The organism is Nonomuraea sp. NPDC049750, assembly GCF_040659625.1.
GTDB lineage: Bacteria > Actinomycetota > Actinomycetes > Streptosporangiales > Streptosporangiaceae > Nonomuraea.
Genome location: NZ_JBFANB010000023.1, coordinates 1 through 175,436, shown reverse-complemented (window position 1 = coordinate 175,436; position 175,436 = coordinate 1). Strand labels below are relative to the sequence as shown.

Genomic DNA, 175,436 nt, shown 5'->3' with positions numbered 1-175,436 from the left:
GGTGGTGGGGGTGGTGGGGGTGGTGGGGGTGGTGGGGGTGGTGGGGGTGGTGGGGGTGGTGGGGGTGGTGGGGGTGGTGGGGGTGGTGGGGGTGGAGATGGTGGACAGCGGACAGCGGACAGCGGACAGCGGACAGCGGACGGCGGGCGGCGGGCGGCGGGCGGCGGGCGGCGGGCGGCGGGCGGCGGGCGGCGGGCGGCGGGGAAGTATGCGTTCAACAGTTCGGCCGTCTGGTCCGTCTATCTCGTGATGAATCGAGGAAAGGCGCAGGCCATTGGATGAAATTTCGCGCTTCGAGGACTTCGTCGCGGAACGGGCCGATGCCCTGCTGCGCTATGGATACCTGCTCAGCGGCAACCCGCACGACGCGGCCGACCTCACCCAGGAGGCGCTGATCCGGCTGCACCGGGCCTGGCCACGGGTGCGTCAGAAGCAGGCTCCCGAGAGCTACACCAGGATGATCATGGCCAGGTTGCACATCAGCGTCTGGCGGCTGCGCAGGCGCGAGCGGCTCGACTGGGCGCTGCCCGAGACCGGCCGGCTCGACGTCCTGCCCTCCGGCATCGAGCAGGACCTGTGGCAGGCGCTCGCCGGCCTGCCACGCAAGCAGCGGGCCGTACTGGTCCTGCGCTACTACGAGGACCTCGCCGACGAGGAGATCGCCGGTGTGCTCGGCATCTCCCGGGGGACCGTGCGCAGCCACGCGTCGCTCGGCCTGGCCAAGCTCCGTTCCACCGTGCCCCACCCCTCAGCGATCGACGGGAGCCCCGCATGACCGACCAGTTGGAATCCCGCCTGCGTTCGACCCTCGGCCACGCCGCCGAGCATGCGCCGAAGGCGTCTTCTGGGCTGCGTGCCGAAGTCGTGTCGCGGTCGCGGCGGCGCAGGACGCGCAGCCAGGCCCTCGTCGTGGCACTGGCCGTCACCACCGTGGCCCTGCCGGTCACGCTGACGGTCACCGGCGGGCAGAAGGGTGACGACGTCGCCACCGGCACCATCGACCCACGCCGCAGCTGGGACGTCATGGAGGGCAAGACCCCGATGGGCGACCGTCTGCTGATCGACAACCCGTCCGAGGAGCGGCCCCTGACCCTCTGGTACGCCATGGGGAAGACGGGCACGGTCCTCTGCCAGTCCTACGAGAGCAGGACCGGCGTCACGACGCAAGGGTGCGGCGAGCCGCTCAACAACCTAGAGGCCACCATGCAGAGTTCGACCGATTCGTTCCCCTATCCGTCCACGGGCGTGGTGATGTTCTTCGGCAGCGCGGAGTCCGAGATCGTCCGCGTCACCGCCGTGATCAAGGGTGGCGACCGGGTGACCGGGACGATCTACCGTCCGAACGGCGCTCCCCAGGGCATCTGGACCTTGTCCGCGCCCACCAGCGAGAGGGTGACGGCGTTCGAGTTCGCGAATGCCAGGGGCCAGACCGTGGCATGGCTCAAGAACAAGCCCATCATCTTCCCCGAGGAAAAGGCCCAGCCCGTCGGCCCCGCCGTGCGGATGCCGGGAGATCTGTCCGTAGGTCTCTACAAGGTGCCGGGTGAGACGCTGCTCTGGAAGCTGAACGGACAGACCGTCGTCATGAATCTCGTCGAGCCCGACCACTTGATGACCGACAAGGACGGCAAAAAGTACCCCGTGGAGCTGGCTGAGCACGACAAGCGCTGGTTGGGCATCGCGAGCGCGAAGACCGCCCGGGTCACCCTGCTCTTCGGCGACGGCCGGTCCCTGTCGGCCGCCACCCGGCCGGACCCGTGGAACCTCGGCATCCGGTTGTTTGCCGGAACCTACGATCGCGCCCGCAACATCAGCTACGAACGCTTCCAGATCATCGGCTACGACGAGGCGGGCGTGCAGATCTGGCAGCAGACGCACGAGAAGCGCTGAACGAGTGACCGCCCGGGCGGTCACATCACAGCTGCCCGGCGGGGTTGGTGAGCAAGCGATATCCAGAATTACAGGCTATATCCCGAAATACAGGGAGGTTCAGCGCTGGTAGGCGCCGGCGTTCGGGGCGGCGGGCAGGCCCGCGATGTCCGTGCCGCCCGACGCCCTGCCGAACCACGCGGCACCGAGCCGGACGCCCCGGCCCAGCGCCGGCGAGCCGGGCCGCAGGTGGAGGTCCGTACGGGAGACGAAGCGGGGGTCCGCCTTCACCGACTTGGGCCCCAGCTTGAAGGCGTACTTCCGCCCCTTGTAAACGCCGCCCGCGTCGTCGGCGCCCTTCCCGTCCTCGTACCCGGCCTCACCGCCGACCGAGATCGCGTTGTTGCGCAGCTTGAGTATCGACGGCGAGCACCCGCCGTGGCAGGACCAGCCGATCGTCGCCCGCGCGGGCAGGTAGACCGAGTTGTGCACCGCGATCGTCCCGGTCACCGGGCCGACGATGTGCTGGGGGCCACGGGTGATCAGGAACGATCCATGCTTGCGCGAGGAGGTGACCACGTTGAAGGCGAACACGTTCCCGACGGCCGTCTTCCCCTTGCGGGCGCCGAGCTCGGTGAACGTCTCGTTGTCGCGGGCGGTGTTGTGCGTGATCAGGTTGCGGTCGCCGTCGAAGATCTCGACCGCCGCCCCGTCGAAGCCGTAGTCGTTGCTCGGCGCGTAGCTGCCGGTGATGGTGTTGCCCGTCACCGTGTTGTCGTCGCCGTTCAGCAGGATGCCGAACGCCCCGGAGTCGTTGTCGGGCTCGGAGTCGTTCACGCTCATCCGGGCGTTGGAGGTCAGCGTGCTGTCCCTGATGACGTTGCGGGAGCCGGTGGGGGTGACCAGCACTCCGGCGATGTTGCGGTCGGCCCGTACGCCGACGAGCTCGTTGCCGTCGCCGCTCAGCTCGAACCCCGCCCATTGGCAGCCGGAGGCGCGCAGGCCACTGATGCGCCAGTGGTTGCCGGTCACGACGACGCAGTTGCCGTCCATGCCGGAGATCTTCGCCATGGGGCCGGTCCCGTACGGCTGGATGACGATGGGTTTGGCCGCCGTGCCTTTGGCGGTCAGGGTGAGGGTGCCCGTCCATTTGCTGCCGCGTTTGACGCTGACCGCGTCGCCGGGTTTGAGGTCGGCGGCGCCGATCTTCTCGAGTGATTTCCAGGGTTTGGTGGCGCTGGTCCCGGCAGCCGAGTCGTCGCCCGTCCGCGAATCGACGTAGTAGGTGGTGCCCGCGCGGGCCAGAGCCGAGGCCGGGAGGGCGGGCGCGAGCGAGGCGATGACGGCCACGGAGAGCAACCTCATGCGAACACACCACTATCTAGTTTAAATCTGAACGATGGGGGGCCGCCCACGCTAGCGCGTCACCGCGCGAGGCGCCAGACACGCAGCGAAGGGCCATCACCCGGCAACACATCGGTGTCAGAAGCGTTATAAACCCCTGCCGCCCGCATGGGAAGGGGAATGGCCTGGCCCGGTGCCCTGCGCGCGCACACCAGCAGCGACTCCTCGGCGGCCTCCCGGAGAAAGACCAGGCAGTCGGCGTCGGCGTGCAGCCACCGCAGCCCGCCGTGGCGCAGCGCGGGCTCGGCCCGGCGCAGGCCGAGCAGCTCCCGGTAGGCGGCCAGCGTCGCGAGGTCCTGGTCGGCGGGCCGGTCCCAGGGCATGGGGGTACGCGCGTGCTCGCCGTTCACCCCCGTCAGCCCGTACTCGCTGCCCGCGAACACCATCGGCGTGCCCGGCAGCGTGGCCTGCAGCCCGAGCGCGACGAGGTGACGCTCCGCCGAGCCGGTCACGGTGCGGATGCGCGGCGAGTCGTGCGAGTCGAGCAGTTGCCATGAGTGCGCCTGCGAGCGCCACGACAGGTGGGAGGCGAATGTGCGGAACGTCGCGTACGTCTGGAGCCCGTCACGCGACGGCACCCCGCCGGGCACGCCGAGGAAGTTCGCCAGCTCCAGGTCGGGCGAGCGCAGCCAGGCCCACACCGGCCGGGTGAAGCCGCCGTAGTTCATCGTGCCGTGCCAGCCGTCGCGGTCCAGGTCGGGCGAGGCGTCATGGCAGTGCTCGGCGATGAGCGCCGCGCCTGGCCCGATCGCGCGGCGCAGCAGGGCGGCGATCTCGTGGTTGTGGTCGTCGCGGCCGTGCCGGCCGGTCATGTTCGCGACGTCGACGCGCCAGCCGTCGAGCGGGCCCAGCCACTTCTTCAGTACGGCCGGGATCCGGGCCCGTACCAGGTCGCCGCCCCAGTTGAGCTTGGGCAGCGACTTGACCCCGTACCAGGACTCGTAGTCGCCGGTGGCGGGGTCGAAGTAGAACATCTCCCGCTCGGGCGCGCTCACGTCGGACATCGCGGCGGTGAACCAGGGGTGCGTCCGGCCGCAGTGGTTGGTGGTGATGTCGCCGATCAGCCGCATGCCGCGCGCGTGCAGCGCGTCGGCGAGCCGGTGCAGCGCCTCGTCGCCGCCGAGCAGCGGGTCGACGCGGTCGAAGTCGGCGGCGTCGTAGCGGTGGTTGGAGCGGGCCGGGAAGATCGGCGTCAGGTAGACGGTGTCCGCGCCGAGCGCCTGGACGTGGTCAAGACGCTCCACGATGCCGTCGAGGTCGCCGCCGTAGAACTGCTGGGACGTGCCGGGGCCCGAGGGGATGACCGGGTCGCGGTCCCAGTCGCGCGGCAGCGCCCAGTCCGGCAGCTCCCGCATCGGCCTGGACCTGGCGAAACGGTCAGGGAAGATCTGGTAGACGATCGCCTCGGCGAGCCACGGGGGCGGCGTCTCGTGGCTGACCAGCCGGAAGTCGGTGGCGTCGGTGACGTCGTGCGTGACGAGCCCGGCCGCGGTCAGCCACGCCTGGCCGCCCTCGGTGTGCAGGAGGAAGCGGTAGGGGGTGACCGGGTTGGCGGCGACGAGGTCCGCGCGCCACCAGACGTCCGTCTCGCCGTAGCCACCGACGGCGCCGGGCGTGTCGGGCGAGGCGGCGGTGAAGCGGGGTTCGCCGTCCCGGACCGTACGGACGTGCACACCGGTGATCCCGGCCGACAGCGGCGCCCGCAGCCGGACCGTCACCGTCGAGCCGGGCGCCGGCGCCTGGGTGGAGACGTACAGAGCGGAGCCGTCGTGATGCGGCTCGCCGAGGAAGCGCAATGAGACCTATCCCTTGACGGCACCGGCGGTGAGCCCGGAGACGATGTACTTCTGCAACCACAGGAACACGCCGACCGTGGGGACGGCGGTGAGCAGCGTGGCCGCGGCGAACATGCCGAAGTTGGCGTTGCGCTGGTCCCCCGCGATCATCCCGTACATGCCCACGGCCAGCGTCTTGCTCTCCGGATCGCGCAGGAAGACGTTGGCCATGATGAACTCGCTCATCGTGCCGATGAAGGCCAGCAGCGCGGTGACCGCGAGGATCGGCGTGACCAGCGGCATGATGACCCGCCAGAAGATCTGCGCGTGCGTGGCGCCGTCGACCGTGGCCGCCTCGTCGAGCTCCTTGGGGACGGTGTCGAGGAAGCCCTTCATCAGCCACGTGTTGACGCCCAGCGCGCCGCCCAGGTAGAGCAGCATGAGCCCCCACACGGTGTTGAACCCGAACGCGGGGTAGAGCTCGGTCACCTTGGTGAAGATCATGAAGATCGTCACGATGGCCAGGAACTGCGGGAACATCTGGATGAGCAGCAGCGCCAGCAGCCCGACCCGGCGCCCCCGGAAGCGCATCCGGCTGAAGGCGTAGGCGGCGAACATCGACAGCAGCAGACTGGCGAACGACGACGTCAGCGCGACGAACACCGAGTTGATGAACCACCTGGCGAACGGATACCGGTCGGAGGTGAACAGGTCGGCGAAGTTCCCGAGGCTGGCCCCGGTGGGCAGCAGGTCGGTGGAGGCCAGCGTGCCCAGCGGGTTGATCGCGGCGGAGACCACGAACAGGATCGGGAAGACCGCGAACGCGCACACCACCAGCACGAACACGTGCCGCAGCGCGAGTCTCATGCGTAGACCTCCTCCTGTCTGCGGGTCCGGCGGAAGGCCACCGCGGAGATGATCGCCACGATCGCGAAGATGAACACCGAGATCGAGGCGGCGAAGCCGAACTGGGCGCCGTAGGTGCCGAACGCCAGCCGGAAGGTGTAGGTGATCAGCAGGTCGGTGGCCCCCACCTGCGGGCTCTCCGCCGGGAACGGGCCGCCCTCGCTGGTGAGCGCGATCGCGTTGAAGTTGTTGAAGTTGTAGGCGAACGACGAGATCAGCAGCGGCGTCAGCGCCACCAGCAGCAGCGGCAGCGTCACCTTGCGGAAGCCCTGCCACGGCGTCGCCCCGTCGATGGAGGCCGCCTCGGTCAGCTCGCGCGGGATCGCCTGCAGCGCGCCCGTGGTCACCAGGAACATGTACGGAAAGCCCAGCCAGAGGTTGACCAGGATGACCGCGAACCTGGCGGTGGACGGCTGCCCCATCCAGTCGACGTCCAGCCCGAACAGCTGGTTGACCAGCCCGAAGTCGCGGTTGAACATGTCCCGCCAGACCAGCAGCATCGCGAAGGCGGGCATCGCGTACGGCAGGATCAGCGCGATCCGGTAGAAGCGGGTGCCGCGCATGCGTGGATGGTGCAGCGCCAGCGCCACCGCCATGCCGAGCGCGAACGTGGCCGCCACGGAGGCCAGCGCGAACACCACGTTCCACCCGAAGACCCCGATGAAATATCCGGAGATCGTGGGATTCGTCAGGACGCGGGTGAAGTTCGCGAAGCCGACGCTCACCTGCCAGCCCTGCGCGAGGTGCGCGCCCGAGGCGTTGACGAAGTAGCCCTGCCCCTCGTCGGCCTTCCACCGGTCGCCCTCGCCCTGGACGCAGTCGCAGCGCGCGTCGTAGACCAGCGCCGAGCGTCCCTCGACCGCGCGGCTCAGGCCGTTCGCCTTGATCAGGCCGCCACGGGTCGGTACGGCCAGCGCCGCGATCTGCTGTGCCCTGGCCGCCGCCTGCGGTGCCGTCAGCACGGTGAAGCCGGGCGCCCGCAGCACCTTGCCGGTAATGCCCACCTCGGCACCGGTCACCGGCGCGAGGCCGGCCGGGTCGCCCGCCTGGACCTGCTTGGTCTTCGGGTCCACGAGGAGGAAGACCAGCCGGTCGCCCTTCAGCGCCGTGGTCAGGCTGTACTCGGGCGAGCCGGGCGCCTGCCGGACGGAGCCGGTCTCGATCGCCGTGATGGCGGCCCGCTTGTCGCCGCGGTGACCGTCGCCGAAGTTCGTGAACGCCGTGCTGACGGTGTAGAGGACCGGGAACACCTGGAAGGCGATCAGGAAGATCGTGCCGGGGAGCAGGTACTTGGCCGGGATGAAGCGGCGGGTCAGGTAGAGGTAGGCGATGACCGCGGTGGCCAGGCCGAGGACCACCAGGGCGGGCCACGACCCGGCGGCGACCAGGGGCGGCGCCGCGTACACCAGGAGCGCCGCCGCCACCGCGAGCACCACGACCCTGCTGACCAGGAACGCCGTGGTGATCTCGCGGCGAGGCCGCGGGGGAGCATGGGATCCCGCGGCCGCACGCACGTCCAGGGACATGACGTCAGTTCTTGAGCGAGCTGTCGATGGCCTTCTGCGCGGCCTCGGCGGCCTTGGCCGCGTCGCCGCCCTTGACCACCGCCGCCTCGGCGATGCCGAACGGCTCCCAGACAGCCTGCATCTCGGGGATGGCCGGCATCGGCATACCGTTCTTGCCCGCGTCCATGAACTTGCCCGCGTCGGGGTCGCTCGCGCCGACCTCCTGCAGCGCCTCGGTCAGCGCCGGGGGCCGCGGGTCGGCCGCGTACAGGGCCTTGGCCACGTCCTTGTTGGTCACATAGTTGGCGACGAACTCCTGCGCCAGGGTCTTGCTCTTGCCCTTGGAGGCCACGAAGAACGACTGGACGCCGACGAACGGGGTGGCGGGCTTGCCGTCCTTGAACGACGGGACGGGCGTGATGTCGTAGCTGATGCCGCCCTTCTTCACATCGCCCATGGCCCAGGGGCCGGAGATCAGGAACGCGCACTTGCCGCCGGCGAAGCTGGCGACGTAGTTCTCGTTGGTGATGGACGTCTTGAGCGCGCCGTCACCCTTCTCCCCCAGCTCCTTCAGCTTGCCGAACGCCTTGACCGAGTCGGGCGAGCCGAGCAGCACCTTCTTCGGGTCCGGGTCGCCGGAGGCGGTGGTGCCGAACAGCGAGCCGCCGCCCGCCGCGAAGATCGGGTAGACGTGGAAGGCGTCGCCCTTCTGCGCCACCGGCAGGCAGAGCACCTCTTTGACCTTGCCCGCCGCCTTGAGCTCCTTGCCCTTCTTGACCATGTCCTCGAGCGTCGCGGGGGCATCGGGGGCGAGCTTGGTGTTGCGGATGAGCGCGATGTTCTCCACCGCGTACGGCGCGGCCATCACCTGCCCGTCGAAGGTGACCGCCTTGATGGCGATCTCCGGGAAGGCCGCCTTCTGCGCGTCGGTGAGGTTGACCGGGTCGATGGCGCCGTTCTGCACCAGGTTGCCGATCCAGTCGTGCGCGCCGACCATGATGTCCGGGCCGCTGCCCTGCTGGGAGGCGGTGAGGAAGGTCTGCTGGTTGTCCTTGCTGATCTCCTTCACCTCGACGGTCACGCCGTTCTCGGTGCCGAACTGCTCGGCGAAGGGCTTGAGCGCCTTGACCCGGTTGGGGTCGGCCCAGATCACCAGCTTGCCGCTGCCCTTGTCGGCGGGGGCCGAGGAGGAGGCGGCGGCGGAACCGCTGGGGGCGGCGGAGGGGGTGCCGGGCTGAGAACCGCCGCAGGCCGTGGCGGCTAATGCCAGGGACGTGAGAGCGGCCACACCCAGGGCTCGCTTGCGCATGGGACCTCCTGAGGTCACGGAGGGAGCAATTGACCGCTTTCGCGGCTTATGTTTCCGGGACGTTAGCGACTCTTTGCAAAATTTGGAAGAACTTGCGAAAGAGCGTTACCCGATCCAGACCCGCTGGATACTCCCTTGACCTCGCCAACCGAACGCGACGGAGAAGTGGGGGCCCATCTGCAACTTTCCGCAACTTACACTTGACCCCACTGAACCATGCAGGCCATCCTGCACCAGACATCACGGACAATCCCCGGAAGGACCCCCATGTTCGGCAACGACGACTGGTGGCGGGACGCCGTCGTGTACCAGGTCTACCCACGCAGCTTCGCCGACGCGAACGGCGACGGCATGGGAGACCTGCCGGGCGTGCGCGAACGCCTGGACTACCTCGCCGAGCTGGGCGTGGACGCCATCTGGCTGAGCCCCTTCTACACCTCGCCGATGGCCGACGGCGGCTACGACGTGGCCGACTACCGCGACGTGGACCCGATGTTCGGCACGCTGGCCGACCTCGACGGGCTGATCGCCGACGCGCACGAGCGGGACATCAGGGTGATCGTGGACCTGGTGCCGAACCACTCCTCCGACCGGCACCCGTGGTTCCAGGCAGGTCTGCGCGACCGCTACATCTTCCGGGACCAGCCCAACGACTGGGAGTCCATCTTCGGCGGCCCCGCCTGGACACAGGTGGCCGACGGGCAGTGGTACCTGCACCTGTTCGCGCCCGAGCAGCCCGACCTCAACTGGGACAACCCGGAGGTGCGGGCCGAGTTCCGCGACATCCTGCGGTTCTGGCTGGAGCGCGGGGTGGACGGCTTCCGCGTCGACGTGGCGCACGGCATGGTCAAGGCCGCCGGGCTGCCCGACGTGGGGCCGAGGGAGGGCCGTCAGGCCGAGATGCTCGGCGACGAGCGGGTGCCGTACTTCGACCAGGACGGCGTGCACGAGATCTACCGCGAGTGGCGGCCGATCCTCGACTCCTACCCCGGCGGGCGGATGGCCGTCGCCGAGGCGTGGGTGTCCTCGCCCGAGCGGCTGGCCCGCTACGTCGGCCCCGACGAGCTGCACCAGGCGTTCAACTTCGACTTCCTGCTGGCCGACTTCCACGCCAAGTCCTTCCGCGCGGTCATCGAGAAGGCGCTGGCCGAGGCGGAGCTGGTGGGCGCGCCGACCACCTGGGTGCTGTCCAACCATGACAAGCCCCGGCACGTCACCCGCCACGGCGGCCTGGCCAGGGCCAAGGCGGCCACGCTGCTGATGCTGGCGCTGCCCGGCTCGGCCTACCTCTACAACGGCGAGGAGCTCGGCCTGCCCGAGGTGCTCGACCTGCCCGACGAGCTGCGGCAGGACCCGGCGTTCCTGCGCAGCGGCGAGAGCCGCGACGGCTGCCGGGTGCCCATCCCGTGGACCACCGCCCCCGGCCTCGGCTGGCGGGACCCGTGGCTGCCGATCCCCGCCTCCTGGGCGGCGCTGTCGGTCGAGGCCCAGCACGACGACCCCGGCTCCACGCTGAACCTCTACCGGGCCGCGCTGCGCCTGCGCAAGGCCCACCCGGCACTCGGCGGCGGCACGCTGACCTGGCTCGACTCGCCCAAGGACGTGCTGGCCATCGAGCGCTCACCCGGCCTGGTCGTCATGCTGAACACCAGTGACGAGCCGGTGGAGGTGACCGGCGAGGTGCTGCTGTCGAGCGGACCGCTCACCGCCGATGGCACCCTGCCGCCCGACACCACGGTGTGGCTCCAGCACTGACGCGAGACTGTCGGACAATGGGACAAACTTTCCCCTTGTCCGACATATCGGGGTAAATGTCGTTAGTAGCCTCGATTTAATGTCACGCCTATGGGCGAGTTCTCTCCGCGGCCGCATCACGCTGGTGGCGGCCGCCGTAGCTACCGCTGTGCTGATTCCCGTGGGGACCGGCACCATCGTCGTGGCCAAGTCCGTGGTCGAGGCGAACGTGTGGCACCAGACCAGGAACACCGCCGAACAGGTGGCGGCCGAGTGGCGCGTGGGCGACCTCCCGCTGGGCGCGACGATGCCGCTGACCGACCCCTCCGTCGACCTGATCCAGGTCGTCACCCCGAGCGGTCAGGTGGTGGCGACGAGCGACGCGGCCCGCAACCTGCCGCCGCTGAGCGACGTCTGGCCCACCGCGGACAACCGGGTCATCAGCACCACGAACTGCCTGCCGAGGCAGTGCGTCCACCTGACGGCCGTCCGCGCGTCGCCGTCCCCGGCCTCGAACGTCGTGTACGCCGGGCGCACCACCCCTGGCCTGCTGGACACGAGGATCCTGGAGGCCGTCGTGCTCACCCAGGTCCTCGTGCTCATCGCGCTGGCCACCTGGACGACCTGGCTGGTCATGGGCCGGGCGCTGCGGCCGGTGGGCGCGATGCGGGCCGAACTCGACGCGGTCAACGCCAGCGACCTGAGCAGCCGGGTGACCCAGCCGCCGGGCAAGGACGAGGTCGCCCAGCTCGCCAGGTCCGTCAACGGCACGCTGGCCCGCCTGGAGCGCTCGGCGTACCAGCAGCGCCGGTTCGCCTCCGACGCCTCGCACGAGCTGCGTACCCCCATCGCCGGGCTGCGCGCGCAGCTGGAGAGCGCCCAGCTCTACCCCGAGGACACCGACTTCATCGCGCTGGTGGACAGCGCGCTGCGTGACACCGACCGGCTCGAAGCGATCATCACCGACCTGCTGCTGCTGGCCAGGATCGGCTCCCGCGTGGACGTGGTGAAGGAGCGGGTGGATCTCGCCGTCCTGGTCCGCGACGAGCTGTCGGCCCGCAACGACCGGCTGCCCGTCAAGCTGATGCTGGAGGAGGGCGTCGTGGTGGAGGGGGTACGCCTGCAGCTGGCCCGGGTGCTGACGAACCTGCTGGACAACGCCCAGCGGCATGCCGAGAGCATCATCAAGGTGGCGGTCACCAGAGACGGGGACATGGCCGTACTGGCCGTGGAGAACGACGGCGTGGAGATCGCGCGGGCCGACCGCGAGTCCATCTTCGAGCGCTTCACCCGCCTGGACGCGGCCCGCAGCCGCGACTCCGGCGGCACCGGCCTGGGCCTGGCCATCGCGCGCGACGTGGCGGTGGCGCATCGCGGCGAGATCCACGTCGAGGAGTACTGCGGCGGCGCCCGCTTCGTCCTGAGGCTGCCTGCCGTGTGACATGATCCACCTCCCGTTGGTCACCTTGTGACATGAAACGGTGGATTTACTGGTCGTTTGTCCGAGATCATGGGCACATGACGGAACAAGCGCCGCAAGGTGTGGACCCGCACATCCCTAACGCGTCGCGGATGTACGACTACTTTCTTGGTGGCAAGGACAACTTCAAGGCCGACCGGGATCTCGCCGAACTGGTGATGAGCGTCCTCCCCGAGGTCAGAGAGGGCACGAGGCAGAACCGCAAGTTCATCGGGCGAGTGGTCGAATACCTGTGCCGTCAGGGCATCACCCAGTTCCTCGATCTCGGCTCCGGCCTCCCGGCCGCGGAGAACGTGCACGAGGTCGCCCACCGGTTCGCGCCGGACGCGCGCATCGTCTACGTCGACAACGACCCCGTGGTGGCCGCGCACGGCCGCGCCCTGCTGGCCGACCCGAAGAAGGTCGCCATGGTGCTGGGCGACGGCCGCGAGCCGGAGAAACTCCTCCAGCATCCCGAGGTGCTGTCGCTGCTGGACTTCGACCAGCCGGTCGCGGTGCTCATGATGTTCTTCCTGCACCTGGTGCCCGATGAGGACCGGCCGCAGGAGTTCGTGGCCGCCTACCGGGACGCGCTGGCGCCGGGCAGCTACCTGGCCATCTCCCATGTCGGCAACGACGTCGTGCCGGAGCAGGTGGCCAAGATCGTCGAGTTCTACCAGAAGGCCAACTCACCGTTCTGCCCGCGCCCCGGCACGGAGATCGCCCGGTTCTTCGGTGACTTCGAGCTGATCCCGCCGGGGCTGGCCAGCGGCCTGGGGCCGGAGGTCGGCTGGCCGTTCAACGACCCCCAGGAGACGATCTTCCTCGACGATGAGATGGCGCGGATGGGCTACGCGGGCATCGGCCGCAAGCTCTGACCCATCTGACGACGGATCAGAGCTTGCGGCGGCCAACGGCTCAGACCGGCGACATCTCCCGTCGCTCGTCGTCCGCCGCGGGCGGCTCGGGCCGCTCGTCCTCGTCCAGCAGCGTCGACTCGTCGAACGGCGCGTTGCCGGCGAGCACCTCGGCGGCTCGTTCCTTGTCGAAATCCCCCGTCCAGGTGGCGACGAGGATGGTGCCGACCGCGTTGCCGGCGAAGTTCGTCAGGGCGCGGGCCTCGGACATGAACCGGTCGATGCCGACGATGAGGCCGACACCGTCGACCAGCGCCGGCCGGTGCGACTGGAGAGCACCGGCCAGCGTGGCCAGGCCCGCTCCGGTCACGCCCGCCGCGCCCTTGGAGGCGATCATCATGAACAGCAGCAGCGCGATCTGCTCACCGAACGACAGCGGCGCTCCGGTGGCCGAGGCGACGAACAGCGTGGCCATGGTCAGGTAGATCGCGGTGCCGTCGAGGTTGAAGGAGTAACCGGTCGGCACGGTGATGCCGGCCACCGTACGGCTCACGCCGAGGTGCTCCATCTTGGCGATCAGCCGGGGCAGCGCGGCCTCGGACGACGACGTGGACAGGATCAGCAGGAACTCACGCCCGAGGTAGCGGAACAGCGGCCACATCCCCACCTTGGCCACCATCCACAGCAGCGGGCCGAGCACGAGGCCGACGAACAGCAGGCAGGTGGTGTAGAAGGCGACCATGATGATGCCCAGGGCCTTGAGCGCGTCCAGGCCGGTGGCGCCGACGACGGCGGCGATGGCGCCGAACGCGCCGATCGGCGCCGCCCACATGATCATGGCGAGGATGCGGAACACCAGCCGCTGGATGTGCTCGACGGCCGTCAGGATCGGCGCGGCCTTGGGTCCCATGGCCAGCAGCGCGAACCCGACGAGGAGCGCGACCAGCAGCGTCTGCAGCGTCTGTCCCTCGGTGAACGCCGACACCAGGGTGGTCGGGATGATGCTGAGCAGGAAGTCGGTCGATCCGGCGGCGGCCCCCTTGGCCGCCTCCGCCTCCGCGGCCTGCTTGGCCGCGTCGGTGAGGTGCAGCCCTGAGCCCGGGTCGATGAAGTTGCCGACCACGAGTCCGATGATCAGGGCTACGGTGGACATGATGGTGAAGTAGCCGATGGTGAGGCCACCGACCTTGCCGACCTTGGCCGCCTTGCTGACCGAGCCGACGCCGAGCACGATCGTGCAGAAGATGATCGGGCCGATCATCATCTTGACGAGGTTGACGAACGCGGTGCCGAGTGGCTTGAGTTCCTTGCCGACGTCCGGCCAGACGAATCCGACCAGGATCCCTAGCAGCACCGCCACGATGACGGCCATGTAGAGAAGGTGGGTGCGATCACGACGCATGGGACGGTCTCCGGTCGTATGGACGAGACTGCTAACCATGCGAATATGCGCTCTGTGGTGACGCAGGTCACCATTGCGTAAGTTTCGTACACTGAAGAGATTCCCATGAGCCGATGGACCCTGGCCGGCCAGATGCTGGCCCTGCAACTGTTCGTTGTCGTCCTCACCCTGGTGAGCGCCGCCACGCTCGTCTCCGTGCTGGCCGGCAACCTCGTCACGGCCGAGGCGGCGGCCCAGGCCAGGGCGGCGGCCACCACGGTGGCGGCCTCGCCCGACGTGCGGGCCGCGCTCGACGCTCCGTCGCCGAGCAGCCGCCTACAGCCGTTCGCCGAGCAGGTGCGTGCCCAGACGGGCGTCGACTTCGTCACCATCATGAAGCCCGACGGCACCCGCTACACCCACCCCAACCCGGCGGAGATCGGCAAACGCTTCCTCGGCCACATCGACCAGGCCCTGCGCGGGCAGACGTTCACGGAGACCTACACCGGCACGCTCGGCCCGTCCGTGCGGGCGGTCGCCCCGGTCCGCGCGAACGGCGCGACCGGCCCGGTGCGGGCGCTGGTCAGCGCGGGCATCAAGGTCGAGAGAGTGAGCGCCAGGCTGCGCGGCCTGCTCTTCTGGACCGGGCTCATCGCGCTGGTCGTGCTCGCTCTCGGTGCCGCCGGCACCTGGCTGGTGACCGCCCGGCTGCGCAGGCAGACCCACGGGCTCGGCCCGGCCGAGCTGGGCCGCATCCACGAGCACCACGACGCGGTGCTGCACGCCGTACGCGAGGGACTACTGCTGGTCGGCAAGGACGGCACGCTGACGCTCTGCAACGACGCCGCCCGGCAGCTGCTCGGCCTGCCCGCCGACGCCGAAGGGCGGCACCTGGACGAGCTGGGCCTGTCGGAAGTGCTGGACGCGGGCCAGGAGGAGCGGGTGCACCTGGTCGGCGACCGGGTGCTGGCCGTCAACGGCGCGGCCAGCAGGCTGGGCACGGTGGTGACCGTGCGGGATCACACCGAGCTGCAGGCACTGGCCGGGCAGCTGGACGCCGAGCGCGGGTTCGCCGAGTCGCTCAGGTCGGCCGCCCACGAGTCGGCCAACAAGCTGCACACGGTCATCACGCTGGTGGAGCTGGGCCGTACCGAGCAGGCCGTGGCGTTCGGCACCGCGGAGCTGCGCGCGGCGCAGCACCTGACGGACCGGGTGATGGGCGCGGTACGCGAGCCGGTCCTGGCCGCGCTGCTGCTGGGCAAGAGCGCGGAGGCGGCCGAACGCGGCGGCGAGCTGGTGATCAGCGAGGACAGCGAGCTGGACGATCTCGGCCTGGACGCCGGGGAGCTCGTCACGATCGTCGGCAACCTCATCGACAACGCGATCGACGCGGCGACGCGGGTCGAAGTGCTGCTGCGGTCCGGGCCGGACGGCTTCCTCATCAGGGTGGCCGACGACGGTCCCGGCCTGATCGCGCCGGACGCGTTCCGGAAGGGCTGGACCACCAAGGGCGACGGGCACGGCCTGGGCCTCGCGCTGGTCGGGCAGGCGGTGCGGCGGCTGGGCGGGTCGATCGAGGTGGAAGGCTCGGTGTTCACGGTGCGGCTGCCCGTGCCCGAGCCCGTACCGGAGTCGGTCCGATGATCTCGGTGCTGGTGGTGGAGGACGAGGAGATCACCGCCGAGGCCAACCGCATCTACGTGGCCCGGGTGCCGGGCTTCGAGGTGGCGGGCGTGGTGCGCTCGGGCGGGGAGGCGCTGCGGTTCCTGCGGCGCACGCCGGTCGATCTCATCCTGCTCGACCTGTACCTGCCCGACATGCCAGGGCTTGAGGTCTGCCGGGCCGTACGGGCGGGCGGGCTGCTGTGCGACGTGATCGCGGTCACCTCCGCGCGCGATCTGGCCATGGTGCGCTCGGCGGTGTCCCTGGGCATTTCCCAGTACCTCCTCAAGCCGTTCACCTTCTCGACACTTCACGAGAAGCTGACCCGCTACGCCCGGTTCAAGGAGGAGGCCGGCGAGATCGTCGGGCAGGGCGACGTGGACCGGGTGCTCGGCACCCTGCGCGGCCGCTCCGAGCTGCCGAAAGGCATGGCCCGCGACACCCTCGACGTGGTCGTCGCCGAGCTGCGCGGGCGCCCCGCGGGGATGTCGGCGCAGGCTGTGGGGTCGGCGGCCGGCGTCTCCCGGGTGACGGCACGCAGATACCTGGAACACCTGGTGGAGCTGGGGGTCGCGGTACGGATGCCACAGTACGGAGGAGTGGGCCGTCCAGAGTTGCTCTACCGGATCCCCCCGGAAAGTTAATAAAGGGGATGCTGCTCGTTCAATCCGTGCCTCTAGCTTCGGGATGCAATCCGTAAGCACTGAGGAGTCACGTTGCGAGTCCTGGCCGTTGTTCCCGCCCGCGGCGGTTCTGCGGGTGTTCCCCTGAAGAACCTCGCGCCGGTCGGTGGTATCCCCCTGGTCACCCGAGCCGTCCGCGCCGCGCTGCGCAGCGAGCTGATCGACCGGGTGGTGGTCAGCACCGACCACGCGGGAATCGCCGAGGCCGCCAAGGAGGCGGGCGCGCTCGTCGTGGACCGTCCGGAAGAGCTGAGCGGCTCGACCGCCTCCAGCGAGTCGGCGGTCCTGCACGCGCTCGACACGCTCGGCGAGGATCCGGAAGTGGTCGTGCTCGTGCAGTGCACCAGCGCGTTCATCGACTCCGAGGACCTGTCGGCGGCCGTGCGCAAGGTGCTCGACGGCGAGGCCGACGCGGTCGTGTCGGGCCTGCCGACGCACGAGTTCCTCTGGACCCCGGCCGGCGCCGGGATCAACCACGATCCCGCCTTCAGGCCGCGCAGGCAGGACCGTGAGCCGCAGTTCCGCGAGAACGGCGCGTTCTACGTCATGCGCGCCTCCGGACTGCGCGAGCACGGCCACCGCTTCTTCGGCACCATCGCCGTGCAGCCGGTGCCCGTGCGGCACGCGATCGAGATCGACGACCCCGAGGACCTGGAGCTGGCCCGCGCGCTGGCCCCGTTCGTGGACCTGCCCGAGCCGATCGACGTCGACGCGGTCATCACCGACTTCGACGGCGTGCACACCGACGACCGCGCCTATGTCGACTCCGACGGCCGCGAGATGGTGCTGGTCAGCCGCTCCGACGGGATGGGCATCGCGCTGCTGCGCCGCTCCGGGGTGAAGGTGCTGGTCATGTCGACCGAGCACAACCCGGTCGTGGCCGCCCGCGCCCGCAAGCTGGGCGTGCCCGTGCTGCAGGGCATCGCCGAGAAGCGGGTCGTGCTGCGCGACTGGCTGACGATCGAGGGCCTTGACCCGGCCCGCGTCGCCTACGTGGGCAACGACGTCAACGACCTGGGCCCGATGGCCGAGGTGGGCTGGCCGATCGCGGTGCCCGACGCGCACCCGCGGGTCCGGGCGGCCGCCAGGGTCGTGCTGTCCAAGCCGGGCGGCGAGGGTGCCGTACGCGAGCTGTGCGACCGGGTCGTGGCGGCCCGGCCCGAGGAGCCCACGCCCGAGGTCAGGCAGCGGCCCAGGTTCGGCCCGGTGGCGGTCGGCGAGGTGCTGGTCGGCGACGGCGAGCCCGTCTACGTCATCGGCGAGATCGGCATCAACCACAACGGCGACCTCGACCTGGCCCGCCGGCTCATCGACGTGGCGGCCGACGCGGGCTGCCAGGCGGTGAAGTTCCAGAAGCGCACCCCGGCCATCTGCGTGCCTGAGGCGCAGAAGGGGCAGATCAGGCAGACGCCCTGGGGCGAGATGACCTATCTGGAGTACAAGGAGCGGACCGAGTTCGGGTACGACGAGTATCGCCAGATCGCCAAGTACTGCGACGAGCGCGGCCTGCACTGGTTCGCCTCGCCGTGGGACGTGCCCTCCATCGACTTCCTCGAAGAGATGGACGTCGTGGCGCACAAGATCGCCTCGGCCAGCGTCGCCGACCACGAGCTGCTGCGCGCCCTCGCGGCGACGGGCAAGCCGCTGATGCTGTCGACCGGCATGTCCACGCTCTCCGAGATCGACCAGGCCGTCGAGATCCTCGGCACCGACAAACTGATCATGATGCACGCCACCTCCACCTACCCTCTCCCTCCGGAGGAGGCGAACCTGCGCACGATCACCACCCTCAAGGAGCGCTACGGCGTGCCCGTCGGCTACTCCGGGCACGAGCGCGGCCTGCAGATCTCGCTGGCCGCGGTGACGCTCGGCGCGGTCTGCGTGGAGCGGCACATCACGCTCGACCGGACCATGTGGGGCTCCGACCACGCCGCGTCGCTGGAGCCGTCGGGTCTGGAGCACCTGGTGCGCGACATCCGGATCATCGAGCAGGCGATGGGCGACGGCGTCAAGCGCGTCTTCCCCGGTGAGGAGGCCCCCAAGGCCCGCCTGCGTCGCGTCACCGTCTGAGCGCGATCTTGACCACTCTGTCCGTCATCGTGCCCGTGCGTGACGGCGAGCGTTTCATCGCCGACGCGCTCTCCTCGCTCTGCCGCAACGCCCGGCGCGACTTCGAGTTCATCGTCGTGGACGACGGGTCGGTGGACGCCACCGGCGCCATCGCCGATGACTTCCGCGCCGACCTGCCCGGCCTGTCCGTCCTGCGCAATCCGGCGCCGGTCGGGCTCGCCGACGCGCGCAACACCGGGCTGGCGGCCGCCTCGGGCCGGTACGTCACGTTCATGGACGGCGACGACTGGCTCGCCCCCGGCTACCTGGCCCGGCTCGTCGAGGCCATCGAGGGGCTCGGCTGTGACTTCGTCCGCGCCGACCACGTACAGGTCGAGGAACGTAAGCGGGTCGTGCACCGCGCTCCGCTGGCGCGGCGGGGCGTGGTGCTCAACCCTCGGGACGCGATCCTGCCCGCGAACGTGCGGACCATGGTCGACTATCCCTACGCCTGGGCCGGGATCTACCGGCGCTCGCTGCACGACCTGCTGCACTTCCCCGGCTCGCTGCACACCGCCGAGGACCGGCCGTGGATCTGGCGGCTGCACAGGGAGGCGGCCTCGTTCGCGGTGGTCTCCCTGGCCGGGGTGTTCTACCGGCGGATGGTGTCGGGGTCGCTCACGCGGGTGGGCGACGAGCGGCAGTTGCACTTCTTCGACGCCTTCGAGCTGGTGTTCAAGGACCTCGAGGAGGAGTTCCTGCCCAAGGCCGTACGGAACTTCTGCGCGCTGCTCGCCCACCACCTGGAGATCGCCGACCGCTTCACCCCGCAACTGCGCGCCCGGTTCGAGGAGCGCGGCGCGGAGATGGTGCGCACGCTGCCCACCGGCCTGGTGGCGGACGTGGTGTCGCGGATGTCCGTGGAACGCGAGGCCACCCTGCGGACGCTGCTGCCCGACCTCCCCCCGAACCCCCACGTGCGGCCGCGCCGCGAACGGGAGGACTCATGACGACCGTCTTCTACGCCTCGACGCTGTTCGGGGCGATGTCGCTGGCGGCCGGGATCGACGAGGGCCGCTTCGCCGAGGGACGCCGGGTCCTCATCGTGTCCAACAACGCGGCGATCCCCGAGGTGACCGTCCCGCTCGACCGGACGCCGGGCTTCGCGGTGCTGCGCTCCCGCTTCGACGAGATCCACTCGTGGAACGACCTGATCGCGCCACTGCACCCGTCGGACTGGAAGGCCCGCGTCATCGAGGTACCGATGATGGAGCGGCTGATCCGCGCCCAGCTGGGGCTCGACGACCCGGCCGAGCTGGTGCTGGAGTCGATCGCGGTGCCGCCCGCCCGGACGATCGCCGGGCTGGTGCGCGACTGCCCGATCACCGTCTACTCCGACGGCCTGATGAGCTACGGCCCGACCCGCGACCCGCTGCCCGCCGAGATCTTCCGCCGCATCACCCGCCTGCTGCACCTGGACCTCGTGCCGGGACTGGAGCCGCTCCTGCTCAGCGAGTACGGCGTGCCGGCCCAGATCCTGCCGGACGAGGCGTTCCTGGCGGTGGTCCGGCAGGTGGCGACGACCGCGCCGGACATGCTGGCCGGGCAGGCGATGATCCTCGGGCAGTACCTGTCCGCGCTGGAGATCGTCACGCCCGAGGAGGAGGCGGCGCTGCACGAGACGATGCTGCGCGGCCTGGTCGCCCGGGGCTACTCGACCGTCGTGTTCAAGCCGCACCCGGCGGCCGGGCGCCGGCACGCGCAGCTGCTCAGAGCCGCCGCCGAGCCGCTGGACGTGCGGTTGCTGGTCGCCGGGGAGAGCGTCCCGGCCGAGGTGTGCTTCTCGGCGCTGCGGCCCGAGCTGGTCGTGGGCTGCTTCTCGACCGGCCTGATCACGGCCGGGCGCTACTTCGGGCTGCCGGTGGCCTCGTACGGGACCGATCTGGTGCTGGAGCGGCTGGCCCCGTACGAGAACAGCAACCGGATGCCCGTCACGATCGTCGACGCGCTGCTGCCCCGCATGTCGGCGGACGGCACCATCGAGCCGGCGCCGCGCGGCTACCTGCGGGAGCTGGTACGGGCCGTGGGTTACTGCATGCAGGCCGAGACCTACCCGGAGCTGCGGCCGGTGGACTTCGACTTCGACCCGCGCTACTTCAAGCGCAAGCGCCTGGAGACGCTCGGGCTGACGGCCAAGCCCACGGCGCTGACGCGGCTGCGCCGCAAGATCCGCTCAGCGATCTGAACGGACGGCGCCCCCGGAGACATCCTCCGGGGGCAACGGCTTTTCACGGTTTTCCTGGGCAGCGGCTTCGGTTCCTAGGCAGCGGCTTCAGGACAGCGCCCGCAGATACCGGCGCATCCGCCGCTTGGCCCGGTAGCCGACGCGCAGCATGGTGGGCGGCACGTCCAGGCGCATCCTGGCCCGGCGGCGGGCGGCGGCGTGCTCCGGCCCGTCGAGCAGCGACCTGGCCGGAACCCGCGGGCCACCGGCCACCAGGCCGCCCAGCAGCCCGGCCCAGTCGTTGCGCTCCACCGGGTGGAAGTAGTTGGCCGCGCACCACCCGGCGTCGGCGGCGCGGAAGCCGCCACCGGCCAGCTCGTCGAGCGTGCCGAGCAGCCCGCTGTCCTCGAACACCAGGTTGATCATCTCCGCGCTCACGCCGAAGTCGCTCAGCACCAGCAGCGGCACGTCCTGCGCGATGGCCTCCAGCGCCGCCGTCGAGCTGACGGTCACGAACCCGGCCGCCTGGGCCAGCTGGTCGTGCATCGAGCCCGCCTCGAACGCCACCCGCCCCGGCTCGCCGAGCTCGCGCCAGAGCCGCTGGTAGTGGAAGCGCTCGTTGTGCGTCTGCCGCTCGTCCTCCAGGGCGCGCAGCTTCACCACCACGTCCAGGTCCGGGCGGCGGGCGGCCAGCTCGGCCAGGGACAGCAGGATGCGTTCGCGATCCTCGCGCTCACGCGGCACCTTGGCCTGGGTGGCGAACACCACCCGGTTCCCGCCGCCGCGCACGGCCCGCGGGCGCAGGAACGGCAGCCGGGCCAGCCCGACCGCCCCTCCCCCGCCGAGCTGGGCGGCGATCCCGCCGAACTCGGCCACTTCCCGCTCGCTGTGCACCACGAACAGATCGCACCCGCTGCGGAACAGCCACGCCTTCTCCGTCGCGGGCACCGAGATGCCTGGTAGCCCTGCCACGAACACCGGCCGCGGCCGCAGCCCGGCGAACACCTCGGCCACCAGCACGTCCACGACCGGCCCCGTACAGGCCACGATGATCGCGTCCGGCCGGGTCCGCTCGGCCAGACGCCGCACCGCCCGCGCCGGCATCAGCGGCGGCGCGGGACGCCCGCCCACGGCGGCGGCGATCTGCTCGGGCGAGGGCGCGATCGGCGTGCGCACCACCGCGAGGTCCGTCTCGCAGCCGGGTGGCAGGTCGTCGAGCAGGCAGGCCGCCCACTTCAGGTATGAGTCGGAGTCGGCCACGGCCAGCACTCTCAAGTGGTCACTCCAGTCAATACGGGCAAACGCCCAGTCGTATGGGTTGAACGCCCGTCTTAACCGGCCGTTCCAGTCATGTACGGAGTAAGCCGGTCACCCGGCCACTCCGATCAGCCGCGGGATGAGCCGGTCACCCGGCGACTCCCATCAGCGGCGAGATAAGCCGATCATCCGGCGACTCCGGTCAGATGGGAACGCAGGTCGGGGGCCGCCCTGCTGGTCCACCAGTCGTCCGGCACGTCCACCGCCTCGACCGCGACGCCGCGCGGGCCGAGCAGCACGCGCAGCGAGGTGATCGCGGTGGACGGCAGGCTGAGCACCCGCTGGGCGGGGTCGAGGCCGCGCAGTGTCAGCTCGGCCGGCACGCCGGCGTCGTGCACGGTGATCTCGGGCCGCTCGCGGATGACCGCCACGTCGGCGGGGTCCTCGCGGCGATGCGGGAAGTAGGCGAGCGGCTCCTCGGCGGCCCGCTCCATCAGCCAGCTCAGGTAGCGGTCGCGATGGACCAGTCCGTTCCTGACCAGGGAGGTGCCGAGCACGACGGTCCGCTCGGCCGGTCCTGGCCCGTTCAGCGGCTGCTCGCGCAGCCAGCCGAAGTCGTGGCGGACCAGGTCGACGCCCGCCGCGCGGACGGCCGCCGCCAGCTCGTCGGTCACCGGCAGCGCGGTGAAGACCGACACCCGGCTCGCGCGCAGCCTGATCGCCGCCGCCAGCCCCAGGGCCGCGCGCAGCTTTCCCGGGTGGGCGCGCGCCCGCAACAGCGGTTTGTACGGCCCTTCGGCTAGCAGAGACAGCAACCGGAGCGTGGCCAGCCCGTCATCGACGATCACGATGCGGCCCGGATGGGAGACGAGCCAGCGCAGCTGAACCCGGCCGGAGAAGGCGTCGCCGACGGCGTGCGGGGAGCGCGGCATGCGCTCGCGCGGCTCGGCCAGCTCCAGCCCCTCGGGCAGCGCCAGGCCGGACAGCTCCCGGCGGGTGGCCTTGAGCGCTCGCAGCCCGGCACGCGGCACGACGACCGTGGCAGGCCCCAGCAGCCCAGCGCGGTGCGCCTCTATGGCGCACAGCATCTGAAGCGGGGACTCCACCCAGGCCGACGCCTGTTTGCCCACTCTGTTACCCCCGCGGGGTGATAGCCCGATCACGACCGCTTCAAGCTAGCCCGGCCGCCTTAAGCCGCCAGAAACGGGACATGAACAATGGAACCCATCAACTACCACTGGTTGAAGCTGGTGGTTTGCTCTCACGGTCCCGTCTGGTTGAAGGGAGGCCGGTAGCGTGTGGCTGGTTGATGGCAGCCCAGCCCGCAGCGCCGCGTGTGGCGATGTTGCGGGCCGCGATGTGGTCGGCGTGCCCAGCGAGGCCACACCTGGTGCAGACGAACCGGCCCCGCGCCGGTCGGTTCGCCCTGCTGATGTTCCCGCAGTTCGGACACGCCTGCGAGGTGTAGGCGGGGTCGACCAGCACGAAGGCGACCCCCGTCCGGGCGGCCTTGTAGCGGGTGAACGTGGTCTGCTGGGCGAAGGCCCAGCTGTGCAGGGTGCGCCGCTGGAACCGGTGAGCCCTTACCCGCCCGCGGATACCCTGCAGATCCTCCAAGGCGACCCCGCGACCGGTGCGTTCGGCTTCACGCACCACATGCTTGCTGATCTGGTGGTTGAGGTCGGTCATCATCCGATGCTCACGACCGGACAGACGGCGCAGCACCCGCCGCGCCGCCGACGTGCCCTTCTTCTGCAACCGGCGGCGTTGCCGGTGCCGCCGCTCCCGCAGGGTTCGGACGTGGCCGTTGCCACCGACCGGCCCCGGCAGCGCCGGTCCGGGCAGCACCGCACCGTCGGAGGTGACCGCAAGGTTCGCCACCCCTTGATCCACCCCCACAAATCCGTGAACCGGCTCACGCACCGCCGGTCGGGGCAGGGTGAGCGCGACCTGCAGCAGCCACACGCCGCGTCGGCAGACCAGGTCGGCCTCGCCGAGCGGCAGCGTGTCGATGGCTTTGAGGTCTTCTGGGCGGCCGGTGTAGGGGGCGGTGACGCGGCCGGTGGGGGTCCACAGCGACACGGTGCGGGCGTCACGGTTGAAGCTCATCAGCCGGGCGTCGTAGGGGACGGCGCCGTGCGGGCGGAAGATGTGGGCGCGTTTCTTGCTGGCGCGCCGGTTGGCATAGGCGCCGGCCACCCGGGCGATCGCCCGCACAGCCGCTTGCGCACCCAGCCCGGCCACCTGCCCGCGCACCTCGTAGTAGGCCAGCCGATGCAACTCCACCACCGCGAACGTGCGGTGCTGCCAGGCCAGGCGGGAGACAACAGTGGCCGCCTTATTACACAACAGCACCGCCGCCGCCAGCGCCTCCGCCTGGGCCGGAGTGGGCGTGAGCCGCAGTTGCACGATCGTGGGCAGGCCGTGTCGTTTGGCGGTGGAGCGGCGGATCGCCATCGCGCACCTCCTGTCACAGCAGCCCCACCCACCGCAGACATTACCGAACGTGACCAAGCCTTTCCACACTGTTTTCGAAAGGAGGAGTGGCGCTTCCTCCCGGCCCCGAAGGACCGGGTCTCCGCGCCACCATTCAGATGAACTCCCTACTACTCAACAGCGACGGCGTGCAGGTGCCGCAGCTCGGGTTCGGCGTCTGGCAGGTGCCGGACGACGAGGCCGAACAGGTCGTGACGGCCGCTCTGGAGGCCGGTTACCGCCACATCGACACCGCCAGCGCGTACGGGAACGAGGAGGGCGTCGGCCGGGCCGTACGCGCCTCGGGGATCCCGCGCGAGAAGCTGTTCGTCACCACCAAGCTCTTCAACAACGACCACGAGCGGGCGGAGGAGGCGTTCGACGAGAGCCTGTCCCGGCTCGGGCTCGACTACGTGGACCTGTACCTGATCCACTGGCCGGTGCCGTCGCAGGACAAGTACCTCCAGGCGTGGCGCGGCCTGGAGAAGATCTACCGTCAAGGCCGGGCGAAGGCGATCGGTGTGTCCAATTTCACCCCTGAGACGCTCACCCGGGTGATCGACGAGGCGGACATCACTCCGGCCATCAATCAGATCGAGCTGCACCCGCACTTCCAGCAACGGCAGATGCGGCAGTTCCACGAGGACAACGGCATCCTCACGGAGGCGTGGAGCCCGCTGGGGCAGGGCAAGGGCCTGCTCGGCGACCCGGCGCTCGCCGTGCTGTCGGAGAAGCACGCCAGGACGCCCGCGCAGATCGTGCTGCGCTGGCACATCCAGCTCGGCAACGTGGTGATCCCCAAATCGGTCACGCCGGCGCGGATCAAAGAGAACTTCGAGGTGTTCGACTTCGTCCTCGACACCGAGGACATGGCGGCCATCGGCGCGCTGAACCAGGAGAACGGCCGCATCGGCCCCAACCCGGACACTTTCGCCTGGATGGGGTGATTCCCTACGATCTTTCCTCATGAAGGATCTCTCATGGGGTATCGCGGCCACGGGTGTCATCGCCGCAAAGGTCGGGGCGGTCATCGCCGCTGAGCCGGGGATGCGGGTGGCCGCCGTCGGTTCGCGCGACCTCGGCCGCGCGCGGGCGCTGGCCTCGGAACTGGGCGCCGAGTCGGCGTACGGCTCGTACGCGGAGCTGTGCGCCGACCCCGGCGTCGACGCGGTCTACGTGGCGACCCCGCACGCCCAGCACCTGGAGGTCGCCGAGGCGGCGATCGCGGCGGGCAAGGCGGTGTTGTGCGAGAAGCCGCTCGCCGCGTCCGTCGCCGACGCCGAGCGGATGGTCCAGCTCGCCCGCGATGCCGGGGTGTTTCTGATGGAAGCCATGTGGACCCGGTTCAATCCGCTCATCCAGCGGGTGGCCGGCGATCCCCGGTTCGGGGAGATCCGCTCGGTCCAGGCGTCGTTCGGCTTCAAGGCTCCCTACGATCCCGCGCACCGGCTGTGGGCGCCGGAGCTGGGCGGCGGGGCGCTGCTCGACCTGGGCGTCTACTCGTTCGGGCTGGCGCAGCTGCTGCTCGGGATGCCCTCACGGATGCACGTCACGGGCTCGCTGGCGCCTTCAGGGGTGGACGCGGAGGCGGGCGGGGTGCTGGTCTATCCGGGGGGCAGGCGGGCTCTGGTGGAGTGCTCGCTGCTGGGCCCGTACGCGAACGACGCCCTCGTGGTGGGCACCGACATGCGCGCCCACATCAAGGCGCCGTTCTGGGCGCCGGAGCGGGTCGTGCTGAGCGGGCCGTCGATGGAGACGGAGGAGCTCGAGCTCGATCCGGCGGACAACGGGTACGCCGGCGAGGTGCGCGAGGTACGGGACGCCATGGCCGAAGGCAGGACCGAATCCGCGATCATGCCACTTGACGAAAGCCTTGCCATGATGGGGCTTCTGGCCGACGCGAGGGAGCAGCTCTCTTAGCTGGCGATTCATCTATTTGTAAGACCCTTGCCTCTTGCATTACCTTTGTGGTCATATGAGGCATACGTCCGGTTTGTCCGTTCGTTGCCAGACCATCGCACAAAGGCATCACAGGACCGTCCTGTGACCGCTGAATCCGCCTCGCGCGGAACCGGGGACCCACCGTCCTTTGGGGTGTATCGGCACGTCACGTGCCGTAGGACAGCTTCCACGTCCGAACCCGTCAGCTAACCCGGTAAGCGGCATGGAAGCAAGGAGTTACCCCCTCGATGGCGAAGTCCCATCTTTTTCGCGCCACCAAGTCGACCTTTGCTCACGCCGTCCTCGGCGTGAGCGTCGCGGCCGCCGCACTCGCCGGCCAGTCCGCCGCCCACGCGGACACCGCCACCGCCCACGCCGCCGTGGCCCCGGCACACGCCGCCGCGAAGAGCCACCCGGAGAGCGAGATCAAGGCCAAGGCCACGGTCTCGCGGGTGTTGGCGCTGGCCAAGGCCCAGGTCGGCACCACTGAGAACGCCTACGGTGGCGGCACCAAGTTCCAGAAGTGGTACATGAACTCCCCGCGCGCCCTGGAGACCCTCAGGCGCGACGGCGGCACCCGGGCGGACTACCTGAACGCCGCCTGGTGCTCGATGTTCGTCTCGTGGGTCGGCGAGCAGTCCGGCGCGCGCAGCATGATCGGCTGGGACGCCTACACGGTCGAGCACGCGAAGTGGTTCGCCCACAACAACCACTGGGGCACGACCCCGAAGCCGGGCGCCGTGGTGTTCTTCTCGTGGGGCGGCAGCAAGAGCCTGGACGACATCGAGCACGTCGGTTTCGTCGTCAAGGACAACCACGACGGCACGATCTCCACGATCGAGGGCAACACCGGCAACGGCAGCGTCCAGCAGCGCGTCCGGCCGACGTCCCAGGTGGTCGGCTACGGCTACCCGAGCTACGGCGCCTGACGACTTCCTGACCGAGGGCTCTCCTGCCGACGAGCGCGCGTCCTTCTGGACGCGCGCTCGTCGGCGTCTCACGCTCCCGTACCGGCTGCCGAAAAGCCCACCACGTTGGGCTGAACAGCGCATGGCCGCCTTATCTGCCCATCAGACCGCAACCCCCCAAGTTTGGGGATGTCACGATCCTGCGATCACCTCAGACACTGACGGTGGCCGGACAGCGAGCCGGTTCTCGATACTGGAGGAGGGGACATGTCACCGACGACACAGCAGGACAACTGGCGCTTCTGTAACAAGTGCTACACCCTTTGGTGGAATGGCCGCCCCGACAACGGGCACTGCCCCGCAGGCGGCGCCCACGAGGGGCACGGCAGCTGGAACTTCTACCTCCCGGCGAACCCCGCCGAGCACATCTGACGCAAGGCCGGGCCCCCGGCCGACCTCCCCGCGACGCCACGGCTTCGCGGGGAGATCGGCGTTGGATCCCACAAGTCGGGAGGGAAGGGCGTCGACGATCCGCGCCGCGTACTCCTCTTCCTCGAAGTCGTTGTCCTGCCGCAGGCCGAGACAGAAGACCTAGCGCTCGGCGGCGACACGACGGGCGTGTCGGCGGGTGCCTCAGCAGCCGTCGGTCACGTAGCAGCCCTTCACCTTCCACCTGCCGCTGTAGTAGGCGCCGCTGGTGGCCTTGCTCGTGCTGCCTATGGAGACCAGGCTGCCCGGGATGTAGGAGCAGGACGAGGTGGAACAGAAGTACCCGTAGACCCGGAAATAGGTCTCAAGCCCGCTGGTGCACTTGACGCTCACGGAGTGGTCGCTGCTCGCGGTCTTCGAGCAGCCGCTCACCGCGGCCGCCTGGGAGGCGGTGCCGCCGATGAGGGCGGTGGCCCCGATAACAATGCCGGCGACGCTGGAAATGATCTTTTTCGTCATGGGCGTTCATGATCGCCCGACTGTGCCCCTCTTTTCAAGAGATCCCCACAGCAATCCGGAAATTTCTCGATCTTTGCGCAAGCGTGAGCAGCTGCTCGTTCGAGGTGATTGAGGAGGGCTGCGTGCCGGTGACGCTGCCCACGTCGGCGTACCGCTACTTCGCCGAACCGGCCTGGTAGCCGTGGCGACGCCTCACTTGGCCGGAAATTCGATGTCCGTGGCAGGCAGTACGTTCCATGGCCCATGAACCTCTATGAGCTCTTCGAGCACGGTGACGTTGCGGCGCTCACGACTCACCTGGAACAACAGCCGGACAGCGCCGGTGACGTGCTGCAGATGGCGGCGCAGAGCGAACGTCTTGACCTGCTGGAGTGCGTGTTATCTCACCGTCCGCCGGTGGGATCTCGATGTCGGGCTTGAGTACGCCGCACGACGCCGCGGCGCCGCCGCCTTCGTCCGGGTACTGCTCCCCGCCGGCGCCTCGCCGGCCGCGACCGGCAACCGCTCCCGTTGTGGGCCGCGCCAGGGCCGGTGCTGTGGAGAACTTGCAGCTTCTGCTCGCCGCTGGCGCTGACGTCAACGTGGTGACACCGACATTGCACCGCCCGCTCGACATCGCGGAAGACCTCGGCGATGCGACCATCATTCGTCAGCTGCGAGAACGCGGCGCCAAGGTCGTGGGGCCCGAAGAACTCAACCCTGATCAGGCGGCTCGGTCGCCGGGGCGATCGTCGAGTATGGCGGGATCGAGGATCACAAGCTGGCGCTCGCCCTGGGGCAGTGCATCACCTTCGACGTTCCGGAGGTTGTGCCACGGCTGATCGCCGCCGGTGTCGACTGCGACTCGCCGAAAACTACTATAAGGCACCACCGCTCGTGCGAGGCACCGCTCACATTCTTCGTCCAGATCGACCTTTCCCGCACACCGAAAGCCGCACGGGAAGCCTTCGGCCTGGGCCTGCTGCAATTGTTCCCCTGCACAACGTGCAACCCTTACCACCCGTTCTCCAGCGGTGATCTGGTGCGGATCGTCGACCCGGCCGGCGCGGTCACCCCCGTGAAGGAACCGGAAGGAGCACGTGTGCTCCCGGTACGGCCGATCATCGGCTGGGGCCGCGCGGCCAAGGACTATCCCTATCGCGAGGCCGACGAGCCGGCGCTGCTCCCCGACGAACGCGAGGTCGTATTCACACTCAACCGCCAGGGCGACAAACTCGGCGGCTGGCCGAGCTGGGCACAAGATCCCGACTACCCGCGCTGCCCCCATGGCGACCACCGAATGACACAGCCGATCCTGCAGATCGACTCCAACCATGGTGTCGCACACACGTGGGGCGACAACGGCGCGCTCAACCAGGGCAAACAGCCGTTGTCACCGAATGATCGTCAAGATCGCCTGGGGACGATCGGCGTACGCAGACGAATCGAATCTGCCCTGTGGGCTTGACCTTGACGCTGCGTCAGCCCTCCATGCTGGCTGTCATGAGCAGCCCTCCAACAAGCCATCGGGTCCGATTGGACGGGCCCCGGGAGGGTGCTGGAGCACCCCTCCGAGGCCGCGCGCGCTACAGCAGAGCGCGGTGAACGGAACCCGATCCGCGAAGTCGTCCGGGGAGGACCCTGTGGAGCTCGCCGAGGAGTCGCTTCGGAACCACCCGGAGGGTCAGCGGATCAGTCCGAGGGGAGCGGCTGACCAACGCCATCGATGGCGGTTCCCGGGCGACAAACCGTAACGAGAGAATGGATATCCCAATGACAGCCGATCAGGGCCGCGACAACGCCTCCGTGAGCGGCGGTGGTGATGACGATCTCGAGCACGGTGTAGAGGAAGGCTGGGGAAAGCTCGCTGACGCGTTCCGCGCGAACTTCGAGGCCCCCGGCGAGGTCGGCGCGGCGTGCAGCGTATACGTGGGCGGCCGCCCTGTCGCCAACCTGTGGGGCGGGCTCGCCGATCGCGAAGCGAACCGACCGTGGCGCAAAAACACCATCGTCCACGTCGCATCCACGACGAAGGGCGCTACCGCGATCTGTGCCCATCTGCTGGCACAGCGTGGTGAGCTGGATCTGGACGCTCCGGTGGCCCAGTACTGGCCGGAGTTCGGCGCCAACGGCAAGGAACAGATCAAAGTGCGCTGGCTGCTGTCGCACCAGGCCGGTCTGCCGCTCGTCGACGGACCGCTGACGTTCGAGCAGGCGTGCGCGTGGCATCCGGTCATCCGTGCGATCGAGGCGCAGAAGCCGCTGTGGCAGCCGGGCACCGAGCACGTCTACCACGCCGTCACGTTCGGGTTTCTGGTCGGGGAGGTCGTGCGCCGGATCTGCGGCAAGTCCCTGGGCACGTTCTTCGCCGAGGAGGTGGCCGCCCCGCTCGGGCTGAGCGCCTGGATCGGGCTGCCCCAGGAACACGAGGAACGGGTGGCCCGGCTCCACTACGCCGCTCCGTTCAGCGTGGAGGAGCTGCACGCCGGGATGATCGCGACGACCGGGCTCGATGCGGAGACGGTCACCGCATGGGTCGAATCGATGTGGAGTCCGGGTTCGATCCAGATGCGCGCCGGCGAGCTCGGCGGCGCCTTGGACAACGCGTCCGGGGAGTATGTGTTGACGCGTGCCTGGCGCGCGGCGGAGTTCCCGGCCGCGAACATGCTCGCGGACGCGCACTCGCTGGCGCGGATGTACGCCGCCACGGTCAGCGACGTCGACGGAGTGCGGCTGCTCGATCGGTCAACGGTCGAGAGGATGACAGCCGTCCAGACTGACAAGACGCGGATGTACGGACTGCCGCCGGGCCTGGACATCCCGGCCGACCGCTCCTTCTACATGTCCCTGGGGTTCTGGCGAGCATGCCCTCCGGCGCCGATGGTCGGGCCAGGGTCGTTCGGCCACCCGGGCTCCGGCGGATCGATCGCCCTCGGCGACCCCGATGCCGGTGTCGGTTTCGGCTACGTCACGAACCTCTGGAACTTCCGGCCCGACGACCCGCGGGCGTCGAACCTGGCCAAGGCCGTCCGGACCTGCCTTGGTTGAGACAGCCCGCGCGTGGAACTCCAGCCTCGCTTGGTGCGTCGGCATCCGCATCGTTGCCTACATCTCCTACCGTTGCAGGATCTCCTGAGCCGGCGTCGACCGGGTCTGGGCGAGTTGAGGGCAGGATCAAAACATGCTGACGATCGGTCAACTGGCGGCGTATGCCGGCGTCACAGTGCGGGCGGTGCGGCACTATCACCAGATCGGGCTACTGCCCGAGCCGGAGCGGGATGCCTCGGGTTACCGGCGGTACGGCGCGACGGCAGCCGTGTCCCTCATCAAGATCCGCACCCTCGCCAATGCCGACGTGCCACTGTCTCAAATCGGTCAGATGCTCGAAGCCGACGCATCGACCTTTGCCGAAGCGGTCCAAAAAATCGACAGCTACCTGCGCGAGGAGATCGAACGGCTTGAGACCAGCCGCAAGCAGATCGCGCAGCTCGGTGCCGGGGACCGTCTGGCGCTCCCGGCAGAGGTGACCTCCTATCTCGATCGGCTTCGGGAGATCGGGGCGTCAGAACGGATGGTGGAGGCTGAGCGGGACGGGTGGATCCTGGTTGCGGCTCGCTGGCCCGATCACATCCGCGAGGTTATGCCGTGGAAACTCACGCAGCTCGATGACCCCCAAATCGTTCGGCTCTATCGGGTCCTGTCGGAGATCTTGGAAAGCGGCGCAGGCGACGACCTGCGTCTCGAGGAAGCCGCCGACATCCTGGCCGGCCTGGCCGAGCAGGCGTACACCTCCGGCAAGATGGGGTACGACGATCTAGCATTTGACCTTATCGACGCACTTGCCGCCGAGTCCAACCCGCGGATGCTGGACCTGATGCGCGAGCGTGGCTGGGCCGGTTGGACCCGGCCGGAGCGGCTGGCGGAACCCCCGGCTAAACCGGGCGTCGACCGGCGGCAGTGATCGGTAACCGGCCCGATATCTTCACGGTGTCTTGGGCCAGCGGCGCGGCCAGGTGGCTCTCCACGCTTGGGCGGACGCGGTGGGCCTGCGCTGCTCGTCCTCCTGCTCGCCCACCGTCTGGTGATACGCCTCCCGCACGATCGCCTGCGTGGCTGCCCGCCGCATGCGCTCTTCGAAATCGTCGAGTTGCCGCACGGCGTCGGCCGCCTCCTGCGGGCCCGGCCAGCAGGCCGCGCAGTCCCTGCGGTCGCGGGGCGCCCGGTGCCGGACACGACGCGGGCAAGGGCTCCAGCAGCAACCGCATCACCATGCCAGCACTGTTGTGCGCCGTCCACGAGGAGGATGCCGTCGAATGCGGTCATGTGTTGGCCCCGCCAGTTCCAGACGCCGACCACCTCACCGGTCCGGCGGTCGAGCTCGACGATCTCTTTTTCGTGGAGTCGAATCGGACTACGGCGGTTCCCAAGCCCGGATCATGGCCAGGAAGCTGTCCGGGTCCTCACTTGGAACGTAGACCCCCTGTCCTTTCCGCCGCAGGCCCGAAGCCGCCAGAGGGCTGAAAGCGCCGGTCTTGGTTCGCGGTGTCGGTGACCGCTGCGACGTCTCCTGGTGAAGAATTTCTGCTCACGTGTCGTTTCGGGGCCTGACCGTTCGACGCGTTCGTGAGAGTGAAGGAGGCGGATCGTGAAGTTCATGATCGTAGGAAAGGCGAACGAGGCGACCGAGGCCGGCGAACTGCCCAGCCAGGAGCTCGTCGACGCGATGGGCGCCTACAACGAGAGCCTGGCCAAGGCGGGGGTGCTGCTGGCCGCCGAAGGGCTGTACCCCAGCTCCCACGGTGCGCAGATCGCCTACACCAAGGATGGCAAGGCGACGGTGCTCGACGGGCCGTTCGCCGAGGCCAAGGAGCTCATCGCCGGGTTCTGGCTGATCCAGGTCAAGTCCCGGGAAGAGGCCATCGAATGGGCCCTGCGAGTGCCGGTTCCCGGTGGGCATGAGGGGGTCGGGCTGGATGTCTGGCAGGTGTTCGACGCCGCCGACCTGCCGGACGAGTCGATGACCCCGGAGGCGGCCGAACGCGAGGCGGCATTGCGGGAGCGCCTGACGGGTTCCACCGAACGATAGAAGCCGACTGCCCGTCCGCGAGCCCAGCTCCCTGCTTATGGACCCAGCTCCCCGCTCGAGGACCCGGCCCCCGCTTACGGACCCGGCTCGCCTGGAACGAGGCCCCCGGCCCCGGCATGGCGGCCCGGCTCCGCGACCGGCTCGCCCGCCGGGCGACGCACCGCGACAGGACCTTGTCACGATCGCCCCGACCGGGGTCGGAGCGGACCGGCCCCCCAGGCCGGGGTCGGGGCGGACCGGTCTCTCACCCCAGGGCCCCGGGTCGGCTTGCGGGAGTTGGGGCGGGCTGGTCTTATGGCCAGGTGATGGCTTCCGATACGCATCGGGCGATCGAGACGGTCTGGCGGATGGAGGCGGCGCGGCTCATCGCCGGCCTGACCGGGCTGGTGCACGACCTCGGCCTGGCCGAAGAGCTGGCCCAGGACGCCCTGGTCGCGGCGCTGGAGCAGTGGCCGGAGTCGGGGGTGCCGGGCAATCCCGGCGCCTGGCTCATGACCGTCTCCAAGCGCCGCGCCATCGACCTGCTGCGCCGTCAGGAACGCTACGCGCGCAAGCTGGCCGAGATGGGCCGCGAGCTGTCGGACGAACCAGGCGCCGACGAGGAGCTGCCCGGCACTGACGAGATCGAGGACGACCTGCTGCGGCTGGTGTTCACGGCGTGTCATCCGGTGCTGTCCACGGAGGCCCGGGTAGCGCTCACGCTGCGGGTGCTCGGCGGGCTGAGCACCGACGAGATCGCCAGGGCGTTCCTGGTCCCGGAGCCGACGGTGGCGCAGCGGATCGTACGCGCCAAGCGGACGCTGGCCGACAAGCAGGTGCCGTTCGAGGTGCCGCAGGGTGAGGAGCTGGCCGGACGCCTGTCGTCGGTCCTGGAGGTCATCTACCTGATCTTCAACGAGGGCTACTCGGCCACGGCCGGTGACGACTGGATGCGGCCCGGACTCTGCGAGGACGCGCTGCGGCTCGGCCGGGTGCTGGCCGGGCTGATGCCCAAGGAGCCAGAGGTGCACGGCCTGGTCGCGTTGATGGAGATCCAGGCCTCGCGCGCGGCCGCCCGGGTGGGCCCGTCCGGCGAGCCGATCCTGCTGCTGGAGCAGAACCGGGGCCGCTGGGACCGCCTGCTCATCCGCCGTGGCCTGGACGCGCTCCAGCGGGCCGAGGATCTCGGCGACGAGCTGGGCCCGTACGTGCTGCAGGCCGCTATCGCCGCCTGTCACGCCAGGGCGCTCACCCCTGAGGAGACCGACTGGCGGGCCATCGCCACCCTCTACGAGGCGCTGGCACGGATGTCGCGGTCGCCGGTCGTCGAGCTCAACCGGGCGGTCGCGCTCGCCATGGCGTACGGTCCGGCTGTCGGGCTGGAGCTGGTGGACCAGCTGGTCGACGAACCGGCGCTGAAGGGCTACCACCTGCTGCCGAGCGTACGCGGAGATCTCCTGGTCAAGCTGGGACGACAGGGTGAGGCCCGCGCCGAGTTCGAACGGGCGGCGGCCATGACCCGCAACGCCCGCGAGCGCACCCTGCTGCGAGAGCGCGCCGCCGCCTGCTGATCCCTGTCGCCCGCTGATCCCTGTCGTCCGCTGATCCCTGTCGTCCGCTGATCCCTGTCGTCCGCTGGTCGCCGCAACGCGCCGTACGGACGCCACAGCCAAACGCCACGACAGGCGCGACCGCGAGCCCGACCGCGCTCGTGACCACGGGCGTGACCACGAGAAAAGCCCGCAGTGTGTGGGCGACATGCCCAGGAAGCAAACACAAACGAGTCCCTTGTGATGGGAGCGCTCCCAAACGGCTCTTTGCGGCGTAAGTAACCAAAAATCCCCTTTCAGAACGAGAAATCGCACCATTGGTAACGGTTGCGTTTCAGCGCATTGACGGGCACAGGCCATAAGTGCACCCTTTGTGGGAGCGCTCCCAAGGATTTCCCACCGCGGCCCGGAGCGTGTGTCGCGGTGCACCTCCCCACCCATTCACCCGAGAAGGGGTCCACCATGTTGAACCGCAAGCGTCGCGGCGGTCTCGCCGCGGCTTCCGCCCTGGCGGCGGCGGCCCTGACCGTCGCATCCTGCGGCTCCGGCGGCACTCCGGCGGCCAGTAACGCACCCGCGTCCTCGGCGGCCGCCGAGCCGGTCACGATCCGGGTGCAGACTTTCGGCGGCGGCTCGAACTTCGGCTACAAGAACGCCATCACGAAGTGGAACGCCGAGCACAAGGACATCCAGATCAAGGAAGAGCACCTGACCGACCAGTTCGAGCAGCAGTACTGGCCGCAGATGATCCAGTGGCTGCAGGCGGGCAACGGCGCGGGCGACGTGGTCGGCATCGACGAAGGTGGCATGGGCCTGGCCAAGGCGCACCCGGAGTGGTGGGCGGACCTGAAGGAATTCGGCCTGGACGCCCGCAAGGCGGACTTCCCCGCCTGGAAGTGGGAGAACGGCCTCACCGCCGACGGCAAGCTGTTCGGCCTGGGCACCGACATCGGCGGCATGAGCATCTGCTACCGCTCGGATCTGTTCAAGAAGGCCGGGCTGCCCTCCGAGCGCGACAAGGTCAGCGCCCTGTGGCCCGATTGGGATGCCTTCATGAAGGTCGGCCAGCAGTTCCAGGCGAAGGTGAAGGACACCAAGTTCGCCGACGGCACGAACACCCTCTACCAGGTGGTTCTCTACCAGGAGGCGGCCAAGAACGGCAACGTCACCTATTTCGACAAGGACAACAACCTCATCGTCGACAAGAACCCGGCGGTGAAGGCGGGCTTCGACTTCGCCACGAAGATGAGCCAGCAGGGCCTGACCGCCAAGCTGCGTAACTTCACCGACGAGTGGGCGGCGGGCACCCAGAAGGGCGCGTTCGCCACGGTCGGCTGCCCGTCGTGGATGCTCGGCGTGGTCAGCGGCAACGCCGGCGACGGCGGCAAGGGCAAGTGGGACGTGGCCGCGGTACCCGGCGGCGGCGGCAACTGGGGCGGCTCCTGGCTGTCCGTGCCGAAGCAGAGCAAGCACCCGAAGGAAGCCGCCGCGGTGGCCGACTACCTGACCCAGGCGCAGACCGAGGCGAGCATCTTCACCGACTTCGGCAACATGCCGAGCAACACGGCGGCGCAGCAGGACCCGGCCGTGCAGAGCGCGAAGAACGAGTTCTTCAACAACGCCCCCATCGGCGAGATCTTCGCCAAGTCGGCGTCGAGCCTCCAGCCGGTCTTCCTCGGCGTGAAGCACGCCCAGGTCAAGAACGCCATCGAGTCGGTGATCCAGGGCATGGACGACGGCTCGGTGCCCTACGGCAAGGCCTGGCAGCAGTTGGTCGACGACGCGGTGAAGGCCGCGGGCTGATCTTCCCCGCCCGGCCCGCCATGAGCGGGCCGGGCTACTGCCGCCGAAAGGTCTCTTCTCATGAGTATCGACACCCTTCCGCGGGCGGTGCGGCGCAGCCAGCACCTTCCGCCCGGCCGTCGCTGGCGTTCCAGACTGGACGTCAAGGTGATGCCGTACACGCTGGTGTCCCCGTACTTCATCCTGTTCGCCGCCTTCGGGCTCTTCCCGCTGGCGTTCACCCTCTACTACTCGCTCTACGACTACGACCTGGCCGGGACCACGAAGTGGACCGGGCTCGGCAACTACGCCAAGCTGCTGGCCGATGAGGACTTCTGGAACGCCGTGGTCAACACGGTCGGCATGTTCCTGCTGGCCACCATCCCGCAGTTGCTGCTGGCGTTGTTCCTGGCCAACGCGCTGAACAAGCGGTTCCGGCTGCGCCTGGCGATCCGGATGAGCGTGCTGCTGCCGCTGGTGACCTCGGTGGTCGCGGTGGCGGTCGTGTTCACCCAGCTCTTCGCCCGCGACTGGGGCCTGGTCAACTGGATCCTCAGCTGGTTCGGCGTGGACGCCATCAACTGGCGGGCCGAGCGGGTCCCGTCGTGGCTGGCCATCGCCACCATGGTCGACTGGCGCTGGACCGGCTACAACGCGATCATCTTCCTGGCCGGCATGCAGACGATCCCGCGCGACCTGTACGAGGCCGCGGCCATCGACGGGGCCTCGCGGCGGCGGCAGTTCTGGCAGATCACCCTGCCGATGCTCCGCCCGACCATGATCTTCGTGGTGCTCAACTCCACGATCGGCGGGCTCACGCTGTTCTCCGAGCCGACGACGTTCTACAACGGCAACGTCGACGGCGGGTCACAGGGCCAGTTCCAGACGGTCGCGATGTTCGTCGTCAAGCAGGGCTTCCGCGAGTTCGACTACGGGTACGCCGCCGCGGCGGCCTGGCTGCTGTTCCTGCTCATCCTCATCGGCGCGCTGATCAACTTCCTGTTCGTCCGCAGGATCGGGGGCACCAAATGACCAACTGGTCGCCGACCCTCATCACCCGGGTCATGCTGGCGCTGGCCATCGTGCTGTCCGCCTTCCCGCTGTACTGGATGCTGGTCATCGCCTCGCGGACCAACGCCGACGCGGTCGCGGTGCCGCCGCCGTTCCTGCCCGGCGGAAACCTCGGCCAGAACATCGTCGCCGTGCTCAACAACGAGGACGCCCACTTCCTGCTCGGCCTGACCAACTCCTTCATCGTGGCGAGCGTGGTCACCGTCTCGGTGGTCATCATCTCGACGCTGGCCGGCTTCTCCTTCGCCAATCTGTCGTTCAAGGGCAGGAACGTGCTGCTCCTGGCCGTACTGCTGACGATGGCGGTGCCGCTGCAGCAGATGGGCGTGGTGCCGCTCTACCGGCTGATGGTGAGCCTGGAGTGGACGGGCACCCTCAAGGCGGTCATCCTGCCGTACCTGCTCAACGGGTTCGGCGTGTTCCTGATGACCCAGTACACCCGCCAGGCGGTGCCGATGGAACTGGTCGAGGCGGCCAGGGTCGACGGCGCGGCCACCCTGCGGATCTGGTGGAACGTCGTGCTGCCGGCCGTACGGCCGGGCATGGCGGTGCTCGGGATCAACACGTTCATGCTGATGTGGAATGACTTCATGTGGCCGCTGATCGTCCTCACTCCGGACAATCCGACGGTGCAGATCGCGATCACCTCGCTGAACGCCAGGTTCTCCACCAACTACACATTGATCTTCGCGGGAACGGCGCTGTCCATCATTCCGCTCATCGCGGTATTCGTCGCATTCGGCCGCCAGATCGTCGGCGGACTCATGGAAGGTGCGGTCAAGGCGTGACGACACAAGAGGAACAGACGCGTGCCGGGCTGCAGTTCCCCACGGGATTCGCGTTCGGCGCGGCCACCTCGGCGTACCAGATCGAAGGCGCGGTCGCCGAGGACGGGCGCGGCGTGTCCATCTGGGACACCTTCACCAAGACCCCGGGCCGCGTGCTCAACGGGGACCACGCGGACGTGGCCATCGACCACTACCACCGATACCGGGAAGACGCCCAGATCATGGCGGAGCTGGGCCTGACCGCCTACCGCTTCTCCGTCTCCTGGCCCCGGATCCAGCCCGACGGGTCCGGCAAGGTCAACCAGAAGGGTCTCGACTTCTACAAGCGGCTCACCGACGAGCTGCGGCAGCACGGCATCGACCCCTGGCTGACCCTCTACCACTGGGACCTGCCCCAGGCGCTGGAGGACAGGGGTGGCTGGCCCAACCGCGACACGGCCTACTGCTTCGCCGACTACGCGGCGACCGTGCACGAAGCGCTGAAGGACCACGTACATACCTTCAGCACCGTCAACGAGCCATGGTGCACCGCGTTCCTCGGCTACGCCTCGGGCGAGCACGCCCCGGGCCGTCGCGAGCCGGAGAACGCGATCAGGGGCGCGCACCATCTCAACCTCGCGCACGGCCTTTCCGTACAGGCGATGGGCGCGAGGCGGGTCGGCGGCTGCGTGAACCTCTACGCGATCACCCCGGCCACGGACAGCGAGGCGGACCAGGACGCGGCGCGGCGCATCGACGGGCTGCAGAACAGGTTCTTCCTCGACGCGCTGATGACCGGCCGCTACCCGCAGGACGTCCTCGACGACCTCGGGATGGACCTGGGCTTCATCAGGGACGGTGACCTGGCGACCATCAAGGCGCCGATCGACGTGCTGCTCGTCAACTACTACAGCCGCTTCACGGTTTCGGGAGCACCAGGCGGCAGGGCCTCGGCGGCGGCGGCGCCCACGGATTCCGCCTCGCCATGGGTGGGCAGCGAGCACGTGTCGTTCGTCGACGGCGGCCGGCCGGTCACCGCGATGGGCTGGGAGATCGACCGGGGCGGCCTGGTGGAGGTGCTGACCAGGGTGGCGCGGGACTACCCGGCGATCCCGATGGTCGTCTCCGAGAACGGCGCGGCCTTCGAGGACGTCCTGGAGCACGGCCGGGTGCACGACTCCGAGCGGGTGGCCTACTTCGAGGACCACCTGCGCGCCTGCCGCGACGCGATCGACGCCGGGGTGCCGCTGGAGGGCTATTTCGCCTGGTCACTGATGGATAATTTCGAGTGGGCATGGGGCTACGGCAAGCGTTTCGGCCTCGTGCACGTGGACTTCGAGAGCCAGCGGCGCGTGCTCAAGGACAGCGCTATCTGGTACTCGGAGATCATCCGGCAGAATAGGCGTCATGAACCGACCGACTCTTGAGGCAGTCGCTGCTCTGGCCGGAGTAGGCCGTGGCACGGTGTCCAGAGTCATCAACGGCTCACCCAACGTGAGCGAGAAGGCCCGCGACGCCGTGCAACGGGCCATCCAGGAGCTGGGCTACGTCCCCAACCGCGCGGCGCGGGCGCTGGTCACCCGGCGCACCGACACGGTGGCGCTGGTGGTGTCGGAGTCCGAGCTGCGCGTCTTCGACGAGCCCTACTTCGCCGGGACCATCAGGGGCATCGGCTCGGCGCTGGCCGAGACGGGCCTCCAGCTGATCCTGGCCATGGCCCAGTCGCAGGAGGAGCACGAACGCCTGGAGCACTACCTGACGGGGCAGCACGTCGACGGCGTGCTGCTCCTGTCGCTGCACGGCGCCGACCCGCTGCCCGGCCGGCTGGAGGCGATGGGCGTGCCGACCGTGCTGGGCGGCCGCCCGGTCGGCCTCACCCCTTACAGCTACGTCGACATGGACAACCGGGCCGGCGCCCGGCAGGCGGTCAAGCACCTGCTGGGTCTCGGCAGGCGGCGCATCGCCACGATCGCCGGGCCGCAGGACATGGGCGTGGGCGTCGACCGGCTGGCCGGCTACCACGACGCGCTGCTCACCTTGGGAGCGCGGGAGCTGGTCGCCTACGGCAGCGACTTCTCCGAGGAGAGCGGCGCGGCGGCGATGCGCGAGCTGCTGGCCGAAGAGCCGGAGCTCGACGCCGTGTTCGCCGCATCGGACCCGCTGGCGGTGGGGGCGATGCGGGTGCTCAAGCTCGAGGGCCGGGCCATCCCGGGTGATGTGGCGGTGGTCGGGTTCGACGACTCCAAGGTCGCCTTGCACGCCGACCCGCCGCTGACCACCGTGCACCAGCCTGCCGAGGAGATGGGCCGCCAGATGGCGCGGCTGCTGGTCGCGCGGATCAACGGCGAGGCGCTCCGCCAGCCCGTGGTCATCCTCGACACCCACCTGGTGCGCCGGGAGTCGGCCTGACCTCGGGATACCCTTTGCTCTTTTTGCTATTTGCTCGACCCCCTGCTCAACCCCCGAGAGAGGATCCTTCCGTGCCCCAGCTCGCCGCCGCCGGATACACCGCGCGGATCAGCCCGCGCGGCGCCGCGCTCAGGACGCTCCGCCACGGCGCGCGCGACCTGATCACGAGCTGGCCCGCCGAGGGCCCGGTCCCCTATTTCGCGGGTACGATCCTCGCCCCGTGGCCGAACCGGGTGGGCGGGGCCCGCTATCCGTTCGGCGGGCGGACGCACGAGCTGGCGGTGAGCGAGCCCGAGCGCGGCCACGCCCTGCACGGGCTGGTGTCCGGCGTCGACTGGCAGGTCGTGGAGCTGCTGGCCGCCGAGGACCACCACGCCTTCGTACGCCTGGCGCACACGATCACCCCCACGGCCGGCTACCCGTTCACGCTGACGCTGCGCGTGCTCCACCGGCTCGACGAGCACGGGCTGACCACCACGGTCACCGCCCGCAACGACGGCACCGACGCCGCCCCCTACGGCTGCGGCCCCCATCCCTGGCTGCTCGGCGACGACCTGGAGCTGCCCGCCGCCAAGGTGCTGGTCACCGACGAGCGGCTGCTGCCGCGGTCCCTGGACGACGTGTCCGGCTCCCCGTACGACTTCCGCGAGGCCAGGCCGCTCGACGGCGACGTGATCGACCACGCGTTCACCGGGCTGGCGGCCGGAGAGGCCCGGGTCGGGGGCGTACGCATGACGTGGGACCCGGCCGTGCTGCCCTGGGTGCAGGTCTGCACCAGCGGGCAGCTCGGCTACGAGGGCGTGGCGGTGGAGCCCATGACCTGCCCGCCCGACGCGTTCAACTCCGGCACCGACGTGGTGGTGCTCGAACCGGGCGGCGAGCACGTGGCCAGCTGGACGATCAGCGCCGCCTGACAGGGTCGGGCCGAGCTGGACGATCAGCACCGCCTGACGAGGTCGAGCCGAGCTGGACGATCAGCACGGCATGACCCCACAATCGGGTCTCGTGGACAGCAGGACGAAACGGCGCCTATCGCCCCCCGAGCTCGACGATCTCGCCCGGCGCGCGCTCGGCGCGGGCGTGACCCGATCCACCGAACTCACCGACGGCTACGCCAACGCGGTCTGGCGGCTCCTCCTCGACGACGGCCGCGACGTGGTTCTCAAGCTGGCTCCCTCCCCCGAGCTGGACCAGCTCAGCTACGAGCGCAACCTGCTGCGGATGGAGGCGGCGGCCTGCGAGCTGGCCGTCGCCGCGGGCGTGCCGGTGGCGAGGCTGCTGGCCGCCGGGTTCGACGATCCGGTGCTCGGCGGCGACTACCTGCTGTTCGGGACGCTCGACGGCGTGTCGTGGAACGACGTGAAACCGGACGGCGCCGACGCGGCGCTCCGGCGGGAGCTGGGCCGCCACCTGGCCAGGTTCAACGCGGTGACGGGCGAGGTGTTCGGCTACCCGCACGCGGGCATCACCGGCCGCACCTGGCGTGAGGCGTACCTGGCCATGGTGGGGGCGCTGCTGGACGACACCGAGCGCTACCCGACGCCGCTCCCCCGGCCCGCCGCGGAGATCGGCGCGCTGCTCACCGCCGCCGCGCCCGTCCTGGACGAGGTGACCACGCCGCACCTCGTCCACTTCGACGTCTGGGCGGGCAACGTCTTCCTGGACCTGTCCGGGACGCCCAGGATCCAGGCGATCATCGACCACGAGCGGGCGTTCTGGGGCGACCCGCTGGCCGAGTTCGTCACGCCGACCATCTTCGGCGAGCTGCGCGACGACGACCCGCTCCTGGCCGGGTACCGCGAGGTGACCCCACTGGAGCTCACCCCCGCCGCGCGGACCCGGCTCGACCTCTATCGTGCCTACCTCTACCTGATCCTGCTGGTGGAGAACGGGCCGCGGCAGTATCCCGAGTCGGAGTACGCGCGGGCCCGCGACCTGTCCACCGCCTCACTCACGGACGTCCTGGACCGCCTCGTAGGAGGTGCCCCCGGCTCCCGCGCCTAGCTTGCCGCACTGTCCCGTGCCCACGCCGGTGACCTTGTTGGGCACGCCCAGGTCGACCGGCGCGGGCGTGTTGCCCGTACACGCGAGCGCGCCCTTGACCGTGGTGCCCGACAGGATCGGCGCCGTGTTCGCGGTCAGCAGGGCGGCGCCGCGAATGTCGGCGCCCACGACGGCCAGCGATCCGGCGCGGTCGACCGTCAGCGCGCCGTCCACCCGCGCGCCGAGGACCTGCACCGAGGCGGCCCGCGCGGCGATGAGGGCGCCGGAGAGCCGGCCGCCGGTGACGACCACCGAGGCGCCCGCCCGCACGGTCACCCGGCCGCTCACCTGCGCGTGGTCCAGGCAGGTGACGCCGTCGGCGACGGTCAGCGGGCCGCGCTGGGCGCCCGTCAGGGTCCTGGTGCAGGCCGGTGGCGGGGCGATCGTGGTGACCGTGAAGCTGCCCGCCCTGCCGTAGTTGCCCGAGCCGTCGATCGAGCGGTACTCGATCGTGTGCCGCCCCCTGGGGAGCTTGCCGTACACGAGGGAGTCGATGGTCGTGCCGTCCTCGGTGAACGTCCACGGCAGGTCGGAGGAGGTCGGCCAGCCGAAGTAGTTGAACCAGCCGTCGCCGTCGACCCTCGACTCCGATACCACGTAGCCGCCCTGGTCGTCGGTGCCGGTCAGCTTCATCGAGAACGGCCCGTTGTAGACGTAGGTGTCGCCGGACTTGACGAGCGGCGGCGACAGCTCGTAGCCGGTCTTCGGCGAGGTGGCGTCGACCGTCCAGGTCAGCGTCCGGTCGCCGAACGTCGCGGTGAGGGTGTGCGTGCCGTCCGACGGCTTCAGCGCGCCGAGGTCCAGGTCGCTGTCGCCCTCGCCGACCCGCTTCCCGTCGAGCGCCCACGCGACCGCGGGAACGCTCGCCGCCGGGTGCGTGGTCTCCACGTACACGACCTCCGTACGGCCCAGCGGCCGGTCCACCGAGGTGGCGGAGACGATGCCGGGGGTGACGCCGTCGGGCGGGGTGGTCAGCGACGTGTCGACGGTCCAGGAGCGGGAGGCGGACATCGCGCTGCGGATCGCCGGGTCCCTGACGAAGCTCGTCGGGTCGGTGACCGTCGCCTTGACCGTGTGGGTGCCCGGGGTGAGGCCGAGCGCGCGCAAGTCCAGGGCCGTGCCTTGTTCGGCGGGCCGGTCCGTGCCGTCGACGTTCCAGGTGACGGTGAGCGCGTGGCCGTTCGGGCGCATCGGCTCCACCCAGAGCACCCGGTCGGCGCCGACGGGCGCGGCCGACGGGGTGGCGTCCTGGATCACCGTCGTCTTGCCGGTGATCCGCTGCGCCATCACTTCCCGGCTCACCTGGTCGTAGTAGTAGCCGAGCGTCTTCATCATCGAGTGCCGGCTCGGCCGCCAGACGCCCGTGGTGGCGTACATACCGCCCTCGTAGCGGCCGATCGGGCCACCGGACTCGCTGGGCTCGCCGAGCCAGCGCCACCACTTCTTCTTCTGGTCGAGCATCTGCTGCTCGGTCAGCAGCGTGTGGTGGGCGGAGGCGGGCTCGGGCCCCGTGTACGCGCCGCCGGGGACGCCGCGCTGGTAGTAGTCGTACTCGTCCTGCAGGCCGCCCAGGGAGTGGCCCAGCTCGTGCGGGCTGATCAAGGCGGACATGGAGTTGCTGCCGGAGGCGGTCGCGTAGGAACCGCCCGCGCCGCCGTACGTCCCGCTGTTGGCCAGCGCGAGGATCTGCCGGTTGGCCGAGGTCGTGCCGGTGACCAGGTTCGCGTAGCGGGTGGCGGCGGTGTTGTCCATGGTGATCAGCCGCTGGACGCTGCTGGGGTTGCACTGGCCCCAGAAGCCCATGCTGAGCGGGGTGGTCTTCTTCGGCGAGGTCAGGGCGGGGTCGCAGCTGACACCCGACTCGCCGGAGACGATGTCCACCCGGTAGACGTTGATGTAGGCGCGGTAGGACTTGTACGGCTCGATGGACCACATCACGTTGAGGTGCCGGTCGACGTCCGCCCGGAACTTCGCCTGCTCGGACTCGGTGTAGCCGTCGCCCATGATGACCAGGTTGAACCGTTTGGCGGGCGTACCGGTGACCTGGACCGGCACGACGGTGGCAGCGCCGGGTGCTTCTGCTGCGTTGGCTGCGTTGGTTGGGGGGATGTATAAGACGGCGGCGGCCAGGACCAGGGCCGCGGATTTACGCATGATCCGCATTATCGGCCTGTTGCGGATCGGCGTCTCATACCAAAGCCGATAAATCTGGTCAGGCTGTGGGGAGTTCGGCGAACAGGACCGGCTGGGTCGTGGGCTGCTTGGAGCCGCCCGCCGGTTCGACGGTGAGGCCGATGCGCTCGTCCCCCTTGGCCGCCCCGGCCAGCATGGGCGTGGTGACGCCGTCGGGGCGCCGGTCCAGGAGTCCCGCCGAGCGGATGCCGTCCGGACCCATCAGCCACAGCTCGTACACCCTCGACCGGGGCAGTTCGGGCAGGCCCGACGACGTGAACACCATCCGGCCTCGGGCGCGCGACACCACGACGGTGCCGCTGCCGCCCGCGGTGACCGGCATTCGTACAGTCCGGACGTCGGGCGCGGCCAGGACCGCGGCGACCTCGCCGTCCTTGGCTTGGAGGTCGCCCAGGTCGCGGCGGGCGTCGAACACCACGACGCCGAGCGCGACGGCCGCCGCCGTGGACACGGCCGCCAACCCGGCCACCACCCTCCCCCGCCCTCGCCGACGCCACAGCCGCACGTCGCGGAGGATCCGCCGGGGCGAGCCCGCGGGAGTCTGCGGCGTGCGGGCGACGGCCGTGAGGACGCGGGTGCGCAGGGCGGCGGGGGGTGGCTCGGCGATCGCGAGGGCGAGCAGGACGGCCGTCTCGCGCAGCCGCCGTACCTCCGTCCGGCACGACGGGCATTCCTCCATGTGCGTTTCGAACAGCACCCCGTCGCTGTCCGGCAACGCGTGCACGGCGTAGGCGCCGGAAAGGGTGTGGAGCTCATCGCTCATATCGCACTCCACGTCGGTCGGGGTCACGTCATTTCTTCGGTAGTACTTCGGCGTTTCGGGCGTGTCGGATGGCACCAGGCAAGTGCATTTCTCCATGGACAGAGTTAAACTCAATACGTGATGAATTCCTGTGTGATCGCCGGCGGCGGCCCGGCGGGCGCGATGCTCGCCCTGCTGCTGGCCAGAGCAGGTGTCGAGGTCACCCTGCTGGAGAAGCACGCCGATTTCCTCCGCGACTTCCGCGGCGACACGATCCACCCGTCCACGCTTCAGGTGCTGGACGAGCTCGGGCTGGCCGCGGACTTCCTGAAGATCCCCCACCGCAAGACGTATGGGTTCACCCTGCTGACCGACGACGGGCCGGTCCAGATGGCGAATCTTCGCGGGCTGCCGGGTAAGTACGACTACATCGCCTTCGTCCCGCAATGGGACTTCCTGAAGCTCGTCACGTCGGCCGCCGAGAAGTACCCGAAGTTCCGGCTGCTCATGAACGCCGAGGCGTACGGACTGATCCGCGAAGACGGTGCGGCCCGCGGACTGCGCTACCGCGACAAGTCGGGCGAGCACGAGATCAGGGCGGAGCTGACCGTGGCCGCGGACGGCCGCGGCTCGACGCTGCGCGCGGCCGCCGGACTGGTGCCGCAGGAGTTCGGCGCGCCGATGGACGTCCTGTGGTTCCGGCTGCCGCGCGTCGAGGGCGACCCCGAGCAGACGTTCCTGCGGATCTCCACCGGCCACGCGATCGTGGGCATCAACAGGGAGACCTACTGGCAGCTGGCCTACCTCATCCCCAAGGGCGGCTACGACCGGCTGGCCGGTCAGGGCATCGACGCGTTCCGTAAGCCGGTGGCGCGGCTGCTGCCGTACCTGGAGGGGCGCGTCGGGCAGATCGCGAGCTTCGACGACGTCAGCATGCTCACGGTGGTGCTCAACCGGCTCCGCCGCTGGTACCGGCCCGGTTTCCTGGCCATCGGCGACGCCGCGCACGCGATGTCACCGGTGTTCGGCGTCGGCATCAACCTGGCGGTGCAGGACGCGGTCGCCACGGCCAACCTGCTGGCCGAGCCGCTGCGGGCGGGCCGGCCCATTTCGGAGGCCATGTTGCGCCGGCTGGAGCGCCGCCGCATGCTGCCCACCAGGATCACCCAGGCCGCGCAGCGCGTGGCTCAGGACCGGCTGCTCGGCCCGACGATCGACAGCCAGGTGGGGCCGCCGCGCATTCCGGCGAAGCTGCCGCAGAATCCCCTGTTCAGCGGGGTGTTTCGGCGTTTCCTCGGGCTGGGGGTGCGCCCCGAGCACGTACGGACACCCGAACTCTGACCCGTCCCGCGGGGTCGCTTTCTCACAACGTGGACATCGGGGTCGGTGACGCCGAGCCGGTAGCATACCCTCGTATGTCGTGAGCGCACTGAGCAATCCCGAGGAACTCGATTCCTGGCGAGCCCTGCCGGCGGCCCAGCAGCCTGACTGGCCTGACCGCAGCGAGCTCGAGAAGGTCGTCGCCGAGCTCGGCGGCCTGCCCCCACTCGTCTTCGCCGGCGAGTGCGACCAGCTCAAGGAGCAGCTGGCCGCCGTCGCCCGAGGCGAGGCGTTCGTATTGCAAGGCGGTGACTGCGCCGAGACGTTCGCCGGGGCGACCGCCGACAATGTGCGCAACAAGCTCAAGACGCTGCTGCAGATGGCCATCGTGCTGACGTACGCCGCCAAGGTGCCGGTGGTCAAGATCGGCCGCGTGGCCGGGCAGTTCGCCAAGCCGCGTTCCAAGGGCACCGAGACGCGTGACGGCCTGGAGCTGCCCGCCTACCGGGGCGACATGGTCAACGGCTTCGCCTTCACCCCCGAGTCCCGCATGCCCGACCCGTGGCGGCTGCTGAAGGCCTACCACTCCTCGGCCGTGACGCTCAACCTGGCCCGCGCCTTCACCAAGGGCGGCTACGCCGACCTGCGCCAGGTGCACGCCTGGAACCAGGACTTCGTGGGCGAGTCCCCCGCCGGCCGCCGCTACGAGCAGCTGGCCAGGGAGATCGACCAGGCGCTCGCGTTCATGCGCGCCTGCGGGGCCGACCCGGAGGAGTTCCACACCGTCGAGTTCTACTCCTCGCACGAGGCGCTGATCCTCGACTACGACCGGGCGCTCACGCGCATCGACTCGCGGACCGGCAGCCCGTACGACGTGTCGGCGCACATGGTCTGGATCGGCGAGCGCACCCGCCAGCTCGACGGCGCGCATGTCGACTTCTTCTCGCGCATCCGCAACCCCATCGGCGTCAAGCTCGGCCCGACCACCACGCCCTCCGAGGCACTGGCGCTGGTCGAGAAGCTCAACCCCGAGAACGAGCCGGGGCGGCTCACGTTCATCACCCGGATGGGCGCCTCCAAGATCCGCGAGCACCTGCCCGCGCTGGTCAAGGAGGTCACCGCGGCGGGCGCGCAGGTCGCGTGGATCTGCGACCCGATGCACGGCAACACGTGGGAGGCGCCGAGCGGCCACAAGACGCGCCGGCTCGACGACGTGCTCGACGAGGTGACGGGCTTCTTCGAGGTGCACCGCTCGCTCGGCACGCACCCCGGCGGCATCCACATCGAGTTCACGGGCGACGACGTGACGGAGTGCGTGGGCGGCGGCCACGAGATCGTCGAGGACGACCTCTCGCGCCGCTACGAGACGGCCTGCGACCCGCGTCTCAACCGTGGCCAGTCGCTCGACCTCGCCTTCCGGGTGGCGGAGCTCTACCGCTCCAGCTGAGTACGTAGGCGGCAGCCCCGGGTTGGGCCGGGGCTGCCAGAGGATTCTTCGGTCACGCCCGTCCGCGATCTTCTATGATCGGCCTGACAAAGGTGAGAATTCCTCAACTATTGGGAGAAATCGTGGACAGCGCCCCAGATGGCGTGGACCCGAGCGTGCCCAACATCGCCCGGATGTACGACTACTTCCTGGACGGCAAGGACAACTTCGCCTCCGACCGGGAAGCGGCCGAGCAGATCTTGAAGCTGTTCCCCGGTACGAAGGACTCCGCGAGGGCAAACCGCGACTTCCTCCGCCGGGCCGTACGCCATCTGATCGACTCCGGCGTCGACCAGATCGTCGATCTCGGCGCCGGACTGCCCACCCAGGGCAACACGCACGAGATCGCGCCCGAGGCGCGCGTCGTCTACGTCGACTACGACCCCGTGGTGTGCGCGCACGGGCGGGCCCTGTTGTCCAGGGGCGTGAACGTGGAGTTCGTACAGGCCGACATCAGGGACATCGACCCGCTCCTGGAGACTCTGGCCGAGACGATCGACTTCGGCCGCCCGGTGGCGTTCCTGATGCTGGCCGTGCTGCACTTCCTGCCCGACGAGGCCGCGTACGGCATCGTCGGCAGGCTGCGCGACGCGGGTCCCGCGGGCAGCCGGCTGGTCATCAGCCACGCCGTGGACGCCGCGCCCGACTCCACGCCGCAGGCGCTGGAGATCTACAAGCAGGCGACGGCCGCGCTCAACCTGCGGACGCCCGAGGAGATCGCCGCCTTCTTCGAGGGCTACGAACTGGCCGAGCCCGGCCTGGTCTACCCCCAGAACTGGCGGCCCGACCCCGGCGAACCCCTGCTGGGCACGAAGGCCGTCACCGACGCCGGCTACGCGGGAGTCGGCCGCAAACCGTAAGCGTCAGGTTGTCAGCGCGACTCGTTGGCATCAGGCTGTGGAACGAGAAAAGCCCCGCTGGTACGGCGGGGCTTCATGGTGCGACGGTCAGTTCTGCTCGGCGTTCTTCATCTCCTCGTTGAGCTCGGTCCTGATCGCGTCCATGTCGAGCGCGCGCACCTGGCTGATCAGGTCTTCGAGCGCGGGCGCCGGAATCGCACCGGGCTGCGCGTAGACCACGATCCCATCGCGAATCGCCATGAGCGTCGGGATCGAGCTGATGTCGAAGCCCTGAGCGAGGGCCTGCTCCGCATCGGTGTCGATCTTACCGAAGGTGATGTCCTCATGCTTGTCGGACGCCTTCTCGAAGATCGGCCCGAACATCTTGCACGGGCCACACCACTCGGCCCAGAAGTCGAGCAGGACGATCCCCTTGTCGGCGATGTCGTTGAAGTTCGTCTCGGTTACCTCGATGGTCGCCACAAGTGGCTCCTCGTATCGTCGCGTGAAGTCTGTATGTCATCCCAGGGTGCAAAGCTGTCAACCACGTACCCTCCACCAGCATTCCATGCCCACGCCGCCGGGCCTCACATAACGGGCGCGGGGATTTCCTGGACGGCGACCTGTCCGGACCACGCGCTGGCGGGCTGAACACGGCGAATGCCTCGTTCGGCAATGAAGGCGACCTTGCGCTGCAGCGCGGATTGCGACTGTTGACGTCCCGAACACGAAGATCGCTAGATGCTGCTAATCTCACGCATTCGATCAGCTCAGTCCGGTCGCAGACGTCGACATTCATCCGAGGACAAGGACACCTATGCCGCTGTTGGCTCGCATGCTCTCCGCGCCCCTGTTCGTCGACGTCCGGGCCGGTGCGGTCGCCAGCCTCGGCACGCTGCTGACCGACCTGCAGATCGCCCGGCAGGGCAGGGTGGCTGTCGCCGTCGGTCCCAGTCAGGGTGACGGCATCTGCGAGGAATTGCGGATCGATGGGGCCGAGGTGCTCCGTATTCCCAACGGAACCCTTGCCGCCGCTGTTGAGCTCGGACAACAACTGCGGGCCGGCCAGTTCGAGGCGATCGCGGGCATCGGCGGCGGCAAGACCATCGACGTGGCCAAGTTCGCCGCGCACATGGCGGGCATCCCGATGGTGGCGGTGACCACGAGCCTGGGCCACGACGGCATCGCCTCGCCGGTCAGCACGCTGCGACACGAGTCGGGCACGGGCTCCTACGGCGTCGTGATGCCGGCGGCCGTCCTGGTGGATCTCGATCGCGTCCGGTCGGCCCCGGCGGCCCTCTCCACGGCCGGGATCGGCGATGCGATCAGCGACCTGTCCGCGGTGGCCGACTGGGAACTGGCCGCTGCCGAGGCCGGCGAGCACATCGACGGGCTGGCGGTGGCGATGGCCAGATCAGCGGCGCTGGTGGTCCTGCACCAGCCAGGCCTGGCTCGAGACGACGAGTTCCTCACCGTACTGGCCGAGTCACTGATCCTGTCCGGCATGGCGATGGCGGTAGCCGGGTCGAGCCGACCGGCCAGCGGCGGCGACCACGAGATCATGCATGCCATCAATCAGCTCTACCCCGGCACGGCAAGCCACGGAGAACTCGCCGGAGTCGGTGCGCTGTTCTGCAGCTACCTGCGTCAGGACGAAGCCAAGGTCGAGCTGATCTCCGCGTGCCTGGGACGGCACGGCCTCCCGCGCACCCCCGGCGATCTCGGCTTGTCAGATGCCGACTTCGCCAAGGCCGTGGCGTACGCGCCGCGGACCCGTCCGGGCCGGTACACCATCCTCGAGCATCTCGACCTATCCGAGGCTCAGCTCGCCGACCACGTGGGGGGCTACGTCAAGACAGTCGTGGGCTAACTCACGTACGTCGGGGGCTGACTTACGTCGCGGGCTGACCCATGTACGTCGCGGGCTCACCCGCGTAAAGGGGAAGCGCCACTCACGGTTCAGGACCGCCTCCTCCTGAAGGCGCGCCGACGAGGGCCTGAGGCACCTCTCCTGGCCGGCGCGGTCAGGACGGCGTGCTCTATCCACAGAATCCGGTTCGCACAGATGGCGGCTCAACCTGATCGGCCATGCTGACGTGGTCGCCGATCAGGAGAGGACGCGATGCCTGAGTATTTCCAGCTGGCCGAGCTGCGCGAGCGCGGCTGGAGCCCGACGATGATCCGGAAGTTGCTGGACCCGCCGGACCTGCTGCGACCCAATCCGCTCTTCAGATCGGCGTCGCCCATGAGGCTGTACGAGACGGGGAGGGTGGTGTCGGCGGAGCAGTCCGAGTCGTTCGCCGCGCTGCGCGTCCGGGCGGCGCAGCAGTCGGAGGCGGCGAAGCGTCGCGGCACGCCGTCGCGGGGAGACCCTTGCCGACATTGAGCGGGTGCGCATCGCGATACCGGCGTCGGCGTGATGGCGTCAGAGGAGGCCCGCACCGTCCAGCTGGGTGTGGAAAGCCTTCTTGCCTGGGTGGGCGGCGCGGAGGCGGGCGACGTACGAGGCGAACTCGGTCTGATCTCCGGTGCGTTCGAACAGGGTCCGTAGCGTGAAGAGATACTGGATCGCCTCCTGGTAGCCGGGTCTGCTGGCCCGGCTGACGCAGGATTCGGCCAGTTCCCGGTAGACCGGGATGGCGTCCTCTGGATGGGTTTGGGCGCGGGCGTTGACCACGCGCATGCGCAGGTCAGGGTCCAGTCCGTACGTCTGGAGGACCTCCCAGGCGCCCGCCACGTCCCCGTTGATCAGCAGTACCTCGGCCAGTGTGGGGGCCATGGCGGGCGATGAGCGGAGGTGTGTGATGGCCTTGGCCTGCCACGGGGCCGCGTCCGGGGCGGCCTGGCGGGTCAGGCTCTGATAGGTGTGCGTGGACGGTGAGAGGGTGAACAGCTGCCAGCGGGTCTCGAGCGCCTGCTCGGTCCGTCCGGCGTGCTGATGGCAGTCAAGGGCGAGGGTGAGGAGGTGCTGATCGCGGCCGTAGCGGTTCATCCCCTGATCGATCCAGGCCAGGGCTTCGTCGTGGCGCTCCTCGCCGATCAGGAGACGGGCGATCTTCTCGATGTCACCGCTGCCGGCGGCCCGCTGGGCGAGCAGGGCGATCACGGCGTCGGTGCCGCCCTCGGCGCGGGCGAGCGACTCGCGCAGCGTGCTCAGCTTGTAGTCGCGGATCCCGCGTGCGAGGGTCCCGTCCAGCAGCTCGTGGCAGCGGCGCAGGCCCTGGTCGCCCAGCACGGGAGCATAGCCGGGCAGCGAGCTCTCGAAGGTGCACCAGTTGCTGGTCTGCACCTTGCCCATCAGCCACTCCGCCAGCCGCACCGGGTCGGGCGAGCCGGCCAGGCAGGCGTCGCGATGCATGCCCTGGACGCGTTCGAGATCGTCGACGAGCTGGCCGCCATAGACCTCTCCGGTGTCCAGCACCTCCTCGATGAGGTCGATCGCGCGGACGGTCAGCTCGCGAGCGGTGTCCGGTGACGGCTCGATCAGGTCGTCGATCTCGTCGAGGATCTCCTCCAGGTCCTCGAGATCGGGGTACCACTCACCCTCGTACCAGGAGTCGCACACATCCGCGGCCTCGGCCAGCAGGTCCGCCATGACTGATTCCAGGTCGGCGAGGAGGTCGGTCGACTCCTCGCCGATGATGGTCTCCGCGAGCTCGGTCCGCAGCCGGTCGGCGAGCGCGGGGTCCGTCGCGGCCAGAGTGGCGAGGCGGCGGGCCAGCCAGTCGGAGTCCTGGGTACGCAGCAGCGCGTACAGGTCGGGCGCGGGCCGCACATCGCCCATCCGGACCCAGGTCACCGCCGCGGCGGCCGCATGGGCGCACAATTCGGGATCCAGGCATTCGCAGACCGCGCGCATCCCGCTCGCGGTGAAGGTGACCGTCACCGAACGCCCGCTCACCAGCGCGGCGACCGACGTACCCTTCTCGGTCAACCCCGCGACCATGCCGCCGGCGACCAGTGCGAGAGCCTCGGCGAACACCGGCTCGCTGACCTGGCTCCGTACGGCTTCCTCGTCAACCTGGATGAGCGCCATGATTTCGATTATCCCGCAATGATCAACTGTGCTCGCCCCGGGTAGCACTCGATTCCACGTCACAGGCCGCCCGTACGGAACACGAGCCGCCGTGCGCAACACAGGCGGGCAGCCCGTACGGAATACCGGCCGCCCGTGACGAAAGGGTCAGTGGCCCGGCAGGGTGAGGCCGATGACGAGCGGGTCGTGGTCGGTGGACCGGAAGGCGTCCGGCTTGTACAGGGACGCCGGGTTGTACTCGGTGTTGTAGTCGAGAATGCGCGGTTCGTCCGAGTTTATGTGCCAGATCGTCGCGCTGGTGACCCGCTTGAGCAGCTGCCGGCCGACCAGCGCGTGGTCGAGCTCTCCGGCCAGGCCGTCGAACAGGTAGCTGTAGCGCTGCCGCGCCGGCACGAACCTCTTGGTCAGGCTGGTCAGCCCGCCCGCCTCCAGTGTGTGGATCGGGTCCTCCTCGCCGTAGGCGTTGAGGTCGCCGAGCACCACCGGGTTGGGCAGGTCCTTCACCAGGCCGAGCAGCGCCTGCGCCTGCTTGACGCGGGTGGCGTTCCAGCAGCTCTGCCCGTCGCCCTGGTCGGCGTCGGGGCCGTCGGCCGGGCAGCTGCCCTTGGACTTGAGGTGGTTGACGACCATCGTGAACGGCTGGCCGCCCGCCGTCCTGCGGAATGTCTGGATCAGCGGCGGCCGGCTGAACACCGCGTCCTGCGACGCCTGGGGAGCGCCGACGGGCGTGAGCTTGGCCGGCTTGTAGATCACCGCGACCTGGATGGCGTCCGTGCCAGGGTACGGGTGCTGGAGCGCCGCGTACGTACCCGCGCCGACCTCGGCGTTGACGGCGTCCACGAGGGCCTGGAGCGCCGTCTGGCCGTTGTTCTCGACCTCCATGAGGCCCACGGCGTCGGCGTCGAGCCCCTTCAGCGCCGCCACCAGCTTGGCGAGCTGCCGCTGCTGCTCCACGGCGTTGGTGGCGCCGCGCGATCCGAGGGTGGTGAACCAGTTCAGCGTGTTGAACGAGGCCACCTTGACGTTGCCGATGACCGGGAAGGGCCGGGGCGTCCGGGGGTTGGTGTCGCGGTAGTTGATCGGCTTGGTGGGTTGCAGGCGGTAGAGGCCGAACCCGTAGCCGAGCACGCCGGTGATGCCCGCGGCCAGGTCGCCGGTACGCACGATAGGCGGCAGGGTGGCCGGGTTCTCCCTGCTGGAGCCGTCGTCGATGAGCAGCGAGCGCCGCTTGTTCAGCGCCGCGTCCACGCCGGGCCGGTCCGTCGGCTGGAACAGCCGGCCGCCGGAGGAGACGGTGACCTCGCCGTAACGGCCCAGGTTGTAGTGCTCGCTGACGGTCAGCGGCTGCGGGAAGGTGAGCAGCATGTTCTCGACGGACTCCCGCCCGTCGTCCGGCAGCTTGTACGGCTGAGCCGCCACCGAGCCGGTGCCGCAGACGTCCACCGCGGTGACCGGTGACAGCTCCGTCCAGCCGTTGTACTCCGTCACCTTGCCCGTCACGAGCACCCGGTCGCCCGCCGCGACGTCCTTGAAGGTGTCGCGGGCGTAGGCGAACAGCCCTTCGGAGGTCTTCGGGTCGGTGTCCGGCTTCGGGTCCTGCAGGAAGAAACCGCTCAGCTGGTCGCCGCGCTGGAAGTCGCCGGTGACGATGCCTTCGACGGTGACGCTCTGCCCGGCCAGGGGGCTGGCATCACCGCTCCCCTGCACCTCCGAGATGCGCCGGCTCGGCGGCGTGTCGCACGCGGTGGCCGGTGCGGCGAGCGCCGGTGTGCCGGGGAGGGCAGCCGCCACGACGAACGCGACGAGAAAAGTTCTGGATAAAACACGCATGACCAGCACTTTAGAGGGAATTGCGGTCACAGATTTCCACCAAAAAGTGGCTAGAACATTAAATCATCGAACCTTGACACTGCCCCCTTGCGGGTATGAGCACTGCATGGACTGGGTCACCTGCGCCTATTCGGCAGCCTGCTCGGGAATCGCCCACCAGCCGTACGACCGTTGCCTGGCACATCTGCAACCGGACGAAGTAGCCGAGACCCTCGACGAGATGGCTCCCGGCCGCCTGCTCGACCTGCGCGGTACGCCGATCAACGGCGCGCTGCTCAGCAGGATCATCGAGGTCACCGGCGGCCGACCAGGACGGGCCCGGCTGGACCGGGTCACGTTCACCGGCGACGTACGGCTGTCCGGCGTGACCTTCGCCGGCGACGTGTCGCTCGACGGCGCCAGGTTCGAGCGGCTGGCCTCGTTCTTCGGCGCCCGGTTCGAGGGCAATGTCTCGCTGGCCGGGGCCGGGTTCGCCCGCGAGTTGTCCTTCCACGGCGTCCGAGTGCGCGGCCACGTGTCGCTGGACCGGGCGGTGATGTCGCGTGACGCGCTGTTCAGCCAGGCCGTGTTCGGTCACGGGCTGTCGTGCGAGCGGGCCAGGTTCGACGGCTACGCCACCTTCGACGGGGCCGCGCTGGGCGACGGCGCGAGCTTCCGCGGCGCCAGGTTCGGCCGTACGCTGTCCTTCCGCAAGGTCAGCGGCCCCGCCTGGTTCGACACCGCGCACTTCGCGGCCGACGCCTACCTGTCGGTCACCGGGCGGCTGTCCGCCTCGCGGGCCCGCGCCGACGGCACGCTCGACGTGGCAGTCGCCGCCGGCCGCGCGAACCTGCGGCGGATGGAGGTCACCGGCGCGACGACGATCCGGCTCGCCGATTCCGATGCCGACCTGGAGGGGTCGGTGCTGCGCGGCCCCGCGATGGTGACCGGGCGCGGCGGGTCCGCGCTGACCTCGCTGCGGCACGTCGACGCGGCCGACCTGGCGCTGTTCGGCCTCGACCTGTCGGGCTGCCGGTTCGCCGGGCTGGCCCGCCCGGCCGCGGTCCGGGTCAAGAACTGCACCTTCGCGCTGACCCCGCGGGGGGTGCGGGTGAGCCTGCACTGGCCGATGCTGCGCTGGTTCTCCCGGCGCAGCGCGCTGGCCGACGAGCACACGATGCGCGGCTGGGCTCCCCCCGCCCCCGCTCCGGACAAGAGCCCGGCCTCCCGGCCGGCCGCGTACGGCGCTCCGGCGGCGCAGGACCCGCCCGCCGGACCCGACCGGCTGGCCGCCCTCTACTCCGGGTTGCGCGCCCAGGTCGACGACGTGGGCACCTCGGCCGACTTCGCGTTCGCGGCGATGGAGATGCGCCGCCAGGCGGGCCGCCGGTGGTGGCTGTCCCTTTCGTGGCTTCTATGGGGGTACGGCATGCGGATGGGCCGGGCCGCGGGCTGGCTCGTCCTGCTGATGGCGATCACCGTGGCCGCGCTGTTCTGGACCTCGACCTCACACGCCGAACGCGGCGCCGAACAACCACCCGCACCCGCCGTCCACCCATAGCGGCCGTCCGCCCGCAGACGCCGCCCGCCCATAGAAGCCGTCCGTCACAAGCCGTCCGTCACAAGCCGTCCGTCACAAGCCGTCCGTCACAAGCCGTCGAGGACCTTGCCGATGGCGGCGAAGTGCATGGAGCGCCAGCCGCCGCCCATGATCTTGCGGGCCATCTGCTGCATGGCGTCGTCGGGGTCGAAGCCCTCGTGGTCGAGGAAGAGCCTGGTGCCCGTGCCCTCGGGCTCCAGCCGCCAGGTGACGGTCCAGTCGGCGAGCTTGCCATCGCTCCAGCTGATCTTCAGCAGCTTCTCCGGCTCCAGCTCCAGCACCTCGCAGTAGACGATGCCCTCGAAGCCGGTCTGCTTCACCGGCGTGGTGGTGAAGGTGAACCGGTGCCCCACCTGCGGGCTGAAGTCGTTGGGCATCAGCCAGCGGGCCACCAGTTCGGGCTCGGTCAGCGCCCGCCACACCTTCGCGGGCGCGTGCCCGAGGAACTGGTCAAGCCGGATCGAGCGCAGGTCGTCAGACATCGCCGTCTTCCCTTTCCTGGTCTTCCATCTCGTCGAGCAGGTCGCTCAGGCCGGAGAGCTTCTCTCTCCAGAAGCGTTCGTACGGCGTGAGCCACTCACGGATCTCCATGAGCGGAGCCGCCTCCAACCGGTAGAGCCGTTCTCTCCCCCGGCGCGTCTCGGCCACCAGTCCGGCATCCCTGAGCACCTTGAGATGCTCCGAGACACTGGGACGGCTCATGTCGAAGCGCTCGGCCAGCCGCCCGGCCGGTTGGCTGCCCTCATCGAGCAGCAGCCGCAACAACTCCCGCCGGGCCGGGCTGGCCAGCGCGGTGAACACGTGATCGGCGGTCATGCCTGGCTGACCACGAACCCGTTGCCGTCGGGGTCCTGGAACAGCAATTGCCTGCCCCACGGTTCGTCCGTCGGGCCTTCGCAGGCCGTACCGTGCTCGCGCAGGCGCCCGGCCAGCGCGTCGAGGTCGTCGGAGGCGACCACCAGGCCGCCGATGGCGGCCATGTTCGGGAACCAGGAGGCGAGCAGCAGCGTGGTCTCGGCCCCCTTCGGGGCGACCGTGAGCCAGCGGCCCATCGGGAACGGGTTGTCGGTGCGGGTCTCGAAGCCCAGGACGCCGCTGTAGAAGGCGAGCGCCCGCTGCTGGTCCGCTACTGGCACGGTCACGGTCGTGATGCTGAAGATTGGCATGTGGGCCACTATATGTAGGAATTTCCCTACGCATCAAGTCATCAGGGAGATCCCTGATTACGTACCGGGTTCCGCCTTCATAAGATGGGGGCATGCGGATCGACGACTACGTGGCCGAGCTGGGCAGGTCTCTGGCTGGGCCACCGGGGCCCAAGCGTGACCTGGTCGTCGAGGCGCGTGACAGCCTGGCCGACACCGCCGACGCGCTGGAGGCCGAGGGCCTGACCCGGGCCGAGGCCGAGCGGCTGGCGGTGCGGCAGTTCGGCGCGATCGCCGAGATCGCGCCCGGATACCAGCGGGAGCTGACCGGCGCGGCCGGCCGGATGCTGGGGACGCTGCTGCTCATCAGCGTGCCGATCACCGTGCTGATGTGGTCGGCGATCTGGCGCTTCTACCCTTATCCCCCCGCCGCTCAGGCCACCTGGGCGGCCCGGCCCGCCTGGTACAACGCCGCCTCGCGAGGGCTCGACATCCTGCAGTTGGCCACGGGCCTGTACGGCGGGCTGTCGCTGCTCGCGCTGAGCCGGGGCGCCCGGTGGCATCTCCGGCCGCAGCTGGTCACCAAGTGGCTGGGGGTCGTCGTCTGGGTGATGCTGCCGGTGAACGGGCTGCTGATCCTGCTACTCCTCCATGGGGCGGATATGCAGGGCATCAACACCTACCTGCCCGCCATCCTCGCCAATTTCCTGTCGGCGATCTTCTGGGGCCTGCAGCTCTACGGCGCGACGCGCTGCCTGCGCCTCACCCGGGCCACCTGCGCCTCACCCAGACTGCCTGATCCCCGGCCGTAGCACTCCGCCGATCACACTGGCGAACTCCGCCCAGGCCGACCGCTCCCCTTCCAGCTGTTTCCTGCCGGAATCGGTCAGGCGGTAGGTGCGCCGCTTGCGCCCGCCGACCGTGGCCCACTCACTGGCCAGATAGCCGATCCGCTCCAGCCTGCGCAGTGCCGGGTAGACGGTGCCGGTCGGCACGTTGAGCGCTCCCCCACTGCGCGTCTGCAGGGCCTCGATGATGGCGTAGCCGTGCAGCGGCTCACCCTCCAGCACAGAGAGCAGCAGGGCGTCCATGTGACCGCGCAGCGCGTCGGGGTTCATGACTCCGATCCTAGATAACCCTTCGTTCAGTAGCCAGTCTACATGTAGGCCGCCTATAGGTAGACTGTCTATAGGTAGACAGGCATAACGAAGGGGGTTTGGCGCATGGAAGCGCTGGAACTGGCCCGGTTGCAGTTCGCGATGACAGGGAACCTGCACTTCCTGTTCGTCGTGCTCACGCTGGGGCTCGCGCCGCTGGTGGCGATCATGCATACGCGCTGGGCGCTGGCGGGCAAGCCGCTGCACGAGCGGCTGACCAGGTTCTGGGGCCAGATATATGTCATCAACTACGCCTTGGGCATCGTCACCGGACTCGTGATGGAGTTCCAGTTCGGGCTCTCGTGGAGCGGGCTGACGCACTACGCGGGCGACGTCTTCGGCGCTCCGCTGGCCATGGAGACGCTGGTGGCGTTCTTCCTGGAGTCGACGTTCCTCGGCCTGTGGATCTTCGGCTGGGGACGGCTGCCGAAATGGGCGCATCTGGCCTGCATCTGGCTCGTCACGCTCACGGCGTACGGCAGCGCCTTCTTCATCATGGCGGCCAACTCCTTCCTGCAGAACCCCGCCGGAGCCGTCGTCAGGGGCGATCGGATGGAGCTGGTCGACATCGGCGCGATGTTCACCAACAAGACGCTGATCTTCTCCTTCCCGCACGTGATCGGGGCCGGGCTGTTCACCGGGGCGATGGTGCTGGTCGGGGCGAGCGCCTACCAGCTGCGCCGCCGTACGTCCGAGGTGGAGTTCTTCACCAAGTCGCTGCGCACCGGCGTGACCACGGCCGCGATCGGCATCTTCCTGACCGTGGGCTTCGGCTACGCCCAGTTCGCCGGCATCCAGGAGGGCAAGTTCGAGGGCGACACGGGGGTGGTGCCGCTCGGGATCATGATCGAGATCGGGCAGTTGCTCGCGCTCGTCGTGCTGTTCGCGATGCTGCCGCTGATCCGCGTGCTGCCGCGCTGGCGGTGGACGCATCCGCTGCTCATGCTGATGACGCCGATGCCGTTCGTGCTGGCCATCTTGGGCTGGCTGGCCAGGGAGAGCGGGCGGCAGCCATGGATGATCTGGCAGAAGCTCACCGTCGCCGACGCCATGACGCCCGGCCTCACCCCGCCGATGATCACCGGTTCACTGATCGCCTTCGTGGGCGTGCTGGTGCTGCTGGCGATCGTCGACTACATCCTCATCGCCAGGGTGGTCAGGCGCGGGCCGCGCGAGCTCGACCTCGGCGCCGTCCCCGAGCCCGCCCTGACCTACTAGGAGTCGTGACATGGAACTGATCTGGTTCGCCTGCTTCGCGTTGCTGCTGGCCGGATACTTCGCGCTGGAGGGCTTCGACCTGGGGGTCGGGCTCCTGCTGCCGATCCTCGGCAAGTCGGCCGGCAGCAAGGATCGCATGGTGGCGGCCATGGCCCCGTTCGTGCTGGCGAACGAGGTGTGGCTGGTGGCGGTCGCCGGAACGCTGTTCGGCGTCTATCCGGCGCTCGAGGGCGAGGTGCTGTTCGGGCTGTATCCGCTGGTGGTGGCCATGCTGCTGTCCTGGATCCTGCGGGACGCCGGGCTGTGGTTCCGCCGCCGGATCGGGGGCGCGGCCTGGCGGGGCTTCTGGGACCTGATGATCGCGCTCGGCTCGCTGGGGCTCTCGTTCGACTGGGGGGTGGCTCTGTACGCGGCCGCCACCGGGTTCGGCTCGTCCCTGCTGAACCCGGTGGGGTTGATGCTGGGCGTGGTGATGACGCTGCTCCTGGCCTTCCATGGCTGGACGTTCCTGGCCTGGCGCTCCCCCGGCCTGGCCGGTGTCACCCGCTCGGGGCGCGCGCTGGCCGTGTCCGGGGCGGTGGCCGCGATCCCCGCCCTCGGGGTGCTCCTGGGCAGCATGCCGTACCTGCTGGACCACACCGCGCCGGCCGAGACGCTGAATGTGCTGAGTGTCATGGCGCTGCCGTTCGCGCCGATCGTCCTCATCGCGCAAGGATGGGTGTGGCGCACTTTCCGTCCCGGCAAGGACGCCGTCCGGATCCCGTCGTTCTTTTGAGGGCTCGTGCACAAAGATCTCCTGCGGCTCATGCGGGCCGAGCAGTCGGTGCGGCGCCACCTGACCGTCACCTTCGCGGCGGCGATGGCGGCCGGGCTGCTCGTGCTCGTACAGGCGGAGCTGCTGGCAGGGGTCCTGTCCGGCCGGTTCACGACCGTGGCGCTGGCGGGCCTGGCCGCCGTGGTGGGCCTGCGCGCGCTGCTGGGGTGGACGCAGGGCATCTTCGCCGGCCGTACGGCGACGGGCGTCAAGTCCGCGCTCCGGCATCGGCTGCTGGCCAGGCTGCGGGAGCTGGGACCGGCCAGGCTCGCCGGTCACCGCTCGGGTGAGCTGGTCACGCTGACGGGACGCGGCCTCGACCGGCTCGACGCCTACCTGACCGGCTACCTGCCCTCGATCGCCGTCGCGGCGGTGGTGCCGCTGGCGGTGCTCGTCCGGCTGTTCGCCGCCGACCTGGCGAGCGCGGTGATCGTACTGGTCACGCTGCCACTGATCCCGCTCTTCGGGGCGCTCGTGGGGATGACCACCAAGGCCGTCACGGAGCAGCAGTTCCGCGCGCTGTCGCGGCTCGGCGGGCACTTCCTCGACGTCGTACGCGGCCTGCCCACGCTGCGCGCCTTCGGCCGGGCCCGCTACCAGGCGACGGTCATCCAGCAGGTGGCCGAGGCACACCGGGCCACCACCATGCGTACGTTGCGGGTGGCGTTCCTGTCATCGCTGGTGCTGGAGCTGTGCGCGTCGCTGTCGCTGGCCCTGGTGGCGGTGCCGATCGGGCTGCGGCTGCTGGGCGGGTCGCTGGACCTGACGACGGCGCTGCTGGTGCTGCTGCTGGCCCCGGAGGCGTACCTGCCGCTGCGGGCCATGGGCACCCGCTTCCACGCCTCCATGGAGGGGGTGGCGGCGGCGGACGCGGCCTTCGCCGTACTGGACGCCGAGCCCACGGCCGTGCACGATGCCAAGCCCGCGGCCGGGCCGGACGCCGAACCCGCGGCCGTCGGCGCGGCCACGCCCCGGAAGCGACTGCCGCAGGGCGCCGAGGCCCCGTCGATCCGGCTGGAGGACGTCACCGTCCGTTACCCCGGCCGCGACGACCCGGCGCTCGAGCACGTCTCGCTCACCATCGAGCCCGGCGAACGCGTGGCCCTGGTCGGCGCGAGCGGCGGCGGCAAGAGCACCCTTCTGCATCTCATCCTGGGCTTCGTCCAGCCGTCCGAAGGCAGGGTCCTCGTCGACGGCACCGACCTGCGCGAGCTCGATCTGGACGCCTGGCGCGACAGGCTGGCCTTCGTCCCGCAGCGGCCGCACCTGTTCGCCACCTCGGTCGCCGGCAACATCCGCCTCGGTGCCCCGTCCGCCTCCCTGGAGCAGGTACGGCAGGCCGCCGCGGCCGCCTACGCCGACGACTTCATCCAGGCGCTCCCCGACGGCTACGACACGGCGGTGGGCGAACGGGGCGCGAACCTGTCCGCCGGCCAGCGGCAGCGCGTGGCCCTGGCGCGGGCCTTCTGCCGCCCGGACACCTCGGTCCTGCTGCTGGACGAGCCCACTGCCCGGCTCGACGGCCGCAGCGAGGCGGCCGTGGTGACGGCCACCGCCGACCTGGCCCGGGACCGCACGGCGATCATCGTGGCGCACCGGCCGGCCATGATCGACCTCGCCGACCGGGTCGTCCGCATCCACGAGGGCCGGGTGATCGCCGACCGCTCCGGCCTCGATACGAGCGCGACCCGCTCCGACCTCGATACAAGCACGGCCATGAGGGGTGACCGATGAACCGGCGCATGGGCCTGCGGCTCACCTGGGCGGTGCTGGCCGGAGCAGCGGCCGAGCTGGCCGGGCTGGGCCTGATCGCGGCGGCGGCGTGGCTGATCACGCGGGCCGCCGAGCAGCCGGAGCTGGCCGCGTTGAGCATCGCCATCGTGGCCACCAGAGCGTTCGCCACCAGCAAGGGCGTCTTCCGCTACGCCGAGCGGCTCACCGGCCACGATGTCGCCCTGCGCGCCCAGGCCGGCACCCGCGAACGCCTCTACCAGGCCCTCATCCCCCCGCAGCGGCCCCGGCACGGCGGCGCCGACCTGCTCAGCCGGATGGTGGACGACACGGAGGCCGTCCAGGACCTCCTGGTGCGCTGCCTGCTCCCCGCCATAGCCGCCGCGCTCGCGGGCCTGGCCGCCGTGGTCATCGGCCTCACTCTGCTCCCCGTCGCGGCCCTGGTCCTGCTGGCGGGGCTGGTCGTGGCGGGCGTCCTGCTGCCCGCCGCCACGGCCGCCGCCGCGCGCCGCTGGTCGGCCAGGATCGCCCCCGCCAGAGCCGCCCTCGCCGAGCGGGTGGCCGACCTGGTCCACGGCTCCGCCGACCTGGCCGCGTACGGCGCCGGTGACCGCGCCCTCGCCCAGGCCCGCGCCGCCGATGAGACCCTGGCCGGGCTGGAGCGCCGCCAAGCCCGCGTCCATGCCACCGCCCTGGGGGCCGGCACGCTGGTGCAGGGCCTGACGGTGGCGGCGATCGTACTGCTCGCCCAGGCCGCGGGGACCGACCGGGTGGCCATGGCGGTGCTCGCCCTGACCGCCCTGGTCTCCTTCGAGCCGGTGCTGCCGCTGGCGGCGGCGGGCGAACGCCTGGCGGGCATCCTGGCCGCGCTCAGACGCCTGCGTGAGGTGAGCGCCACCCCACCCGCCGTCACAGAGCCGGACACCGCGGCCACTCCCCCACCGTCCACTCTCGCGCCGTCGACTGCGGCACCATCCGCTCAAGCGCCGTCGGCTCCCGAACTGCCCGCTCAACCGCCACCCCCTCTCCCGCGGTCGCCGCTGACGGTCGAGATCGACGACCTGGTCGTACGGCACACGCCGGAGCAGCGGGCGGCCGTCGACGGGGTGTCGCTGAGCCTGACCCCTGGCAAGCGGGTGGCCCTGGTGGGGCCGAGCGGGGCCGGGAAGAGCACCCTGCTGGCCGCGCTGATGCGCCTGGTCGAGCCCGAGTCCGGCGCCGTCCGGGTCAACGACGTGGACATCCGCGGGCTGGCCTCGGACGACGTACGGGCCATGATGACGGGGCTCACCCAGGACCCCTACATCTTCCAGACCACCCTGCGCGCCAACCTGCGGCTCGCCGGTCCCGAGGCCGGTGACGAGGAGCTGCGGCAGGCCGTACGAGACGCTCGTCTGGAGGAGTGGGTCGAGCGGGCCGGGTGGGAGGCCGAGCTGGGAGAGGACGGCCGGACCGTGTCCGGCGGGCAGTTGCAGCGGCTGGCCCTGGCCAGGGCGCTGCTGTACGACCCGCCGGTGCTGCTGCTCGACGAGCCGGCCGAGGCGCTGGACGAGGAGACCGCCGACGCGCTCATGGCCGACCTGCTCGACGTGACGCACGACCGCACCACCTTGCTGGTCACCCACCGGCTCCGGGGCCTGGAGCAGGTGGACGAGATCGTCGTGCTGGAGGACGGGCGCGTGGTTCAGCGCGGCCACCACGACGATCTCGTCACCAAGCCGGGCTACTACCGCGACCTTTGGGAGTCGGAAGTCCTGACCAGACGGTGATCGCCGGGCGTCAGCGCACTTCGACCTCGACGATGCGGGTGTAGTCGTTGGCGCCGTTCGAGGCCAGCGCGACGATGCGGACGGCGTCCGCCGTGACCGGCGCGAAGTCCGAGCGGGCGTTGCCGGCGGTGTTGCCGCGTACCTGGGCGACCGTCTGCCACTGGCCCCCCACCTGGACCTGGACGTCCCAGTCGCGCAACCCGAAGGTCGAGGCCGGGTACCGTTCGGTGCTCAGCGTGTACAGGTCCACGCGGGAGACCTGCCTGGCGCCGCCCAGCGCGATGGCCACGGTGTCCGGCCAGGCCCTGGCGGTGGCGTCGTTCCAGCCGTTGCCGCCGGCCCAGCCGTTGGAGCCGTTGTCGCCGTCGGCGATGCTGCAGGGCGGGTAGTTGGCGTTGACGTGCTGGGAGGAGGCGGTGACCTGCCGCCGGAGCGCGAGGTTGCCGCCGTTGTCGAGTTTGTCCGGGGTCACCACCTCGACGGGTACGGCCAGTGTGCGGTCCCCGGTGCTCAGGCGCAGCCCGTACTGGCCCTCTGGGGTGGCCGGCGGGACGGCGACCAGCAGTTTCGCGCCGAGTTCGTAGCCGGGCGGCAGGTAGCTGGACAGGATCGAGCGGGAGGCGCTGAGCGGCTGGTCGATCTCCACCCGCATGTCGGAGTAGGCGGCCTTCTTGGCGTCGCTGCGCATGCCGATCTCGATCTTGGCCGGGCAGGCGGGGTCCACGCCGAGCGGCGCGATGAGCTTGTCGGCGCCCGCGATGGGGGTCAGTTTGCCGGTGCCCTTGGACTTGCCCGGTCTGACATTGATCGAGGTGACAGAGGCGGGCTGCTCTTCGGGGGGCTGGACGGCGGGTGAGGGGTCCTGCTGCGGAGCGGCTGCGTTCGCGCCCGGCCCGGTCAGGACCGTGACGGCGGCGACGGCCAGCGCGGCGGTGAGGTGTCGCATGATCATTTCCTTCCGGGGTCAGAGGGCCTGGAGGCCGGGGGTGCCGTCGAGGGTCACGAGGCTGGCCCGGGTGGAGACGGGCGCGCCTGGCTTGTCGACGTACGGGACGACCTTGAAGTCGGCCCGCCACTGGCTCCGGGTGACCTCGCAGGAGACGTAACCGCGCTGGTAGCTGGAGAACCTGAGGTGCGGGTTGACCGGGTCGCTGCCCCCGGCCGGCAGTCCGGTGGTGGCGTTGCCGTTGCCGCCGCTGCTGACCGAGGTGCCGATGAACTCTACGCCGACCGTGCGCGAGGCGGGGTCGTCGAAGTTCGCCTTGAGCTCGCCGGCCATGTTGTAGTGAATGTCGCCGGTCAGCACCACGGGGTTGCTGACCTCGCGGTCGATCATGCCGTTGATGACGCGGTCCTTGGCGGCCTTGTAGCCGTCCCAGAGGTCCATGCTGAGCTTCTGGGCGGGTCCGGGGTCGAAGTCGAGCTGGATCATGGCGATCTGCTGGGCCAGCACGTTCCACTTGGCGCGGGACCTGTCCAGGCCGTCGAGCAGCCACTTCTCCTGCTCGGCGCCGAGCATCTGCCGGGCCGGGTCGAGCCGGTCGGCGCAGTCGACCTGCTGGCCGTCGCCGCAGGCCTGGTCGTCGCGGTACTGCCGGGTGTCCAGCACGTTGAACTCGGCGAGGTCGCCGAAGGTGAACCGGCGGTAGATCCGGGCGTCCGGGCCCTGCACGGCGGGCACCCTGATGGGCATGTTCTCCCAGTAGGCCCGGAAGGCGTTGGCGCGGATCACCAGGTAGTCCTGCTCGGTCACCTCGCCGCCGGGACCGTACTTGCCCGCCCAGTTGTCCAGCACCTCGTGGTCGTCCCAGGTGACGATCCACGGCGCGCGGTGGTGCGCGGCCTGGAGGTCGGGGTCGCTCTTGTAGAGACCGTACTGGATGCGGAAGCGGTCGAGGGTGTCGCACTGCACCCGGTACTGCTCGGGCACCGGGGTGTTGCGCAGGCCGCCGGTGGGCACGATGCCGAACTCGTAGATGTAGTCGCCGAGGTGGAAGACCACATCGGGCTCCTCCTCCGCGAGGTGGCGGTAGGCGCTGTAGTAGCCGTCCTGCCACAGGGCGCACGAGGCGAAGGCCAGCTTCAGGGCGTCGGGCCTGCTCCTGGCCGCCGGGGCGGTCTTGGTCCGGCCGACCGGGCTGATCTGGCCGCCGGTGCGGAAGCGGTAGAAGTACTCGCGGCCGGGCCGCAGCCCGGTGGCGTCCACGTGGACCGAGTGACCGTACTCGGGCGTGGCCCACGCGGAGCCGTGCCCGGCGCGGCGGGTGAACGCCTCGTCCTCCGCGATCTCCCAGTCGACCTGGATCCTGCCGTTCGGCATGCCGCCGAGCGGCTCCAACGGGCTGACGGCCAGGCGCGTCCAGAGGATCACCCGGTCGGGCAGCGGATCCCCGGAGGCGACACCTAACTGGAAGGGGTAGTCGGCCCTGGCGTTGGCCTGGGCCGTCCAGGGGTCGGCGAGGTTGGTGGTGAAGGCCAGGGCAAGGGCGGAACCGCCGATCCCGAGGAAGGATCGGCGTGAGGGACTATGCATGGGCTTCCTAAGAACTGGGGGGTCGAAAGCCCTCACTTTTTAGCAAGCAGCCAAGCTCCTAACAAGACTTAGGTTAAAAATCACAGGCAATTGTGTTAAATCGTCCTACTCCTAGAGGCTTCCTCTGGATGCCGATGATGGAGTGGGAACGGCTGACGCCGCTCCTGCTTGCCCATCCGCGCCCAGCGCGATCGGCGGCTCGACCAGCAAACGGTGACCACTGGGATCTACCGTCGCAGCCGGCAAATCGCGTTGCGCTGTGTCGGCGAACCGAGGAAGAGTGGCGGTGACGGGAGGCGAAGGCAGTGTCTGGCTGCGAGGAGTGCGGGGCTGGAACGGACTCGTGCGAGGCTCTGTTCCACGAGTTGCTGGTGCGCGACTACTCGGGGCGGCCGCCGTGGGCCCCCCTGCACGCCGTGTCGGTGGCCTGCTACGTCTTCCAGCACCCGGCACGCATGGATGGCGCGACCCCTGCTTTCTACTGGGCGCTCTTGCACACCTACCTGTGGCAGGGCATCGACGCCCTCGCTCACACGGCGCAGCGCGCCCGGCAGCGCAACTCTCATCGGTTCGGAGGGCGAGCCCCCATAGCCGACGACTTCCCTGAGACACCACCGTTCCCCCAGGTAGTCGGCCGGCCCACGACGTATGCCGTCACCATCCAGGACGTCACCGGGGAAGGCCGCTTCCCCGCAGAAGGGTATGAGGATCGGGTCAAGCAGTGGGCCGACGCGACGATCTCGGCCTGGAAGCAGGCGTCCAGCAGCACCGGCGTGCCGTAAGCCGCTTGTCTCAGCTGGCGTGCGGCTGCAGCAGCTCGCGGATCTGCTCCATCTGCGCGTGGGCCAGCGGCCCGTGCCGCAGCGCGCCGACGTTCTGCTCGGCCTGGTCGACCGTCCTGATGCCGGGGATCGGCACCGTGCGCCCGCTGCGGGCCAGCAGCCAGCCGAGGGCGCCTTGGGCGAGGGTACGCCCGTCGGAGGTCAGGATGTCGCGGATCGCGTCCAGCATGGCGAGGAACTCCGGGGCGGGCCGGCCGTCCTTGAAGAAGGTCATCCACTGCGGAGAATCGCCGCGTACGTCGTCCATCGGCAGCCGCGAGTCCCGGCCGTACTTGCCGGTGAGCAGCCCCATCGCCAGCGGCCCCCGGTTGACGGAGGCGAGCTCGTGGGTGTCGCACACCGCCAGCATCGCCGGGGTGTCGTGCAGGACGTTGAGGTCATGCTGCACGGCGGCGCAGTGCGGCCCTTTCGCGAACGCGGCCGCCCGTTCGGGGTCGTTGGTGCTCCAGCCGTAGGCTCGGATCAAACCCTCCTCGACGAGCTCCTCCAGCGTGGCGATCATCTCGTCCACCCGCTCCAGCGGTGCGTCCCCGACGTGCAACTGGTAGAGGTCGATGTGATCGGTTCCCAGCCGCTCCAGCGACGCCCGGCATGCCTGCCGGATGTATCCGGGCGAGGTGTCCTGGCCGGTGAGCGTCCGCGTCGCCGGGTCGAAGGTGAGGCCGAACTTGGTCGCGATCACGATCTCGTCCCACCGTCCGGACAGCGCTCTCCCGAGCACCCGCTCGCTGTGTCCGGTGCCGTACACGTCGGCCGTGTCGAAGAAGGTGACCCCCAGGTCGAGCGCCCGACGCGCAGCCGCCACTGACTCCTCGTCGTCCACCTGACCCCATCCGGCCGGCTTGCCACGGGCCATGAACGGTCCGCCGATCGCCCATGCCCCGAACCCGATCGCACTCACCCGCAGGCCGCTACGTCCCAAGATCCGGAATGAATCATTCATCTCGTGCTCTTCCTGACTTCGCGCAAATGGCTAGAGGGAAGACGCTGCCATCTGGAGTGGACTCCAGGTCAAGTACGTCGATCATCGGTTTCATTCGTCGGCATGCGGTACCGCGAAGCGTGGCGCCGGGCGGTAGAGACCGTGCCGCGCGAGGATTTCCTAGGGCGTGTTTTGGAGCTCCGGGCCGTGCCTGGGAAGCCCAGTCATCCGCGCTGGACGCACCGGCCGAAGGGCCGGAGCCAACCCAGGATCAGGCCTTCCGCCCGGCACGCCCACCGCGGCGTCTTAACTCCCCAGCCACGACCCGCCGAGGTGAGCCGTCTCAGCACTCTGGGATCATCACGGTGACGTCGAGTGGGTCGGATATCATGCGTCGGTCGGCGTTGATCAACAACTGGATTCCCTGCCGACGCCGCCGTCGATGAGGAGGCCGTCGCATGGAACCCGTCACTGTGGTCACCGGCGGTTCGAGCGGGATCGGCGCGGCCACCGCCCGGGCGCTGCTCAAGCAGGGGCACCGCGTGGCGGTCACCGGCCGCGACGCCGAGCGGCTGGCCGCGTTCGCCGCCTCGGCCGGGGCCGGGGAGCAGCTGCTGACGATCGCCGGTGACGCCGGCGACGCCAGCGATGTCGCCGCCACCGTGCGTCAGGTCGTGGACACCTGGGGACGGCTCGACACCGTCATCGCCAACGCCGGTTTCTCCCTGCCTGGCACGCTGGAGGACCACGACCCCGAGGCCATGCGTTCCATGGTCCTGACCAACGTCCTCGGCCCGGCTCTGCTGGTGCGCGAGACACTGCCGTACTTGCGGGAGTCCAGGGGCCGGATCGTGGTCGTCGGTTCGGTCGCGGGCATCAGGAACACGCCCGGCAACATGTACTCGGTCACCAAGTGGGCCGTGCACGCGCTGGTCGAGAACGTCCGGCTGCTGGTGGCCAAGGACCACGTCGGCGTCACGCTCGTCGCCCCGGGCGTCGTGGACAGCCCGTTCTGGGACGAGCGCGGCGGAACCCCGCAGGCGGCACCGGCGCTGACCGTCGAGCAGATCGCCAACGCGATCCTGTTCGCCGTCAACCAGCCCGAGGGCGTCGACATCAGCCAACTTGTGGTGCGGCCCACCGGCCAGCTCGGCTGAGACCCTATAGCGTGTCTTAGCTTAGAAGTCGGCTGACGGCTTTGCACCGTTGCGAGCAGCCATCCAGATGGTGACATCTTTGGCGATGCGGCTGATGTCGCTTTGAGTGGTCAGTTCGTGTTCGCGATGACGAACATCGCGTAGCTCGACTTCGTAGCCGCCCTCGTCCAGCAGAGATACCGAGGCGAACCAGGCTGGGTCGTCGGCGTCGGGCTGGATGACGACGAACGTGTTGTCGATGTGGTTCAGCTCGCCGAACATCATGAACAGCGCGTCTTCAGACGGGTCGTCGATGCCGTTGCCGTTCTCCCCGTCCGCACGGTAGTACGAAGCGGGCATCGACTTCCCCCAAGACTCTGGCGATCCGGTCGCGACCAGCATCGCAGGTCGCGACCGGGGTTCACAGCCAGTCGGCCAGGGCCGCAGGTAGACCCGGTTGGCCCTCGAGCAGCAAGCCTTGTCGGCCCGCACCCGATCCGGGCGGCAGCGGGGACGACCAGCACCCGGGCGGGGCACCCGGATCGCCTCCAGTACCGGCACGAACTGTGGACTGTCGCCGCGCTGCCCAGCGGTGACGACCAGGGAAAGCAGGCGCTGCCCGTGTTCGCAAGCCAGGTGAATCTTGCTGGTCAGGCCGCCGCGGGAGCGGCCCAGACCGTGATCGGCCGGTTCGGTCTCCACCCCACCGGGCGACTCGTTCTGGGCTGCGCCGTCGCGGCGGGCACCGGCGGCGTGCTGGTGGGCCCGGCTGATCGTGGCGTCCACCGACACGTCCCACAAGTCCCCTCGCGCCGCACCGAGATCATCCCAGTGCGGCGCGATCAACGCGGCAGGGTTCTAAGACATGTCCTAGGCGAAGCCATCTTCTACCAACCCGGTCTCTGACAGACCGCCCGATCGAAGCTCCGTCAGCCAAAGCGTCAAAGCATCACCCAGCAATACAGATGTTGCTTTTGCCCAACCGCCTGTCGGGCAAGGCTGCACAACCGCCCCAGGACAGTCAGCACTTCATCCACCGACAGGCCCCGCAACTCCTCAATGGCCGCCCACTGCTCGGCAACACGACGGTAATCGTCGGCCGGCACAGCCGCTAGAGCATCACGCAACTGGTCTTTCAACTCCACAACAGACAGTCCCCAGCGAAGGTCGTTCAATGCGACTTCCAGCTCTTCCGGCGTGGCCTCGGGATCGATCCCGTGGTCGTAGAAGAACATCTCCCGCTCATCCGGATCGTCGGGAACGTCGACTTGACCGGGCCAGCTCTTGACTGAATCACCGATCTCCAGGAATGAGACGCCAGTCAGATGCTGCCCGAGTTGCCCCAGCGCCACAGAGGGCTCAGGCCCACCCACGCCGGCCACCTCGGAGGGACCATCCTCAATCAACTCTGGCGTAATTTCCTCTCGGACGCCGGAAAAGTATATGAACCTCACGCCCATGATCGACATGAAAGCACAAAGCCCTTGCGCATGTGACGCAGTTGAGTCATCCGTTCAACGCTCACGGGGCTTGGGGAAGTTGTCACCTGCCAGCCACGCACCAGCCGGTGGGTGGAGCTCGAGAACCGCACAGCTGAGACCGTGTCGGTGAAATGGCTTGGCGACGCGGCCTACGGCCGACAGGTTCCCCCCAGAGAATCGACGCGGATTGCGGTCGTGTCCGGAGGCTGCCTGCTTAATGGAGCCGAAGACGTGATCGCGGCCGACACGGCCAGTGGACGGCGTTTCACCTTCGGTCCGCCCGCCTGCAACGGTGGAAAGTGGACTCTGCCGGCGAGTTGATCCGAAGCCGGCGTTGGGCCGGATGTGCACGCGGCGGGGGCTCCGGCGGCTACTGTGACTTCACCACCGGCACGCCCTCGCTCGCCTGCACCAGCACGAACCCCTGACCCTGGAAGGCGAGCTGCATCGCCTCGCCGCTCCCCCGGCCGATCAGCGCGCCGACCTTCATCGTCCGGTTCACGCCGACGTGCAGAGCGGTGCTCCAGCAGACGGCCGACTGCCCGTCGGCGTACGTCGGCATGGCCGCGGCGTCCAGCAGCACCGGCGTGCCGTGCGTGGTGACCGCCACCCACCCGGTGCCGGTGAGCGTCGTGTTGAACAGGCCGCCCGCCGCGACGCCCGCGCCCTGCACCCGCTGGATGTCCCAGGTGAGCTGCGGCTGGAAGGCCAGCAGGTTGCGCCCGTTGACGGTGAGCCCCTCGTTCTCCAGGTAGAACAGGTGGATGTCGTCGGCGTTGTCCGCGAGATAGAGCTGGCCCTGTCCGCGTACGCGCATCAGCGACGCGCCCTCACCCGTCATGGCCTTCTTGAACAGCTTGCCGATGCCGCCCGCGCCCTCGTACTCGAAGTCCATCTGGCCCTGGAAGGCCACCATCGAGCCCTGCTTGGCCAGCACCTCGTGCGGGAGCTGGACCCGGAGCATCTTGCCGTTCGCCAGGGAGAAGCCGGCGGGAACCTGGCGCGGATCGAGGTTGTCGAAGACGGAGCTGCGCATGATCGACCTTTCGGTGAAGAGGTCCCGCCAGCGTAGTGACTCCGGGGTCAGGCCAGCGGCTCGTCACCGAGGTCGCGCAGCGCCAGGGCGGCATAACCCCGGAGGTCACCGTCGTTGAACGCGATTCCCTCGTGCGCGGCGGCGTCGCGACCGATCCAGCCCAGCAGTTCCTCCGCGACCCGGCCGTCCGCCTCCGCGCCCCGCAGCCGGGCCTGCTGGATGGCCGCGCCCCAGCGCACCACATCACGGGGATCATTGAGGGCAGCGTCCAGCACGGGCGCCGTCTCCTGCGATGGCGTCACGCCGGACGGGCTGAGCAGGCCGATCGCGACCAGGGCGGTGGCGGCCACCGCCGGGTGCTCGTCGGCCGCCACCCTGAGCAGCGGTGGCAGGCTGGCGGCCCGCTCCTCGGGGTACCAGGCCAGGGCGTAGGCCGCAGCGGCGCGCACCGGGGCGTCCGCGTCGGCGAGCAGGTCGCGGAACATCGGCAGCCCGGCGCCGACCGCGTCGTACGCCATCAGCGCGAAGTACGCGAACAGCCGCTCCTCGTCAGCGGGCTCAAGCGTCTGGAGGTACTGGAACAGGGCGACATCCTCGCCCCAGTCGTCGTCCTCTTCTTCGTCCTCTTCGTCTTCTTCGTCCTCGTCGTCCGTGAACTGCTTGCCGGCGGCCAGCAGCAGGTCCCCGCCCGCGGCCACGGCGCGATGGTCGTCAAGGGGGTAGCCGGACGGCAGGAGCTGCTCGCCGTAGCCGATGGCCAGCTGCGTCAGCAGGTGCAGCACGGCCGGGCGATCTGGCGTCTCGGGGTCGGCGACCAGTTCCAGCAGGAACGGCACCGCGTGGGCGCTCGCCTCGAAGCGGGTGCCCTGGTGGAAGATGTTCCCGTACAGGCTGTGCAGCGCCTTGTCCCGGATGCCGGGATCGGGAGAGCGCAGGGCCCGGATCTGGTCCGGCACATCCTTCGCGCGGCCGTAGGCGTGCGTCAGGTCGGCCCAGTCGATCGTGTCGAGACTCGCCAGCATGCGGACATGCTGGCATATGGCGCAGGCCGGTGTCCGGAAGTCCGTGACACCGCATCCTCTGGGGGCAGATGCCCAGTACGTACCGAGGACGTACAGGGAGGCATCATGCGGAGCAAGCAGTGGACCGTGCAGATCTACATCAGCGAGGACGACACCGATGCGCGCACGCTGGCCCGTGCGGTCCTGTCCGCCGAGGACAGCGGATGGCATGAGAGCGTCGGCGTGGCCAGGCGCAACCCCGACGACCGTGCGGTGCCGGAGATCGGCGACGAGCTGGCCGCGGGGCGGGCGCTGATGGACCTGGCCGACAAGCTCCTCGGCGACGCCGCCGAGGACGTGGCCACGCTCGGCGGCCCGATCGAGGCCCGTTGACCACGCGCACGAAAGCGCCCAGTGGGTAGCCCACTGGGCGCTTTCACGCTCAGCCCTCCGAAGGCAGGAGCAGCCGGAACTCGGTCCGGCCCGGACGGCTCCGTACGTCCACCGAGCCGCCGTGCGCGGCCACCACGGCGCGGACGATCGCCAGCCCGAGCCCCGCACCTCCGGTGGCTCGTGACCGGCCCTGGTCGGCGCGGGAGAACCGCTCGAAGATCTCTTCCTCCAGCCCGGCCGGCACGCCGGGACCGTCGTCCACGACGGTGACCTCCACCGCGGCCGGCAGCCTCCGTACGGCCACGACCACCGTGGTGCCGTCCGGTGTGTGGATGCGGGCGTTGCTCAGCAGGCTCGCGATCACCTGGTGCAGCCGGAGTGGGTCGCCGGTCACCGTGACGGGGTCCTCCGGCAGCTCCAGTTGCCAGCGGTGGCCGGGGCCGGCGGCCCGCGCGTCGCCGGTGGCCTCGATGGCCAGGCGGGACAGGTCGACCTCCTCCTTGGCCAGCGGCCGTCCCGCGTCCAGCCGGGCCAGCAGGAGCAGTTCGTCGACCAGCTCGCTCATCCGCCCCGACTCGGCGTCGATTCGGCCGAGCGCGTGCCGTACGCCGTCCGGCATGGGCTGGTCACCCCGCAGAGCCAGCTCTGCGTGCCCGCGGATCGCGGCCAGCGGGGTGCGCAGCTCGTGGCTGGCGTCGGCGGCGAAGGCGCGCAGCCGCTGCTCGACGGCGTGCCGGCGGCCCAGAGCCGCCTCCACGTGGCCCAGCATGCGGTTGAACGCGGCGCCGACCTGTCCCGTCTCGGTGCGCGGGTCGGTGTCGGGTACGCGTTCGGCCAGGGTCACCTCGCCGCTGGCCAGGGGCAGCTCGGCGACCCTGCGGGCGGTCGTGGCGATGCGTTGCAGGGGGCGCAGCGCCAGCCGTACCCACAGTGCGCCCGCGATGCCCGCGGCGGCGAGCGCGCCGGCGAACATCAGCAGCTCGAACAGCTGCAGGCGTTCCATCGTCTCCTCCACACCGTGCAGGGACAGACCGGCGATCATGACGTCACCGTCCTCACCCGCGATGGCGAGGACCCGGTAGTCGTCCAGGGTGGACAGGTCCACGGTCTGCGGAGGACCCCCGACCGGAAGCGCCGCCAGGGTCTTCTCGTCGTCGGGGCTGAGCTTGGGCCGGGTGCCGTCCCGCTGCGACACCACCGCCGCATGGGTGACGCGCCCGCCGACCAGGCGCGCGCCGAACGTGCCCCGCTCCTGCCCCCGCGTGTCCTCGTCGTGCTCCAGGCTGGCGGCGAACTGTCCGCCCTCGGCGGCGATCTGCTGGTCGACGCGGGCGAGCAGGAACCGCTCCATCGCCACCGACGTGGCGACGCCGACGGCCGCGCACGACAGCGCGAGGAGCACGAGCAACCCGGCGATGAGCCGGGCCCTGAGCGTGCGAGGGACGAGGTTCACGGCTTGAGCACGTACCCGACGCCGCGCACGGTGTGGATCAGCGGCCGGCGGCCCGCGTCGATCTTCTTGCGCAGGTAGCTGATGTAGAGCTCCACGACGTGGGCCTGGCCGCCGAAGTCATAGGACCAGACGTGGTCGAGGATCTGCGCCTTGCTGAGCACCCGGCGCGGGTTGCACATGAGCAGCCGCAGCAGCTCGAACTCGGTGGGCGTCAGGTCGACCGGCGTGCCGGCCCTGGTCACCTCCCTGGCCTCCTCATCCATGGACAGGTCGGCCACGACAAGCCGGTCTCCGTCGCCGGGCCGCGCCATGCCCGCCCGGCGTAGCAGCCCGCGCAGCCGCGCGAGCACCTCGTCCAGGCTGAACGGCTTGGTCACGTAGTCGTCGCCGCCCGCCGTGATGCCCGCGACCCGGTCCTCGACCGCGTCACGCGCGGTCAGGAACAGCACGCACAGCTCGGGCCGCAGCACCCGGAGCCGGTTCATGAGCTCCAGCCCGTTCAGGTCGGGCAGCATGACGTCCAGGATCGCGGCGTCCGGCGCGAACTCCTCGGCCGCGAGGATCGCGGCGGCCCCGCTCGCCGCGGCGCGCACCTGCCAGCCTTCCTGGATCAGCGTCTTCTCCAGCACCTCCAGGAGGTCCGGCTCGTCGTCCACGACGAGCACGCGGATCGGCGTGCCGTCCGGGCGCAACAGGCTGCTCATCTTCACCCCCTCACTACAAAATACGGGCTTCTTCTGAGAATCCTCTGAAGGGTTCCGTTCATAGGGAAAACAGAGGTTGCCCTGGCACGGTGTGCTCCCATGACCACTCTTCACGCACCAACACGGCGAGCCGCCGTCCCGGCGCCGCCCCGCCGCCGGGTCCGGCCCGAGCTGTTGCTGTCGGCCATGGTGGCCGGCGCGTTCGCGGTCATCGGCCTGTGGTGGCGCGGCACGCCGTCCGTAGCGGGCCTGGACGGCTGGCTCACCGAATGCGGCCGCATCACGGGTTTGCTGGCCGGGTACGGCATGGCGGTGCTGCTCGGGCTGATGGCCCGCGTTCCGGCTCTGGAGCGCGGCGTGGGCAGCGACCGGCTGGCCCGCTGGCACGCCATGGGCGGCCGGTACGTCATCGGGCTGGTCACCGCGCACGTCCTGACGATCATCTGGGGGTACGCGGTCGCCGATCAGGCCGGGGTGGTGGACGAGGCGGTCACGATGGCGCTGTCCTTCCCCGATGTGCTGAAGGCGACCGTGGCCTTCTTCCTCCTGCTCGGCGTGGCTCTGGTCTCGGCCCGCGCCGCCCGCCGCAGGATGCGCTACGAGACCTGGTTCTACCTGCACTTCTACACCTACCTGGCGGCCTGGCTGGCGTTCGGGCACCAACTGGCGACCGGCGCCCAGTTCACCGGCGATCGGGTGGCCCAGTTCGCCTGGTACGCCCTCTACCTCGGAGTGGCCGCGCTGCTGGTGTGGTACCGCTTCCTCGGCCCGGTCCGGGTGTGGGCGCGCCACCGGCTGCGGGTGTCGCGCGTCACCACAGACGCGCCGGGGGTCGTCTCCATTCACCTCACCGGCCGTCGCCTGGCCCGGCTCGGCGCCGAGCCGGGCCAGTTCTTCCGGTGGCGCTTCCTGACCCGCGACCTGTGGTGGTCGGCCAACCCCTACTCGCTGTCCGCCGCGCCGGACCGTGGCGGGCTGCGCATCACGGTCAAGGCGCTGGGCGACCACAGCGCGGCGCTCGCCCGGCTGCGGCCGGGCACCCGGGTCATCGCCGAGGGGCCGTACGGCGGATTCACCGGACGCCTCGGCCGGAGTCCGAAGTCGGTGCTGATCGCCGGTGGCGTCGGCATCACCCCGCTGCGCACCCTGTTCGAGACACTGCCCGGGCAGGTGACCCTGCTCTACCGCGCTCGTACGCCGGAGGAGCTGCTGTTCAGGGACGAACTGGAGGAGATCGCCAGAGCACGCGGGGACGCCAGGCTCTACTGCTCGGTCGGCCCGAGATCCCCGGACCTGTTCACCGGGCTCGACCGCCTGCTGCCCGACCTGCGCGAGCACGACGCCTACGTGTGCGGGCCGCCGGAGATGACACGGTCGGCCATCCAGGCGCTGCGGTCGGCGGGCGTGCGGGCCCACCGGATCCATCACGAGTCTTTCGAGTTCTAGGGGGTTCCCGCCATGAAGAGAGTACTGCTCGCGGTGGTCACCACCGCCATCGGCCTGGTGCTGCTGCTGTCGTTCAAGCCGCACGACGTCACCGGGGCCGCCACCCAGCCGCCCGCCGCCATCGCCCAGACCCAGACCTCCGCGACACCGTCACCCACCAGCACTGAGAAGTCCGCCACGACCCAGAAGTCCGCCACGTCCCAGAAGTCCGCCGCCAGCCGGACGGTCGACGGCGACGCGGTCGACACGCGCTGGGGACCTGTGCAGGTGCAGATCAGCGTCGCCGGCGGCAAGATCTCCAGCGTCGAGGTGCTCCAGTCGCCGAACGGGAACCGGCGCGACATTGAGATCAACAACAGGGCTCTGCCCATCCTCCATGACGAGGCCATGTCCGCCCAGAGCGCCCAGATCGACTCCGTCTCCGGCGCCACCTACACCAGCGACGGCTACACCCAGTCCCTGCAGAGCGCCATCGACCGGGCCGGGCTATGACCCGTCACGTCGAGCACGTGATGGGGACGGTCTTCTCCTTCGACGTACGCCATGACGCCGACGACGCGGTGGCGCGGGCGGTCGCCTGGCTGCATCACGTGGACGCGGTCTTCTCCACCTACCGGCCGGACAGCGCGATCAGCCACCTCGGCCGAGGCGAGATCGAGCTGTCCGATTGCCCGCCCGAGGTGGCCCAGGTGCTCTCGCTGTGCGCCCAGGCAGAACACGACACGAACGGATATTTCACCATGTACCCCGGTGGCCGTCTGGACCCGTCCGGCCTGGTGAAAGGGTGGGCGATCGAGGAGGCGTCCCGGATCCTGTCCGAGGCGGGAGCGCACCGTCACTGCGTCAACGGCGGCGGCGACATCCAGCTCGGCGCCGATCCCTCGCCGTGGCGGATCGGCATCGCGCACCCCGCCCGGCCCGGCGCCCTCTGCACCGTGGTCACCGGCCACGACCTGGCCATCGCCACCTCGGGCAGCGCGGAGCGGGGCCCGCACATCCTCGACCCGCACACCGGGCGCGCCGCAGGCGCACTGCTGTCCATCACCCTCGTCGGCCCCCGCCTCACCGCCGTCGACGCCTTCGCGACGGCGGCGTTCGCGATGGGCGCCGCCGCCCGCGACTGGGTGGAGGAGACCTCCAACCTGGAGGCGTTCGCGGTCACCACGAGCGGCGACACCTGGCGGACCAAGGGCTTCCCCGCTCTCTGACTCCTCTCGGCACCACTCCTCGCCTCGGCGGGTTGTGTTGGCGGCGCAAGCTGGTTTAAAGTACAAACCAGTTTGAGGCTAAGAGGAGTTGTCATGGTAGACGATGGCGAGCAAGCCCCCAGCCCGGAGGAGACTCTGCGCCTCATCGAGGAGCAGCGGGCCGCCACGGTGCGAAGGTTCAGGGGTGATCCCCTGTTCCTGTACATCCCCTGGGGCGTGGCGTGGTTGGTCGGCTTCACCTGCTTCTTCCTGCACTACGGGCTCGACGGCAAGCCGTACGCGCCGATCTCCCAGACGCAGGCGCTGGCCGTCCTGATGATCTCCATGGTGATCGCCGGCTCCCTGGCCGCATACGAGATCACCAGGATGAACTCGGGCGTCCGGGGCGAGAGCTCGGCCAGGGGCACCATGTACGGCTACACGTGGTTCGCCGGGATGGTGGTGATGTCGATCATCGCCATCCGGGTCAGCCCGATGCTGCCGGAGGCGGAGGCCGGCCTGCTCTGGTCGGGCATCTCCATGCTGGTGGTGGGCGTTATGTACATGGCCGGCGGCGCGATCTTCCTGTACTGGCCGATGTTCTTCGTCGGCATCGGCGTGACCGCCGTCAACGGCCTGGGCGTGCTGCTCGGCCCCGGCTGGCACGCCCTGCTGACGGCGGTGCTGCTCGGCTTCGGGCAGATCGTCGTGGGCCTGTGGTGGCGACGGAGGCAGTGCCGGTGACAGCCGGTGACGTTCCGGAGCTCGATCCGGTGATCCACGCGCAGGCCAGGCTACGCGTCGTGGCGACGCTCAACGCGATGGGCGGCGGCGACGAGATCGCCTTCCCGGCGCTCAAGGATCTGCTCGGCATGACGGCCGGCAACCTCTCGGTCCACCTGACCAAGCTCGAGGAAGTCGGCTACGTCCAGATCACGAAGACGCACAAGGGCCGTACCCCGGTCACCTATGTCTCGCTCACCAAGCGCGGCCGGGTCGCCTTCGACGACTACACCAAGGCGATCCGCGCCCTACTCGACTCCGCAGGAGGCACTTCATGACCATCCTCGCCAGAACGGTGGAGGTCACCCGGCGCTACGGCGACGTGCTGGCGCTCGACCGCGTCTCGCTCGACATCAGGGCGGGAGAGCTGGTCGGCCTGCTCGGCCCGAACGGCGCGGGCAAGTCGACGCTGATCAACCTGTTCGTGGGCCTGCGCAAACAGACGTCCGGCACGGTCGAGCTGCTCGGTGGCTCCCCGCAGGATCCGGTGGTACGCCGAGGCATCGGGGTCACGCCGCAGGAGACGGGCCTGCCCGAATCGCTGAGAGTCGGCGAGATCGTCGACTTCGTCTCAGCCCATTACCCGGAAAAGGCTGACAAAGGGGAGTTACTCGCCCGGTTCGGCCTCGACGACCTGGTCAAGCGGCAGATCGGCGGCCTGTCCGGTGGCCAGAAGCGGCGGCTGGGCGTGGCGCTGGCCTTCGCCGGCAACCCGCGGATGGTCTTCCTCGACGAGCCGACCACCGGCCTCGACGTGGAGGCCAGGCGCGCGCTCTGGGACGGCATCAAGGACTTCCATGAGGGCGGCGGCACGGTCCTGCTCACCAGCCACTACCTGGAGGAGATCGAGGCCCTGGCCCAGCGGGTCGTGGTCGTCGGCCACGGCCGGGTGCTGGCCGACGACACCGTGCGGGCCGTACGCGACATGGTGGGGGTGCGGCGCGTCTCGCTGGTCGCCGAGAACCTGCCCGAACTGCCCGGCGTGCTCGCCAGCGAACGTGCGGACGGCCGGATCAACCTGGTGACCACCGACCCCGACCGGCTGGTCGTCGAGCTGGTGCGGAGCGGCACGCCGTTCTCCGGTCTGGAGATCAGGCCGACCTCGCTCGAGGAAGCCTTCCTCGCCATCACCGCCAAGGAGACCGAGAATGTCTAGCCTGATCCTGGCCCACACCCGCTACCTGATGCTGGAGCAGATCCGGGTGCCGATCGGCCTGGTCGCCAGCTCGTTCTTCCCGGCCGCGTCGATGCTGGCGTTCGTGGTGCCGTTCACGGGGGACGATCCGGTGGCCGCGACGCGGGCGACGGGGTCGATGATGATGATCGGCGCCATGTCGGCCGCGCTCATGGGGCTCAGCATCACGGTCGCGCAGGACCGCGAGCTACCGTGGAACCCCTACGTGCGTACGCTGCCCGCTGGACCGTTCCCCCGCTTCGCCGGGCGGATCCTCACGACGATGGCCACGATGCTGGTGTCGACGATCCCGGTGGTGGTGATCGCGGCCCTGTTCACCACGGCGACCATCACGGTGCCCAATCTGCTGATCGGGCTGCTCGCCCTGCTCGGCGGGGCGGTGCCGTTCATGCTGATCGGCCTGTTCCTGGGCTTCGTGCTGGCTTCGAAGGCGGCCATCGGCGTGTCGCAGGTCGTGTTCTTCCCGATCGCGATCCTGGGCGGGCTGTTCCTGCCGCCGCAGATCATGCCGGACTTCGTGCAGAAGGTGTCGCCGTTCGTGCCGAGCCGTGGCGCCGGGGAGCTGATCTGGGCCGTGACGACGGGAACCGCGCCGAACATGGTCGCGGTGATCATGCTCGGCGTGTGGACCGTGATCGCGGCACTGGCCGCGGGCTGGGCCTACCGGCGCGACGAGGGCCGCCGCTTCTCCTGAGATCCCGCTTCTCCCGGGATCCCCTCTACACCTGAGATCTCCTCGAACGGGGGGTGTGCCGCCGAGTCCGCAGCGATCTCGACGGCACACCCGTCCGTGAGGGGGTCCGGTTATTTCTTCTCTTCGAGGGTGACGGAGACGTTACTCGACTTTCCGTCCCTCATATAAGTGATCTGAACCTGTTGGCCTACTTTGAAACCTCTGACCTGGCCAACAACTGTATCTCCGCCCTCCACCGGCGTGTTGCCGATCTTGGTGATGAGGTCGCCCTGCTTCAGTCCGGCCTTGTCGGCGGGGCTTCCGGAGGTGACCTGGCGGATCAGCGCGCCGGGCACGTCTCCGGTGGCGTCGGTGACGCTCACGCCCAGGAAGGCGTGAGTGACCTTGCCACCGCTGATGAGCTGGTCGGAGACCTGCTTGGCGGTGTTGACCGGGATGGCGAAGCCGACACCGATGTTGCCGCTGCTGCCGCCGTTGGTGGCGATGGCGCTGTTGATGCCGATCACCTGACCGGCCGCGTTAACGAGCGCGCCGCCGGAGTTGCCCGGGTTGATGGCCGCGTCGGTCTGGATGGCGTCGCCGAGCGTCGTCGCCCCGCTCTCCTGACCCTGCTGCTGCTCCCGCTGCTGGCCCCAGCCAGGCGGAAGCTGCTGCTGCTGGTCCTGCTCGCCGCCGACGGTGACCGTGCGGTTGAGCGCGCTGACGATGCCCGCCGTGACGGATCCGTCGAGGCCGAGTGGGCTGCCGATGGCCAGTACGGCGTCGCCGACCTGAAGCTGGTCGCTGTCGCCGAGCGAGGCCTTGGTCAGGCCCGAGACGCCGTCGGCCCTGATGACCGCGAGGTCGGTGGACGGGTCGGTGCCCACGACCGACGCCTTGGCCGTCTTGCCGTCGTTGAACTTGACGGTCATCTGCCCGCCCTGCCCGGCGCCGACGACCACGTGGTTGTTGGTGAGGATGAGCCCGTCGTCGGACAGCACCACACCCGACCCCTCGCCGGTCTGCCCCTGGATCATCACGACCGAAGGCTGCACCTTCTGCGCGACCTGGGCAACGGTGAGCTGGTTGGAGGCCGCCTTGAAGACCGGGCTCGGCGCGGAGACGACTGTGGTGTCCTGGAACGCCGTGGCGGCGACGGCCCCCACCGCGCCGCCGCCCACGGCCACGGCCGCCAGGGCGAGCCCGGCGATCGTCTTCCGCCCGACGAAGAAGCCCCGCCTGGGCGGCTTGGGAGGCGGAGGCTGGTTCATGATCACGGTCTCTCGCCGGGGAAAGCCCCCGGCGGAGGGCGGCTGGTCGCCGAACTGGCTCCAGCCGCCGGCGCCCTGCTCGCGAGGCTCGTTCGCGTTCATCGTCATCTCCTCAAGTACCGATGACTCAAGAGTGCCAAGGAGCGCGTAAGTGCAGGTTAAGCCGGTGATCAGAACTGTATGAGAGGGTTGACGGCAGCCTTATCACAGCTGGTCACGGCCCGGTTATCCGGATGAACTTGGTCGGAAATTTACCTTCGAGGCAACCACACAGGTCAAGGACGGTTTGATCGGCCCTCACTCGCTCTACAGCAAGCCGGCTCCCGTCCCGCGCGACACTCTCCCGGGCCGCGCTCATCTGGCTGTCCGGTGGGACCTGTCAGGCTGGGCGAGTACCAGGTCGGGGAGTTCGGCGAGGATCGGGTCAGGGCCCAGTTCGCGGACGGGGATGTGATGCGCGGTGGCGGCCAAAGCGTACAGGCGCGGCGGGGTGAGCGGCCGGACCGCCCAGCACACCAGTTGCGCTGCGCGTTCTTCGGCACTGGGGGTGCGGGCGGGCCGCTCGTCGGTGGCCGGGACCGGTGGATCCACGGCCAGGAACGCGACCGGCGCCATCCGGGGATCTTCGCCGAGCGGACGCACCCGCGCCCACGCCTGACCGTCGCGCATGCTGAGCCGGACGTACGGTTGCGGGCACAGCTGCCAGCCACTGCGGCGCAGCCGGGAGGACGTCCTGGCCATCGGCGACAGCCAGTGATTGGGGATGAGCACGGCCGCGTGGCCGGGATGCCACAGCACCCCGCAATCGACGTCGGCCTCGTCCTCGGCGGCGCCGGCGTGGTCCGCGTACCCGGCGAGCATCGCCTCCAGGCAGGCGATGGTGTCGGCCGGCGTTTTGTGCCGGGCGATCAGGGCGCCGCCCCGATAGACCAGATACAGGTTCCTGGGGCGTTCGATGGTCAGGGTGGCCGGCGCATACGTGGCGTTGGAGGCGTGCGCGGCGTGGGCGGTGTGCGCGGCGTGGGCGGTGTGCGCGGCGTGGGCGGTGTGCGCGGCGTGGGCGGTGTGCGCGGCGTGGGCGGTGTGCGTCGACAGCCAACCGTCGAGTTCGCCGGTGACCGCACCCCGGCTCGCGATGCCCACGACGCGGTCGCCGGCGCGGACCGGCCGCACCGAGGTGCCCTCGCCGGAGGTGACGTTCACCGAGCAAGAACTGGGCGTTTCCATCACCACCCGGTCGGGTTCGTCCCCGAGCATCGACACGATCGCGGCGCTCACCTGGTGGTAGCCCTCCAGGATCCGCGGGGGCGCGCTTGGGTGGAGCAGCACGCCGCTGGGCGTGCCTAGGGGCGCGGCCGCTCGGGCCAACTCGGCCAGCCCGGCCAGCCCCGTCGGCCCGGCGGTCGGCTCGGTCAGCTCAGCCAGCCCGGCCAGCTCGGTCGGGTCGGTCGGGTCGGCCAGCCGGTCGAGTCCGGTGCCGGGAACGATTCCGAACACCCGAGTCTGGTCGTCGCCAGACACCACCACACCGCCGTCCCGCAAGGGCGCGTTGGCGGCCAGGTCGGTCAGGAGCTGGTCGCAGTAAGCGCAATCACGGCCCACCCCGACCGCCAGGATCGGCGTGCCAACTCGAGGGAACAGAGCGGCCCGCTGAAGCAGGTCACGCCGCAGCGCCCGCCCGCGCTCCTCGTACTCCTCGATCTCGGGATCACCGACCAGAATCGCGACCTGGTCATCCAGCGTGATGAGGCCCGCGCCCGCCCACACGCGCAAGCAGGAAAGGGCCGCCTGCCCGGGCGGTCCGTCCAGCCCGATCGCGACGATCTGCCGCAGCCAGCGAGCCGCCGGGGCGTTGAGATACGCCCCGATCGCGGTATCGGTGCGCGCCAGCACCGCCCCACCGGCCGCCAGTCCGGCCAGCACCGTCTGCCGCCCCCAGCCGATCTTCATCGACAGCGGCGCCTGCACACGGAGAGGTCGGGGGCGAGCGAGCAGCAGACCAGCCCTGGGCAGCATCGGCCTACCGGCCCAGCGATGCCACTACACAAGTCGCCTTCGGGTATGCATGCTTGGCCGGCGGTGTAGACCTGGGTGAAGAATTCTGGCGAGTCCATGCGAGGTGCTCCTTCACGTACTGGCGGCCATTGCGTTGTGCGAGGCCACAACCAGCGTCAATCACTGTAAGCATTCGGTCAATTGCATAAAGTTATGCAGGTCGGGCGTATCGGCCAACCCGCTACACACTTCTCCCCGAAAGGGTGAGGACCCGGGAAGCTCCTGCCGCCGCACCTCGCCTCATAGAGTGCAGGGATGGGGACCAACCGTCGGCTCCGCAGCCTTGTCGTCGGTGATACGACCTGGCTGTGGTCGGTACATCACAAACATGCCGAATGCCGCGAGATCCTCTCTCTTCATCGCGAGGGCACCGGTGTGACCCTGCGCCTCGTCTTTCGCGCGGGTCCCGGCCGCTATGTCGCCGAGGGACACTGGTACGCGGGCTCGGTCACGAATGGTCGCGGAGGTCTGCTCAACCTCAACGAGCCGGGGGTCGTCCGGCGACTCCTCGACGAGGCGGCGGCGCGCGACGCCCTGCCCGCAGCCCCCGGAGAGACGGAGCTGGACGGCTGGCCTCTCTTCGACGCACTCGTCAGCCGGGGCGACCGCCCTTGAACGTGGGCCGATATGAGCACGTCTGATCCCGTATGCCGCTAGCCCCGTTTTCCGCACATCGGGTTACGTGAAGATAGGTGTAACTCCTCTGCAGGACTCAGAGACGTGCGCTTGGATACGGTGCATGGATCTTCAGGATGCTTTGGCTGCCAATCGGGCATTGTGTGTGGAAGCGCTCGGAGAACGGCTTGGGCAGCAACTCACCGATCTGGCTCGGCCCGGGTTCGAACTGCGGCCTGCCACGGCCGGTCGTCCGGCGACAGGGATGTGCCGACTTGGTGGACCTGCGCTGCTGGAGCCGGGCATGGGATGGCCGGAGGCCGACGGTTCGCCGCTGAGTTTGTTCGCGGTTTTGGACATGGACGGGTTGGCGTCCTGGGTGGGGGATCAAGCGCCGGTACAGGCAGGAGTGCTCAACTTCTTCTATCTGGATCTGCCGCACAACCTCCAGTTGGACGACCCTCGGATCTGTGCGGTCGTTCCGGCGGATTCGATGAGGGCCGTCGAGGTCGCCTCGCCGGAGCCCTTGGTGGAGTTCGAGGTTGTGCGCCTGCATGCTTGGGGCGGGCTCTCTCTTCCTGGCCCGTATACCGAGTATTCCCCGGCGGTGTGGGAACGGTTCGAAATGGATGATGAGCTTCAGGAGGAGTTCGAGGAGAACTCCTTCAGATTCATGGTGAAGAGATTCGGGAAAGCCTGGCAAAACGATCCGGGGAGGCTGAGCGCTGACGAGCAAGCTTTCGGGTGGCCGCTGATGGAAACTCATCCGCTGAGGGCGCGGCTTGAAGAAGGGGATCGGCACCTTCTCACCCTATCCAGCAACCATGGGTCGTGGTGTTTCCCTAATGGTGGGTCGTTGATATTCTTCATGCCGGAGCGGGCGCTGCGGGATGGTGACTTTAGTCAGGTTTTCACTGAACCGGATGCCTGGTAGTCCACCAAGGGACGGACGATTTCGGCGAGAAAGGCCGGACCGGGCAGGAACTCCGAGATCTGCTGCAGCCGTCGGATCTGGCGGTGTTGTACCCGGCCACGGAGATCGCAACGGCAGAGTTCAACACGCTGGAGGAGGCGTTCGAGGCGGCCGGCAGTGAGGTCGAGACCGTCGCGCGAGAAGTGATCGCCGAGGACTTCTGGTTCGTGGCGTCGGCGTACGGTTTCGCGAACTCGGAGACCGCTCACTGATCGCGTCCGAAGCACATGCTGCGGCCCGACCTCCCCCGCTCCCAGCGGGAGCCGTACACGCCGAGACCCAAGGGAGGGACGGGCCTCCTCATCGTGCACACGGTCAGCGGTCGGCCAAGCTCAACTTGACTCCGTCAGAGAAGATGCTGTCGTGCAGCTCAATGCTGCTCGGTGTCATGCCCTTCGGCACATCGAAGAGGACGATTCCCTCGACACTGTTGCCCGGATTTATGTCCTCGTACAGGCTCTTGGAATCCTCCAGGTAAATGGCTGCCTCCGAGCTGGCTTCGTACTCCTTACCCTCGCTGTCGTACAACCTCTGGGCTCCCCCGTTGAAGGCTTGAGCCTCGTCGCCGACGTTCTTCACGGTGATGTGAACAAGCAGGAACTTGCCCTGCGCCCGCTTGCTCAGGTATTCGCCGCCGACTTTCGTGGCCGTTCCGATCTCGGTCACTTTGAAGGAGAACTTGCCGTCCCTCACGACCGTTCCGAGGCCAGGCGTCTTCGGTTCTTCCTGCTCCGACTTTCTGGGCTGATCGCTGGTCTTCTCGGCCACCGAGGTCGCCGGCTTGCCACTGCTGCCCACCGCGGCCACGAGGAGCGCGCATCCGCCGAACAACACGAGCCCGACAGCGCCGATGCAGAAGAGGATGAAGCCCGCGTTGCTCTTCTTGCGCGGCGGTGGAACTGGCGGGTAGCCGTAGCCTTGCTGTGGCCCGTACGGCTGATGGGGCTGATATTCGGGACCCTGCTCAAAGGGGGACGACATCGCAACTCCAGGTGCTGGGGGGAACGGGCAGGGGTTGAGACGTACCAGAGGCGCAGGTGGTTGGCGTTTCATGCGTGATCGGCATGTCTAAAAGTGGACACAGAGTAGTCACGTGCGTACAGCCGCGTGACCAAGCTTCGTGCGCGAGGTACGGCCCGCGGAGTCGACGAAGCTCGTCTACAACGGGTCGGTCGGCGATAGCTGAGCTAGCATCCAGGCCCTGAACGTCAGGCTTGCGTGGGGGCGGGTCAGCCGGATCCGGCCCACGGCCTGTGATCATCTGTTTGCGTCGGCCATTATCGTTCGCCTGGCGACCTCTGGCCTACGCTGTCGAGGTGACAACCGAACGCACGCATGACGATGCGCCCCAGCACCTCCCGAGAGTAGGCCACCGTCCTGGCGTCGGCGGTTGGATGCGGAAGATCGGCGGGGGAGCGCTCGCACTGTTCCTGGCCGCGTTCGCGCTTTTCGAGAGCGTCAAGTACGGTCTGCCGACCATGGTCGCCATGCTGGGATTCTTCGCTCTGCCGGACCTGGCACGGCTAGCCGGAGTCCGCCCGCCTGGACTGCCCTACCAAGCGGTGCACCGCGTGTGGGTCCCGCTGGCTATCGTGGTCGGCTACTCGCTCGGCCCGATCGTGTGGCCACCGCTTTTCACCGCCGGTCTCGGCTGGCTCACTCGCATCGCCGTCGAGCGAGCGTTCGGGCGTGGGCTTTCCACCTCGCACCAGAAGATCGGCCGTCTTGGGTGAAGTGATCGGCTCGGCTATCGAGGGCGGGTCCCCAACTGCTGAGAGATGCGCAGGAGATAGCCATCCGGGTCCTGCACCGCGAACTGGCGCACGCCCACGGCATCGACGCTCCGCTCGTACCAGCGCTCCTCCAACGGCAGCCACATCTCGTAACCGGCGGCAAGCAGCGCGGCGTGAATCCGCTCCACGTCATCCACCTCAACCGTCAAGTTGATCCCACGCCCATACGGGTGCTCCAGCTCCGCGCGCGGGTAGAGACGGTCCTGACTCCACGGCTGCTCCAGCATCAAGTCCGCCGCCCCGTCACGTTCCAGGTAAGCGAATCGCTCCTGGGGACGCTCATAGCGAATCTCGAAGCCCAGCAGGCGGTAGAAGGCCAGACTGGCCTGGATGTCGGAGCAGATCAGTTCAGGGACGAGTCGCGACATTTCGTCACTCTGGCAGTTCCCGAACACTCCAGCAAATCTCATCGTTGCGTAAAAGGGCTTCCCGGCAACCCCGTCGACCAGGCGATAAGGCGTCCTTACCTGGAGCAGGGTCACCGAGATCATCCCTTAGTCGCTCACAGCTCATACTCGTGGGGTCAGCGGACATCGACGCGCTCGGATGGCCTCAAGCCCGGCACGGCTACGACGTCAACCGGCGATCGGCCGACCGCTCATGTCTACGTTGGGCGCGGCCTTGGCGACCAGATCCGGGATCACACTGCCGAGGTCCGCGGCGTCCCAAAGATCCTGCTTGGTCACCTCCGGGCCGAGCCGCCACGCCTCGGCGACACCGATCCGCCCGCCGCCGACCTCGAACACCCGCCCGGTGACGGCGTCGCTCTCCGTACTGGCCAGCCAGGCCACCAGCGGCGAGACCTGCTCGGGCCCGAGACCAGCGGCGTAGTCGGCCGGCATGACGGCTTCGGTGAGCCGGGTGAACGCGGCGGGCGCGACGGCGTTCGCGGTCACACCGTAGCGGCCGAGTTCCGTGGCCGCGATGAGGGTGAACGCGGCGATGCCGGCCTTGGCCGCGCCATAGTTGGACTGGCCGAAGTTGCCGTAGATGCCCGAGGCCGAGGTGGTGTTGATGAGCCGGGCGCGCAGTGGCCGCTCGCTCTCCTTGGCCCGCGCGCGCCAGTACTCGGCGGCGAAATGGGTCGGCCCGGCGGTGCCACGCAGGTGGACCCGGATCACCGCGTCCCAGTTCTCCTCCGTCATGGACGCGATGGTCTGGTCGCGCAGGATGCCGGCGTTGTTCACCAGGACGTCCAGGCCGCCGAACTCGCCGATCGCCTGGTCGATGAGCCGCTTCGCGCCCTGCCAGTCAGCGACGTCGTCGGTGTTGGCGACGGCCTTGCCGCCCGCCGCCACGATCTCGTCCACCACCAGGCGCGCCGCGCCGGCGTCGGACCCGGTGCCGTCCGGGGCGCCGCCGAGGTCGTTGACCACCACGTGGGCCCCCTGCCGCGCCAGTTCCAGCGCGTGCGTACGGCCGAGACCGCGCCCCGCGCCGGTCACGATCGCCACCCGGCCTTCACAGATACCGCTCATATGGGCTTTGTCCTCCTGTTGTCGCGTTGTCCCGTTGTCGGGTCATTCGGGTTCAGGACCTGCGGTTCAGGGCCTGCGGTTGGACAGCACCAGGCTCCCCGAGGCCGCGAAGAACATCCCCACGCCCTGCACGAACCCGATCTCCACATCCGGCACCTGCGCGTCCGCCTCGCCCCTGAGCTGACGGACGGACTCCTGGATGGCGAACATCCCGTACATCCCGGTGTGGGTGTAACTGAGCCCGCCGCCGTTGGTGTTCATGGGCAGCGAGCCGCCCGGCCGGGTGTTGCCGTCGGCGATGAAGGCGCCCGACTCGCCGCGGCCGACGAAGCCGAGGTCTTCGAGCATGTACAGCGGTACGTGGGCGAAGGCGTCGTAGCACATCAGGTGGTCGATGTCCCCGTGGCTCACCCCGGCCGTGGCGAACGCCTCCGCGCTGGAGCGCCGGAAGGCCAGGCTGGAGCCCGGATCCTCCATCTGGGAGACCAGCGCGCCTTCGGCCGACTCGCCCGAGCCCAGCAGGTACACCGGCCGCCCGGGCAGATCGGCCGCCCGCTCGGCGCTGGTCAGCACCAGGGCGCCGCCCCCGTCGGTGACCACGCAGCACATATCCTTGGTGAACGGGTAGGCGATCACCGGCCCGGCCAGCACCTCGTCCACGGTCACGATGTCGCGGCGCATGGCGCGCGGGTTCTTGGCCGCCCACTCCCGCTGGGCCACCACCACCTGGGCCAGGTCCTCCCGGCCCATGTCGCGCTCGTGCAGGAAGCGCAGGGCGGGCAGGGTGAAGGTGGCGTACGGCAGCACCGCCCCGTACGGCATCTCGAACTGGCCCCCGGCGGAGGCCGCGTTCATGCCGTACTGGGGCACGCCCACGCGTGATCTGCCCGACTCGCCGTGCGTGATGAGCACCACGTCGGCAGCCCCGGCCGCGATCGCGGCGGCGGCGTGGCGGACGTGCAGCATGAAGCTGCAGCCGCCGACCATGGTGCCGTCCAGCCAGCGCGGCGTGATGCCCAGGTGGTGGGAGACCTCCATGGCCAGCGGGCCGGCGGTGGCGATGCCGTCCACGTCCGCCGGTGTCAGGCCGGCGTCCTTGAGGGCGCGGCGCGCCGCCCGCGCGTGCAGCTCGATCATGGAGACGTCGGGCAGTACGCCGACCTGCTCGGTCTCCGCCGCTCCGACGATCGCGACATCGCCTCCGTGCATGCTCATGCCGTCACCCCCTCCGGCTGGAAGACCGGCACGTCATCCTGGAAGCAGACCTGTAGCCGCAGGTCCAGCGGCAGGTTCTCCGGTGTGGGCTCGACGCCCACGATGTTGGTCATGAGGCGCGGCCCTTCGTCCAGTTCGACCAGCGCGACCACCGGCGACAGTCCCTCCAGGCCCGGCATCGGCCGCTGGTTGATGACGTAGGACACGAGGCGCGCCCGGCCGGACACGGTCACCCAATGCACCTCCTGCGAGAAGCAGTAGCGGCAGGCCGGGCGCGGGTAGAAGTAGTGACGGCCGCAGGCGCCGCAGCGCTGCACCCGCAGCTCGCCTTGGCGGGCGCCTTCCCAGTACGGCGCCGTCTCCGGCGTGGGCTGCGGCTTCACCCCGACACCCTGGTGAACACGCCGCGGTCGAGCACCACGGTGTCTCCCACCTTGGTGACGAAGCGGCCGTCGTCCCAGATGTGCACGGCGAGCTCCTGTCCGGGCACCACCGGAGCGGCGAAACGGGCCGACATCCCGCCGAACGCCGCCGGGTCCGAGTCGCACAGCGTGTGCAGCAGGGCCCGGCCGGTGAACCCGTACGTGCACAGCCCGTGCAGGATGGGCCGATCGAAGCCGGCGCGGGCGGCCAGCCACGGGTCGGAGTGCAAGGGGTTGCGGTCGCCGCTCAACCGGTACAGCAGCGCCTGGTCGGTGCGGGTCGGGTAGACGACGACGTGGTCGGCCGGGCGGTCGGGCCGCTCCCACGGGGCCGACTCGCCCCGCTCTCCGCCGAATCCGCCCTCGCCGCGGACGAAGATCCCGGTTCTGACCTCCACGACCGGCGCGCCGGTGTCGGCGTCGACGATCGTGGACTCCATGATGGCCAGCGCGCCGCTGCCCTTGTCGTAGATGCCCGCCACGTGGGAGGTCGAGCGCACCCGGCCGTCCACGGGCAGCGGGCCGGCCAGCCGAATCGACTGTTCGGCGTGCAGGATCTGCGCGAAGTCGAAGTCGCCCAGCTTGGGGCCGCCTCCGCCGCCGCCGAGCATCACGGCGAACGTGGGCAGCACCTGCTGGGCGATCCCGTGTGAGTTCTCGGTGGTGAAGGGCAGCTCGGCCAGCGGATCCTGCGCTCCGGCGCCGACCCCCAGGGCGTACAGGATGGCGTCCTTCGAGGTCCACGTGTGCTCGCCCGACTCCCAGGTCTGTCCGACGGCATCGAGGTTCATCGACATGTTCACTCCTTTCGCACCCGCAATGTATATAGACGAAAGCCGTCTGTAAAGACGTTCCAGATCTTTATTCGGGACGAGGCTGGGCTGAGTCAGTCGACCAGGCCGGCGCGGTAGGCGGCGATGGCCACCTGTACGCGGTTCGTGACGGCGAGCTTGTCGAACAGATGGGAGATGTGGCTCTTGACCGTGGCCTCGCTCATGTTCAGGCGGGCCGCGATCTCGGTGTTGGAGCGGCCGAGCCCGACCTCGGTGAGCACCTCGCGCTCGCGGGCGGTCAGGGCCTCCAGCCGGGCGAGCGCGTCACGGCGGCGCCGAATGGGCTGGTCAGTGGTGAGCCGGTGGATCAGCCGCCGGGTGACCCGCGGGGACAGCATCGAGTCGCCGCCGTGCGCGAGGCGGATCGCCCGGATCAGGTCGTGCGGCGAGGTGTCCTTGAGCAGGAAGCCGCAGGCCCCGGCCTCCAGGGCGGTGAAGACGTGCTCGTCGCTGTCGAACGTGGTCAGGATGATCACCGCGGGTGCCCGGTCGAGCCGGCGGATGGCCCCGGTGGCGGCCAGGCCGTCGTACCGGGGCATCCTGATGTCCATCAGGACGACGTCGGGCCCGAGGCGGCGGACCGCCTCGACGGCCTGGTTGCCGTCCTCGGCCTCGCCCACGATCTCCACGTCGGGTGCGGACTCGATGATGAACCGCAGCCCCGCGCGGATCAGCGACTCGTCGTCAACCAGCAGCGTCCTGATCATGTGATTCTCCCGGCGATGCGTCCGCGGCGTGCCACGGCAGCCGGCCCTCAAGACGCCAGCCTCCCGCATCGTCGGGCCCGCCGCGCACCCTTCCGCCGATCAGCCGGAAACGCTCCGCCAGGCCCACCAGCCCGACCCCGGCGCCGGTCTCCAGACTTGGCCGGCGCGATCGTTCGTTGACGACCGCGATCGTGACGCCGTCTTCCCTGCTCCCGGTCGCCGTGACCGTGACCGGGGCCCCATGGGCGTGCTTGTGCGCGTTGGTCAGGCCCTCCTGGACGAGGCGATGGGCGGCCCTGGCCGTCTCCGGCGGCCACGTGCCGATCTCGCCGTGCAGGGCGACGGTTGCGCCGACCGATACCCAGGAGTCCACCAGCCGCCGTAGGTCGGGGAAGCCGTCGTCGTCATCGTCGGGCCCGGCGCGCAGCACGCCGAGGATCTTGCGCAGCTCTTCGAGCGCCTCCTGCGCGCTGACCCTGATCAGCGCCGCCTCCCGCTCGACGCGCTCCGGCCCGGCTCTCGCGTTCACCTCCAGGCCGCCGGCGTGCAGCGAGATGAGCGTGACCTTGTGCGCGAGCACGTCGTGCATCTCCCGGGCGATCCGGCCGCGCTCGGCGGTCCTCGCCTGCTCGTTGCGCAGCCGCTGCTCGGTCTCGGCGCGTTCGGCGCGCTCGCGCAGCGATCGGGTCAGCTCGCGGCGGGCGGCGGCGTACGCCCCTGCCGCCAGCGTAACCCCCGTGGCGGTCACCGCCGAGATCAGCGCGTCCGTGCCCAACCGGCCGCCGTCCACCCACTGCTGGGCCAGGAACCCCGCCATGCCGATCGCCGCCAGCGCCAGGAAACGCGTGCCCGCGCCGGAGAACATGCTGATCAGCAGCGGCCCCGGGTTGCCCGACAGCACGTACGCGCCCGCCCCGACGACGGCCACCGCGACCGGCCACCGGCCCCGGAACCACACCGCGCCCGTGCCTGCCAGCCCGGCGGCGGCGATGACCGGTCGCGGCAGCGGCGCCCACGGCGTCTTGACCGCCAGGACGGTGAGGAACAGGCAGAGCGCCACGGAGGCCACGCTGATCGCGTGCGGCCCGAGCGCGGCCGACCGCCGCCGCGCCGCGCGGTACAACAGCATCGGTCCAGCGTAGCCAGGGCGGCGGCGCGCCACCTCATACCGGCGTCGGTGCCGGACGCCGGGCCGTCTCCGACTTTCGTCGGAGACGGCTATGGCCGCGATGGCGATGCGGCCGCCCCCTCGCCGGCCGCACCGTGGATGGCCTAAGACAGGGTTAGGAGCCGTCCTGTGTATGTCTTCCGTTCGATGCTCGTCGCGGTGTGCGCGGCGCTGACGATCCTCGTGCCGCGTCCCGCCACGGCAGCTACCGATATTCCGGACGAACGTGCTCTGGCAGACTTCTTCGACGCCGCGATGGCGGACGGGCTGGCGGCAAACCACGTGCCGGGCGCGGTCGTCTCGGTGGTGGGCGGCGGGAAGATCCTCTTCAGCAAGGGGTACGGGCTGGCCGACGTCGAGAACCGCAGGCCCTTCGACCCCGGCACCTCAATGGTCCGGATCGCCTCGATCACCAAGCTGTTCACCTGGACCGCGGTGATGCAGCAGGTCCAGCGGGGCAAGCTGGACCTGAAGGCGGACGTGAACCGCTACCTCACCGCGTTCCGGATCCCCGCGACCTACCCCCGGCCGATCACGCTGCAGGACCTGATGGACCACACGGCCGGATTCGAGGACCGCACGATCGGCGTGGGGGCGCGGAGCAAGGACGACGTGCCGCCCTTGGCCGACTATCTCGCCGACAACATGCCCGCGCGGGTGCGCCCGCCCGGCGAGGTGTCGGCGTACTCGAACTATGGGGCGGCGCTGGCCGGATACATCGTCTCGCGGGTGAGCGGGCAGCCGTACGACGAGTACATACGCGACCATATCCTCGACCCGCTCGCGATGCGGCACAGCACGGCCGCCGAGCCCGTCCCCGCCCCCTTGGCCGCGGATCTGGCGCGCAGCTACGACTACGAGGGCGGGGCGTACCTCCGCAAGCCGTTCGTCTTCGACAACCTCGCCCCCGACGGGTCGATCAGCGCCACCGCGAACGACATGGCCCACTTCATGATCGCCCACCTGCGGGACGGACGCTTCGGCGACCGGCGCATCCTCGACGAGCCCACGGGCCGGCTCATGCACCGGCGGACGTTCGCGGCCGATCCGCGCATCGACGGGTACGCCCACGGGTTCAAGGAGCAGACGCTCAACGGGCATCGCGTGATCATGCACGACGGCGGCTGGGAGCGCTTCGAGAGCGCGTTGCTGCTGGTGCCCGACGCCGACCTCGGCCTGTTCATCTCCACCAACAGTCCGGGCGGGACCGACGCCGCCACGAAGATCATTCCTGCCTTCTTCGACCGCTTCCTACCCGGAAAGCGCGCCGTGCCCGACGGCGGTGCTCCCGTCATGCCTGTCGAAGGCTTCTACAAGCTCACCCGGTCCGCCGAGTCCAGCATCGAGAAGGTGGTCGCCCTGACCAGCTCCACCCGGCTGTGGGCGGAGGGCGGGAAGCTCGTCTTCGGGGGCTCGACGTGGAACCCGCTGGGGCCCGGGCTCTATCAGCAGGACGGCGGTACGCGGCGGCTGGCGCTGGTGACCGGCGAAAGTGGTGTCGCGTACGTGGCCACGGACGGCCCCGCCTACCAACGCGTCCCCTGGTGGGACACCCCGCCGGTCAACGTCGTCATCGTCCTGCTGTTCGCCGTCACCGCCCTGACCGCCGTGCTCGGCCTGCCGGTGGCCGCTGTGGTCCGCCTGGCCAGGAAGCGTCCCGTTCCGCGTGCCTGGCGCACCGGGCGTGTCCTGGCCGGGCTCGCCGCCGCGGTCGGGCTGGTGTTCGTGGTGCTGTTCACGCTGGTCCTGACCGGCGACACGAGCATCCTGTACGGCGTGCCGGCCAACGTCCAGATTCTCCTGGTGCTGCCGCTGCTGGTCCTCGCACTCACCGTCGCCGGGGTCGCCACCACCGTACGGGCCTGGCGGCACGCGGGCGTCCTGGCCCGCGGCCACCAGGTGGTCGTGCTGGCGGGGCTGCTCGCCCTCCTCTGGTTCTGCCAGCACTGGAACCTGCTCGGCTGGCACCTGTGACCTCTCGACCGCCTGGCCGCCGGCGAGCGAGTCCGTACGCCCTCAGGACCGCCTCTAGCGCGCGAGCCGGGCCGCCTCCACCTTGGCTGCGTCGCGCTCGGGGTTCACCACCAGGGCGAACAGCAGCCCGCCCACGATGGCGATGCCGCCCATCAGCGCGAAGATCGTGGTGTAGCCCTCCGCGAGCGCACCCGTCGCCCGCGCGCTGTCGAGCAGTGAACCGGGCCATCCGCTCTCGAGAATGCGGAGGTCCGATGTGGCGACTTGGGATCGGGCTGCTTCGGCAGCCGAGCTGCGGCTTCGGGGAGCTCCACGATGGAGCTGCTCTGGGAAGCGGCGTGGGGAGAGATAGGTGGAGCCGCGGTTAATTTGGACGAAACACGTCTGCAATAAGCAAGCTAGGTCGTCTCACCAGCGGTGTCAATGGCAGCGGCAGCGCCCGTTCGGCGGCGGGCACGCGGTCGATCTTTAGCCGGATCTTGACAGAAAGTGGCCGGTCAGAGGTCAAGTACGAGCGCGGGCGAGGGCCCTGTCTCTACAGCCGGGGGACGGCGGCCTACGCGCCGGTGGGCCAGTACTCGTCCTTCAGCAACCGCTTGTAGAGCTTGCCCGTCGGGTGGCGTGGGAGCTCCACGCGGAAGTCCACCGACTTGGGACACTTGTAGTGGGCCAGTCGCGCCCGGCAATACTCGATCAGCTCCGCCTCCAGCTCCGGCCCCGCCTCGGCCATCGACACCGGCTGCACCACGGCCTTGACCTGCTCGCCCATCTCCTCGTCCGGCACGCCGAAGACGGCCACGTCGGCGACCTTCGGGTGCAGGCACAGGATGTTCTCCGCCTCCTGCGGGTAGATGTTCACGCCGCCCGAGATGATCATGTACGAGCGGCGGTCCGTGAGGTAGAGGAAGCCGTCGGCGTCCAGGTAGCCGATGTCGCCGAGCGTGGTCCAGCCCCTCCCCTGAGGGTCCTGGACGGAGCGGGTCTTGTCGGGGTCACCGTGGTATTCGAAGCGGGTGGAGCTGTCGAAGTAGATCGTGCCGTGTTCGCCGGCCGGGAGTTCGTCGCCGTCCTCGTCGCAGACGCGCACGGTGCCGAGCAGCGAGCGGCCGACGGTGCCCCGGTGCTCCAGCCAGTCCTGCGAGCCGGTGTAGAGGAAGCCGTTGCCCTCGGTGCCCGCGTAGTACTCGTGGATGATCGGGCCCCACCAGGCGATCATCTGCTCCTTGACGGGGATGGGACAGGGGGCGGCGGCATGGATGGCGCACTGCAGGGACGACAGATCGTACTTTTTCCTGATCTCGGCGGGCAGTTTGAGCATCTTGATGAACATGGTCGGGACGAGCTGCGAATGCGTCACCCCGTACTTCTCGACCAGCTCCAGATAGCGTTCGGGATCGAAGCGCTCCATCACCACGATCGTCGCGCCGAGCCGCTGGAAGCTCAGGCAATAGCGCAGCGGCGCGGCGTGGTAGAGCGGCCCGGGCGACAGATAGACGCTGTCGGCCGTCGGCGCGAACAGGCCCTGGATGAGCTGGAGCAGCATGTTCGGCTCGGTCAGCGGCGTACGCGGCAGAGGGGGCTTGACGCCCTTGGGCCTGCCGGTGGTGCCGGAGGAGTAGAGCATGTCGGAGCCCTGGCACTCGTCGGCGATCGGCGTGACCGGCTGACCCGCCACCGCCTCCTCGTAGGAGTCGTAGCCCTCGGCGGCGCCGTCCAGCATGAGGCGCAGCTCGACGCCGGGCGTCACGGCGGTGATCGAGGTGGTGACCTCCGCCAGGCTCGCGTCCGAGATGAACACCCGGGCGCCGCAGTTGTTCACGATGTACGCGAGCTCGTCGGTGCCCAGCCGGGAGCTGATCGCCGTGTAGTACAGGCCCGACCGCTGCGCCGCCCACGCGATGGCCAGGAAGAGCGGATGGTTGGGGAGCATGAAGGCGACGTGGTCACCCGGCCGCAGCCCGGCGGCGCGGAACAGGTGGGCCAGCCGGTTCGACTCCTCGTCCAGCTGCCGGTAGGTGACCACCTGGCCGGAGCCGGCCATGATCACAGCGGGTTTGTCGGGGGTGACGGCTGCGATGGCTCCCGGGTACATGACCGAACACTATTCGGGAACGTGCGCGCAATGCCAGCGATCTCGAAGGTAACGCCGGCGGCCCCGCGAGTAAGCGGCGACGGCTCGGTAAATACGGCGGAGCCGCGATCTCATCGTCGAGATCGCGGCTCGCTTTTTGCTCAGGCGGCGTGATACACGTCCTGCCACCCGGAGTGGAACCCTGTCGGTCCGTGCCGGTTGCCCCTGCTCACGTCCACAAAGATGTGGGCCGCGTCCTTACCCGAGAAGGAGAACTCCTCGGAGTGCCTGCCGCACGTGGAGAAGGACCTGAACGACGCGTGACCGTCGCTGCCGACGACCTTGAAGGTCTCCCACGCGCACTTGTCGCGGCCCCACCACTTGTAGTTGGTGAGAGTGCTGTCGACGGTGAAGAAGTAGCTGAACCGCCACTCCCACACGCGCTTCTTGATCTTCTTGACGACGAACTCGCAGTGCCTCTTGTGCGTCTTCTTATCGAAGGTGCACACCTTCGTCTTGACGAAGAACGTCTTCCAGTGCCAGAACTTGAACCGCTTCTTGTCCACGCTCACGTGGCCTTCCGCCTTGGCCTTGTGATCGCTGGAGAAGTAGGGTCCCCAGCTCGCGTCGTAGAAGCTCGACGAGGTCGTGGCTGGAGTGGCGGTGGTGACGGTGGTGGCAGTGGCCGCTGCCGGTGCGCCGACAGCCACCACGGTGGTGGCTGCGACGCCGATCAGGATTCGCGAAACGAATCGCACGAGGGCCTCCTCGGGAGAGGTATTGCTGACCCAGCCTTCGTACGTCTCACCGATTGCCATGCACTTTCAACCGACTTAACACCACAGGTCGCAGGATAAGAGGATTTTCCCGATCTTCCGGATTTATCGGTTATTATCCGGCAGCGATCACGGCACCGGCGTACTTCTGCTTGATGAATTCCTTGACCTTCGGGTCCTGAAGGAGCTTGCCCAAGGTCACGATATTCGCGTCCTTTTCATGCCCAGCGGACACGACCAGCCCATTGGCGTACGGGTTCCCCTCGGCCTTCTCCAGCACCAGGGCTTGCGAAGCGGGCTTGAGGCCGGCCTCGATGGCGTAGTTGCCGTTGATGACCGCGGCGTCGACGTCGTCGAGCGAGCGGGGCAGCTGCGCGGCCTCCAGCGGCTTGAACACCAGCTTCTTCGGGTTGTCGGTCACGTCACGCTCGGTCGCCGCGGTGCCGGCGCCGTCCTTGAGCTTGACCACGCCGTTGTCGGCGAGCAGCTTGAGCGCGCGGCCCAGGTTCGTGGCGTCGTTGGGCACGGCCACGGTGCCACCCTGCGGCAGGGCGGTGAGCGCGGTCACCTTCTTGGAGTACAACCCCAGCGGCTCCAGATGCACCGGCGTCACGAAGCTCAGCTTGGTGCCCTTGGAGGCGTTGAAGTCGTCCAGGTAGGGCTTGTGCTGGAAGAAGTTCGCGTCCAGCTGGCCCTCGCTGAGCTGTACGTTCGGCTGCACGTAGTCCGTGAACTCCACGATGTCCAGCTTCAGCCCGGCCGCGGGGGCCAGGTTCTGCTTGACGAAGTTCAGGATCTCGGCGTGCGGGACCGGGCTGGCGCCCACCTTCAGCACGGTGTCGGCCGACTCGGCGGTCTTGCCGGTCGCTCCCTGCGACGTTCCGCATGCGGCGAGCAACAGGGCAAGTGCAATAGCGCCCACAATGGTCCGAAATTTCATTATTTTTCCTTACTTATGCGATAGCCGACGGGCGACCAGGTCGCCCAGGCTCTGGATCAGCTGCACCAGCACGACGAGCAGCACGACAGTGACGATCATGAGCAGGGTCTCGAACCGCTGGTACCCGTACCTGACGGCCAGGTCCCCCAGCCCGCCCCCGCCGATGGTCCCGGCCATGGCCGAGTAGCCGATGAGCGCGACGACGGTGACGGTCACCGCGGCGACGAGGCCGGGCAGCGCCTCGGGCAGCAGCACCTTGCGCACGATCGTCGTACGACCGGCGCCCATGGCCTGGGCCGCCTGCACCACGTCGGCGCCCACCTCGCGCAGCGCCGTCTCCACCAGCCTGGCGAAGAATGGCACCGCCCCCACGGTGAGCGGCACGACCACGGCCGCGGTGCCGATGGTGGTGCCCACGACAAGCCGGGTGAAGGGGATGATGGCGATCATCAGCACGATGAACGGCAGCGACCGCCCCACGTTCACCACGACGCCCAGCACCGACTTCAACGCCGGCGCCGGCCGCAGCCCGCCGCGATCGAACACCACGAGCGCCACGCCCAGGGGCAGCCCGAACAGCACAGTGAAGAGGGTCGACCAGCCGACCATCTGCGCGGTCTGCCCGGCCGCCTCCCAGAGCAACGGCCCCATCTCATCCCAGGTCATGCCGACTCCCCCGTGCTATGCCGTACAAGAAGCTTCGTCATGACACCAGCACTCCCCGCGAGCGCAGGAAGTCCAGCGCGCCGGCCTCCTCGCCCCCCGAGAAGGACACCCGCAGGCGCCCGACGGCGCCACCCGCGAGGTCCTCGATCGAGCCACCCAGGATGTTCACGTCAACGTCGAACTTGCGCACCACCTCCGACACGACCGCCTGCCGCGGGTCGCCGGTGAAGGTGAGCGTGACCGAGCCCGCGGGCGCCGGTTCGGGCAGCGGGAAGATCTCGCGCGTCAGTCGCGATCCCGGCGTCCTGATCAGGTCGGCGATCGTGCCCGACTCCTCGACGCGGCCGTCCGACATGATGGCGACCGAGTCGCAGACGCTCTTGACGACGTTCATCTCGTGGGTGATCAGCAGGATCGTCAGGCCGAGCTCGGTGTTGAGCCGCTTGAGCAGGGCCAGGATCGACTGCGTGGTGGCCGGGTCGAGCGCCGAGGTGGCCTCGTCCGACAGCAGGACCGACGGGTTGCCCGCGAGCGCCCTGGCGATGCCGACGCGCTGCTTCTGCCCGCCCGACAGCTGGTTCGGACGGTCGCCACCCCGGCCGCCGAGGCCGACCAGGTCGAGGAGTTCGGCGACGCGGCGCTCCCGCTCGGCCCTGGGCACGCCCATGACCTCCAGCGGGAAGGCGACGTTCCCGGCGACCGTGCGCGAGGAGAGCAGCGCGAAGTGCTGGTGGATCATGCCGATGCGCTGCCTGGCGCGATTGAGCTCGCCGCTGCGCAGCGCGGTCAGGTCCTGCCCGGCGACGGTGACGGTGCCCGCGGTGGGGCGTTCGAGCAGGTTGACGCAGCGCAGAAGGGTGCTCTTGCCCGCGCCGCTCTGACCGAGCACGCCGTAGATCTCGCCTTCGCGTACGTGTATGTCGACGCCGTCGAGAGCGACGGTGTTCCCGTACACCTTGCGCAGGCCGGACGCCTGAATCACGAAAAATCCCCACCACTAAGAGCGGCAGCACGCCGCTGGAATCGACATCGTTGGAGGCCCGCAGGCAGGCGGTCTAACGGGTGCCGGGGTGGAAGGGCAGGTGGCTCAACCTGCGCAGCACGAAACTGGGAGTAAGCAGCATGGGTGACCTTCGAGGAGGGACGGCTGGTTAGCGGACCTGGCAGCCCATGGCGGACATTCGCCCCATACAGCAACATCCGGCGCCGCGGCGGGCGCTCTGGTCTGTCACGTATGCCTCGTTCACGCCATTGTTAACGGCCCGACGACTTCCCGCTATTCCCTACTTCCTCGGTGACCTGCGTCACGACACTCCAGCTGTGCGCAGGGACGACGGTCGGATCGCTCACGCCGTGCCGCGGCTCGGCCGGGTCGGCCCGGCCGATCGGGAAGTGGTGCGGCTGGTCGCCGAGGTTCAGCAGCGTGACGATCTCCGCCCTGTCGCCGCCGCCGTCGCGCGGGCGGGAGCGGAGGGCCACAGCGGTGTTGGTCAGGTGTTCGGCGGTGGTACGGGCTCTGACCAGCCACGGGTGGCGCCTGCGCAGGCCGATGAGCCGCTGGTGCAGCCGGTAGACCTCGATCCCGTCCGGAGCGAGGCCGCCGGGCTCTGCCGGGAACTCCGGCCTGATCGCGTCGTCACCACCTGCCCGCTCCTCCTTCAGCCCCTGGAACGCCTGCTCGTCCCCGTAATAGACGCTCGGCAGGCCGCCGACGGTGAAGAGCACGGCCAGGGCGTGGCCGAGGTGGAGGGGGTTCTCTAGCCGGGTGGCGAGCCTGGTGACGTCGTGGTTCCCGACGAAGGTGAGGGGGACGAAGGTGTCCAGCAACCCGTCGTGGCGGTCGAGGGCCCAGGCCAGCTCGAAGAGGTTCCGGTCGTTCAGGGAGCTCCAGATGGCCTTCCACAGCTCGTACTGGGTGACGGAGTCGAGTCCCGACTCGGCGACATATCCGGCATAGTCGCCGTGGATCACCTCGCCGCCGAACCACGCCTGCGGGTGCCGCGCCCGCACCCCGGGCAGCACTTCCCGCCAGAACGACGCCGGGACGGCATAGGCCGCGTCGAGCCGCCAGCCCGCCGCGCCGCGGTCGAGCCAGTGGTTCAGTACGGCGGCGACGTGGTCTCGCACGGCCGGTTCGGTGTGGTCGAGCGCGACAAGCCCCGGATGCCCCTCGAACACCTCATAGCCGTCGGGCCCTTTCCTGAACCATCGTTCGTCAGCCTGGAACGATCGGCCGACGTGGTTGAACACGCCGTCGAGGATGATCCGGAGCCCGCGCCGCCGCGCCTCGGCGACGAGGGAGTCGAAGTCGGCGTCGTCACCGAGGCGCGGGTCGATCCTGAAGTGATCGACGGTGTCGTAGCCGTGGGTCTCGGCGGCGAAGATCGGCCCGAGCTGCAACCCCGAACAGCCGAGCTCCACGACATAGTCCAGCCACGCCTCCAGGTGGCGCAGCCGGTGCCGCACACCAGCCTGGGCGGCGGCCGGGGCTCCGGTGAAGCCGAGCGGGTAGACCTGCCACCAGATCGCATGGTCAGTCCACGATGGCACGTACGCTCCTCTCCCGGCGTACTGTCCAGGGTAGATAGCCGATCCCCAGGGCCAGCACGCAGCCTATGACCGTGTCCGCCAGCCGGTACCCGATCGTGGCGGGGGCCACTCTTCCACCGCCCTCCATGAGCAGCAGGACGAGCGGCGTCATGACGGTCGCGTACAGGGTGTACTGGCGCTCCTTGAGCACCGGGCGGACCGCGGCCAGCCCCGAGACGAGCAGCACGAACAGCCACGACGGCGGCACCCACAGCAGCACGGCGGACCCGGCCAGCACTCCGGCGGCGGTGCCCGCGGCCCGCTCGATCGCCCGCCGCAGCGCGCCGTCCAACTGTCGCCTGACCACGATCACGACGGTGACGGCGATCCAGGAGGCGTTCGGCTGCGGCCACACCAGGCTGATGACCTCGGCCGCGGCCAGGCAGGTGGTCAGGCGGATGGAGTACTGCCAGCCGCGCACGGTCCCGAGCGTCCGCCACCAGCGCTTCAGAAGCGCTCTGCTCGTGGGCGCGGGACCCGTCCGCCCCTCCTGGGGTGGTCGTCGCGTCCGGGCGCTCAGCGCGGTGAGCGGTGAGGGGGCTGGCGCGGTGAGCGGTGAGGGGGCTGGCGCGATGGGCGGCGCGGTGGGCAGTGTCGTGGGCAGTCCGATGGCTGGCGCGGTGGGCAGTGCCGTGACGAGGGCCGTGACCAGTAGACCCCAGATCGCCCCTTCGGCGAGCAGTACGGCGGCGGCGACGGGAGCGGCGGCCTGGGCGCCCAGGCCGGTCGTGATGACCATGAAGACGATGAAGCGCGTGGTGTGCTCGGCCATGGGACGACTCATCCCGCCCACCACCGCCACCACGGCAGCGACGAGCACGACGGCCACCGCCGTGATCCAGCCGTGTCCACCGGCGACGACACCGACGAGCCCCGCCCCGGTCGTGGCCACCAGTGCGCAACCTCCGCACACCAGCCCCTCAGCCAAGGAGGCGCCCCTGGCGGGTGCGGCGACGCCGTCGGCGCGTGTCGTACCCACCAAGCCTCCACCCACGGAAGCTCCGGACACCACCGCCCGGCCTCCACCCACGGAAACTCCGCTCACCACCGCCCGGCCTCCGCTCAGGGAAACCCCGCCCACGGCGAGGGCGCCAATGGCGGCCAGTGCGCCCAGGTCGGGGTGCCCGGCGGCGACGCCCCACGCGACCGGGCCGCCGAGCCCCAGCGCGGCGGCGATCATACGTCGCGTCTCGATCCCCACGTCGGCACCTCCCGACGCGGGAGCCTAGCACCATCTATACGCATTGCGTAGTAAATAAGAGATGAATACCGAGCACAGGCGAATATTTAGTAAGTGCTATCGTAATAATCATGGACGACGAGGAACTACGAGCCACGGCCGTGTCACTCCGCCGCGCAGCCGTCGGCCTGGCGCGGCGCCTGCGCGAGGAGCGCCCCGCACACGGCCTCGGCGCCCTGGCCCTCTCTCTGCTAGGGCACCTGCACCGGCGCGGCGCGATGACCGCCGGAGAGCTGGCATCGGCCGAACACCTCCAACCGCAGTCCGTCACCCGCGTCCTGGCCGCACTGGACGAGCAGGGCCTGATCCGCCGCTCCCGCGACGAGGACGACCGCCGCCGGCACCACATCGTCCTCACCGAACGCGGCACCGCGATCCTCACCGAGCAGGCCGGCACCACGGACGTGTGGCTGGCCCAGGCGATGGCACAGCGGCTCACCCCGGCGGAGTGCCGCATCCTGGCCGTCGCCGCCGACCTGCTCGACCGGCTGCACGCTTCCACGGGCCGATCAGACCAGCCGTACCCCTCTACCTCCTGATCAGATCAACCACCCGCCTCTACCTCCCGATCAGACCAACCACCCCCGCCTCTACCGCCCGATCAGACCAGCCGCACCCCCCTACTTCCCGATCAGACCAACCACCCGCCTCTACCGTCCGGTCAAAGGAGAGGGCTCTTGGCTGACGTGAGGATCGGGGGTCTGGCTTCCGAGTCGGGCGTAGGCCGCGGGTGGCATGCCGACGGCGGCGGTGAAGTCGCGAGTCAGGTGCGCCTGGTCGGTGTAGCCGAGTTCGGTGGCCAGCGTGGCGAGATCGAGGCCCTGGTAGACGCGTTCCGCGGCCTCGTGCAGCCGGAAACGGCGGATCACCCACTTGGGGCCGATACCGACGTAGTCCCGGAACAACCGCTGCAGCGAGCGCACCGACCGTCCCGAGTTGGCGGCCAGCTCATCGACCCTGGTCATGGACACGTCGTCCTCCACCATCGCCACCAGCGCCGCGACCTCCTCGGCCAGCGGATCCGGCTCCGGCCCCACACTCAGCAGGAACGTCTCGATGAGCGCCATGGCGGCCCGGGAGTCAGGCTCTGCCAGGACCCGCTCGACCAAGGTCGCGCCCGCCGCGCCGTACATCTCGCCGATCTCCACGAAGCGGCCGGTCAGCTCGGAAACCGGGCCATCGAGGAACGGCCGGAAGCCGCCGGGGCGGAAGCGCGTGCCGATCACCCGGCCGCTGCCCCGCATCGTGTACGAGAACCCGCCCCTGATCACTCCCGCGATCCGGTGGAAGTCATGGGTGATGGTCATGTTCACGGTGGGATGGGAGACGATGCGCTGTTCGTACGGCTCGGGGAGATCGGTCCAGGTGACGACCCAGAAGTGCTCCACGTAAGCCGAAATTTCGGATGATGGCGCCTGGCGGGCGAAATTGAAGGCGTCGAGTCCCGCGTACGGGTCGACCCAGCCGCGCTGTCGCGTTTCTACAAGCCGCGCCTGCGGTGGGCGGGGCACCATGGCTGCCATGGACGACATGATGCCGCTGATGACGCGTGCCACCGAACGCACCTCGGGGTTGGTGACCGGGGTGCGAGAGGAACAGTTCGGGTCGCCGACGCCATGCGCGAAGTTCGACGTCAAAGAGTTGATCAACCACCTGGAGTGGGTGGCGGAGATGTTCGAGTCGCTGGCGCGCAAGGGACCGCGCCTGGAGCAGGGGCCCTACGCGGGCGACTTCCCCGAGCAAGCGGAGCGCACGCTCGCCGCCTGGTCGCGGCGCGAGGCATGGGAGGGGACCAGCCCCGACATGGGTATGCCGATGACCGCGCTGGCCCACATGTACCTCATCGACCTGGTGGTGCACGGCTGGGACCTGGCCAGGGCCACCGGTCAGCAGTACGAGCCGGAGCCCGAGGCCATCTCGCGGGCGCTGGACTTCACCGACCGGATGGTGGAGATGGGCAGGCAGCGCGGCGTCTTCGGGCCGCCGGTGGCGGTGCCGGACGACGCCCCGGCGTTCGACCACCTGCTGGGCCTCATCGGCCGGGATCCGGCCTGGACACCGTGATCTTCGGTTAACCGGGGGCCTGCGGTCGGTCGAGGTCTACGGTCAGCCGAAGGCTTCGGCTGGTCGGCAGTCTGCGGTCGGTCGGGGGCCCGCGGTTGGTCGGCAGTCTGCGATCGGTCGGGGGCCCGATTGGTCGGCGGCCCGCGGTTGGTCGACGGTCTGCGGTTGGTCGGCGGTCTTGCGGTTGGACGCGTCTGCGGTTGATGGGGCGGCCACGCTAGGCGTTCGCGTCAGTCATCCGGCGGTAGGGGTCGCGCAGCGGGGTGACGCGTTCGGCGAAGTCGGCCTTGATCCTGGCCATGCGCGGACCGGGGGCGTAGAAGCGGCCCTTGGTCTCGCCGTACGGCTGGAGCCAGCCCTTGGCGGCGAGGTCGCGCAGGTCGCGGGCGGCCTGGCCCTGGCTGAGCCCTTCGTCGGCCTGGTAGCGGCTCCTGCGCAGACGCCTGTTGACGAACACCTCGTAGAGGGCGGAGACGGTCCGGTTGTTGAGACCGTCGCCGTCGACCTGCTCCTCCAGCAGCATCCAGATCTCCCCGGCCTCGGCCAGACGCTGCCCGACCCGTTGGGCCTGGAGATGGTGGGCCCGCAGGCAGAATCGCACCCAGGACAACATCTCGTCGTACGGCCGCCACGAGCCCTGCTGGATCTCCCGGAGCGCGCGGTAGTAATCGACCGTGTTCTCGCCTAGGCCGAGCCACTCCTCGATGGAGGAGAACTCAGGAGTGAGAATCTGCTCGCGGCCGAGGACCAGTGTCTGCAGGGCGCGCGACATCCTCCCGTTGCCGTCGCGCCACGGGTGGATCGCGACCAGGTTGAAGTGCGCCATCGCCCCACGCACGTAGCTTGGCGCGTCGAGATCTCCGGTGTTCAGCCACGTGACCAGCTCGTCGAGCAACCCCGGCACCTCTTCGGCGTCAGGGCCCTCGTAGACCACCTCTCCCGTCGCGGAATTGCGAACATAGATACCGCCGGGGCGTACTACTCCAGGCGTCTTGTCACGGTGATGGCCGATCATCATGAAGTTGAGCGCGTTGAGCAGCCCCACGTCGAAGCGGAAGGTGGGAGCGCGTGAAAGCATCTGGATATAGGTCAGCGCCTGCTGGTAACCCGCGATCTCCCGCGTCACCGATGCCGACGTCTCCAGTGGCTCCTCCCCCGACATGATCGACTCGATGTCTTCGACGCTGGCGTGATAGCCCTCGATCGAGTTGGATCCCTGAATCGCCCGCGCCTGCAGTTGCCTGCGGAGCTGTCCGTCCCAACGGTGCGACTCGGCCAAGCGATATTTCAAGTCGCGCCGCATGTCTTCGATCTCCGCGAGCACGCCCTTGTCGGCGGCCTCCAATGCGGGTGTGTCGTACAACATGAAGCCAGAAAAGCATGAGCGAATCATTCAGTCAAACGAACGGATAATTCGCCTAAATAGCCAAAAGCCCCGCCGTACCGAAGTACGACGGGGCAGATGGGTGACAGGTCAGGCCGCGACCGTCGAGGCGACCTGAGCCGGGGTCAGGGCGATGTCGAGGACCTCGCGCACGTCGCTGACCGGGTGGATCGTCAGCTCGTTACGCACCTCCTCGGGCACGTCGTCCAGGTCCGGCTCGTTGCGGGCCGGGATGAGGACCGTGGTGATGCCCGCCCGGTGCGCCGCCAGCAGCTTCTGCTTGACGCCGCCGATCGGCAGCACCCGGCCGGTGAGGGAGATCTCACCGGTCATGGCCACGTCACTGCGTACCGTACGACCGGACAGGAGCGAGGCCAGCGCGGTCGTCAGCGTCACGCCCGCCGAGGGGCCGTCCTTGGGCACGGCGCCCGCGGGGAAGTGGACGTGGACCGAGCGGTCCTTGAACGCGGTGACCGGCAGCTCCAGCTCCGCGCCGTGCGAGCGCAGGTAGGAGAGCGCGATCCGGGCCGACTCCTTCATCACGTCGCCGAGCTGGCCGGTGAGCGTGAGCCCCGTCTCGCCGGTCTCCGGCTCGGCCAGCGACGCCTCGACGTAGAGGACGTCGCCACCTGCGCCGGTGACCGCCAGGCCGGTCGCCACGCCGGGCACCGAGGTGCGCTGGGTGGCCTCCGGCAGCGACGACTCCGGCACGAACCTGGGGCGGCCGATGTAGCCGACCAGATCGTCCTCGCCGACCGTGACGGGCAGCTCGTTGTTGGCCGCGACCTTGCGCAGGATGCGGGCGACCGAGCGCTCCAGGGACCGTACGCCGGCCTCCCGGGTGTATTCGGCGGCCAGCCTGCGCAGCGCCGCGTCCTCGACGCCCACCTCTTCGGCGGTCAGACCGGCGAGGTCGAGCTGCCGGGGCAGCAGGTGGTCACGGGCGATCGCCACCTTCTCGTCCTCGGTGTAGCCGTCGAGCGTGACGACCTCCATGCGGTCGAGCAGCGGCCCGGGGATGGCCTCCAGGACGTTGGCCGTCGCCAGGAACAGCACGTCGGACAGGTCAAGCTCGACCTCGAGGTAGTGGTCGCGGAACGTGTGGTTCTGCGCCGGGTCGAGCACTTCGAGCAGGGCCGCCGTCGGGTCGCCGCGGTAGTCGGCGCCGACCTTGTCGACCTCGTCGAGCAGCACGACCGGGTTCATCGACCCGGCCTCGCGGATGGCGCGGACGATGCGGCCGGGCAGCGCGCCGACGTAAGTGCGCCGGTGACCGCGGATCTCCGCCTCGTCACGGACGCCGCCGAGCGCGACGCGGACGAACTTACGGCCCATCGCCCGCGCGACGGACTCGCCCAGCGAGGTCTTGCCCACTCCGGGAGGCCCGGCGAGCGCGAGTACGGCGCCGCTGCGACGGCCGCCCACCACGCCGAAGCCCTTGTCCTGGCGGCGCTTGCGCACGGCCAGGTGCTCGATGACGCGGTCCTTCACGTCGGCGAGGCCGGTGTGGTCGGCGTCCAGCACCGCACGGGCGCCGGTGATGTCGTAGTTGTCCTCGGTCCGCTCGTTCCAGGGCAGGTCGAGGACGGTGTCGAGCCACGTACGGATCCAGCCGGTCTCAGGAGACTGGTCGGACGTACGCTCCAGCTTGTCGACCTCCTTGAGCGCGGCCTCGCGCACCTTCTCCGGCAGGTCGGCGGCCTCGACGCGGGCCCGGTAGTCCTCTTCCTCGGTCTCGGTGGAGTCGCCGTTGAGCTCCTTGAGCTCCTTGCGGACCGCGGCGAGCTGCTGACGCAGCAGGAACTCACGCTGCTGCTTGTCCATGCCCTCCTGGACGTCCTTGCGGATCGTCTCGGCGACGTCGAGCTCGGCCAGATGCTCGCGCGACCACTCGACCAGCCTGGCCAGCCGCTCGGCCGGGTCGGCGGCCTCCAGCAGCTCGACCTTCTGGGCCGTCGTCAGCCAAGGCGTGTAGCCGGAGCTGTCGGCCAGCACCGACGGGTCGTCGATCTGGTTGACCTGGTCGACCACCTGCCAGGCGCCGCGCTTCTGCAGGATCGTGGTGGCCAGGGCCTTGTACTCCTTGGCCAGCTCCTGGGCGCGCTCACCGGCGGCGACGGTGTCGATCGTGATGGCCTCCACCCAAAGGGCGGCGCCGGGGCCGGTCGTGCCAGTGCCGACGCGCACGCGGTCGACGCCGCGCACCACGGCGGCGGGCTCGCCGCCGGGCAGCCTCCCGACCTGCTCGACAACGGCCTGCACGCCGACAGCGCCGTAACGGCCGTCGATCCGGGGAACGAGAAGGACCCGCGGCTTGTTACCACCGGATGCCTGAGCCGCGTCAATGGCAGCCCGCACCTCGGAGTCGGACAGGTCCAGCGGAACCACCATGCCCGGCAGGACGACCTCGTCGTCCAGCGGCAGGACCGGGAGGATCAAGCTCTCACTCATACGAACTCCAAAGGGTTGAGTTATATGGACTCAAGTCATTAGAGCCCGGCATTGTTCCCAGGGTTGCCGATGTTCGCTCACGGCGATCGTAATTATGTAAGCGACCCATACCTGAGGATGACGACCCAGGGTTGATGTCCGCCCGTCCACGCCCCCGTAGGGTGGTCGCGTGTTCTCGGCAGTCGTGCGTCCCTTCGCGCTGGCGCTGTTTCAGGGCGACGCGGACCCGCCGCCGCCCCGGTCGCAGCGACTGCGCCTCCGGCTGCCCCTCGTCGGCGTCGTCGATCTGGCTCAGGCCGCCGGCATCGTGCTGGCGCTGATCCTTTACGGCACCACGCTGTCCCAGCTGATGGACTGGAACGTCACGGGCACCCGGCGGATGTCCGAGCCGCTGCTCTACTTCACCGCCGCGGCCATCTCCGTGCCCGTGGCGCTGCGCGACCGATGGCCGCTGGCGGCCTGGCGGGCGACCATGGTCATGCTGCCGGTCGTCCTCTGGGTGACCCGGGCGGTCGGCACGAGTGATCCGCCCTACATGCTCGGGCTGGCGGTGATGTACCCGCTGGTGACCTATTCGGTCGCCGTGCGCTGCGACCGCCGGATCACCGTCGCCCTTTGGACGATCAGCTTCCTGACCGCGTGGATCATCGACCCCGACTCGCTCTACCTCGTCACGATCATGGTGACGGTCGCCGCCCTGTACGGCTACAACGTACGCGTCCGCCGCAACGCCACGGCCAGGCTCGCGGAGGAGGAGCGGCGCTCGCGGCTGGCCGAAGGCGCCCAGGCCGTGCTCGAAGAGCGCGCCAGGATCGCGCGGGAGCTGCACGACGTGGTCGCCCACCACATGTCGGTGATCGCCATCCAGGCCGAGGCGGTGCCGCTCAAGGCGGCCGGCGATCCCGCGCGGCTGGAGGCGGGCCTGGCCGAGATCCGCAGCCTGTCCCTGGAGGCCATCGCCGAGCTGCGCCAGGTGCTCGGCGTGCTGCGCGACCAGGACGGCCGCACCGACACCGCGCCGCAGCCCGGCCTCGACCGGCTGGACGATCTCGTGTCCAACGCCCGCGCCGCCGGGCTCACCGTGGGGGTCGAGCTGCCGGATCAGCTGCTCGGGGCGCTGCCGCCCGCCGTCGGGCTTTCCGCGTACCGGATCGTGCAGGAGTCACTGAGCAACGCGATGCGCCATGCGCCCGGCACCACGGTCACGGTCGCCGTCGCATGCGACGACGACGCCTTACGGCTCCACGTCACCAACGGTCCCGGCGCCACGCCGGGCGGCCCGGAAGGGACCGGACAGGGGCTGGTGGGCATGCGGGAAAGGGCGGCGCTGCTCGGCGGCACGTTAGAGGCGGGACCCATCGAAGGGGGCGGTTTCCAGGTGTCCGCGACGTTACCGATCGCCGGGGCGGAGGAGACGGCGTGATCCGGGTGCTGATCGCGGACGATCAGGGCATGGTGCGCACCGGGTTCACGGTGTTCCTGAGCGCGCAGTCCGACATCGAGGTGGTGGGCGAGGCGGCCAACGGCGAAGAGGCGGTGCGGCGGGCGGCCGAGCTGCGGCCTGATGTGGTGCTCATGGACGTACGCATGCCGGTCATGGACGGGCTGACGGCGACCAGGCGGCTTCTGTCGTCGGGCGACGGCCCGAAGGTCCTCATCCTGACCACCTTCGATCTCGACGACTATGTCTATGAGGCGCTGCGGGCGGGGGCGAGCGGGTTTCTGCTCAAGGACGCCTCGGCAGTCCAGCTGGCCGAGGCCGTGCGGGTCGTCGCGGCGGGCGACGCCCTCATCGCCCCGGCGGTCACCAAGCGGCTGATCCACGAGTTCGCCCGGTTGGGCGCGCCCCGGGCGCCGACGGTCCGGCGGCTGGCGGAGCTGACGGAGCGCGAGACGGAGGTGCTGGCGCTGGTGGCGCAGGCGATGTCCAACCAGGAGATCGCGGAGAAGCTGGTGGTGGCGGAGCAGACGGTCAAGACGCATGTGGGGCGGATGCTGATGAAACTGGGGCTGCGCGACAGGGCACAGGCGATCGTGTACGCGTACGAGACGGGACTGGTACGCCCGGGAGACTGAGGCGTACGGGTGGCTCCACCAGAGGCAGGCAGGCAGGTGGGGGCAGGCAGGTGACCGCGTGCGCGGACGGAGGGCGGGGCGGGCGAGTGACCGCGTGCGCGGACAGGGGGCAGAGACAGCCGGGATGACCGCGTGCGCGGACGGAAGGCAGGATCTACCGTCTGAGAAATGGACCCGCTTGCGCTTTTCCATCAGGTGTCCGCGTCGGTGCCCGCGTACGGGGAGTTCCTCGCCGAGCACGGTGTCAGTCCGGACCAGGTGTCGAGCATGGCCGACTTCGCGCGGTTGCCGCTGCTCACCAAGGACGGCTACCTCAACCGCCACCCACTCCCCCGGCTCTGCCGCGACGGCGTGATCGGCGACATGATCGCGGTCTCGTCCGGTTCGACGGGCACGCCGACGTTCTGGCCGCGTTCCGTGTCCGACGAGCGGGTGATCGCCGCGCGGTTCGAGGAGGTGTTCCGGGACTCCTTCGAGGCTCGGGAGCGCAGAACGCTGGCCGTCGTCTGCTTCGCGCTCGGCACCTGGGTGGGCGGGCTGTTCACCGTGGCCTGCTGCCGCCACCTGGCCGAGCGCGGCTACCCGATCACTGTGGTTGCCCCCGGCAGCGACAAGCGTGAGATCCTTCGCGTACTCCCGCAACTGGCCCCGCACTTCGACCAGGTCGTGCTCCTCGGCTATCCGCCCTTCCTCAAGGACGTCATCGACGCGGGACTTCCCTGGTCCAGGTGGAACGTCAAGCTTGTCACGGCCGGGGAGGTGTTCAGCGAGGAGTGGCGCACGCTCGTGGCGGACAGGGCGGGCATCGCCGACCCGGTACGTGGCATCGCCTCCCTGTACGGCACGGCCGACGCGGGCGTGCTGGGCAACGAGACGCCTCTTTCCGTGGAGATCCGCCGGTTCCTGGCCGGGCGTCCCGGGGCCGCGAGGGAGCTGTTCGGGGAGTCGCGGCTGCCGACGCTCGTCCAGTACGACCCGGAGGTCCGCTTCTTCGAGGAGCACGAGGGCACGCTGGTGTTCTCGGGCGACAATGGCATCCCCCTGGTCCGTTATCACATCGCCGACGAGGGCGGGATCGTGCCGTTCGAGCGGATGTCACGTTTCGTCCGGCACCACGGCTTCGAGCCTTCGGCGACCGGCCCGTCCCGGCCCTTCGTCTACGTGTTCGGGCGCAGCCACTTCACCGTGTCCTACTACGGGGCGAACGTGTACCCGGAGAACATCTCCGTAGGGCTGCAGCAGCCGGCTGTCAGCTCGCTGGTGACCGGAAAGTTCGTCATGGAGGCGGTCGAGGACGACCGGCGCGACCGGCACCTGACGGTGACGGTGGAACTCATGCCCGGTGAGAAGCCGTCGGAGGAGACGGCGAGGCTGGTGGGCGAGTCGATCCTCGAACAGCTGCTCCGGCTCAACAGCGAGTTCGCGGCCTATGTACCAATGGCCCAGCAGGCGCCGTTCATCCGGCTACGTGAGCTGGGCGACCCCGAGTACTTCCCACCCGGCACCAAACACCGCTACACCCGGGCGTGACGACCATCCCGGCAGGATGATCTCAGACCGGTCGATCATGCCCACCGGCACACCGGTGATGTCCGAGCCGCTGCTCTACTTCACCGCCGCGGCCATCTCCGTGCCCGTGGCGCTGCGCGACCGATGGCCGCTGGCGGCCTGGCGGCCTGGCGGGCTGGCGGGCTGGCGGGCTGGCGGGCTGGCGGCCTGGCGGGCGACCATGGTCATGCTGCTGGTCGTCCTCTGGGTGACCCGGGCGGTCGGCACGAGTGATCCGCCCTACATGCTCGGGCTGGCGGTGATGTACCCGCTGGTGACCTATTCGGTCGCCGTGCGCTGCGACCGCCGGATCACCGTCGCCCTTTGGATGATCAGCTTCCTGACCGCGTGGATCATCGACCCCGACTCGCTCTACCTCGTCACGATCATGGTGACGGTCGCCGCCCTGTACGGCTACAACGTACGCGTCCGCCGCAACGCCACGGCCAGGCTCGCGGAAGAGGAGCGGCGCCACGAGCAGTCCCTGGTCGGCCCCGATCTGCACGAGATCGAGCCGGCGTCCATCGTCGGTGACCGCTTCGACAGCCGCGCGGCCGAAGCCGACCTCATCAGCGCGGGACTCGGCATCGGTCACATCCCGCCATCGCCCGGCACCAGGAGAGAGCCGCTGCTTCGGGCGGTGCGGGTAGGCCGGAGTAGGCCGCGTACAGATCGACCAGGTGGCCGTGACGGCCGTCCTCAGTCGTGCTCGGAGGGCACCACGTCGAAGGAGATGCCCTGGTCGCGCATCTCCTTGAGGGTCCGCTCGGGTGCGGCGTCGTTGGTGAGCACGAGGTCCCAGGCCGGCAGGGGCGCGACCCGGTGCAGGGCCACGCGGTCGAGCTTGGTGTGGTCGACCATGAGGACGCTGCGCTGGGCGGCGCGCATCATGGCCTGCTTGACCAGGACGACCTCCTGCTCCTGATGGTAGGTGAAGCCGCCGGACACGGCGGAGATCGAGGCGAACAGCAGGTCCACGCGCAGGGCCTCGATCGCCTCCAGGCACGGCACCCCGAGGAAGGACTCGTGGGGCCGGTACCAATCGCCGCCCAGCCCGATCAGGCGGATGTTGGGCAGGTCGCGCAGCACAGTGATGGCGCCCATGAAGTTCGTGACGACCGTGAGCGGAATGTCGTCGAGCAGCCGGGCGAGTTCCAGCGTGGTGGTCGAACCGTCGATCATGATGGCCATGCCGGGCTCGATCAGCTTACGTGCCCGCCGCGCGAGTGCGCGCTTCTCGCGTACGGCGCTACGCATCCGGTAGGCGACGTTGGACTCGAAGATGCTCGACGGCTGGACGCTGACACCGCCGCGATGTTTGTGCACGATGCGCTGGCGTTCCAGTTCGTCCAGGTCGCGGTGGATGGTCATGGTGCTGACGGCGAATCGCTCCGCGAGGTCCGCGGCCGTGGCCGAGCCGTGCTGGAGCACGTACTCGGTGATGTCGGCCTGGCGCTGAGCACGCTTGCTTCCCAGCCCGTTCTTGATATCGGACATCGCTCTCCTGTGATCATCTGTTGACGGAACGAGCATAGGCATGACCCCTGGCGTCAAGGCTTCTCACAGGATAGATGTTTTCATAACACGTAAATCTCACCACCGTCGAGCGTTCATCACAGCCGATCCGCTGCCATGAGTCCACTGAAAAGGGACAATTGTTATGAACGGGGCATCGTTGCGACACATCTATTGCGAAGTTCACGTTTGAATTGTTAGATGTAGCACCAACGCAACATCCTCGCGAGTGGTCCCAAGTGGCCGCTCGTCACCCCCCTCAGGAGGAACCCATGCCCCCGGGCAGGACCCTGCGTGGTATCGCCATGGCCGTCTCAGCCGTCATGGTCACCTCGGTGACCGCCTGCGGCGGAGGAGGTGACGGGTTCAGCGGCCAGACCGTCACGTTCTGGCACTCGATGGCCGGCAAGAACGGCGAAGCGGTCGCCAAACTGGTGGCGGACTACAACAGCAAGAACTCCGGCAAGATCCGGGTCCAGGCCATCTACCAGGGCAAGTACAACGACGCGCTGACCAAGCTACGCGCCTCCATCCAGTCCAGGCAGACCCCCAACCTGGTACAGGTCTTCGAGATCGGCACCCGGCTGATGGTCGACACCAAGGCCATCGTGCCGTTCGCCGACCTCGCGCAGGCCGGCGGCTTCTCCACCGGGGATCTGGAGCCGGGCATCGCCCGCTACTACACGGTGGGCGGGAAGCTACAGTCGCTGCCCTTCAACGCCTCCGCCCCACTGCTGTTCTACAACAAGGACGCCTTCAAGGAGGCCGTGCTCGACCCGAACAAGCCGCCCACCACGCTCGGGGAGATGGCCAAGGCCGCCAAGAAGCTGACGGTCAAGTCGGGCACCTCCGTCAGCCGGTACGGCTTCGTCGCCTCCATCGACGGCTGGCTCGTCGAGCAACTCCTGGCCAACGCCGGAGTCGAGTACTGCGGCCCGGGCAACGGCCGGGCGGACGCGGCCACCGCCGTCAACTGGAACACCCCGACCCTGAAGAGCATCGTCGACTTCTGGTCCACCTCAGTGAAGGACGGCGTGGCGCTCAACGTCGGCCGCAACAACACCGACGCCTCCGCCGCGTTCCAGGCCGGGCGGGCCGCGATGCTCCCCTTCACCTCCGCGAACCTCCGCGACATCATCAGCGGCGCCAAGTTCGAGGTCGGAGTGGCGAACTACGTGCGACCCGACGACGCCGAGCCGGGCAAGGGCGGCGCCTTCAACGGCGGCGGCTCGATCTGGACCCTCGCCGGCCACCCCAAGGAGCAACAGGCCGCCGCCTTCGACTTCCTGAAGTACCTCGCCTCCCCCGAGGCCCAGGCCACCTGGTCCACCAGCACCGGCTACATCGCGGTCAACGCCAAGGCCCAGGACACCGAGACCTACAAGAAGGTGCTGACGACCTACCCCGACTTCGCCAAGCCCGCCGAAGAACTGCGCGCCGCCGCCGACGCCCCCGCCGCCCAGGGCTGCCTCATGGGCGCGATGCCGCAGGCCAGGGACAAGATGAACGACATCGTGGAGAGCGTCATCCTCGGCCGCGCCACGCCGGAGGCCGCCATCGCCAACGCAGAGGCGGCCATCAAGCCGGCGATCGAGTCCTACAACAAGTCCGTCGGAAAGTGACGAGGAGCCCCCTTGCCGATCCTGATTGGTCACCGCGGCGCGCCCTTACAGCTGCTGGAGAACACCGTCGGCTCCCTGCGGCTGGCGCGCGAACTGGGCGCCGACGCGGTGGAGTTCGACGTACGCGCCAGCCGCGACGGGCACCCTGTGTTGCTGCACGACCGTACGCTCGACCGCTTCTGGGGACGCCCCTCGCCCGTGAGTGAGCTGACCGTGGCGGAGCTACGCGAGCTGCGCTGCGGCGAGCACCCCGAGGCCCGGATCGCCACGCTGGACGAGGTCGCCGAGAAGGTGGACCTGCGACTGGTGGTCGACGGCAAGGACCCCGCCCTGGTCCCTGCCATCATCGAGACCCTGCGCCGCTGCGACGCGCTCGCCCGCTCCTGCTTCATCGGCGCCCCCGACGTGCTCGGCGCCGTCAGGGACGCGTTGCCCGACGCCGAGCTCATCCTGTCCTGGTCAGGTACGGAGTCACCCGCCCCTGACCTACTCGACCGGCTGCGCCCGAGCACGATCAACCTGCCATGGAAGGACTTCGCCGAGCCCGTGTGCCGGGCCGCGCTGCAAGGCGGATACCAGGTGTGGACGTACTCGGTCGACACCCGCGCGGACGCCGAGCGGGCGAAGCGGCTCGGCGTCGAGGGCCTCATCAGCAACGACCTGCCGAGCATCGCATGACCGCCCCGCTGAACGAATGGCACGACCTGGCCATCCGACTCGCCGCCTGGGCCGGCGACGTGATCGCGAACGGACGCCCCGACCCCGCCACCGCCGAGACGAAGGTCAACGCCGGTGACTGGGTGACCTCGTTCGACCGGGAGGTCGAACAGCACGTCCGCGGCGAACTCCGGCGCCTGCTGCCCGACCATCGCGTGGTCGGCGAGGAGTACGGCGCCGACCCCGAAGACGCGGCGGTGACCTGGTACCTCGATCCGATCGACGGCACCACCAACTTCGTGCACGGAGTGCCCTGGGTGGCCTTCAGTCTGGCCGCCTGCGACGAACGCGGCGCGGCGGTGGGCGTGGTCGCCGACGTGTACCGCGGCGAGGTCTTCAGCGCCGTCCGCGGCGGCGGCGCCCGGCTCAATGGCGAGCCGGTGCGCTGCGCCCAGGACGCGGCCGTCACCGGCGGCGTGCTGCTCACTGAGTGGTCCCGGCAGGACGCCTGGCCCGGCATGTACGACTACCTCTCACGTATCTCCGCGACCTGCGGATCCACCCGGATCATGGGGTCGTGCGCACTCGCGCTGGCCACCGTCGGCGCCGGCCGGGCGGCGGGCGTGGTGCTGCCCGGCCACTACAACGCGTGGGACGTGGCGGCCGGCGTACTGATCGCCAGGGAGTCCGGCGCGCTGATCTACGACCGCGAGGGCCCGCACGACGACGTGCCGCTGCAGGGCGTGCTGGCCGCCCCTGCGAGCTCGGCCGAGGAGCTGTGGCGTGCGTGGGTGGGAACGCCATGAGTTCGGCCTCCCTGTCCCCCGGGCGGCACCGGCGCAAGGATGTCGTCGTGGCGTTGTGCTTCCTGGCACCCGCCACCGCGGTGTTCGTGCTGTTCGGCTTCTACCCGCTGGTCAGGACCATCTGGCTGAGCGTGGCAGCCAGCGACATCTTCGGCAACGTCACCGGATTCGTCGGCTTGGGCAGGTACGGGGAGTTCTTCTCCGACCCCGCGCTGCGGCGGGTGCTGCTCATCACGCTCATGTTCGTCCTGCTGACCGTGCTGCCCACGCTGCTGATCGGGCTGTTCCTGGCACTCGTGTTGCAGGCCAGGGTGCCGGGTATCGGCTTCTTCCGCACACTGATGGCCACGCCGTTCGCCTTCTCCGCCGCCTCGGCGGCAGTGGTCTTCGACATCTTCTACAGCCCCAGCGTCGGCCTGTTCAACGGGCTGCTCGACCTGGCCGGCCTGCCAGTGGTCGAGTGGCTGACCGATCCTGCGACAGCGCTGCCGAGCCTGGCCCTGGTGTCGGTCTGGCGTGACCTCGGCTACGCCATGCTCGTCTTCTCCGCCGGGCTGCAGGCCATCCCGGAATCGCTGTTCGAGGCGGCGCGCACCGACGGGGCGGGGCGCTGGACACTGCTGTGGCGCATCGTGCTGCCGCTGCTCAGCCCGACGATGTTCTTCCTGCTGGTGGTCTCCACGATCAGCTCGCTGCAGACCTTCGGTGAGATCAACATCCTCACCGGCGGCGGCCCCGACGGCGCGACCACCACCCTGGTCTACGGGCTCTACCAGTCAGCGTTCGCCTTCGGCAGCAGCGACTACGGACTCGCGTCCGTCCAGGCCGTGGTGCTGCTCGTCCTCGTCATGGTGATCACGATCATCCAGTTCCGGTTTCTGCAACGGAAGGTGTTCTACGGATGAGGAAGGCAGCCGCCCTCGCCGGGCTGACCGTGCTGCTGGCGATCGTCATCTTCCCGCTCTACTACGCGATCGCGGGCTCGCTGATGACTCAGGAGGACCTCACCAGGTTCCCGCCCGCGGTGTTCCCGAGCGGGCTGAACTGGGACAACTTCGCCGGCGTACTGCACGCGGTGCCCCTGGCCCGGCAATACCTGAACAGCATCGTCGTCTCGCTCTGCGTGGTGGCGGGCGTCCTCGTCACATCCGTGCTGGCCGGGTACGCGTTCACGTTCCTGGACTTCCCGTTCAGGCGGTTCGCGTTCGCGATGTTCCTGTCCACGATGATGATCCCCGCCGAGGCATCGATCATCCCGAACTACCTGACCATGGCGGACTGGGGGCTGGTGAACACCTTCCCCGCGCTCATCCTGCCGTTCCTGGCCAGCGGGTTCGGCACGTTCATGATGCGGCAGTTCTTCATGACCTTCCCCCGGGAGGTGTACGAGGCGGCCAAGGTCGAAGGCTGCGGGCACCTGCGCTTCCTGTGGTCCATCCTCGTGCCGCTGTCGCGGCCCGCGCTCGGCACACTGGCTGTCTACTCCTTCATCGGCACCTACAACCACTACTTCTGGCCGCTGCTGGTCACCAACACCCCCTCCATGCAGACCCTGCAGATCGGGCTCGACCAGCTCAACTCGGTCGAAGAGCGGGCGCCGAACCTCATCCTGGCCGGGGTGGTCATGGCTGTCATCCCCATGCTGATCATGATCTACGCCTTCCAACGGCACATCGTCCGCGGATTGACCACGGGAGCGGTGAAATGAGCACTCTGCTGCCGGGCGAGCCGCTCGGCGCGGGCACCGACGAGGTGTACCGGCGCCTGAAGCGCGGCCCCGACGAGCCGCACCGCCTTCGCTCGGACTTCACGCCGCCGCTCGCCCCCGGCCGGGTCGGCGGCCGGGTCGTGGCCACGCTCGCCCACCTCACCGACCTGCACGTGGTCGACCCCGGTTCTCCGGCCCGCCTTGACTTCGCGATGCGGTCGGGAGCCGGCCGGCCCGCCTGGGGCGGCGCGGTGGACTGGGTGTTCCGCCCGCAGGAGTCGCTCACCCCGTACGCGGTCAGGTCGATGGTCTCGACGCTGGCCGGGCTGCCCATCGACGTCTGCGTGGTGACCGGGGACAACATCGACAACGGCCAGACGAACGAACTGAACGCCTACCTGGCGCTGCTCGACGGCGGCGAGGTACGGCTGGCGCCCGCCTACCACGGCCCGCAACGCCTCGACTGGGACGACCACTGGTACTGGCGGCCCGACCCCGGTGACGATCAGTACAAACGGCGATGGGGCTTCCCCACCCACCCGGGACTGCTCGACCTGGCCTCATCCCCGTTCACCGCCGCTCCACTCGGCCACCCATGGCTCGGTTGCCTGGGCAACCACGACCTGCTGGTCGGCGGCGCCAGCCAGGGCCACGCCCACCTGGGCGACCTCGTGACGAGCGACCGCAAGCCCATCGAACTGCCCGACAACATCCCCTGCGGGCTCGACACACTGCTGTCCGACCCGGCCACCCTGTTCTCCGGACGCTCGCGACCAGTCCCGGCCGTGCCGGAGCGGGCCTTCGCGGGCCGTATGGAGCTGATCAGGCGGCATCTCGGCCATGGGTTCACCGAGGAGAACCTGCGCGACGGGACCGGCTACTACACCTACGACCCAGTACCGGGCCTGCGGGTGATCACGCTGGACACCAACCACGCACCCGGCCACTGGGACGGCAGCATGGACCAGCGGCAGCTCGCCTGGCTGGAAGACCAGCTCGCCAGGACACACGGGCCGGACGCCCCGCTGGTGGTGCTGGCCTCGCACCACGCGACCGCCTCGATGAACAACCGCTACGGAGTCTGCCCCGACCGGCAGGCCGACCGTGCCTACGCGGCCGAGGTCCTGAGCACGGCCCTGCGTTGCCCGAACGTCGTGCTCTGGCTCAACGGACACCACCATGCCAACCGGATCACCGCCCACTACCGGGCCGGCGGCGGCGGACTGTACGAGGTGACCACCGCGTCGATCACCGACTGGCCTAGCCAGGCCCGCCTCATCGAGATCGCGATCGAGCCGACCGGCGAGATCCGGCTGACCACCACCATGATCGACCACGCGGCCCCGGCCACCGTCTCCGGCGACCTGGCGGACCCTGCCCAGCTCGCCACCCTGCATCGGGAGCTGGCCTACAACGACGGCGTACGCGCCGGGCGGCGCGGCGCCGAAGGCTCCCCGGCAGACCGCAACGTCCACCTGTACCTCCCACCGCGCTGACCTGCCGAGAACCCGGCCACCCCCCTTCCTTTAGGAGAACGACATGCCGCCCTTAGACCGGCGTCACCTGCTCCGCGCTGCCATCGTCGGCGGCACCGCCTCCGCCGCCGCGATGGCGACGGCGGCTGCCGCCGCCGCCTCTCCCACACCGCAGGAGACCCCCTCGCAGGCTCCGAACCCGTCGGCGGCCCACACCGGCACCTCCGACTTCATGGTGGTGAACGTCCGCGACCACGGCGCCAAGGGCGACGGCGCGACCGACGACACTGCCGCCATCCAGGCCGCGCTCAATGCCGGCAAGGGCACGACCGTCTACCTGCCACCCGGCACGTACCTGGTCTCGAACATGCTCAGCGTCTTCTCCAAGACGACCGTCCTCGCGACCTCGGCCACGGTGGTCAAGCGCACGGCCGGCCCGGCCCTGCTCGGCAACGGCGTACTGGGTGACTTCAGCGCCACCAAATGGGACGGTGAATCCGACATCGTCATCCATGGCGGCGTGTGGGACGTCAACGCGGGCGCGGTGAGCGCCAGCGCCGCCGGCTTCGGATTCAGCCACGGACAAAACATCCGGGTGTACGACGTGACCATCCGCGATGTACAGCGCCACCATGCGATCGAACTTTGTGGCGTGAAGTCCGCCAGAGTCGTCAACTGCCGTTTCCTCGGATTCTCCGACCCGGACGGCAACCGCGGCTACTCCGAGGCCATCCAGATGGACTACGCCGGAGGCCCCAGCCACTTCGGGCTGTTCGGCGCACCCGACTTCTACGGGTGCCAGGACATCGAGGTCAGCGGATGTTACTGCGGCCCCTCAGAGACGCTTCCATCCTTCCCCCGGCTGGCCGGCTCCCACGGCGGCCCGAACGGACACCAGCACACCGGGCTGCGCGTGCTCGGCAACTACGCCGAGGGTTGCACCGAGTGGGCCATCCGCCTCTACGACTGGGGGGACGCGCTGGTCGAAGGCAACCAGATCGTCAACGGCGGTGGCGGCATCCAGATCGGCCCCGCCGGGGTGCAGCCCAGCGCCAACATCATCGTCCGCGGCAACATCCTGCGCGGACTGAAGGGCGTCAAGGAGGCCGCCGGCCGCCCTACGGATGCCGCCATTTGCGTGGGCAGGCTCAACGAGTCACGCACCAGCCGCCTGGTCATCGACGCCAACATCGTGCAGGACGTCACCATGGAGGGCATCGCCGTCTTCCGTACCGATCACGCCGTCGTCTCCGGCAACCACACAGCCCGCACCGGCGGCGTGGGCATCCGGATCAACAACTCACCGCGCACGGTCGTCTCGGGCAACACCATCGAGCAGCCCGGGAAGGAGGGTATCGTCGCCCACCTCGGGAGCAACGGCAGCCTGATCACCGGCAACATCATCAAGGACTCCGGCGCGTACGGCATCGGCATCACCGATAAGATCTCCGACGTGGCCGTCCGGGACAACACCGTCCTCGGCTCGGGCACCACAGCCGGCACCGAAGCGGGCCTGCGGGTCAGCAACAACGCCAACCGTACGAGCCTGGTCGGCAACACCGTACGACGCCGAGGCAGCGGGAACGAGGCCGCCTACGGGCTGTCCATCACCGCCGCCTGCACCGGCACCTGGTACACCGGCAACGACCTGCGCGACTCGGGGGCGACCGGCCCGGTCAGCGACAGCGGCGCCGGTTCCCAGACCAGCCCGGGAGGGCCCTCCTGACGGCGTTGATCGTCACGGCGCTGTTCGCCCTGTTCACCGGCTACAACGACGCGGGGGCGGTGATCGGTCTCGGACTGCGGGCGCGCGGCCTGCGGCCGCTTACCGCCCTGCTCCTGCTGGCGCTGGCGGTCGTGGCTGCGCCGCTGGCCGTCGGCACGGCGGTGGCCGCCACGCTCAGCACGCGGCTGGTGTCGTTCGAGGGCGGCCGGGCGCCGCTGCTGGCCGCAATAGCGGCGGCGGTCCTGGTCACCGTGGTCCTGGCCACCTGCCGCCTGCCCACCAGCCTGACGCTCGCCCTCATCGGCGGCGTCTCGGGGGCGGGCCTGGGGGCGGGGGCCTCGGTCGACTGGTCCTTGGTGGCAACGGTCCTGGCCACCGCCGCGGTCGCGCCGTTCGCGGGGGCGCTCACCGCCCGCGCGGTCACGTGGCTGGTCGGGGTGGTGCCGGCGGGCAAGGGCGCAGGGGAACGGCTGCGCCGCATGCACGTGACGGCCTTCGCGGCCACGTGCGTGGCGTACGGCGCGAACGACGGCCAGAAGCTCCTGGCCGTCTACGCCGCAGTCCACGCGGTGCCCGCTGACCGGGCCGCCACATCGATCACAGCGCAGGCTCTGCTGGTCGGCTGCTTCCTGGCCGGGGCGGTGCTGGGCCTGCGCAGGCTCGCGGCCAGCATCGGCGGCGGGCTCGCCGCGGCCGACACCAGCGCGATCGTGGTAACCGAGACATCCGGTGCGGCCGTGGTGCTCGGCACCGCCCTGATCGGCGCCCCCGTGAGCATGACCCAGTCCCTGTCCGGCGCCATGATCGGCACCGGTCTGGCCCGCGGAACAAGGAGAGTGAGATGGCGAGCGGTACTACACCTGGGAACGGCCTGGTTGCTCACGCTGCCCATGGCCCTGGCCTGTGGCGCGGTGGGCGGCGCGGTAGCCGTCGCGGTGGCGCCGTGAGGTCGCTGTTCCGCGATCTGTCCGGGCGTACCGACCGCGTCCTCATCGAGCAGATCATTACGCAGCTCGACGCGGCCGCGGCGGGCGTGTGGCTGGCCACGGCGTCGGCCACTGGCGAGATCGACCCGGCGACGGCCCGCGCGCGGATGGTCGAGGTGGAGCACGAGGGGGACGAGGCCCGCGCGGCGCTGGTCGGCCAGATGCGCCGCAGCCTCACCTCGCCCATCGACCGTGAGGACCTCTTCCGCTTCTCCCGCGCTATCGACGACGTCCTCGACGCGGTGCGGGACTTCGTCAGGGAGCTGCACCTGTTCGCCGCGCCGCCCGACCCGTCGTACGCGAGCCCGCTCCAGGCCCTGTCGGCCGGCATCGAGCAGCTCACGGAGGCGGCCCGGCTGCTGCCCGCCCGCCCCCGCGCCGCTGCCGAGGCCGCCAGGGGAGCCAAGAAGCCCGGCGTACGGGTCGCCTACCAGCTCTCGCTGGCCGAGGTCCTGTCGGCCCCGCTCACCCGCGACACCATCAAGGTGACGCTTCTGCTGACCCGCCTGGACGCCGCGGGAACCAGCCTTGCCGCGGCCGTGGACACCCTGGCCGACGGCGTGATCAAGCGCTACCAGTGACATTCTGGGTGATCTCCGGTTCCGTCACGCGGCTCGGCAGTACTCGTTGATCGCCCCCAAGCACTTTTGCGATATTCGATGCGACTTCGAGTCGTGTGTGCAGCGCTCTCTTTTATGGGGTGCTGTGTGACCTCGGCGGCGATCCGGTCGACACCATCGTTGAGTTTCAGCACCCGTTCGGCTTGTTCCAGAAGCCGGGTGACCAGCCGGAAATTGCCTGCGGTGGTGCGGTTGATCGCGGCGATGGCCTCGGTTGTGGTGGCGTCAGGCCGAGGTGGGCGAAGGCTGTGGTCAGGACGGTGGCGAGTCGAGTGCGAGCAGGAGTGACGCAAATCTGTGGATATCTCGGCCCGGCTACATCGGGAAGCGGCCGCGGCGGATGCGCCAGTGGCGGCCGGCCTTCAGGTGGTCGACGATCGCGCGCTGGAGCACGGTGCGGCGCGGCAGCTGGTCGAGCGGCGTGGTCAGGGTGCGGAACACGAACCGCAGCACCTCGACGTCGGCGTCCTGCCCCTCCGGCTCCTCGTAGGGCTCCAGCTCGAACCTCCGCTGGAACCGGACGATGTTGGAGTCCCCGGGCAGGTACTCCAGTAACTGCGGGTCCAGCAGCCACGAGCCGCAGGAGAACTCCGTGTAGCGCTCGCCGGGAAAGTGGCGTGGGAAGAACGCGCGGGCCTCGTCGAGCGACGCCGTGACCGCCTCCGGGGTCATCGGCCCCGACTCGGGAATGTGCAGGCTGATGGTGGTGCCGCCGCGATGGTGCTGCAGTCGGCCCAGCTCGTAGATGCCGCCGCGCGCGTGCAATGTCAGCCAGCTCTGCATGACCGGCCAGCCCTCGCGGTGCATCCGCCGGTCGATCGCGAGATTGCGGCCCAGGTCCGCGAGGGTCACCCACGACACGGCATCGGGGATGCCGTGGTCGCGGTGGTAGCCCATGGCGACGTCGACCAGGGCCAGGTACGCGTACACGTAGAGGTGCCGCCAGGCGGGGCCCCGTTCGCGCGGCAGCTCCGGACCGGGCGGCAGCCAGCCGTGTCCCCCGAGATCGGCGCGGACCAGGGCGATCGAGCGGTCGAGCAGCCAGCGCAGCTCCGGAGTCCACAGGGGAGAGCCGGGGTCGGGCCAGCCCGCCATGATCTCGACGGCGTCGTCCGGCCGCACCGCGAGCCGGTCGAGGATCGCGGGCGCGTCGGCCTTGGCGGGCAGCGGAGCCGACGGCCGGTCGCCGGCGAGCTGGTGTACGCGGTCGACGTCCTCGGCGGGTACCCCGAGCCGGGCGGCGACGTCGTCCAGATCCACATGGACGATCCTACGATCAACGGCAACGCGACGGAGGAAGGTCAAGGGATCTACCTTTTTGCCCGTTTTGTCGATCTCCTGCTTTCCTCGGCGCGAGAGGTCTGCGAGCAGGGTCACCAACTGCCTTCAGCCGGTTGACGGGGCGACGAACGGACCCTCAGGCGAGGGCAGCTGTCCGACGCCACCGTTCGAGCCGAGCAACCTCTGGCCCGGCAGCTGTACGGCCGGCGCCGGCCGTACAGCTCACGCACTCACGACCACGAACCGGGAGGTGCCCCTATCGAGTACCAGACTCCAGCCGGGGGCACATCGAGCCGAGAAGAACGACGCGGCTCAGATTTGGAAAGGCTCAAACCGCGGCCGGCTGGTCGGCCTTGCCGTGCGCCTCCAACGAAAGGTCCTGCCAGTCGGCCCACATCTTGAGCCGGTCGGCGTAGGCCTGCTGGATCATCGGGTGGAAGCCCTGGCCGAAGAGAACCCGCAGCGGTGGGTTGTCGGAGTCCACCAGCTTGAGCAGCGCCTGGGCCGCCGCGGCCGGGTCGCCGGCGGGCAGCTTGCCGGCCATCGCGCCGAGGCGCCGGCGGAGGCCGGCGTAGGCCGGGTCGGGCTCGGCCATGTGGCCGTTGTTGAGCGGGTCGGGGTTCTTGCCGGAGCGGGTGGCGAATCCGCCGGGCTCGATGATGGTCACCTTGACACCGAAGTCGGCGACCTCACCGGCGAGGGCCTCGTTCAAGCCCTCCAAGGCCCACTTGGAGGCGTGGTAGGCGCCGCCGAGCGGCATGGCGATCAGGCCGGCGGCCGAGGACAGCTGGATGATGCGTCCCGAGCGCTGCTCGCGCAGGTAGGGCAGCGCGGCCTGGACCACCCACACCGCGCCGAACAGGTTGGTCTCCAGCTGGTCGCGCAGTTGCTGCTCGGTCAGCTCTTCGACCGCGCCGACCTGGGCGTAGCCGGCGTTGTTCACGATGACGTCCAGGCGGCCGAAGTGCTCGGCGGCCCGCGCCACGCTCTCGAAGACGGCCGCCTTGTCGGTCACGTCCATCGCGAGCGGGAGCACCGCGTCGCCGTAGGCGGCGACCAGGTCGTCAAGGCTCTCGGCCTTCCGGGCGGCCGCGGCCACCTTGTCGCCACGAGACAGTGCTGCCTCGACAAAGCTGCGGCCCAGGCCGCGGGACGAACCAGTGACGAACCAGACCTTGCTCATGATGATCTTCCATTCTTTCGTTGCCGACTGCCGGACACGAGACGCCGACGACCTGATCCCTGTGACAGGTGCGGCTCTGTGATCTAGGCCATAGAGTATGTAGATGTGCAGTCATTGCACTCTCGTGCAATGATTGCATCAAGATATACTCATGCCACGAACGGCCGTCAAGTCGGCCGCGGACCGACCCGAGGAATGCCAGGGGGCACGATGACGAGTGACGAACCAGTCCGCCGCGGCGGACGCGAAGCGCAGCGCCGCCGCACTCGCAAGGCGATCGTCGACGCGGCGGTCCGCCTGAGCGCCATCGGAGTAACGCCGTCCATCGACGAGATCGCGGCCGCCGCCGACGTGTCACGCCGCACGATCTACATGCACTTCCCGACCCTCGACCACCTGCTGATCGACGCGACGGCGGGCGCGCTCAACGAGCCGCCGGTCGAAGCGGCACTGGCCGACCCCGCGCTCGCCAACGATCCTGTTGCCCGCGTAGACGCCCTCATCCGGACACTGCTGGAGTACTCACCGCAATCCCTTCCCCTGGGCCGCCGGCTGATCCGTCTAACCGTCGATCCGGCGCCGAACGACGCTCAGGAGCGAGCCACCCCGCGCCGGACTCGCCGCCGGGTGGAATGGCTGGAACAGGCCTGCGAACCACTCCGGAGCACCCTCAGCGAGGAACGGTTCCAGCGCCTCATCTCGGCCCTGACCATCGTGGTCGGCTGGGAGGCGCAGATCGCCCTACGCGACGTCCGCGGCCTTGACCCTCAGGCCGAGCAGGAGGCCATCACCTGGGCCGCACGCGCCCTGGTAGAGGCAGCGATCAAGGAAGGGTGACCTCCGCCAGGAACTGCCCCGTCTCAGCACCCGGTCAGCCCGCCATCCTGTCCTGGTGGCTCCCGCCTGGTGACCTATCGCGAGGACAAGCCATGCCGCACCGGCCCTCCCCAACCGTCGGACGGTGTGGATGACACCGGCGCCCTTGCAGGTAGGGCAGGCGACCTCGGAGGTGGCGCTGAACCAGCCCGGCCGCGGCGAGGCCTTCATACCAAGCAGCACCGTTGTTTCCGCTCGTACACCGGGAGGGCACGGCCCAGATCGCCCGCCGCCCCCACCAAGCGCTTGCCGACAGCCTTGTCAGCCCCAGGTACTACAAGAGAGTTCAACCCCAGCGGTGACGCGGTCGACGGCCTCCGTTTCGTAGCTTTCCGAGCATGCTCAGAATGCTCACGCTCGCCGGAAGTCTCGCGTTCGGCGCGGTCCTGGCGCTGCCCGGCCAGCACAGTGGCCGGCTTGTGAAGGTCTACGGCGACCTGGCCACCGCCGATCGGGTCGCCATCGTGGTGCCGGGGGCCGACACCACGGTGGCCACCTTCGAAGCGAGTACGAAGCGGCCGGGAGGCGCGGCGCGGGCGCTGCTGGCCGAGGCCGCCAAGGTGGGCCACGGCGAGCGGCTGGCCGTGATCGCCTGGCTCGGTTATGACGCGCCGCCTACGTGGAGCCTGGGCGCCATCACCGACACGGCGGCCGTCGAGGGGGCGAAGGCGCTGCGCCGTACCGTCGTGGAACTGCACGCGCGGACGTCCGCGCCGATCGCGTTACTGTGCCACAGCTACGGCTCGGTGGTGTGCGCCAAGGCCGGGACGGACCTGCCCGTCGCGGATGTGGCACTGTTCGGAAGCCCCGGCATCGACGCATCGTCCGGCCACGCACCGGCTGGCCGGGCGCCATCAGACCACCCGCCGTCCGACCAGGAACCGTCCGACGGGGCTCCGTCCGATGGGGCCCTGCCCGACCACCATCTGTCTGACGCGTCATATCGTCCTCCGTCCGACCACGGAGTGTCCAGCCCGGCGCCGTCTGTCACCAGGGTGTGGGCGGGTGTAGGTGGTAGTGATTGGATCAGGTTCGTGCCGAAGGTGAAGCTCGGGCCGCTTGGTTTCGGGGCCGACGCGCTGAGTCCCGGGTACGGAGCGCGGGTGTTTGAGGTGGGTCCCGGCGGGCACAGTGACTACTTCGCACCAGGAACGCCGTCGTTGCGCAATCTCACGCTGATCGCCCTCGGCCGCCCCGGCGATGTGACGGCTGCGGCGCCAGCATGACAGGGTCGGGTTTAATGACAGAGTGTCGTCATCAACTTGACGGGCCCGTCCAGGGTTTGTGACACTTTGTCATGAAAGACCTGGCAACACATTGGGGTGAAGCGTGACGTCGTTCTCCGAGACCTTGAAGAACGCCACTTGGGGCGACCACGAGTCGGCCGAGGACGAGAGCTACCTCAAAGAGCTGATGAGCGGCCGGTTGAGCGAGCACGACTACGGCGAGCTCGTCGCCCAGCACTACTTCGCCTACCTCGCCCTCGACGGCGCCGCCAAGGCCCTGGCCGATCACCCGGTGGCCGGCCGGTTCGTCTTCCCGGAGCTCTATCGGGAGCAGGCACTGGAGCGTGACCTGCAGACCGTCTACGGTGCCGGCTGGCGCGACCGGATCGTGCCCTCGAAGGCGACCCGGACCCTGGTGGCGCGGATCGAGCAGGTGGCCGACTGGCCGGGCGGTTATATCGCCCACCACTACACCCGCTACATGGGCGACCTGTCGGGCGGGCAGTTCATCCGGATGGAGCTGCAGAAGATCTACGGCTACCAGAAGGGCGGCGGGGTCGACTTCTACCTATTCGACGAGGTCGGCAGCCTGCCCCGATTCAAGAACGAATATCGTGCCCGCCTCGACGCGCTGCCCTTCGGCGAGCGGGAGCAGCATCGCGTGATCCGTGAGGTCAAGCTGGCCTACCAGCTCAACACCGAGGTACTCGGCGAGCTGCTCCACGTGATCAAGGCCGCAGCATAGGGTGCCTGAGAGGCTGGTCCATCCCACACCTCTCGTACGCGAAGTCCGGCCTATAGAAGTCGGCCTATAGCGGGATGGACACCGGCCTACCATGGACGCATGCCCCGCATCTCCGCAGCCACCATCGGTGAGCACCGAGCCCAGACGCGTGATCGCATCCTCGAGGCCGTCGCCCGCCTGTCGAGGGTGCAGGGGATCGACGCCATCTCCATGACGGACGTGGCGAACGAGGCCGAGATCACCCGGACCGTCCTCTACAACTACTACCCGGACAAGGCCGCCCTGCTGCTGGCCTTCACCGAGCGGGTCACCAGCTACTTCATCGAAAGCTACGAGCAGGAGCTGCCGGCCGTCGCCTCCCCCGCCGACCGGCTGCGGGTGTTCGTCCGGCTGCAGCTGACCGGCCTGCTGGCGCACCCGCACCCTGGAGCGGCGGATCTCAGCGCCGCCCTCGGCCCTGACGCCTACCAGCAGCTCGCCGAGCACGTGGCGCCCATGCAGCGCATCCTGGTGGAGATCTTGGAGAGCGGGATCGAGTCGGCCGATTTCCAGGTGGTCGACGTCGAGGCGACGGCCCGAATGATCATCGCGGTGATCGGCGCGGAGCGGGTGCCTCTGATCAGTGGCGCGGTGACCGTCGAGGCGGCGGGCGAGTTGGTGACGGGCTTCGTGCTTAGGGCTCTGGGCGCTGAGAGCCCTGCGGATCACCTCACCCCTGAGAGCCCTGCGGATCACCTCACCCCTGAGAGCCCTGCGGAACGCCTCACCTCCTGAGAGCCTGGGCAACGCCTCTCGTCAACTTGGCCCGGCCCGTCCACGACAGATCGCGGTGAATTGTCGGTCCTCCTCACTACCTTCGAGGTAGATCACCGAGGAGGTTCGCATGTTCCGTCAGGGAGACATCCTGATCGTTCCGGTCGCCGAGGACTCGGTGCCCAACCATCTGAAATCCGCACCATCCGCGCCCCGTGACGCGCGCGGCCGCCTCGTGCTCGCGCTCGGCGAGGCCACCGGCCATACCCACGCCATCCCGGGCCCGGGGACGTTGCTGGTCGATCGGGGCTCATCCTATCTGCGCCTGCCCTTTGGCGGACGGCTGGTCCATGAGGAGCATGCCGAGATCTCGCTGCCCAAGGGGTGGTTCCGGGTGGTCAGGCAGCGCGAATACGTCCCGGGTGCCTACCGGCTCGTCGCCGACTGACAGTGGCTCTGTGGGCGAGTCCCCCACCGCGGCCTGGCCCAGCCGACTGACAGTGGCTCTGTCGGTGAGCCCCCACCCCGGCCTGGCCCAGCCAACTGACAGTGGCTCTGTCGGTGAGCCCCCACCGTGGCCTGGTCCAGCGGCTGACCTTGGGTCGTCAATGGGAGCCGCCCATCCGTTTTGCGCCGCCGTACCCCACCCCCCGATCCAGGAGCACTTCATCGATGACGACTACTGATGTGTCCGCATTCGTCTCCGCCGAGATGGCGACCCGGCTGACCGGGACCGCGTCCGCCTGGGAAGAGATCGCGTTCGCGAGTGGCCCGGCCGACCGGGCCGAGGCCGAGGCAGGTGTCCGGTCCGCCTATCAGGCTGTGGGGCTGGCGGAGCCTGACCACATCGTCTGGCTCTCCTCCCCTGCCCAGGGTGCGGTCGCGGCGGCTCTCCTCACGGGCGGCGCGGCGGTCCGCGACACCTTCGACTCGATCGGGCTAAGGCGGGTGATGGACGAGGTCAGCGCCCAGTTCTCCGGAGTTGGCGAGGCTGGGCCGTCCACCCGGGAGCTCGTACGCACCGGGCCCTGGGAGCGGGCCCGGGCGGAGGTGGTCGCCACGCTTGGTGTCCACGTCTGGCCCCACGCCTGGCAGCTCACCGGCGCCCGTCTCTGGCCCGGCGTCCACCGTCTGGTGAACGACATCCGCACAGGCATCGCCGCGTCGGCAAGGGCGGCAAGCGCGGCGAGCACGGCAGGCGCGGCGGACGGTGGCCACGGCGGGGCCGCAGCGGTCGATGACGGCGTCGACGATGACGTGGCAGAGGCGGCGGCGTTGCTTCGGCGGGCCACTCTCGATGCCGTGTACGGTCAGCAGGACGCGCCGTGGCTGGCGCTGTTCGACGGGCTCGATGGGCTCGATGGGCTCGACGGCGACGCTCGACACGTCGCGTCTCTCGACGGGCTGATGCGGGTGGCGAGGGCGGCAGGATGGTGGTGGCCGTTCGAGCGGGTGGCCGTACTGTGTGAGCGCCCTGTCTCGATGCACCGCGACGACCTCGGCCGCCTGCATCGGGCCACCGGTCCCGCGCTGGCGTTCGCCGACGGGTTCGCGCTGTACGGCTGGCATGGCATGCCGGTCCCCGCCGACTTCGGGGCCGCCATGGCGGACCTCACGCCCGAGCGCATCCGACAGGAGGAGAACGCCGAGTTGCGCCGCGTCATGCTGGAGCATTTCGGCTTTGACCGCTACCTCACCGAGTCGGCTGCCACGCCGGTCCAACGGGACGCGGCGGGCGTGCTGTGGCGGCTGGAGCTGCCCGACGACGAGCCGCTGGCGATGGTCGAGGTGGTCAACTCCACGCCGGAGCCCGACGGCACCAGCCGGACCTACTTCCTGCGGGTGCCGCCATGGACCAGGACGGCGCAGGAGGGCGTGGCCTGGACGTTCGGGCTGGCGGCGGGCGATTACCGACCCGAACGGGAGACGTGACCGGCCTCGCCGGTGCGGGTCTGCCGCGCGATCCCAGCCATGGCCTCGCGATCCCCGTCATCGCGGCCTCGCGATCCCCGCCATAGCCTCGCGATCCCCGTCATCGCGGCCTAGCGATCCCCGCCATAGCCTCGCGATCCCCGTCATCGCGGCCTAGCGATCCCCGCCATAGCCTCGCGATCTCCGCCACGGCCTCGCGATCTCCGACCGGTGCCCGGAGGCCCGGTCCCTGTCGGGATCGGCCTCGCATGGTCATCCCAAGGCGGTGTCCTTGGGTGGCCAGCCCGCTGGGATGCGTTCGAGGACTCCCCCGGAGAACGTGTCGTACAAGCCCAACGGCTCCAGGTGCACATATCCGATATGGCAATCGCAAGAGCCCTTTGGGCAGCCCCTGGGCCGCAGAGCCGCCAGCGCCGTACCGTCGTAGAGGTTGCCCAGGCGATCCGGGACGAAGTGGCAGCGCCGCACCTCCCCCTCGCCGTCCACGGAGATCACGCTCTCCCCGGTACGACAGCGCAGACCACCACTGGTGTGCGGGTGACGGCTGTTGGCGAACAGGGGATCAAGGGCGGTCCAGTCCGCCGCCTCCGTGTCCGTGTAGGAGCCGCCCTCGGCCGCGTTGATCCAGAGGTACACCTCCGGTGGAAGGGCGGCCCGCAGGAGGCGTGCGGGTGTGAGGTGCTCGGGGAGGCCGACAACGCCGACGCTGTAGCGGACGCCCTTCGCCGACAGTTCACGGCAGCCGGCGAGAAACCGGTCATGTGTCACCTGGCCGGGGTGGTAGGTGGTCCAGAGTGCCAGCGTGTCGAGATCGGCGTCGTCGAGCCAGCGGGTGCGGCCACTGAGGTTCGTCTGGATGGCCACGCGCGACACGTGTCCGAGGTGGCTGAGATCGACCATCGCCCGTCGATACCACGACCTGACCAGGCCCTCCCCCCACGGCGTGAACAGCACTGAGATGCCGAACCGCTGCGCCGACACCCAGGCGGTGAAGCGTTCGAGCGCCGCCCGGTCGGCCCGCAGCTGGGCGGGAGTGTCTCGGCGCTTGGCGAACGGGCAGTACGGGCAGTCGTAGTCGCAGCTGGCCAAGGGGCCGCGATAGAGGATGGTCAGGTCAGCGCTGGTCATAGGAGTCCATCAGCTCTCGTACGCGGGCGGAGAACAGGGCCGGGCCGATGGCGTCGGAATGGGCGAGGCCCTCGGGGTTGAGCCTGATGCGTTCGGCCGCCGATTCGAGCCAGGCCCGGTCCGCGAAGCCGGACAGATCGAAGTCGTCGAGTACGTCGGCGCCGAACCGCTCTTTGTACGCCGGCCGATCGAGGCCCTCCACCTGGAGGAGGGACTGCAGGAGATGACGGCGGCGGCGCTCGGGGCCGTCCAGTTCGAAGCCGACGTTGGCGTGGGCGAACGACTCCTGGGGCAGCCGTACGTAGTCGTCGATGATGGCCCGCACGTGGCGGACGGCCACCGCGTACTCGAAGGAGTAGTGCAGGCGAGAGGTGTAGGAGCGGGCACCGCAGCCGAGGCCGATCATGCCGTCGCGCTGGCAGCAGTATTCGACGCCCGCGGGGGCGTCAGCCGGTAAGCGGAACATGCGCATCGACACCTGCTCGTAGCCTGCCGCGAGCAGATGGTCGCGGCCCGCTCGGTAGAGGGCGAGCCGCTGGTCGTCCCAGTCGCGCCGCCGCAGCCCGAGCCCGGTCAGCGGCCGTACGTACAGGGGATACAGATACAGCTCCTCCGGCTGCCAGGCCAGCGCGGCGTCCAGCGAATAGCGCCACGACGTCTCCGTCTGCCCATCGATGCCGTAGATGAGGTCCATGTTGAGGGTCGGCACCCCAGAGGCCCGGATGGCGGCCAGCGCCCGCTCGACCTCGGCCCGGCGCTGGGGCCGTACCGCCGCCCTGGCCTCGGCGTCGATGAAGCTCTGCACGCCGATCGACAGCCTGGTCACGCCGCGTGACGCGAGCACGGCGAGGCGGTCGGGAGTGGCGGTGGCAGGCGAGGTTTCCACGCCGAGCGGGATCGCCTGGAAGTCGGCGCCCAGAATGCGTTCGGCCAGGTCGAAGAGACTGGTCAGCTCGGCGGCCGACAGATAGGTGGGGGTGCCGCCGCCGATGGCCGCCGTGGCGAAGCGGGCCTCGGGGATGGCTTCCCGAATGGCCGAGGCCTGGCGTTCGAGGGCGTCGAGGTAGGCGGCGACCAGGTGTTCCGGCGCGCCGGTCCTGGTGAACAGGTTGCAGAATCCGCATCGCATCTCGCAGAACGGGATGTGCAGGTACAGAAAAAGCGCCTCGGTCCGCTCGCCCGCCCACACTTCGCGGAGTGGCGGCCGGGGCTCCAGGGGACGGTAGGCGGTCTTGTGCGGATAAGCGTAGACATATCCCTCGTACGGGGTCATCACCACGTTCCCTTCCCAAGCACGAACTCCCCATAAGGCACGGTCCACACCACCTCATGGCCGATGCGATGGCCCACATGCCCGTCCTCGCCGTACGCGGTGCCGTGGTCGGAACAGACGATGGCCAGACACGGCCGCCGCGCGCTCATCAGCGCGAACAACCGGCCGATGTGCCGGTCGACGTAGGCGAGGGCAGCGGCCTGGCTGGCCGGGCCGTCGTCGGTGGCGGCCGGCAGGTAGAAGTGGTTGGGCTGGTGGAGCGCGGAGACGTTCACGAACAGGAACACCGGCCCCTCACGGCCCTCGACGACGCGCGCCGCCCGGTCGATCTGCCGTTCGAATGAGTCAGGGGCCGTCACGCCGAACTCCGGCTCCCAGTGCGACTCGGCGAACAGGTCCGGCAGTGAGGAGCCGAGCGGGGTCCGCTTGTTGAAGAAGCCGACGCCACCGACACAGATCGTGTGATAGCCCGCCTGAGCCAGGCCGGCGGGCAGATCCGCGGCCTTGAAGCACCAGGTGCCCTCGGCGGTGGTCTCGCTGCCTGGGAAGGCGGCGGCGAACAGCCGGGGGTGCGGTCCCGGCGTGACCGGAGTCGGCAGGAAACCGGCCAGCATCGCCGCGTGGGCCGCGTAGGTGAAGCTTCCCGGCGTGTGCCGACGCTCCCATACCCCGCCCGGCAGGGCTCGCGCCAGGTTGGGCAGCCGTCCGGCCGCGAGCGCCTCGGCGGCGACGTCGTAGCGCAGCGTGTCGAGCGTGACGAGCAGCAGGTCGTGTGTCCCGACCACCGCGCGCATGTCCCTCATCCGGCCCCCTCGAGGCATCCGGCCCGCTCGAGGCATCCGGCCCGCTCGAAAAACACGGTCCTCTTGGAAAACACGGTCCTCTCGAAGACACCCGGGTCCCCGAATGCCCTCACGCCGCCCGCCTCAGTGCCAGCGCCACCTGCGCGTCGTAGGTGTCGAGCCCGTCGGCTCCACTGCCCGGCAACCCCATGAGGCCCGGCAGCAGGTCTCCGAACGCGTTGACCTCCGCCACCGCGAACCGCCGCCGATCGACCCCGACCAGGAGGTCCACCCCCACCGCCGAACTGCCGGGGAAGCAGGCGGCGGCCTTGGCGCAGACGTCCATGGCGCGCGCCCAACCGGTCTCGCCGAGCGCCGAGCGCACCTCGCCGAGGTCTCCGCGCGCGCCGCCGAGGTGGAGGTTCGTCATAGGAGCGAGGCTGGTTCGCACGACCGCGTGCGTCGGCCGCCCGCCGGTCACGACGACTCTGAGGTCGAACACCCGCCCGCCGATCGACGCCTTGGGGAACCACCGCTCCACATGAAGCCCATCGGGGTCCAACGCGTCGATGATGGCCGCGACGGAAGGTTCGTCCTCGTAGGAGCGGACTCGCAGAGAATTGTGGAGCTCCGGCCCGAGCTCGACAGAGGTAACCGCCTTGACCCGGTCTCCGTGGGCCTCCACCGCGATGACCCCGGAGGCGGATGAGCCGTGAGCGGGCTTGACGAACACCCTGCTCCACCCGGCCGCACGCATCCGCGCCCGCAACCCGGCATAGCCACCGATCAACCCACTGAGCGGACCGCGAACAGAGCCCTCATCAGGCTCACCGGCAGGCAGCGCGAGAGGCACCGGCACCCCGGCCGCCAGCAGCCGGGCGTGGCAGCGCCGTTTGTCGAACATCACCGCGATCTCCGCCACATCCCCGAGCAGCCGGGCCCCAGGGGTACGTGCCACCGCCTCCCGTACGGACCTCAGGCCGCGCACGAACGCCGCGTGCCACGCCGCGCCCCCGCCGACGCGGGTGGGATCGCCCGGCCCGCGCAGGAGCGCGTCCGTGGCGGCGTCCTCCCCCGGCGACTCGACTCGTACGAGCGCTCCGCGTGGCAGACCCAGCCACCAGGCCCGCCGCGCCCCCGGATGGGGCGACCCGCCGGTCAGCACGTCGGACCAGGCGACCATGTACGGTTCGGGCAGCCCGTGACGTTCAAGAGCGGCGGCGAACAGGCGGACCCGCCGATCCCCGGGAGTACCGACGACGGCGAAGGCGGGCACGCTCACTCCGACACCGCGATGTAGCGCCAGTCCTCGTCATCCTCATTCTCCTGCACGTCCGACAGGTCGAGCCGGACCTCCGGCAGGGCGGCCTGGAGCCGGGCCATCATAGGCTCGCTCAGCCAGTGGTGGCTGAGGTCGAGGCTGCGCAGGTGGGTCAGCGGCTGCCCCGACAGCAGCGCCTCGGCGCCCTCGTCGGTCAGCACGCCCATCGACAGGTCGAGTGACTCCAGCCGCACGACGATCGGCGCGGCGGCCACGGCGGCGGCGACCTCGTCCTGCCGTTCGCTGTCCTGGAGGCCGAGGTGGCGCAGCGCGGGCAGGCCGGAGCCGGCCAGGATCCCGGCCCAGTCGCCGGGTCCGGAGTCGCCGGAATAGTTCTCCTCGCCGAGCCAGAGCTCCAGGTGGCGCAGCGCGGGGAACGAGCTCTCACCGACCGCGTGGACCACTCCGGCGGGCAGCCCGCCGCACTCGAACCGAAGGATCTCCAGCCCGGCGTGCACGATGGGCTGGAGCCGCAGCCCAGTGCTGCCGCGCACGTCGAGCCGCTTCAGCCGCGGATAGGCCGCGAGCAGCGGCGTGATGTCGCCCTGACTGATCCAGGAGAGTTCGGACTCCTCCGAGACGATGTCGCCCAGAAAGACCGCCTCCAGCGCTGGCAGCCGGTCGGCAACCCCCGTCAGCGCCTCGACCGCGACGTCCGCCGGGGAGTCGTAGTCGGGACCCCACTGTCCGACCACGATCGCCCGGATGCGCGTGCCGTCCACCCGGCTCAACAGGTCGTCGAGGTCCTCCCGGAGCGACGGCGCGTCCGATTCCCCGTAGGGAGACATTCCGGTGACGCGCCAGGCGGCGTCGGCGGGCAGCTCTTCGCCGTCCTCTCGATCACAGACCGGTAAGTCGTAGAAGGACGGGAGATGCTGGTGGAAGGACAACTGGGCTCCTCTCATCGGGGGGAGCTCAGATGTACCAGAAAGAGGTGACAAGATTGCCTTTATGCAGGACGACCATGTAGCGCTCAAGTCCGCCCGAGGGCGCTGGATCCTGGCGGCCACCGTGCTGGGCTCCGGGATGGCCCTGCTCGACAGCACCGTGGTGAACGTCGCGCTGCCCTTCCTCGGCGACGACCTCGACGCGGACATGGCCGGCCTGCAGTGGACGATCAACGCCTACACGCTCACCCTGGCCGGGCTGATCCTGCTGGGCGGCTCGCTCGGTGACCGCTACGGCAGGCGCAAGGTGTTCCTGATCGGCACGATCTGGTTCGCGCTGGCCTCGGCGCTGTGCGGGCTCTCGCCGAACGTCGAGCTCCTGGTGGCCGCCCGCGCGCTGCAAGGGGTAGGCGGCGCGCTGCTCACCCCGGGGTCGCTGGCGATCATCCAGGCGTCGTTCGTCAGGGACGACCGGCCGCGCGCGGTCGGCGCCTGGTCGGGGCTGGGCGGGGTGGCCGCCGCGATCGGTCCGCTGCTGGGCGGGGTGCTGGTGCAGACGGCGGGCTGGCGGTGGGCGTTCCTGCTCAATCTGCCGGTCGCGGCGCTGGTCGTGCTGGTCACGGTGCGGCACGTGCCCGAGAGCAGGGACGAGCAGGCCGCGGGCCGGTTCGACGTGCTGGGCGCGGTGCTGGCGGCGCTGGCCCTTGCCTTCCTCACCTACGGCCTGATCGAGAAGGGGGCGACGATCCCGCTGGTGGTGGGGGTGGCGCTGGGCGTGGCGTTCCTGGTGCTGGAGAAGCGCAGGTCCCCCGACGCGCTGGTGCCGGTGAGCATCTTCCGCGACCGGGTCTTCACGGCCGTGAACGTGGTGACACTGATCATGTACGCGGCCATGGGCGTGGTGTTCTTCCTGCTCGTCGTGCAGTTGCAGGTGGTGTCCGGGTTCGCGGCGACCCCGGCCGGGCTGTCGCTGCTGCCGACGACGATCCTTATGCTGCTGCTGTCGGCGCGCGCCGGTGAGGTGGCCAAGCGCTACGGCCCGCGCTGGCCCATGACGATCGGCATCCTGGTGGCCGGGCTCGGGTTCCTCCTGATGAGCACGATCGGCTTCGGCGCCTCGTACCCTCTTCAGGTCATCCCCGCGGTCACGGTGTTCGGGCTCGGTCTGTCGGCGGCGGTGGCGCCGCTGACCGCGACCGTGCTGGCAACCGTCGAAGAGCGCCACGCCGGTACGGCCAGCGGCGTCAACAACGCGGTGGCCCGCACCGGCAGCCTGCTCGCGGTGGCCGCGGTGCCGCCCCTGGTCGGCCTGGTCGGCGACGCCTTCAAGAACCCGCCCGTCTTCAACGCGGGCTTCCACACCGCGATGCTGATCAGCGCCGCGATGATGGCCGTCGCGGCACTGATCACCTTCCTGACGATCAGAAGGAACGTCCTGGCCCCGGAAGAGCAGCTCAGAACGTGAAGCCCTGACTGCGGACGCTGTTGTCGAAGTTGGACAGCAGCAGCTCCGGCTCGCCGACCGCGCGGATCTCCGGCAACCTGGTCAGCAGCACCCGGAACATCGTCCGCATCTCCTGCCTGGCCAGGTTGGCGCCCAGGCAGAAGTGCGGGCCAGGCCCGCCGAAGCCGACGTGCGGCTTGGTCTCGCGGGTGATGTCGAAGCTGTCGGGATCGGGGAAGACGCTCTCGTCGCGGTTGGCCGAGCCGTAGAAGAGGACCACCTTGTCGCCCTTCTTCAGCTCCAGGCCGCGCAGGGAGTAGTCCTGGGTCAGCGTGCGCCGGAACTGCATGATCGGCGAAACGTAGCGGACCATCTCCTCGATCGCGTTGCCGATGCGGCCGTCGAAATCCTCCATCAGCAGGTCGCGCTGCGCGGGGTTGTCGGTGAGCAGCTTGATGCCGTGGGCCATCGTGTTGCGCGCGGTCTCGTTGCCCGCCACCAGGAGCAGGGCGAAGAAGGAGCCGAGCTCGCGGTCGGTGAGCTTCTCGCCGTCGGGGTTGGCGGTGACCAGCAGGGACACCAGGTCGCCTTGTGGATCGGCGGCCCGCTCGTGCCCCAGCTTGATCACCATGCGCTGGAGGGCGAGCAGGGCCAGCATGTTCTGGCCGGCGAGCTGAACACTGCGGACCAGGCTGGGGCGTACGCCGGTGTAGGCGGTGGAGACGTCGACGTGTTCGTGGACCTTCGCCCGCAGGTCATCGGGGATGCCCATCATGTCGCAGATGACGTGGATGGGGAGCCGGGCCGCGACCTGGCCGACGAAGTCGCGCGGGCCCTGCTCGATGACGTCGTCGACGATCCGCTCGCACGCGGCCTCGATGTCGTCCTGCAGGCCGGAGAGCATGCGCGGGCTGAACGAGCGGGTGACGATGCGCCGCAGCCGGGCGTGGCGCGGGTCGTCCATGTTGACCATCGACTCGCCGAACACCTGCTTGACCCAGCCCGGCGGCTCCGGGTTGGTCACGGCGGGCTCGCTGGAGAAGACCTTGGCGTCGCGGCTGGCCTCGACCACGTCCGCGTGCCTGACCAGGGCGTAGAAGCCGCTGCCGGACCGGAGGAAGGGCACCTTCTTCTCGGGGAAGAACACGGGATGCTCTAATTGCCGGAGTCTGGCGAACGCCTCATGCCGGGCCTTGGGGGCCTGGCGCCAGAAACCCAGATCCGCGAGGTCGATGTCCACCCGCCTATCCTGGCACGTTCCCGTAGCGTTAAGACCTGGTTCGGCCGGGGTGGAAATACCTACCGGTATGAACGCACTGCTAGCCGCCTGCCTGGTTCTTCCCCTCGTTTCGGGTACGAGCCACGCCGCGGCTCCGTCGTGTGGCGGATCCCCTTCCGACTTCGACGGCGACGGCCGTCCCGATCTGGCGGTGGCCGCCCCCTACGACAACCGGCGGGCCGGCTCCGTGACGGTCGTCTACGGCAGCGGACGCAAGGAGAAGCTGACCCAGGAGGGCGCCGAGCCGGGTGACTCGTTCGGCTCGGCTCTCGCGGTCGGCGACTTCAACGGAGACGGATGCGCCGACCTCGCGGTGGGCGTGTCAGAGGAGTTCGTGGGCGAGCGCGTGCCGGGGGCCGACGGCAACGGCGTCGTCGAGCTGTTCCACGGCTCGCCCACGGGCCTGCGGCCGGGCAGGGAGCTGGCGCCGGCGAAGCCGTCGAGCGACCGGTTCGGGGCGTCGCTGGCCGCCGGTGACTTCGACGGCGACGGACGCGACGAGCTCGCGGTGGGCGCCCCTGGCCACCGTACGGGCGGGGGCGTCACGATCTACTGGATGAAGGGCCGCAAGCCGTACCAGATCACCCAGAAGACCCCCTGGGTACGGCAGGCGGCGAGCGTGACGGACCAGTGGGGCGCGGCCCTGGCGAGCGGCGACTTCAACGGCGACGGACGCGCCGAGCTGGCCGTGGGCGCGCCCGCCGACAGTGTCACCCAGGACGGCCAGGGCTCCGTGACCGTCATCGACGTGCGGAGCCGGCGGGCCGGGCTCCTCACCCAGAGCAGCCCCGGGATCAAGGGCTCGGCGGAGAAGTGGGACGCGTTCGGGGCGGCCCTCACGACCGGCGACTTCGACGCCGACGGGCACGACGACCTGGTTGTCGGCGTACCCGGTGAAGGGCTGAGCGCCAACCAGCGGGCGATGGACTACGGCGACGGGGCCGTGCACGTCCTGTACGGGAGCGGGAGCGCGCTGCTGCGCGGCCCCCGGTCGGAGATGTGGACGCAGCGGCTGCTCAAGGGCACGCCCCGGTACTACGACCGGTTCGGCGCCGCGCTGGCGGCCGGGGACTTCAACGGCGACGGCGACGACGAGCTGGCCGTCGGCGTACCCGGTGAGAAGGGGGTCCAAGTGCTGGCCGGGGCCAGGAAGGGCGGGCTGACGAAGGACGGCAACCTGCTCATCAAGGGCAAGGGGCGCGACTTCGGCGCGTCCCTGGCCGCGCTGCCCGCGCTCGGCGGGCGCTACCGGCAGCTCACCAAGGAACGTCCGCTGTACGGGCTGGTGGTGGCGGCGCCGGACCAGGGCAAGGTGCTGTACGGGCCCGGCTCGCGCCAGACGGGCCTGCGGCCCGGCCTGCTCCCGGGAAAGGTCCGCGAGCTGAGCAGCGGCCCCGGCCTGTACGGCTACGCGTTCGGCTGATCCCAGCCCGAGAGGCGAGGCGATACACACTTGTCGCCGATGGGAAGACCCGCGGGAAACTCCCTCCCCACGGAGCTGTCGCCGTCGGCGGGTTCGACGTGGGCGGTCACGGTCGGTATTCCCGGTTGAGGTCGGCCGCCGACACACCGGACAGTGCCTTGCCCAGAGTCGGAACGGCGGCGATGAGGCTGCGTGTGTAGGAATGTCGCGGTTCCTCGTACACCTGCTCCGTGGACCCGATCTCCACGATCTCCCCGTCATTCATGACCGCGACCCGGTCGCACACATGACGTACCACGGACAGGTCGTGGGAGACGAAGACCAGCGTGAGGGACAGCTCGTCGACGAGGTCGGCGATGAGGTTGAGCACCTGGGCCCGTACGGACACGTCCAGGGCACTCACCGGCTCGTCGGCCACGATGATCTTCGGACGGGGGGCGAGAGCGCGCGCGATCGAGATGCGCTGCCGCTGGCCGCCGGAGAACTGGTGGGGATAGCGGTCCGCCGCGTCGGCTCGCAGGCCGACGGCCTCGAGCAATTCGGCCACCCGCTCCCTGCGATTGGGATGCCCCTGCGCGACGAGCGGCTCGGCCACGATGTCGCCGACGCGCATGCGCGGGTCCAGCGAACTCATCGGGTCCTGAAAGACGAGTTGGAGCCGCTCGCGGACGAACCGCAGCCGGCTCTCCCGGAGCCCGGTGATGTCCCGGCCGTCGATCGCGACGCTGCCGCTGGTGGGGCGGTCGAGCCCGGCCAGAATGCGGAGCAGGGTCGACTTGCCGCACCCCGACTCGCCCACGATGCCGAACCGTTGCCCCTGAGGGACGGCGAAGCTGACGCCGCGCAGGGCGTGCACCGGCGGGCTGGGGTGGCGCAGCGAGGTACGAGGCCGCCGGTAGTCGCGCGTGACGTCACGGACGCTGATGGCGTCCGGGGGGCCGGTCTGCGACCCGGGTGCGAGGGGGGCGCTGGTCGGCTGCTCAGCCACGGCCGGCCTCCTGGTTCATGGGTGTGCCGGTCCCGCGTGCGGCGCTCTGGGATACCGGGTGGAAGCAGGCGTAGCCGGAGTCCGGCCCGGTAGGGACCCATTCCGGCCTGGTGGCGCATACGTCGGTCGCCTGAGCGCATCTGTTCCTGAAGACGCATCCGGCGGGGAAGCGGCCCGCCGGCGGAACCGACCCGCCGATCGTGGCCAGCCGGCCGCGGTCGTCGACCATGGTCAGGTCCGACGCGCCGATCAGGCCCTGGGTGTAGCGGTGCCGGGGGCGCGTGAACACCTCCCGGACCGGGCCGGACTCGATCAACCGCCCGCCGTACATGACCATGACCCGCTCGCAGACGGTGGCCACCACGGCCAGGTCGTGGGTGATGAAGAGCATGGCCGACCCGTGTTCCTGAACACCCCGCACGATCAGGTCGAGCACCCGCGCCTGCACCGTGACGTCGAGCGCGGTGGTGGGTTCGTCGCAGACCAGGAGCGCGGGGTCGTTCGCGAGGGCGATGGCCAGCACCACCCGCTGCCGCTGGCCGCCGGAGAACTGGTGCGGGTAGGCGGTCGCGGCGGCCGCGGGATCGGGCAGCCCCACCTGGGCGAGCAGTTCCACGGCGGCGGCCTGAGCGGAGGCGCGGTCGGGCCTGGTCCGGTGGATCAGCAGCACCTCGGCGATCTGCCGCCCGACCCTCATCGTGGGGTTCAGAGCGGTCATGGGCTCCTGGAAGACCATGGCGATCTCCTTGCCCCGCACCCGGGACATCCGCGCCTCGTCGGCACCCACCAGGTCGTGGTCGACTCCGGCGAGCCGCACCGAACCCGTGGCCGAGAGCCCATCAGGCAGCAGCCCCATGACGCTCAGCGCCGTCAGCGACTTGCCCGACCCCGATTCACCGATCAGACCGACCCGCTCGCCGGCCCGGATGGTGAAGTCGACATCTTCGAGGAGTTTGAGGCCGCCCACCGCGACGTCGAGATTCCGCACGGCCAGGACGTCGTCCGGCCCGGAGGCCGGTGCCGTGTCAGGTGCCGGGGTCATCGGCGGTCCTCCAGCTTGGGGTCGAAACGGTCGCGCAGGCCGTCACCGAGCAAGTTGAATCCGAGCACCGCCACCGCGATCGCGATGCCCGGGAACACGGCCAGCCGGGGAGCCGACCACAACATCTCCTGGCTCTCCTGCAGCATCCGGCCCCAGGACGGTACCGGGGGCGGGGTGCCGAAGCCCAGGAAGGACAGCGCGGCTTCGGCGAGTACGGCGATGGCGAAACCGACCGACGACTGGACGATGACGAGACTGCTGACGTTGGGCAGGACATGCCGCAGGCCGATCGAGAACGGCCTGCGGCCCGCCGCGCGCGCCGCGATGACGTATTCGGTCTTCATCACCTGCAGCGTGCCGCTGCGGGTCAGCCGGGCGAAATGGGGGATGGACGCGATGCCGATGGCGATCATCGCGACCAGCGTGCTGGCGCCGTACACGGCGGCGAACATGATGGTCAGCAGGAGCGCCGGGAAGGCGAGAAGCAGGTCGTTGCCGCGCATCAGGAGCTCGCCGAACCAGCGGGGCGCCATCCCGGCGACGATGCCGAGGGGCACCCCGACCAGGGCCGCGACTCCCACCGCCACGAAGCCGACGAACAGCGTGGTGCGCGAGCCCACCAGGATCTGGCTGAACACGTCGCGGCCGAACTTGTCCGTGCCGAACCAGTACTCCAGCGACGGCTTCCGCAGCCGCGCCAAGGCGTTCACCAGGGTCGGGTCGTGCGGGGTCCACACGAAGGACAGCAGCGCCATGCCGAGCACGACCGAGACGATGAGACCGCCCACCAGAAGGCTGCCTGTCATCGGGCGGCGCCGCCGACGGCCGTCGGGCACCGTGGACGCGGCAGCGGCTTCGGTGTCCGGAGCACTCATGACGCGCCCGCCCTGAGCCGCGGGTCGATCATCAGGTAGATCACGTCCACCAGGAAGTTCACCAGCAGCACCGCCATTGCGATGATCATGACCACGTCCTGCACCATGATGAGGTCCCGGTTGGAGACGCTGTCCAGCAGCAGGCTCCCGAGCCCGGGGATGACGAAGACCCGTTCGATGACGACCGCGCCCACCAGCAGCGTGGCGAGCTGCAACGCCATGACCGTGACCACGGGCACCGCCGCGTTCCGCAGGCCGTGCCGCAGCAGTGCCCGCGTCGGGCGAAGTCCTTTGGCGCGAGCGGTGCGCAGATAGTCCTCCCGGAGGACGTCGAGCACGGCGCTGCGGACGTAGCGGGTGAGCACCGCCCCCTGCACCAGGCCGAGGGACAGCGCGGGCAGCACCAGCTGTTTGAGGAACAGGACCGGATCCTGCGCCGGGGGTGTCCAGCCGTTCGCCGGCAGCCACCCGAGCCCCACCGCGAACACGGTGATCAGGAGGATGCCCGCGAGGAAGGCCGGGACGGCCACGCCGACCTGGGACAGGGCCGAGAGAATGAGCCCGGACGGCCTGCGGTGCCGCATGGCCATGAGCGTGGCCATGGGGACCGCCAGGACGAAGGCGAGCACCATCGCGGTGCCGACGAGCCACAGGGTGACCAGAAGGCGGTCGGCGATCTGCGGGCCGATCGGCGTGTGCGAGATGTAGGAGTTTCCCGGGTCGAAGGTCACCAGTCCGTGTATCCAGCTGAGGTACTGGGCCGCGAGCGGCCGGTTGAGCCCGAACTCCGCGCGCAGTTGCGCCACCGCCGCGTCCGACGCGTTGACGCCGAGGGCGACACGGGCCGGATCCCCTGGCAGCACCGCCATGAACGCGAACACCAGCACGGAGCTCACGACAAGGCTGGCCAGGAGGATCGCGACCCGCTGCACCAGACGGACGATCATCGGTTGACGCCGCCTTTCACGAGCGGCCCAGACCGGTGAGATCCAGTGACTCGGAGACGGAGTTCACGGGCAGGCCGGTGATGTCCTTGTCCGCCACCATCAGGTTCGGCAGCAGGAACAGCCAGTCGGCCGCGGCGTCCTTGGACAGCAGCCGGGCAGCCGCTCGCATGGAGGTGATCTCCTGCTCCTGAGTGCCCTCGTCCGCCTTCTTCAGCAACGCGCGGAATTCAGGGTTGTCGTAGCGGGTGTAGTAGGTCTTGTTCCCGAACACCGTATAGATGTCGCGGGGCTCCACATGGGAGATGATGGACATGTCATAGTCGGCGTTCTTGAACACGGTGGTCAGCCAGGCGGCGGGAAACTCCAGCTGGTCGAGCTCGACCTTGAACCCGGCCTGTTCGAGCTGGCTCTTGACCACGGTGCCGCACGCGGTGGCATAAGGCAGCGTCGGCAGCCGCAGCCGCAGGGTGGTGCCGGCCTCGCCGGACTCCGCAAGGAGTTTCTTGGCCTTGCCGATGTCGTACGGATACTCGTTCGCGAGGTCCTCGTACCACGGGTCGGTCGGCGGGACCATGCTGCCGATGAGCTTGCCGCGGCCTGCCCAGCAGGTGTCCACCAGGGCTTTGTGGTCGATGGCGTAGCGGACCGCCTGGCGGGCCTTCAGATTCTTCAGCGGGCCCGAGCCGTTGTTGAAGGAGAGGACCACCTCGCCGTTGGTCGAGCCCTCGATGATCTGGTACTTCGGATTGTTCTGGAACCGGTCCAGAGCGTCCGGGGGCTGCATCGTGCCGATCACGTTGATGGTGCCCGTGAGCAGCGCGTTGTGCATGGCCGTCGGGTCCTTGAAGTACTTGAGGGTGACCGACGCGAAGTGCGGTTTGGGCCCCCAGTAGCCATCATTACGGGCCAGCGTGATCGAGTCGCCGCGGGTCCACGACTTCAGCGCGTACGGGCCGGTGCCCACCGGCTCGGTGGCCAGCTTGCTCACGCCGGTCCGGCTGAACATCGCGCCCACGCGGGTGGTCATCCAGTACAGCCAGTTGTTGCTCGGCTCTTTCAGGGTGACCTTCAGTTCGGTGGGCGAGACCGCCTGAACCGTGTCGACGACGTCCATCCGGGACTTCAGCGCTATCGTCCAGCCGGAGGTGACACGTTCGATGGAGAACTTGGCGTCCTCGGCCGTGAACGGTGCGCCATTGCTGAACTTGGCGTCCTTCACCAACTGGAACGTGTATGTCTTGCGGTCCTTGGACAGGGTCCACGACGTGGCCAGATCTGGCCCTATCTTCCCGGTTTGGTCCGCCTTCACCAGGTTCTCGTAGACGTTGTAGAGCAGTGCCTGCGGAATGGCCGCACCTTCGGTTTTGGTGAAGTCGAGGTTGGCCGGCTCGGCGACGAGGCCGATCTTCAGGGCGTCGCCCGCAGGGCCGCCGGTGCTTTTTCCCGCTGTCGTGGACCCGGCCGAGCAGGCTGTCAGCAGCAGCGATGCGAGCGCGGCCGCGACCGTCCCGATGTGCCGCGTCCGCTGCTTGTTAGGTTTCATAGGTTCAACCCCTGGCTTTCCATCACGTTGGACTTGGTCACCAGGCACAGGTGCCCCGACCGCCGACCGGCCAGGGCGAAGGCATGATGCGCCGCCCGCTCGATGGCGCGTTGGTGTCCCTCGTCATAGACGCCACCTTTCGCTATGACTGGCCTGACCAGTAAGCTCACTTGCAGGTACCGTGGCGACTGAAGCAGCACTTGTCAAGAGTTCGAATGCCCCCCGTATCGCGACCGAAGGAGAGCGGGTGCTCACGGAACACGGTCTGGCCGCCATGCCCGCCGCCGAGATGGTGGCCGGATTCGCTGATCGCACGTTGTCGCCGGTCGAAGTCCACGACGCCGTCCAGTCGGTGATCGAGGCGCGTGAGAGTGTGCTCAACGCGTTCTGGGTGCGCGATCCAGCCGAGTCCCGTAAGGCGGCCCTGGCCAGCCAGGCCCGATGGGCGGCTGGGGAACCGCTCGGGCCGATCGACGGCGTGCCTGTGACGCTGAAGGAGAACATCGCCCGCAGGGGCGTCCCCATGCCCTCGGGCAACGCGGGGGTCGAGCCGGTCACCCCCGAGGCGGACGCGCCCATCACCGCGCGGGTCGTCGAATCCGGCGGGGTGATACTCGGGTCGACCGTGATGCCGGACTGGGGCATGCTCTCCTCGGGGGTCTCCAGCCGGCACGGCATCGCGCGCAGCCCCTGGAACGCCGCCTGGACCACGGGCGGTTCCAGCTCTGGCGCGGGGGCCGCGGCCGCCGGAGGATACGGTCCGCTCCATGTCGGCACCGACATCGGGGGATCGATCCGGCTGCCGGGCACCTGGTTGGGACTCGCCACGCTCAAGCCCAGCTACGGGAGGATCCCGCTGGACACCCCGTACCTGGGGCGCAACGCCGGCCCCATGACGCGCACCGTGGCGGACGCGGCCCTGTTCATGCGCGTCCTGAGCAGACCGGATCCCCGGGACTGGTCGAGCCTGCCACCGCAGGACATCGACTGGTCGGCGCTGGAGGGCGATGTACGCGGACTGCGGGTGGGCGTGCACATGGACGCCGGTTGCGGGGAGCCGTGCGACGCCGAGATCCTCGCCGCGGTCAACCGTGCCGCCGCCGTCTTCGAGGCGGCGGGAGCCGTCGTGGAGCCGGTCGAGCCGTTCATGAGCCAAGATCTCCTCGACGACCTGGATCTGTTCTGGCGGGTGCGGTCCTGGAACGACTTCCGCGAACTGGCGCCCGAGGCCGGGCTGCGCGTCCACCCCTACGTCATCCAATGGTGCCAGGGGGGCGCGGACATATCGGGCATAAGGCTACTCCAGTGCTACCAGCAGATCATGCGCATCCAGGCGCGGACCGTGGCGGCGACGCTTCCGTACGACCTCGTGCTCTCGCCGGTCGCTCCGGTGGCGGCGTTTCCCGCTGAGCAGCCGATGCCGTTCATGGGGGACGGGAAGACCATGTCCCACATCGGCTTCACCGCGCCGTACAACATGTCGGGGCAACCCGCCGCGACCGTCAACTGTGGCTTCACGGCGGACCGTCGGCCCATCGGGGTGCAGATCGCGGGCCGCCGCTTCGACGATCTCGGCGTCTTGAGGGCGGCGGCGTGGTACGAACGGAACCGACCTGCCGACGCGGTCCCGCGCTGGCCGGACGGCGCCCCCGGGGCGCCCACCGGGGAGAAGACGACATGGACCACGCTCGAGGGGAAGAAGCCATGAGTGACGGGGCACAGTTCCGGCAGGTTTCGCCGGTACGGCTCTACCAGCGCATCGTCGAGCAGATCGAGCAAGCGATCGTTCGAGGTGACCTGAAGCCCGGTCAACGGCTGCCGAGCGAGCGAGAGCTGGTGACGCAGTTCGGGGCGAGCCGGCCCACAGTGCGAGAGGCCTTGCGCGTGCTGGAGAGCAACGGGCTCGTCCGCTCGCGTCCGGGCGACCCGAACGGCCCAGAGATCCTGCCGTTCTCGCCGGCCGGTCTGACCAAGGAGATGACCCGGCTCGTCCAGTTCGACAATATGTCGATGGCCGAGTTGATCTCGTTCCGCATGATCCTCGACGGGTCGGCGAGCTTGCTGGCGGCTCGGCTGCGGTCCGAGGAGGAGCTGTCCTCCATGGAACGGACGATCGCCGTCATGTCGGACGCGATCGAGGCAGGGTACGAGGAGTTCAGCAAGGCGGACGTCGCCTTCCATGAGGCGGTGGCCCGGGCCAGCCGCAACTCCCTCATCGAGGTCTGCAACCAGGTGGTCAGGGACGCCGTCCTCTCGCTGATCTCGGACAAGGTCGCCCACGCGCTCAACGGCACGGCGCTCATGCGAGAGTCGCTCCACCACCACCAGGAGGTGCTGGAGGCGATCCGGGAACGGGACGGCTTGGCGGCGGCACGCATCTCGCGGCGCAATCTCTACGACTACTACGCCGGCTACGTCACCGAGAACGAGCAGGGGCTGCTGCTCGCGCTCCTGGACGAAGAGCCCTGAGCTTCCACCACACGGGGTCTGATCTCAGGGCGCGGGCGCGCCGCTCAGCAGATGTGATGAGTGCGGACCCCGCTGCGTTCACATGTCCCCGCAAAAGGAGCGTCCTGGATGACCAATGCCTCTCCGCATCCGCCGGCCGCGAGCGGTACCTTCCACGGCAAGATCGGCATGACCTACGAGGAGTCGACTCCGTGGTGGCCCGATCCGCAGGCGCTTCCCGAGGACACGCCCAATGTCGTGGTGATCGTGCTCGACGACGTCGGCTTCTCCGACCTCGGCTGCTTCGGCTCTGACATCGACACCCCGGCCATGGACGCCCTGGCCGCCGGTGGCCTTCGCTACACCAACTTCCACACCACCACGCTGTGTTCGCCGACCCGTGCCGCCCTGCTGACCGGCCGAAACCACCACTCCGTCGGTATGCGCATGCTGTCCAACTTCGACACCGGCTTCCCCAGCGGTCGCGGACGGATCACCAGGGCCGCCGCGACACTGTCCGAGGTGCTGCGCGACAGCGGCTTCAACACCATGGCCGTGGGCAAGTGGCACCTGGCGCCGATGGAACAGACCACCGCGTCCGGGCCGTACACCCAGTGGCCGCTGTCTCGCGGGTTCGAGCGTTACTACGGATTTCTCGAAGCGGAGACGGACAGCTTCTATCCGGAACTGTTCTACGACAATCACGCCGTGGCTCCGCCGAAGAGCCCGGAAGAGGGCTATCACCTCAGTGAGGACCTGGTCGACCGGGCGATCGAATTCATCACGGACCAGACTTCGGTCACTCCGGACAAGCCGTTCTTCCTGTACCTGGGGTTCGGCGCGGCGCACGCCCCGCACCAGGCCCCCCGGGAATACCTGGAGAAGTACCGGGGCCGGTTCGACCACGGCTGGGACGCCGAGCGCGACATTCGGCACGCCCGACAGATCGAACGGGGCATCCTGCCGCCCGGCACCGAATTGGCGCCGCGCAACCCCGGGGTCGTTCCCTTCGACGAACTGTCGGACGACGAGAAGAAGCTGTCCGTACGCCTTCAGGAGGCCTACGCGGCGATGGTCGACCACACCGACCACCAGATCGGCCGGCTGACGGAGTTCCTGGAGCGGATGGGCCGGATGGAGAACACCATCACCATCCTGCTCTCGGACAACGGGGCCAGCCAGGAGGGCGGCCAGAAGGGATCGCTCAATCCCACGGCATTTCAGAACGGCGTCCCCGAGGACCTCGAGGAGATGATCGCGCGGATCGATGAGATCGGCACCACACGAGCTCACTCCAACTACCCCTGGGGCTGGGCGCAGGCGGGCAACACGCCGTTCAAGCGCTACAAGCAGAACACCCACGAAGGTGGCGTCCGCTGCCCGCTCATCGTGCGGTGGCCCCGGGGGCTGCCGCGCACCGACGAGATCAGGCAGCAGTTCCATCATGTCACCGACATCGTCCCGACCCTTTTCGAACTGCTCGGTCTGCGGGCTCCCGCGGTCTACAACGGCATCCCGCAACTGCCGATACACGGTGTCAGCATGGCCTACACCTTCGACTCGCCGACCGAGCCGACGCGCAAGGAAGCCCAGTACTTCGAAATGTTCGGGCATCGCGCGCTCTGGCACGACGGCTGGAAGGCCGTCGCCTTCCACCAACGCGGAACGCCGTTCGACGCGGACCGATGGGAGCTCTACCACCACGACACCGACTTCTCGGAATGCAACGACCTGGCGCGGGCGCGGCCCGAGCAACTGGAGAAGATGATCTCCCGCTTCTGGGCGGAAGCAGGGAAGTACGATGTGCTGCCGCTGGACGATCACGGATTCGCCTACCGGGCGAAGATTCCGCGTCCCGGCTCTCCACGCATGCGCACCACCTTCACCTACTACCCCGGCATGGCTCATCTGCCCGGCGCCGCGGTGCCACCGGTGATGAACCGCGGGCACCGCATCACCGCGTTCGTCGACCGGAGCACCGCGGCGGACGAGGGTGTCCTGGTGTCCCTGGGCAACATCAGCAGCGGATACGTCCTGTATGTCAAGGACAACCGGCTGGTCTACGAGTACAACTTCCTCGGCACCCTGTACGCGGTGACCTCGGCGGACGAACTCCCGATCGGCCCGGCGGAGCTGACCTTCGAATTCGTCAAGACCGGTGACATGCGGGGCGTCGGACATCTGTACGTGTCAGGAAAGCCGGTCGGCACCGAGGCCATTCCGCAGGTCCTCCCCCACTTCCTGGGATGGCAGGGCCTCGACATCGGCCGGGACACCCTGTCGCCCTCCTCACCCAACTATGACGGCGAATTCGCGTTCACCGGAAAGCTGGAGAAGGTCGTCTTCACCGTCGCGCCGGACGAAGAAAGCAGGGAACCCTTCGAGCGAATCGACTGACTCTCTTGGGGGCTAAAGCCCGTGCGGTTGAGACGCGGCCTGCCCGCTCACCCGAAGCCGAGGTTCAGCGGTCTGGGACGGGGCGAGCGGGAGCGTGACACGGAACGTGGCGCCCTTGCCCGGCTCGCTCGACGCGGACACGCTGCCCCCGTGCGCCTCGACGAGGGTGGCCGCGATCGACAGGCCCAGCCCGGCACCGCCGTAGCTGCGCGCCGGATCGGCCCGGTAGAACCGCTCGAACACCCGCTCGGCCACCTCCGGCGAGAACCCGGGCCCCTCGTCGGCCACCTCGACGACGGCCTGCCCGTCACGCGCGCCGACCCCGACAGTGAAGGCGGTGCCCGGCGGCGTGTGGCTGAGCGCGTTGCCCACCAGGTTGCCGAGCACCTGCCCGAGCCGCGGCTCGTCGCCGGTCACGAACACCGCCCCCTCGCTCCCGTACAGCATGACCAGCTCGATCTTCCGGTCCGGCGCGAGCGTCTGGGCGTCGATCACGGCGGTGGCGGCGAGGCTGAGCACGTCGACGGGCTGTTCGCCGAGCTCGCGGCGCTGGTCGAGCCTGGCCAGCAGCAGCATGTCCTCGACCAGCAGGCCCATCCGCGCGGCCTGGCCCTCGATCCGGCTCAGCAGCCGGGTCGCCTCCGCCAGGTCCTTGTCCGCCCCGAGCCGGAACAGCTCGGCGAACCCCCTGATCGAGGTGAGCGGGGTACGCAGCTCGTGCGAGGCGTCGGCCATGAACCTGCGGGTCAGCTCCTCCGAGCGCTGGGCCGACCGGGCCGACTCGCGGGCCGACTCGGCCGCCGCCTCGCGCTCGCGCACGGCCACCTCGATGCGGGCGAGCATGCCGTTCAGGGCCCGGCCGAGCTTGCCGACCTCGGTGGTGGCCGACCAGAGCGGTACGCGGCGGGACAGGTCGCCGTCCGCGATGTGGCGGGCGGTCCGCTCGATCTCCCCCAAAGGGCGCAGGCTCCGCCGTACGAGCCAGTAACAGGCGAAACCGAGCACCACGAGGGTCCCGCCGCCGCCGACCGCCACGATGAGCAGCAGCTGGGAGACCGTGTCGTCCAGGTCGCCCAGGCTGATCGCGATGATCCTGCTGTCGCCGTCGCGGCCCGGCATGGCCACGGCCCGCCAGGAGGGTCCCTGCGGATCCTGCGACTCGACGGTGAACGGCTGCCCGGCCATGAGCGCGACGTCGGTGCTGGTGAGCCTGGGCAGCTTGGGGATGTGCGTCTCGGTCGACTCGGTCATGGTCCGGATCTTGACGCCGGTGGAGTCCACGAGCACCGAGTGGAACAGGCCGAAGAAACGCTGCGGGCGTGGGCCCGGCTGCGGCTCAGGAGGCGGCGGCGCGCCCCGCCATGGCACGCTGGCGGCACGCAACTGCTGGTCGACGCGCTCGACGAGATAGCCGCGCAGCAGCCGTACGGCGAACAGCCCGGTCAACGTGATGGCCAGCGTGACCATCAGCAGGGTCGCCGAGACGAGCCGCAGCCACAGCGGCGTCCGCGCGAGATACCTCCTCAGTCCTGCCATTCGGGGCCGGGGTCAATCCTTGGGCGGGCGCAGGATGTAGCCGACGCCACGCAGGGTGTGCAGGTATCTCCGCTCGCCGGTGTCGATCTTGCGGCGCAGATAGGAGACGTAGGACTCGACGAGCCCCACGTCGGTGCGCCAGTCGCCGTTCCAGACGTGGTCGAGGATCTGCGTCTTGGACAGCACCCGGCCCGCGTTGAGCATGAAGTAGAGCAGCAGCCGGTATTCGGTGGGCGACAGCCGCACCTGGACGCCGTCGCGCCACACCTCGTGCGTCTCCTCGTCCAGCTCCAGGTCGGCGATGCGCAGCCGGTTCGGCGGCGGCGCGCCCCGCCGGGTCCGGCGCAGCACCGCGCGGATGCGGGCGATGACCTCCTCCAGGCTGAACGGCTTGGTCACGTAGTCCTCGCCGAGCCCCAGCCCGGCGAGCCGGTCCTCCGGCGTGTCCTTGGCCGTCACGAACAGCACCGGGACCCGGCGACCGCGGGACCGCAGCCTGCCCGCGACCGCCAGGCCGTCCAGGTCGGGCAGCATGACGTCCAGCATGACCAGATCGGGCGTGCTCTGCTCGGCGACCCGCAGGGCCTCCTTGCCGTCGGCCGCCGTCAGCACCTCGAACCCGGCCATCCGCAGGCTGGCGGAGAACAGCTCCCTGATGTTGGGCTCGTCGTCCACCACCAGCAGCCTGGCCTCCGGCTCGGTCATCTGCCGACTCCCCCCTGGCTGATCGAGGTGGCGGCCACCGAGCCGTCCCCGCCCTTCTCGCCGCGGACCACGACGTTGGTGCCGCTCCGCAGATCGGCCAGCTTGCCCGGCTTGGTCACCTGGACCGTGGTCGCGTCGGTGGTGGTCACCGTGACCGTGGAGCCGTCCATGGTCTTGACGTAGATCTTGCCGCCCTCGACCTTCTCGACCGTCCCCACGGTGCCGCCGCCCGCGCCGCCCATCCTCTGACCGTACCCGCCCGGCTGTCTGCCCTGCTGACCGTACCCGCCGGGCTGCCTCCCTCCGGGTTGCTGGCCGTACCCGCCGGGCAGCTGCCGGCCGCCCGGCTGCATGGCGGCGGTCGTGTCGGGGGCGCCCAGCGCCTTCTGCGCCTGGATGCCGATCACCACCCCGGCCACCAGCACCACGCCCGCGATCAGTCCGAGCGTCACCTTCGACATCGGCTTGCGCGGCTGGACGGCCAGCTCGCTGTCCAGATCGTCCGGATACGGCGAGCCGTCGAGTTTGGCCATTTCTGTCTCCTTCGGGGGTCCGTCACTCATGGCGCAGGGCCTGGATCGGCCTCAACTTGGCCGCCCTGTTGGCGGGATAACTGCCGAAGAACAATCCGATGCCGACGGAGACGCCCAGCGCGAGCGCGACCGACGACGGTACGAGCACCGGCTGGATGCCCGCGACGGTGAAGCGGGTGCCCAGGAACGCCACCAGCACCCCGGAGAGCCCGCCGACCAGGCTGAGCAGCGTGGCCTCCATCAGGAACTGGCCCAGGATCGCGCTCCTGGGCGCGCCGATGGCCTTGCGGATGCCGATCTCCCTGGTCCGCTCCGTGACGGTCACCAGCATGATGTTGGTGATGCCGATGCCGCCGACCAGCAGTGAGATCGCCGCGACCGCGCCGAGCAGCACGGTGAACGTGCCGGTCGCCGCACTGACGGTCTCCTGCAGGGTGGCCTGGTTGAGGATCCGGAAGTCGGCCGAGGCGGTGCCGCTGATGCCGTGCCGCTGGTTGAGGATGGCCGTGACCTCCGACTGCGCCGACTCCGTCGCCGTCGAGCCGCCGGCCTGCACGACGATGGAGTTGAGCGAGCCGAACCCGGTCAGGCTCTGCTGTACGGCCGGCAGCGGCGCGATGGCCACGTCGTCGGCGTCCTGGCCGCCCGTCGACCCGGTCTCCTTCAGCACGCCGACGACCGTGAACGGCACCCCGGAGACCGTCACCTGCTTGCCGATCGGGTCGAGGGTGCCGAACAGCTCCTCGACCACGGTCTGCCCGAGCACCACGACCTTCCTGGCGGCCAGGACGTCGTCGTTGAAGAAGTACGTGCCCTTGGTCACCGGCTTGTTCGTGGCCTCGAAGTAGCTCGGGTAGGTGCCGACGAGCTGGGCGATCGAGTGGCTGGCCGCCCCGTAGGTGGTGGCGGCCGAGGAGGCGGTCACGACCGGCGAGACCGACTTGACCGACGGGGCCACCGTCTTGTCGGTCAGGGCCTTGGCGTCGGCGAGGGTGAGCTGCCTGGCCTGGGTACGCGGGCCGGTGTTCTGCTGCCCGCCGCCGGGTCCGCCACCGCCGGCCCGCCCGAAGCCGCCGCCACCACCGCCACCGCCCGCGAAGGACTGGGAGATCGTCAGCGTGTTGGCGCCGAGTCGCTGGATGTTCTTCTGGATGCTCTGCGAGGAGCCCTCGCCGACGGCGACCAGCATGATGACCGCGGCGACGCCGATGAGGATGCCGAGCGTGGTCAGCGAGCTGCGCATCTTGTTGGCCAGCAGCCCGCGCAGGGCGAAGCGCAGGACCTCGAACTGGTTCATCGAGCGACCTCCGCCATTCGCGGCGGCGGCCCGTCGATCGGGCCCTGCCGGACGTCTTCCACGATCTCGCCGTCCACCAGCCTGATGACCCGCTTGGCGTGCGCCGCCACGTCGTTCTCGTGCGTAATGAGCACGATCGTGCGGCCCGAGTCGCTGAGCCTGTCCATGATCTCCAGTACGTCCTGCGTGGACGCGGTGTCGAGGTTGCCGGTGGGCTCGTCGGCCAGCAGGAGGGCGGGGGCGGTGATGAGCGCCCTGGCCACGGCCACGCGTTGCTGCTGGCCGCCGGACAGCTGGTTGGGCTCGTGGTGGACGCGGTCCGACAGGCCGACCTGCTCCAGCGCGGCCAGTGCGCGCCTGCGCCGCTCGGCCTGGCCGATGCCGCCGTAGACCAGCGGCAGCTCGACGTTGGCCAGCGCGCTCATGCGCGGGATCAGGTTGAAGGACTGGAAGACGAAGCCGACCCGGCGGTTGCGCAGCTTGGCGAGCTGGTGTTCGTCGAGCTGCCCGACGTCGGCGCCGTCGATCAGGTAGCGGCCGGTGGTGGGCACGTCCAGGCAGCCGAGGATGTTCATCAGCGTCGACTTGCCGGAGCCGGAGGCGCCCATGATGGCGACGTAGTCCCCCTGCTCGACGTCGAGGTTCACCCCGCGCAGCGCCCGTACCCTGGCGTCGCCCTCGCCGTACTCCTTGACCAGGTTCTGCACGCGCAGGACGGGAGCGGTCATCGGCCGCCTCCCGGCACGCCGCCACCACCGGGGAAGCCGCCGCCGAAGCCGCCCTGCCGCTGGTTGTTGCCGGTGCCCGTGGTCGTGGTGGCCGGCGGGACGATCTGGTCGCCTTCGGCGACGCCGGACTTGATCTCGGTCAGCGAGGCGCCCTGTACGCCCACCTCGACCGGGGTTCTGACCTGCTGGCCGTTCTTGAGCAGGGTGACCGTGTTCTGTCCGCCGCTGGTGGAGATCGCGGTGGAAGGGACGGAGATGACGTTCTCCGCCTCGCCGGTCACCACCTCCACGGTGGTGGTCTGCCCTAGTCGCACCTGTTTGGGGACCTTGGTGAAGGAGATCGTCACCGGATACTGCACGACGTTGTTACTGGTGGCGGCGACCGGCTCGATCTGGGTGACCTTGCCGGTGGCGGTGACGCCCGGCAGCGCGTCGAACGTGACGGTGGCCGCCTGGCCGACCTTGAGCTTGCTGACGTCCGACTCGGTGAAGGTACCGACCAGCTGGAGCTTGCCGGTGTCGGCCAGGTCGATGAACCCGGATCCCGATCCGCTGCTCGACTGGCTGCCACCCTGCCCGCTCTGGCCGGTGCTTTGGCCGGTGCTCTGGGTGGTGGACGTGCCGGATCCGTTGGAGGAACCGCCGACGGATCCGTTGACGGCCGTGACCGTACCGCCGAACGGCGCTCGCAGCACCGTCGCCGCCGCCGTCCGCTGGGCCTCGCGGTAGGCGTTGCGCGCCTTGATGTAGGCGGCGTAGAGCTGGGCGGTCGAGGTCCCGTCGTCGACGGCGCTGTTGTACGTGGCGCGGGCGGCCGACAGGCTCTCCTGCGCCGCCGCGTCGTCGAGCCTGGCCAGGATGTCGTCCTTGCGAACCTTGTCACCGGCCTTGACGTAGATGCGCTCGACCGTGCCGCTCGTGCCGAACGCGAGCGCTCTGCTCTTGGAGCTCTCCACCGCCCCCGAGGCGGACACCGAGGCGGTCACGGTGCCGCGCCCGGCGGTCACCGTGCGGGTGACCGTCTCGCTCGCCACCTCGCCCGTGCCGAGCTGGGCGTACGCGAACGCGACCCCGCCCAGCAGGAGCACGCTCAGGGCTCCGTTGGTCATCAGCGCTCTGCGCCTTGTCGACACCTTCACAGGCGGTGACCCTTGCACACCAGTCTGCGCTGGAGCCGGGAGCTAGCTGAAGGTTCGCTGACAAAGGCGGAGCATACGGAGACACACAGACAACTCTGAGCCCGCTCGCAGCCTCGTACCCATCTGTTCACGCCATGATGGGCCTTCATGAGATCGACTATCCCGCCGAAGGCGCTCAAACTCGGCGGGCTCACCCTGGCCGTCCTGGTGGCCGGCTCCGGCCTGGTGCTGGCGCTCCGTGACGATTCGGAGCCCGCCGCCCAGGTACGGCTGGCGGCGGCCAAGCGGGGCGTCGTCACCGCCTCGGTCACGGCCGCGGGCAACACCGTGGACGGCTCGCGGCGTGACCTGGGCTTCGGCGGCTCCGGAACGGTGACCAAGGTCTACGTCAAGGTCGGTGCCAAGGTCAAGAAGGGGCAGGTGCTGGCCCGGGTGGACAGCCGGGCGGCCCGCGAGGGCTACACGGCCGCCACGGCCGACCTGGCCGCCGCCGAGGAGGCCCTGGACACCGCCTCGACCGCCGCCACCAGCACGGCCTCGTGCGCGCCGAGCAGCGGCACGTCCGCCTCCGTCGCCGGGGCGGTCGCCGCCAAGGGCGCCTTCGGACCTTCCGCGGTTCCCGTCGTGGACGCCGGCCCCACCACCACGCTCACTCCGAGCACGACGCCGACCCCCCGGCCCACCTGGACGCCGACCCCGGAGCCCACGCCGAGCGGCCCCGAGCCGCAGCCCACCGTCACGGTGACCGTGACGGCCACGGCGACCGTCACCGCGACCGTCACGGCCACGCCGGAGGGCGGCCGCCCGTCGGCCTCGCCGACCGGCACCTCCACCGGCAAGCCGTCCGCCAAACCCACGGGGAAACCCACGGGCAAGGCCACCGGCAAGCCCACAGGTAAGGCCACCGGGAGGCCCACAGGCAAGCCGTCGACCGGCGCCTCGGGCCGGCCGACCGGGAAGGCCACGCCCGGAACCCGCCAGTCCCAGGGCGGCAGCCCCTGCGCCGGCACGAACGGCAAGGGCGGCATCAGCGAGGACCAGGCCAGCGCGAACGTCGACCGCGCCCAGGCCGCCCTTGAACAGGCCGCCGACGCGGTGCGCGGCACCCGGATCGTGGCCCCCGCGTCCGGCACGGTTCTGTCGGTGGCGGGATCGGTCGGCGACACGGCGGGCACCAGTACGTTCATCAGCCTCGGCAACCTGAACGAGCTCCAGGTCGACGCGCTGGTCACCGAATCCGACGTGAACAAGCTCAAGCTCGGCCAGCAGGCGAGCATCACCCTGGCCACGCGCGGCGCGCGGAAGTACCCGGGCACGGTCACCCGCATCGCGCCGACCGCCACCGTGAGCGACCAGCTCGTCCGCTACTCGGTGACGCTCGCCTTCGACGAGCCGCCGCGCGGGCTGATGCTCGGGCAGACCGCTTCGGTGTCGGTGACGACGGGCACGGCCAATGACGGGATCTACGTGCCGGCCGAAGCGGTGAAGAGCCGGGCCGACGGTACGAGCGTGGTCACCGTACGCTCCGGCGGGCGCGACGCGGCGCGGGCGGTGCGTACCGGGGTGCGCGGGGACCAGTATGTGGAGATCACCTCGGGCCTGAGCGAGAGCGACCAGGTGGTCATGGCGGACAGCACCACGGGCGAGTTCCCGGACGACAGCTGGCCGGAGAGCTGACCACCCACCGGCCGGGCCACCTGGGGTGGCTCGGCCGCGTTTCCGTTGAGCGAACCCTCAGCGCCTTGACAGCGAACGTTCAGGCTCGGGCTCGGGTCGGGGAGCTCAGAGTCGGGCGGGTTCAGGCTCGGGGTCCGGCGGTGGCCGGGATGGTGAGGCTGTGGGCGGTCTTGGCCGGGGCGCCCTTGCGCGAGATGTAATCCAACGTCCGGAAATCCACCGAAATATCGTCACGAGTGACCTTGGCCATCAGGTAGCCCCGCCGCTGGTCGATGTAGGAGATGTGCGGGTTCTCCTGCAGCGACTCGGCGATCCACGTCCGGTCCCGGTACCCGTCCCCGTCGCTGGCGATCGACGAGGTCACCAGTTCCTTGGCCACCACGGGCGAGTCGGGGTCGTCGAAGTCGGCCTTGAGGTCGGCCAGGTGGTGCATGTGGGCGTCGCCGGTCAGCACGACCGGGTTCGAGGTGCCGGACAGCGAGCCCAGCAGCCGGGTCCGCTCGGCGGCGTACCCGTCCCACGCGTCGAGGTTCACCTCGCGGCCCGGCCCCACCTTGTAGTCGCGCTGCGCCATCAGGATCTGCTGCCCGAGGAGGTTCCACCGGGTGCCGGAGCCGCGCAGGCCGTCCTCCAGCCAGCGCCACTGGTCGGCGCCCAGCAGCGTACGCCCGGCCGCCAGCCGCTCGTCGCACCCGGCGCGTACCCCGTCCAGGCACGCCTGGTCGTCACGGAACTGCCGCGTGTCGAGCAGGTGGAAGCGGGCCAGCGACCCCCAGGAGACGCGCCGGTTCACCCGTAGCACCGCGCCCTGCAGGCTCTCCCGGCGCAGCGGCATGTTCTCGTAGTACGCCCGGAAGGCGTCCGCCCGGCGCCGGGTGAAGTGGGGAGCGTCGGTGCTGGAGACGGACCCGGCCCAGTTGTTCTCCACCTCGTGGTCGTCGAAGGCCACCAGCCACGGCGCCACCGCGTGCGCCCGCTGGAGGTCGTGGTCGCTCTTGTACTGGGCGTGCCGCAGCCGGTAGTCGGCCAGCGTCTCGCACTTGCCCGGCGTGTGCGTACGCACCCGGCCGGCGAGCGCGGTGTAGCCGCTGGGCCCGTACTCGTACATGTAGTCCCCGAGGAAGACCACCAGCTCGGGCTCCTGCTCGGCCAGCCGCCGGTAGGCGGTGTAGTAGCCGTGCTCGTAGTGCGCGCACGCGGCGACCGCGAACGTGAGCGGCACCTCTCCCATGGGCGTGGTCCTGGTACGGCCGGCGGGCGAGAGCCTGCCCTCGCTCTTGAACCGGTAGAAGTAGTCGCGCCCCGGCTCCAGGCCGGCGACCTCGACGTGGACGCTGTGCGCGGCGCCCGGCCGCGCCTCGGCCGTACCGGACTTGACGATCTTCGAGAAGCGCTCGTCGGTGGAGACCTGCCAGTCGACGTCCACGCCACGGGAGGGCATGCCGCCGCGACCGTCTCCGGAGAGCGGGTTCGGGGCGAGCCGGGTCCAGAGGACGAAGCCGTCGGTGGACGGATCTCCGGAGGCCACGCCTAGGGTGAACGGGTCGGATTTGAGGGTTCGGGTCTGCTGGAAAGAGGCTGCTGCTGCCTGCTGGGATGGCGCGAGGAACGTCACTGCCGCCGCGGCGAGGAAGGATCTGCGGTCCACGGTCCAGGTATGTCCACCTCGACTGACAGGGTTGTGACAGTGGAGTCAAGGCTGGATGAACAGCGTCGGTCGTCCAGTTCCAGCGGCTGAACCCGCTGCGCCCTCAGATCGTCCGGCAGCTGTTCCGGTAGGGAAGTTCATGGATGTGGGCCTTCCAGTCCGCCGGAGACAAGGCGCCGAACTGGGCACAGAACGCATCCTTGATCTTGCCGGGTGCGATGACGTGGGTGCGGAGACGGCTGTGGCCGTCGACGGCCAGGACGGTCGAGCCGTCCCGGGTGAACGCCAGCGAGTACAGGGAACTGAAGCCCGAGGAGTCGGCTTCCGGTGGAATGCCGGCGAACGGTAGCCCGAGAGGCCGGTTGGTGGCGACGTCCCACAGCTGGATCTGGTCCGCCGCGTCCGGCACGGCCATGAGACGTCCGTCGGGAGAGAAGGCCACAGGGGCGCCGCCGATGGACGCCTCCCCCTCCTGCCGCAATGTTCGGCTGTTCCGAAGCCGGAGCTTGCCGCTGCCCCTGTGGTAGTCGGCGAGAACTCCGGCAGAGCTCAGCGCTACCGGACGATCCATGCCAGAGTCGGGCGGGACCACCCGCGCGCCGGTGGAGGCGTCGACAACGCCCTGGTCTGAAGAGGAGATGATGGTCCGGCCATCCGGGCCGAAAAAGACCTGACCGTCCCAGATGATGATGCCGGGAAGACCGTACTGTCCGGCGGTGGGCTGCCCGGCGACCGAGGCGCGTGGGACTCCCGAGGCGATGTCCCACAGCGTCAAGAGGGAGGCGTTCCTGGAGCCGTTCTTGGTGAGCGCCGCCAGGGTCTTTCCATCGGGTGAGAACGTGACAGTGGCGGAGTCGGCGAAGCGGAACCGTGTTCTCAGGACGGTCTTCCTACGCGCCGTGGCCACGTCCCAGATGTAGGTGTCCCCATCGTCTTCCATGATGGCCAGCAGGCGGCCGTCCGGGGACAGCCGGTAACCGGCGAAGCCGGCCAGCCGCTCGGCGGGGATGGTGTTCCGGCGCGTCATCTTGATGGGATCCCAGATCGTGACAGGCCCCAGATCCTTGACAGGCCCCAGATCCGCGACCACAAGGGTCGAACCGTCGTCGCTGAGCTCCGCGAGGGCTCCGTACGCGCGGTCGCTGAAGGCGACCGGATCAAGGATGGCGGCAAGGGACACCACGACGGTGGACGAAGAGGCATCCGCATGACACCGCAGGGTGCGATCGCCGAGTCCGAATCTGAAGTTGAAGCACTTGGCGTCGGCGTACGTGAAGACCGGGTGATCATCCGCGTCCCCGGCGGGCGCCTGGTCGAGCATGTCCCTGGTGTCCCACACGGCTCCGTTGAAGGAGACGTACCTGCCTGTGGAGCTGAAGATGATCGGCTCGTCGACGGCGGGGACGGAGGGCTTGCGGATGGTCCGCCACCTGATCCGGGAGGGGCCGAGTTTCGCGAAAGTGACGAGCCCGAGCCGGGTGTCGTCCCCTAGCCGGTTGCCCTGGACGAGGGCGAGGAGTTTGCGATCAGGACTGAACGCGACCTTCAGGATCGGTCCGGCTTCCGTGGCCGGCCGCACGGTGCGTGCCTTGTGGCCGGTGCGCAGGTCCCAGAAATCCAGCGACGTGTCGTGCGTGGTGATCAGATATCGCTGGTCCGGGGTGATCTCGGCCGAAGTCAGGTAGTAGGGAATGCGCACCAGGAGCTCGCCGGACGAGGTGTCCCACACGCTCGTGGCGGTGGCGCTCTTGGCGAGCAGCAGGTGTTCGCCTACGGTCTCCAGAATCGGGGGCGCCTGAAGAGTGATCGGCCGGAGCCGGCCGGTCGCCATGTCCAGCAGGACATCGGTGCCGTCCAGAACGGGCAGCGCCAAGGTCTTCCCGTCATCACTGAGCCGCAGCCGGGCGAAGTCTTCGGCGTTCAGGGGCTGACCGGGGAAGGTGAACGACCTGATCATCCGGCGTGCGTCGACGTCGGCGATCTTCACCTCGTTGCCCCGGACATAGACGCGCAGACGGCCGGTGTGGTCAGCGTCGGTGCGCCAGGTCCCGTCGACTCCCGGAGGACGGTAGGTGTACAGCTCAGGCTGGGCGGAGAGCGTCAGCAGCGCGTGGCGGGCCTCGTAGCCGCCGGGGTCCAGGCTCGCGGCGGCGACGGCGAGTTGTTTGGCGGTGATCGGATCGGCACGGCGCATTGCGATGGCCGTCCCCGCCACACGGCTCCCGACCACCTCGGCGAGCTGCCGGGAGAGGGTCAGGGCCTGCTCGGTCAACCTCCGGCTCTGGACGATGGCCGTGGCCGCCGTGCCGGTGGCGATGATGAGCAGGACCGCCAGTGCCGCGCTCAGCACCGTGCGGTTGCGGCTGCGCCGCCGGGCCGCGTCCCGCTCGGCCTGGCCGTACCGGATGCCGGCCTCCAGGAAGGCCCGTGTCTCCGGCCCGAGGCTCTCCGGGGCGTCTTTGGTGGCGTTCCGGGCGATCTCCAGGCGCGTGTCCCGATACAGGAACGCGGGGTCGCGACGCTTCCTGCTCCACTCCTGGGCGTCCTCTTCGAGCTGCTGCCGGACCAGTAGGGAGGCGCGGCCGGCCTCGATCCACGCGCGAAGCTGCCACCAGGCCCGGATCAGCGCTTCATGGGTGATCTCGACCGTGTTCTGTTCCACGGTCACCAGCCGGGACTCGACGAACCTGTCGAGGACCTCGCGGACCGCGCCGTGCTCAGGAGTGTCCTGCGGCGGAAGCAGTTCCGTCAGCGGCAACCGGCGGCGCGTGTCCTCCGTCCCCTCGCCCAGGCGGACCAGGCGGAGCAGCAGCGACCGGGCGGTTTCGCGGCCGATCAGGTCGAGCCGCTTCAACGTCGCGTCCGCGGTGCGGGCCAGGGACCGGCTGATCCCGCCGGTCGCGCGATAGCCGGCCAGTGTGAGCTCCCGTCCCTCCCGACGCTCCCAGGTGACGAGCAAGGAGTGCGAGAGCAGCGGAAGCGCGCCGCCGCCCGCAGTGGAGGCGGCTCCCAGGTCGTCAAGGAGCAGTTCCACCAGCCCCGCCTGAAGGGTGAGTCCCGCGAGCTTGGCGGGTTCCTCGATGACCTCGCGTAGCTGCGCCGTGGTCATCGGCCCGACGATCAGCGGCTGCTGGAGGGCGGGCAGCAGTTCGGGATAGGCCGCGCAGTGGCCGAAGAAGTCGGCGCGCAACCCGATGACCACCACAGCGGACGCGCAGGCCGCGTGCAAAGCCCGGATGAAGACCTGGCGCTCATGCTCCTCGACAGAGGCGGTGAAGATCTCCTCGAACTGGTCGACGATGACGATCCTGCCGCGATCGCCCGGTCCGAGCAGGTCGCGTAGACAGCAGGGGGCGTCGACCAGGCGTCGCCGTACGTCGTCCGGGCGGTCGGCGCCGCAGAACCGTTCGGCGAGAACCCGGACGGGCTCGTCCCCCGGAGTGAAGATCACGGGGGCGCCGGGCGCGGACCGCTCGTCCTCAGGGAGGAGACCGGCCCGCAGCAGCGACGACTTGCCCGCCCCCGAAGGCCCGGCCACCAGCAGCGGACCATCCAGCGCGGACTGCGCCGCCATCCGGTCCAGGAGCGTGCCGGTGAGCTCCTTGCGCCCGAAGAAGTATCGCGCCTTCTCGGGGCCGAACGCGGCCAGTCCCGGGTAGGGGCATTCGCCCGGATCGGCGGCCGCGGGGCCGGGGGCGGCCGGGTGCCGGGCGCCGGTGGTGCGGGCCTGCTCCCAACGGGTCTTCCACAGCTCGTGCTCGGAGCGCCACCATGGGTGTCTCGGGTGGTAAGGCGCCGGGGCGTCGGTGTCCGCCAGGGCCAGGAGCACGCGGACCAGCGCCCAGAGCAGGGGGAACTCTCTGGCGACACTACCCCTGGTGAACCACTCGCTGACCGTCTGCGGGGTCAGTTCCGCGGTGATCCGCTGCGCCTCGAGCAAGTCGTTGGCCTGTTCGATGGCCTTGGCTCGCGAGAACGCGGTCGTCCGCTCGCGGGCTCGCCGTTCCAACAGGACCAACTCCCGTTTCAGCACCGCTCGCGGGGCGGGCAGATGCTCGGTGCCGGTCATGCGCCTGGCCTTGGACCGCCGGCGTCCATCCGGCGCCTCCGGCCGGATCGTCGATCGGCACCGCCGCCACCTGGACGCTTCCAGCGCCGATCCGGTGTGTCCGGAAACTCTTCAGGTGCCGCCGGCCACCGGCTGAGCTTGCGGACGACGTCGCAGCCGGCCCTCCGGCTGCCGGGCAGGGAAAGGACGCGTCGATGAACCTCACGATGTGGGCACTGGTGCCGATGGCCGGCGTGGCGTGCGCGGCCCTCGCAGCGGTGCTGATGGTCCTCATAGCCACCCGGGGCTGCGCGGCGGCCGACCGGGCACGGGTGTTGCGCGCTCTGGCCGAAGTGGTCCGCGCGGTGTGGGGCAAACGCTGACCCGGCGACCGGGACCACCGTCCACGCGGCAGCGACTGCGATCCTCTGTCCCACCCGAGCCCCCAGTCGATCCCGTCACCCGCAACGGCCGTCGGCCTCCTGGGTCCAGTCTGCAAGTCCGGTATCGATGCCGGGGGTGATGATGCCGAAGAGGTTGGCGTTGCGGAGGAAGGGAGCCGTGACGGAGGCGAACGGCGTCAGCCCTCCTGCTCCGTCTCTTCTCGCAGTCCTTCCAGAAGCTCGCGGACCGGCACGGCGCCTATGTGATCGTCGAGAGCCAGATAGGCGTCGAGGGCTTCCTGGCAGCGTTCGGCCGCGGCCTCGTAGCGCCCGGCCCACCTGAGGGCGACGGCCTCGTCGTAACCGAGTCCGGCCAGCTCCCAGGCCGCCTCCCGCCGTTGCCCCGTGTCCGACTGCCCTGTGCCCGGCTCCCCCGCCTCCGACGCCGCGGTCAGGACGGCTCTGGCTTGGGCGTACGCCTCGCTGATCTCGGCGATGTCGTCGCTGGCGAAGTAGACGCACTTCGCGCGCTGCCTCATGGCGCAGCCTGCGGCGAGGAGCTCGCCGGCGTTCCGGTAGAGGTCGGCCGCCACCGCGTACGCCTGTGCCGCCTCCACGTCCAGATCGAGGTCGGCCAGCTCCTTGGCCGCCTCCATGGCCGCGGCCGGGTCGCCCGCCTCGCGCAGGGCGGCCTGCCCGGCTTCGTGTTCGCCCAGCTCGAACAGCGCGCGGACCGCCATACGGCTGTCGGTGTCCGCCGGGTCGATCCGTCCGTCCGGCTCGCCGCGGCGGGCAGGTGAGAGGAGGGTTGGCGAGAAGAGGGCGGGCGAGAAGAGAGGGAGGTGGGCGACCAGCGGCTCGGCCGCCAGCGTGGCCGCCACGCGATGCGTGTGGACGTCGTCGCCGTTTCGGGCGTCGAAGCGGGCGGCGATCTCCCGCGCCCCGGCCGCCAGCTCCGCGTGCAGCTCCGGCACCGGCACGTCGCGGCCGGCCCGCCGTACGGTGAGCCCGTCGTGGCCCGTCTCCATCAGGCGGCGCAGCACCAGCGCGGCGCCCGTCATGAACGAGCAGGCCTGCGCCGGCGACGGCGGCCGCTCCAGCAGCGGCAGCTCCCGCTCCAGGATCTCCAGCCCGCGCGTCTCGTTCCCGGTCAGCGCGCAGAATTCCAGGTGGTCGCCGATGTCGTCCAGATATCCGATCTGTCCCTGCACGATCCGGTATGCCCGGCGGTGCGCCTCCGCGGCCTCGTCCAGATGCCCGGTCTTGAGGTACGGCGTGAGCAGCGTGCACAGGATGCTCTGCGGCTGCACTCCGCAGGAGAACTCACCCGCGACAACGGGCCCGCCGACGGCCACGGCCTCCTCGTACCGGCCCAGCGACGCCAGCACGTACGCCCGGCCGCCGAGGTCGCAGGCGCGGCAGTCGGACAGGTCGTCGCGCGGCGCGGTCTCCCAGCGGTGCAGCCACTCCTCGGCACCCGGCTCGTCGCCGAGGTGGAGCGCGACGCGGCAGCGCTGCGCGTACACGGCCTGGGGCGCCCCGGCCTCGCGGTAGCGCCGCTCCATGTCGTCCAGCGCGTCCAGCGCCCGGCGCAGCGGGATCTCCGGGAACCTGCGCATGTCGCTCATGATCCACTTGAACTGCCAGAGCACCCTGCGCGCCTGCCACGCGGTGAACCGGCCGGGCTCGGCGTCGTAGGCGGCCACGGTCCGGGAGAAGGTGGCGAACGACTTCGCGGGCTCACCGCCGTACTGGTAGGCCTGGGTGAGCGCGAGCCGCGCCGCGATGGCCGGCTCCGGCTCGCGCAGCGCCTCGGCCTCACGCAGCGCCCGCTCGGCCAGCACGGTCCTGGCCTCCCCGTACGGCAGCCGCGCCGCCTCCGCCAGCAGCGTCTCGACCTGGTCAGCCATGCGTGCCCCCTTGCACGGCCCAGTCGAGCAGGCCGAGGAACGAACGGTTGAGCGCCGCGGTGTCGGCGGGCCGCAGCGGGTGGTGGCCGTGGAGCAGCGCCATGCCGTACAGCGCCTCGACCGCGGTGGCGGCCAGAGTCAGGTCCGGCAGCCCGGTGACGCGGCGGACCAGCGGATTGCGGTGATTGAGCACCAGCCTGGGCCGGTCCACCGCCAGCGTGCGCTCCATCGCGCCGAGCACGTCGGCCCAGAGCTCGTCCCCCAGGTCGCGGGCCTCGCGCAGCTCCGCGTGGTGCTGGGCCGCGCGGCTGGTCAGGTAGAGGGCGGGCAGTGAGGCCGGGTCGAACTCGCGCAGCACCACCTCGCAGCCGAGCGGGTCGAGCACCCGACCGGCGGCGCCGAGGAACGGGCGGGCGCGTAGTTCCGCCTCGGGGTCCGCCGGGCCCAGGTGGGTGACCAGCTCGCTGGGGTCGAGGCGGGCCAGCCGGGCGTCCGGGTCGATGCGGGTGAGGCGCGGCAGGATCTCGCCGTCGTAGACGTAGCCGCCGTTGACCAGGCCGACGCCCTGTGCGCCGGAAACGGCCGCGAGCTGGCGGAACTCGTCGACGCTGGTGGTGTAGCGGCCGTTCGGGTGCCTCGACCTGAACTGGGCGAGCGTCATCCGCCCGGCGCTGGTCTCGTACTCCAGCCATTGATCGACCAGCCTGAGCATCTCGTCGTCGTGCAGGGCCAGAGCCTTGACGCCCAGGTGGTGCAGCCCCAGGAAGGCACGCAGGCCGTCAGGGTCGGTCTCGGCCAGCCGGACCAGCCAGGCGCGCAGCTGGCGGCCGAGCTCCAGGCGGGTGTGTTCGAGGAGGTCGTCCTCGTAGAGCGCCTCACGGCTGGCGGTGGGCCGCAGCTCGGCCGCGTCGACGACGCCGCGGGCGAAGAACGCCCAGTCGGGCAGCAGGCCGTCGGCGCTCTCGGTGAGGAGCATGCGCTTGAGGTAGACGCGGTGGCCGCCACGGACGGCCGGGTTCGCCGGGGTGGGCAGGATGTAGGCCACGCCGGTGAGCCCGGCTTCGGGGACGTGGAGGTCGACGACGTCGAGCGGCGTGAAGCCGAACAGCTCTGCGCCATGCTTTTGCAGGAAATTCCGTCTTATCGCGGGAGAGGCGTGCTTTGTCTGCCAGGGCGGGGCGCCGACGGTGGTGCGGCGGCCGTTCACGGTGACGTCGATCGGCAGGAGCGAGCCGTACAGCTCCGCCAGTTCGGTGATCGTCCGCTCCGTCACCCACTCGGCGGCGTCCGGCCGCGCCGCGAGGGTGACCGTAGTGCCCGGCTCGTCCCGCTCCTCCCCCGCCGGCGCCACCTCGTAGCGGCCGTCGGAGCGTCCGGTCCAGAGCACGGTCGGGCCGCCCGTCGCCGACCTGGTCCGCACGCTGATCTCGTCGGCCACCAGGAAGCCGGACAGCAGGCCGATGCCGAACTGGCCGAGGAACTCGTGCCGGGCGAAACCCAGCTCGTCGCGCTTGGAGGAGCGGCCGATGGTGGCCAGGAGCACGTGGACCTCGTCCTCGGTGAGGCCGATGCCGGTGTCGTGCACACTGAGCCGCCCATCGGCCACCTCGATGGTCACCGTGGCGGGCGCCTCCGGGTCGACCGCCCGGCGTGCGGTGATCGCGTCGGCCGCGTTCTGGAGGAGCTCGCGTACGTAGACGCGGGGGCTCGAGTACAGGTGGCGGCTGAGCAGGTCGACCACGCCGCGCAGATCGACATTAAACGCGCTTTCCATTTGAAACACCATAAATCACATAAGACAAAATGCGCCGCTCGATTAACGCGCCTCACGCCTTGAACGCCTGACACCTTGAGCGCCTCACGCCTTGAACGCCTCACGCAGCGCCTCGGCGGAGGTGAAGCGGATGCCCGTCATGCCCGCGCGCTCGGCCCCGGCCACGTTCTCCGCGCGGTCGTCGATGAACACGATCTCGGCCGGGTCGGCGTCGAGGTCGGCCGCCATCCGGTCGAAGATCTCCCGGTCCGGCTTCACCAGGCCCATCCTGCCGCTGTAGAAGCGGTGCTTGATGTTGGCGATCCAGGGCAGGCCGTCCAGGCCGTCGGCCAGGCAGGCGGGCGCGTTGGACAGCAGGGCCACGTTGCCGCCGTCGTCCAGGAGATCGTTCAGGATGGCGACCGTCCCCTCGTCCGGGTAGGCCCAGCTGGCCACGTCCATCGCGACCAGCCGGGCGATCTCGGCGATGGTAGCCGGCCGGCCGAGCACCGCCGACCAGTAGGCGGCCGGAGACAGCGCCGCCCGGTCGAACTCCAGGCGGTGCTCCCAGTAGCCCCGCTTGAACGCCTCGGGATCGGCGTTCACCGCCTGGGCCATCTCGTCGGCGTCGGACTCGGACTGGGGCAGGGACAGCACGTTGCCGTAGTCGAAGACAATCCACGTCATGGCAGGAATGGTCGCAGATGCGGGTCGAGCGCCGGGCAACCCAGGTATTTCTCGGCGGTGTGGAAGTCGATCCAGTCGAGATTGACGAGTTCCTCCACGTCCACGCCGGTGAAGCTTCCGCACAGATCGGGTGGGATGGCCGCGATGTCGTCTTTGTCGGCGATGTTCACCCAGCGCTTGACGCCGCCGGGTCGGCTGCCGAGTCCGTTGATCGGGGCGGGCAGGAGGCGCTCGAAGACCACGTTGCGCATGCCCAGCGGGCTGCCGAGGGTGATCAGCAGGTCGACCTCGAGGTCCGGGTTGGCCCAGAGCGTCTCATAGGCCACGACGCTGCCCAGCGAATGGGCGATCACCACCCGGGGGCTGTGCTTCCTGATCGTGTCGCGGACCGCCTCCTGGCACCTCTCGCGCCGGGCCGGGTCGGTCAGGTAGGCCGCCACCTCCGGCGCGAACAGCGACGCGAACGCCGCCGACCTGCTGTCGAGCCGGGCCAGCAGCCACCCGGTGAACAACTTGAGCGCTCCGGTGAAGCGCTCCCCCAGGCCCATGTTCCTGGCCCAGTCGACGAGCACCTGGTGGGCGGAGCCCTGCATGGCCGCGAACGCCTGCGGGCCCTCCGTGGGCCGGCCGTCGTGCAGCAGATGGGAGAAGTAGGCCACCTCGCTGAAGTACTCCCGGCCCTCTCCCCCGAGCGCCGCCTGTAGGTAGCGGTCCCACTTGAGGCGCATCGCCTCCGCCGCCCCGGCCGCGGAGTTGCCCGCCGCCACGTAGTAGTTGTACTTGCCGATCCCGTGCACGCCGACGATGCCCGCCACAGCGCCCTCCCTGTTTCCCCGTGATTCCAGGCGATGGTGACACACCCCACTTGCAGATCGTTTGCCGGTTTAGTCTTGCCTAAAGGTTTAGGTAGAGCTAAAGTTGAGTCACCAGGAACCGAACGCTGAGAGCGGGACCGAGATGGCCTTTCGCCGGAGCATGCCTGACGAGGTGAGCCCGGGCGGTCTCGCCCAGGACGCCGTCGACGAGATCACTTGGTATATGCGTGAACACAAGGTCTCGCGGGCCGATCTGGCCGCCTCGATGGGCGTGTCGCCGGGCCGGGTGAGCCAGATCCTGTCGGGGGACGAGAACCTCACGCTCCGCACTCTCGGCGCCGTGGTCAAGGCGCTCGGCGCCCGCATCGAGTTCACGCTGAGCGAGGCCGAGGAGGAGTCCATCCTGCTCGTCGAGGAGACTCGCGGCTCTCATGGGTGAAGCCTGAGCGACGCGTCTCAGGGGTGAGGTCTGAGCGGCGTGGCGATTCGTGACCGCGTCGGCGGTACGAACCTGGGCAGCGACCGATACCCGCTCCGATAGGCCGAGGCCAGCAGCCGCAGCACGTCGTTCTCAGCGTCATGCCGCAGGATGCCGTGTAACCGGGTCAGATCATTGATGTAACGCTCATACCTGGCCAGCCGCGTATGCCGGGAGCCGCGCAGCGCGGTGATCACCTTGGACCGCGACGCCCCGTCCTCGACCAGCGCGGCCACGTCCAGCCGCCGCTCGATCGCGTCGAGCCTGGCGTGCACCCGCTCCTTCCTGCGCTCCTCCACCGAGAGCCGCTCGCCGATGCGCTCGTGGTAGCGGTTGGCGGCCAGGCTCAGCTCGTAGACACTCCACGAGTCGTCGACCCGCTTCTCGCACCAGGCCCGCTGGTCCTCGGCCATCGCCTGGTCGAGCTTGGCCAGCAACGACACCAGCCAGAACGTCGCCGCCTCCTTGGCCAGCGAGCGCCGGTCGTCCTCACGGGAGCGCACCTGGCTCAGCCACAGGCCGCCCGGCGCGACCGCGCCCAGCACCGTGGACAGGTAGTTGTTCAGCAGCTCACCGCCCACCAGCGCCACGGCCGAGGAGACCAGCCCGGTCAGCAGGATGATGACGACCGCCAGCCACCAGCCGCCTGGCCCGAACGGCCGGCCCTTGCCCTGGCAGCGGAGTAAGAGGAATCCGGTGGCGGAGGCGATGGCCAGGGGCACCGTCAGGGCTATCTGCGTCGCCGTCACGTGCACCAGGGCCAGCTGCACCGCCGTCACGTGCACCACGGAATCGGCCTCCCCCACAGATCGTTCATTCCATAGTCGCAGCGGCGTTACCGATTTAAAATCCCATTGCTTTCGGCATATGTAGCTCAGATACGGTGACATTCCACTTCGGAGAACAGGAGCACCCCGCCATGCCCGGCCCGCTGGTCGTCAACGACTCGGTCGTCATCCCGGACGCCGAGCTCGTCTGGCGTTTCTCCCGCTCTTCAGGCCCGGGCGGCCAGGGCGTCAACACCACGGACAGCCGGGTGGAGCTCGTCTTCGACGTGTCGGCCACCGCGGCGCTGCCGCCGGAGCTCAAGGCCCGCGCCCTAGACCGGCTCGGCTCGGCCACGATCACCATCGCCGCCTCTGAATACCGCTCCCAGCTGCGCAACCGCGAGGCCGCCGAACAGCGCCTGGCCCAGCGCATCCGCGAGGCCATCGCGCCCCCGCCCAAGCGCCGCCGCGCCACCAAGCCCAGCCGGGGCTCGGTCGAGCGCCGCATCGCCACCAAGAAGCTCCGCTCCGACGTCAAGCGCCTGCGCCGCAGCCCCTGACCCCCAGCCACCATGGATCGCGTCCATGCCGAAGGACCCGCCGTAGACCGGGGCCGGGACTATGCCGAAGGGCCCGCCAGGACGAGACGGGGCGTGAATGCGGGCCGCGTCCTGTGCGGTACGGGGCAGAGCTGGCCGACCACTTCCCGTACCTGGTCGCGCAGGTAGAGCGCCGTCAGACGGCCCTGGTCGTCGAAGTGCGGGCAGGTGGGCGAGAGCACCAGCTCCGTGCCCATCACGACCGCGCCCGCGCCGGTGAGCTCCTTGAACAGCTCGGCCTGCGCCCACATGGCGCCGCAGGCGCGCACACTGGCGCTCATCACGGCGACGTGCTTGCCCGCCAGGCGCCCGCCGCTCGACATCCAGCGCAGCGCGTGGCCCAGCTCGGCCGGGAGCAGGCTGTGCTCGGGCGCGGTGATCAGCACCGCGTCGGACTCGTCCAGCTTGCGCAGCAGGCCCCCGACCTGCTCCGGTACGGGGCCGAGGGAGTGAGGCGGGACCGTGCCGAGCCCCCGCCAGCACTCCAGGCGCGCCCCCCGGGGCAGCTCACCCTGCATTGCCTCCAGCAACCTGGTGATGAACGATCCCGCGTGGAGGCTCGCGGCGATCCCGAAGATTCTCACCCTTCACTCCCAGGGATGTTGATGTGTGGCCCGTAGTCCTGAACCTTCCCGATGTCGCGGATGTCCAAGACCATCTCCGGGTCAAGAGGGGGCACGGGCTTACCGGATGATGGGCTGATGGAATACGTACGCGTGGGAACGTCGGGCCTGAAGGTGTCGCGGATCGGCCTGGGCATGATGAGCTACGGCGACCCGGCGGACTCTCCCTGGTTCCTGCCCGAGGAGGCCGCCGAGCCGATCGTGCGCCGGGCGGTGGAGGGTGGGGTGACCTTCTTCGACACCGCCGACATGTACTCCGAAGACGTCAGCGAGGAGATCACCGGCAGCGTCTTGAATTCCCTGTGGTTGCCTGACGGAATCAGGTAACTCGGACGGGCGTAACCTGCTTTGGGCCGCCCCCGTGCTCGGCAAGCGTGAGCACGGGGGCGGCTTTGGCGTGGTGGAAGCCGGTCCGATGGTGAGAGTTCCTGACATGCCCTGTCCGGTACGGCTGGTGCCGTCCCGGCTTGGGTGCATGGCCCGCCGGACGCTGTCCACCGCTGGTGGGCGGTGGGGCGGGCACCGTGCGCCGGTCGGGCACACGGCTGAAAGTCATCGGGTTGTCTCGTGAGCTGTCTGGTGAGTTGTTGCCTGAGTTGGCCGGGACGCGGGTGGGCCGTTTCGCGGTGGGGCGCCTCTTGGCTCTGTCGCGTGCTGCTGGTCGGGGATGCAGGTCTGCTCGGGTGCGGCGGGCGCGCCGGGCCGCCCGGGTGAGTTTGCGTCGTGGTCGGGCGCGGGCCACGTTGCCCTCCACGACGGCGTGGATGGTGCGCACGCCGGTGGAGCGGTGGGTGCGGGTGGCGTTTGGCCGAGCAGGCCGCGTGCGAGGATCCGCTCGGCCGCTGCCCAGTCCCGGTCACACGACAGGCCGCAGGCCGGGCAGGAGGCCCACCTCCATCCCCGCTCGCCGAGCCGGTCGGGGGCCGGGCCATGCGTGAGCACCGATGTGCCGGCTCCGCAGCGGGGGCAGTATCGGGAGGTGCCACGCGCCGGGACGGTGACCACCGCGATGGAGTGTCTGGCCGCCAGGTGCCGGATCGCCTCGACGATCTTCCCGCGCACCTGCCCCGACAGGCGCGCGTTCGCGCTCCCCCGGCGCCCGCGCGCCTCCAGGGTCGCCAGGTCCTCCAGATAGATGACCGTCGCCCCGGCAGCCACCGTCTGGTCGACCGCCCAGCGTGCCGCCGACCAGGCCAGCGCCTTGTTCAGGTTGCGGATGCGGGCGCACAACCGCTCATGCTCAACCCCGATGCGCTG

161 protein-coding genes, 1 pseudogene and 1 riboswitch are annotated in these 175,436 nt (G+C 69.6%); of the genes and pseudogenes, 84 read left to right on the top strand and 78 right to left on the bottom strand.

The window, feature by feature from the left end:
• The 3 genes and pseudogenes from AB0J16_RS42195 to AB0J16_RS42185 form a co-directional block, all read left to right on the top strand.
• A pseudogene (locus AB0J16_RS42195) lies at positions 1–250 on the top strand (hypothetical protein); the annotation flags it as partial.
• A 24-nt stretch (positions 251–274) separates the two neighbouring features.
• On the top strand, positions 275–775 hold the full coding sequence (locus AB0J16_RS42190; RefSeq protein WP_358550676.1) for a SigE family RNA polymerase sigma factor: 501 nt from the start codon (positions 275–277) through the stop codon (positions 773–775).
• Positions 772–1,890, top strand: coding sequence for a hypothetical protein (locus tag AB0J16_RS42185; protein WP_358550674.1), 1,119 nt, complete (start codon positions 772–774; stop codon positions 1,888–1,890). Before AB0J16_RS42190 ends, AB0J16_RS42185 begins: the two co-directional genes overlap by 4 nt.
• Positions 1,891–1,989: 99 nt before the next feature.
• Here the strand turns inward: AB0J16_RS42185 and AB0J16_RS42180 are convergent, their stop codons facing one another.
• The 5 genes from AB0J16_RS42180 to AB0J16_RS42160 are packed head-to-tail and all read right to left on the bottom strand — an operon-like array spanning position 1,990 to position 8,768.
• Positions 1,990–3,234: a right-handed parallel beta-helix repeat-containing protein gene (locus AB0J16_RS42180; protein ID WP_358550673.1), complete on the bottom strand. Its 1,245-nt coding sequence runs from the start codon at positions 3,232–3,234 to the stop codon at positions 1,990–1,992.
• A 59-nt stretch (positions 3,235–3,293) separates the two neighbouring features.
• Positions 3,294–5,069, bottom strand: coding sequence for a glycoside hydrolase family 13 protein (locus tag AB0J16_RS42175; protein ID WP_358550671.1), 1,776 nt, complete (start codon positions 5,067–5,069; stop codon positions 3,294–3,296).
• Positions 5,070–5,075: 6 nt separating this feature from the next.
• Positions 5,076–5,915 carry a sugar ABC transporter permease gene (locus tag AB0J16_RS42170; protein ID WP_358184781.1) on the bottom strand — a complete coding sequence of 280 codons (840 nt, stop codon included), beginning with the start codon at positions 5,913–5,915 and terminating at the stop codon, positions 5,076–5,078.
• On the bottom strand, positions 5,912–7,480 hold the full coding sequence (locus AB0J16_RS42165; RefSeq protein WP_358550669.1) for an ABC transporter permease subunit: 1,569 nt from the start codon (positions 7,478–7,480) through the stop codon (positions 5,912–5,914). Before AB0J16_RS42165 ends, AB0J16_RS42170 begins: the two co-directional genes overlap by 4 nt.
• 4 nt (positions 7,481–7,484) lie before the next feature.
• Positions 7,485–8,768: a maltose ABC transporter substrate-binding protein gene (locus AB0J16_RS42160; protein WP_358550667.1), complete on the bottom strand. Its 1,284-nt coding sequence runs from the start codon at positions 8,766–8,768 to the stop codon at positions 7,485–7,487.
• Positions 8,769–9,035: 267 nt separating this feature from the next.
• On the opposite strand from AB0J16_RS42160, the gene AB0J16_RS42155 reads away from it, so the two are divergent.
• The 3 genes from AB0J16_RS42155 to AB0J16_RS42145 all read left to right on the top strand — a co-directional run bounded on the left by AB0J16_RS42155 (position 9,036) and on the right by AB0J16_RS42145 (position 12,839).
• Positions 9,036–10,523 (top strand): glycoside hydrolase family 13 protein, encoded by a 1,488-nt coding sequence (locus AB0J16_RS42155; RefSeq protein ID WP_358550665.1) that lies wholly within the window; start codon positions 9,036–9,038, stop codon positions 10,521–10,523.
• 79 nt (positions 10,524–10,602) lie between these two features.
• Positions 10,603–11,943, top strand: a complete 1,341-nt coding sequence (locus AB0J16_RS42150) for a HAMP domain-containing sensor histidine kinase (RefSeq protein WP_358550663.1) — start codon at positions 10,603–10,605, stop codon at positions 11,941–11,943.
• Between the two features lie 77 nt (positions 11,944–12,020).
• Positions 12,021–12,839, top strand: coding sequence for an SAM-dependent methyltransferase (locus AB0J16_RS42145; RefSeq protein ID WP_358550661.1), 819 nt, complete (start codon positions 12,021–12,023; stop codon positions 12,837–12,839).
• Positions 12,840–12,879: 40 nt separating this feature from the next.
• On the opposite strand, the gene AB0J16_RS42140 is transcribed toward AB0J16_RS42145, so the two are convergent.
• Complete coding sequence (locus tag AB0J16_RS42140) at positions 12,880–14,220, bottom strand: cation:dicarboxylase symporter family transporter (protein WP_358550659.1); 1,341 nt, start codon at positions 14,218–14,220, stop codon at positions 12,880–12,882.
• 105 nt (positions 14,221–14,325) lie between these two features.
• Between AB0J16_RS42140 and AB0J16_RS42135 the strand changes: the two genes are divergently transcribed.
• The 5 genes from AB0J16_RS42135 (at position 14,326) to AB0J16_RS42115 (ending at position 20,838) form a co-directional block, all read left to right on the top strand.
• Positions 14,326–15,843: a sensor histidine kinase gene (locus AB0J16_RS42135; RefSeq protein ID WP_358550657.1), complete on the top strand. Its 1,518-nt coding sequence runs from the start codon at positions 14,326–14,328 to the stop codon at positions 15,841–15,843.
• Positions 15,840–16,505, top strand: a complete 666-nt coding sequence (locus tag AB0J16_RS42130) for a response regulator (RefSeq protein ID WP_358550655.1) — start codon at positions 15,840–15,842, stop codon at positions 16,503–16,505. Before AB0J16_RS42135 ends, AB0J16_RS42130 begins: the two co-directional genes overlap by 4 nt.
• A 72-nt stretch (positions 16,506–16,577) precedes the next feature.
• Positions 16,578–18,614 carry an N-acetylneuraminate synthase family protein gene (locus tag AB0J16_RS42125; RefSeq protein WP_358550653.1) on the top strand — a complete coding sequence of 679 codons (2,037 nt, stop codon included), beginning with the start codon at positions 16,578–16,580 and terminating at the stop codon, positions 18,612–18,614.
• Between the two features lie 8 nt (positions 18,615–18,622).
• Positions 18,623–19,603: a glycosyltransferase family 2 protein gene (locus AB0J16_RS42120; protein WP_358550651.1), complete on the top strand. Its 981-nt coding sequence runs from the start codon at positions 18,623–18,625 to the stop codon at positions 19,601–19,603.
• Positions 19,600–20,838, top strand: a complete 1,239-nt coding sequence (locus tag AB0J16_RS42115; protein WP_358550649.1) for an alpha-2,8-polysialyltransferase family protein — start codon at positions 19,600–19,602, stop codon at positions 20,836–20,838. Before AB0J16_RS42120 ends, AB0J16_RS42115 begins: the two co-directional genes overlap by 4 nt.
• An 87-nt stretch (positions 20,839–20,925) precedes the next feature.
• On the opposite strand, the gene AB0J16_RS42110 is transcribed toward AB0J16_RS42115, so the two are convergent.
• The 3 genes from AB0J16_RS42110 to AB0J16_RS42100 all read right to left on the bottom strand — a co-directional run bounded on the left by AB0J16_RS42110 (position 20,926) and on the right by AB0J16_RS42100 (position 24,531).
• Positions 20,926–22,086, bottom strand: coding sequence for a DUF6716 putative glycosyltransferase (locus AB0J16_RS42110; protein ID WP_358550692.1), 1,161 nt, complete (start codon positions 22,084–22,086; stop codon positions 20,926–20,928).
• 173 nt (positions 22,087–22,259) lie between these two features.
• On the bottom strand, positions 22,260–23,180 hold the full coding sequence (locus tag AB0J16_RS42105) for a hypothetical protein (protein ID WP_358550647.1): 921 nt from the start codon (positions 23,178–23,180) through the stop codon (positions 22,260–22,262).
• A 121-nt stretch (positions 23,181–23,301) separates the two neighbouring features.
• Positions 23,302–24,531: a transposase gene (locus AB0J16_RS42100; RefSeq protein ID WP_358550645.1), complete on the bottom strand. Its 1,230-nt coding sequence runs from the start codon at positions 24,529–24,531 to the stop codon at positions 23,302–23,304.
• A 137-nt stretch (positions 24,532–24,668) separates the two neighbouring features.
• On the opposite strand from AB0J16_RS42100, the gene AB0J16_RS42095 reads away from it, so the two are divergent.
• From AB0J16_RS42095 to AB0J16_RS42080, 4 genes are all read left to right on the top strand, one after another.
• Positions 24,669–25,496: an aldo/keto reductase gene (locus tag AB0J16_RS42095; protein WP_358550643.1), complete on the top strand. Its 828-nt coding sequence runs from the start codon at positions 24,669–24,671 to the stop codon at positions 25,494–25,496.
• A 19-nt stretch (positions 25,497–25,515) separates the two neighbouring features.
• Positions 25,516–26,469, top strand: a complete 954-nt coding sequence (locus AB0J16_RS42090) for a Gfo/Idh/MocA family oxidoreductase (protein ID WP_358550641.1) — start codon at positions 25,516–25,518, stop codon at positions 26,467–26,469.
• Between the two features lie 118 nt (positions 26,470–26,587).
• Positions 26,588–26,726, top strand: a riboswitch (cyclic di-AMP (ydaO/yuaA leader).
• Between the two features lie 12 nt (positions 26,727–26,738).
• Positions 26,739–27,419: a CHAP domain-containing protein gene (locus AB0J16_RS42085; protein WP_358550639.1), complete on the top strand. Its 681-nt coding sequence runs from the start codon at positions 26,739–26,741 to the stop codon at positions 27,417–27,419.
• Positions 27,420–27,665: 246 nt separating this feature from the next.
• Positions 27,666–27,830: a hypothetical protein gene (locus AB0J16_RS42080; protein WP_214641500.1), complete on the top strand. Its 165-nt coding sequence runs from the start codon at positions 27,666–27,668 to the stop codon at positions 27,828–27,830.
• Between the two features lie 201 nt (positions 27,831–28,031).
• Here AB0J16_RS42080 and AB0J16_RS42075 read toward each other — a convergent pair whose 3' ends face one another.
• A complete protein-coding gene (locus AB0J16_RS42075) occupies positions 28,032–28,346 on the bottom strand; it encodes a hypothetical protein (RefSeq protein ID WP_358550637.1) in 315 nt (104 codons plus the stop codon).
• Positions 28,347–28,589: 243 nt separating this feature from the next.
• Here AB0J16_RS42075 and AB0J16_RS42070 point away from each other — a divergent pair, with 243 nt between their 5' ends.
• From AB0J16_RS42070 to AB0J16_RS42055, 4 genes are all read left to right on the top strand, one after another.
• Positions 28,590–28,766: a hypothetical protein gene (locus AB0J16_RS42070; RefSeq protein ID WP_358550635.1), complete on the top strand. Its 177-nt coding sequence runs from the start codon at positions 28,590–28,592 to the stop codon at positions 28,764–28,766.
• A 388-nt stretch (positions 28,767–29,154) separates the two neighbouring features.
• A complete protein-coding gene (locus tag AB0J16_RS42065; RefSeq protein ID WP_358550633.1) occupies positions 29,155–29,793 on the top strand; it encodes a DUF1963 domain-containing protein in 639 nt (212 codons plus the stop codon).
• A 305-nt stretch (positions 29,794–30,098) separates the two neighbouring features.
• Positions 30,099–31,373 carry a serine hydrolase domain-containing protein gene (locus tag AB0J16_RS42060; protein ID WP_358550631.1) on the top strand — a complete coding sequence of 425 codons (1,275 nt, stop codon included), beginning with the start codon at positions 30,099–30,101 and terminating at the stop codon, positions 31,371–31,373.
• Positions 31,374–31,506: 133 nt separating this feature from the next.
• Positions 31,507–32,286, top strand: coding sequence for a MerR family transcriptional regulator (locus tag AB0J16_RS42055; protein ID WP_358550629.1), 780 nt, complete (start codon positions 31,507–31,509; stop codon positions 32,284–32,286).
• A 21-nt stretch (positions 32,287–32,307) separates the two neighbouring features.
• On the opposite strand, the gene AB0J16_RS42050 is transcribed toward AB0J16_RS42055, so the two are convergent.
• On the bottom strand, positions 32,308–32,481 hold the full coding sequence (locus AB0J16_RS42050; protein ID WP_358550627.1) for a hypothetical protein: 174 nt from the start codon (positions 32,479–32,481) through the stop codon (positions 32,308–32,310).
• 498 nt (positions 32,482–32,979) lie between these two features.
• Here AB0J16_RS42050 and AB0J16_RS42045 point away from each other — a divergent pair, with 498 nt between their 5' ends.
• The 9 genes from AB0J16_RS42045 to AB0J16_RS42005 all read left to right on the top strand — a co-directional run bounded on the left by AB0J16_RS42045 (position 32,980) and on the right by AB0J16_RS42005 (position 42,973).
• Positions 32,980–33,411, top strand: coding sequence for a YciI family protein (locus AB0J16_RS42045; protein WP_358550690.1), 432 nt, complete (start codon positions 32,980–32,982; stop codon positions 33,409–33,411).
• A 305-nt stretch (positions 33,412–33,716) separates the two neighbouring features.
• Positions 33,717–34,961, top strand: a complete 1,245-nt coding sequence (locus AB0J16_RS42040) for an RNA polymerase sigma factor (protein ID WP_358550625.1) — start codon at positions 33,717–33,719, stop codon at positions 34,959–34,961.
• A 441-nt stretch (positions 34,962–35,402) separates the two neighbouring features.
• On the top strand, positions 35,403–36,743 hold the full coding sequence (locus AB0J16_RS42035; protein ID WP_358550623.1) for an extracellular solute-binding protein: 1,341 nt from the start codon (positions 35,403–35,405) through the stop codon (positions 36,741–36,743).
• A 60-nt stretch (positions 36,744–36,803) separates the two neighbouring features.
• Complete coding sequence (locus AB0J16_RS42030) at positions 36,804–37,754, top strand: sugar ABC transporter permease (protein WP_358550621.1); 951 nt, start codon at positions 36,804–36,806, stop codon at positions 37,752–37,754.
• Positions 37,751–38,581, top strand: a complete 831-nt coding sequence (locus tag AB0J16_RS42025) for a carbohydrate ABC transporter permease (protein WP_225295030.1) — start codon at positions 37,751–37,753, stop codon at positions 38,579–38,581. The genes AB0J16_RS42030 and AB0J16_RS42025 overlap by 4 nt, the downstream gene beginning before the upstream one ends.
• Positions 38,578–39,987: a GH1 family beta-glucosidase gene (locus AB0J16_RS42020; protein WP_358550620.1), complete on the top strand. Its 1,410-nt coding sequence runs from the start codon at positions 38,578–38,580 to the stop codon at positions 39,985–39,987. The genes AB0J16_RS42025 and AB0J16_RS42020 overlap by 4 nt, the downstream gene beginning before the upstream one ends.
• Positions 39,968–40,969, top strand: a complete 1,002-nt coding sequence (locus tag AB0J16_RS42015) for a LacI family DNA-binding transcriptional regulator (protein WP_358550618.1) — start codon at positions 39,968–39,970, stop codon at positions 40,967–40,969. Before AB0J16_RS42020 ends, AB0J16_RS42015 begins: the two co-directional genes overlap by 20 nt.
• A gap of 71 nt (positions 40,970–41,040) precedes the next feature.
• Positions 41,041–41,883: an aldose 1-epimerase family protein gene (locus AB0J16_RS42010; protein ID WP_358550616.1), complete on the top strand. Its 843-nt coding sequence runs from the start codon at positions 41,041–41,043 to the stop codon at positions 41,881–41,883.
• Positions 41,884–41,974: 91 nt separating this feature from the next.
• Entirely contained in the window at positions 41,975–42,973 is a 999-nt protein-coding gene (locus AB0J16_RS42005) for an aminoglycoside phosphotransferase family protein (protein ID WP_358550614.1), read from the top strand.
• Here the strand turns inward: AB0J16_RS42005 and AB0J16_RS42000 are convergent.
• On the bottom strand, positions 42,917–45,166 hold the full coding sequence (locus tag AB0J16_RS42000) for a M64 family metallopeptidase (RefSeq protein WP_358550612.1): 2,250 nt from the start codon (positions 45,164–45,166) through the stop codon (positions 42,917–42,919). The two genes, AB0J16_RS42005 and AB0J16_RS42000, sit on opposite strands and share 57 nt — an antisense overlap.
• Positions 45,167–45,224: 58 nt before the next feature.
• Positions 45,225–45,968: an anti-sigma factor gene (locus tag AB0J16_RS41995; RefSeq protein WP_358550610.1), complete on the bottom strand. Its 744-nt coding sequence runs from the start codon at positions 45,966–45,968 to the stop codon at positions 45,225–45,227.
• Positions 45,969–46,088: 120 nt separating this feature from the next.
• Between AB0J16_RS41995 and AB0J16_RS41990 the strand changes: the two genes are divergently transcribed.
• The 3 genes from AB0J16_RS41990 (at position 46,089) to AB0J16_RS41980 (ending at position 49,613) form a co-directional block, all read left to right on the top strand.
• Positions 46,089–47,288: an FAD-dependent oxidoreductase gene (locus AB0J16_RS41990; protein ID WP_358550688.1), complete on the top strand. Its 1,200-nt coding sequence runs from the start codon at positions 46,089–46,091 to the stop codon at positions 47,286–47,288.
• 79 nt (positions 47,289–47,367) lie between these two features.
• Complete coding sequence (locus AB0J16_RS41985) at positions 47,368–48,714, top strand: class II 3-deoxy-7-phosphoheptulonate synthase (RefSeq protein ID WP_358550608.1); 1,347 nt, start codon at positions 47,368–47,370, stop codon at positions 48,712–48,714.
• Between the two features lie 122 nt (positions 48,715–48,836).
• Positions 48,837–49,613 carry an SAM-dependent methyltransferase gene (locus AB0J16_RS41980; protein ID WP_358550606.1) on the top strand — a complete coding sequence of 259 codons (777 nt, stop codon included), beginning with the start codon at positions 48,837–48,839 and terminating at the stop codon, positions 49,611–49,613.
• Between the two features lie 87 nt (positions 49,614–49,700).
• On the opposite strand, the gene trxA is transcribed toward AB0J16_RS41980, so the two are convergent.
• Positions 49,701–50,075 (bottom strand): thioredoxin, encoded by a 375-nt coding sequence (gene trxA / locus AB0J16_RS41975; RefSeq protein WP_357952551.1) that lies wholly within the window; start codon positions 50,073–50,075, stop codon positions 49,701–49,703.
• A 352-nt stretch (positions 50,076–50,427) separates the two neighbouring features.
• Here trxA and AB0J16_RS41970 point away from each other — a divergent pair, with 352 nt between their 5' ends.
• Both AB0J16_RS41970 and AB0J16_RS41965 read left to right on the top strand, forming a co-directional pair.
• The gene (locus AB0J16_RS41970; RefSeq protein ID WP_358550686.1) at positions 50,428–51,462 is read left to right on the top strand and encodes an iron-containing alcohol dehydrogenase family protein; all 1,035 of its coding nucleotides are present in this window, start codon (positions 50,428–50,430) and stop codon (positions 51,460–51,462) included.
• Between the two features lie 252 nt (positions 51,463–51,714).
• A complete protein-coding gene (locus AB0J16_RS41965) occupies positions 51,715–51,978 on the top strand; it encodes a hypothetical protein (protein WP_358550604.1) in 264 nt (87 codons plus the stop codon).
• A gap of 39 nt (positions 51,979–52,017) precedes the next feature.
• On the opposite strand, the gene AB0J16_RS41960 is transcribed toward AB0J16_RS41965, so the two are convergent.
• Entirely contained in the window at positions 52,018–53,628 is a 1,611-nt protein-coding gene (locus AB0J16_RS41960) for a DUF6880 family protein (protein WP_358550602.1), read from the bottom strand.
• A gap of 147 nt (positions 53,629–53,775) precedes the next feature.
• Positions 53,776–55,458 carry an ExeM/NucH family extracellular endonuclease gene (locus AB0J16_RS41955; protein ID WP_358550600.1) on the bottom strand — a complete coding sequence of 561 codons (1,683 nt, stop codon included), beginning with the start codon at positions 55,456–55,458 and terminating at the stop codon, positions 53,776–53,778.
• Between the two features lie 106 nt (positions 55,459–55,564).
• Here AB0J16_RS41955 and AB0J16_RS41950 point away from each other — a divergent pair, with 106 nt between their 5' ends.
• On the top strand, positions 55,565–56,998 hold the full coding sequence (locus tag AB0J16_RS41950; RefSeq protein ID WP_358550598.1) for a pentapeptide repeat-containing protein: 1,434 nt from the start codon (positions 55,565–55,567) through the stop codon (positions 56,996–56,998).
• 86 nt (positions 56,999–57,084) lie between these two features.
• Here AB0J16_RS41950 and AB0J16_RS41945 read toward each other — a convergent pair whose 3' ends face one another.
• From AB0J16_RS41945 to AB0J16_RS41935, 3 genes are read right to left on the bottom strand one after another with little or no spacing between them, the layout of a single operon-like run.
• Positions 57,085–57,519 (bottom strand): SRPBCC domain-containing protein, encoded by a 435-nt coding sequence (locus AB0J16_RS41945; protein WP_358550596.1) that lies wholly within the window; start codon positions 57,517–57,519, stop codon positions 57,085–57,087.
• On the bottom strand, positions 57,512–57,853 hold the full coding sequence (locus AB0J16_RS41940) for a metalloregulator ArsR/SmtB family transcription factor (protein WP_358550594.1): 342 nt from the start codon (positions 57,851–57,853) through the stop codon (positions 57,512–57,514). Before AB0J16_RS41940 ends, AB0J16_RS41945 begins: the two co-directional genes overlap by 8 nt.
• Positions 57,850–58,203: a VOC family protein gene (locus AB0J16_RS41935; protein ID WP_358550592.1), complete on the bottom strand. Its 354-nt coding sequence runs from the start codon at positions 58,201–58,203 to the stop codon at positions 57,850–57,852. The genes AB0J16_RS41940 and AB0J16_RS41935 overlap by 4 nt, the downstream gene beginning before the upstream one ends.
• A gap of 92 nt (positions 58,204–58,295) precedes the next feature.
• On the opposite strand from AB0J16_RS41935, the gene AB0J16_RS41930 reads away from it, so the two are divergent.
• Entirely contained in the window at positions 58,296–58,994 is a 699-nt protein-coding gene (locus AB0J16_RS41930) for a permease prefix domain 1-containing protein (protein ID WP_358550590.1), read from the top strand.
• On the opposite strand, the gene AB0J16_RS41925 is transcribed toward AB0J16_RS41930, so the two are convergent.
• A complete protein-coding gene (locus AB0J16_RS41925) occupies positions 58,965–59,300 on the bottom strand; it encodes a helix-turn-helix transcriptional regulator (protein ID WP_358550588.1) in 336 nt (111 codons plus the stop codon). The two genes, AB0J16_RS41930 and AB0J16_RS41925, sit on opposite strands and share 30 nt — an antisense overlap.
• Positions 59,301–59,405: 105 nt before the next feature.
• On the opposite strand from AB0J16_RS41925, the gene AB0J16_RS41920 reads away from it, so the two are divergent.
• From AB0J16_RS41920 to cydC, 4 genes are read left to right on the top strand one after another with little or no spacing between them, the layout of a single operon-like run.
• On the top strand, positions 59,406–60,557 hold the full coding sequence (locus tag AB0J16_RS41920) for a cytochrome ubiquinol oxidase subunit I (RefSeq protein ID WP_358550586.1): 1,152 nt from the start codon (positions 59,406–59,408) through the stop codon (positions 60,555–60,557).
• Positions 60,558–60,567: 10 nt separating this feature from the next.
• Positions 60,568–61,332: a cytochrome d ubiquinol oxidase subunit II gene (locus AB0J16_RS41915; protein ID WP_358550584.1), complete on the top strand. Its 765-nt coding sequence runs from the start codon at positions 60,568–60,570 to the stop codon at positions 61,330–61,332.
• 6 nt (positions 61,333–61,338) lie between these two features.
• Positions 61,339–63,105, top strand: a complete 1,767-nt coding sequence (cydD, locus tag AB0J16_RS41910) for a thiol reductant ABC exporter subunit CydD (RefSeq protein ID WP_358550582.1) — start codon at positions 61,339–61,341, stop codon at positions 63,103–63,105.
• Positions 63,102–64,871 (top strand): thiol reductant ABC exporter subunit CydC, encoded by a 1,770-nt coding sequence (cydC, locus tag AB0J16_RS41905; RefSeq protein WP_358550580.1) that lies wholly within the window; start codon positions 63,102–63,104, stop codon positions 64,869–64,871. Before cydD ends, cydC begins: the two co-directional genes overlap by 4 nt.
• A gap of 10 nt (positions 64,872–64,881) precedes the next feature.
• Here cydC and AB0J16_RS41900 read toward each other — a convergent pair whose 3' ends face one another.
• Positions 64,882–65,817, bottom strand: coding sequence for a discoidin domain-containing protein (locus tag AB0J16_RS41900; protein WP_358550578.1), 936 nt, complete (start codon positions 65,815–65,817; stop codon positions 64,882–64,884).
• 18 nt (positions 65,818–65,835) lie between these two features.
• Complete coding sequence (locus AB0J16_RS41895; RefSeq protein WP_358550576.1) at positions 65,836–67,404, bottom strand: alkaline phosphatase D family protein; 1,569 nt, start codon at positions 67,402–67,404, stop codon at positions 65,836–65,838.
• Positions 67,405–67,709: 305 nt separating this feature from the next.
• Between AB0J16_RS41895 and AB0J16_RS41890 the strand changes: the two genes are divergently transcribed.
• A complete protein-coding gene (locus AB0J16_RS41890; RefSeq protein ID WP_358550574.1) occupies positions 67,710–68,186 on the top strand; it encodes a DUF5946 family protein in 477 nt (158 codons plus the stop codon).
• 10 nt (positions 68,187–68,196) lie between these two features.
• Here AB0J16_RS41890 and AB0J16_RS41885 read toward each other — a convergent pair whose 3' ends face one another.
• On the bottom strand, positions 68,197–69,189 hold the full coding sequence (locus tag AB0J16_RS41885; RefSeq protein WP_358550572.1) for an aldo/keto reductase: 993 nt from the start codon (positions 69,187–69,189) through the stop codon (positions 68,197–68,199).
• A gap of 437 nt (positions 69,190–69,626) precedes the next feature.
• Between AB0J16_RS41885 and AB0J16_RS41880 the strand changes: the two genes are divergently transcribed.
• A complete protein-coding gene (locus AB0J16_RS41880) occupies positions 69,627–70,325 on the top strand; it encodes an SDR family oxidoreductase (protein ID WP_358550570.1) in 699 nt (232 codons plus the stop codon).
• A 21-nt stretch (positions 70,326–70,346) separates the two neighbouring features.
• Here AB0J16_RS41880 and AB0J16_RS41875 read toward each other — a convergent pair whose 3' ends face one another.
• From AB0J16_RS41875 to AB0J16_RS41860, 4 genes are all read right to left on the bottom strand, one after another.
• Positions 70,347–71,090 carry a transposase gene (locus tag AB0J16_RS41875; RefSeq protein WP_358550684.1) on the bottom strand — a complete coding sequence of 248 codons (744 nt, stop codon included), beginning with the start codon at positions 71,088–71,090 and terminating at the stop codon, positions 70,347–70,349.
• Between the two features lie 155 nt (positions 71,091–71,245).
• Complete coding sequence (locus AB0J16_RS41870) at positions 71,246–71,773, bottom strand: hypothetical protein (RefSeq protein WP_358550568.1); 528 nt, start codon at positions 71,771–71,773, stop codon at positions 71,246–71,248.
• 382 nt (positions 71,774–72,155) lie between these two features.
• The gene (locus tag AB0J16_RS41865) at positions 72,156–72,821 is read right to left on the bottom strand and encodes an AIM24 family protein (protein ID WP_358550566.1); all 666 of its coding nucleotides are present in this window, start codon (positions 72,819–72,821) and stop codon (positions 72,156–72,158) included.
• A gap of 47 nt (positions 72,822–72,868) precedes the next feature.
• Positions 72,869–73,843, bottom strand: coding sequence for a HEAT repeat domain-containing protein (locus AB0J16_RS41860; RefSeq protein ID WP_358550564.1), 975 nt, complete (start codon positions 73,841–73,843; stop codon positions 72,869–72,871).
• A 105-nt stretch (positions 73,844–73,948) separates the two neighbouring features.
• Between AB0J16_RS41860 and AB0J16_RS41855 the strand changes: the two genes are divergently transcribed.
• Entirely contained in the window at positions 73,949–74,215 is a 267-nt protein-coding gene (locus AB0J16_RS41855; RefSeq protein WP_358550562.1) for a DUF1876 domain-containing protein, read from the top strand.
• A gap of 49 nt (positions 74,216–74,264) precedes the next feature.
• On the opposite strand, the gene AB0J16_RS41850 is transcribed toward AB0J16_RS41855, so the two are convergent.
• On the bottom strand, positions 74,265–75,668 hold the full coding sequence (locus AB0J16_RS41850) for an ATP-binding protein (RefSeq protein ID WP_358550560.1): 1,404 nt from the start codon (positions 75,666–75,668) through the stop codon (positions 74,265–74,267).
• Positions 75,665–76,372 (bottom strand): response regulator transcription factor, encoded by a 708-nt coding sequence (locus AB0J16_RS41845; protein ID WP_358550558.1) that lies wholly within the window; start codon positions 76,370–76,372, stop codon positions 75,665–75,667. The genes AB0J16_RS41850 and AB0J16_RS41845 overlap by 4 nt, the downstream gene beginning before the upstream one ends.
• Positions 76,373–76,471: 99 nt before the next feature.
• Here AB0J16_RS41845 and AB0J16_RS41840 point away from each other — a divergent pair, with 99 nt between their 5' ends.
• The 7 genes from AB0J16_RS41840 to AB0J16_RS41810 all read left to right on the top strand — a co-directional run bounded on the left by AB0J16_RS41840 (position 76,472) and on the right by AB0J16_RS41810 (position 81,677).
• A complete protein-coding gene (locus AB0J16_RS41840) occupies positions 76,472–77,818 on the top strand; it encodes a ferredoxin reductase family protein (protein ID WP_358550556.1) in 1,347 nt (448 codons plus the stop codon).
• A gap of 12 nt (positions 77,819–77,830) precedes the next feature.
• Positions 77,831–78,310, top strand: coding sequence for an FMN-binding protein (locus AB0J16_RS41835; protein WP_358550554.1), 480 nt, complete (start codon positions 77,831–77,833; stop codon positions 78,308–78,310).
• A complete protein-coding gene (locus AB0J16_RS41830; protein WP_358550552.1) occupies positions 78,307–79,026 on the top strand; it encodes an FAD:protein FMN transferase in 720 nt (239 codons plus the stop codon). The genes AB0J16_RS41835 and AB0J16_RS41830 overlap by 4 nt, the downstream gene beginning before the upstream one ends.
• 93 nt (positions 79,027–79,119) lie before the next feature.
• Positions 79,120–79,749 carry a hypothetical protein gene (locus tag AB0J16_RS41825; RefSeq protein WP_358550550.1) on the top strand — a complete coding sequence of 210 codons (630 nt, stop codon included), beginning with the start codon at positions 79,120–79,122 and terminating at the stop codon, positions 79,747–79,749.
• Positions 79,746–80,066 carry a transcriptional regulator gene (locus AB0J16_RS41820; protein ID WP_357962348.1) on the top strand — a complete coding sequence of 107 codons (321 nt, stop codon included), beginning with the start codon at positions 79,746–79,748 and terminating at the stop codon, positions 80,064–80,066. The genes AB0J16_RS41825 and AB0J16_RS41820 overlap by 4 nt, the downstream gene beginning before the upstream one ends.
• The gene (locus tag AB0J16_RS41815; protein WP_358550548.1) at positions 80,063–80,944 is read left to right on the top strand and encodes an ABC transporter ATP-binding protein; all 882 of its coding nucleotides are present in this window, start codon (positions 80,063–80,065) and stop codon (positions 80,942–80,944) included. Before AB0J16_RS41820 ends, AB0J16_RS41815 begins: the two co-directional genes overlap by 4 nt.
• Positions 80,937–81,677, top strand: coding sequence for an ABC transporter permease (locus AB0J16_RS41810; protein WP_358550546.1), 741 nt, complete (start codon positions 80,937–80,939; stop codon positions 81,675–81,677). Before AB0J16_RS41815 ends, AB0J16_RS41810 begins: the two co-directional genes overlap by 8 nt.
• Positions 81,678–81,787: 110 nt before the next feature.
• Here AB0J16_RS41810 and AB0J16_RS41805 read toward each other — a convergent pair whose 3' ends face one another.
• Positions 81,788–83,029: a trypsin-like peptidase domain-containing protein gene (locus AB0J16_RS41805; protein ID WP_358550544.1), complete on the bottom strand. Its 1,242-nt coding sequence runs from the start codon at positions 83,027–83,029 to the stop codon at positions 81,788–81,790.
• A 252-nt stretch (positions 83,030–83,281) separates the two neighbouring features.
• Positions 83,282–84,895 carry a hypothetical protein gene (locus AB0J16_RS41800; RefSeq protein WP_358550542.1) on the bottom strand — a complete coding sequence of 538 codons (1,614 nt, stop codon included), beginning with the start codon at positions 84,893–84,895 and terminating at the stop codon, positions 83,282–83,284.
• Positions 84,896–85,357: 462 nt separating this feature from the next.
• Between AB0J16_RS41800 and AB0J16_RS41795 the strand changes: the two genes are divergently transcribed.
• The 3 genes from AB0J16_RS41795 (at position 85,358) to AB0J16_RS41785 (ending at position 86,782) form a co-directional block, all read left to right on the top strand.
• A complete protein-coding gene (locus AB0J16_RS41795; protein ID WP_358550540.1) occupies positions 85,358–85,597 on the top strand; it encodes a hypothetical protein in 240 nt (79 codons plus the stop codon).
• A 124-nt stretch (positions 85,598–85,721) separates the two neighbouring features.
• The gene (locus tag AB0J16_RS41790; RefSeq protein WP_358550538.1) at positions 85,722–86,531 is read left to right on the top strand and encodes a DUF1963 domain-containing protein; all 810 of its coding nucleotides are present in this window, start codon (positions 85,722–85,724) and stop codon (positions 86,529–86,531) included.
• Entirely contained in the window at positions 86,525–86,782 is a 258-nt protein-coding gene (locus AB0J16_RS41785; RefSeq protein WP_358550682.1) for a DUF5713 family protein, read from the top strand. The genes AB0J16_RS41790 and AB0J16_RS41785 overlap by 7 nt, the downstream gene beginning before the upstream one ends.
• 103 nt (positions 86,783–86,885) lie before the next feature.
• Here the strand turns inward: AB0J16_RS41785 and AB0J16_RS41780 are convergent, their stop codons facing one another.
• A complete protein-coding gene (locus AB0J16_RS41780; RefSeq protein ID WP_358550536.1) occupies positions 86,886–87,551 on the bottom strand; it encodes a DUF4352 domain-containing protein in 666 nt (221 codons plus the stop codon).
• Between the two features lie 413 nt (positions 87,552–87,964).
• Between AB0J16_RS41780 and AB0J16_RS41775 the strand changes: the two genes are divergently transcribed.
• Positions 87,965–88,303, top strand: a complete 339-nt coding sequence (locus AB0J16_RS41775; RefSeq protein WP_358550534.1) for a hypothetical protein — start codon at positions 87,965–87,967, stop codon at positions 88,301–88,303.
• 14 nt (positions 88,304–88,317) lie between these two features.
• Here the strand turns inward: AB0J16_RS41775 and AB0J16_RS41770 are convergent, their stop codons facing one another.
• The 7 genes from AB0J16_RS41770 to AB0J16_RS41740 all read right to left on the bottom strand — a co-directional run bounded on the left by AB0J16_RS41770 (position 88,318) and on the right by AB0J16_RS41740 (position 94,147).
• A complete protein-coding gene (locus tag AB0J16_RS41770) occupies positions 88,318–88,845 on the bottom strand; it encodes a VOC family protein (RefSeq protein ID WP_358550532.1) in 528 nt (175 codons plus the stop codon).
• Between the two features lie 93 nt (positions 88,846–88,938).
• Positions 88,939–89,841 (bottom strand): SDR family oxidoreductase, encoded by a 903-nt coding sequence (locus AB0J16_RS41765; RefSeq protein ID WP_358550530.1) that lies wholly within the window; start codon positions 89,839–89,841, stop codon positions 88,939–88,941.
• Between the two features lie 66 nt (positions 89,842–89,907).
• On the bottom strand, positions 89,908–91,056 hold the full coding sequence (locus AB0J16_RS41760; protein WP_358550528.1) for a thiolase: 1,149 nt from the start codon (positions 91,054–91,056) through the stop codon (positions 89,908–89,910).
• Positions 91,053–91,439: an OB-fold domain-containing protein gene (locus AB0J16_RS41755; protein WP_358550526.1), complete on the bottom strand. Its 387-nt coding sequence runs from the start codon at positions 91,437–91,439 to the stop codon at positions 91,053–91,055. Before AB0J16_RS41755 ends, AB0J16_RS41760 begins: the two co-directional genes overlap by 4 nt.
• Positions 91,436–92,275, bottom strand: coding sequence for a MaoC/PaaZ C-terminal domain-containing protein (locus tag AB0J16_RS41750; protein ID WP_358550524.1), 840 nt, complete (start codon positions 92,273–92,275; stop codon positions 91,436–91,438). Before AB0J16_RS41750 ends, AB0J16_RS41755 begins: the two co-directional genes overlap by 4 nt.
• An 89-nt stretch (positions 92,276–92,364) precedes the next feature.
• A complete protein-coding gene (locus AB0J16_RS41745; RefSeq protein ID WP_358550522.1) occupies positions 92,365–93,018 on the bottom strand; it encodes a response regulator transcription factor in 654 nt (217 codons plus the stop codon).
• Positions 92,996–94,147 (bottom strand): histidine kinase, encoded by a 1,152-nt coding sequence (locus AB0J16_RS41740; RefSeq protein WP_358550520.1) that lies wholly within the window; start codon positions 94,145–94,147, stop codon positions 92,996–92,998. The genes AB0J16_RS41745 and AB0J16_RS41740 overlap by 23 nt, the downstream gene beginning before the upstream one ends.
• Positions 94,148–94,315: 168 nt before the next feature.
• Here AB0J16_RS41740 and AB0J16_RS41735 point away from each other — a divergent pair, with 168 nt between their 5' ends.
• Positions 94,316–96,160, top strand: a complete 1,845-nt coding sequence (locus AB0J16_RS41735; RefSeq protein ID WP_358550518.1) for a serine hydrolase domain-containing protein — start codon at positions 94,316–94,318, stop codon at positions 96,158–96,160.
• 556 nt (positions 96,161–96,716) lie between these two features.
• Here the strand turns inward: AB0J16_RS41735 and AB0J16_RS41730 are convergent.
• The 7 genes from AB0J16_RS41730 to AB0J16_RS41700 all read right to left on the bottom strand — a co-directional run bounded on the left by AB0J16_RS41730 (position 96,717) and on the right by AB0J16_RS41700 (position 104,403).
• On the bottom strand, positions 96,717–98,252 hold the full coding sequence (locus tag AB0J16_RS41730) for an AMP-binding protein (RefSeq protein WP_358550516.1): 1,536 nt from the start codon (positions 98,250–98,252) through the stop codon (positions 96,717–96,719).
• Between the two features lie 140 nt (positions 98,253–98,392).
• Complete coding sequence (locus AB0J16_RS41725) at positions 98,393–98,989, bottom strand: hypothetical protein (protein WP_358550514.1); 597 nt, start codon at positions 98,987–98,989, stop codon at positions 98,393–98,395.
• Positions 98,990–99,122: 133 nt separating this feature from the next.
• Entirely contained in the window at positions 99,123–99,905 is a 783-nt protein-coding gene (locus AB0J16_RS41720) for a MetQ/NlpA family ABC transporter substrate-binding protein (RefSeq protein ID WP_358550513.1), read from the bottom strand.
• 51 nt (positions 99,906–99,956) lie between these two features.
• Entirely contained in the window at positions 99,957–100,613 is a 657-nt protein-coding gene (locus AB0J16_RS41715) for a methionine ABC transporter permease (protein ID WP_225291457.1), read from the bottom strand.
• 37 nt (positions 100,614–100,650) lie between these two features.
• Positions 100,651–101,595, bottom strand: coding sequence for an ATP-binding cassette domain-containing protein (locus AB0J16_RS41710; RefSeq protein ID WP_358197367.1), 945 nt, complete (start codon positions 101,593–101,595; stop codon positions 100,651–100,653).
• 272 nt (positions 101,596–101,867) lie between these two features.
• Positions 101,868–103,163, bottom strand: a complete 1,296-nt coding sequence (locus AB0J16_RS41705) for an alpha-amylase family glycosyl hydrolase (protein ID WP_358550511.1) — start codon at positions 103,161–103,163, stop codon at positions 101,868–101,870.
• Positions 103,147–104,403, bottom strand: coding sequence for an FUSC family protein (locus AB0J16_RS41700; RefSeq protein WP_358550509.1), 1,257 nt, complete (start codon positions 104,401–104,403; stop codon positions 103,147–103,149). The genes AB0J16_RS41705 and AB0J16_RS41700 overlap by 17 nt, the downstream gene beginning before the upstream one ends.
• A 110-nt stretch (positions 104,404–104,513) precedes the next feature.
• Between AB0J16_RS41700 and AB0J16_RS41695 the strand changes: the two genes are divergently transcribed.
• Entirely contained in the window at positions 104,514–104,981 is a 468-nt protein-coding gene (locus AB0J16_RS41695) for a MarR family transcriptional regulator (protein WP_358550507.1), read from the top strand.
• A gap of 111 nt (positions 104,982–105,092) precedes the next feature.
• On the opposite strand, the gene AB0J16_RS41690 is transcribed toward AB0J16_RS41695, so the two are convergent.
• Positions 105,093–105,965, bottom strand: coding sequence for a helix-turn-helix domain-containing protein (locus AB0J16_RS41690; protein ID WP_358550505.1), 873 nt, complete (start codon positions 105,963–105,965; stop codon positions 105,093–105,095).
• Here AB0J16_RS41690 and AB0J16_RS41685 point away from each other — a divergent pair.
• Complete coding sequence (locus tag AB0J16_RS41685) at positions 105,964–106,506, top strand: TIGR03086 family metal-binding protein (protein ID WP_358550503.1); 543 nt, start codon at positions 105,964–105,966, stop codon at positions 106,504–106,506. The two genes, AB0J16_RS41690 and AB0J16_RS41685, sit on opposite strands and share 2 nt — an antisense overlap.
• 217 nt (positions 106,507–106,723) lie before the next feature.
• Here the strand turns inward: AB0J16_RS41685 and AB0J16_RS41680 are convergent, their stop codons facing one another.
• Both AB0J16_RS41680 and lon read right to left on the bottom strand, forming a co-directional pair.
• Complete coding sequence (locus AB0J16_RS41680; RefSeq protein ID WP_358550501.1) at positions 106,724–107,872, bottom strand: Fic family protein; 1,149 nt, start codon at positions 107,870–107,872, stop codon at positions 106,724–106,726.
• A 108-nt stretch (positions 107,873–107,980) separates the two neighbouring features.
• Positions 107,981–110,341, bottom strand: a complete 2,361-nt coding sequence (gene lon, locus AB0J16_RS41675; protein ID WP_358550499.1) for an endopeptidase La — start codon at positions 110,339–110,341, stop codon at positions 107,981–107,983.
• A 169-nt stretch (positions 110,342–110,510) separates the two neighbouring features.
• Between lon and AB0J16_RS41670 the strand changes: the two genes are divergently transcribed.
• The 3 genes from AB0J16_RS41670 to AB0J16_RS41660 all read left to right on the top strand — a co-directional run bounded on the left by AB0J16_RS41670 (position 110,511) and on the right by AB0J16_RS41660 (position 113,947).
• The gene (locus AB0J16_RS41670; RefSeq protein WP_358550497.1) at positions 110,511–111,764 is read left to right on the top strand and encodes a sensor histidine kinase; all 1,254 of its coding nucleotides are present in this window, start codon (positions 110,511–110,513) and stop codon (positions 111,762–111,764) included.
• Positions 111,761–112,417, top strand: a complete 657-nt coding sequence (locus tag AB0J16_RS41665; protein ID WP_358550495.1) for a response regulator transcription factor — start codon at positions 111,761–111,763, stop codon at positions 112,415–112,417. The genes AB0J16_RS41670 and AB0J16_RS41665 overlap by 4 nt, the downstream gene beginning before the upstream one ends.
• Positions 112,418–112,585: 168 nt before the next feature.
• Positions 112,586–113,947 (top strand): phenylacetate--CoA ligase family protein, encoded by a 1,362-nt coding sequence (locus tag AB0J16_RS41660; RefSeq protein WP_358550493.1) that lies wholly within the window; start codon positions 112,586–112,588, stop codon positions 113,945–113,947.
• 717 nt (positions 113,948–114,664) lie between these two features.
• On the opposite strand, the gene AB0J16_RS41655 is transcribed toward AB0J16_RS41660, so the two are convergent.
• A complete protein-coding gene (locus AB0J16_RS41655; RefSeq protein WP_358550491.1) occupies positions 114,665–115,462 on the bottom strand; it encodes a DeoR/GlpR family DNA-binding transcription regulator in 798 nt (265 codons plus the stop codon).
• 290 nt (positions 115,463–115,752) lie between these two features.
• On the opposite strand from AB0J16_RS41655, the gene AB0J16_RS41650 reads away from it, so the two are divergent.
• From AB0J16_RS41650 to AB0J16_RS41610, 9 genes are read left to right on the top strand one after another with little or no spacing between them, the layout of a single operon-like run.
• Positions 115,753–117,102, top strand: coding sequence for an ABC transporter substrate-binding protein (locus tag AB0J16_RS41650; protein WP_358550489.1), 1,350 nt, complete (start codon positions 115,753–115,755; stop codon positions 117,100–117,102).
• Between the two features lie 12 nt (positions 117,103–117,114).
• Entirely contained in the window at positions 117,115–117,780 is a 666-nt protein-coding gene (locus tag AB0J16_RS41645) for a glycerophosphodiester phosphodiesterase family protein (protein WP_358550487.1), read from the top strand.
• Positions 117,777–118,565 carry an inositol monophosphatase family protein gene (locus AB0J16_RS41640; RefSeq protein WP_358550485.1) on the top strand — a complete coding sequence of 263 codons (789 nt, stop codon included), beginning with the start codon at positions 117,777–117,779 and terminating at the stop codon, positions 118,563–118,565. Before AB0J16_RS41645 ends, AB0J16_RS41640 begins: the two co-directional genes overlap by 4 nt.
• Positions 118,562–119,470 carry a sugar ABC transporter permease gene (locus tag AB0J16_RS41635; RefSeq protein ID WP_358550483.1) on the top strand — a complete coding sequence of 303 codons (909 nt, stop codon included), beginning with the start codon at positions 118,562–118,564 and terminating at the stop codon, positions 119,468–119,470. Before AB0J16_RS41640 ends, AB0J16_RS41635 begins: the two co-directional genes overlap by 4 nt.
• A complete protein-coding gene (locus AB0J16_RS41630) occupies positions 119,467–120,273 on the top strand; it encodes a carbohydrate ABC transporter permease (RefSeq protein WP_358550481.1) in 807 nt (268 codons plus the stop codon). Before AB0J16_RS41635 ends, AB0J16_RS41630 begins: the two co-directional genes overlap by 4 nt.
• The gene (locus AB0J16_RS41625; RefSeq protein WP_358550479.1) at positions 120,270–121,769 is read left to right on the top strand and encodes a metallophosphoesterase; all 1,500 of its coding nucleotides are present in this window, start codon (positions 120,270–120,272) and stop codon (positions 121,767–121,769) included. The genes AB0J16_RS41630 and AB0J16_RS41625 overlap by 4 nt, the downstream gene beginning before the upstream one ends.
• Positions 121,770–121,812: 43 nt before the next feature.
• Positions 121,813–123,474: a right-handed parallel beta-helix repeat-containing protein gene (locus AB0J16_RS41620; protein WP_358550477.1), complete on the top strand. Its 1,662-nt coding sequence runs from the start codon at positions 121,813–121,815 to the stop codon at positions 123,472–123,474.
• Positions 123,475–123,479: 5 nt separating this feature from the next.
• Positions 123,480–124,421: an inorganic phosphate transporter gene (locus AB0J16_RS41615; protein ID WP_358550475.1), complete on the top strand. Its 942-nt coding sequence runs from the start codon at positions 123,480–123,482 to the stop codon at positions 124,419–124,421.
• Positions 124,418–125,041 (top strand): DUF47 family protein, encoded by a 624-nt coding sequence (locus AB0J16_RS41610; RefSeq protein WP_358550473.1) that lies wholly within the window; start codon positions 124,418–124,420, stop codon positions 125,039–125,041. The genes AB0J16_RS41615 and AB0J16_RS41610 overlap by 4 nt, the downstream gene beginning before the upstream one ends.
• Positions 125,042–125,395: 354 nt before the next feature.
• On the opposite strand, the gene AB0J16_RS41605 is transcribed toward AB0J16_RS41610, so the two are convergent.
• Positions 125,396–126,340, bottom strand: a complete 945-nt coding sequence (locus AB0J16_RS41605; protein ID WP_358550471.1) for an acyltransferase domain-containing protein — start codon at positions 126,338–126,340, stop codon at positions 125,396–125,398.
• A gap of 349 nt (positions 126,341–126,689) precedes the next feature.
• Positions 126,690–127,544, bottom strand: a complete 855-nt coding sequence (locus tag AB0J16_RS41600) for an SDR family NAD(P)-dependent oxidoreductase (RefSeq protein ID WP_358550469.1) — start codon at positions 127,542–127,544, stop codon at positions 126,690–126,692.
• Positions 127,545–127,754: 210 nt separating this feature from the next.
• Here AB0J16_RS41600 and AB0J16_RS41595 point away from each other — a divergent pair, with 210 nt between their 5' ends.
• From AB0J16_RS41595 to AB0J16_RS41570, 6 genes are all read left to right on the top strand, one after another.
• A complete protein-coding gene (locus AB0J16_RS41595) occupies positions 127,755–128,381 on the top strand; it encodes a TetR/AcrR family transcriptional regulator (RefSeq protein WP_358550467.1) in 627 nt (208 codons plus the stop codon).
• A 377-nt stretch (positions 128,382–128,758) separates the two neighbouring features.
• Complete coding sequence (locus AB0J16_RS41590; protein WP_358550465.1) at positions 128,759–129,646, top strand: alpha/beta hydrolase; 888 nt, start codon at positions 128,759–128,761, stop codon at positions 129,644–129,646.
• A gap of 103 nt (positions 129,647–129,749) precedes the next feature.
• Complete coding sequence (locus AB0J16_RS41585) at positions 129,750–130,391, top strand: biliverdin-producing heme oxygenase (protein ID WP_358550463.1); 642 nt, start codon at positions 129,750–129,752, stop codon at positions 130,389–130,391.
• 99 nt (positions 130,392–130,490) lie between these two features.
• A complete protein-coding gene (locus AB0J16_RS41580; protein WP_358550461.1) occupies positions 130,491–131,165 on the top strand; it encodes a TetR/AcrR family transcriptional regulator in 675 nt (224 codons plus the stop codon).
• A 109-nt stretch (positions 131,166–131,274) separates the two neighbouring features.
• A complete protein-coding gene (locus tag AB0J16_RS41575; protein ID WP_358550459.1) occupies positions 131,275–131,592 on the top strand; it encodes a hypothetical protein in 318 nt (105 codons plus the stop codon).
• A 224-nt stretch (positions 131,593–131,816) separates the two neighbouring features.
• Complete coding sequence (locus tag AB0J16_RS41570; RefSeq protein WP_358550457.1) at positions 131,817–133,076, top strand: DUF6745 domain-containing protein; 1,260 nt, start codon at positions 131,817–131,819, stop codon at positions 133,074–133,076.
• Positions 133,077–133,328: 252 nt separating this feature from the next.
• Here the strand turns inward: AB0J16_RS41570 and AB0J16_RS41565 are convergent, their stop codons facing one another.
• The 5 genes from AB0J16_RS41565 to AB0J16_RS41545 all read right to left on the bottom strand — a co-directional run bounded on the left by AB0J16_RS41565 (position 133,329) and on the right by AB0J16_RS41545 (position 138,470).
• Complete coding sequence (locus AB0J16_RS41565; RefSeq protein ID WP_358550455.1) at positions 133,329–134,204, bottom strand: STM4011 family radical SAM protein; 876 nt, start codon at positions 134,202–134,204, stop codon at positions 133,329–133,331.
• Positions 134,191–135,477 (bottom strand): STM4012 family radical SAM protein, encoded by a 1,287-nt coding sequence (locus AB0J16_RS41560; protein WP_358550453.1) that lies wholly within the window; start codon positions 135,475–135,477, stop codon positions 134,191–134,193. The genes AB0J16_RS41565 and AB0J16_RS41560 overlap by 14 nt, the downstream gene beginning before the upstream one ends.
• The gene (locus AB0J16_RS41555) at positions 135,477–136,271 is read right to left on the bottom strand and encodes an STM4013/SEN3800 family hydrolase (protein WP_358550680.1); all 795 of its coding nucleotides are present in this window, start codon (positions 136,269–136,271) and stop codon (positions 135,477–135,479) included. The genes AB0J16_RS41560 and AB0J16_RS41555 overlap by 1 nt, the downstream gene beginning before the upstream one ends.
• Before the next feature lie 118 nt (positions 136,272–136,389).
• On the bottom strand, positions 136,390–137,541 hold the full coding sequence (locus AB0J16_RS41550) for an STM4014 family protein (RefSeq protein ID WP_358550451.1): 1,152 nt from the start codon (positions 137,539–137,541) through the stop codon (positions 136,390–136,392).
• Positions 137,538–138,470 (bottom strand): STM4015 family protein, encoded by a 933-nt coding sequence (locus tag AB0J16_RS41545; protein ID WP_358550449.1) that lies wholly within the window; start codon positions 138,468–138,470, stop codon positions 137,538–137,540. The genes AB0J16_RS41550 and AB0J16_RS41545 overlap by 4 nt, the downstream gene beginning before the upstream one ends.
• 61 nt (positions 138,471–138,531) lie before the next feature.
• On the opposite strand from AB0J16_RS41545, the gene AB0J16_RS41540 reads away from it, so the two are divergent.
• Positions 138,532–139,932 carry an MFS transporter gene (locus tag AB0J16_RS41540; protein WP_358550447.1) on the top strand — a complete coding sequence of 467 codons (1,401 nt, stop codon included), beginning with the start codon at positions 138,532–138,534 and terminating at the stop codon, positions 139,930–139,932.
• On the opposite strand, the gene AB0J16_RS41535 is transcribed toward AB0J16_RS41540, so the two are convergent.
• On the bottom strand, positions 139,922–141,151 hold the full coding sequence (locus tag AB0J16_RS41535) for a cytochrome P450 (protein WP_358550445.1): 1,230 nt from the start codon (positions 141,149–141,151) through the stop codon (positions 139,922–139,924). The genes AB0J16_RS41540 and AB0J16_RS41535 overlap by 11 nt on opposite strands.
• A 67-nt stretch (positions 141,152–141,218) precedes the next feature.
• Here AB0J16_RS41535 and AB0J16_RS41530 point away from each other — a divergent pair, with 67 nt between their 5' ends.
• A complete protein-coding gene (locus AB0J16_RS41530) occupies positions 141,219–142,613 on the top strand; it encodes an FG-GAP-like repeat-containing protein (RefSeq protein WP_358550443.1) in 1,395 nt (464 codons plus the stop codon).
• Between the two features lie 106 nt (positions 142,614–142,719).
• Here the strand turns inward: AB0J16_RS41530 and AB0J16_RS41525 are convergent, their stop codons facing one another.
• From AB0J16_RS41525 to AB0J16_RS41505, 5 genes are read right to left on the bottom strand one after another with little or no spacing between them, the layout of a single operon-like run.
• Positions 142,720–143,601 carry an ATP-binding cassette domain-containing protein gene (locus AB0J16_RS41525; protein WP_358550441.1) on the bottom strand — a complete coding sequence of 294 codons (882 nt, stop codon included), beginning with the start codon at positions 143,599–143,601 and terminating at the stop codon, positions 142,720–142,722.
• Positions 143,594–144,643, bottom strand: a complete 1,050-nt coding sequence (locus tag AB0J16_RS41520; protein WP_358550439.1) for an ABC transporter ATP-binding protein — start codon at positions 144,641–144,643, stop codon at positions 143,594–143,596. The genes AB0J16_RS41525 and AB0J16_RS41520 overlap by 8 nt, the downstream gene beginning before the upstream one ends.
• Positions 144,640–145,518: an ABC transporter permease gene (locus AB0J16_RS41515; RefSeq protein ID WP_358550437.1), complete on the bottom strand. Its 879-nt coding sequence runs from the start codon at positions 145,516–145,518 to the stop codon at positions 144,640–144,642. Before AB0J16_RS41515 ends, AB0J16_RS41520 begins: the two co-directional genes overlap by 4 nt.
• Positions 145,515–146,465 carry an ABC transporter permease gene (locus AB0J16_RS41510; protein ID WP_358550435.1) on the bottom strand — a complete coding sequence of 317 codons (951 nt, stop codon included), beginning with the start codon at positions 146,463–146,465 and terminating at the stop codon, positions 145,515–145,517. The genes AB0J16_RS41515 and AB0J16_RS41510 overlap by 4 nt, the downstream gene beginning before the upstream one ends.
• A 16-nt stretch (positions 146,466–146,481) precedes the next feature.
• The gene (locus tag AB0J16_RS41505; protein ID WP_358550433.1) at positions 146,482–148,008 is read right to left on the bottom strand and encodes an ABC transporter substrate-binding protein; all 1,527 of its coding nucleotides are present in this window, start codon (positions 148,006–148,008) and stop codon (positions 146,482–146,484) included.
• 247 nt (positions 148,009–148,255) lie between these two features.
• On the opposite strand from AB0J16_RS41505, the gene AB0J16_RS41500 reads away from it, so the two are divergent.
• The 3 genes from AB0J16_RS41500 to AB0J16_RS41490 all read left to right on the top strand — a co-directional run bounded on the left by AB0J16_RS41500 (position 148,256) and on the right by AB0J16_RS41490 (position 152,853).
• The gene (locus AB0J16_RS41500) at positions 148,256–149,716 is read left to right on the top strand and encodes an amidase (protein ID WP_358550431.1); all 1,461 of its coding nucleotides are present in this window, start codon (positions 148,256–148,258) and stop codon (positions 149,714–149,716) included.
• A complete protein-coding gene (locus AB0J16_RS41495; RefSeq protein WP_358550429.1) occupies positions 149,713–150,477 on the top strand; it encodes a FadR/GntR family transcriptional regulator in 765 nt (254 codons plus the stop codon). Before AB0J16_RS41500 ends, AB0J16_RS41495 begins: the two co-directional genes overlap by 4 nt.
• A gap of 108 nt (positions 150,478–150,585) precedes the next feature.
• A complete protein-coding gene (locus AB0J16_RS41490; RefSeq protein ID WP_358550427.1) occupies positions 150,586–152,853 on the top strand; it encodes an arylsulfatase in 2,268 nt (755 codons plus the stop codon).
• A 12-nt stretch (positions 152,854–152,865) separates the two neighbouring features.
• Here AB0J16_RS41490 and AB0J16_RS41485 read toward each other — a convergent pair whose 3' ends face one another.
• The 6 genes from AB0J16_RS41485 to AB0J16_RS41460 are packed head-to-tail and all read right to left on the bottom strand — an operon-like array spanning position 152,866 to position 158,761.
• Entirely contained in the window at positions 152,866–154,389 is a 1,524-nt protein-coding gene (locus AB0J16_RS41485) for a HAMP domain-containing sensor histidine kinase (RefSeq protein WP_358550425.1), read from the bottom strand.
• A 12-nt stretch (positions 154,390–154,401) separates the two neighbouring features.
• Positions 154,402–155,094, bottom strand: coding sequence for a response regulator transcription factor (locus tag AB0J16_RS41480; RefSeq protein ID WP_225291483.1), 693 nt, complete (start codon positions 155,092–155,094; stop codon positions 154,402–154,404).
• Positions 155,091–155,627, bottom strand: a complete 537-nt coding sequence (locus AB0J16_RS41475) for a hypothetical protein (protein WP_358550423.1) — start codon at positions 155,625–155,627, stop codon at positions 155,091–155,093. Before AB0J16_RS41475 ends, AB0J16_RS41480 begins: the two co-directional genes overlap by 4 nt.
• 22 nt (positions 155,628–155,649) lie before the next feature.
• Positions 155,650–156,924 (bottom strand): ABC transporter permease, encoded by a 1,275-nt coding sequence (locus AB0J16_RS41470; RefSeq protein ID WP_358550422.1) that lies wholly within the window; start codon positions 156,922–156,924, stop codon positions 155,650–155,652.
• The gene (locus AB0J16_RS41465) at positions 156,921–157,652 is read right to left on the bottom strand and encodes an ABC transporter ATP-binding protein (protein ID WP_357946184.1); all 732 of its coding nucleotides are present in this window, start codon (positions 157,650–157,652) and stop codon (positions 156,921–156,923) included. Before AB0J16_RS41465 ends, AB0J16_RS41470 begins: the two co-directional genes overlap by 4 nt.
• Entirely contained in the window at positions 157,649–158,761 is a 1,113-nt protein-coding gene (locus tag AB0J16_RS41460) for a biotin/lipoyl-binding protein (protein WP_358550420.1), read from the bottom strand. Before AB0J16_RS41460 ends, AB0J16_RS41465 begins: the two co-directional genes overlap by 4 nt.
• Positions 158,762–158,938: 177 nt before the next feature.
• Here AB0J16_RS41460 and AB0J16_RS41455 point away from each other — a divergent pair, with 177 nt between their 5' ends.
• Positions 158,939–160,468: an efflux RND transporter periplasmic adaptor subunit gene (locus tag AB0J16_RS41455; RefSeq protein ID WP_358550418.1), complete on the top strand. Its 1,530-nt coding sequence runs from the start codon at positions 158,939–158,941 to the stop codon at positions 160,466–160,468.
• 121 nt (positions 160,469–160,589) lie between these two features.
• Here AB0J16_RS41455 and AB0J16_RS41450 read toward each other — a convergent pair whose 3' ends face one another.
• Both AB0J16_RS41450 and AB0J16_RS41445 read right to left on the bottom strand, forming a co-directional pair.
• Complete coding sequence (locus AB0J16_RS41450) at positions 160,590–162,116, bottom strand: alkaline phosphatase D family protein (RefSeq protein WP_358550416.1); 1,527 nt, start codon at positions 162,114–162,116, stop codon at positions 160,590–160,592.
• Between the two features lie 103 nt (positions 162,117–162,219).
• Positions 162,220–166,185 (bottom strand): hypothetical protein, encoded by a 3,966-nt coding sequence (locus tag AB0J16_RS41445; protein ID WP_358550414.1) that lies wholly within the window; start codon positions 166,183–166,185, stop codon positions 162,220–162,222.
• A gap of 194 nt (positions 166,186–166,379) precedes the next feature.
• Between AB0J16_RS41445 and AB0J16_RS41440 the strand changes: the two genes are divergently transcribed.
• Entirely contained in the window at positions 166,380–166,547 is a 168-nt protein-coding gene (locus tag AB0J16_RS41440; RefSeq protein ID WP_358550412.1) for a hypothetical protein, read from the top strand.
• Positions 166,548–166,744: 197 nt separating this feature from the next.
• Here AB0J16_RS41440 and AB0J16_RS41435 read toward each other — a convergent pair whose 3' ends face one another.
• The 4 genes from AB0J16_RS41435 to AB0J16_RS41420 form a co-directional block, all read right to left on the bottom strand.
• Positions 166,745–168,457 (bottom strand): hypothetical protein, encoded by a 1,713-nt coding sequence (locus AB0J16_RS41435; protein ID WP_358550410.1) that lies wholly within the window; start codon positions 168,455–168,457, stop codon positions 166,745–166,747.
• Positions 168,450–170,231 (bottom strand): HSP90 family protein, encoded by a 1,782-nt coding sequence (locus AB0J16_RS41430; protein ID WP_358550408.1) that lies wholly within the window; start codon positions 170,229–170,231, stop codon positions 168,450–168,452. The genes AB0J16_RS41435 and AB0J16_RS41430 overlap by 8 nt, the downstream gene beginning before the upstream one ends.
• Positions 170,232–170,315: 84 nt before the next feature.
• Positions 170,316–170,897, bottom strand: a complete 582-nt coding sequence (locus AB0J16_RS41425) for an HAD family phosphatase (RefSeq protein ID WP_358550406.1) — start codon at positions 170,895–170,897, stop codon at positions 170,316–170,318.
• Complete coding sequence (locus AB0J16_RS41420; RefSeq protein WP_358550404.1) at positions 170,894–171,712, bottom strand: hypothetical protein; 819 nt, start codon at positions 171,710–171,712, stop codon at positions 170,894–170,896. Before AB0J16_RS41420 ends, AB0J16_RS41425 begins: the two co-directional genes overlap by 4 nt.
• Positions 171,713–171,872: 160 nt before the next feature.
• Here AB0J16_RS41420 and AB0J16_RS41415 point away from each other — a divergent pair, with 160 nt between their 5' ends.
• On the top strand, positions 171,873–172,151 hold the full coding sequence (locus AB0J16_RS41415) for a helix-turn-helix transcriptional regulator (RefSeq protein ID WP_358550402.1): 279 nt from the start codon (positions 171,873–171,875) through the stop codon (positions 172,149–172,151).
• Positions 172,152–172,168: 17 nt separating this feature from the next.
• Here the strand turns inward: AB0J16_RS41415 and AB0J16_RS41410 are convergent, their stop codons facing one another.
• On the bottom strand, positions 172,169–172,996 hold the full coding sequence (locus AB0J16_RS41410; RefSeq protein ID WP_358550400.1) for a hypothetical protein: 828 nt from the start codon (positions 172,994–172,996) through the stop codon (positions 172,169–172,171).
• A gap of 113 nt (positions 172,997–173,109) precedes the next feature.
• On the opposite strand from AB0J16_RS41410, the gene arfB reads away from it, so the two are divergent.
• Entirely contained in the window at positions 173,110–173,517 is a 408-nt protein-coding gene (gene arfB, locus AB0J16_RS41405; RefSeq protein WP_358550678.1) for an alternative ribosome rescue aminoacyl-tRNA hydrolase ArfB, read from the top strand.
• A 59-nt stretch (positions 173,518–173,576) separates the two neighbouring features.
• On the opposite strand, the gene AB0J16_RS41400 is transcribed toward arfB, so the two are convergent.
• Positions 173,577–174,140, bottom strand: a complete 564-nt coding sequence (locus AB0J16_RS41400; protein WP_358550398.1) for an NAD(P)H-dependent oxidoreductase — start codon at positions 174,138–174,140, stop codon at positions 173,577–173,579.
• Between the two features lie 117 nt (positions 174,141–174,257).
• Here AB0J16_RS41400 and AB0J16_RS41395 point away from each other — a divergent pair, with 117 nt between their 5' ends.
• Positions 174,258–174,506 carry an aldo/keto reductase gene (locus AB0J16_RS41395; RefSeq protein WP_358550396.1) on the top strand — a complete coding sequence of 83 codons (249 nt, stop codon included), beginning with the start codon at positions 174,258–174,260 and terminating at the stop codon, positions 174,504–174,506.
• A 225-nt stretch (positions 174,507–174,731) separates the two neighbouring features.
• On the opposite strand, the gene AB0J16_RS41390 is transcribed toward AB0J16_RS41395, so the two are convergent.
• On the bottom strand, positions 174,732–175,436 hold a 705-nt coding region (locus tag AB0J16_RS41390; RefSeq protein WP_358550394.1), incomplete at its 5' end, for a zinc ribbon domain-containing protein.

Bases quoted from the DNA above. Each gene is read 5' to 3' on its own strand.
- AB0J16_RS42185 (WP_358550674.1), top strand. From the start codon at position 772: ATGACCGACCAGTTGGAATCCCGCCTGCGTTCGACCCTCGGCCACGCC.
- AB0J16_RS42180 (WP_358550673.1), bottom strand. From the start codon at position 3,234: ATGAGGTTGCTCTCCGTGGCCGTCATCGCCTCGCTCGCGCCCGCCCTC.
- AB0J16_RS42170 (WP_358184781.1), bottom strand. From the start codon at position 5,915: ATGAGACTCGCGCTGCGGCACGTGTTCGTGCTGGTGGTGTGCGCGTTC.
- AB0J16_RS42165 (WP_358550669.1), bottom strand. From the start codon at position 7,480: ATGTCCCTGGACGTGCGTGCGGCCGCGGGATCCCATGCTCCCCCGCGG.
- AB0J16_RS42160 (WP_358550667.1), bottom strand. From the start codon at position 8,768: ATGCGCAAGCGAGCCCTGGGTGTGGCCGCTCTCACGTCCCTGGCATTA.
- AB0J16_RS42155 (WP_358550665.1), top strand. From the start codon at position 9,036: ATGTTCGGCAACGACGACTGGTGGCGGGACGCCGTCGTGTACCAGGTC.
- AB0J16_RS42150 (WP_358550663.1), top strand. From the start codon at position 10,603: ATGTCACGCCTATGGGCGAGTTCTCTCCGCGGCCGCATCACGCTGGTG.
- AB0J16_RS42145 (WP_358550661.1), top strand. From the start codon at position 12,021: ATGACGGAACAAGCGCCGCAAGGTGTGGACCCGCACATCCCTAACGCG.
- AB0J16_RS42140 (WP_358550659.1), bottom strand. From the start codon at position 14,220: ATGCGTCGTGATCGCACCCACCTTCTCTACATGGCCGTCATCGTGGCG.
- AB0J16_RS42135 (WP_358550657.1), top strand. From the start codon at position 14,326: ATGAGCCGATGGACCCTGGCCGGCCAGATGCTGGCCCTGCAACTGTTC.
- AB0J16_RS42130 (WP_358550655.1), top strand. From the start codon at position 15,840: ATGATCTCGGTGCTGGTGGTGGAGGACGAGGAGATCACCGCCGAGGCC.
- AB0J16_RS42115 (WP_358550649.1), top strand. From the start codon at position 19,600: ATGACGACCGTCTTCTACGCCTCGACGCTGTTCGGGGCGATGTCGCTG.
- AB0J16_RS42100 (WP_358550645.1), bottom strand. From the start codon at position 24,531: ATGGCGATCCGCCGCTCCACCGCCAAACGACACGGCCTGCCCACGATC.
- AB0J16_RS42095 (WP_358550643.1), top strand. From the start codon at position 24,669: ATGAACTCCCTACTACTCAACAGCGACGGCGTGCAGGTGCCGCAGCTC.
- AB0J16_RS42090 (WP_358550641.1), top strand. From the start codon at position 25,516: ATGAAGGATCTCTCATGGGGTATCGCGGCCACGGGTGTCATCGCCGCA.
- AB0J16_RS42085 (WP_358550639.1), top strand. From the start codon at position 26,739: ATGGCGAAGTCCCATCTTTTTCGCGCCACCAAGTCGACCTTTGCTCAC.
- AB0J16_RS42080 (WP_214641500.1), top strand. From the start codon at position 27,666: ATGTCACCGACGACACAGCAGGACAACTGGCGCTTCTGTAACAAGTGC.
- AB0J16_RS42075 (WP_358550637.1), bottom strand. From the start codon at position 28,346: ATGACGAAAAAGATCATTTCCAGCGTCGCCGGCATTGTTATCGGGGCC.
- AB0J16_RS42070 (WP_358550635.1), top strand. From the start codon at position 28,590: ATGAACCTCTATGAGCTCTTCGAGCACGGTGACGTTGCGGCGCTCACG.
- AB0J16_RS42060 (WP_358550631.1), top strand. From the start codon at position 30,099: ATGACAGCCGATCAGGGCCGCGACAACGCCTCCGTGAGCGGCGGTGGT.
- AB0J16_RS42055 (WP_358550629.1), top strand. From the start codon at position 31,507: ATGCTGACGATCGGTCAACTGGCGGCGTATGCCGGCGTCACAGTGCGG.
- AB0J16_RS42045 (WP_358550690.1), top strand. From the start codon at position 32,980: ATGATCGTAGGAAAGGCGAACGAGGCGACCGAGGCCGGCGAACTGCCC.
- AB0J16_RS42040 (WP_358550625.1), top strand. From the start codon at position 33,717: ATGGCTTCCGATACGCATCGGGCGATCGAGACGGTCTGGCGGATGGAG.
- AB0J16_RS42035 (WP_358550623.1), top strand. From the start codon at position 35,403: ATGTTGAACCGCAAGCGTCGCGGCGGTCTCGCCGCGGCTTCCGCCCTG.
- AB0J16_RS42030 (WP_358550621.1), top strand. From the start codon at position 36,804: ATGAGTATCGACACCCTTCCGCGGGCGGTGCGGCGCAGCCAGCACCTT.
- AB0J16_RS42025 (WP_225295030.1), top strand. From the start codon at position 37,751: ATGACCAACTGGTCGCCGACCCTCATCACCCGGGTCATGCTGGCGCTG.
- AB0J16_RS42015 (WP_358550618.1), top strand. From the start codon at position 39,968: ATGAACCGACCGACTCTTGAGGCAGTCGCTGCTCTGGCCGGAGTAGGC.
- AB0J16_RS42000 (WP_358550612.1), bottom strand. From the start codon at position 45,166: ATGCGTAAATCCGCGGCCCTGGTCCTGGCCGCCGCCGTCTTATACATC.
- AB0J16_RS41995 (WP_358550610.1), bottom strand. From the start codon at position 45,968: ATGAGCGATGAGCTCCACACCCTTTCCGGCGCCTACGCCGTGCACGCG.
- AB0J16_RS41990 (WP_358550688.1), top strand. From the start codon at position 46,089: ATGAATTCCTGTGTGATCGCCGGCGGCGGCCCGGCGGGCGCGATGCTC.
- AB0J16_RS41970 (WP_358550686.1), top strand. From the start codon at position 50,428: ATGCTCTCCGCGCCCCTGTTCGTCGACGTCCGGGCCGGTGCGGTCGCC.
- AB0J16_RS41965 (WP_358550604.1), top strand. From the start codon at position 51,715: ATGCCTGAGTATTTCCAGCTGGCCGAGCTGCGCGAGCGCGGCTGGAGC.
- AB0J16_RS41960 (WP_358550602.1), bottom strand. From the start codon at position 53,628: ATGGCGCTCATCCAGGTTGACGAGGAAGCCGTACGGAGCCAGGTCAGC.
- AB0J16_RS41955 (WP_358550600.1), bottom strand. From the start codon at position 55,458: ATGCGTGTTTTATCCAGAACTTTTCTCGTCGCGTTCGTCGTGGCGGCT.
- AB0J16_RS41950 (WP_358550598.1), top strand. From the start codon at position 55,565: ATGGACTGGGTCACCTGCGCCTATTCGGCAGCCTGCTCGGGAATCGCC.
- AB0J16_RS41945 (WP_358550596.1), bottom strand. From the start codon at position 57,519: ATGTCTGACGACCTGCGCTCGATCCGGCTTGACCAGTTCCTCGGGCAC.
- AB0J16_RS41940 (WP_358550594.1), bottom strand. From the start codon at position 57,853: ATGACCGCCGATCACGTGTTCACCGCGCTGGCCAGCCCGGCCCGGCGG.
- AB0J16_RS41935 (WP_358550592.1), bottom strand. From the start codon at position 58,203: ATGCCAATCTTCAGCATCACGACCGTGACCGTGCCAGTAGCGGACCAG.
- AB0J16_RS41930 (WP_358550590.1), top strand. From the start codon at position 58,296: ATGCGGATCGACGACTACGTGGCCGAGCTGGGCAGGTCTCTGGCTGGG.
- AB0J16_RS41925 (WP_358550588.1), bottom strand. From the start codon at position 59,300: ATGAACCCCGACGCGCTGCGCGGTCACATGGACGCCCTGCTGCTCTCT.
- AB0J16_RS41920 (WP_358550586.1), top strand. From the start codon at position 59,406: ATGGAAGCGCTGGAACTGGCCCGGTTGCAGTTCGCGATGACAGGGAAC.
- AB0J16_RS41915 (WP_358550584.1), top strand. From the start codon at position 60,568: ATGGAACTGATCTGGTTCGCCTGCTTCGCGTTGCTGCTGGCCGGATAC.
- cydC (WP_358550580.1), top strand. From the start codon at position 63,102: ATGAACCGGCGCATGGGCCTGCGGCTCACCTGGGCGGTGCTGGCCGGA.
- AB0J16_RS41900 (WP_358550578.1), bottom strand. From the start codon at position 65,817: ATGCGACACCTCACCGCCGCGCTGGCCGTCGCCGCCGTCACGGTCCTG.
- AB0J16_RS41895 (WP_358550576.1), bottom strand. From the start codon at position 67,404: ATGCATAGTCCCTCACGCCGATCCTTCCTCGGGATCGGCGGTTCCGCC.
- AB0J16_RS41885 (WP_358550572.1), bottom strand. From the start codon at position 69,189: ATGAATGATTCATTCCGGATCTTGGGACGTAGCGGCCTGCGGGTGAGT.
- AB0J16_RS41880 (WP_358550570.1), top strand. From the start codon at position 69,627: ATGGAACCCGTCACTGTGGTCACCGGCGGTTCGAGCGGGATCGGCGCG.
- AB0J16_RS41870 (WP_358550568.1), bottom strand. From the start codon at position 71,773: ATGTCGATCATGGGCGTGAGGTTCATATACTTTTCCGGCGTCCGAGAG.
- AB0J16_RS41865 (WP_358550566.1), bottom strand. From the start codon at position 72,821: ATGCGCAGCTCCGTCTTCGACAACCTCGATCCGCGCCAGGTTCCCGCC.
- AB0J16_RS41860 (WP_358550564.1), bottom strand. From the start codon at position 73,843: ATGCTGGCGAGTCTCGACACGATCGACTGGGCCGACCTGACGCACGCC.
- AB0J16_RS41855 (WP_358550562.1), top strand. From the start codon at position 73,949: ATGCGGAGCAAGCAGTGGACCGTGCAGATCTACATCAGCGAGGACGAC.
- AB0J16_RS41845 (WP_358550558.1), bottom strand. From the start codon at position 76,372: ATGAGCAGCCTGTTGCGCCCGGACGGCACGCCGATCCGCGTGCTCGTC.
- AB0J16_RS41840 (WP_358550556.1), top strand. From the start codon at position 76,472: ATGACCACTCTTCACGCACCAACACGGCGAGCCGCCGTCCCGGCGCCG.
- AB0J16_RS41835 (WP_358550554.1), top strand. From the start codon at position 77,831: ATGAAGAGAGTACTGCTCGCGGTGGTCACCACCGCCATCGGCCTGGTG.
- AB0J16_RS41830 (WP_358550552.1), top strand. From the start codon at position 78,307: ATGACCCGTCACGTCGAGCACGTGATGGGGACGGTCTTCTCCTTCGAC.
- AB0J16_RS41825 (WP_358550550.1), top strand. From the start codon at position 79,120: ATGGTAGACGATGGCGAGCAAGCCCCCAGCCCGGAGGAGACTCTGCGC.
- AB0J16_RS41815 (WP_358550548.1), top strand. From the start codon at position 80,063: ATGACCATCCTCGCCAGAACGGTGGAGGTCACCCGGCGCTACGGCGAC.
- AB0J16_RS41810 (WP_358550546.1), top strand. From the start codon at position 80,937: ATGTCTAGCCTGATCCTGGCCCACACCCGCTACCTGATGCTGGAGCAG.
- AB0J16_RS41805 (WP_358550544.1), bottom strand. From the start codon at position 83,029: ATGAACGCGAACGAGCCTCGCGAGCAGGGCGCCGGCGGCTGGAGCCAG.
- AB0J16_RS41790 (WP_358550538.1), top strand. From the start codon at position 85,722: ATGGATCTTCAGGATGCTTTGGCTGCCAATCGGGCATTGTGTGTGGAA.
- AB0J16_RS41780 (WP_358550536.1), bottom strand. From the start codon at position 87,551: ATGTCGTCCCCCTTTGAGCAGGGTCCCGAATATCAGCCCCATCAGCCG.
- AB0J16_RS41775 (WP_358550534.1), top strand. From the start codon at position 87,965: ATGCGGAAGATCGGCGGGGGAGCGCTCGCACTGTTCCTGGCCGCGTTC.
- AB0J16_RS41765 (WP_358550530.1), bottom strand. From the start codon at position 89,841: ATGAGCGGTATCTGTGAAGGCCGGGTGGCGATCGTGACCGGCGCGGGG.
- AB0J16_RS41760 (WP_358550528.1), bottom strand. From the start codon at position 91,056: ATGAGCATGCACGGAGGCGATGTCGCGATCGTCGGAGCGGCGGAGACC.
- AB0J16_RS41750 (WP_358550524.1), bottom strand. From the start codon at position 92,275: ATGTCGATGAACCTCGATGCCGTCGGACAGACCTGGGAGTCGGGCGAG.
- AB0J16_RS41745 (WP_358550522.1), bottom strand. From the start codon at position 93,018: ATGATCAGGACGCTGCTGGTTGACGACGAGTCGCTGATCCGCGCGGGG.
- AB0J16_RS41740 (WP_358550520.1), bottom strand. From the start codon at position 94,147: ATGCTGTTGTACCGCGCGGCGCGGCGGCGGTCGGCCGCGCTCGGGCCG.
- AB0J16_RS41730 (WP_358550516.1), bottom strand. From the start codon at position 98,252: ATGTACCCGGGAGCCATCGCAGCCGTCACCCCCGACAAACCCGCTGTG.
- AB0J16_RS41715 (WP_225291457.1), bottom strand. From the start codon at position 100,613: ATGACCTGGGATGAGATGGGGCCGTTGCTCTGGGAGGCGGCCGGGCAG.
- AB0J16_RS41695 (WP_358550507.1), top strand. From the start codon at position 104,514: ATGGACGACGAGGAACTACGAGCCACGGCCGTGTCACTCCGCCGCGCA.
- AB0J16_RS41685 (WP_358550503.1), top strand. From the start codon at position 105,964: ATGGACGACATGATGCCGCTGATGACGCGTGCCACCGAACGCACCTCG.
- AB0J16_RS41690 (WP_358550505.1), bottom strand. From the start codon at position 105,965: ATGGCAGCCATGGTGCCCCGCCCACCGCAGGCGCGGCTTGTAGAAACG.
- AB0J16_RS41680 (WP_358550501.1), bottom strand. From the start codon at position 107,872: ATGTTGTACGACACACCCGCATTGGAGGCCGCCGACAAGGGCGTGCTC.
- lon (WP_358550499.1), bottom strand. From the start codon at position 110,341: ATGAGTGAGAGCTTGATCCTCCCGGTCCTGCCGCTGGACGACGAGGTC.
- AB0J16_RS41660 (WP_358550493.1), top strand. From the start codon at position 112,586: ATGGACCCGCTTGCGCTTTTCCATCAGGTGTCCGCGTCGGTGCCCGCG.
- AB0J16_RS41655 (WP_358550491.1), bottom strand. From the start codon at position 115,462: ATGTCCGATATCAAGAACGGGCTGGGAAGCAAGCGTGCTCAGCGCCAG.
- AB0J16_RS41650 (WP_358550489.1), top strand. From the start codon at position 115,753: ATGCCCCCGGGCAGGACCCTGCGTGGTATCGCCATGGCCGTCTCAGCC.
- AB0J16_RS41640 (WP_358550485.1), top strand. From the start codon at position 117,777: ATGACCGCCCCGCTGAACGAATGGCACGACCTGGCCATCCGACTCGCC.
- AB0J16_RS41635 (WP_358550483.1), top strand. From the start codon at position 118,562: ATGAGTTCGGCCTCCCTGTCCCCCGGGCGGCACCGGCGCAAGGATGTC.
- AB0J16_RS41630 (WP_358550481.1), top strand. From the start codon at position 119,467: ATGAGGAAGGCAGCCGCCCTCGCCGGGCTGACCGTGCTGCTGGCGATC.
- AB0J16_RS41625 (WP_358550479.1), top strand. From the start codon at position 120,270: ATGAGCACTCTGCTGCCGGGCGAGCCGCTCGGCGCGGGCACCGACGAG.
- AB0J16_RS41620 (WP_358550477.1), top strand. From the start codon at position 121,813: ATGCCGCCCTTAGACCGGCGTCACCTGCTCCGCGCTGCCATCGTCGGC.
- AB0J16_RS41600 (WP_358550469.1), bottom strand. From the start codon at position 127,544: ATGAGCAAGGTCTGGTTCGTCACTGGTTCGTCCCGCGGCCTGGGCCGC.
- AB0J16_RS41595 (WP_358550467.1), top strand. From the start codon at position 127,755: ATGACGAGTGACGAACCAGTCCGCCGCGGCGGACGCGAAGCGCAGCGC.
- AB0J16_RS41590 (WP_358550465.1), top strand. From the start codon at position 128,759: ATGCTCAGAATGCTCACGCTCGCCGGAAGTCTCGCGTTCGGCGCGGTC.
- AB0J16_RS41580 (WP_358550461.1), top strand. From the start codon at position 130,491: ATGCCCCGCATCTCCGCAGCCACCATCGGTGAGCACCGAGCCCAGACG.
- AB0J16_RS41575 (WP_358550459.1), top strand. From the start codon at position 131,275: ATGTTCCGTCAGGGAGACATCCTGATCGTTCCGGTCGCCGAGGACTCG.
- AB0J16_RS41570 (WP_358550457.1), top strand. From the start codon at position 131,817: ATGACGACTACTGATGTGTCCGCATTCGTCTCCGCCGAGATGGCGACC.
- AB0J16_RS41565 (WP_358550455.1), bottom strand. From the start codon at position 134,204: ATGACCAGCGCTGACCTGACCATCCTCTATCGCGGCCCCTTGGCCAGC.
- AB0J16_RS41560 (WP_358550453.1), bottom strand. From the start codon at position 135,477: ATGACCCCGTACGAGGGATATGTCTACGCTTATCCGCACAAGACCGCC.
- AB0J16_RS41555 (WP_358550680.1), bottom strand. From the start codon at position 136,271: ATGCGCGCGGTGGTCGGGACACACGACCTGCTGCTCGTCACGCTCGAC.
- AB0J16_RS41540 (WP_358550447.1), top strand. From the start codon at position 138,532: ATGCAGGACGACCATGTAGCGCTCAAGTCCGCCCGAGGGCGCTGGATC.
- AB0J16_RS41530 (WP_358550443.1), top strand. From the start codon at position 141,219: ATGAACGCACTGCTAGCCGCCTGCCTGGTTCTTCCCCTCGTTTCGGGT.
- AB0J16_RS41520 (WP_358550439.1), bottom strand. From the start codon at position 144,643: ATGACCCCGGCACCTGACACGGCACCGGCCTCCGGGCCGGACGACGTC.
- AB0J16_RS41515 (WP_358550437.1), bottom strand. From the start codon at position 145,518: ATGAGTGCTCCGGACACCGAAGCCGCTGCCGCGTCCACGGTGCCCGAC.
- AB0J16_RS41510 (WP_358550435.1), bottom strand. From the start codon at position 146,465: ATGATCGTCCGTCTGGTGCAGCGGGTCGCGATCCTCCTGGCCAGCCTT.
- AB0J16_RS41505 (WP_358550433.1), bottom strand. From the start codon at position 148,008: ATGAAACCTAACAAGCAGCGGACGCGGCACATCGGGACGGTCGCGGCC.
- AB0J16_RS41495 (WP_358550429.1), top strand. From the start codon at position 149,713: ATGAGTGACGGGGCACAGTTCCGGCAGGTTTCGCCGGTACGGCTCTAC.
- AB0J16_RS41490 (WP_358550427.1), top strand. From the start codon at position 150,586: ATGACCAATGCCTCTCCGCATCCGCCGGCCGCGAGCGGTACCTTCCAC.
- AB0J16_RS41485 (WP_358550425.1), bottom strand. From the start codon at position 154,389: ATGGCAGGACTGAGGAGGTATCTCGCGCGGACGCCGCTGTGGCTGCGG.
- AB0J16_RS41480 (WP_225291483.1), bottom strand. From the start codon at position 155,094: ATGACCGAGCCGGAGGCCAGGCTGCTGGTGGTGGACGACGAGCCCAAC.
- AB0J16_RS41475 (WP_358550423.1), bottom strand. From the start codon at position 155,627: ATGGCCAAACTCGACGGCTCGCCGTATCCGGACGATCTGGACAGCGAG.
- AB0J16_RS41470 (WP_358550422.1), bottom strand. From the start codon at position 156,924: ATGAACCAGTTCGAGGTCCTGCGCTTCGCCCTGCGCGGGCTGCTGGCC.
- AB0J16_RS41465 (WP_357946184.1), bottom strand. From the start codon at position 157,652: ATGACCGCTCCCGTCCTGCGCGTGCAGAACCTGGTCAAGGAGTACGGC.
- AB0J16_RS41460 (WP_358550420.1), bottom strand. From the start codon at position 158,761: ATGACCAACGGAGCCCTGAGCGTGCTCCTGCTGGGCGGGGTCGCGTTC.
- AB0J16_RS41455 (WP_358550418.1), top strand. From the start codon at position 158,939: ATGAGATCGACTATCCCGCCGAAGGCGCTCAAACTCGGCGGGCTCACC.
- AB0J16_RS41445 (WP_358550414.1), bottom strand. From the start codon at position 166,185: ATGACCGGCACCGAGCATCTGCCCGCCCCGCGAGCGGTGCTGAAACGG.
- AB0J16_RS41440 (WP_358550412.1), top strand. From the start codon at position 166,380: ATGAACCTCACGATGTGGGCACTGGTGCCGATGGCCGGCGTGGCGTGC.
- AB0J16_RS41435 (WP_358550410.1), bottom strand. From the start codon at position 168,457: ATGGCTGACCAGGTCGAGACGCTGCTGGCGGAGGCGGCGCGGCTGCCG.
- AB0J16_RS41430 (WP_358550408.1), bottom strand. From the start codon at position 170,231: ATGGAAAGCGCGTTTAATGTCGATCTGCGCGGCGTGGTCGACCTGCTC.
- AB0J16_RS41425 (WP_358550406.1), bottom strand. From the start codon at position 170,897: ATGACGTGGATTGTCTTCGACTACGGCAACGTGCTGTCCCTGCCCCAG.
- AB0J16_RS41415 (WP_358550402.1), top strand. From the start codon at position 171,873: ATGCCTGACGAGGTGAGCCCGGGCGGTCTCGCCCAGGACGCCGTCGAC.
- arfB (WP_358550678.1), top strand. From the start codon at position 173,110: ATGCCCGGCCCGCTGGTCGTCAACGACTCGGTCGTCATCCCGGACGCC.
- AB0J16_RS41395 (WP_358550396.1), top strand. From the start codon at position 174,258: ATGGAATACGTACGCGTGGGAACGTCGGGCCTGAAGGTGTCGCGGATC.